Below are 224,594 nucleotides of genomic sequence, written 5' to 3'. Positions count from 1 at the left end.
CGCGGCGCCGAGGGCCACGACGTCGGCGGCCATGTGCCCGGCGTCGCTCATCAGGGCCAGCGACCCGCTGAGCAGCCCGGTGACCAGCTCGACGACGAAGAACAGCGCGACCAGCACGAAGGCGACCTGCAGCCGCCAGCGGTGGGCGGCCCCGGCGTGCCCGGAGCCGCCGTGCCCGTGCCCGTGTCCCGAGCCCATCGGTGCCTCTCCGCCGTCGCGCGTTCGCCCGGACGGCTGAGCAGGACGCTACCCCGCGGGGTCACGGCGTCGTCGAAGGACGAGCATGACCAGGGCGGCGAGGCGAGGCGGCTGTCCCGGGACCTTCGGCCCGGTAGCGTGCCGGCGTGACCGCCGCGCTGACCCCTGCGGAACGAGCCGTCGTCGACGCGCTCGACCCCGACCGACTCGTCGCGACCCTGGCCGAGCTCGTCCGGGTCCCCAGCATCACCGGCACCGCGGCCGAGGGCGAGGTCCAGCACCTGCTCGCGGACCGGTACCGCGCCGCCGGCCTGGAGGTCGACCTGTGGCGCGACGACGTGGACGCGCTGCGGGCCGCGCCCGGCTTCCCGGGCGCCGAGGCCCCGCGCGACGAGGTGTGGGGGCTGGTCGGCACCACCCCGGGCGACGGGCCGCCGGCGCTGGTCCTCCAGGGGCACGTCGACGTCGTCCCGGTCGGGGACCCCGCGGCCTGGGCCCACGACCCGTTCGGGGCGGTCGTCGAGGGCGGGCGCCTCCACGGCCGCGGTGCCTGCGACATGAAGGCGGGCGTGGCCGCCGCCCTGGCGGTGGCCGAGGCGCTGCACGCCACCGGCCTGCCGGCCCGGCGCCGGCTGGCGCTGCATTCCGTGGTCAGCGAGGAGGACGGCGGCCTCGGGGCGTTCGCGACGCTGCGGCGCGGGCACACCGGCGAGGCGGCCGTCATCAACGAGCCCACCGGCGGCCGGCTCCTGGTCGCGAACGCCGGGGCGCTGACCTTCCGGCTCGAGGTGCCGGGGCGGGCGGCGCACGGCAGCACCCGCCTCGAGGGCGTCTCGGCCCTCGACGGGTTCGCGCTCGTCCATGCGGCGCTGCGTGAGCTCGAGACAACCCGCAACACCGACCTCCACCCCCTCTTCGCCGGCGACCGGCTGCCCTACGCGCTCTCGGTCGGCACCGTGCGGGCCGGCGACTGGGCCAGCACCGTGCCCGACCTCCTGGTGGCCGAGGGGCGGCTGGGGGTCGCGCTCGGCGAGGACCCCGCCGACGCCCGGGCCGCCTTCGCCGATGCGGTCCGCCGGGCCGCCGACACCGACCCCTGGCTGCGTGAGCATCCGCCCGTGGTCACCTGGCCCGGGGGCCAGTTCGCGTCGGGGGAGCTCGTGCCCGGGCATCCGTTGGCCGACGAGGTCGCGAGCGCCGCCGAGTCGGTGGGCCTGCCGCGCCCGGCCGAGGCCGGGGCGCCCTACGGCTCCGACCTGCGCCTCTACGCGGCCGCCGGCATCCCGACGCTGCAGTTCGGCCCGGGCGACGTGCGCGTGGCCCACTCGCCCCACGAGTCGGTGGCGCTCGACGAGCTCGTCGCGGTGGCGCGGGCGCTCGCGGTCCTGGCCGTCCGGCGGCTCGGCGTCGGCTGAGCCGGGCGTGACGACGCGGATGGGAGAGTGGGGCCATGAGCCAGCCCGACGTGACCATCGACGGGCTCCCGGCCCGCTACGCCACCCGTCGGCCCGAGGCGGCGGACGCCCCGGCGGTGACGGCGCTGCTGGCCGCCCACCAGGTCGCGGCCAAGGGCTCGTCGGGGGCCGACGAGCATGCGGTGCTGGTCCTGCTGGCGGGCACCGGCTCGTGGACCCGTCGGCAGGCCCTGGTCGAGGCCGCCGACGGGCGGCTCGTGGCCTGGCTGTCGGTGCACGACCGCGCGGCCGGGCGCACCCTGGTCGAGGTCACGGTGAGCCCCGACCTCCCCGGCGACGAGGCGGCCGAGCTGGCGGGGCACCTGTTCGCCGCCGGTGAGCGCCACGCCCGCGACATCGCCACCATGCGCGGGCTGCGGACGACCCTGCTCGACACCGGCGCCTACGCCGACGACCCCCGCCAGCGCCGCTGGCTCGAGGCGGCCGGCTACCGGCACACCCGCACCTGGCTGCAGATGAGCCGCCCGGTGACGCCCGACGAGGCGACGGGGATGCCGGGGCCGCGGGAGGGCGTGGTGGTCCGCCCGGTCGACCGCCACGAGGACGGGCTCCCGCTGGCCCAGGATCTCCAGGCCGTGCACCGCGTGCTCGAGGAGTCGTTCCAGGACCACTTCAGCTCGTACCGGGAGTCGTTCCCGGAGTTCGTGATGCGGCTGCGTGAGGACCCCGGTCACCGCTGGGACCACTGGTGGCTCGCCACCGTCGCCACCGACGAGGGGGCCGTGCCCGCGGGTGCTGTGGTGTCCTCGGTGCTGACCCCCGACGCCACCGGGTGCGAGGGCAGCTACGTCGACTACATCGGCGTGCACCGCCGGGCCAGGGGTCGCGGCGTGGCCAAGGCCCTCCTGCACGAGGTCATCGCCGACGCCGCGCGGCGTGGCCGCAACCGGGTGGGGCTCGAGGTCGACGCCGACAGCCCGACCGGGGCCGACGGGCTCTACGCCTCGATGGGCTGGGTCACGGCCTACCGCACCGAGTCCTGGCATCGCGACCTCGACGTGTGAGGCGGCGCGCCCGGCACGAGCCCGCAGTCAGCGCGCGATGTCGACGACCAGCCGGCTGGGGTTCGTCATCGTCGTCACCTTGAAGGGCCGCCGGCCGCCGGTGAGCCCGATGAACTCCTGACCGACGCCCTCGAAGCCGCCCCACAGTGCAGATGCCGCCGCGATGCCGGTGCCCTTCAGCGTCGACGGCAGAGGGTCCTCGGGCGTCGGGGCCGACTCGCCGGGCATCCCGAGGGAGGTCACCAGCACCTCGAGCCACACGTCGCCCGGCACGTCGCTGACGTTCCCCGAGCCGTCCTCGACGGGCTGGTCGACGTAGCGGACCTGGTAGGCGGGGGCGTCCGAGCCGGTGAACTCGTACACGACGCGGACGTAGCCGGTGTGCTGCCCGACCCGCGCCTCGCGGCCCACGCCGAGGTCGGCCGAGAGGTCGGGCCAGCCCCGGGAGCTCCGGTCGGCGAGCGAGAAGCCGGCGAGGGACGGCGACGGCGACGGGGTGGGGGTGGGCGTGGCGGAGGGGGAGGGCGAGGCGGACCCCGACGCGCCGGGGCTCTCCGAGCTCGCGCTCACCGACGGGTCGGGCGTCGCGCCGGGCTCCTTCGTGCCGCTCGAGGTGCACCCGGCGGTCAGGCCCGCGACGAGCGCGAGCGCGACGGCACCGGCCAGGGGGTGACGGAGCGACGACGGCGGGATGCGGTTCACCCCTCCATGGTCGAGCACGGCCGGGCCCCGGTGTGGGACCTACGTCCCGGTCGTACGCTGCGGGCATGAACACGAGCGGGGCGTCGGCATCCATCCACTCGGGTCTGGGGCCCCTGGCCGACCTCGCCGAGGCGCTCGTCCCCTCCGGTGGGGGGCGGGCGCTGCTCGGTGTGTGCGGGGTCCCGGGCGCGGGCAAGTCGACCCTGGCGGAGGCCCTCGTCGCCGAGCTGGCCCGCCGGCACGGGCCGGGGTTCGTGGCCCACGTCCCGATGGACGGGTACCACCTGGCTGACGTGCAGCTCGAGCGGCTCGGGCTGCGCGACCGCAAGGGTGCCCCCGAGACCTTCGACGCCCTGGGCTACGCCGCGCTGTTGCGCCGGCTGCGCGAGGACGTCGAGCGCGACGTCTACGCCCCCGACTTCGAGCGCACCCTCGAGCAGCCGATCGCGGGGGCCATGGTGGTCCCGGGGGGTTCGCGGCTCGTCGTCACCGAGGGCAACTACCTCCTGCTCGACGACCCGGGATGGCGGGAGGCGCGGGCCGCGCTCGACGCCGTGTGGTTCGTCGACGGCGACGACGAGGTGCGCCGCTCGCGGCTGGTCGCCCGGCACGTGGCGTTCGGCAAGACCCCAGAAGCGGCGGCGGCCTGGGTGAGCGCGGTGGACGAGCCCAACGCCGCGATGGTGCGGGCCGGCCGGGGGGCCGCCGACCGCGTCGTCCTGGTGGCCGACGACGGCTGGCGGCTCCCCGACTGAGGGGGCCCGGCCCGCGAGGTTCTCAGGCGCGCAGGGCCTGCGCGAGCTCGCGGTAGTGCGTGACGAGGCCGTCCATGTCGTCCTGGGTGTGGGCGAGCGAGACCAGCCACTGCTCGTCGAGCCCGGGCGGGGTGAGGATCTGGCGGTTGACGCCCCAGAGCCATGACAGCTCGGCCACGGCGAAGTCGGTGGCCTTGTAGTCGCGGTAGTTGCGCACCGGCGCGGTGGCCCAGGTGACGCAGCCCTTGACTCCGAGCGAGACGGTGTGGGCGGGCAGCTCGAACTCGTCGATGACGGCGTCGAGCGCCTCGAGCGCACGGACGTTGATGTCCTCGGCGCCCTGGAGGGCCTCGCGGGTGCAGACCTCGTGCACGGCCTTGGCGGCCGCCATCACCAGCGGGTTGCCGTTGTAGGTGCCGAAGTGCGCCATCCGCCCGTCGACCACGACCTCCATGACCTCGCTGGTGCCGCCGAAGGCCGCCAGCGGCAAGCCGCCGCCGATCGACTTGGCCAGGGTGATGAGGTCGGGCTTGACGCCGAGCCGCTGCGAGGCGCCGGCATAGCCGGCGGTCAGGCCGGTCTTGACCTCGTCGAGGATGAGCAGCACGCCGTGGGCGTCGCAGGCCTGGCGCACGCCGGCCAGGTAGCCCTCGTCGGGGAGCACGATGGCGAGGTTCTCGATGACCGGCTCCATGACCACGGCGGCGATGTCGCGGCCGTGCTCGCTCAGCATCCGCTCGAGGTAGGGCAGGTCGTTGTAGGGGACGACGTGCACGGTGCCGGCCTCGACGTCGAAGGGCACCTCGGGGATCGGCGCCTCGGCCGGGCCGATGTCCTCGAGCGCCGGCTTGACCGAGACCTGGAGGGCGTCGTAGCCGCCGTGGTAGCCGCCCTCGATCTTCACGATGGCCTTGCGGCCGGTGTAGGCGCGGGCGGCGCGGACGGCGTACATCAGCGACTCGGTGCCCGACTGGGTGAAGCGCAGCATGTCGAGGCCGAAGCGCTCCTGGTAGAGCTCGGCGACCTCGGTGGAGACCGGCGACGGCGTGACGAACAGGGTGCCGACCTCGCGCAGGGCGTGCTCGACGTGCTCGACGACGGTGGGGTTGAGGTGGCCGACGAGCATGGCGCCGAAGCCCATCGACAGGTCGAGCAGCTTGCGGCCGTCGACGTCGGTGAGCCACGCACCGCGGGCCGAGGCGATCGAGATGGGGTAGGGGTCCCAGTGCTGGAAGGAGCTGGTGACGCCCAGGGGCAGGACCTTGCTGGCGCGCTGGTACTCGTCGTGCGAGGCGCCGGTGCTGGCGGTGAAGCGGTCCCACTCCTGCTGCAGGAGCTGCTGCACGCGGGCCTGGTCGACGGGGGTCGACGAGCTGGGGATGCGGCGCCGGGTGGCGGGGTCGGGCGCGGGCCACGCGTCGGTCATGGGGACTCCTTCAGAGGGATGCGAGAACACGGCAGATGTCCAGCATCATGCCAATTCCGTGGCTGATCCGCCAGTTGACGTACGGTTCGGTGCTCTACAGCGCCTATAAACCACGGATTCCGACGGCGGGTCAGTCCGACTGGCCGTAGAGGCCGGCGAGGGTGCTGCCGTCGGCCCAGTGGATGTTCCGGATGGGGTTGTCGGGGTCGTCCAGTCCCTTGTTGTAGGTGTACGACCCGCTCTCGTACAGCACCCACACGTGCTCGCTGCCGTCGGAGTTCCCGTAGGCGAGGCCCTCGATCATCGAGGGAGCGCGGAAGCAGAAGGACGTGCCGTCGGTGATGTCGGTCGTGTACGAGGTGGGGCGGACCCAGACGTTGCTGCGGTCGTTGCGGCCGTACGAGGTCCCGAAGACGAATCGGCTGCCGACCACGGTCATCCCCTGGGTCTTGGACGGGACCCAGCGCTTGGTGCCGGTGTAGGTCAGCGAGCCGTCGCCGTTCGGGCGGTACTGCCACATGCTCTGGTGGCTCGTCGAGCTGAAGTCACCGGTCCAGAGAGTGCCGTTGTAGCCGCCCTGGTTGCCGAGGAAGGACGCGATGCCCGCCACGTTCTGGGTGCTCTTCGGGTCGTGGGTGCTGTTGTCGTTCGCGGCCGCGAGCTCTGAACGGACCGTCCCGGCGGTCCAGTAGCGCACGATCCCCTCCCCGCCGACGTAGACGTAGCCCCCGAGGACGGCGACGCCGCCGGCGTGCGTGGTCGGGATCAGCATCCGGCCCAGGCTGTCGCCGCGGTTGGTGCCGCTGAGCACGACCCCGAAGACGGCGCTGGGGCCGTCGGGGTCGCCGTTGCCGTCCCCGTCGTGGTAGGCCGAGATGAGGAGGACGTCCTCGGAGGTGCCGTTCCAGTCGTTCCAGTAGGCGAGCCCCTGCGGCACGTACCGCCCGTCGAGCAGGCCGCCCGGGATGGCCACGCTGTTGTGGAAGGTGCTGTCGTACGTCGTGCTGGCCGACGGTCCTGGGTACCAGGGGTCCGACCCCTGGGTCGTGCGACAGTTCGCGTCCTCGGCCGACGCTGCCTGCGGCGTGCCGACGACCACCAGCCCGCCCAACGTCGCCGCGGCGACCACGGCCGCCACCTGCTTCATACGCCCCATCGACTGCTCCCCTCCGCGTTCCCCGGCCGTCCTGCGACCCCCGGTGGCCAGCGTCGTACCGGCTCGACGCACGCTACTCAGGAAACGTTCAGACCCGAAGCGCAGCGGTGGGGGAGCGCTCCCCCAGCGCGGTGCGCGCCCCCGTGGATGAGGCGTTCGACGTCGAGGACCGGGTGTCGGTGGTCGTGTCTAGGTTTGGTCCATGGAGGGGATCCGCACTGCACTCGTCGACCGGCCGCCGGCCGGCGGGTCGGTGCGCGCAGCGGTCGCTGCCCTGCGGGAGTCGCTGGCGCACAGCGACATCGGCGCGATGGGTGACAGTGAGCGGCTGGCCCTGATCGCCGAGCTGGAACGGCTGAAGGGTAGTGCCAGCGCGTGCCAGATGCGTGCCGCCGACGCTCTCCGGGTGTCGCGTCAGGAGTCGCGTCCCCAGGATGCCCTGCGGTCGGTGGGCTCGGAGGTGGCGTTGGCGCGGCGGGAGTCGCCGAGCCTGGGGGACCGGTTCGTGGGGGTGTCGCGGGCGTTGGTGGAGGAGATGCCGGCGACGTTGGCGGCGCTGACGGCGGGTGAGGTGGGGGAGCGCCACGCGGTGGAGCTGGTGCGCGAGACCGCCGCGTTGTCGCTCGCCGACCGCGCCGAGGTCGACCGTCGGCTCGCGGGGGTGCTCCCCGGGCTGGGATGGCGGGCCGCCGGCCGGGCTGCTCGCCGGGTGGCCGCCGAGCTCGACGCCGCGAGTGTGGTGCGGCGGATGGAGGCGGCGGTGCGCTCGCGCCGGGTGTCGGTGCGGCCGGCGCCCGACGGGATGGCGTACCTGACGGTGCTGGGGCCGCTGCGGGAGGTGGTCGGCGCGTACGCCGCCCTCCAGGCGCGCGCCCGCTCGGTGGTGGGTGGTCAGTGCGACGACGAGGGCGCCGAAGGCCGTGGTGTGGGCCCGGTGGCCGCCGACACCGCACTGCGGCTGATGGCGGGTCTCGCGCCGGGGCAGGTGCAGCCCGTCGAGGTCCAGCTCGTCATCACCGACCGTGCCCTCCTGGGCGTCGGCGACCAGGGCCGCTCGACGTCGGATCCGGCCCGCGTCCCGGGCCACGGCAGCGTCCCTGCCCCGGTCGCCCGGTCCTGGGTGCGCGGCGCCGGGCCTGCCTCGGTCTGGCTGCGGCGGCTGTACACCGCGCCGGGTGGGCGGGATCTGGTGGCGATGGACTCGCGGCGGCGCATCTTCAGCGGCTTGCTGCGCCGGATGCTGGTCCTGCGCGACGACGTGTGCAGTACCCCGTGGTGCGACGCGCCGATCGTGCACGCCGACCACGCCCACCCCGCCCGACTCGGTGGCGCGACCTCGTTCGGCAACGGCTCGGGCCGGTGCGCCCGGTGCAACCAGGTCAAGGAGGCGCCGGGCTGGCGCGTCGAGGTCGTGCGCGGGTCGCCGCACGAGCTGCTGATCCGGACGCCCTCGGGTGCGGTCCACCACTCCCTCGCGCCACCCCTCCTTGGATGGGGCACGGACCCGCCGGCCCCTTCGCCGCTCGAGCGACACCACGAGGCGCTGCTCGGCGCGTGAGCACGGCCGGGGTGACGGCCCTGGCCATCCCCGGGAACAGATGAGTGGACCCGAGAGTTGAGCCGAGTGAGATCAAGTTTGGTCCGGACGATTTGCTCAACCCGAACCGTCGGACCTAACGTGAGCGAGAAGCACTCAACCCGAGTCAGTAGAACCAAGGAGCATCCCCATGGCCCGTGCAGTCGGTATCGACCTCGGCACCACGAACAGTGCCGTCGCCGTCCTCGAGGGTGGCGAGCCCACCATCATCGCGAACGCCGAGGGCGGTCGCACCACCCCGTCGGTCGTCGCGTTCTCCAAGGGTGGTGAGGTGCTGGTCGGTGAGATCGCCAAGCGCCAGGCCGTCACCAACGCCGACCGCACCATCCGCTCCGTCAAGCGCCACATGGGCACCGACTGGGCCTCCGACGACGTCGACGGCAAGAAGTACAACGCGCAGGAGATCAGTGCGCGCATCCTCCAGAAGCTCAAGCGCGACGCCGAGTCCTACCTCGGTGAGACCGTCACCGACGCCGTCATCACCGTGCCCGCGTACTTCGACGACCACGAGCGGCAGGCCACCAAGGAGGCCGGCGAGATCGCCGGCCTGAACGTCCTGCGCATCGTCAACGAGCCCACCGCCGCGGCGCTGGCCTACGGCCTCGACAAGGGCAAGGAGGACGAGCTCATCCTCGTCTTCGACCTCGGCGGCGGCACCTTCGACGTCTCCCTCCTCGAGGTTGGCAAGGACCCCGACGACGGCTTCGCCACCATCCAGGTCAAGGCCACCTCGGGTGACAACCAGCTCGGCGGCGACGACTGGGACGAGCGCATCGTCAACCACCTCCTGACGACCGTGAAGAACACCTCGGGCGTCGACCTGGCCAAGGACAAGATCGCGATGCAGCGTCTGCGCGACGCCGCTGAGCAGGCCAAGAAGGAGCTGTCGTCCGCCTCGAGCACGAACATCTCCCTGCAGTACCTCTCGATGTCCGAGAACGGCCCGATCCACCTCGACGAGACGCTGACCCGCGCGCAGTTCGAGCAGATGACCAAGGACCTGCTCGACCGCACCAAGCAGCCCTTCCAGAACGTGATCAAGGACGCCGGCATCTCCGTCGGCGAGATCGACCACGTCGTGCTCGTCGGCGGCTCCACCCGGATGCCGGCGGTCAGCGCCCTGGTCAAGGAGCTCACCGGCGGCAAGGAGCCCAACAAGGGCGTCAACCCCGACGAGGTCGTCGCGCTCGGCGCGTCCCTGCAGGCCGGTGTCCTCAAGGGTGAGCGCAAGGACGTCCTGCTCATCGACGTCACGCCGCTCAGCCTCGGCATCGAGACCAAGGGTGGGCTGTTCACCAAGCTCATCGAGCGCAACACCGCCATCCCGACCAAGCGCAGCGAGGTCTTCTCGACGGCCGAGGACAACCAGCCGTCGGTGCTCATCCAGGTCTTCCAGGGCGAGCGCGAGATCGCGCAGCAGAACAAGCCGCTCGGCACCTTCGAGCTCTCCGGCATCGCCCCGGCGCCGCGCGGGGTCCCGCAGGTCGAGGTCACCTTCGACATCGACGCCAACGGCATCGTCAACGTCTCCGCCAAGGACCGCGGCACCGGCAAGGAGCAGAAGATCACCATCTCCGGCGGGTCCGCCCTGTCGAAGGAGGAGATCGAGCGGATGGTCAAGGACGCCGAGGCCCACGCCGACGAGGACAAGAAGCGCCGCGAGGAGACCGAGACCCGCAACATGGGTGAGTCGCTGGTGTTCTCCACCGAGAAGTTCCTCTCGGAGTCCGGTGACAAGGTCAGCGACGAGCACCGCGCGCCGGTCGACGCCGCCCTGGCCGACCTCAAGGAGGCCATCAAGCCCGACAGCGGCGCCTCCGTCGAGGACATCAAGGCCAAGATCGAGACGCTGAACACCAAGTCCCAGGAGATGGGCGCGGCCGTCTACGCCGCGGCCGCCGAGCAGGGCGAGTCGGGCCACGTGCCGGGTGCGGAGTCGACCGACGGTGGCCAGCAGGCCGGCGGCTCGTCCGACGACGACGTCGTCGACGCCGAGGTCGTCGAGGACGACGAGGACACCAAGGAGTCCAAGTGACCGACCAGTCGCCCGACGACTCGGTGAACACCGAGGCGGTCAACGACGAGCCGGTACGCGGCGAGGAGGTGGCCCCGGAGCAGTCCGGGGCCACCCCCGCCGCGGTGGACGCCCCTCCCGGCGAGCCCGCGGAGGCGCCGTCCGACGGTGAGGCCGCCCCGGCCGGGAGCACCGCCGACGCGGTGCTGGCCGCCGAGCGACTCGGTGACCTCCAGCGTCTCCAGGCCGAGTACGTCAACTACAAGAGGCGCGTCGACCGTGACCGCGCCGTGGTGCAGGAGCGCGTCGTCCGCGACGTCCTCGAGTCGCTGCTGCCGACGCTCGACGACATCCACGCCGCGCGGGAGCACGGCGACCTCACGGGGCCGTTCGCCGCGATCGCCGACAAGCTCGAGGGGGCGCTGGGCCGCTACGGCCTCAGCCGCTTCGGTGCCAAGGGCGAGGCGTTCGACCCACAGCAGCACGAGGCGCTGATGCACGCCCCGTGGCCCGCCGACGACGCCGACCTGCCCGTCGGCGCCACGGCCACGACCGTCGTCACCGTGCTCCAGCCCGGCTACCGTGCCGGGGAGCAGGTCCTGCGCCCCGCCCGGGTCGCCGTGGCCGACCCCGAGTGACCGGGCACCCGTGACCCACCCCGACCCGTCCACCGAAAGTGCGTGAGGAGGCGACGATGGCCAGCCAGGACTGGTTCGAGAAGGACTTCTACGCGATCCTCGGCGTCGCCAAGGACGCCGACGACGCCGCGATCAAGAAGGCGTACCGCAAGCTCGCCCGCAAGCACCACCCCGACCGGAACTCCGGGGATGCCGCGGCCGAGCAGCGCTTCAAGGACATCGGTGAGGCCAACGCCGTGCTCTCCGACCCCAAGCAGCGCCAGGAGTACGACGCCATCCGCTCGATGGCGGGCGGCGGCGCGCGCTTCCGGGCCGGTGGTCCGGGTGGTGGCGACGGCGGGTTCGAGGACATCTTCAGCGCCTTCGGCGGCGGCGGAGGTGCCGGGTCGCGCGTGCGGTTCCAGCAGGGCGGCCCGGGTGGCTACGGGGGCGCGGGCGAGCCCGACATCAACGACCTGCTCGCCCAGATGTTCGGCGGGGCAGGAGCCGGTGGCCGGGGCGGAGACCCGTTCGGCGGCACCGGGTTCCGCGGTGGGCGCAGCACGGCCGGGCCCCGCCCGGGCGCCGACGTCCAGGCCCGCACCACCCTCCCGTTCCGCGACGCCGTCGAGGGCTCGACGGTCACGTTGAGCACCGCGGACGGCGGCCGCATCACCGCCAAGATCCCCGCCGGCGTGCGCGACGGGCAGAAGATCCGCCTCCGCGGCAAGGGCGGCGAGGGCGACCCCGGCGCGGCGCGCGGCGACCTCATCCTCACCGTCGCCGTCGAGAAGCACCCGGTGTTCGCGCGGGCCGGCGACGACCTCACCGTCGACCTGCCGGTCACCTTCGCCGAGGCCGCCCTCGGGGCGACCGTGCAGGTGCCCACGCTCGACGGCTCGCGGGTGCGGGTCAAGGTCGCGCCGGGCACCCCCAGCGGCCGGGTGCTGCGCGTCAAGGGGCGCGGGGTGGTCGGCAAGAACGGCACGGGAGACCTGCTGGCCAAGGTCGTGGTCGTCGTGCCTCAACGGCTGAGCGACGAGGCCCGGCAGGCGGTCGAGACGCTGCGCGCCACCGAGGGCGGCGCGGACCCCCGGGCCAGCCTGTTCGAGCAGGCCGCGACCTGACGGGAGGTGCCACGGTGACCCGCATCGACATCAGCGCCTTCGCGCCCGACGACGACACCCCCGTGTTCGTCATCTCGGTGGCCGCCGAGCTCGCCGGGATGCACGCGCAGACCCTGCGCCAGTACGACCGCCTGGGGCTGGTCACGCCGTCACGCACCAAGGGCGGCGGCCGCCGGTACTCCCAGCGCGATGTCGGGCTGCTCCGCGAGATCCAGCGGCTCAGCCAGGACGAGGGCGTCTCGCTCGCCGGCATCGCCCGCATCCTCGAGCTCGAGAACCAGGTCACGGCCCTGCGGGCGCGGGTCGCCGAGCTCACCGATCAGGTCGACGCCCTCGAGGCCGGGGCGGGCCGGCTGACCCGCGTGTTCTCGGTCAGCCCGACCGGCGATGTGTATGCGACCCGGCTCGGCCGGCGACCGCGCACCGACCGCAGCCAGGCCCTCGTGGTGTGGAGCCCGCCCCGTCACTGACGGGATGCCGCGGCGCGGGGGACGGCCGCCAGCACCACGCCGGCGGCGACCAGCGCCGCGATCCCGACCAGGACCGACGACGGTGCGTCGGTGAGCCGGCCGACCGCGATCCACGCCAGCCCCCACGCCATCGCCGCCGCCACCGCCCAGCGGGCCCCCAGCCGGCGGGCGTAGAGCACCCCGAGCCCGGCGGCCACGGCGAGCACGACGACCGCCAGCACCTCGGCGACCAGGCCCTGCGGGTCGACGCCGCTCTCGATGAGCGTGGTCGTCACGTTGGCGACGGAGGCGACGGTGACCCATCCCAGGTACAGGCCGAAGGTACCGTCGACCAGCACGGTCTCGGCGTGCCCGTAGGTGGGGTGCTCCTCGAGCCGGCGCACCAGCAGCCCGAGCACCCCGGCCAGGGCCAGGATGACGACCACGCTCGCCCACAGCCAGCCCTGCTGGGTCACCAGCAGCCAGCCGGCGTTGAGCACCATCGACGCCGCGACCAGCCAGCCGATGGCGCGGTGCCGGGGCTCGGCGGCCTGCTGCGGCAGCCACTGCCAGACGGTGTAGCCGAGCAGGCCGAAGTAGATCGGCGTCCAGATCGAGAAGGCGGGCCCGGCGGGCGCGACCAGGGTCGCGTCGGCCGCCAGCGCGCCCCCCGAGGACTCCTCGACGCGGGTGCCGATGACGCCGACCCCCACGAGGGTGCCAACGACGCAGAACACCTCGGCCAGGGTGACGCCCACCTGCCGCACCCGGTCGGCGGAGGTCGGGGCGGTGGAGGTGGTCGTCGCGACGCTCATGCTCCGACGCTACCGGCCGGCCGACGGTGCCCGGTGGCGCGCCGCCCCCCGGCGCCGGACGGCGTCCATACTTCGGGTATGACCGAGCACCTCCTCGTCTTCCCCGACCGTGAGACCGCCGACGAGGTGGCGGCGGGGCTGGCGGACGAGGGCTTCACCGAGGTGCGCGTCGTGCGCGAGGCCCTGGCGGGCGAGGACGACGCGGAGGCCCACGAGTGGGCGGTGCTGGTGCGCGAGGAGATGGTGGTCGACGAGTCGCGGCCCGTCGAGCAGGGCCTGCGCGACCGCTTCGCCGCCCTGGCCGAGGAACACGGCGGCTGGTACGACCCGCACCCCGGGGCATGACCCCCGGCGCCGGCGACCCGATGCCGCCGCGCCACGTCGTGGTCATGGGGGTGTCGGGCTCGGGGAAGTCGACCGTGGCGCGCGGGTTGGCCGACGCCCTCGGGCTCACCTTCGGCGAGGCCGACGACTTCCACCCGGCCGAGAACATCGCACGGATGGCGGCCGGGACGCCGCTGACCGACGCCGACCGGCGCCCCTGGCTGCTGGCGCTCGCGGCGTGGACCGCGGACCGCGACCGGGAGGGGCGCTCGACGGTGATGGCGTGCTCGGCCCTGCGCCGTCGCTACCGCGACCTGCTGCGCGCCGGCCCACCGGTCCTGTTCGTCCACCTCGACGGGCCCGCGGACGTCGTCCAGGCCCGGCTGGCCGCGCGCACCGGCCACTTCATGCCACCCGCCCTGCTCGCGTCGCAGCTGGCCCTGCTCGAGCCCCTGGCGCCCGACGAGGCCGGGGTCGTGCTCGACCTGCGCCACGACCTCGACTCCCTGGTGCACGAGGCGGCCGCGTGGCTGATGACGCAGCCCGCAACCGAGCGTCCCGCCGGGCTCGACGGCGGGTCTTGAGTGGAATAGACTCAACTTTGGTGAGCGTTGTTCTTCAGGACAGCACGACCATCGGACCCACAGGAGACCCGCACGGATGGAGCTCAAGCCCACGACGAAGGTGGCGGAGGCGCTGGCCCTCGCCCAGCGTGCCGCGCAGACCGCCGGCCACGCCGAGATCACCCCCGACCACCTCACCAGTGAGGTGCTCCGGCTCGACACCCCGCTCGCCGACACCCTGCTGGCAGCGGCCGGCACCGGCGCCGCGCAGGTCCTGGCGCAGGCCGACGCCCGGCTCCGGGCCCTGCCCACCACCAGCGGCTCGACCGCGCCGCCGACCTTCGGGCGCGACGCCCTCTCGGTGCTCCAGCAGGCCGACACCCTGATGCGCGCCAAGGGTGACTCCTACCTCGCGCTCGACCTGCTGCTGCTGGCACTGGCCGAGACCCGGCACCTGGCCGCCGTCGAGCAGCGCGGCGCCACCGACATGGAGGCTCGCATCACCGAGCTCCGCGGCGGGCGCCCGGTCACGTCGGAGACCCCGGCCGAGGGCGGCGAAGCGCTCGCGAAGTACGGCACCGACCTCACCCAGGCCGCCCGCGACGGCCGGCTCGACCCCGTCATCGGGCGCGACGCCGAGATCCGCCGCGTCGTGCAGGTCCTGTCGCGCCGGACCAAGAACAACCCCGTGCTGATCGGCGACCCCGGTGTCGGCAAGACCGCCGTCGTCGAGGGCCTGGCCCAGCGCATCGTCGACGGCGACGTCCCGGAGTCGCTGCGCGGCAAGCGCCTCATCGCGCTCGACCTCGGCGCCATGGTCGCCGGGGCCAAGTACCGCGGCGAGTTCGAGGAGCGGCTCAAGGCCGTCCTGGCCGAGATCACCGGCAGCGACGGGCAGGTCATCACCTTCATCGACGAGCTGCACACCGTCGTGGGTGCCGGCGCCACGGGTGAGTCGGCGATGGACGCCAGCAACATGCTCAAGCCGATGCTGGCTCGTGGCGAGCTGCGCCTGGTCGGCGCCACCACCCTCGACGAGTACCGGGAGCACGTCGAGAAGGACCCGGCCCTCGAGCGCCGCTTCCAGCAGGTGTTCGTCGGCGAGCCCTCGGTCGAGGACACCATCGCCATCCTGCGCGGCCTCAAGGAACGCTACGAGGCGCACCACAAGGTCGAGATCGAGGACACCGCCCTGGTGGCCGCGGCCTCCCTCTCGGACCGCTACATCACCGGTCGGCAGCTGCCCGACAAGGCCATCGACCTCGTCGACGAGGCGGCCTCGCGGCTGCGGATGGAGATCGACTCCAGCCCGGTCGAGATCGACGCGCTGCGCCGCGCGGTCGACCGGCTGCGGATGGAGGAGCTGCACCTGGCCGAGGAGACCGACGACGCGTCGGTCGACCGGCTGCAGCGGCTGCGGGCCGACCTCGCCGAACGCACCGAGGAACTCTCGACCCTCACCGCCCGCTGGGAGGCCGAGAAGGAGGGGCTGAACCGGGTCGGTGACCTCAAGGCCCGCCTCGACGACCTGCGCACCCAGGCCGACCGGCTCCAGCGCGAGGGCGACTACGAGGGTGCCTCGCGCCTCCTCTACGGCGAGATCCCGGCCCTCGAGAAGGACGTCGAGGCCGCCCAGGCCGCCGAGTCGGCCGGGGCCGCGTCCGGCGCCGACCTGATGGTCAAGGAGCGGGTGGGCGCCGACGACATCGCCGAGGTCATCTCGGCCTGGACCGGCATCCCCGCCGGGCGGCTGCTGCAGGGCGAGAGCGAGAAGCTGCTCTCGATGGAGTCGATCATCGGCTCGCGCCTCATCGGGCAGTCCGACGCCGTGCGGGCCGTGTCGGATGCCGTCCGCCGCTCGCGCGCGGGCATCGCCGACCCCGACCGCCCCACGGGCTCGTTCCTCTTCCTCGGGCCCACCGGCGTCGGCAAGACCGAGCTCGCGAAGTCGCTGGCCGACTTCCTCTTCGACGACGAGCGCGCGATGGTGCGCCTCGACATGTCGGAGTACTCCGAGCGGCACGCGGTGGCCCGCCTCATCGGTGCACCGCCCGGCTACGTGGGCTACGAGGAGGGCGGCCAGCTCACCGAGGCCGTGCGCCGCCGGCCGTACTCGGTGGTGCTGCTCGACGAGTTCGAGAAGGCCCACCCCGAGACCTTCGACATCCTCCTGCAGGTGCTCGACGACGGCCGCCTCACCGACGGGCAGGGCCGCACGGTCGACTTCCGCAACGTCATCCTCGTGATGACGAGCAACCTCGGCTCGCAGTACCTCGTCGACCCCCTGATGGAGGCCGGCGACCGCCACGAGGCGGTGATGGCGGCGGTGCGGGCCGCGTTCAAGCCCGAGTTCCTCAACCGTCTCGACGAGGTCGTGGTCTTCGACCCCCTCTCGCGCGACGAGCTGGCCCGGATCGTCGACCTCCAGGTGCGCGCGCTCGCCACCCGGCTGCACGACCGCCGCATCACCCTCGAGGTCGACGAGCCCGCGAAGAAGTGGCTCGCCGAGCGCGGCTACGACCCCGCCTTCGGGGCCCGGCCCCTCCGTCGCCTGGTGCAGCGCGAGATCGGCGACCGGCTCGCCACGGCGCTGCTCGCGGGGCGGGTGCGGGACGGCGACACGGTGGCGGTGGGCCTCGACGCCGATGGCAGCACCCTGACCCTGGGGTGAGCCGTTCGGCGGAAGTTCTCCCGGTTCCGCGACCCGGGGCCGATCCCGTGGGATATCTTCCGCGGGGTCGGCCACGGTGGCCGACGAGGAGGGAACCACCACCATGCCCATCGCATCCCGCGTCCTGCGCCGGCTGGGTGCCGTCGCCCTGACCACGGCCGTCGCCGCCGGTCTGGCCGGTCCGGCCACCGCCGCCGCGCCCACGGTCGTCCGCACGGCGACCACGACCGTCACCATCCCCACCGACTGCGGGGTGCTGTTCCACCGCACCACCGCCGACACCCTGTACTACGGGGCGATCGTGGGCATGCGCGGCCGCGCCGGCACGTTGTCGACGCTGTCCTTCGACAACGCGACGCAGACCATCAGGGTCATGGCGTACGTGCGTGACCTCAACGGTGGCGAGCAGTACCTCGCCGTGCTCGACGACGGCTCCCTCTGGAACGTCCTCAGCCCGGGCGACGGCAGCGCCGCCACCACGACCAGGGTCGGCAGCAACTGGGGCGGCATCCGCGAGCTCACGCGCGGTGACTCCGGCTACCTCTACGGCCTCACCACCGTCGGTGGCCTGGTCCGCTACTCGGTCTCGGTCTCCGGTGTCGTCCGTGGTGCGGGCACCGTCGCCACCGCGGGCTGGGGCGGCGTGCGCTCCCTCACCTGGAGCGGCGGCGGCACCTACGCCGGCAACAAGGTCGACGGCTTCCTCGCCCTGACCTCCAGCGGCGCCCTCGTGGAGTACCTCATCCGCACCGCCGACCGGGTCCCGCGCGGTTTCACCCTCCGGTCCTCGGGCTGGGGCGCCATCGAGAAGATCTCGGTCGGCTCGTGCACCAACCACGCCGGCCGTCCCATCGCGGGCCTCTACCCCGACGGCACCCTCTTCGGCTACTACGACACCAACGGCTACGACCTCCGCGGCGGTGACCTGCGTGGCATCGGTCAGGTCGGTCGCGGGTTCTCGGGCCTGAAGTTCGACTGACCCGGGTTCCCCGAGTCGCCCGACGGGGCGGTGGTGCAGCGGTCGTCACGGCCGCGCTGCGCCACCGCCCCGTCGTCGTCCCGCCGCGGGACGCCCGGGTAGCGTCAGCGGCATGGCAGATGTCAGCGACCTCCTCATCGACGCTCTCGACCGGGTCCGCGAGACCGTGCACGGCCTCCTCGACGACCTCCCCGAGGACCGACTGGCCACCCCACCGGTCGACGGCGCCAACACCGTGGCCTGGCTGGTGTGGCACCTGACCCGGGTCCTCGACGAGCACGTCGCCGACGCGTTCGACCTCGACGTGGTGTGGACCTCGGGCGGCTGGTACGAGCGCTTCGACCTGCCGTTCCCGGCCAGCGCCCACGGCTACGGCCAGTCCTCCGCCGACGTGCTCGCGGTGCGCGTCCCCGCGGCTGACCTGCGCGGCTACTTCGACGCGACGTACGAGCTCGTCGCGGGTGCCCTGCGCGGCCTCGGCGAGGACGACCTCGACCGGGTCGTCGACCAGGGCTGGGACCCGCCGGTCACCCTCGCCGTCCGGCTGGTGAGCGCGCTCAACGACGCCACCCAGCACGTGGGGCAGGCCTCGTACGCCGCCGGCATCCTGACCCGCGGCTGACCCCCCGTGCCCGAGCTGCCCGAGGTCGAGTCGGCGCGCGCCGTCATCGAGCGCTCGGGCCTGCACCGCACCATCACCGACGTCGACGACACCGACACCTACGAGTGCCGCCCGCACGCACCGGGCGAGATCCGCGACGCCCTGGTGGGGCACCGGCTGCTGGCTGCGCACCGGCGCGGCAAGTCCATCTGGTGCGAGGTCGGTGGCGAGGGCTCACCCACCCTGGGCATCCAACTGGGGATGAGCGGGCGCATCGTCGTGACCGGCCCCGAGGGGGAGGACGAGGGCGGCGACTACCAGGGCTCCGGCCGGCGCGCCGACCCGCGGCGGCGCCAGGAGGCGTGGTTCCGGTTCACGCTGACCTTCGACGGTGGCGGCCGCCTGCGGTTGCTGGACCCCCGGCGGCTCGGGCGCATCCGGCTCGACCCCGACATCGACGCCCTCGGCCCCGACGCCGAGCAGGTCGGGCGCGAGGAGTTCCGCCGCCGCATCGGCCGGGGGACCGCGCCGGTCAAGGCCCGCCTGCTCGACCAGGCGAGCATCGCCGGTGTCGGCAACCTCCTGGCCGACGAGGTGCTGTGGCAGGCGCGCATCGACCCGCGTCGGCCGGCCGGTGAGCTGGGCACTGACGAGCTCGACGAGCTCCGGCGCCGCCTGCGGCGGGCCATCCGCGACGCCCACCGCGACGGGGGCGTGCACACCCTCGAGATCGTCGAGCACCGTGGGCGGGGCGGGCACTGCCCCCGCTGCGGCGCCGAGCTCGAGCGCGCCACCGTGGGGACCCGCACCACCTGGTGGTGCCCGCGCGAGCAGCGCTGACGCGTTGCCGGCGATGGGGGCGTACCGGCCTCAGCCGTCGAGGCCCACCGGTACCGGGAGGGGGCTGACCCCGCCGAGGCACTTGCGGTAGCGGACCTGGGTCCCGTAGTGCTCGAGCGCCTGCCAGAGGGTGCGGTGCGCGGCCCACGGGAGCGGGTCGTCGCCGTGGCGCCACGAGGCGCCGAACGACACCCACACCGGCACCCAGTGCTCGGCGTCGTCCCACGCGCCGCGCTTGGCCACGAGGGTGCGCCGCCGGTACTGCACCGCCTGGCGCGGCCCGTCGGCGCAGATCGGCGCCGTCGCCATCGGCCAGACCCGCAGGTCGTGGTGCATGAGGGCGACCTCGAGCTCGGCGAGCACCGCGGGGTCGACGAGGACCGTCGCGACGTTCTCGTGAGGGGGCCGGGTCACGCTCAGCACGGTAATACGGGCCACCGACGCCCGTCAGCCCCCCGGTCGCTGCGTGGGCTCAGGCGTCGAGCTGCACCACGACCGGCGCGTGGTCGCTGGCGCCGGTGCCCTTGCGCTCCTCGCGGTCGATGGCGGCCCCGGCCACCCGCTCGGCCAGGGCGGGGGAGCCGAGGACGAAGTCGATGCGCATCCCGCGCTTCTTGGGGAAGGCGAGGCGCTGGTAGTCCCAGTAGGTGTAGGTGCCCGGCCCGGGTGCGTGCGGGCGGACGACGTCGACGAAGCCGCCGTCGAGGAACGCCTGGAACGCCGCGCGCTCGGGCGGGCTGACGTGCGTCTTGTCGGCGAAGTACTCCATCGACCAGACGTCCTCGTCGCGCGGGGCGATGTTCCAGTCGCCGCACAGCGCCACCGGGGTGCCGTCCTCGGCCCACTCGAGCGCCCGGTCGCGCAGCCGCTCGAGCCACGCGAGCTTGTAGGCCATGTGCGGGTCGTCGAGGGCGCGGCCGTTGGGGACGTAGAGCGACCACATCCGCACCCCGCCACAGGTGGCCCCGATGGAGCGGGCCTCGGCGGCCAGCGGCTCGCCCCAGCCGGGGTCGCCGTCGAAGCCGACCTGCACGTCGTCGAGGCCGACGCGCGACAGGATCGCGACGCCGTTCCACTGGTTCACGCCGTGGTGGGCGACCTGGTAGCCGAGCGCGCGGAAGCGGTCGTAGGGGAACTGCTCGTCCTTGGCCTTGGTCTCCTGCATCGCGAGGACGTCGACCTCGGAGCGCTGCAGCCAGGCCTCGACCCGGTCGATGCGGGAGCGGATGGAGTTGACGTTCCAGGTCGCGATGCGCACGGATTCCACCCTAGCCGCGGGCGACGACGGCCGCGGCGGCGTGCTTCACTGGCGACGTGGACGCCCGCACCTCACCTCGCGCGTGGTTCGACGCCGTGTCGGGGACCGTCGTCGAGGTCGTGGCCGGCGTGCCGGACGACGCTTGGAGCGGCCCGGGCCTCGGGGAGTGGACCGTCCGCGAGCTCGTGGCCCACCTGTCGCGGGCGTGGAGCACGGTCCGCGACTACCTGGCCGAGCCCGAGCCGGCCGTCGGGACGCCGGTGCTCACGGCCGCGCAGTACCTCACCGAGGGCCTCACCCTGCCGGGCGTGCACGAGCAGGTCGCGCAGCGGGCCCGGGGGGACGTCGCCGCACTGGGCGATGCCCCGGCCGCGGCCCTGCGCGACCTCGCGCTGAGCACGGCCGGGCTCGTGGCGGCGACCGCGGACGAGCGGCTGGTCCTGACCCGCTTCGGCGCGCTCCGGTTCGACGAGTACCTGCGGACCCGGGCCTTCGAGCTGACCGTCCACGGTCTCGACCTCACCCGCGCCGTCGGGCTGCCGACCCCGGCGGCCCTGACCGACGCCGCCGTGCCCGCGCTGGCGCTCCTCGCCGAGACGGCGGGCGAACGGGCCTCGTCCGTCGTCCTCCTCGAGTCCCTCGCGGGGCGCCGTGCGCTCCCCGACGGATACACCCTGCTGTCATGACCGGAGCCGACGAGACCACCGACCTCGACGTGGGTGACGCCCGGATCCGGGTCCGCCGGCGTGGGTCCGGGTCGCCGGTGCTGCTCCTGCACGGCTACCCGCAGACCCATCGGATGTGGGACGAGGTGGCCGCGGCGCTCGCCGAGCGGCACGAGGTCATCACGCCGGACCTGCGCGGCTACGGCGACAGCAGCGCGCCCGACGGCGGCCCCGAGCACGCCGGCTACTCCAAGCGCGCCATGGCCGCGGACGTCGTCGCGGTGATGGCGGCGCTCGGGCACGAGCGCTTCGCCGTGGCCGGGCACGACCGCGGCGGCCGGGTGGCCCACCGGCTCGCGCTCGACCACCCGCAGGCCCTGACGCGACTGGCCGTGCTCGACATCGCCCCGACCCTGCACATGGTCGAGAACACCGACCGGCAGCTGGCGTACGGCTACTACCACTGGTTCTTCCTCGCCCAGCCCGACGGCCTGCCCGAGCGGCTCATCGGCGCCGACCCCGGGTGGTTCCTGCGCGAGAAGCTGCGGCGCTGGTCGGCGCCCGGCACCGTGTTCGACGAGGAGCGCCTGGCCGAGTACGTGCGCTGCTTCTCGCGCCCCGAGGTCGTGCACGCCTCCTGCGAGGACTACCGCGCGGCGCTCGGGGTCGACCTCGACCACGACCGGGCGAGCCGCGACGCGGGCGAGCGGGTCGGATGCCCGCTGCTCGTGCTGTGGGGCGAGGCCGGGTTCGTGGCGCGCAGCTACGACGTCGTCGACGTGTGGAGGCGCTACGCCGACGACGTGCGCGGTCGAACGGTGCCCGGTGGTCACTTCTGCCCCGAGGAGTCGCCCGCGGAGGTGACCGCCGCGCTGGCGGGGTTCTTCGCGGTCGACGGCGCCGCCGGATGAGCACGGCCCTGGTCACCGGCGCCTCCGCCGGCATCGGTCGGGCGTTCGCGCTGCGGCTGGCCCGGCAGGGGAGCGACCTCGTGCTCGTGGCCCGCGACCGCGCCCGGCTCGAGCGGATGGCGGCCGAGCTGCGCGCCCAGCACGGCGTGCAGGTCGAGGTGCTGGTGGCCGACCTGTCGGACCGCGCGCAGACCGAGGCGGTGTGCCGCCGGCTGGCCGACCCCGGGCGCCCGGTCGACCTGCTCGTCAACAACGCCGGGTTCGGGCTCCGGCGCTCCTTCCTCGACAACGACGTCCGCGAGGAGGAGGCCGGCCTCGACGTGATGGTGCGCGCCGTGCTGCTGACCTCGCACGCGGCCGGGCGGGCCATGCGCGAACGCGGCCGGGGGGCCATCCTGAACGTGTCGTCGGTGGCGTCGTTCATCGCGAACGGCACCTACTCGGCCGAGAAGGCCTTCGTGACGGTGTTCTCCGAAGGGCTCGCGAGCGAGCTGGCGGGGACCGGCGTCACCGTGACCGCGCTGTGCCCGGGGTTCACCCGCACCGAGTTCCACGAGCGGGCCCGGATGCGCATCTCGGCGCTGCCCGAGGCGCTGTGGCTCGACGCCGACGTGGTGGTGGCCCAGGCGCTGGCCGACGTGGCGGCGGGCCGGGTGCTGTCGGTGCCCGGGGCGCAGTGGAAGGTCGTGACGGCGCTGGTGCGCGCAGCCCCCCGACCCCTCGTGCGCGGCGGGGCGATGCGGGCCCTCGACCGCTTCCGCCGCCGCGGCTGACCCCTTCCCGATGTCGGGACGCGGTCGTAGGCTCCCCGCGTGCGCCCGCCCTCCGAGTCGGAGGTGACCCGCGAGTACCGGCACCTCCTGCGCACCGCCTCCGGCGACTGGCAGGAGACGGCGCACCGGCACGCCCTGCTCGCCCTCGGGCCCACCGTGCGGGAGCAGCTGCTCGGCGAGCTCCGCCGCATCCTGCTCACCGGCTACCACGTCGCCCCCGACGACGTGCACGCCCTGGCGCGGATCCTGGTCCGGGCTGAGCGGCGGCGTCCCCGCGTCCTCCTCGACGCCCTCCGCCCGGCGCTGCTCGACGTCCTGGCCACCGCGGTCGTCGCCAGCCCGACCGGGGGGATGCTGCGCGCCGGCATCGACGTCTGGGACGGCGCTGACCCCGCGCTCGTGCCCGACCCACCCGTCGAGCCCGACCACCACCAGCAGTGGCTGCTCCAGCGCGCGACCCCGGGGGCCGAGGGCGACGCCGCGGCCTTCCGGCCCGCCCTGCCGGCGGACCGCCGCCGCGCGCGCTGACCGCGACGCCATACCGTAGGGGCGTGACCGACATCGCCGCCGACCGTGCCCGCCTCCTCGAGATCGTCCGTGCCAAGGCCGTCGTCCACGGCCGCGTCACGCTCTCCTCGGGGAAGGAGGCCGACTACTACGTTGACCTGCGCCGCATCACCCTCGACGGCGAGGCCAGCCCGCTCGTGGGTCGCGTCATGCGTGACCTGGTGGCCGACCTCGCGTTCGACGCCGTCGGCGGCCTGACCCTGGGTGCCGACCCGGTGGCGACCGCCATGCTGCACGCCGCGGCCGCCGCCGGCGACCGGCTCGACGCCTTCGTCGTGCGCAAGGCCGGCAAGGCCCACGGCCTCCAGCAGCGCATCGAGGGCCCCTCGATCGAGGGCCGGCGGGTGCTCGTGGTCGAGGACACCTCGACCACCGGCGCCTCCCCGCTCGAGGCCGCGCGGGCCGCCCAGGAGGCCGGCGCCACCGTCGTGGCGGTGGCCACCATCGCCGACCGTGCCACCGGCGCCGCCGCCGTCTTCGCCGATGCCGGGCTCGAGTACCGGCACGTCTACGGCCTCGAGGACCTCGGCCTGGCCTGACCCGCCCACTAGGCTCGGCCCACGGGACCCGGACGGGCCCCATCGAGGAGATGTCATGACCATCGCGATCATCGTCGTCGTCGTCCTGCTGGTGGTCGTCGTGGGGTGGGCCGTCGTCACGTACAACGGCCTGATCAGGCTCCGCAACCTCGTGCAGGAGGCCTGGCGCCAGATCGACGTCGAGCTCACCCGCCGGCACGACCTCATCGGCAACCTCGTCGAGACGGTCAAGGGCTACGCGGCGCACGAACGCGGCACGCTCGAGGACGTCGTCAAGGCCCGCTCGGCCGCGATGGCGCCAGGGCAGTCGCCGGGCCAGCAGGCCGAGAGCGAGAACATGCTCAGCCAGGCCCTCGGTCGCCTACTGGCGATCGTCGAGGCCTACCCCGACCTCAAGGCCAACCAGAACTTCCTGGCCCTGCAGACCGAGCTGACCTCCACCGAGGACCGCATCGCCTCGGCGCGGCGCTACTACAACGCCACCGTGCGCGACCTCAACACCAAGGTCGAGACGGTGCCCTCGAACATCATCGCGGGGATGTTCCACGTCGGTCGCGCCGAGTACTTCGAGGCGGTCGGCGAGCAGCGCGAGGCCCCGCGGGTCGACTTCGGCCAGCGCGACGCCGTCATCCCGCCGCCCAGCGGCTACACCGGCGGCACCACCCCGCCGCCGCCGGCCTGACGGAGGCGGTCAGCGGACGGCGGTGCCCAGGAGGTCACGGAGCGGACCGTCCATGGGCACCGGCCGCCGGGTGTGCGGGTCGACGTAGACGTGCACCCAGTGCCCCACGGCCGCGACGGTGCGCGGTGCGGCGGCACGCGCCAGCGCCAGCTCGTACGTGACGCTGCTGGTGCCCAGCCGGGTCACCCGCAGCCCGACGACGAGGTCGTCGGGGTAGTGCAGCTCGTCGAGGAAGCGGCAGCCGGACTCGGCCACCACCCCGAGCGGCGCGTCGGGGCCGGGCGCGGGCAGACCCCGCAGCAGCCAGGTGTTGATGGCCGAGTCGAACAGCTGGTAGTAGACCGCGTTGTTGAGGTGCCCGTACACGTCGTTGTCGGACCAGCGGCTCGTGACCAGCTGCACCACGGGGAAGTCGGCCAGGAGCGGGCGTTCGTCGCTCACGCGCCGCCCCCGTCGAACGTGACGATCTGCCGCACGGCCCGCCCGGCCGCGAGCTCGTCCATCGCGGCGTTGACCTCGTGCAACCCGATACGGGAGGTGACCAGCTGCTCGACCGGCAGCCGACCGGCCCGCCAGCGCTCGACGAACAGCGGGATGTCACGCCGCGGCACCGCCGACCCGAGGTAGCTGCCGATGATCGAGCGGCCCTGCGCGACCAGGGCCAGCGGCGAGACGGCGGCCAGGGCGTCGGGCGCGGGCAGGCCCACGGTGACCATCCGGCCGCCGGGGCCGGTGAGCGCCACCCCGGTCTCGAAGGCCCGGACGTTGCCGGCGGCCTCGACGACGACGTCGGCGGCCACGCCCTCGGCCAGCGCCTCCTGGGGGGTCAGGGCCCGGTGGGCGCCGAGCTCGCGAGCCTGGGCCAGCTTGGGCTCGAGGGTGTCGACGGCGACGACGGTCACGTCGGGCTCGCCGAGGGCGGTGAGCAGTGCGGCCATCCCGACGCCGCCCAGCCCCACCACGGCCACCGTCTGCCCCGGCTGCGGCCGGCCGGCGTTGACGACCGCCCCGCCGCCGGTGAGCACGGCGCAGCCCATCAGGGCCGCGACCTCGGCCGGCACGTCGTCCTCGACGGGGACGACCGAGCGGGTGTCGACCACGGCGTAGGTGGCGAAGCCCGAGACGCCCAGGTGGTGGTGGACCGGGAGGCCGTCGCGCGTCAGGCGGCGGGCACCGTCCATCAGCGTGCCCGCGCCGTTGGCCGCGCTGCCGGGGAGGCAGGGCACGACGCCGCCCGAGCGGCAGCCGGCGCACTCGCCGCAGCGGGGGAGGAAGGTCATGATGACGCGCGAGCCGACCGCCACGTCGGTGACATCGGCCCCCACCGCCTCGACGACCCCGGCGGCCTCGTGGCCCAGCAGCATCGGCACCGGCCGGGGCCGGTTGCCGTCGACGACGGACAGGTCGGAGTGGCACAGCCCGGCGGCCTCGACCCGCACCAGCAGCTCGTGCGGCCCGGGCCCCTCCAGGTCGAGCTCCCCGACGGTGATGGGGCGGCTGTCGCGGTAGGGGCCGGCGCGGCCGACCTCCTCGAGCACGGCTCCGGTGATCCTCACGTTGCCACCTTAGGGCGGCCGGCGCGCAGGGCGCTGCGGAGCGCCACGCCGCCGGCGGCCGTCCACCGGGCGGTGGACCGCGGGTCCACCGCCCGGGCGTCGCGCCGGGAGGTCGCCGCGAGCACCCTGGAGGTATGACAGCAGCCATCCGCATCCGTGGCCTCCACAAGAGCTACGGCACCCACCGCGCCGTCGACGGGCTCGACCTCGACGTGGCGTCGGGGGAGGTCTTCGCCCTGCTCGGCCCCAACGGTGCCGGCAAGACCACCACGGTCGAGATCCTCGAGGGCTTCCGCGACCGTGACACCGGCGAGGTCGTGGTCCTCGGCACCGACCCGCACCACGCCCCCCGCGCCTGGCGCGACCGCATCGGCATCGTGCTGCAGTCCTCCGGGGGGCTCGACCTGCTGACCCCGCGCGAGGCGCTGCGCAGCACCGCCCGGTGCTACCGCGGGCCGCGCGACGTCGACGAGGTCATCGCCGTGACCGGGCTGGCCGAGAAGGCGGACTCCCGGATCGCCGGGCTCTCGGGCGGCCAGCGCCGCCGGCTCGACGTCGCGCTCGGCATCGTCGGCCGCCCCGAGCTGCTCTTCCTCGACGAGCCCACCACCGGCTTCGACCCGCAGGCGCGCCGCGACTTCTGGGGCCTCATCCGCGACCTGGCCGGCGACGGCACCACCATCCTGCTGACGACGCACTACCTCGACGAGGCCGAGCACCTGGCCGACCGGGTGGGCGTCATCGCGGGCGGCCGGCTGCTGGCGCTCGACACCCCAGCCGCCCTGGGCGGCCGCCAGTCGCAGGAGGCCACCGTCTCGTGGGAGGAGGACGGCGTGCGGCGCAGCGTCCGCACCGCCGAGCCCACGGCCGAGGTGGCCCGCGTGGCCGCGCGCTTCCCCGGCGAGGTGCCCGAGCTCACCGTCACCAGACCGTCCCTGGAGGACACCTACCTCAGCCTCATCGCCCCCCACGAGCGCACCGCCACCACGGAGGTCCCCGCATGAACACCCTGGCCCTCGGTCTCGACCGCACGCGGATCGAGCTCAGGATGTACTCGCGCGAGAAGGAGGCGGTGTTCTTCGGCTTCCTCTTCCCCATCCTGCTGCTGACCCTGTTCTCGGTCATCTTCTCGAGCCAGTTCGAGGGCGCCGGCGGCGGGATGACGGCCGCGCGCTTCTTCCTGCCGGGGATGGTGGCGGCCGGCGTGCTCCTGACCAGCTTCCAGACGATGGCCCTCTCGGTCGCGAGCGAGCGCGACGACGGCTCGCTGAAACGCCTGCGCGCCACCCCGATGCCGCCGGCCGCGTACTTCCTCGGCAAGGTCGGCCTGGTCGCCGTCACCTCGGTGGTGCAGCTCGTCGTCCTGCTGCTGGTCGCGCGGTTCGCCTTCGACGTCGAGCTGCCCTCGAGCGCGGACCGGTGGGCGCTGCTCGCCGGAGTCTTCTCGCTGGGCCTGTTCGGCGGCACCGTCCTCGGCATCGCGTACTCCTCGCTCTCGACGGCGCGCGCCATCGGTGCCGTGGTCATCGGGCCCCAGCTGGTGCTGCAGTTCATCTCGGGGGTCTACATCGCGTTCAGCGACGTCCCCCCGTGGCTCCAGCAGGTCGCGGCCCTCTTCCCGCTGAAGTGGATCGCGCAGGGGATGCGGGCCGTCTTCCTGCCCGACGCGCTCGCGCAGGCCGAGATGGCCGGGTCGTGGGAGCAGGGCCGCACCCTGCTGGTGCTCGCGGCCTGGGCGGTGGGCGGCCTGGTGCTGTGCGTCATGACCTTCCGCTGGTTCAAGCGCGGCACGGTGTGAGGGTGACGGCGCGTGGCGAGGGCGTGGAGCGAGCGGCCGAGGATGATGACCGCATGAGTGCATCCGCTGCGCCTGCGGCCGCACGCTCCTCGAGCGACGAGCTCGCCGTGATGTGGCGCCGCCAGGAGCCGGTGTGGCACGCGGTGGCCGCCGTGGTCTGGCTGGCGGCCGTGGTCGTCACCTGCCTCGAGGTTCCCGGGCCGCACGGCCGCGGCCCCACCCTGGCTCTGCTGGCGGCCATGGCCGCGGCGTACGCCACCGTGGGGGTGCGTGGCCTGCGGCACCTGGACGCCCGGTCCGGGGTCCTCTACCACCTGCTCGTGTGGGTGGCGCTGCTCGGCATCCAGGGGGTCGACCCCGGCACCGAGACCTGGCTGCTCTACTTCGCGCTCTTCCCCCAGCTGTGGGCGATGCTCTCGACCCGCCGCGCGGTCGTCGGCACCGTGCTGGTGGTGGTGGCGTTCGCGGCGCTGCGCTGGGCTCAGGCGGAGTTCTCCGCGACGGGGCTCATCGAGGTCCTGGTCAGCAGCCTCATCTCGCTCGGCATCTCGCTATCCCTGGGGCTGTTCATCAACCGCCTGCTGCTGGAGGCCGACCGGCGCGCCGAGACCATCGACGAGCTGCGCGCCACCCAGGCCCGCCTGGCCGTCGTCGAGCGCGACCGCGGCGTGCAGGACGAGCGCGAGCGCATCTCGCGCGAGATCCACGACACCCTGGCGCAGGGCTTCACGTCGGTGGTCACCCTGACCCGCGCCGCCCAGACGGCGCTCGGGCGCGGCGACGTCGAGACCGCCCGCGAGCGGCTCGCCCTGGTCGAGGCCACGGCGGTCGACAACCTGGCCGAGGCACGCCTCATCGTGGCCGAGCTGACGCCCGGCCACCTCCAGTCGCGCACCCTGGCCGAGGCGCTCCAGCGGCTGGGGGCGGCGGTCGGCAGCGAGACGGGCCTGCACGCCGACGTCACCGTCGAGGGCGAGCCCGCGCCCCTCGGTGGGACGGCCGAGGTGGTGCTGCTGCGCACTGCCCAGGAGGCGCTCTCGAACGTCCGCCGGCACGCCGGCGCCGCCCGGGTCGGCCTGGCGCTCGCCTACCGGCCCGACCGGGTCGTGCTCACCGTCACCGACGACGGCCGCGGCTTCGACCCCGCGGCCGACCGGGCCGGCTTCGGCCTCGACGGGGTGCGCGCCCGGGCGGCCGAGGTCGGCGGCGCGGTGGGTCTGGTCAGCGCCCCCGGGGCCGGGACCACCCTTCGGCTCGAGGTGCCGCGGTGATCCGGCTGCTCGTGGTCGACGACCATCCCGTCGTCCGCGCGGGGCTGGTGGCGGTGCTCGGGGAGGAGCCCGACCTCGAGGTGGTCGGCGAGGCCGCCCACGGCGCGGAGGCCCTGGCCCTGGTCCCGCGGCTGCGCCCCGACGTGGTGCTGATGGACCTGCGGATGCCGGTGATGGACGGCGCCGAGGCCACCGCCCGGCTGCGCTCGCTGCCCGATGCCCCCCACGTGCTGGTCCTGACCACCTACGACACCGACGCCGACATCGTGCGGGCCGTCGAGGCCGGGGCCCGCGGCTACCTCCTCAAGGACGCGCCCACGGCGGTGCTCACCGATGCCATCCGCCGCGCGGCCGAGGGCGCGACCGTGCTGGCCCCGATGGTGGCCGCACGACTGGCCGACCGGCTGCGCGCCCCGGCGCTGCCCGAGCTGACGGCCCGCGAGGTGGAGGTCCTGGCGCTGGTGGCCCAGGGGTGCTCGAACGCCGAGGTCGGGCGGCGGCTGTTCATCGGTGAGGCCACCGTCAAGACGCACCTGCTGCGGGCGTTCGCGAAGCTCGGAGTGTCGGACCGCACGGCCGCGGTGGCCGAGGCGCACCGCCGCGGGCTCATCGACCTCGACGGCTGACGCGGCCGCGGTGCGGGTGGCGCCCGGGCCTCAGGGGCGGTGCTCCAGGTCGTCGACGACCTCGTCGGAGTCCGGTGTGACCTCGGCCCGCGACATCCCCCGGTCCTTGCGGTGGCGCAGGTACTCGACGACCATCGGGACCACCGACAGCACGACGATGAGCAGGATGACGAGCTCGAGGTGGTTCTTCACGAAGGACACGTTGCCGAGGAAGTAGCCGGCGAGCGTGACGACCGCGACCCAGAGAGCGGCACCGACGGCCGACCACGTGAAGAAGTGGCGGCGCTCCATCCGGCCGATGCCCGCGACGACCGTGATGTACGTGCGCACGACGGGCACGAAACGGCCGAGGACGAGGGCGCGGGCGCCGTACTTGTCGAAGAACTCCTCGGTCTGGTCGAAGTACGCGCGTTTGATGATCCGCCCGTCGTGGTGGCGCAGCGGCGCCCCCACACCGCGGCCGATCTCGTACCCGACGACGTTGCCGGCGAAGGCCGCCACGAAGAGCCCGACGAGCGCGACGGCCAGGTTGTCGTGCAGCTGGCCGCTGGAGATGAAGATGCCGACCGAGAAGAGGAGGGTGTCGCCCGGGAGGATCGGGAAGAAGAGCCCGCACTCGATGAACACGATCACCAGGGCGATCCAGAAGAACGCCGTGCCGTAGGTGTCGAGAAGGTACTGAGGGTCCATCCACTGCGGACCGAGTGCGTGCATCACGGGCCCAGGCTACGGGGGGGCGGCCGGTGCGGAAGGGCATCGTGTGCTGTGGGAAACCTGTGAGCAGGGCAGACGCCTAGCCTGTCCGGGTGGAGGAGCGCGAGGTCGGCGTCGGGCCGTGGGAGGGGCCTTGGCCCGAGGGCGAGCAGTGGGACCCCGAGCTGCTGCGCGGCGGCGACCGCCGCAACGTGGTCGACCGCTACCGCTACTGGCGGATGGAGGCCGTGGTCGCCGATCTCGACACCCGGCGGCACCCGTTCCACGTGGCCATCGAGAACTGGGGCCACGACTTCAACATCGGCTCGGTCGTGCGCACCGCCAACGCGATGAACGCCGCCGCCTTCCACATCGTCGGCCGGCGCCGCTGGAACCGCCGCGGCGCCATGGTCACCGACCGCTACCAGCACGAGCACCACCACGCCACGGCCGCCGACCTCGCCGCCTGGGCCCGCACCGCCGGCCCCGGGGGCGGCCGGCTGCCGCTCGTCGGCATCGACAACGTGCCGGGCTCGGTGCCGCTGGAGACCCACGACCTGCCGCGGGCCTGCGTCCTGGTGCTGGGGCAGGAGGGCCCGGGCCTCACGCCCGAGATGGTGGCGGTGTGCGACGTGGTGCTGCACATCGCGCAGTTCGGCTCGACCCGCTCGGTCAACGCCGGGGCGGCGGCCGCCGTGGCCATGCACGCGTGGGTGCGACGGCACGTGTTCGACCAGCCCGTGGAGCCGGCCCGCCCGGCCACCACGGAATAGCCGGGGCCCGGAGGCCGCTGCAGCCTGGGTGAGCCCCGCAACGACCCCCGCCCTGTCCGTCCTCGACCTCGTCCCCGTGCGGGCCGACCAGAGCACCGGTGACGCCATCGACGCCCTGCGCTCGCTGGCCCGGGTCGCCGACGAGCACGGGTACCGGCGCTACTGGCTCGCCGAGCATCACAACATGCCGAGCATCGCCTCGACCAACCCGCCCGTCCTGGCCGCGATGGTCGCGGCCGCCACCGAGCGGATCCGGGTCGGCTCGGGCGGGGTGATGCTCCCGAACCACGCGCCCCTGGTGGTCGCCGAGCAGTTCGCCCTGCTGGAGGCGGCCTTCCCCGGCCGCGTCGACCTCGGCATCGGGCGCGCCCCCGGCACCGACCAGGTCACCGCCTGGGCACTGCGCAGCGGCGCCGCCGGGGTCGAGGCCGACGCCGTCGACCGCTTCCCCGACCACGTCGACCACGTGCTGGCCATGATGTCGCCGGCCGGGGCTGCCCTGCGCCTGCCCGGCGGCGACCACGTGCTGCGCGCCACCCCGCACGCCACCTCGGTCCCGACCATCTGGCTGCTCGGCTCGTCCGACTACTCGGCCCGGCTGGCGGCCTCCCGCGGGCTGCCCTACGTCTTCGCCCACCACTTCTCGGGGCGGGGGACCGCGGAGGCGCTCGCCCTCTACCGCGACGGTTACCAGCCGTCCGAGGAGCACCCCGGGCCGCGCACCTTCCTCACCGTCAACGTCGTGGTGGCCGACACCGAGGCCGAGGCGCAGCGGCTGGTGCAGCCGATGGTCCGCTCGATGGTGGCGCTGCGCACCGGCCAGCCGCTGCTGCCCCAGGAGTCGGTCGAGGAGGCCGAGGCCCGCGGGGTCGCCCCCGCGCACCGGGCTCTCGCCGACGAGATGGCGGGCCGTTGGGTCGTGGGCGACCCGGCCTCGGCGGCGGCCCGCGTCCGCGACCTGGCCACCATGTTCGGGGTCGACGAGGTGATGGTCAGCCCGGTCGCCGGGGCCCTGGCCGGCACCCCGGCGGGCCGCTCGCCGGCTCGCGAGGAGACGCTGCGGCTCCTCGCCGGGGCCCTCGCCGCCTGAGCCGGTCCAGCCGTTCACGAGGACTCGGCGAGAAAGTTCGGTAGACCTGTCGATCGTGGCCCCGCTCGCACGTCATCGGGGTGAGGCCGCAGCCGCGGCCCGCAGACCGAAGGAGCACGCCGTGACCGAGTACGCCGTCCTGATGAGCCGACCCGCATGAGCCGCCACCTGCTGCTCCTGCCCGCCCCGGAGGCCGAGTGGGCCCGCCTGCCGGCGCAGGAGCACGAGAAGGGGATGCGCTCGCACGAGCAGCTGCACCGCGACCTCGCCGCCGGCGGCCACCGGCTGGTGACCTCAGCCCCGCTACGGCCCTCCGCCGACGCGATCTCGATGCGGCCGGACGGAGCCGGAGGGACACTCGTCACCGACGGGCCCTTCACCGAGTCCGTCGAGCAGGTCGTCGGGTTCTACCTCGTCGACACCGAAGACCGTGCCGATCTCGTGCGCATCTGCACCGAGTTCGCCGCGCGCGGAGACCTCGTCGAGTTCCGCGACGTCGTCGCCGACGGCGAGCACGACCACGCCGGGGAGGGGTCGTGAAGCGCTACGTGGTGATGGTCGCGTACGCCCCCGGTGACTGGGAGTCGGCCTCGCCTGAGCAGCGGCAGGAGTACTTCGACGCCCACCACGCCTTCGAGCGCTACGTCGACGAGCACGGCGTGCGGCTGGCCAGCGGGGCCCTGTGCGGCGCCGACACCGCCACCACCGTGGGTCCCGGCCACGGCGACGAGCGGGTGGTCACCGACGGCCCGTTCGTCGAGCTGGCCGAGCAGATCGGGGGCTACTACGACGTGCGCCTGCCCGACCTCGACCGGGCCATCGCGGCCGCGCGGCTGCTGCCCGCGACCTACACCGTCGAGATCCGGCCCGTGCTGGTGATCGAGGGCTACGAGTCGGCGTGAGCGCCGACGAGGTCCTGGCGCAGACCGTCCGTCAGGAGTGGGGGCGCCTGGTCGCCCTGCTCCTCGGGCAGTTCCGCCGCCTGGACCTCGTCGAGGACGCGCTCGGGGACGCCGTCGAGGCCGCCGCCCGCCGGTGGCCGGCCGACGGCGCCCCCGCCGCCCCCGCGGCCTGGCTGCTCACGGCGGCCCGCCGCCGGGTCGTCGACCGCCTGCGGGCGGAGGCGATGGCGCAGCGCAAGGAGGCGCTGCTCGTCGTCGAGGCCACCCGTCCCGCCGCCGCTGGTGCCGTGATGGCCGACCCCGGTGGTCTCGTCGAGGACGACGTGCTCCGGCTCGTCCTGCTGTGCTGCCACCCGTCGCTGGCGCCCGAGGTGGCCGCCGCGCTCGCGCTGCGGCTGGTCGTCGGTGTCGGGACCGCCGACATCGCCCGGCTCTTCCTGGTGCCCGAGCCCACGATGGCGGCCCGGATCACCCGGGGGAAGCGCAAGATCGTGGCGGCCGGCATCCCGTACGGGCTGCCCGGCGCCGACGCGCTGCCCGACCGCCTGCGCACCGTGGCCCAGGTCGCGTACCTGGCGTTCACCGCGGGCTACGCGCCCGGGTCGGGGGCAGACCTGCTCCGGGCCGACCTCGCGGGCGCCGCGGTCGGGCTGGTCCGGGTGACCCTCGGGATGCGGCCGGGCGAGCCCGTGCTGCGCGCCCTGTTGGCGCTGATGCTGCTGCAGCACTCGCGCCGCGACGCCCGCGTGGGTGCCGACGGCTCCCTGGTGCTGCTACCCGACCAGGACCGTTCGCTCTGGCGCGCCGACGAGGTGGCCGAGGGCGTGGCCCTGCTCTCGGAGCTCCCCGCCGACCCGGATCCCCTCGTCGAGTCCTACCGGCTCCAGGCCGTGGTGGCCGCCCTGCACGCCACCGCCCCGACGGCCGGCGCCACCCGCTGGGACCTGGTGTGCGACGCCTACGCCGCCCTCGAGCGGGTCAACCCGTCGCCCGCGGTGCGCCTGGCCGCGGCCGTGGCGGTCGCCGAGCGCGACGGCCCGGCGGCCGGGCTGGCCGCCCTCGATGGGCTCGACGCGGCGCTGCCCACGAGCCACCGGGTACCGGCGGTGCGCGGCGAGCTGCTGGCGCGGCTGGGACGGGACACCGAGGCCGTGGAGGCTCTCGACGTCGCCGTGGCCCGCTGCGCCAACGAGGTCGAGCGCGCCCACCTCGAGGGCCGCCGAGCCGGGCTCAGCGCCGCCGGCCCACGCTGAGCCCGGCGCCTCCCTCGTCCCATCCGTCCCAGGAAAACCGCTGGTCACAGGGCCGGAGAGACTACATCGATGTGGTTCGCCCCGGGGTCTGGCGCGGCGGCCACGGGGCCGGACATACTCCTCGGAATCCACGCGTGATCCATCGGAGGGGCGCGTCGGAGGTGCGTGACGCTTCGTACACGGACACGCAGGACCGAGGCCCCGGCTCGCAGGGGGTCAGTGCCTCGTCCGCGGGGTGGCCCCCTGGCTGGGGGCCACCCCGCTGCCGTGTCCGGCCCCCGCGGGTGATGGACGACGGGGGACGCCCGCCGCGGTTAGTGCAAGGATCGGTGACGTACGGCACATTCACGTCCCGAGGAGATCACCGTGCCCATCGCAACGCCCGAGGTCTACGCCGACATGCTCGACCGGGCCAAGAACGGCTCGTTCGCCTACCCGGCCATCAACATCACGTCGAGCCAGTCCGTGACGGCCGCCATCCGCGGCTTCGCCGAGGCCGGCTCCGACGGCATCATCCAGGTCTCCACCGGCGGCGGCGAGTACGCCTCCGGCTCGACGATCAAGGACATGGTCACCGGGGCGAAGGCGCTGGCCGCCTACGCCGAGGAGGTCGCCAAGAACTACCCCGTCAACATCGCGCTCCACACCGACCACTGCCCCAAGGACAAGCTCGACTCCTTCGTGCGCCCCCTGCTGGCGGCGTCGACCGAGCGGGTCAAGGCCGGCGGCCTGCCGATCTTCCAGTCGCACATGTGGGACGGCTCCGCGGTGCCGCTCGACGAGAACCTCCGGATCGCCGAGGAGCTCCTCGCGCAGTGCAAGTCCGCCAACGTCATCCTCGAGATCGAGGTCGGCGTCGTCGGTGGTGAGGAGGACGGCGTCGAGAACGCCATCAACGAGAAGCTGTACTCGACCCCCGAGGACGCCGTCGCCACCGTGCGCGCCCTCGGCTCGGGCGAGCAGGGCCGGTACCTCACCGCGCTGACCTTCGGCAACGTCCACGGCGTCTACAAGCCCGGCAACGTCAAGCTGCGCCCCGAGGTCCTCCAGGCCGCCCAGCAGGCCGCCGCCGCCGAGCTCGGGCTGGGCGCCGACGCCAAGCCCTTCGCCCTGGTCTTCCACGGCGGCTCGGGATCGCTGCCCGAGGAGATCTCGGCCGCGGTCGACTACGGCGTCGTGAAGATGAACGTCGACACCGACACCCAGTACGCCTTCACCCGCCCGGTCGCCGACTGGATGCTGAAGAACTACAGCGGCGTCCTGAAGATCGACGGCGAGGTCGGCAACAAGAAGCAGTACGACCCGCGGGCCTGGGGCAAGGAGGCCGAGGCCGGCATGGCCCAGCGCGTCGTCGAGGCCTGCCAGAACCTGCGCTCGGCCGGCACCCACCAGGGCTGAGACCTCTCACCCGGGCGGTGACCTCGCGTCGCCGTCCGGCGTAACGCGCCGTGCGCCCTCCCGGGTGCACGGCGCGTTCTCTACGCTCGACCCATGACCAACGACCTGCTCGGCATCCCGCCCACCCACCTGCCCGAGGACCCGGCCGCCGCCGCCCTCGACCGCGGGGTGGCCGCCGACCAGGTGGCCGCCGCGCAGCCCACCTCGTGCCTGGCGTGGGCCGTGCTGGCCGAGGACGCCCTGGCCGACGACCGCGCGGTCGAGGCCTACGCCTACGCGCGCACCGGCTACCACCGGGGCCTGGACGCCCTGCGGCGCAGCGGCTGGCGCGGCCAGGGGCCGGTGCCGTGGGAGCACGAGCCGAACCGCGGCTTCCTGCGCGCCCTGGCGGCACTCTCGCGGGCGGCGGGGCTCATCGGCGAGGAGGAGGAGCGGCACCGCTGTGCCGAGTTCCTGCGGGCCTCGAGCGCGACCGGAGCCCGCGAGCTGGGCCTCTGACGACCGCGCGGGCGCGCCGACCCCAGGGGGCGGTCCCGGTGCAGGTGTGTCTCCCGCCCCGGCCGGGGCGGGAGACCCGGATGGATGTCCACCCGGGCCTCCCTACAGCCAAGGCAGACCACCGGGATGGTGGCATTTCCCTCTCGCCAAGAAACGCACACCCGATGGTCCCCTGCAACCTCGGCGTGCGCGCACCATCGTGCAACGAACCACCCCAGTCGTGCGACACTCGGGTGCCAGTGGCAACAAATGGCCACGTCGTCCGGTCTCAGGGAGGGGACAGCACGTGCCGCCACGCACCGTCGAGACCGATGACGGGGCGTTCCTCGCCCTCGAGGAGCACCTCCGGCACGAGCAGGCGCGTCTCGAGGAGCGCCGCCGCGAGCTCGAGCGCACCCGCGAGCTCATCGCCCGCGTCACCAGCCGCTCCCTCGGGGCCCAGGACGCCGCGGCCGACGTCGTGCCCCAGGTGGTCGCGCCGTCGGTGGTCAACCAGCTCCTGACCGAGAGCACCGGGATGGTGCGCAACTACGTCCTCACCGTCGACGCCGGGCCGGCGCTCGACGAGGCCACCGTGAGCGCCAACCGGGCCCGCATCGAGCGCGGCGACGAGCAGCGGGCGGTCTACCCGGCCGACGTCCTCACCACGGCGCGCGGCCTGCAGTGGCTCAACATCTGGTCGGAGGTCGGCGAGGACCAGCGCATCCTGCCGTCGACCAGTACCGAGTTCGCCGTCTTCGGCGACAGTGCCGTGGTGGCCCTGGCCGGTTGGGACGACCTCGAGTCGGGCTACGTCGTGCTGCGCGACCCGCTGGTGGTGCACCTCTACACGGCCTACTTCGACCTGGCGTGGAAGCACGGCGTGCCCGCGCCCACCGGGGAGCGCAGCGGCTCGGGGGACCCGCGGCTGGTCGAGCTGCTCGAGCTCGGGCTGAAGGACGAGGCCATCGCCCGCCACCTCGGGGTCAGCCTGCGCACGGTGCGCCGGCGGGTGGCCCGGCTGATGGCCGTCAACGGCGTCGACACCCGCTTCCAGCTCGGCTGGGTGCTGGCGAGCCGCCGCGGCTGACGGACGACATCCTCCACGGGTCGCGGTCGCGATAGGGTGAGGTGGAAAGGCTCCGGCGCGTTCCGCGGTGGGGCCTTCTCCGCGCCGGGGCACGGCCGTCCCGGCGCGCACGCGAGGGAAGGAACCGGGATGCCGGCGATCGTGCTGATCGGAGCCCAGTGGGGCGACGAGGGCAAGGGCAAGGCCACCGACCTCATGGGCAACGACGTCGACTACGTCGTGAAGTTCAACGGGGGCAACAACGCGGGGCACACCGTCGTGATCGAGGGTGAGGACGGCACGCGCGAGAAGTACGCCCTGCACCTGCTGCCGTCGGGCATCCTCACGCCCACCGTCACCCCGGTCATCGGCAACGGCGTGGTCATCGACCTCGAGGTGCTCTTCCAGGAGCTCGACGGGTTGCAGGCGCGGGGGGTCGACACCTCCAAGCTCGTGGTCTCGGCCAACGCGCACATCATCGCGCCGTACAACCGCACCCTCGACAAGGTCACCGAGCGCTTCCTCGGCAAGCGGCGCATCGGCACCACCGGCCGCGGCATCGGCCCCACCTACGCGGACAAGATGAACCGCATCGGCATCCGGGTCCAGGACCTGTTCGACGAGGGCATCCTGCGCCAGAAGGTCGAGGCGGCCCTGGGCTTCAAGAACCAGGTGCTGGTGAAGATCTACAACACCCGCGCCGTCGACGTCGACCTCGTCGTCGAGGAGCTGTTGGGCTACGCCGAGCGGCTGCGGCCGATGGTGGCCGACACCTCGCTGGTGCTCGAGCAGGCGCTGGACGCCGGCCGGAACGTGCTGCTCGAGGCGGGTCAGGCGACGCTGCTCGACGTCGACCACGGCACCTACCCGTTCGTCACCTCGTCGTCGGCCACCGCCGGCGGTGCGTGCACCGGCTCGGGCATCCCCCCGACCCGGGTGTCGCGGGTCATCGCCATCCTGAAGGCGTACACGACGCGGGTGGGCGAGGGACCCTTCCCCACCGAGCTGTTCGACGACGACGGCGAGACGCTGCGCAAGGTGGGCGCCGAGTACGGCACCACCACCGGGCGCCCGCGGCGCTGCGGCTGGGTCGACACCGTCATCGGCCGCTACGCCACGCGCGTCAACGGGGTGACCGACTTCGTCATCACCAAGCTCGACGTGCTCACCGGCTTCGAGAAGGTGCCGGTGTGCGTCGCGTACGAGGTCGACGGCGTGCGGCACGACGAGATGCCCCTGAGCCAGAGCGACTTCCACCACGCGAAGCCCGTCTACGAGGTGCTCGACGGCTGGTGGGAGGACATCTCCGGGTGCCGCACCTTCGAGGAGCTCCCGGCGGCCGCGCAGGCGTACGTGCTGCGGGTCGAGGAGCTCATCGGCGCGCGGGTCTCGGCCATCGGCGTCGGCCCCGGACGGCACGAGATCATCCAGCGCCACGCCCTGCTCGACTGATATGTGGCTCTCTGCTGTCAAGTGGGCAGGGTGAGGCGCCGCCGGCTGGGTTGTCGGCGGCGCCTCGTCGTTCACGCGGGTGGGGTGTCCGGGGCGGCGTGTCAGGTCGACGCGCGGTCAGTCTGATATTCGCGGGTTGGGTACCGCAGGGCGGTGTTTCGGCTGGAGCCTTCGCGCTGCTCTGAGGTCGAGCGTGGCCACGGTGGGTGGCTGCTCACAGTCGAGTAGCGGGTTGCTCCACGCGCTGCGTCCGGTCCATGCGGGCGTGAACGGGCTTGGGCTGTTAGTCGTCCATGACGGCCAGGGACCAGCACCAGCCGGCGAGCTCGCGGGCGATGGCGGTGCAGGCGACGGTGTGTTTCTTCTTGCGGGCGTCCAGGGTGACCCAGCGGGCGTGCAGGCGCCGGTTGCCGGCGTCGGCGCGGGCCACGACCGGTGCGGGGGCCGCGGACCACCGCTCGAGGATGGTCTTGCCGCGTCGGTAGGCGGGCTTGTGGTGCCATGCGGCTTCGGTGAGCAGCCGGCGGGCGTGGGTGTTGCCGGTCTTGGTGATCCCACCCTGGGAGCGCTTCTCGCCGCTGGAGCGTTCGGTGGGGACCAGCCCGAGGTAGGAGCCGATGGTGGCCCCGGACAGCCGGTGCCAGTCTCCGATCTCGACCGCGAGGGCGAACCCGGTCAGGGTGGAGATCCCGCGCAGGCAGCACAGCCGTCGGGTCACCGGTGTGAACTCGCTGTCGGCGGCCATCATGGTGATCGCGGTGTCGAGCCGGTCGCGACGGGCCAAGGTGAGCTGGACCTGCTCGTAGTCCGCCTCGAACGCTGCCGCCGTGCCGGGCTGCTCGAACCGGATCCGGCGCAGCCACGCGTCGTGCGCGAGCGTCCACGCCTTGCCGCCGTAGTAGACGTGTCCGTGACGCAGCGCCAGCTTGGACACCCGGTGCCGGGCCCGCATCAGGTCCCCGCGCACGTCCTCGCGGGCACGCACCAGGTCCCGGGCGGCTTCCTGGGTGATCGTGGGGACCCGAACGGCGACGATCTCGTCCAGGCGCAGCAGCCGCGCCAGCATCACCGCGTCACGGGCGTCGGTCTTGACCCGGTCCCGGGCCGGGCGCAGCAGCTTGGACGGTGCCGCGACCTGGCAGCGCAACCCGGCCGCGGTGATCGCCCGGGCCAAACCGAACCCCGTCGGGCCGGCCTCGTACGTCACCGCAACCGGCCCCGGCAGGCGCAACAGCCAGCCGATGACCACCTGCGGATCCGGAACCAGCCGCTCCTGCACGACCTCACCAGTCACGCCGTCGATCGCCGCCGCCACGATCGATCGTGCGTGCACATCCAACCCAACGCTCGTACGCTCGATGAACACCGGGGCCTCCTCCACACCTGTCGGATAGGCCGGGCAAGGCGACATCCTCGTCCGGTAACCCACGAACATGTGTGAGCGAGGCCCCGGCCCGCAACCCCCTCACACCGAGGGCGTCACGACATACCGTCTGAGCGCCCCTGCAACAAGAGTTGACCGGGCCGGGGCTGCGTCAGGCGGGGCGCAGGACGTGCATCCGGTGCGCCGCGCGGGTCAGCACGACGTAGAGGACCCGCACGCCGCCGGGTGACTCCTCCGCGATGGCGTCGGGGTCGACCACGACCGTGGCGTCCCACTCCAGGCCCTTGGTCGAGAGCGGGTCGATGAGGCGCACCCGCCCGTCGCCGGCGCCGTCGAGGGAGGCCAGCCGGCCGGCCCACCGCCGCGGGGTGATGACCGCGACCGAGCCGTCGACCTCGCCGAGCACCTGTTCCAGCGCCGCCGACACCTCGTGCACCAGCGGCCCGGTGACCACGCGGTCGACCGGGTCGACCCCGGTCTCGCGCACCGCGGCCGGGATGTCGGCGTCCGGCACCAAGGGCAGCACGACATCGCGCGCGTAGTCGAAGATCTCGCGCGCGTTGCGGTAGTTGGTGTCCATGTGGAAGGCCCGGCGCTCGAGCCCGGCGAAGGCCTCCTCGCGGGCCTGGGACGCCTCGGCCAGGTCGGGCCAGGACGCCTGGGCGGCGTCGCCCACGACGGTCCAGGATGCCGACCGCCCCCGGCGCGCGACCATCCGCCACTGCATGGGCGAGAGGTCCTGCGCCTCGTCGACGAGCACGTGCGCGTAGCCCGACGCCCGGTCCAGCCGCCCCGCCAGCAGGCGCTCGCGGGCGTCGGCCGAGGTGAACACGGCCCGGGTCGAGCCCTGTCGCCCCGAGCGCGCCACCCCCGCGCGCACGTCGGTGACCCCGAAGGCCGAGAGGTCGTCGAGCTCCTCGATGTCGTAGAAGCCGGCCTCCTCGCGCTCGGCCTCCTGCACCGGCCCCAGCCGCGCGAGCAGGTCGTCGGCCAAGGCGACGTCGGCGACCGACCACTCGCCGGTCTCGACCGCCTCGCGGTAGGAGTGCGCCAGCGCCGCGCCCTCCTCCTGGTCGAGGACACCGCGCGCGAGGGCGTACACGTGCTCGGTGTCGGTCAGGGTCAGCAGCAGCTCGCGCGGGTCGAGCTGGCGCCACCACGCGGCCATGAAGTCGTCGACGTCGCGGGAGGCGTCGAAGGCGTCGAGGAACTCGCTGCGCTCGCCCTGGCGCACCGAGCGCCACGCGGCCTCGGCCAGCGCGGACCGGGCGGCGTCGACCCCGAGGTTGTGCTGGTGACCGCGCAACACCTCGGCCCGCACGCGCCGCAGCACGTCGGTGTCGAGGCGCACCGCGTTGCCCGCGATGAACGCGCGCAGCGCCGGCGGGGCCCCCACCGGGGGCCGCGCCGCGATCCGCGACAGCAGCCGGCGGATGCGCAGGCTGCCCTTGACGGCCGCGACCTCCGGGGTGTCCGAACGCGTGGCCGTCATCCCGTCGACGACGTCGCCGAGCGCCCGCAGCGCCACCGACTCCTCGCCGAGGCTGGGCAGGACGCGCTCGATGTAGGCGGTGTAGGCGGCCGACGGGCCGATGACCAGGATGCCGCCGTGCTCGAAGCGGCGGCGCTCGGCGTACAGCAGGTACGCGGCGCGGTGCAGGGCCACCACGGTCTTGCCGGTGCCCGGGCCGCCGGTGATCTCGGTGACGCCGCGCGAGGGGGCGCGGATGGCCTCGTCCTGGTGCGCCTGGATGGTCGCCACGATGTCGCGCATCTGCCGGCCGCGGCTGCGGGTGAGGGCCGCCATCAGGGCGCCGTCGCCGACCACCACGATGTCGTCGGGGGCCTGCGCGACCATCAGGTCGTCCTCGACGCCGACGACGCGCGAGCCCGTGCAGCGCAGTACGCGGCGGCGCACCACGCCCATCGGGTCGACGGGGGTGGCGCGGTAGAAGGCGGCGGCGGCTGGGGCGCGCCAGTCGACGACCAGCGGCTCGTACTCGTCGTCGCGCACGCCGAGCCGGCCGATGTGGCGGACCTCGCGCTCGGCGGCGGTGGAGTCCTCCTCGCCGAGGTCGAGCCGCCCGAAGACGAGCCCCTCGTACTGGGTGTCGATCATGGCGCGGCGTCGGGTGGCGGCGAAGACCAGCGCGTCGCGCTCGAACAGCCCGGTGAGCTCCTCGTCGCGCACGTCGCCGGTGCGGCTGGTGCGGCCACGCGCCATCCCGTCGGCCTCGACGTCACGGGCCCGGGCGCCGGCCTTCTCGAGCTCGGCGTAGACGCGGTCGACGTGGGCCTGCTCGAGGGCCACCTCGCCGGCGACGTCGGAGGACGTGTCGGGCTGGCCCGGGTGATGCGTGGTCACGGAGGTGCGCACTCCTCGGTCGTCGGCGCAGGTCACGGAACGCACCAGTCTAGACGTCGTGCGGGGCGCCCTAGGCTGGGCTCCGTGAAGGTCCTCGTCATCGGGTCCGGTGCTCGCGAGCACGCCATCGTCCGCGCGCTCACGCTCGACCCCACGGTCGATGCCGTGGTCGCCGCTCCGGGCAACCCCGGTATCGCCGCGCTCGTGCCGTGCGAGGCCCTGGCGGGCGGGATGGCCGACGGCGACGCGGTGCTCGAGGTGGCGCGGCGGCACGGGGTCGACCTCGTGGTGGTCGGGCCGGAGGCGCCGTTGGTGGCCGGCCTCGCCGACGCCGTGCGAGCGGCGGGCATCGCCTGCTTCGGGCCGTCGGCGGCGGCCGCGGTGCTCGAGGGCAGCAAGGCCTTCGCCAAGGAGGTCATGTCGTCGGCCGACGTCCCGACCGGCCGGGCGCTGGTGTGCACCACCGTCGACGAGGTGGACGACGCCCTGGGGGCGCTCGGGGCGCCGCACGTGGTCAAGGACGACGGGCTGGCGGCCGGGAAGGGCGTCGTGGTGACCGACGACCGCGACGAGGCGCTGGCCCACGGCCGCGCGTGCCTCGACAAGCCCGGCGGGCGGGTGGTGGTCGAGGAGTACCTCGACGGCCCCGAGGTCTCGCTCTTCTGCATCTGCGACGGTCAGCACGTCGTGCCGCTCGCGCCCGCCCAGGACTTCAAGCGGGTGGGGGAGGGCGACACCGGCCCGAACACCGGCGGGATGGGCGCCTACAGCCCCCTCGACTGGGCGCCGGCCGGCCTGGTCGACGACGTCGTGGCGCGGATCGCCCGGCCGGTGGTCGACGAGATGCGCCGGCGGGGCACGCCCTTCGTGGGCGTCCTCTACGTGGGGCTGGCCCTGACGGTGCGGGGGCCGCGGGTCATCGAGTTCAACGTCCGCTTCGGCGACCCCGAGACCCAGGTCGTCCTCGACCGGCTGCGCACGCCCCTGGGCCGGCTGCTGCTGGCGGCGGCCACCGGGCGGCTCGACGAGCTCGAGCCGCTGCGCTGGGCCGACGAGCACGCGGTCACGGTGGTCGTGGCGGCGGCCGGGTACCCGGCGGGCCCGCGCAGCGGCGACGTCGTGACCGGCGCCGACGGGGCGGAGGCGGCGGATGCCGACGCGTACGTGCTGCACGCCGGGACCGCGCGCGGTGCCGACGGCGCCCTGGTCAGCGCGGGTGGCCGGGTGCTGTCGGTGGTCGGGCGCGGAGCCACGCTGGCGCAGGCGCGCGAGCGGGCCTACGCGGCGGTCGACGGCATCGGGCTCGACGGCTCGCACCACCGGCGCGACATCGCCCAGAAGGCCGAGCGCGGCGAGGTCGCGGTCCCCGTCGCGGGCTGACCGCGGGCCGCGCGGCGACCGTCAGGCCAGGGCGGCGTGGATGTCGGCCAGGTGGTCGAGGTCCGCCAGGTCGAGCACCTGGAGGTAGATGCGGGCCGCGCCGGCCTCGGCCAGCAGGCCCAGGGTCTCGCGGGCCTCCTCGGGGGTGCCGGCGATGCCGTTCGCACGCAGCTCGGCGGCGTCGCGGCCGATGGCCTCGGCCCGGCGGGTGACCGCGGCGTCGTCCTTGCCGATGCACACGACCTGGGCGGCCGAGTGCACCATCGAGAGCGGGTCGCGGCCGTGCTCCTCGCACACCTCGTCGACCCGCGCGAACAGCCGGGCGGTGTCGTCGGCCGACGAGAAGGGGGCGTTGAACTCGGCGGCGTAGCGGGCCGCCAGCGACGGGGTGCGCCGCCTGCCGCCGCCCCCGACGATGATCGGCACGCCGCCCTCCTGGACGGGCCTGGCCAGGGCCGGGCTGCCGCTCACCGGGTAGTGCGAGCCGTCGTGCTCGTAGGGCCGCCCGGCCGGGGCCGACCAGAGGCCGGTGATGACGGCCAGCTGCTCCTCGAGCCGGTCGAAGCGCTCGCGCAGCGGCGGGAAGGGGATGCCGTAGGCCGCGTGCTCGGCCTCGAACCAGCCGGCGCCGAGGCCCAGCTCGACCCGGCCGCCGCTCATCTGGTCGACCCCGGCCACCGCCACGGCCAGCGGCCCGGGCAGCCGGAAGGTGGCCGAGCTGACCAGGGTGCCGAGCCGGATGCGGGAGGTGTCGCGGGCGAGGCCGGCCAGCGTGGTCCAGGCGTCGGTGGGCCCGGGGAGGCCGTCGCCGTCGCCCATGTGCAGGTAGTGGTCGGACCGGAAGAAGGCGTCGAAGCCGAGGTCCTCGGCCGCCCGGGCCACCGCCAGGAGGTCGTCGTAGGTGGCGCCCTGCTGGGGCTCGGTGAAGATCCGGAGGTCCATGCCCCCAACCTACGGAACGGTGGCCCCCGCGTGGCCCCGCGCCCGCCCCCGCGCTGACGTCAGCTTTTCGGGGTCACCCCGAAAAGCGCACCGGACAAGGGTTGCGAGGCGGGGTCTCGTGCAGGAGCTCGTGTGTCGGGGCCGGGATGCCGCGGGCCGTCGGCTCAGCGCCGCAGGTCGGCCACGCTCATCCCGGCCAGGGCCCCCTCGTCGAGCGACCCGAGCAGCGTCACGCACACCGCCCAGAGCGCCGCCTCCCGGATGCCGTCGGGGGCCGCGCGGGCCACGTCGACCACCCGGCGCCCCCGGTCGGCGGCCTCCGGCGGGGGCAGCGCCACCGCGCAGGCCCGGGCCCGCGCCACCAGCCGCAGCACCTCGACCCCGAGCCCGTCCGCCCACGCCGCCGCGACGCCGGGCGGCGCCGCCGCCAGCTCGCCGACGGTCCGCACCCCCAGCCCGGCGAACCGCTCGGCCCATCCGGCCCCCACCCCCGCGACCGCCCGCACCGGCAGCGCCGCGACCACCGCCGGCACCCGCGCGAGGACCTCCTCCGACGTCCCGGCGGACGGGGGCCCCTGCTCCCCGCCCGCCCGGAAGTGCAGCTCGGCCTGCCAGGCGACCTCGTCCCAGGCCGGCTCCCCGCCGCCGGGCACCGCCCCCACCCGCGCCACGACGTGGTCGAGGGTGATGACGCGCGCCGCCTCGACGGCCGCCATCGCGCCCGCGACCCCCGCGTCGGCCTCACGGGCCAGCAGGCCGGCCAGCTCGGCGGGCTCCATCCTCAGACCTCCGTGTGGAAGCGGATCTCGACCTCGCCGTACACGTCGGCCCGGGTCGTCCCGGGCGTGGCGGGGTCGTCGGCCGCCGGGGGTCGGACGGTGAGCCGCAGGTCGCGGATGGAGTCGAGCACGCCGGCGCTCAGCACCGGGCGCATCGTCACGAGCCGGTCCAGGGCACCGACGCGCACGGACGGCGTCACCGCCGGTGTCGGCGGCCGGGCCACCGCCGGGGCCGCCGCCGGGGTCACCGCGGTGCGTACCGTCGAGAAGGTCAGCTTCGAGCGCAGCGTCCCGCCGTCGACGACGACCTTGGGCATCCCGCGCCGGGCGATCTCGCGGATGCTCTCGAGCTGGTCCCGCGCGATGGCGAGCCGCACCGCCTCGGTCACCCGGGCGACCCCGGCCGCGGTCAGCCGCCGCCCCTCGACGTCACCGTCGGCCAGGACCACCCCGAGGTCGGCCAGCACGTCCTTGCGCGGCGCGGCACCCCCGACCACCAGAGCGGTGCCGCCGTCCGCGCCGGGGAAGGTGCGGCTGAGGGCGGCGGCCACGACGTCGTCGGGCACCGCCGTGGCCGCGAACTCCTCCGGCGTCATCGCGGCGGACTCCTCGACCGCCCGCCGGCGGTCCTCCTGGCTGGAGTGCGCCGCGACGATCGAGTCGAGCGTCTCCACCAGGAGGACCGCGACGAAGTCGGCGAAACCGACGTCCGCGACCGCTGGGGTGTCGGGCATGGCCGCGGACCCGCTCAGGCCTGGTTGAGCGGCAGGTAGTCGGTGTGGAAGTTGATCTTCACGCCACCGGTGATCTGCACGTCGACCCCCGAGCTGTTGCCCGAGACCGTGTCGGTGGTGCTGACCCGCACCGTGCTGAAGGCGGTCGAGGCCGAGGCCTTCACCCAGAGCGACACCAGGCCGCCGGACTTGGCGCTGGCCCGGAAGTCGAAGGCACTGCGCGAGTAGTCGGTGCTGTGGGTGCTGAAGTAGTCGGAGCCGTAGGCCCGGAAGTTCAGCCCGGTCTCGATCGAGCCGTTGTCGACGACGAGGCGCAGCATCCCGAGCTTCACCATCTCGACCAGGAGCGTGTACTTGTTCGCCGCGATCCGGATGGCGGCGGCCTCCTTGATCTTGTCGACGTCGGGCTGCGTGAGCTTCTTGGCCGTGGCGACCTTGTTGTCGTCGGCCACCCCGCCCCCGGTGACCTCGAGGGCCTTGTTGACGGCGGTGGCGTCGGCGGCGGTCAGGGTCTGGTCGACCGCGACCTTCGAGGGTTCGGAGGTCGCGGTGGCGTCGGCCGGCGGCGCCGCGGCCGAGAGGAGCTGCATGATCTCCTCGGGGCCGATGTCGTCCTTGGTGTCGTTGATGTAGGTCGTCAGCGTCTTCGCGGTCTCCTTGAGCAGCTCGATCTGCGCCTGCTGCTGGCGGATGTTGGACGCCACCAGCGCGTCGAAGACGTCGCTGACGAGCTTGCAGGTGAACTCCGGGAAGTTGATCTCGTCGAGCCGCGACGCGAACCCGATCGCGGCATCTCCTCCTGTGGCCATGGTGCTTCTCCCTGTGCGAGATGTGGCGCACGTCGGTCGTGCGTCCTGGGGAGAGGAGGGGGCGACGCGGGACGGTGATACCTCAGGCGGTGCCGACGGTGACGGCCTCGGCCTCGATCTCGGAGTCGATGCGCTCGGCGCCGTGTTCGGGCTGGGCGTCGATCGCCCGCACCAGCGAGTGGCCCGTGCTCAGTACCGCGACCGCCAGCACGACGGCCCCGGCGCCCACCCAGAACGGGATGTGCACCGACTGCTCGCCGAGCCGCCCGGCGAGCCAGGGCGCCACGGCCCCGCCGCTGAACCGCACGAAGCTGTACGCCGACGACGCCACGCTGCGCTCGACCGGCGCGACCTTCATGACGGTCTCGGTGATGAGGGTGTTGTTGATGCCGAGGAGGCCGCCCGCCACGACCACGCCGACCACGAGGACCCGCTTGTCGTCGGTCCAGATCGCCATGACGGCCAGCACGGCCGCGAAGCCCAGCAGTGCGCCCACCATCCCGACATAGGTCCCGACGTGGCGCTGCACCCAGGGGGCGATGAGGACCGAGGAGACGGCGAGGAACAGTCCCCAGCCGAAGAACACCAGGCCCGTGCCGTGCGCCGACAGGTCGAGCGGGAACGGGGTGAAGGCCAGCAGGGTGAAGAAGCCGAAGTTGTACAGCAGCGCGGTGACGCCGACGGTCAGCAGCCCGCGGTGGCGCAGGGCCTTCAGGGGCGCGCTGAGCGGTGTCGGCTGGGGCCGCTCGGCAGAGGCCGGGAGGGTGATCCACGTGGCGAGCAGCGCCACGAACATCAGGGCGCTGACCCCGAAGAACGGGTAGCGCCACGACATCCCGCCGAGGGCCCCGGCGACGAGGGGGCCGGCCGCGATGCCGAGGCCGAGGGCGGCCTCGTAGAGGATGATCGCCTGCGCCACCGAGCCGCGCGAGGCGCTGACGATGGTCGCGAGGGCGGTGGCGATGAAGAGTGCGTTGCCCAGGCCCCACACGGCGCGGAACCCGACGATGCCGCCCACGGTGTCCTGCGTCCCGGCCAGCCCGGCGCCGACGATGATGATCGCCAGCCCGATGAGCAGGGTCCGCTTGGCCCCGATGCGGCTCGACACCCAGCCGGTGATGAGCATCGCCACGCCCATGACGGCCATGTAGCTGGTGAACAGCAGCGAGACCTGCGACGGCGAGGCGCCGAGCTCGTCGGCGATGGGCTTGAGGATGGGGTCGACGAGGCCGATCCCCATGAAGGCGACGACGCAGGCGAACGCGACGCTCCAGACGGTCTTGGGTTGACGCCACATGGGCTCGGGGTCCCTCTCGGTGGGGGTGGTCAGGGGGTGCCGGTCAGGGCGGGGGAGGTGGCGCGGGTGGCCTCGACCAGCTCGGCCAGCAGGGCGACGGCGTCGCGCAGGCGGGCGGGGTCGGCGCCGAGGCCGGCCATCACCGGCTCGAGCGCCCGGGCGCGGGCACGGCGGGCCTCGCCCAGCGCGCGGGCGCCGGCCGCGGTGAGCGACACCAGGCCGGCCCGCCCGTCGTCGGGGTCGGGGACGCGGCTCACGTAGCCCTCGGCCTCGAGCCGCTGCACCTGGGTCGTCATGGTCGGCTGGCTGGTGTCGTCGGCGGCGGCCAGGGCGGTGACCCGGGCCGGGCCGAGCTCCTCGACGAGCGAGAGCACCCGGGTCTGGGCCCAGGGCAGCTCGAGCCCGGCGTGCCGGCTGGCCCAGCGCGAGATGCGCGCGGCCGAGCGGAGCAGGTCGTCGGCGAGGTCGTCCGTGGTCACCGCGCCACTATAGATAGATAGCCTATCTATCTCAAGTGGACGCGGCGCGACGGCGCCGCCCGGGGCTGGAAGGATGGCCCGCATGGCCGACGCCCCCGTGCCCGCTGCCCCCGCCCCGCTCGAGCTCCCCGGGTACGTGCCCGTGTACTCGGGCAAGGTGCGCGACCTCTACGCCCCGCTCCACCCCGCGACCGGCGCCCCCCGCGACGACCTCCTGCTGCTGGTGGCCTCCGACCGCATCTCGGCCTTCGACTTCGTCCTCGACCGGCCGGTGCCCGACAAGGGCGAGGTCCTCACCCGGATGTCGCTGTGGTGGTTCGAGCAGCTGGCCGACCTGGTGCCCAACCACGTGGTCTCGACCGACGTCCCCGACGCCGTGGCCGGGCGGGCCGTCCTGGTGCGCCGCCTCGAGATGCTGCCGGTCGAGTGCGTCGCCCGGGCCTACCTGACCGGCGGCGGGCTGCGCGAGTACCGCGCCGACGGGCACGTCAGCGGCCTGCGGCTGCCCCCGGGGCTCACCGACGGCTCGCGCCTGCCCGAACCGCTGTTCACCCCGTCGACCAAGGCACCGCAGGGCGAGCACGACGAGCCGATGTCGTACGCCGACGTCGAGGCCACCCTCGGCCCGGCACTGGCCGCCCGCGTCCGCGACCTCACGACCCGCATCCTGACCCGTGGCAACGAGCTCGCGGCCGAGCGCGGCATCCTCATCGCCGACACCAAGGTCGAGTTCGGGCTCGAGGGCGGCGAGCTCGTGCTGGCCGACGAGGTCCTGACGCCCGACTCCTCGCGGTTCTGGCCCGCCGACCAGTGGGAGCCCGGCCACCCCCAGCCCAGCTTCGACAAGGAGTTCGTCCGCGAGTGGCTCCTGTCGCCGGCCAGCGGCTGGGACAAGGCGTCCGGCGAGGCGCCCCCGCCCCTGCCCGACGACGTCCTCGAGCGCACCCGGGCCAAGTACGTCGAGGCCTACGAGCGGCTCACCGGCCGGCCCTTCGCCGCCGGGCCGGTAGCCTGAGACCGGCACCCCGCCACGCCGCCGCACCCTCGGGAGAAACCCCCGCCATGGCCTCGTCGCACGTCCCCGTGCTGACCACCGTCCCCGGGGGCGCCGCCCTCTCGAGCTTCCGCGCCGCGGGCCTGCTGGCCCGCCTGCGCACGGTGGCCGACCAGGTCACCGGGGTCGGTGCGCGCCACGTGCACTGGGTCGTCAGCGACGCCGCGCTCGACGACGACACCGCGGCCACCGTCACCCGGCTCCTGGCCTACGGCGACCCGTGGGCGGACCCGCCGGTGGGGGAGCACGAGGCCCTGGTCGTCGTCGCCCCGCGCCTCGGCACGCTCTCGCCGTGGGCGAGCAAGGCCACCGACATCGCGCACAGCTGCGGGGTCGACGTGCGCCGGGTCGAGCGGGTCACCGAGTACCGCATCGCGTCGGCCACGCCGCTCAGCGAGCGGCAGTGGGCGGCCTGCGCCGACGTCCTGCACGACCGGATGACCGAGTCGGCGCTGCCCAGCCGCGAGGCCGCGGCCGCGCTCTTCGACGAGCGCGAGGCCGAGCCGATGGCGCACGTCGACGTCCTGGGGGGCGGGCGCGAGGCGCTGGCGGAGGCCGACCGCACCTTCGGCCTGGCGCTCTCGGAGGACGAGGTCGACTACCTGGTCGAGGCGTTCACCGGGCTGCGCCGCAACCCCACCGACGTCGAGCTGATGATGTTCGCGCAGGCCAACTCCGAGCACTGCCGCCACAAGATCTTCAACGCCGACTTCGTCGTCGACGGCGAGCCCCAGCCGCGCTCGCTGTTCGGGATGATCCGGCACACCGAGGAGGTCGCGGGCGCCGGCACCGTCGTGGCGTACAAGGACAACGCCTCGGTGATGGAGGGCAGCCGCCGGGTGCGCTGGCTGCCCGAGCGCCCCGACGGGCCCAGCCCCTACCGCGGCCGCGAGGACGACGTGCACGTCCTCATGAAGGTCGAGACCCACAACCACCCCACGGCCATCAGCCCCTTCCCGGGGGCGGCCACCGGCGCCGGCGGGGAGATCCGCGACGAGGGCGCCACCGGCCGCGGGAGCCAGCCCAAGGCGGGGCTCACCGGCTTCGCGGTCTCGAACCTGCACCTGCCCGGCACCGACGAGCCGTGGGAGAGTGAGGAGTACGGCGCGCCGGCGCACATCGCCAGCCCGCTCGACATCATGGTCGAGGGCCCCATCGGCGCCGCGGCCTTCAACAACGAGTTCGGGCGGCCGGGGCTGGGGGGCTTCTTCCGCGTCTACGAGCAGACCGTCGACGGCGTCCGCCGCGGCTTCCACAAGCCGATCATGAGCGCCGGCGGCCTCGGCACCATCAGCGCCGACCTCACCGAGAAGGTGCTCTTCCCGGCGGGCACGCTGCTGGTCCAGATCGGCGGTCCGGGGATGCGCATCGGGATGGGCGGCGGGGCGGCGTCCTCGATGGCGGCCGGGGCCAACGCGGCCGAGCTCGACTTCGACTCCGTGCAGCGCGGCAACCCCGAGATCGAGCGCCGCGCCCAGGAGGTCGTCAACCACTGCTGGAGCCTCGGCGCCGACGGCAACCCCATCCTCGCCATCCACGACGTGGGGGCCGGTGGGCTCTCGAACGCCTTCCCCGAGCTCGTCGACGGCGCCGGTCTCGGCGCCCGCTTCGACCTCGGTGCGGTCCCGCTCGAGGAGAGCGGCTTGGCCCCGAAGGAGGTGTGGTGCAACGAGTCCCAGGAGCGGTACGTCGTCGCCATCGCCCCTGAGTCCCTCCCGTTCTTCGCCGCGCTGTGCGAGCGCGAGCGCTGCCCGCACGCCGTGGTGGGGGTGGCCCGCGGGGACGGGCAGCTCGTCCTGGCCGACGGCCTCGACGACCGCGAGGGCGAGGACCGCCCGATCGACATGCCGATGGAGACGCTGCTCGGCAAGCCGCCGCGGATGACCCGCGACGTCGCCCGGGTCGAGCGGCGCGGCGACGACCTCGACGTCGACGGGCTCGACCTGCGCGCGGCCGCCTTCGCCGTGCTGCGGCATCCCACCGTGGCCTCGAAGCGCTTCCTGGTCACCATCGCCGACCGCACCGTCGGCGGCCTGACCCACCGCGACCAGATGGTCGGGCCGTGGCAGGTGCCGGTGGCCGACGTCGCCGTCACCCTGGCCGACCACGTGGGTTTCGCCGGCGAGGCCATGGCCAGCGGCGAGCGGATGCCGCTGGCCGCCCTCGACGCCCCGGCCTCCGGCCGGATGGCGGTGGGCGAGGCGCTCACCAACCTGCTGGCCGCGCCCGTCGCCGCGCTCTCGGGGGTCAAGCTCTCCTGCAACTGGATGGCCGCGTGCGGCGAGGACGGCGAGGACGCCGCGCTCTACGACACCGTGCACGCCGTGGGGATGGAGCTGTGCCCGGCCCTGGGCATCTCGGTGCCCGTGGGCAAGGACTCCCTCTCGATGCGCACCCGCTGGGCCGACCCGGTGACGGGCGACGCGAAGCAGGTCACCTCGCCGGTGTCGCTCGTCGTCACCGCCTTCGCCGCCCTGCCCGACGTGCGCGGCACCTGGACCCCCCAGCTGCGTGGCGACTCGGTGCTGCTGCTGCTCGACCTCGGCGCCGGGCGTGACCGGCTCGGCGGCTCGATCCTGGCCCAGGCGTCGGGCGCCTTCGGCCGCGACGTGCCCGACCTCGACGACCCGGCGCGCGTGACGGCCCTGGCCGCCGCCCTCGCCGACCTGCGGGCGCGCGACCTCGTGACCGCCTACCACGACCGCTCCGACGGCGGGCTCTGGGCGGCGGTGTGCGAGATGGCCTTCGCCGGCGGGATGGGGGTCGACGTCGACGTCCGCTCGGTCGAGGCCCTGTTCTCCGAGGAGCTCGGCGCCGTCCTCGAGATCCCGGCCGACGGGTACTCCGAGGCGCAGGAGGTCCTGGCCGACCACGGCCTGGCGTCGCTGGCGCGCCCGGTCGGTGCCCCGAACGCCGACCGGCGGGTCCGGGTGCGGGTCGGCGGCGAGCGCGTCCTCGACGAGACCGTGCGCGACCTGGCGCAGGCGTGGGACGAGGTGTCGTGGCGCATCTCGGTGCTGCGCGACAACCCCGGCTCGGCCGACGAGGAGCACGCGGCCGTCGGCGCCGACGACGACCCGGGCCTGGTGGTCGCGCCCAGCTTCGACCCCACCGACGACGTGGCCCTGCCGTACCTCGCGACCGGGGTGCGGCCCAAGGTCGCGGTGCTGCGCGAGCAGGGCGTCAACAGCCACGTCGAGACCGCGTTCATGCTCGACCGCGCGGGCTTCGACGCCTACGACGTGCACATGACCGACCTCCAGGCGGGGCGCTTCGATCTCGCCGACGTGCAGGGTCTGGTCGCCGCCGGCGGCTTCTCGTACGGCGACACCCTCGGTGCCGGCGAGGGCTGGGCCCGGTCGGTGCTGTTCAACCCCCGCCTCACCGAGGCCTTCCGCGGCTTCTTCCACCGCGACGACACCTTCGGGCTCGGGATCTGCAACGGGTGCCAGATGTTCGCCGCGCTGGCCGACCTCGTCCCGGGCGCCGAGGCGTGGCCGCGCTTCACCCGGAACCGGTCCGAGCAGTACGAGGCGCGCCTCACCCTGGTCGAGGTCCTCGACTCCCCGTCGGTCCTGACCGCCGGGATGGCCGGGAGCCGCATCCCGATCGCGGTGGCGCACGGCGAGGGCTTCGCGAACTTCTCGGCCCGGGGCGACGCCGCCGCCGTGCAGCGGGTGGCCCGCTTCGTCGACCACCACGGCGAGCCGGCCACGACGCATCCGTACAACCCGAACGGGTCGCCCGGCGGCCTCACCGCCGTCACCACCACCGACGGCCGGTTCACGGCGATGATGCCCCACCCCGAGCGGGTCTCCCGTAACGTCCAGCTGTCGTGGACCTCGGGCCCCGTCGACGACGAGAGCCCGTGGCTGAGGATGTTCCGCAACGCCCGCGTCTTCGTGGGCTGACGAGAGGGGTGGGCCGGTGCTGACGCCGGAGGACGTGCTGAACAGCCACTTCACGACGACCCAGCTGCGCGAGGGGTACGACGAGCGCGAGGTCGACGACTTCCTCGACGCGGTCGTCGCGAGCATGCGCCACCACGACGGCATCCCGGCCGGGCGCAAGCAGCGCCTGGTCACGGCCGCCGACGTGCGTGCGGCCCGGTTCACCACCACCCGCCTCCGCCGGGGGTACGAGATGTCCGACGTCGACGCGCTGATGGACCGCGTGGCCGCCGCCCTGGACGCCCTCGAGAGCGGACGCGGCGCCACCCCGACCGTGGGGACCGGCTCCGGGCGGGCCGTCCCCGCGGTACCCGGGGCCACCGAGCCCCTCGGCCGGCGCCTGCTGCGGGTGCTGCGGGGTGAGCCCCGCGGTTGACCGCGCTCGGGCCCTGGTGTCGCAGGCCGCCCGGTGGGACCCTGGCGTGGTGAGCGATGACGACCGGCAGCCCCGCGGGGTCACCGTCGAGCTGCTGGCCACGGTCGACCTCGGGCGCGAGATCGAGGGACTGGCCGGCTACGTCCTGCGGATGCGGCGGGTCACCATCGCCCCCGGGGGCGTCTTCGGGCCCGAGCACGACCACGTCGGCCGGCCCGGCACGGTCGTCGTCCTCCAGGGGGTCGTCACCGACCACCGCGACGGCGTGAGCACCGACTACGGCCCCGGCCCGGGCTGGCCCGAGGACCGCGACACCCGGCACTGGCTCGAGAACCGGGGCTCGGTCCCCGCGGTCGAGATCTCCGTCGACGTGGTGCGGGCCGAGTGACGGCCGTCCGCCCGGCGTGGCGACGGCTCCCGCCTCAGCGGCGGCGCCAGCCCCCGCGCGAGGGCGGCTCGGGCGACCGCTGCGCGTCGTCGTCCCCGAAGGGCCGCGCCCCGGGCACCTTGCGGGCGACGTCGGCCCACGGCAGCACGCCGGTCGGCAGGGCCGCGGAGGCCGTGGCCCGGCGCAGCGTGAACAGGTCGAGGGGGCCACGGGTCGCGACCAGCACCAGGTTGCCGAACCGGCGCCCCTTGAGCACCTCGTGGAGGCCCACGAAGGCCGCCGGACCCACGGCCTCGACCGCCCCGGCGGCCACCCGGGCCGCGTAGCGCAGCCCCGGCTCGTCGGGGACGTTGGCCAGGAACAGGCCGCCGGGCACCAGCACCCGCGCCACCTCGCCCAGCCAGCCGCGGTGCGTGAGCCCGGCCGGCACCCGCCCGTCGTCGAAGGCGTCGAGGACGACCACGTCGGCGCTGGCGTCGGCCAGGGCCCCGAGGCCCTCCTCGCCGGTGACCGGCCGCACCCGGATGCGGTGCCCCCGCGGCAGCGGCAGCTCTCGGCGCACGGCCTCGGTCATCGCCGCGGCCGGCTCGAGGACGATCTGCGGCGACCCCGGCCGGGTGTGCTCCAGCCAGCGCGCCAGGGTCAGGGCGCCCCCGCCCACATGGGTGGTACGCAGCCGGCCCGCGGGGGCCAGCGCGTCGACCGCCAGGGCCAGGTGCTGCACGTACTCGAACGCCAGCACGGTGGGGTCGTCGGGGTCGACGGCCGACTGCGGCAGCTCGTCGAGGATGGCGGTGACCAGGCGGCCCTCGCGCTCGAACCGGGGTTCCTGCACGCTCGGCAGCCTACGGCGGCACCGCCCGGCCGTCCGCGCCCGCCGGTAGCGTGGGCGCCATGCCTCCCCGCCGCCGTACCGACCCCGGCGCCGGCCGCGCCGCCCTCCTGAGCTGGCACGCCGACCCCGAGGGCACCGACCGGGCCACCCGGGCCGCGGCCGTGCGGCACACCCTCGAGGAGCTCGCGGCCCGCGCGCCCGGCAACAGCGTCGAGGTACGGGTCCCGCCCTTCGGGGTCGTCCAGTGCGTCGAGGGCCCGCGGCACACCCGCGGCACCCCGCCCAACGTCGTCGAGACCGACGGCGAGACCTGGCTGCGTCTGGCCACCGGCGACCTCGTCTGGGCCCAGGCGCTCGGCGACGGCGTGCTGCGGGTCAGCGGCACCCGGGCCGACCTCTCGGCGCTGCTGCCCCTCACCGGGGGCACCGCGTGAGCGCGGCCCTGCGGCACGGCGTCGTCCTGCTCACCGACGAGCCCTGGCGCGAGACCGCGCCGCGCTGGAAGGCCGTCGAGGAGCTCGGCTTCGACCACGCCTGGACCTACGACCATCTGGTGTGGGGAGGCCTGCCCGACAGCCCGTGGCTGAGCGCGGTGCCCACGCTGGCAGCCGCGGCGGGGGTGACCCAGCGCATCGGGCTCGGCACCTTCGTGTCCTCGCCCAACCAGAACCACCCCTACACCTACGCGCGCGACGTCATCACCCTCGACGACCTCACCGGCGGCCGGTTCCTCTGCGGCGTCGGGACCGGCGGCGACCTCGACGCACGGCTGCTCGGTCAGGACCTCACGCTGCGCCGGCGCGTGGACCGCTTCCACGAGTTCGTCCCGCTGCTCGACCGCCTGCTGCGCGAGGACCACGTCTCGCACGAGGGCGAGTGGTACCGCACCGACGACGCCCGCACGCTGCCCGGCCCGGTGCGTCACCGCGTCCCGCTGCTGGTCGCCGCCAACGGGCCGCGGTCGCTGGCGCTGGCCGCCGCTCTCGGTGACGGCTGGGTCACCTACGGCGGTCGGGGCGAGACCCTCGACGCGTGGTTCGACCACGTGGCCGGGCTGGTCGAGCGCTTCGACGAGGCCCTGGCCGAGCAGGGCCGCACCGGGCTGGGCCGCTACCTGTCGCTCGACTCCTCGCCCCGGTTCTCGCTCGAGTCGGCCGGCCTCTACGCCGAGATGGCGGGGCGGGCGGCCGCGCTCGGCTTCACCGACGTCGTCTGCCACTGGCCGCGCGCCGAGGGCCCGTACGCGGGCGACCCCGCCGTCCTCGAGGAGGTGGCGGGGTCGCTCGGGCGCTGAGCCGCGCGGGGCGTGCCGGTCAGGCGACGGCCATCACCATGATCGGGTCACTGGTCGGTGCGGGCGACCCGCCGGTCGGCTCGACGGTGACGCCGACCGCCGTGGCGCCGGTGAGACTGCCCGCGAGGACCGCCTCGGCGCGACCGTCGCCGCCCGGGGTGATGAACCCGGCCGAGCGCGCGACCTCGTTGGAGCCGACGTACCAGAGCTGGTAGGTGCGGCCGTCGGGCGCCGGGGGCATCCCGGTGACGGTGAGGGCCGAGCGGTTCAGCTCGCGGCTGTAGGCCAGGGTGGCGGTGACGGCTCCCTTGTGGCTGGTGACGGTGGCGGCGTCGGAGGCCTGGGTGACCTGCTGGAGCGCCGAGAGCGTGGTCTGGTCCGACGACCAGGGGCTCCACGCCGCCACCCCGCCCACGGCGAGGACGGCGGCGGCGGCCGCGGCGGCGATCCAGGTGGTGGTGCGGCGGAAGAGGGGGATGACGGTGGCGCCGGCCCGGGCGACCCCGGCCTCGCCGCCCATCGGGGTGGTGGCGTCGACGAGCGCGGGCTGGTCGTGGACGACCTCCTCTGCCGCGTCGACCACGAGCGGGGGCAGCGGCCGGACCTGGGCGATGCCCGAGAGGACCACGCTGCGGAGGGAGGCGGGGGGGCCGGCCTCGGTGAGGACGGCCATCGCGTGCGCCGCCACCGACAGCTCGGCGACCTCGGACCGGCAGGCGTCGCACTGGGCGAGGTGCGACTCGAACGCCGAACGCTCGTCGCGGTCGAGGGCGTCGACCGCGTACGCACCGCTGAGATGGTGCAGATCGGGGCTCATGCCGGTACTCCCAACGTGTCCCGGAGACGGATGAGTCCGTCCCGGATTCTGGTTTTCGCTGTTCCGAGGGGCAGACCGAGGAGCTTGGCGACCTCGGTGTGCGTGTAGCCACCCAGGTAGGCGAGCTCGACGGCGCTCCGCTGCGCCTCGGTGAGGGTGCTCAGGGCCTTGCGGACCCGTTGCGCCTCGAGGGAGGCCTCTGCGGCCTCCGCGGTCTCGTCGAAGGCGACCGCCTGCGCCGCGCTGGCGTGGGCGTCGTCCCGACGACGCGAGGACTCGCTCGACCTGACCCGGTCGACGGCCGCCCGGTGGGCGATCGTCATCAGCCACGAGAGGGCGCTGCCCTTCTGGGCGTCGAACCGGGCGCTGGTCCGCCACACGTCGAGGTACACCTCTTGGGTGACCTCTTCCGACATGGCGTGGTCGCGCACGATCCTCAGCACCAGCCCGAAGACGCGGCGCGAGGTCGCGTCGTACAGGCGGGCGAACGACTCCTCGTCGCCCCTCGCCGACCGGCGGAGGAGCTCCGCCAGGTCCGGTGAGGAGGCAGCCGCCCCCCCGGAGTCCGAGGTGGTCGGTACCGGGGAGGCGGCTGTCATGAGATACATCATCGCTGAAGGTCAGCTCGCGGGGACGAGAACCTTGTCGATGATGTAGACCGTGGCGTTCGCGGTCTGCACGTTGCCGCAGACGACCTTGGCGTCACCGGGGGTGACGGTGAAGTCCTCACCGGAGCCGCTGACGGTGATGGTCTTGCCCGAGAGGGTCTTGTGCTCACCGGCGAGCTGGTCCGGGCTGAGGCGACCCTCGACCACGTGGTTCGTCAGGACGGTGGTGAGCAGGCCCTTCGGGTCCTTCATGGCCGCGTCGAGCGTGGCCTTCGGGAGCGCCGCGAAGGCGTCGTTGGTCGGCGCGAAGACGGTGATGTCCTTGGCCGAGTTCAGCGTGTCGCCCAGGCCGGCCGCGGTGACCGCGCTGACCAGGGTGGACAGGACCGGGTTGTTGCTGGCGGCGGTCGCCACCGGGTCCTTCGCCATGCCGTCGAACGAGCCGGCGCCGTCGGCGGGGACCGCGGAGCAGGCAGCGCCGAAGGGCATGTCGGTGCTGGCGGAGCTCATGGTCTCCGACGGGGTGGCGGCGGCCGAGCTGGAGGTGGCGGCGGACGAGCCGGTGCCGGTGCTGCCCGTGTCCGAACCGCACGCAGCGAGGGTCAGGGGGAGGGCGAGCGCCAGGGCGGCGACCGTGATTCGGGTGGTACGCATCGGAGGTGCTCCTTGCGGATCGGGTTTCTTGCTTCGTACGGGAGTAGTTCGGAACCCCGAGGAGGCCGGATTGGGTGGACCGGAACTTTTTTCGTGGCCCAGGTCACGGTTGGTCACGGGGTGGTGGCGCAGCTCGGACGCGGTGGTGACGGTCGGGGCGGGGCGCGCCGGAACGACGGCGACGACCGGCACCGCGGGGGTGCCGGCCGTCGCCGTCGAGCAGGGGCCCGTGCTCACTCGACCGTCATGATGACGGTGTGCCAGCCCGTGGCGCCCTTCGGGAACGGGGTCTGCCGCCGTTCGGTCTGCACGGCCCCGGTCTCGTCCGTCGCACGCACCACGAGGGTGTGGCGCCCCGGCCGGGCGTCCCAGGGGAGGTACCACTGGCGCCAGTAGTCGATACCGGCGTCCGGGCCGAGCTCGGCCTCCGTCCACGCGCCGCCGTCGATCTGGACCTCGATCCTGCCGATGCCGCGCTGCTGGGCCCAGGCGACGCCGCCGATCATGGTCCGCCCGCTCTTGATGGTGCTCAGCGGGCGCGGGGTGTCGATGCGCGACTCGGTGTAGATCGGCGCGTCGGTCGCCCACTTGCGCTCGGTCCAGTACGCGACGTCCTGGGCGTAGGTCGTGGCGGTGAGGCGGGTGAGCCACTTCGTGGACCCGACGAACCCGTAGAGACCGGGGGTGACGAGGCGCACGGGGAACCCGTGCTCGACGGGGAGCGGCTTGCCGTTCATCCCGACGGCCACGAGGGCGTCCCGGTCGTCCGTCATGGCCTGCAGCGGCGTGGAGATGGTCATCCCGTCGGTGGAGGTGCTGAAGATCTGGTCGACGCCGCTCTGCACGCCGGCCCGCTCGAGCAGGGTGCGCACCGGGACGCCGAGCCAGCGGGCGCCGCCGACGTAGGAGCCGCCGACCTCGTTCGAGACGCAGGTGAGGGTGATGTCCTTCTCGATCATCGGGAGCTTGAGCAGCTCCTCGTAGGTGAGCGTGAAGGGCTTGTCGACCTGCCCGTCGATGGTCAGCTGCCACCCGGCCGTGCTGACCCGGGGGACGACGAGGGCGGTGTCGATCCGGTAGAACTCGGCGTTGGGCGTCCGAAAGGAGCTCACACCACGCACCATCTCCTCCAACCCCTGGGGGAGCGGCTCGAGGGTGGTCGCGGGGGTGGGCAGCACGACGTCGGCCGAGCTGCCCCGGCCGGCGAGGGCCTGACCCACACCGCCACCGGCGGCGGCCACGGCACCGAGGCCGGCGGCCGCCACGATGACGGTGCGGCGGGCGCTGGTGCCGTCGGCGGCGGCCGTGCGGGCGGCGTCGGCCCCGGTGGCGGTCGCGGGGGCACCCACCCGGTCGAGGCGGCCGAGGAGGAACTGCGTGCCGAGGACTCCCACGGCGGCGGTGAAGAGGCCCGGGATGATGTCGACGGGCTGGCTGGTGGGCCGGAAGGCCGCAGCGGCCATGGCCAGCAGGGCCAGGACGCCGATCAGGACGAGCCCGAGGCTGCGCCGGGTACGCGCGAGGACGCCGATGAGCGCGGCGGCCAGGAGGGTGACGATCGCGACCGACCCGATGAGGATGGCCTTGTCGTTGGTGCCGAAGTTGGCGACCGCCCACTCCTTGACCGGGGTGGGGGTGGCGTCGATGACCGTCGAGCCGACCGCGAGGACGGGGGAGGACTCGGGGGAGACCAGGCCCGCTACGAGGTGCCCCACGCCGGCGCCGGCGGCGGTGGCCAGGAGCGTGCCGGCGGCGTACCAGGCGCGGCCCGGTCGATGCCCGACAGAGGTCTGCGGTGTGGTGGTCATGTCGAGTGTTCGGAGCGAAACCCCTTCCCGGATGGGGCGGTCCGCCCGCCGACCTGGGTGGTCGCGCGGGGGAGGGGTATCGGGCTGGGCCCAGGGGGCGGCGTGGCCTACCGTAGTCGTGTGACTACGGCGCGCGGCCCCCGCTTCCTCCCCTTCATCCTCACGGGAGCGGTGCTCGGCTTCCTCGTCGGCGCCTTCGTCGCGACCACCGGCCGGTTCGAGGACACCGGCTCGGTCCTGGCCCAGCAGGGGTCCTACACGCCCACCGCCGCCATCGGCTACCTCGGCCTGCTCGCGGCCGCCCTCTTCGGCCTCGCCGCGGCCCTGGTGGCGCTGGCGGTCGACTGGTGGTCCCGCCGGGGCTGACCCGCCCGCTGTGGGAGACTGGCGCACGTGCCACGCGGAGACGGACGCCTCAGCCACGACCTGCTTCCCGGTGAGAAGGGTCCCCAGGACGCCTGCGGGGTCTTCGGGGTCTGGGCCCCCGGTGAGGACGTCGCCAAGCTCACCTACTACGGCCTCTACGCGCTGCAGCACCGCGGCCAGGAGTCGGCCGGCATCGCGACCTCCGACGGCCAGCGCCTCCTGGTCTACAAGGACATGGGCCTGGTCTCGCAGGTCTTCGACGAGCGCTCGCTGGCCTCCCTGCGCGGGCACCTCGCGGTGGGGCACTGTCGCTACTCGACCACCGGCGGCTCGACCTGGGAGAACGCCCAGCCCACGCTCGACGGACACGCCGGCAGCACCGTGGCGCTGGCGCACAACGGCAACCTCATCAATACCGCCGAGCTGCGCGACCGGCTGGCGGGGCGGCGGGTCGAGGGCCAGCGCGGCGAGCTCGCGCGCGGCAACACCACCGACACCGCCATCGTCACCGCCATGCTGGCCGAGGACCCCGACCGCACCGTCGAGGCGGCCGCGCTCGAGGTGCTGCCGCTGCTGCGTGGCGCCTTCTGCTTCGTGTTCATGGACGAGCACACCCTCTACGCCGCGCGCGACCCGCAGGGCTTCCGGCCGCTGGTGATCGGGCGGCTCGAGCGCGGCTGGGTCGTGGCGTCCGAGACCGCGGCTCTCGACATCGTCGGTGCCTCGTTCGTCCGCGAGGTCGAGCCCGGCGAGATGATCGCCATCGACGAGGACGGGCTGCGCTCGCAGCGCTTCGCCGCCGCCGTCCCCCACGGCTGCGTCTTCGAGTACGTCTACCTGGCGCGGCCCGACACCACCATCGCCGGGCGCGGCGTGCACGAGGCGCGGGTCGAGATGGGCCGCCGGCTGGCCCGCGAGCACCCGGTCGAGGCCGACATGGTGATGCCGACGCCCGAGTCGGGCACCCCGGCCGCCATCGGCTACGCGCAGGAGTCGGGCATCCCGTACGGCCAGGGCCTGGTCAAGAACTCCTACGTCGGGCGCACCTTCATCGCCCCGTCGCAGACCATCCGCCAGCTCGGTATCCGGCTCAAGCTGAACCCGCTGCGCGACGTCATCAAGGGCAAGCGGCTCGTGGTGGTCGACGACACCATCGTGCGCGGCAACACCCAACGGGCGCTGGTGCGGATGCTGCGCGAGGCCGGCGCCGCCGAGGTGCACGTGCGCATCTCGGCCCCCCCGGTGCAGTGGCCGTGCTTCTTCGGTATCGACTTCCCCACCCGCGCGGAGCTCATCGCCACCGGCCTCGGGGTCGAGGAGGTCTGCAACTCCATCGGCGCCGACAGCCTCGGGTACATCTCCGAGGAGGGGATGGTCGCCGCCACCGAGCAGCCCAAGGAGCGGCTGTGCACGGCGTGCTTCAGCGGCACCTACCCGGTGGCGCTGCCCGACGACGGCCGGCTCGGCAAGGGCGTGCTCGAGCTCGAGCTGCCCCTCGAGGGCGGCCCCGAGGGTCGCGCGGTGGGCCAGCGGCACCCCTCGCGGCAGGTGGCCGTGGCCGGCGTCCTGGACGTCGACGGTGTACCCACGGCGTCGGCCGGGGGCGCCGACGACGCCGTGCTCCGCCCCTGACGGACCCCCTCCGTCGCGGCCCGGCGGTCAGCGCCGGTCGACCCAGTCGCGCGGCGGGTACAGCGGGATCTCGCGCACCCGGCCGCCGCCGTCCGGCCCGCCCTCGTCGTCGCGGCCCGGGTCCTCGTCGCCGGCCCGCACGACGGGTATCTCGCCGGTGTCGCCCAGCCGGCGCGGCGCGCCGAGGTTCGAGCTGCGATACCAGGTCTCGGGGCGCACCGTCGGCGGGTGCCCGGCCGGCGACACGTCGACGCCACCGCTGCCGGGGTCGGACGGGGGCGGGCCGAGGTCGTCACCCGGGCCGCCGTCGTCCCAGCCGTCGTCGTCCTCGTCGCGGCGCCGCCGCCGGGGGGAGATGCGGGGCCAGCCGCGCCCGCCGTGCTCGTCACGTCGCCGGGGCTTCTCGCCGAAGATCTCGGAGTTGAGCGCCGCGCTCACCTGGTCGGGCTCGGGGACGTAGGTGAGGTCGCGGATCGCCTGCTGCTGCCCGGCGCTCTCGATGATGATGGTGCCGAAGCCCAGCAGCTCGCCCGCCAGGCTGCGGCGGTAGGTCATGTCGGTGACCTTGGTCAGCCGCATCATCGGCACGCTGAGGTCGAGGAACCCCTCGTGCTTGAGGATGCGCTTGTTGGTGGCCACGAACCAGCGGTAGCGACGCTCGAGCTCCATCCAGCCGAGCCGGGCCAGCCCCACCAGCAGCACCACGGTGGCGACGTCGATGAAACGCGGCGTGGCCTGCACCCGGAAGACCAGCCACCACCACACCCACGCGGCCACCAGCGGCCAGACCGTCTGGCGCCACAGGACCATCGGGTGCTGGCGGGTGCGGATGACGATCCGCTCCCCTTCGGCGAGCTGACGCAGCAGGCTGGTGCGCACCCGGCGCGGCATCACCGACAGGTCTGCCTCGACCGTGTCGGGGGTCCCGTCGTGGACGACGGCGCCCTGCCGCCCCACGGGGTCAGCCCTTCAGGAGGCTGTCGAAGAACTTCCCGATGTTGGAGACGCCGTTCGTGATGACGTTCCAGGCCGCGCCGAAGATGTTGGCCGCCTCGGTGGGGGAGGTCAGGATCGCGTAGAGCAGGAAGATGACGAGGAGCCACAGGACGATCTTCTTGATCGGCGGCATGGCTCACGTCCTCCTGCAACGCGGCGCACCCGATGCACGCCTCGACTCATGATCGTCCCAGAGGTGACGGATGTGACGGATGAGGCGGTGCGGCGTGGCGTGTCGCGGTCCGCCCCGGCGGCCTACTCGGCGAGGCCGTAGAGACGGTCGCCGGCGTCGCCGAGCCCCGGCACGATGTAGCCGAGCTCGTTGAGCCTCTCGTCGATGGCGCCGGTGACGAGGGTGACCGTGGCCGACAGCGGGTCGACGGACTCGCCGAGGTGCGCGACGCCCTCGGGCGCCGCCAGCAGGCAGACCGCCGTGATGTCGTCGGCGCCGCGCTCGGCCAGGTAGTGGATCGCGTCGGCCATCGAGCCGCCGGTGGCCAGCATCGGGTCGAGCACGTAGACCTGGCGGCCGGTGAGGTCGTCGGGGAGCCGGTTGGCGTAGGTGATGGCCTCGAGGGTCTCCTCGTTGCGCTGCATCCCGAGGAAGCCGACCTCGGCGCTGGGCAGCAGGCGCACCATCCCCTCGAGCATCCCGAGGCCGGCCCGCAGGATGGGGACGATCAGCGGCTTGGGGTTGGAGAGCTTGATGCCCGTGGTGGGGGCCACGGGGGTGCGGATCTCGAAGGGCTCGACGCGCACCTCGCGGGTCGCCTCGTACGCCAGGAGCGTCATGAGCTCCTCGGCCAGGCGCCGGAAGGTGGGGGAGTCGGTCCGCTCGTCCCGGAGGTAGGTCAGCTTGTGGGCGATGAGCCGGTGGTCCGGGTTGATCACGCGCATGGGTGAAACTTAGCGCGTGCCCTTCCCGCCCGATCCCCTCGACGAGGCCCGGATGCGGCACGCCCTCGCGCTCGCCAAGCGGGCCCCGGCCACGGGTGACGTGCCGGTGGGGGCGCTCGTGGTCGGGCCGTCGGGCGAGGTGCTGGGCGAAGGGTGGAACGTGCGCGAGGCCGAGGGTGACCCCACCGGGCACGCCGAGGTCGTGGCGCTGCGCGCCGCCGCCCGGACGCTCGGGGAGTGGCGCCTCGAGGGCTGCCAGCTCGTGGTCACGATGGAGCCGTGCCCGATGTGCGCCGGCGCGCTGCTGCTGGCGCGGGTGGTGCGGGTGGTCCTGGGCGCCTGGGACCCCAAGCTCGGGGCCTGCGGGTCGGTGTGGGACCTGCCGCGCGACCGTCGCTCGACCCACCGGGCCGAGGTGGTCGGCGGCGTGCTCGAGCCGGAGTGTGCGGCTCTGGTCAGGGACTTCTTCGGCGGCCAGCGCAACCCCGGCTGAGCGGTATCACCCGTCGTCCGGCCACCGAATTTCCGGGCGGGGTGGTGCTCCGGTAGCCTCTCCGGCGGTGGCGTGTCCGAGCGGCCGAAGGAGCACGCCTCGAAAGCGTGTGACGGGGCAACCCGTCCGTGGGTTCAAATCCCACCGCCACCGCCGACCGCCGGTTCGAGCCTCAGGGCTCGGACCGGCGTTCTCGTGCCTCGTCCCGCCCGAGAGCTCCTGCCGGACGGCGTCGATCCGAGGGAGAGGACGGCCGAGAGTACGGCGCGCGTTTCGGCCAGAACACCCGCGCGGTCACGCTGATGGCGCGGAAGTCCGCTCCTGACATGGATATGTCCGCGCCATCGAAGGACTTCCCCGTCATCACTGTGACGGAGCGCCCCGGGAGCCCGCGACCCGGGGCGCTTTCGTGTCGGCGGGCGGCAGGGGATGTCGGGGCGGGCACAATCCTCACCGTGTCCGACGCCCGTCCCCGCACCGGTCAGCCGCGGAACCAGTGGCTGCTGATGCAGCCCCCGGTCTGGGTGCCGTTCGCCTGGTGGGCCCTCCTGGCCGGGTCGGTCATCGCGAGCACGGCCGGAGACCCGGGCGCCGTCTGCTCGGTCGAGGCGCCACGCCCCCCTGACGCCGTCTTCCCGATGGTGGTCGCCCTCATGGGCATCGCTGCGCTCGCCTTCTGGTGGCAGCCGGTGGCTGCGCTGGTCGCGGGGCTCGGCGCCGGCATCCTCAGTGCGCTGTTCGACCCGAGCGAGCCAGGCCGGTACGCCGGCGTCGTGCTCGCTGTCGCCTCGACGGGAGGCGTCGCGGTCCTTCGGGCCCTGCGTGCCCGCCAGGCGCAGGTCGCCGACGCGGGGGCGGACGGCGGCCGAAGCGCCACTGCCGCTGTCCCGGCCACCGGCCGCCGGGTGCGCCGTCGCGGCTGGGCCGCCGTGGTCGTCCCCGGCGTCGGCGCCGTCGGGCTTCTCCTGGTCGCCGGCTCCGTCGTCGGGTACCAGGTCCAGACGGCTCAGGAGCAGGCCCACGTGGAGCGCGCCGAGCCGACCAGGGCCCGCGTCGTGTCGCCGCCGGACGACGGCTACCAGCAGCTGTTCCAGCTCGAAGCCGGTCCTCGCGCCGGTCAGCGGGTGAGCATCGAGGTGACCGACGAGCTCGACCGGGGCAGCGAGCGGGTGGTCCTGCTGGACCCCGAGGACCCGACCTGGTCGGCTCTCGCCAGCGAGCCGCACGGGTACACCTTCTGGTTCGGCTGGGTGGTCCTCGGCGTCTTCGTGGCCGCGTGGGCCGTGGTCCAGGTAGTCGCCAGAGGTCGGGCCGCGCGCCGGACCCACGCGCCGGCGCTGCACCGCGTGCGGATCGCCCACGGCGACGAGGCCGGGATCGTGCTCGCCGGCAGTGCCCAGCCCGTGGGATGGGTGCGGCTCGGCTCCGGCGGGGATCCGGGATCGCCCCGAGGCGGAGCCGTGGTCGCCGGGGTCCGCGGCCCGGTGGCCGACGGCAGCTGGCTCAGCATCGAGACGGACTCCGGCCCGCTGCCCGTCGTGGGACCGCTGCGCGCCGCGCACCGCTGGCGTGACCTGGAGCTCGGCGCCCACCCCCGGATGGGTGCCGCGCTCGAGCGGGCCCCGGTGGTCGGTACGGTCCTGCGCCTGCTGTTCTTCGGCGCGCTCGGTGGCGTCCTCCTGTGGTTCTCGGTCGGCCAGGTCGGACCCACGTGGGACGCGGCCCAGGGCCGAGGCGTCCAAGGGACCTTCACCGTCACGTCCGAGGACTGCAGCGGACGGGGCCCCTGTGCCCACTACGGCGACTTCCGCAGCGCGGACGGCCGGCTCTCGTTCACCGACGTCGAGATCGTCGGGGACTCCGCCGGTGTCGGTCGGTCCGTCCCCGCCCTGTACGAAGGACAGGGCGAGGCCCCGGACGAGGTGTTCGCTCCGGGCTGGGCCGCCCTGACCGAGAACGCGTTCTACCTCGCCATCGGCCTGGGCTGCTTCCTGGAGCCCCTCCAGCGGCTCGTCGGCGGGTTCGTCGTGCGCCGACGGCCGGCGACCGGGCGGCACAGCCGCGGCCCCACTCAGAAGTGACGTGCCCGCAGCCGGAGCGCGTTGCCGATGACGCTGACCGACGACAGCGCCATCGCCGCCGCCGCGATCATCGGTGAGAGCAGCAGGCCGAAGGCCGGGTAGAGGACGCCGGCCGCGACGGGGATGCCGGCCACGTTGTAGACGAACGCGAAGCCCAGGTTCTGCCGGATGTTCGCCATGGTGGCCTCCGACAGCCGCCGCGCGCGCAGGATGCCGGTGAGGTCGCCGCGCAGGAGGGTGATGCCGGCGCTCTCGATCGCCACGTCGGTGCCCGTGCCCATGGCCAGACCCACGTCCGCCGCGGCCAGGGCGGGCGCGTCGTTGACCCCGTCACCCGCCATGGCCACCACGCGGCCCTCACGGCGCAGGCGCTGGACGATGTCGGCCTTGTGGTCGGGCAGCACCTCGGCCTCCACGTGGTCGATGCCGAGCCGGCGGGCCACCGCCTCGGCGGTCACGCGGTTGTCGCCGGTGAGCATCACCACCTGGATCCCCTCGGCCCGCAGCGAGCGCACCGTCTCGGGCGTCGTCTCCTTCACCGGGTCGGCGATCGCCAGGATCCCCGCCACCTGGTCGTCGACCCCCGCGAGGACCACGGTCGCGCCCTCGCCGCGCAGTGCGTCGGCGCGGGAGGTGAACGCGCTCGGGTCGAGGCCCGCCCCGGCCAGGAACGCCGCGTTGCCGACGCGGACGGTACGGCCCTCGACCGTGCCGACCACCCCCTGGCCGGGCGGGGCGTCGAAGTCGGAGACCTCGGGCACGGTCAGGCCGGCGTCGCGCGCCGCCGCGACGACGGCGGCGGCCAACGGGTGCTCGGAGGACCGTTCGACGGCCGCCACGAGGCGCAGCAGCTCGGTGCGGTCGACCCCCTCAGCCGTGACGACCTCCGTCGCGGACGGGCGACCCTCGGTGAGCGTCCCGGTCTTGTCGACGACGAGGGTGTCGACCTTCTCCATCCGTTCGAGGGCCTCGGCGTTCTTGACGAGGACGCCGAGGCCGGCCCCGCGGCCCACCCCGACCATGATCGACATCGGCGTCGCCAGACCCAGGGCACAGGGGCACGCGATGATGAGGACGGAGACGGCCACGACCAGGGCGTGGGCCAGGCGCGGGTCGGGCCCGACCAGGCCCCAGACGGCGAACGCGACGACGGCCGCGACGATGACCGCCGGCACGAACCAGGCCGCCACCTGGTCGGCCACCCGCTGGATGGGCGCGCGCGAGCGCTGGGCCTCGGCGACCATCTGCACGATCCGCGCCAGCATGGTGTCGCGGCCGACCTGCTGGGCCCGCACGACGAGCGAGCCGGTCTGGTTGATGGTGCCGCCGATGACGGTGTCGCCGCCGGCCTTCGTGACCGGCATCGACTCGCCGGTGACGAGGGACTCGTCGAGGGTGGAGCGGCCGTCCTCGACCACGCCGTCGACGGGGACCTTCTCGCCCGGCCGGACCCGGAACCGGTCGCCGACGGACACCAGGTCGAGCGTGACGTCGTGCTCGGAGCCGTCCTCGTCGATGCGGCGGGCGGTGTCGGGGGTGAGGTCGAGCAGCGCGCGGATGGCGCCCGAGGTCTGCTCGCGGGCACGCAGCTCGAGGACCTGGCCGAGGAGGACCAGGGTGGTGATGACGGCCGCCGCCTCGAAGTAGACCGCGACCGCCCCGTCCATCCGGAAGGCGTCGGGGAAGAGGCCCGGGGCGACGGTCGCCACCACGCTGAACAGCCACGCGACGCCGGTCCCCATGGCCACGAGCGTGAACATGTTCAGCTGCCGGGTCCGCACGGAGGTCCAGGCCCGCTGGAAGAACGGCCACCCGCCCCAGAGCACGACCGGGGTGGCCAGCAGCAGCTGGACCCACGCCGAGGTGCGCGCCGGGAGCGCGTCGTGGAGGGCGGGGACGAGGTCGCCGCCCATCCCGAGCGCGAGGACGGGCACCGAGAGGACCACGCCGACCCGGAAGCGGCGCGTCATGTCGGTGAGCTCGTGGCTCGGCGCCGTGTCGGCGGTGACCTGGACCGGCTCGAGCGCCATCCCGCAGATCGGGCACGGTCCCGGGCCGGAGCGGCGGATCTCGGGGTGCATGGGGCAGGTCCACTCGGACGTGTCCGTGCCGGCGGCCGGGGGGCGGGGCGCCTCGTGGGCGGCGTCCGTGAGCGCGGTCGCGACGGCATGGTGAGCGTGGTGGGCGTGGTCATCCATGCCTCCAGGGTGTACCCCAGGGGGGTATAGCGTCAAGTCGTCCCCGACGTCGCGCTCGGGCCGCTCAGCGGACGTCGAGCTCCTGGTACATCCCGTTCGCGTAGTGGTTCTCGAGGTTGCACACCAGCTCGTAGCGGGCGGGGGCGAGCGAGAGCGTCACCCATCCCACCGCACCGGACGCGATGCCCTCCCCGCCGCCGGCCGCGCACGACGCCGAGGCCTCCCCGACGCTTCCGTCCTCGGGGACGCGCCCGTCCGCGCCCGGCACGCGGCGACCCGCGGGGGCGCCGTCGGGCAGGGGGAGGACGACGAGCTCGTGGGCCCGCCATCCGCGGTTCTCGGCGACCAGGGACACCGGGCCGGCCGGGACCGAACGGGACGACGCGACGAGCCGCATCGGGGAGCCCATGGGGGCGACGCCACCGACGGCGCGCATCATGCCCATGTCCATGAGGAAGACCCGGACGGTGGTCCCCGGCAGCGTCGCCGGCGCGGGGCACGAGAGCCGCGCGTCGTGGTAGCGGCCGTCGCCGCGCAGCATCCCACCGGACGATCCGTCGTCCCCGCCCATCATCCCGCCGCCGAGCTCGGACGACCCGCACCCCGAGAGCAGGAGGGCGGTCGACGCCGCGAGGACGGCGAGGGTGCGCCGGTGGGGGGAGCGGGAGGTCGTCATGCACCCAGCGCACCATCCCTCGTGGCGGGCCGACAGGGGCGAAGGTCACCCTCGGCCGGGGTGGGCGCCCGTCGGGGTGTCGTGGGTCACCCATCCGGAGCCGCCGCCACGACGAACCACAGGTCGCCCACAGCCCCCGGCCCGAGAGTCATCCCATGGACACGGTCGTCTCCCTCCTGCTCGCCGAGCCGGCCTGGGTCGTGTACGCCGTCGTGGGGATCGTGGTCCTGCTCGAGGGCGCCCTGCCGGCGGGGATCCTGCTGCCGGGGGAGGCCACCGCCCTCGCCGGCGGTGCCTCGGTCGCCCTGGGGCGCACCGACCTGGTCCCGATGGTGCTGGTCGTCGTGGCGGCCGCCGTGGTCGGCGACGGCCTGGGCTTCCGGATGGGGCGCTCCACCGGCCCCTGGCTCCTGCGCAGCCGGATGTTGCGCTCGCGGCGCGCCCGCCTCGAGCGCCTGCGCGACGGCATGGCCCGGCGCGGCCCGTTCTCGCTGGTGGCCGCCCGGTGGACGGCCTTCGTGCGCACCATGGTCCCGGCGCTGGCGGGCGCGTCCGGGATGTCGTACCGCCGCTTCGTGGTGTGGAACGGGCTCGGGGCCGTCACCTGGGGCGCCACGAGCGTCGTGCTCGGCGCCCTGGCCGGCCGCTCGTACGCCGAGGTGCAGGGCTGGCTCGGCGGTGGGGGAGCGCTCCTGCTCGGCCTGGCCCTGGCCGGGGGCGCCCTCGTGGCGCTGCACCGGCGCCGGGTCGCCGTGGCCGCCGCCCGGTTCGGCGCCGACGCGCCCGTGGCCGACGTCGTCCTGGCCGCCTGACCCCCGGCGCACAGGGTCGCGGGGGAGGATGACCGGGTGAGCGGACTCCTCGAGCAGATCCTCGGCCAGCCGGCCTGGGTCGTCTACGTCGTCGTCGGGCTGGTCGTCTTCGTCGAGGACGCCCTCTTCGTCGGCTTCGTCGTGCCGGGGGAGACGGCGGCCATCCTCGGCGGCGTGACGGCCGCCATCGGCCACACCAGCGTGGTGTGGATGGCGGTCCTCGTGGTCGCCATGGCGATCATCGGCGACAGCGTGGGGTACGAGGTGGGGCGCCATCTCGGGCCGCGGCTCGTCGAGCTGCGGATGCTGCACCGCTTCCGCCCGCGCATCGAGTCGGCGCAGGAGTTCCTCGTACGCCGCGGGCCGGTGGCGGTGTTCCTCTCCCGCTGGACGGCGTTCCTGCGGGCGGTGACGCCGGCCCTGTCGGGCGCCTCCAAGCTGCCCTACCCGGTGTTCCTGCGCTGGAACGCGCTCGGCGGCCTGGCCTGGGGCCTCGCGACGGTGGTCGGCGGGTACCTCGCGGGTCACTCCTACCAGCGGCTGGAGGCGTGGCTCGGCACCGGGTCGCTCGTGGTCGTCGGGGTGGTCGTCGTCGTCGCGGTGGGGGTCCACCTCTTCCGCAAGCGCTCGGCCGCGGGGGCCGTCTCCTGACCCGGACGGGTCAGGACGCCGAGGGCGACGGGGACGTCGGTGATGCCGGGGTCGTGGGCGAGCTCGACGGGGCAGGGCACATCGGCAGCGCCCCCTCGGTGGCCGGGGCGCTCTCGGGCCGCAGCGCCCGGTAGCCGCTGCCCAGCACGACGTCGACGCTGGTGTCCTTGCGGGCGTCGCGGACGGAGGTCGTGCCGCGGGGCATGGCGGTGAGGACCAGCTGGGCGGCGGCCTGGCCCTGGGGGCCGTAGCGCAGCTCGACGATGCGCGGCACCGGCCGGTCAGTGGGGTCGTTGGCCACCTTTCCGAGCGCGTAGCCCCGCTCGGCGAGGAGCTTCGAGGTGCTGCCCGCGAGCCCCGGGCGCGTCGTGGCGTTGTAGACGTTGACGGTGACCTCGTCGGGGGTCAGGGCCGGGGCCACGTAGGGCGTGCAGGTGGCAGCCGGAGGCCGCGCGGCCCGCGCGTTCTCGTCGGCCTGGTAGTAGCTGAGGCCGTACCAGAAGGCGAAGAACAGCCCGAGGACCAGGACGCCCAGCGTGATGAGCGCGCGCCGCTGGCGGGCCCGCTTCTCGAGGGACGCGGGCGACTCGGTCGTGTACTCGCTCATCGGGCCCGGCCTAGAGGGTCAGGACGCGGGCGTGGAGGGTCGGGCGCTGGTGCAGGGCGGCCCGCAGGGCGCGGTGCAGGCCATCCTCCAGATAGAGGGTCTCCTGCCACTCGACGACGTGGGCGAACAGGTCGCCGTAGAAGGTGGAGTCCTCCGCCAGCAGCTGCTGCAGGTCGAGCTCCCGCTTGGTCGTGACGAGCTCGTCGAGGCGGACCAGGCGCGGGGGCACGCCGGACCACTGGCGCCCCGTGTACCCGTGGTCGGGGTAGGGGCGGTGGTCGCCGACGGCCTTGAAGATCACGTCACCACTCTATGGGGGAGCACGCGGCCGGGTCGGCTGCGAAACCCCGGGCGGGGGCTAGATTGGCGCTCGTGAGCGAGAGCAGCGACACCACCCTCATCGACGAGATCCGCAGCGGCTACGCCTTCGAGGGGGCGGCCCTCGAGTTCGGGGCCGCCGTGCTCGACGGCACCGCCCATCCCGACGCGGTGGTCCGCATCCCCCTGTCGGCGATGAACCGCCACGGGCTGGTCGCCGGCGCCACCGGCACCGGCAAGACCAAGACGTTGCAGCTGATGGCGGAGCAGCTCGCCGCCCAGGGCGTGCCCGTGTTCCTGGCCGACGTCAAGGGCGACCTGTCGGGGATGGCGACGCCCGGTGAGGCCAGCGACCGGGTGACCGCACGGAGCCAGGACGTGGGGATGACCTGGCAGCCGACCTCCTTCCCGGTCTCGTTCTACGCCCTGGGCGGCCTCGGCAAGGGCGTGCCGGTGCGGGCCTCGGTCACGACCTTCGGCCCCACCTTGCTGGCGAAGGTGCTGGGGCTCAACGAGACCCAGGAATCGAGCCTCGGGCTGGTCTTCCACTACGCCGACCAGAACGGCTACTTCCTCGACACCCTGGCCGACCTGCGCGCCGTCGTGCAGCACCTGACCTCCGACGAGGGCAAGGCCGAGCTCAAGGAGCTCGGCGGCCTCTCGTCGGCCACCGCCGGCGTCATCCTGCGCGAGCTCATCACCTTCAGCGACCAGGGGGCCGACGCGTTCTTCGGGCTGGCCGAGTTCGACACCTCGGTGCTGCTGCAGACCGCGGCCGACGGGCGGGGCACGGTGTCGATGCTCGAGCTGCCCGCCGTCCAGGACCGGCCGGCGCTGTTCTCGACCTTCCTGATGTGGTTGCTGGCCGACCTCTTCCACGACCTGCCCGAGGTCGGCGACGTGGACAAGCCGAAGCTGGTGTTCTTCTTCGACGAGGCGCACCTGCTGTTCAACGACGCCAGCAAGGACTTCCTCGACGCCATCCAGCAGACGGTGCGCCTCATCCGCTCCAAGGGCGTCGGCATCTTCTTCGTGACGCAGTCGCCCAAGGACGTGCCCCCCGACGTGCTGGCCCAGCTCGGTAACCGGGTGCAGCACGCCCTGCGCGCCTTCACCCCCGACGACGCCGCGGCCCTGAAGGCGGCGGTCAAGACCTACCCGCACACCGCCTACGACCTCGAGGAGCTCCTCACCACGCTCGGCACCGGCGAGGCGGTCGTCACCGTGCTGTCCGAGAAGGGTGCCCCGACGCCGGTCGCGTGGACCCGGATGCGGGCGCCCCAGTCGCTGATGGCACCCTCGCCCGACGCCACCATCGACGCCGCGGTGGCCGCGTCCCCCCTCCTGGCCACCTACGGGCAGCCGGTCGAGCGCGACTCGGCCTTCGAGATGCTCGACCGTGCCGCCTCCGAGCGGGTCAAGGCCGACGAGGCCGCGAAGGCCGCGCAGGAGAAGGCGAAGGCCGACGAGGCGGCGGCCGAGGAGGCCGCGAAGGCGCAGGCGGCGGCCGAGAAGGCGGCGGCCAAGGAGCGCGAGACGGCCGCCAAGGCGCAGGCCGCGGCCGAGCGCAAGCAGGCGAGCGAGCCCGGCGTCGTGCAGCAGGTCGTCACGTCGTCGGCGTTCCGCTCCGTGCTGCGCTCGGCGGGCACCGTGCTGGGCCGCGAGATCACCCGGTCGATCTTCGGGACGACGCGCCGCCGCTGACGAGGTGAGCCGCTGAGCCGTCCGGCTACGGGCCCGAGCCCCCGCCGACGAGGCGCCATCCTCCGCCGGTGCGCTCGAGGCTGTAGAACCAGGTCGTCTCGCCGCCCGGCAGCGTGTCGTCCCCGCCCTCGGTGACCAGCACGGTGGCGTACGTGACGTGGTCGGGCGCCGGTGTGGCCGCGGGCTCGGTCACCCTCGCCGACGAGACCCGGACGTCCCCGCAGAGGTCGCCGCTGCCGCGGGCGAAGGCGCCGGTGGACAGGGCCCGGGCGGCGTCGCAGTCCCCGGCCTCGAGGGCGCGCAGGTAGGCGTCGAGCACGACGCGAGCCGGGGCGTCCGCCGGGGGTTCCTTGGCGCCGTCGGCCCCGCGGACCCCGCAGCCGGTGAGGGTGGGCACCGCCAGCACGAGGGCAGCCGCCCAGGCCGCCCGCGACCCGCCCTCACGCCCCGGTCCCATCCGCCGAGTGTCCCGACCCCGTGGGACGGCGTCAACGGGTCGGGCCCTCCGACCGCAGGGCGCGCTCAGAGGGCGAGGACGGCTTTGGCGTAGGCGCACTCGAGGTCGGCGTCGGTGACCGACGCCTCGGCCTCCGGCTCGGGCTCGAACCAGACCTCCCAGCCGTCGTCGGTGCGCCGCACGCTGGTCAGCCGGCTCCCGACCAGCTCGCGCAGCTGGTCCTCGCGCGGCAGCCACAGCGCCTGGTCGAGGGTCACCGAGTCGAGCGCCCACTCGGTGGTGCCGTTGAACCCGAGCAGGGACTGGCCCTTGTAGTGGTGCACCTCGACGGTGAGGTCGCTCACCCAGAACACGTCACCGGTGAGCAGCTCGGCGTCGATGACGAAGCGGTCACCGGGAGCGGGCTCCCAGAGCACCCCGGCGGCGGAGAGGGCCCGGGCGAGCTCGACGCTGATCATCCCGCCATCCTGCTGCACCGCCGGTCTCCCGTGCCCGCCACGCAGCGACCGGGGTTCCTCGGCGTGCAGGGACCGCCCGTCCGCGGGGGCTCAGCCGCCGGGGGCGAGGTCGGCCAGGACGACCTGGTCGACCGACTCCGCCAGCATGTCCCGGGTCCTGGCCGGCGTGCGGCCGTCGGTGATCAGGGTGTCGACGTCGGCCAGCCGCAGGAAGGTCGACAGACCGACGATCCCGAACTTGGTGTGGTCGGCGAGGACGCACACCGTCCGGCTCGCGGCGACCAGCGCCCGGTTCGTCTCGGCCTCCACGAGGTTCGGGGTCGTGAGGCCCGCCGTACGGTCGATCCCGTGGGCGCCGAGGAACAGCCGGTCGACGTGCAGGCCCTGCAGCGCCCCGACCGCGACCGGCCCGACGAGCGCGTCGGAGGGAGTGCGGACCCCTCCGGTCAGGACGACGACGTGCCCGGAGGCCGACTCGTGCAGGAGCTGGGCGACGGGGACGGAGTTGGTCACGACGGTCAGCTGCGGGAGGTGCCGGATCGCGGCCGCCAGCTCGTAGGTCGTGGTGCCGGCCGAGATGCCGATCGTGGCCCCGGGCCGCACGAGGCGGGCCGCGGCGGCGGCGATGGCGCGCTTCTCCTCGATCATGAGCGAGGACTTGGCGCTGAAGCCCGGCTCGTCGGCGGCCCGGGGGCGGGCCGCCACGGCACCCCCGTGGACGCGCTCGAGGCGGCCCTCGGAGTCGAGCCGCTCGATGTCGCGGCGCACCGTCATGTCGGAGACCCCGAGGCGGTCGACGAGGTCGGAGACGCGCGCCGCCCCGGTCTCCTCGACGAAGGCGACGATGGCGGCCCGACGCTGGCTCGCCAGCACGGCTCAGCCCTCCCGCACCACGGCGGCGCCCCCGGCGGCGACGCGGAGCACGGGCCCGACGGCGACGTCGGCGACCAGGTCGTGCCCCCCGGCCGGGAGCTCGCAGTCCTCACCGGTGTGGTTGAGGACGAACAGCCAGGAGCGGTCGCCGGCGCGGCGCCGGACGACCTCGACGCCCGCAGGGACCTCCGCGACCGCCCGGACCCCGGCCTCCTCGACGACGCGGTCGAGCAGCCGGCCGAGGGTGGCGTCGTCCGCCAGGGTGCCGACGTACCAGGCCACCCCGTCGGCGACCGGGCGGCGGGTCGCGGCGACCCGGCCGGCGAGCGGGCCCGACCCGTACGAGAGCACCGTCTCGCAGTCGGGCGCGGTGGCGCGCGCGTCCTCGCTCCAGACCCGCCCCTCGCCGACGGTGGCCCCGGACGCGTCGTGGAGGTCGACCCGGTCGCCCGCGGGGAGCGGGAACAGCTCCTCGACGCGGACCCCGAGGAGGTCGCGGAAGGCGCCGGGGTACCCCCCGAGGCGGATGTGGTCGTCGGGGGTGACGATGCCGGAGAGGTAGGAGACCACGATGTGCGCACCCGAGCGCGCGACGGCCTCCACGGCGGCGGCGTGCTCGTCGGAGACCAGGAACAGCGTCGGCACGACGACCACGCGGTACCCGGTCAGGTCGTCGCCGGGATGGACGACGTCGCAGGTGATGCCGCGGTCGCGCAGGAGGCGGTGCACGGTGTGGGCGACGTCCGGGTAGTCGACCCGGGCCGACGGCAGGCACGGGCCGGACAGGGCCCACAACGCCTGGTAGTCCCAGAGGACCGCGACGTCGGCCTCGACGGTGGAGCCGACGACCTCACCGAGCCGCGCTGCCACCGCGCCGAGCTCGCACACCTCCCGGAACCGGTCGGAGTCGGGGCCGGCGTGCGGGACCATCGCCGAGTGGAAGGCCTCCGAGCCGGCGCGGGACTGCCGCCACTGGAAGAAGCCGAGGGCGTCGGCACCGCGGGCCACGTGCGTCAGCGAGTCGCGCAGGGTGCCCCCCGGCGGCTTGGCCGGGTTGACCGGCTGCCAGTTGACCGCGCTCGTGGAGTGCTCCATGAGCATCCAGGGGCGGCCTCCGGCCAGGCCGCGGGTGAGGTCGCCGTGGAAGGACATCTCGGAGCGCGGGTGCTCCAGCGCGTCGACGACGTAGTGGTCGGTGCTGACGACGTCCTGCTCCGGCGCCCAGTCGCGGTAGTCGAGCATCCGGAACTGGCTCATCGTCATGAAGTTCGTCGTGATCGGCACGCCCGTGGAGTGCCGCCGGATCACCTCGGCCTCAGCCCGGAAGAAGTCGAGCAGGATGTCGGAGCCGAAGCGCGCGAAGTCGAGCACCTGCGTGGGGTTGTTGAACGTCGTGCTGAGCCGGGGCGGGAGGACCTCGTCCCAGTCGGAGTACCGCTGGCTCCAGAAGGCCGTGCCCCAGGCGGCGTTGAGGCGCCCGAGGTCGCCGTACCGGCGCTCGAGCCACCGCCGGAACTCGGCGGCGCAGGTGTCGCAGTAGCAAGGGAGGTTGTGGCAGGCGTACTCGTTCGACACGTGCCACATGGCCAGCGCCGGATGGTCGTGGTACCGCGCGGCGATCCGGTCGGTGAGGGTCAGGGCCAGGTCGCGGTAGAGCCGCGAGGACGGGCACCACGACTGCCGGCTCCCCGGCCAGAGCCGGTGCCCCTCGCGGTCGACCGGCAGGATCTCGGGGTAGGCGGTCGTGAGCCACGGGGGCGGGGTCGCGGTGGCTGTCGCGAGGTCGACGGCGATGCCGTGCGCCGCCAGCTCGTCCATGATCTCGTCGAGCCAGTCGAAGTCGTACTCACCCTTGCTCGGCTCGAGCCAGGACCACGAGAACACGCCCAGGGTGACGAAGCTGACGCCGGCCTCGGCCATGAGGCGCAGGTCGTCGTCCCACACCTCGCGTGGCCACTGCTCGGGGTTGTAGTCGCCGCCGAAGGCGACGCGGTCGGTCGGCCACGGGCGCATGGCGGACAGTGTGAGGACGTGATCGCGCACTTGTCAACACGTTCGGACACATCCGGCAGATGGCCGGCGCTGGGGGCCGCTCGTCGAAGGTTTGAGAACTTTGTGAGCGCTCACACGGCCTCGTAAGGCCGAAAACGGTTGCCCGTCAGTCGATCCCCACGAGAGGGGGTGGCTGGAAGGTCCTTGACAGCCCCGGATGGCTCTCCCATGATCTCGGAACATCGCCGATGTTCGGTTCTGGTGGAAAGTGTCGGAACCGGCCTGTCAAAGGAGACACCATGGCCCGTCCGGTCACTCGCGGACCCCGCCCCTCGCTCACCATCCCCGGCTCGGTCAGCGGGGTCGACCGACGCTCCATCCTCCGGGGGGCCCTCGGAACCGGGGCCCTGCTCGCGGCCTCGGGCGCGCTCGCCGCCTGCAGCTCGGACTCCTCGTCCCCCTCCACCGGGTCGAGCAGTGGGGCGGGGAAGCCCGGGAACGTCAAGTTCGGCATCAACGAGGCCAGGGGCTCGGGGCCGGCCTACGACCGCCTCGCCGCCATCGCGGCTGCGTACACCCAGAAGACGGGTGCGCAGGTCTCCCTCAACGCCGTCGACCACAACACGTTCCAGGAGAGCATCACCACCTACCTCCAGGGCTCCCCCGACGACGTCTTCACCTGGTTCGCCGGCTACCGGATGGCCCAGTTCGCCGAGGCGGGGCAGATCACCGACCTCAGCGACATCTGGCCGATCGACGGCATGAGCGACGCCTTCAAGAAGGCCGCGACGGCGGCGGACGGCAAGCAGTACTTCGTCCCGGTGAGCTACTACCCGTGGGCGGTCTTCTACCGCAAGTCGGTCTTCGAGAAGAACGGCTGGACCGAGCCCAAGAGCCAGGACGACTTCATGGCCCTCCTGAAGGACATGCAGGGCAAGAAGATCACGCCGTTCGCCTTCGCCGCCAAGGACGCCTGGGCGCCCATGGGCACCTTCGACATCCTCAACATGCGACTCAACGGCTACGACTTCCACATGGAGCTGACCAAGGGCAAGAAGAAGTGGGACAGCCCCGAGGTCAAGCGGGTCTTCGAGACGTGGAAGACCCTCCTGCCGTACCACCAGGAGAACTCCCTCGGGCGGACCTGGCAGGAGGCGGCGACCTCCATGGCCAAGGGCGAGTGCGGGATGTACCTGCTCGGCAGCTTCGTCGTCGACGGGGTGCCGAAGGACGCGGCCGACGACCTGGACTTCTTCACCTTCCCCGCGCTCGACGCCACCATCGGCGCCGACGCGCTCGACGCGCCCATCGACGGCTTCTGCGTCGCCGAGGGTGGCGCCGACCAGGAGGCGGGCAAGGCCTTCGCGAAGTGGCTCGGCAGCGCCGAGGCGGCGGACGCCGGCAACAACGCCTCGAGCGTGCCGTTCATCGCGGCGAACTCCGGCGCCAGCACCGCGAAGTACGGTGCGCTGCAGAAGAAGTCGGTCGAGGTCGTCCAGAACGCGAAGTCCATCGCCCAGTTCCTCGACCGCGACACCAACGCCGACCTCGCCAACACGGTCATCACCGTCTCGCTCCAGAACTTCATCAAGAACCCCGACGACATCGACGGCATCACGGCCTCCATCCAGCAACAGGCCGCCTCGATCCTCGGCTGAGCGAGGGGACGGGGACGGACATGGCCACAGGCACACGGCGCCGGCAGTCACGGCGGGTCGAGACGAAGCGCGGCTGGAAGGACCGGCTGGTCATCGGCACGATGATCGGGGTCCCGACGCTCCTCGTCTTCTGGCTCGTCTGGCTGCCGGCGGCGGCCTCGGTGCTGTTGTCGTTCACGAGGTGGAACGGGTTCAAGTTCAGCGCCATCGAGTGGGTCGGCACCAAGAACTACGTCGACATCACGACGATCTATCCGCCGTTCTGGCCGGCCATCCGGCACAACCTGATCTGGCTGGCGTTCCTCTTCGTGCTGCCGACGATCCTCGGCATGGTCCTGGCCGTCGTCCTCGACCGGAACATGTGGGGCAGCCGGTTCTACCAGACCGCCTTCTACCTCCCCGTCGTCCTTTCGCTCGCCCTGGTCGGCTTCATCTGGCAGCTCTTCTACTCCACCGACCAGGGCCTCATCAACGAGGTCTTCGGCTCGAAGGTCGACTGGTACGGGGACCCGTCGGTCAACCTCTGGGCCGTGCTGGTCGCCACCGCCTGGCGCCACACCGGGTACATCATGCTCATCTACCTGGCGGGCCTGAAAGGCATCGACGCGTCGCTGCGGGAGGCCGCGGCCGTCGACGGGGCCAGCGAGGTGAAGACGTTCTTCCACGTCATCTTCCCGGTGATGCGGCCGATCAACATGATCGTGCTCGTCATCGTCGTCATCGAGTCGCTGCGTGCCTTCGACCTGGTCTGGATCGTCAACAAGGGCCGCAACGGGCTCGAGCTCATCTCGGCCCTGGTGTCCCAGAACGTCATCGGCGAGGCGACGCGCTACGGCTTCGGGTCCGCCCTGGCCGTCATCATGATGGTCATCTCCTCGGTGTTCATCGCCATCTACCTGCGCATCGTCTTCCGGGAGGAGCGCCGATGAGCGCCACCGCCACCGCGTCCCGCACCACCGCCGCCGCACCCAAGGCCGACACCGGCGGCCAGAGCGGCGTCCTCAACCGGCGCCGCGGCCGGGTCGCCACCACCATCATGTTCGTGCTGGCGGTCATCTGGCTCTTCCCGCTGCTCTGGGCGCTCTACAACTCCTTCCGCTCCTACGACTACACCCAGACCAACGGGTACCTGTCCTTCGGCGGCTGGACGCTCGACAACTACAAGGAGGCCTGGGCGCGGGGCAACTTCGGCCTGCACCTGAGGAACTCGCTGCTCATCACCGTCCCCGCCGTGGCGCTGACGCTGTTCCTGTCCTCCCTCGTGGCGTTCGTCCTGGCCCGGTTCTCGTACCGCTTTAACCTCACCCTGCTGGGCATCTTCCTGGCGGCCAACCTGCTGCCCCCGCAGGCCCTGCTCATCCCGGTCTTCCGGATGTTCAAGGAGATCCCCCTGCCGGAGTTCATGAGCTCGGGCGGGACGATGCTCAACAGCTTCTGGGCGCTCATCCTGGTCAACACGGCCTTCCAGCTGGGGTTCTGCACCTTCGTGCTGAGCAACTACATGAAGACGCTGCCGCACGAGATCTACGAGTCGGCCGAGCTCGACGGCGCGAGCGTGTGGCGCCAGTACTGGCAGCTGACGATGCCCCTCGTGCGCCCGGCCCTGGCCGCCCTCGCCACCCTCCAGGTGACCTGGATCTACAACGAGTTCTTCTGGGCGACGGTCCTGCTCTCGCGCGGCGACAAGTACCCGGTGACGAGCGCCCTGAACAACCTCCGGGGCCAGTTCTTCGCCGACACCAACCTCGTCGCGGCGGGCTCGATCATCGTGGCGCTGCCCGTCCTCATCGTCTTCTTCGTCCTCCAGAAGCAGTTCGTCTCGGGCCTGACCCTCGGGTCGACGAAGGGATGACGGTCACGACGACCCTGCGCGGCGGAGGCGTCGCGGTCGTCCTCACCCAGGACGGTGACGGGCTGCCGGCGCTGGTGCACTGGGGCGCCGACCTGACGGACGACGCGGTCGCCGACCTCGTGGCGCTGCGCACCGGCCCGGTGCCGCACAACGCGCTCGACGAGCCGTGGGACCTCACCCTGCTCCCCACCCCCGGGGACGGCTGGCTCGGGTCGCCGGGGCTGGCGGCCCACCGCGCGGGGGGCTCGGCCGCGCCCCGCTGGCGGGCGTCGCTCACCGGCGACGGCACCCGCGCCGACGTGGTCGCGGAGGCCGAGGCGACCGGGCTGCGGGCGGAGCTGGGCTACCGGCTGGACGCGCACGGCGTCCTGCGGGTGTCCGTGCAGGTCACGTCGACGGCAGCTGCCGACGAGCCCGCTCTCGACCTGGCGGAGGTACGGACCCTTCTGCCGCTCCCGGCTCGCGCCGGCGAGGTGCTCGACCTCACCGGCCGGTGGGCACGCGAGCGCTCGCCCCAGCGCCATGCCCTCACCGACGGGTCGTTCCGGCGCGCGTCCCGGCGCGGGCGCACCGGCCACGACGCCACCCTCCTCCTCACCGCGGGCACCCCCGGGTTCGGCTTCCGGCACGGCGAGGTCTGGGCCGTCCACGTGGCCTGGAGCGGCAACCACGAGCACCTCGTCGAGCGGCTGCCCGAGGGGGCGGGCCTGCACGCCGCGGTCATCGGCGGCGGCGAGCTGCTCGCCCCGGGCGAGGTCCGCCTCGGGCCGGGGGAGACCTACCGGGCCCCCGACGTGGTGGCCGTGTGGTCGGCGGCCGGGCTCGACGGGCTCACCGCCCGCCTGCTCCGGCACCAGCGCGCCGCCGCCGACCCACGCTCGAGCGGCCCCCGCCCGCTCGTGCTCAACACCTGGGAGGCCGTCTACTTCGACACCGACCTCGACCACCTGCGGGCCCTGGCCGACACCGCGGCCTCCATCGGCGTCGAGCGCTTCGTCCTCGACGACGGGTGGTTCGGTGCGCGGCGCGACGACACCCGCGGGCTGGGCGACTGGCAGGTCTCGCCGGACGTGTGGCCCGACGGGCTCGGCCCGCTCGTCGAGCACGTCCACGGCCTCGGGATGGAGTTCGGCCTCTGGTTCGAGCCGGAGATGGTCAACCTCGACTCCGACCTCGCCCGGAGCCATCCCGACTGGGTCCTCGGGCCCGCGGCCGGCCCGCCCCGCCCCTCGCGCCACCAGCACGTCGTCGACCTCGCGAACCCGGAGGCGTTCGAGGCCGTCCTCGCGGCCGTGAGCGGTGTCATCGGTGAGTACGGCGTCGACTACGTCAAGTGGGACCACAACCGCGACCTCCACGAGGCGGTGCTCACCCGCGACGGGGTGACCGACCGGCCGGCGGTGGCCGCCCAGACCCGCGCCACGTACCGCCTCCTCGACGAGCTGCGCCGTCGCCATCCCCGCCTCGAGATCGAGTCGTGCTCCAGCGGCGGCGCCCGCGTCGACCTCGGGGTGCTGGAGCGCACCGACCGGGTCTGGACCTCGGACTGCAACGACGCCCTGGAGCGGGTGCAGATCCAGCGGTGGACCGGCCTGCTCGTCCCGCCGGAGCGGATGGGCACGCACATCGGGCCCGGGCGCGCGCACACCACCCACCGCGACCTCGACCTGTCGCTGCGGATGCTCGTCGCGCTCGGTGGCCACGCCGGGCTCGAGTGGGACATCACCGAGTGCACTCCGGCCGACCTCGAGGCGCTGCGGGCCTGGGCCGGCCTCTACCGCGAGCTGCGCGGGCTCCTGCACTCCGGTGACGTCGTCCGCTCCGACCACCCGGACCCGGCGCTGGTCGTGGGCGGTGTCGTCGCGCCCGACGGCGGCGAGGCCGTGCTCACCGTGGTCCAGGTGGCCACGGGGCGCGGGGCCACCCCGGGTCTCGTCCCGCTCCCCGGCCTGGACCCGGCACGGCGCTACCGCGTACGGGTGCGCCGCGAGGCCGGGCTGCCCGCCACCGTGCAGACGAGGACGCCACCGTGGTACGAGGCCGCCCTCGGCGACGGGGTGGAGGTCTCCGGGGCGGTGCTCACCTGGGTGGGGCTGCCCCTGCCCGTCCTGGCCCCCGCCCAGGGGCTGCTCCTTCACCTCGTGGCGCTCTGACCCCCGCGGGGCCGGGCGGTCGAGGCACGGACGACCAGCTTCGGCGGGATGAGGCGGCTCGGGCACGGCTCGCCGGCCAGGGCCGAGAGGACGAGCCGGACGGCCTCTCGGCCGAGGGCCGAGAAGTCCTGCCGGATCGTGGTCAGCGGCGGGCTGAGGTAGGCGGCCTCCGGGATGTCGTCGAAGCCGACGACCGAGATGTCGTCCGGCGCCCGGCGCCCCAGCTCGGTGAGCGCGCGGTAGGCACCGACCGCCATCTGGTCGTTCGCGACCACGACCGCGGTGACGTCCCGGTGCCGTTGGAGCAGCCGCCGCATCGCCACGTGCCCCGAGCGGGCGCTCCAGTCGCCCTCGAGGACGGGCCCCGGGGTCAGCCCGTGCTCGGCGATCGTCTGGGCGACGGCGGCGCGGCGCTCGGCCGCCTGGGGCCAGTCCGCGGGACCGGCCACGTGGGCGATGCGGCGGTGGCCGAGCTCGACGAGGTGGCGGGTCGCGAGGCCGGCGCCGGCGCGCTGGTCGACCCCCACCGACGCCGTGGCCCCGCCGAGGGCGCCGTCGATGCTGACGACCGGCACGTCGAGGTGGGCGGCGGCGGCGTCGATGTCGGCCCAGCCGTGCGCCGACACCACGATGACCGCGTCGACGGCCCGGCTGAGCAGGCGGTCCAGCGCGGCCGAGACGGTGTCGGTCGACATCGTCACCTGAGGGTCGAGGGAGATCGCGTAGCCGGCCTGGCGAGCGGCCTCGGCCACGGCGACCACCGTGCTCCCGGGGCCGTGGAACGCGAGCTCGTCGACGACGACGCCGATCAGCCGGGTGTGGCCGCTGGCGAGGGCGCGCGCCACCGAGTTCCGCCGGTAGCCGAGGTCGGCCACCGCCCGCAGCACCCGCTGTCGGGTGTCGGGGCTGACCGTCTGGGGCGCGTTGAGGACGCGCGAGACCGTCTGGTGCGAGACCCCGGCCGCGTGCGCGACGTCGGCCATCGTGACGGACGGCCTCTCTGACGGCATAGGCGCATCGTACGAGCGTCGGTCAGCCCCGGGCGGTCACGGTTCGGTACCGACCGCCGTGCGGGTCGAAAGGGGCCGCTCAGCCCCAGTTCGCCGCCCGGGTGAGGCAGAACGGGTGCCCACTGGGGTCGAGCAGGACGCGCCAGGTCTCGCCGGGCTGCTCGTCGGGCAGGGTCCCGCCCAGACCCACGACCTCGCGGGCGGCGGCGTCGAGGTCGTCGACCGCCAGGTCGAGGTGGAACTGCTTGCTGCCGTGCGCGTTGGGCCACCCCGGCGGGCGGTACCCCTCGACGAGGCCCAGGCCCAGCGCGAGCCCGCCCGGGCCGCTGAGCATCCCGTACTCGTCCTGCTCGTGCGCCACGTCCCACCCGAGGACACCGGCCCAGAAGGCCACGTCGCGGCGGACGTCGGAGCTGTCGAGGGTGAGCATCTTCAGGGTCGCGATCGCCATGGCGGGCCTCTCGTCGGGGCCGGGCGGTCCCGGCCGGGGATGCCGCCCACCGTGCCTACGCTGGGCCCGTGCGGGATAGGACGAACGCGACACCGCCCGCCACGGCCTCCACGGCCGGGGTGCTGCGGCCGAGCGAGCTCGCCCGGCACGTCGACCTGGTCCGCGAGCCCGTGGGCGGGGCGGCGGCGCCGTGGGTCGAGAACCGCTGGTCGCTGCGGTGGCGGCTGCCCCACGGGCGCTGGTTCGACAGCGGGGTCCTGCCCCATCCGACCTGCTCGCTCACCGTCGAGCTCGGCAGCCACCCGCGGGCCGGGGTGCCGGCCGGCGAGACCGTGCTCGTCACCGGCGTCTGCACCCGTCGGTTCGACGTGGAGGTGCGCGGCTGGGGCCGGGTGGTGGGGCTGCGGATGCGCCCGGGCGGCCTGACGGCGCTCACCGGGCACCCGGCCTCCGCCTGGACCGATCGTTCGGTCGCCGCCGGCGAGGTGCTCCCCGAGGGCCTGGTGCGCGCCCTCGCCGACCGCGACCTCGCCGACGCCGGCACCCCGTGGGCGGAGGCCGCCGAGGCCGGGCTGGCGGCCCTGGCCGGCGAGCGCCCCGACCCGCGCTACGCCCTGCTCCTCGACGTCGTGGCCGACATGCTGGCCGACCGCACCCTGCTCGCGGTGGCCCAGGTCGCCGACCGGCACGGGATGACCGTGCGCACCCTGCAGCGGCTGTTCACCCACTACGTCGGCGTGGGGCCCAAGTGGGTTCTTGCGCGGTACCGGCTGCACGACGCGGTCAGCGCGCTGCACGACGGCTTCGACGGCACCCTGACCGACCTCGCCGTGCAGCACGGCTGGTACGACCAGGCCCACTTCACCCGAGACTTCACCGCCCTGGTGGGGATGCCGCCCGGTCGGTACCGCGAGCGCTCCGGCGGCTGAGCCCAGGGGTCAGCCGGGCGGGCGCAGCACCGGAGCGAGGGTGTCGAGGACGGAGGCGTCCTCGATGGTGCCCGGCACGACGGGGGTGCGGCCGTCGGCCATCTCGCGCATCGTCTTGCGCAGGATCTTGCCCGAGCGCGTCTTGGGCAGCCCGGCCACGATGTCGACCTGGCGCAGGCTCGCGACCGCCCCGACCTCGTCGCGCACGCGCTGCACCAGCTCGGCCCGGATGCGCTCGCCGTCGGCCGCGGCGTCGACGTCGGCCTTGAGCACCACGAGGCCGCGCGGCACCTGCCCCTTGAGCTCGTCGGCCACGCCGATGACCGCGCACTCGGCCACTGCGGGATGCCCGGCCAGCGCGGCCTCGATCGAGCCGGTCGAGAGGCGGTGCCCCGCCACGTTGAGGACGTCGTCGGTGCGCCCCATCACGGAGAGGTAGCCGTCGTCGTCCATCAGGCCGCCGTCGCCGGTGAGGTAGTACCCCTCGTAGACGGAGAGGTAGCCCGCCACGTAACGCTCGTCGTCGCCCCACAGCGTCGGCAGTGTGCCGGGCGGGAGCGGCAGCCGGATGGCGATGGCGCCCTCGGTGCCCCGCGGGACCTCCTGGCCCGTCTCGTCGAGCACGCGCACGTCGAACCCGGGTACCGGCACCGACGGCGACCCGGCCTTCAGCGGCATCGGGTCGAGGCCGCGCAGGTTGGCCACGATCGGCCAGCCGGTCTCGGTCTGCCACCAGTGGTCGACCACCGGCACGCCCAGGACCCGGGTCGCCCACGCATAGGTGTCGGGGTCGAGGCGCTCGCCCGCGAGGAAGACCGACTCGAGGCGGGACAGGTCGTACTCGCGCACGAGCGCGCCCTCGGGGTCCTCGCGCCGCACGGCCCGGTACGCGGTGGGCGCGGTGAACATCGCCTTCACGCCGTGCTCGGCGCACACCCGCCAGAAGGCTCCGGCATCCGGCGTGCCGACCGGTTTCCCCTCGTAGAGAACGGTGGTGGCCCCCGTGAGCAGCGGCGCGTAGACGATGTAGGAGTGCCCGACGACCCACCCGACGTCGGACGCCGTGAAGAAGGCGTCGCCGGGGCCGATGTCGTAGATGTTCTCCATCGACCAGCGCAGGGCGACCGCGTGACCGCCGTTGTCGCGCACGATGCCCTTGGGGCGCCCGGTGGTGCCCGAGGTGTAGAGGACGTACAGCGGGTCGGTGGCCTCGACGTCGACGCAGCCCGCGGGCTCGGCGTCGGCGACCAGCTCGTCCCAGTCGAGCTCCTCCCACTCGGTGTCGCGCTCGCCGACGGCCGCGCGGGCCTGGGATCGCTGGAGGACGATGACCGACTCCGGCTTGTGGCTGCTGCGGTCGAGGGCGGCGTCCAGCATCGGCTTGTACTCGACGACCCGGGAGGGTTCGATGCCGCAGCTGGCGGCGACCACGGCGACCGGCCGGGCGTCCTCGATGCGGGCCGCCAGCTCGGCGGGCGCGAAGCCGCCGAAGACGACCGAGTGAACGGCGCCCAGCCGCGCGCACGCCAGCATCGCGACGACGGCCTCCGGCACCATCGGCATGTAGATGACCACGCGGTCGCCCTTCTCGACGCCGAGGGAGGCCAGCGCGCCGGCGAAGGTGGCCACCTTCCCGAGCAGCTCGGCGTAGGTGAAGGAAGCCTTGGTGCCGGTGACGGGGGAGTCGTACACCAGGGCGGTCTGCTCGCCACGGCCGTCGCGCACGTGCCGGTCGAGGGCGTTGAAGCAGGTGTTGAGCCGGCCGCCGCGGAACCAGCGGTAGAACGGCGGGTTCGAGTCGTCCAGGACGGTGGTCGGCGGGGTCGACCACTCGACGGCCCGGGCGGCCTCGCCCCAGAACGCCGTCGGGTCGGAGAGGGACCGCTCGTAGGAGGCCGCGTAGGCGCCGGTGCTCATGCCTCATCGTGCCCCGGCGCCGGGAACGCCGGTGGACGATGGTGACGGATTCCTCCTCCGGCGACGAGGGCGGGCAGGGCATCCGTCCTCCCTGCCGGTGCGGGGGCGCGACCACGGCTCGCGGGCCTGACACACTCGGGCGCCATGGAGATCCCGCAGCACTGGGTCCGGGTCGAGGGCTTCAGCCCCCACCTCGGCGAACGGGGCGGCCCGCTGTCGGTCTGGGGCTGGTCGGAGACCTCGGACCAGGACGCCGAGCGCGTCGGCCGCGAGCGGCTGGCGGAGACCCTGGCCCGGGTCGAGCGCGAGGGACGGCTGGCGCCCGGGCACGGCTACTACCCCCGCACGCCGCTGCGCGAGCCGCTGCTGGAGGAGGTCGGGCCGGTCGAGGGTGCGGGCGGCCGCCTCGGCGTGGTGACCCGCAACCGGATGGGCTGCGAGGTGCTGTGCACCGAGTCCCTGCTCATCGCCGACGTCGACGTCGAGGAGCTCGCGGCCGAGGCGCAGGCGCAGGGTCGCCGGGGCGCCCGGGCGCGGGCGTCGGCGAGTGCGCGCGGCGGCGGCATCGGTGCGTTCCTGCGCCGGGCCGTGCTCGGGCGGCCCGACCCCGCCCCGATGACGCCGGGCACGCAGGACGCCGCCGGCCTCGACGGGCCGTCGCCGGCCGGAGCCCCGCACGGGCCGGGCTACCACGCCTACCCGAGTGACGAGGGCGGGGCCGGGGTGCGGGTGACGCCCACCGGGCCGGAGCGCCCTTCGGTGGCCGAGTGCCTGGCCGCCGAGCCCGCCTGGGGGCTCGCGCGGTCCCACCCCGAGCTGGGGGTCCGGGTGTACCGCACGGCGGCCGGCCTGCGGGTGGTCGTCACCGGCGCCGACGCGCCGCCCACCTCGGCGCGGGCTCGGGACATCCTGACGGCGCTGGGCACCGACCCGCTGTACCTCGAGCTCTGCGCCACCCACGCCAGCTACCGGGCCCGGCTCACCCCCAAGCCGTTCCGGGTGGGGATGCCCGCGCTGCCCGTGCGCTGGCCGTGTGCCGACGACGCCGAGGAACGGCGATGGCTGCGCTGGGTCGACGAGTACGAGCGGGCCGCGGCGGCCTTCGCGGTGTGCCGCCTCGTGAGCGCCTCCGGGCCGGTGCCGTCGGCGGCCGAGCAGCGGCTCGTCGAGCTGCACGACGAGCGCAGCGGGGTCGGGGCGCGCCTGCCGCTGGCGTGAGGGCCGCGCCGTGCCGACGGGCCCGGGCGGGGTGCTCGTAGGCTGGGCGGGAGGCGCGGAAGGAGGCCGGATGCTCGAGCGGACCGGCGAGCGGTACCTGGGGCGCTTCACCACGCTCGAGGCCTTCATCATGAGCCTGCCGGAGGACGAGCGCCGCCGCGCCGCCCGCTGCTTCTCGTGGGCCTCGCGCGACCTCGGCGGCTTCACCGCCGACTACCCCGACGACGAGCTGCGCGCCCGCGAGGTCGAAGCCCTCCAGGTGTGGACCGAGCACCACTTCCGCGTCGTCAGCGCCGGCGACGACGCGTACGACGTCTACCGGCGCGCGCGGCCCCTCGACGGCTGAGCCGCTCCCGTCCTCCGCGTCCGGCGACAGGAAAACCCCGGTCGCACGCGCCCGGGGTTCCCGTTGGCGGAGGATGGGGGATTTGAACCCCCGAGGGTTTTATCCCAACACGATTTCCAATCGTGCGCACTAGGCCACTATGCGAATCCTCCGCCGAGGAGGCTACCGGAGGCCGGCCCGCACCCGAAATCGCCCACCGCGCGGGGGCCGGGCGAGCGAGCGAGGTCGAGAGGCCAGGACCCGCGGACGGTGCGGCGGCTGCCTCGCCGTGTTCTGGCCTCTCGATGCGTCCCCGGGCGGGTGCGGGGGCTCGACAGGGCGCCCCCCGGCTGCCACCATCCCAGGATGGACGAGGGGACCGTCTCGACGGCCGCCACCGCACCGCCCCGGTCGCGCCCGGCCCGGGGGGTCCCACCCGTCGTGGGGTCGGCCCGCCGCCCGCGGCGCAGCGACCGGGTGTTCGGCATCGTCCTGGTGCTGCTCTGGCTGACCTGGCTGGTCCTGACCGCGCTCGGCCAGCAGCGTCTGGTCACCCCGGCGCAGCTCACCGACGACCTCGACGCCGGTCGGGTCATCGGCTGGGAGGTCGTCGCCCTCGCCGCCGACGAGACCGGCTGGTCGTGGTCGCGGACGATCGGCATCGACCTCCCCGCGGCCACCGACGACGGCACGACCGACCCCGCCGAGCCGCGGGTCGCGGGGGAGGAGGCGCTCGGCTACTGGGTCGACGGGCCGTTCGCCCGGTTCCGCATCGTCGACCCCGCCCTCGCTCCGGGCGAGCAGGACGTCCTCGCCGAGCAGGCTCGCGCGGCCGGCGTGCCCCGGCTGAGCGAGAGCGTCCGCACCGACGTCAGCACCTACCAGCAGTACGCCCTCGCCGACGACCGCGCCCGCTACGCGGCCCTCCCGCTGGTCCTGCTGACGTTCGCCTCCGTGGTCATCGGGCCCCGCCCGACGCGCGCCACCCGCTGGTTCTGGTTCTGGCAGCTGTGGTTCCCGCTGGGGCTGGGGGTGCTGGCCTACGCCGTGCTCGAACAGCTGCGCCCCGCGGCGGCGACCACCGTGCCCCGCGCCCGGCCGACCTGGAACGGGTGGGGCGGCCTGGCCCTGCTGGTCCTGGGGTCGATGCTCGTTTCGGCCGTCGTCGTCGCGCTGGCCGACGGCACGCACTGGCTCTGGGTCGTGCGGCCCTGAGCGCGGCCGTCAGGCGCCCGCTGGGCCGCCGGGCGGACCCACCACGAGCAGCACCGCCGTGGCGGCGAGGACGAGCGCACCGCCGACGACCGCCGCGGCCGCCGGGCGTGCGAGAGCCCGGGCGAGGAGTCGCTCGAGCGCGTGACCGGGCCGGGCGCCGCCGGGGCGCAGCCGCCACGCGGGCGCCAGCCGGCCGGTGCGCTCGACGTGCCGCTCGACCCACAGCGTGGCGAACGGCGGGATCCCCGCCGCCAGGGCCGCGAGGGCGAGCCGCCACGGCCAGCGCTGGTCGACCCACACCACGAGGGTGACGAGCAGGTAGGCCAGGAAGACCACGCCGTGCACGAGCCCGAAGACCCGTACGCCGAGGTCCGTGGTCTGCGAGACGTACTTCAGGAACATCCCGACCAGCAACAGGGACCAGGTCACCACCTCGGCGCGGGCGAGGGCGGGGAACAGGGTGCGGGGGGTCATCGGGTCCTCCGGGTCGGGAGGTCCCCATTCTCCGGGACGCAGCGGCCGACCGCACATCCGCCCCCGGGAGACGCGCAACGGGGGACCCTCCCCGGGTCGGTGCCGCTGCTGCGACGGCGGCGGCACCGACCCGAGGACCCCCTGGCTCAGTCGTGGACCGGGAGCCGGCCGTGCTCGTGGCCGCCGGTGATCCGCACGATGGTGCCGGGGGCCGCGGGGTCCTCGTTGGCCATCGTGCCCGCCCACAGCTCGCCTTCCCGGCCGCTCTCGACCGCGACCACGCCCGGCAGCTCGACGTAGGTGGAGATGCGCCCGTGGCGCACCACCGAGACCTTGCCGCCGAAGAGCTCGGCCACGTAGATCTCGCCGTCGTGGCCCAGCGCGAGGTTGGTGGCGCCCAGGAAGCCGCGGGCCACCTCGTGGGAGGCGCCGGTGCGCGGGTCGACGCGGTAGACCGCTCCGCGGGCGCCGAGCACGGGCGACTCGGGGCCGCCCGGCAGCACGCTCACGTAGAGGGCGCCGTCGTGGCCGACCTCGACGTCGGTGGGCACGGCCTCGAAGTCGTACGTCACACCGATCACGCAGTCCGGCAGCCCGAGCGCGCCGACCATGGCGGCGGTCATGGTCGTCGGCTGTGCGGGCAGCACGGCCAGCGTGTGCACCTGACCCCGGGAATCCACCCGCAGCAGGTCGTTGGCGCCGGCATCGGCCACCACCCAGCCGTCGCGGTAGGCGGCCACGGAGTAGGCGTGCGAGTCGACGCCGCCGGTGTACGCGACCGGGATGCCCGCCGCGGTCAGCGCGTCGGTGACGCAGGCGCTCGGGTTCGGGTCCGTGACGCCGTAGTGCACCCCGGCGTCGGGGTTGTGGGCGGTCTCGTACGCCAGGGTGTCGCTGTGCACCGTGCGTCCCCGGGGCCCGCGCACGGTGAGCCCGCTGGCGGTGTTGGTGAAGGTCGAGAAGTCCGTGACCGTCGTGGTCCACGCGACGCGCCGCCCGTCGCGCGAACGCGCCACCCCCGAGGTGCCCGGCTGATCGGTGGCGATGGGCGTGAGCGAGCCGTCGCGCGCCAGGGCACCGACGACCTCGGCGCCGCCGTCGGCCACGAGGATCGAGCGCGACGAGACGTCGAGGTTGAACGGGGCGAGCATCTGGTCGGACACCACCCGCGGCGTGGGGGAGGCCCGATGGGCGGAGGCCGCCGGGAGCGGGAGGGCGAGGAGCAGCAGCGCCGCCCCGGAGACGAGCACGGCTCGAGGTCTGGTCATGTGGTCTTTCCCCTGCGCGGGCGCGGCCGGGAGCCGCGCGGTCGGTGATGAGGCGGACCCGTGGGATGCACCGACCCCCCGACCCCGCGATGTGGCCCTGAGCCACCGATGGCGCCGGTCGTCATGGTGTTGCCCCGCCGCGTGGGCGTCAATAGCCCGACCGAGCCATGCCCCGCGCCGACGAGCACGTCGCGGCGCGGGATTTCGCCCGCGGCCGGGCTCGCCCGTACGATCGGCAACGGCACCCCGCGTGGTGGTACCTCACTGAACTCCCCCAGGGCAGGAATGCAGCAAGGGCAGGTGGGCTCTTCCAGGTACGCGGGGTGTCCTCGCGTCCGGGCCCGGCCGGTGCCGGGCCCTGCGCGTCAGCGGGTGGTGCTGCCCACGCGCTCGTCGTCGGCGTGCTCGTCCGGGCCGCAGACCCCGCCGCAGCCACCGGCCCCGCAGCCGCAGCCACCGGCGGTCGCCGCGTCGGCCTCGGGCTCGGTGGCACCGGAGCCACACGCGCCCCCGCAGCATCCGCCGCCGCAGCCGCCACCGGCAGCGGGCATCTCGGGCTCGGTGCCCTGGAGGTCCCACACCTGGCGGATGGCCTGGAGCAGCACCTCGACCGGCTGGGCGCCGCTGACGCCGTACTTCTGGTCGAGGACGAACATCGGGACGGCGGTGATGCCGATCTGGGCGGCGAGGGCTTCGTCGGTGCGCACGTCGATGCCGAAGTCGTCACCCTCGAGCATCGTGCGGACGCCGGCCTCGTCGAGCCCGGCCTCGACGGCAAGGCGCACCAGGGTCTCGCGGTCGCCGATGGCGGCGCCCTCGGAGTACCAGGCCCGCATCACGCGCGTGGTCACCGCGTCCTCGACGTCGAGCGAGCGCGCGTAGTGCAGCAGGCGGTGCGCGTCGTAGGAGTTGCCCCCGACGAGGCGCTCCCACTGGAAGTCGAGCCCGACGGCGGCGGCGTCGCGCGCCATCTGCTCGTGCTGGGCCACCATCTGCTCGCGCGGCGCGCCGTACTTCTCCGTGATGCGGTCGAGCTGCGGGGTGTCGTCGACGGCGGGGGCGTTGCGGTCGAGCTGGTAGCTGTGCCACACCACCCCGACCTCGTCGGCGTGCTCGAACTGCTCGAGGGCGAGCTCGAGGTGGCGCCGCCCCAGGTGGCAGAACGGGCAGAGGATGTCGGACCAGACGTCGATGCGCACCCCCCGAGCGTAAGCGACGAGGGGCGGGCTCAGTCGCGGTGGGCGACGGCCGCGCGCTGCAGCGACCGCCGGGCGAGCATCGCCAGGGCGCCGAGGGCCAGGACGGCCACCGGGCCCGGGAACGCGAGGGCCAGCGTCCCCACGACCACGCCGAGCACCAGGGGCCAGGCCCACCAGAGCACCAGCAGGGCGGCGCCCGACTCGGCCGCGAAGGCGAGCGTCGGCGGCCCCACCCGGAAGGCCGCGACCCACTGGGCCGCGGTGGCGGTCAGGGCCAGGACCAGGACGACGAGGAGGGCGCCCAGGAGCGAGCCGCCGGCCAGGAGGGTGACGGGGACCGCGCCCGTCGCGCCGGCGAGAGCGAACAGCACGACGGGCAGCACCGAGTGGGCCAGCGCCTCCTGCTCGACCGACCCGCCGAGCAGCCGCGGCGCGCCCAGGGTGTCGCCCTGCAGCCGCAGGCCCTCGCCCCACAGGCCGCCGCCGAGCTGGGCCAGCAGCACCCCGACGACCAGCCCCGCGACGGGCGCCGACGGAGCGGCCAGCGACCAGGCCGCTGCCGCCGTGCCGGGGACGACCAGGGCCAGCCCGCCGACCAGCAGGAGGGGCTGGCGCCGCATCCCGAGCAGGTCACGGGCGACCAGGGTGCGCTCGCGGCCACGGGAGCGCAGCCGCAGCGAACGCCCCCGGCGGACGGGGGAGGCGGCCTCGAGGCGCATCGCGCGCGGGTCGCCGGCCAGCACCGCGCCGCCCAGGCGGGACGAGCGCGCGCTGTGGGCGCGCAGGCCCTCGAGGCCCAGGCCCCGCAGGGCCGCCCGCGGGCGCATCGAGACGGCCACCGCCGCCCCGAACGAGCGGCGCTCGACCGCTGGGTCGGACACCACCTGGCCCGCGAGCCACAGCACGGCCAGGGCGACGCCGGTCGCCAGGCCCCCGACGACCCCGACCACGGCCGTCACCGGCCCGGTGGCCCCGCCGGCCCAGAGCGCCGCACCGAGCACCCCGCCCACGACGGTGCCGCCGGCCGCGAGGCCGGTGACCGGCAGCCGCCACGCGTCGCGCAGGGTCAGCCGGCGGTCGACCGACGAGGCCACCACGTGCTCGATCCACGGCAGGTCGGGCGTCACCGGCCCGCGCCGGCGCCCGGCGAGGTGGCCGAGCGCCAGCAGCGCCACGAGCAGGGCGCCGGCGGCGGCCGCGATGGGCCCGACCAGGCCCTGCGCCCGCCAGGTGGGGCCGACCACCTCGACCAGCGCGCGCACGATGGTGAACCCGTAGAGACCCGCCAGCAACGCCACCACGTAGACGGCGTAGAGCAGCCGGCGCCAGGCGCCCGACCCCTCGGGGCCGTGGAGCACGTGCTCGGCGTCGCGCAGCCGGTGCCGGCCGTCGCCGTCGGTCATCCGGGCTCGCCGCTCACCTCGACGACCTCGTCGGCCGCGGCCGCCGTGACGTCGGGGTCGTGGCAGGCCATGACGACGGTGGTGCCCTCGGCGCAGCGCTCGCGGATACGCGTGGCCAGGAGCGCGCGGCGGTCGTCGTCGAGGCGCTGCTCGGGCTCGTCGAGCAGCAGCAGCCGGGCCGGCCGGAACCAGGTCAGGGCCAGGTGGAACAGGTGGCGCTGGCCCGAGGACAGCTCGTGGGTGAAGCGGTCGGCCAGGTCGTCGACCCCGAAGCGGGCCAGCCCGGCGGCGACGCGCTCGGCGCAGGTGTCGGGGTCACGGCCCCACGTGGCGTCGACCAGGGTCAGGTGGTCGACCAGGGTCAGGTCGCGGTAGGTGGCGGGCGCGCCGAGCAGCGCGGCCACGGCGTCGCGGGTGGCCGGGTCGCGCTCGTCGGCCCGGGCGCCGTCCAGGGTGACGGTGCCGCCGGACGGCGTGGTCAGCCCGCCCACCAGCCGCAGCAGCGTGGTCTTGCCGGCACCGTTGGGGCCGCGCAGCACCACGCACGTCCCGGGTCCGGCGACCATCGACGTGGGCCGCAGCAGGACCGCCCCGTCGAGCTCCTTGGCGGCGTCCACGACCTCGACCCGCGTTCCCGTCATGGGCCACACCATCTCACCCCCGCGGCACGGGACGGGCGTGCCGGGTGTCCGGGCGCGGCACTACTGTCGTGGAGGTGAGCACCGCGCTGTACCGCCGCTACCGACCCGAGACGTTCGCCGACGTCATCGGGCAGGAGCACGTGACCGAGCCGCTCATGCAGGCCCTGCGCACCGGCCGGGTGGGCCACGCCTACCTGTTCTCGGGCCCGCGCGGCTGCGGCAAGACCACCAGCGCCCGCATCCTGGCCCGCTGCCTCAACTGCGCGGCCGGGCCCACCCCCACGCCGTGCGGCACCTGCGACTCGTGCGTGGCGCTGGCCCGCGGTGGCGCCGGCACCGTCGACGTCATCGAGATCGACGCCGCCAGCCACGGCGGCGTCGACGACGCGCGTGACCTACGCGAGCGCGCGTCGTACGGCCCGGCCCAGAGCCGCTACAAGATCTACATCATCGACGAGGCCCACATGGTCACCTCGCAGGGCTTCAACGCCCTGCTGAAGATCGTCGAGGAGCCGCCCGAGCACGTGAAGTTCATCTTCGCGACCACCGAGCCCGAGAAGGTCATCGGCACCATCCGCTCGCGCACCCACCACTACCCGTTCCGCCTGGTGCCGCCGGCGCGGCTGCAGGCCTACACCGAGTCGCTGTGCCGGCAGGAGGGCGTCGCCGTCGCGCCGGGCGTGCTGTCCTTCGTCGTCCGCGCCGGGGGCGGCTCGGTGCGCGACTCGCTGTCGGTGCTCGACCAGCTCATCGCCGGCTCCGGCGACGAGGGGCTCACCTACGAGTCGGCCGCGGCGCTGCTGGGCTTCACCGACTCCGAGCTCCTCGACGCCACCATCGAGGCCCTCTCGGCCGCCGACGCCGCCGCGGTCTTCCGCGCCATCGACCGGGTCGTCGAGACCGGCCTCGACCCGCGCCGCTTCGTCGAGGACCTCCTCGAGCGGCTGCGCGACCTCATCGTCGTCGAGGCCATCCAGGAGGGCGCGGGCCAGGTCCTGCGCCACCTGCCCGAGGACCAGATCGAGCGGATGCGGCGCCAGGCGTCCGCGTTCGGGGCCGGCGCCCTCTCGCGGGCGGCCGACATCGTCAACTCCGGGCTCACCGAGATGACCGGGGCCACCGCGCCGCGCCTGCAGCTCGAGCTCATCGCCGCGCGGGTCCTGCTGCCGGGGGCCGCCGGTGAGGCGGGCTACGCCGCACGCCTCGACCGGCTCGAGCGGCGCCTCGAGGTGGGGGGTGTGCCGTCCGCCGCCGCCGCGCCCGCCGCGCCGCCGTCCTTCGTGCCGCCCGCGCCCCCTGTCGCTGCTGCCACCCCGCCCGCGGTCGCCGTGGCTCCGGCCCTTCCCCCGGATGCCGCGCCGCCCGTCGCCGCCGAGCCGTCCGTCACCGCGCCGGTCGAGGAGGCGCCGGTTGCGGACTCGGCGCCCGTCGCCGCGGAGGCATCGGCACCCCGGGGCCCCGGCGGCATCGACACCGACGCCCTGCGCCGCTCCTGGCCCGACGTGCTGGCCAAGCTGTTCGAGATGCGCCGCGGCACCTGGACCCTCGTCAGCCAGAACGCGCAGATCGCCGAGTACGACGGCAGCCGGCTCCTGCTCGCACTCTCCACCACCGGCCTCGCCGACGCCTTCCGCCGCGGCCCCCACGCCGAGTACGTGCGCCAGGCCCTCATCGACGTGCTCGGGGTCGACGCCCGCGTCGAGGGGGTCCCCGGCGATGTGCCGGCGCTCGACCATCCCGCTCCGTCCGCGGCCGGGGCCGCCGACCCAGAGGGGGAGCACCGCCCCGACCCCGGCCCGCCGGCGCCCGGCCCCGCCGCCGACCCGGCCGCGTTCGGCGTCGTCGCCTCGTCGTCGTCGCGGGGCCAGGCTCCGAGCTGGTCCGACGCGCCGCCCCCGCCCGACTCGGCGCCGGCCTGGGCCAGCCCGCTCGAGCAGGCCAAGGCCACCGTGGCGGAGGAGATCGAGCAGGAGCAGGTGCGCGCCCCGCGGGTCGTCGACGACACCGCGATCAGCGACGACGACGAGTCCATCGACGACCTCACCGACGTGGGGCTGCCGGTGGTCGAGCGCATCCTGGGGGGCACGGTCATCCGCGAGGACCCCCGGTGAGCCGGCTGGCCTACCGCGTGGGGCACCTCGTCGTGGCGCCCACGTCGAAGCTGGTCTGGCGCCCCACCGTCACCGGCACCGAGAACGTCCCGCGCACCGGCGGGGTCATCCTCGCCAGCAACCACCTCTCGTTCATCGACTCCTTCGCCATCCCCATCGTGGCCCCGCGCCCGGTCAGCTTCCTCGCGAAGTCCGACTACTTCACCGGCACCGGGGTCGGGGGTGCCGTGCGGCGGGGGTTCTTCCAGACGATCGGCGCCATCCCGGTCGACCGGCACTCGTCCCGGGCGGCCCAGGAGTCGCTCGACGCCGCCCTCGAGGTGCTGCGCGACGGCCGGGCGTTCGGCATCTACCCCGAGGGCACCCGCTCGCGCGACGGCCGCCTCTACAAGGGGCGCACCGGCGTCGCGTGGCTCGCGCTCACCGCCGGCGTCCCGGTGGTGCCGGTGGGCCTCCGGGGCACCGACCAGGTGCAGCCCGTGGGCAGCAGCTTCCCCCGCCCCGCCCGCGTCACGGTGGCGTTCGGGAGGCCCATCACGCCCGACCGCTTCGCCGACCTGCCCGCGGGCAAGGCCCGGCGCCTGCTCACCGACGAGGTGATGGACGCCATCGCGGCCCTCAGCGGGCAGGAGCGTGCCGAGGGCCACAACGAGCTCCCGCCGGAGTCCACCGGGGCCGCGGTCGGCATCTGACGGCCCGGGTGGATACTGGGGGGAGGTATCCGCATCCTCGTCGGAAGGACGGCCCATGGCCACCACCCAGCAGTTCCACGCCACCGGTCTCACGTGCGGCCACTGCGCCGCCGCGGTCACCGAGGAGCTCACCGCGCTCGACGGGGTGGCCGATGTCGGGGTCGAGGTCGTCGTCGACGGCACGTCCACGGTGTCCGTCACCGCCGACCGGCCCCTCACCGAGGCCGAGGTCGCGGCCGCGCTCGACGAGGCCGGCGGCTACGCGCTCGTGCGCGCCTGACCGCGCGCCCCACGGCGACGGCGGCCCCTCGAGGCCGTAGGCTCCAGGGGTGTACGAAGGCGCGGTCCAGGACCTCATCGACGAGCTCGGCAGGCTGCCGGGCGTCGGTCCCAAGAGCGCCCAGCGCATCGCGTTCCACCTGCTCCAGGCCGACCCGGCCGATGTCGAGCGGCTGGCCCACGCGCTCACCGAGGTCAAGGCCCGGGTCCGCTTCTGCGAGGTGTGCTTCAACGTCTCCGAGGCCGAGCGCTGCCGCATCTGCTCCGACGACCGGCGCGACCGCACCGCCATCTGCGTCGTCGAGGAGCCCAAGGACGTGGTGGCCATCGAGCGCACCCGCGAGTTCCGCGGCCGCTACCACGTGCTCGGCGGCGCCATCAGCCCCATCGACGGCATCGGCCCGCAGGACCTGAAGGTACGCGAGCTCCTGACCCGCCTCGCCGACGGCACCGTTACCGAGGTCATCATCGCCACCGACCCCAACCTCGAGGGCGAGGCCACCGCGAGCTACCTGTCGCGGATGCTGCGCGACGTCGGGGTGCAGCGGGTGACCCGGCTGGCGTCCGGGCTCCCCGTCGGCGGTGACCTCGAGTACGCCGACGAGGTCACGCTCGGCCGGGCCTTCGAGGGGCGGAGGCTGCTCGATGCCTGAGGCGACCGGGACGACCGAGACGGTCGAGGCCGTGCAGGCCACCCGCGCGGCCGTGGCCGACTGGGCCGCGCTGGCCGACGCGACCGCCGCCGACGCGCGCACCTACCTCGCCACCATCCGCGACGTCGCCGCCGGGGTCGCTCCCGACGCCTCCCTGCCGATGCTGCTGCTGGCCCTCTCGCAGGTGCTGGTCGCGGGCGCTCGGCTCGGTGCCGTCGAGGACGTCGTGCCCGAGGAGCGCTTCGAGCCCGACGCGCCCGACACCGAGTTCGCCCCGCTCCAGGAGAACCTCGCGAACCTGTTCGTGGGCCTCGACGAGTACGCCGACGTCGTCGACCCGCTCACCACGCCCGAGCTCGGCGTCGGGTCGGTGTCCAACGACCTGGTCGAGGTCGCCGCCGCACTGGCCCACGGGCTGGCCCACCAGGAGGCCGGCCGCCCGCTCGAGGCCCTGTGGTGGTGGCAGTTCAGCTACCTGTCGCACTGGGGCGAGCGGGCCGCCTCGGCCCTGCGGGTCGTACAGACCCTGCTCGCGCACGTGCGCCTCGACGCCGACGACGACGTCGTCTCCGAGGCCGAGTTCGACGCGCTGCACCCCTGAGCCGGCTCAGTCCTCGCTCGGGACGGTGCCGGACTCGACGGCCTCCCGGATGGCGTCACTCGCGTCCCAGTCGTTGACCTGCATGGCGGCCACGACCTCTCCGTCGCGCAGCCAGAAGGCCCGGAACTCCTTGTCCTCGAGGCTGCCGTGCACGACGACCTCGTCGTCGGCGCCGGCGTGGCCGACGTACTCCATCCCGAGGTCGTACTGGTCGGTGAAGAAGTAGGGCAGCTCGTCGTACTCCTCGTCGGCGCCTGCGAGGTTGTGCGCGGCGACCTTGGCCTGCTTGATCGCGGTGTCCCAGTGCTCGACCCGGATGCGCCGCCCGAGGCCCGGGTGCGCGTGGTTGGCGATGTCGCCGACCGCGTAGACCGACGGCACCGAGCTGCGCAGCCGCGCGTCGACCAGCACCCCGTTGTCGACCGACAGCCCACCCGAGCGCGCCAGGTCGACGCGCGGGGTCACGCCGATGCCGGCGACCACGAGGTCGGCGCCTTCCAGGTCGGCGGCGGTCACGGCGGCGCCGAGGCGCAGGTGCACGCCGTGCTCGCGGTGCAGGTCGGCGAAGACGTCGGCGACGGTGGGCCCGAGGACGCGCAGCAGCGGCAGGGCCTCGGTCTCGTAGACGGTCACCTCGCAGCCGGCGGTGCGGGCCGCGGCGGCCACCTCGAGGCCGATCCAGCCGGCGCCCACCACGACGATGCGGCGGCCCTCACCGAAGGCCTCCTTGAGCCGGTCGGAGTCCTCCAGGGTGCGCAGGTAGGCGACGGGGACCCCGGCCTCCTCGGCGACGGCGAGGGTCCGCGGCTCCGCGCCGGTCGCCAGCAGCAGCTTCTCGTAGGTGACGTCACCACCGGTGGTCGAGACGACGTGGGCGTCGGTGTCGAGGGCGGTGGCGGTGGTGCCGAGCCGCAGGTCGACGTCGTGCTCGGCGTACCACTCACGCGGGTGGACGAGGGCCTTCTCGAAGGGGTCCTGGCCCAGGAGGTAGGACTTCGAGAGCGGCGGCCGCTCGTACGGTGGGTGCTCCTCGGCGCCGAGCAGGACGACCTGCCCCGTGTAGCCCTGCTCCCTCAGCTCGGTGGCGGCGGTGGCGCCGGCGAGTCCTGCTCCCACGATGACGATCGACATACCTGCGACGCTACGCGGCACCCGGGCTCCGTGGAAGGTCAGCGCCCACCCTCGACGGACCCACGGGGTGGCGCCGGGGCTTCCGGGATGTGGGCGTGGGACCCCGTGGCCGGGCCCCTGGTTAGAGTTGGGGCCGACCCCAGCGGCCCACCGACCCGGAGGACCAGCGTGCCCATCGTCGTCCAGAAGTACGGCGGCTCCTCGCTCGCCGACGCCGAGAGCATCAAGCGCGTCGCCAAGCGCATCTCGGAGACGAAGAAGTCGGGCCACGACGTGGTCGTCGCGGTCTCCGCCATGGGCGACACCACCGACGAGCTGCTGGACCTGGCCCAGGACGTCAGCCCGATGCCGCCGCCGCGCGAGCTCGACATGCTGATGACCGCCGGCGAGCGCATCTCGATGGCGCTGGTCGCGATGGCCATCACCGACCTCGGCCACAGCGCGCGCTCGTTCACCGGCAGCCAGGCGGGCGTCATCACCGACGGCACGCACGGCAAGGCCAAGATCATCGACGTGACGCCCGGCCGCATCACCGAGGCCCTGGCCAAGGGGCACGTCGTCATCGTCGCCGGCTTCCAGGGCGTCAGCCAGGACACCAAGGAGATCACCACCCTCGGCCGCGGCGGCACCGACACCACCGCCGTCGCGCTCGCCGCCGCCCTCGGCGCCGAGGTGTGCGAGATCTACACCGACGTCGACGGCGTCTTCACCGCCGACCCGCGCATCGTGCCGGCGGCCCGCAAGATCGACCGCATCTCGGCCGAGGAGATGCTCGAGCTGGCCGCGTGCGGCTCGAAGGTGCTGCACCTGCGCAGCGTCGAGTACGCGCGGCGCTTCGACATCCCGATCCACGTGCGCTCGTCGTTCTCGCAGAAGATCGGCACCACCGTCACCGACCAGCCCGCCCCCGAAGGAGCCCCCGTGGAAGCCCCGATCATCGCCGGCGTCGCCCACGACCGCAGCGAGGCCAAGGTCACCGTCGTCGGCGTCCCCGACCGCACGGGGATGGCCGCCACCATCTTCCAGGCCGTCGCCGGCGCCGAGATCAACATCGACATGATCGTCCAGAACGTGTCGGCGGTCGAGACCGGCCTCACCGACATCTCGTTCACGATCCCCAAGAGCGACGGCGCCACCGCGGTGCAGGTCCTCACCCGCATCCAGCCCGAGGTCGGCTTCAGCCAGGTGCAGTACGACGACCAGATCGGCAAGCTGAGCCTGGTCGGCGCCGGGATGCGCTCGAACCCCGGGGTCAGCGCCACCTTCTTCAGCGCCCTCGCCGCCGCCGGGGTCAACATCGAGATGATCTCGACCTCCGAGATCCGCATCTCGGTCGTCACCCGCGACGAGCTGCTCGACGACGCCGTGCGCGCCGTGCACAGCGCGTTCGGCCTTGACTCCGCCGACGGGGAAGCGGTCGTGTACGGGGGCACCGGCCGCTGACATGGCTCCCACCACGCCTCGCGGCGGACGGCGTCCCAACCTCGGGATCGTCGGCGGTACGGGGGCGGTGGGCCGGGTGGTCCTCCAGGTGCTGCCCATGCGCCGGCACGTGTGGGGGGCGGTCTCGGTGGCGGCCGCCTCCGAGGACGTCGGCCACGTCGTGCGGGTCGGCGACGAGGACCTCACGGTCGCGCCCGTCGGCCCCGACTTCTTCGACGACCTCGACGTCGCGATCTTCGACATCCCGCCGGGCATCGCGGGGGAGTGGGTCGAGCACGCGGCGGCCCGCGGCATCGTCTGCATCGACAACAGCACCGTCTTCCGCACCGCCTCCGACGTGCCGCTGGTCGTGCCCGAGGTGAACCCGCACAAGGTGGGCGACCGGCCCCGCGGCATCATCGCCAACCCCGGGGCCACCGTCATGACGATGATCGACGTGCTGGCCGTGCTGCACGGGGGATGGGAGCTGCAGAGCCTCGTCGTCACGACCTTCCAGGCCGCGTCCGGGCTGGGGCGGGCCGGCATCGCGCGGCTGCACGACGAGCTCGACGTCATCCACGGCGACCGCGAGCTCGGCACCCGTCCCGGCGACGTGCGCCGGCTGGTCGAGCACGAGCTGGGCGTGGCGTCGCCGTTCCCGGCCCCGTTGGCGCTCAACATCATCCCGTTCGTCGGGCATCACGTCGGCGCGGGCTGGACGTCGGAGGAGACCAAGGTCCGCGACGAGACGCGCAAGATCCTGGATCTGCCGGACCTGCCGGTCTCGGCCACCTGTGTGCGGGTGCCGGTGGTGTCGACGCACTCGGTCACGGTGCACGCGACCTTCGGCCGGCGCATCGACGTGGCGCAGGCCCGGCAGGCGCTGGTCGAGGCCCCGGGGGTGGTCGTACTCGACGACCCCGACGAGCCCGAGTTCCCGACGCCCAACGATGTCGTGGGCGCCGACCCGCGGTTCGTCGGCCGGCTGCGCCAGGGCGAGGATGCGCCGACGACGCTCGACCTGTTCATCTGCGGCGACAACCTGCGCAAGGGCGCGGCGCTGAACATGCTGCAGACCGCCGAGCTCGTCGCCGCCGACCTCTGAGCCGGCCCGACCACCGCCGTCCACGATGGTGACCCCGGCCACCTCCGGCGGTCCGTCCTTGCCAGAATGGGCGCAGTGCACCGCCCGCCCACGAAGGAGCCCGACCCATGACCGTCCGCACCGTCGCCATGCTCACCGCCGGTGGCCTGGCCCCGTGCCTGTCCTCGGCCGTCGGTGGGCTCATCGAGCGCTGGACCGAGGTCGCCCCCGACGTGCGGATCATCGCCTACACGGGCGGCTATGCGGGCCTGCTGAAGGGGGAGTACCTCGAGATCACCCCCGAGGCGCGCGCGCAGGCCCACCTGCTGCACCGCTTCGGCGGCAGCCCCATCGGCAACAGCCGCGTCAAGCTCACCAACGTCGCCGACTGCGTCAGGCGCGGCCTCGTGCAGGAGGGCCAGGATCCGCTGCACGTCGCGGCCGAGCAGCTGACGGCCGACGGCGTCGACGTCCTGCACACCATCGGCGGCGACGACACCAACACCACCGCCGCCGACCTGGCCGCGTTCCTGCACGAGAACGGCTACGAGCTCACCGTCGTCGGTCTCCCGAAGACCATCGACAACGACGTCGTGCCCATCCGCCAGAGCCTCGGCGCGTGGACCGCCGCCGAGCAGGGCAGCCGCTTCGCGCAGAACATCGTGGCCGAGCACACCTCGAATCCGCGGATGCTCGTCGTGCACGAGGTCATGGGTCGCAACTGCGGGTGGCTGACCGCCGCCACCGCCGCCGAGTACCACCGCTGGGTGGGCGAGCAGGAGTACGCCCCGGCCCTCGGCAACGACCCGCGCGGGTGGGACGTGCACGCCGTGTTCGTGCCCGAGCTGCCCATCGACATCAAGGGCGAGGGCGAGCGCCTCAGGGCCGTGATGGACGAGATCGGCTGCGTCAACATCTTCCTCTCCGAGGGTGCCGGCGTCTCGGAGGTCGTCGCCGAGCTCGAGGCCGCCGGCCAAGAGGTGCCCCGCGACCCGTTCGGCCACGTGCAGCTCGACAAGGTCAACCCCGGCGCCTGGTTCGCCAAGCAGTTCGCGAAGGTCCTCGGCGCCGAGAAGACGATGGTGCAGAAGTCCGGCTACTTCTCGCGCTCGGGCCCCGCCAACGACCGCGATCTGGCCCTGATCAAGGAGTGCACCGACCTCGCCGTCGACGCGGCCCTGCGCGGGGAGTCAGGCGTCGTCGGCCACGACGAGGAGCGCGGCGACGAGCTGCGCGCCGTGGAGTTCCCGCGGATCAAGGGTGGCAAGGCCTTCGACCCGCAGACCCCGTGGTTCACGGAGCTGCTGGGGTCGATCGGTCAGGCGTGAGCCCCTCCGCGACCCGCCGCCGCTCCGAGCCGGTGACGCCCCGGTGAGGGAGACCACCGGCACGATCGACGGCTGGTGGGTGGCGGTCGTGGTCTACGCGCTGCTGCTCGTGGGCCAGCGCCTGTGGCGGGCCCGCCGATGGGTGCCCCCGGAGTGGCCCGACGCCGACTACGGCTGGAAGGTGACGCACCTGTTCTGGGTGCCGTTCCACGTGCTCGACGTGGTCTTCGGGGTGCCGCTGCTGTTCGCGGTCCTCATCGCCTACTTCGCCATCTGAGCAGCCCCGGCCGGCCCGCGGGGCCGCCTCCGGAGACACCCCCACGACACGCCGCGACGGACCCCACGGGTCGTCGTGTCGGGTCCGTCGCGGTGCGGGTGGTGGTGCTCACCCGGGTCGGGCTGACCTGTCCCCTGCGACGGCCACCCCTCCCCTACATCGTCTCCGGGGGAGGGGGCCGACGTCACTACGGCGACCTCCCCTGCCGGTGCTGGTGTGAGCACCACCTCGCCCGCCGCGCGCGGTCGGGCGCGGCGCGCGAGGCCGCGACGTCCTCAGCCGGGCGGTGCGGCGTCCGCCTCGCGATCGGCCCTGAAGCGCCCGACGACGCTGGTCCCGGACCCCGGCGACGACTCGACCTCGAGCTCCCCACCGGCTGACTGGATGCGGTCGCGCATCCCGGTGAGCCCGTGGCTGCTGCCGCGTTCGCCCACGAGGAAGCCCGCCCCGTCGTCGTGCACCCGGAACCACAGGTCCGCGCCGGAAGGCCCGTCGTCATCGCGCACCTCGACGGTGACGCGGCCGCCGCCGGAGTGCCGGTCCGCGTTGTGCACGGCCTCGAGGCAGCAGAAGTAGACCGCACCCTCGACGGTGGGGGAGTGTCGCCGCGCCAGCCGCAGGTCGACCACACACGGCAGCGTGGTGCGCCGTGCCACGGCCGGCAGCGCGCCCGCCAGGCCCTGCTCGCCCAGGAGCGCCGGGTAGATGCCGTGCGCCAGGTCGCGCAGCTCCTGGATGGCCTCCTGGAGCTGCGCGCTCATCCCCGCCACGATCGCGCGGGCCCGTTCGGGGTCGTCGTCCCACAGCCGCTGGACGCGGCCGAGGTCGACCGCCAGGGTGGTCAGGCGCTGCTGGGCCCCGTCGTGCAGGTCGCGCTCGATCTCGCGGCGGGTCTCCAGGCTGACCAGGGCCAGCCGCCGCTGCGAGGCCCGCAGGTCGGCGGTCCGCCGCGCCAGCCGCTGCATGTGGTCGCGGATGCCGACGACCAACAGCACGGCCACGACGGTGGTGAACGCGGCCGTCAGCAGCGGCAGGTACGGCATCAGCGCGACCTCGACCGCGGAGCCCTCCCGGCGCGCCTCACCGAGTCCAACCAGGAGGCCGGTGAGCGCCACGGTGGTCAGCAGGATGCCCCCGCGGGCGCGCAGCGAGAAGGCGCCGGTGATGAGCAGGGAGGGGACGTGCAGCACCAGGATCGAGATGGGCGTCGTGTACGGCGCCACCCACACGAACCCGACGGCCATCACCCACGTCCCGACGAGCGCCAGCAGCGCCGCGGTGCGCACCCGCCCGACCCGCACCAGCCCGAAGGCCGCGGCGTAGACCAGCCCGCCCCCGACGAGGAGTGCGATGCAGGCCCGCACCGACGGCAGCGGCCCGACCGCCCGGTCGAGCACGACGAGGGCGGCCGCCGTCACCCAGATGACCGCGGCGTAGACCACGAGGGAGGTGCGCACCCGTTCCGCGCCGTCGCGGGGCGAGAGCGGGCCCGGGTCGGTCGCGCAAGGGCGGCGGGGCGGCATCCTCAGACCCGCGCGGACGGGCCCTGGCCCCCGGGTCCGCGCACGTCGCCGAGGTACATCAGGACGGCGGCGACCCGGCGGTGCGTGGAGTCGCCGGGCGGGAGGTCGAGCTTGGCGAAGATCGAGTTGATGTGCTTCTCGACCGCACGCGACGTGACGTGCAGGTGCTCGGCGACCGCGGAGTTGGAGGCTCCGGTGGCCACCCGGGCCAGCACCTCGCGCTCGCGGGCGGTCAGCCGGGCGACCGGGCTCTCGGCGAACCGCATCCGGTGGCTCATCAGGGCGTCGACCACGTGCGCGTCGATGACGCTCTCACCACGGCGCACGGCGTGCAGCGCCGCCACCACCTGGTCGACGTCGCTGACGCGCTCCTTGAGCAGGTACCCGCGGTGGGTGCTGCCACCACTCACCAGGGCCAGCGCGCGCTCGGCGTCGGCGTGCTGCGAGAGCACCACCACCCCGAGCCCGGGGTGGGTGCGGCGGAACGTGTTCGCCGCCCGGATGCCCTCGTCGGTGTGCGTGGGCGGCATCCGGATGTCGGCGAGGACGACGTCGGGCCCGACCTCCTCGACCAGCGCGACGAGGGAGTCGTGGTCGTGGGCCTCGTGCACCGCGTCGACGTCGGGGTGCTCGGACAGCAGGGCCGACAGACCCCGTCGCAGCAGGGCGTTGTCCTCGGCGAGCACGACCCGGATCCCCATGGCGGCATCGTATTGAGCCCGATGCCGCCCCGTCGGTAGGTTGCGAAGTCCGGTCGCGCCACCCTGCGCGCGCCCATGACAGGACGGGCCCGATGCTCGATCACCTCTTCCTCCGTCCTTCGGAGCGCGAGAACCCGCACACCCGGGTCGACGCCCACCACCCCGACGACGTCGCGTGGAGCACCGGCAACCGCGTGCGCCCGCTGGTCCACGGCGCGCCGTACTTCGCCGAGCTGCACGAGCGCATCGGCGGCATGGGGCCCGGCGACCTGGTGCTCTTCGCCGACTGGCGTGGCGACCCGGACGAGCGGCTCACCGACGACCCCCGGGCCACCCTCTCGGCGGTGCTGAGCGACGCCGCCCGGCGCGGGGTGGTCGTGCGGGGCCTGCTGTGGCGCTCGCACTGGCGGCGCTTCGGCTTCCACTCCGAGAAGTCGCGCCTGCTCGGCATCGAGATCGACGAGGCCGGGGGGCAGTGCCTGCGCGACATGCGGGTGGCGCCGGGCGGCTCCCACCACCAGAAGTTCGTGGTGCTGCGGCACGGCGACGACCCCGCGCGCGACATCGCGTTCGTGGGCGGCATCGACCTCTGCCACAGCCGCCGCGACACTGCCGAGCACGAGGGGGACCCCCAGCCGATCGTGATGCCCGAGGTCTTCGGCCCCCGCCCCGCCTGGCACGACGTGCACTGCGCCATCCAGGGGCCGGCGGTGTACGACGTCGAGACCTGCTTCCGGGAGCGGTGGGACGACACCACCCCGCTCACGTCGAACCCGGGCCGGATCGCCTCCAGCCTGCTCCAGCGCGAGGACCTCGCCGCGCGGCCCATCCCCGAGCAGACCCCGCCCCCGCCGGCGGTCGAGGGCGGGCACGAGGCCGTGCAGGTGCTGCGGACCTACCCCGACCTGCTGACGTCGGGCTTCGACTTCGCGCCCCACGGCGAGCGCAGCGTGGCCCTGGGCAACGGCAAGGCGCTCGCGGGCGCGCAGCGGCTGCTCTACCTCGAGGACCAGTACCTGTGGTCGGAGGAGGTCGGTCGACACTTCGGCGAGGCGCTGGCCCGCAACCCCGAGCTGCGGATGATCGCGGTCATCCCCATCCACCCGGATGTCGACGGCAGCGTGTCGCTGCCGGCGCAGCTGTACGGGCGCAAGCTGGCGATGGACGTGCTGCTCGAGGCGGCCCCCGACCGGGTGGCGCTGTTCGGGCTGACCAGCCCGGCCGGCTACCCGGTGTACGTGCACTCCAAGGTGTGCATCATCGACGACCGGTGGGCCAGCGTGGGCTCGGACAACTTCAACCGCCGCTCGTGGACGAACGACTCCGAGCTCTCGTGCACGGTGCAGGACGAGCGGGTCGCGCGCGACGGTGGCCGGGCCCCGCGCGACGCCTTCGCGCTGCGCCTGCGCCGTGAGCTGGTGGGCGAGCACGTGGGCCTGGACCCCGACGACGTGCCCGACGACCCCGACGAGGTCTGGGACCTGATGGCGCGTTCGGCCGACGCGCTCGACGCCTGGTACGGCGACGCCGGTCCCTCGCGCGGCCGCGTGCACGTGCCCCGTCCCCGGGCGCCGATGCGCGGGACGGCCGTGCGCTGGCGGCGCCGTGGGCGGCCCGCTGCCGGGCGTCTCGGCGAGGAGCGGCCCCCCGGGCGGCTGCGGCGGCTGGGGCCGCCCGAGCTCTCGCGCGGGCAGCTGCTGTGGGCGCCGCGCGTCTACGACCTGTTCGACCCCAACGGCACCCTGGGGCGCGCCGACGGGGTCCCCGCCCCGGACTGACCGGGTGTGTGCCTGTTGACGCTCCCGACCCGGCCAGACGCCTCTACCGGATCTGCCGATGAGGGGAAGCGTTCGTGGGCTGCATACCCTTGGGAATGACGCCGACCCGAGAAGCGCGACTACAGGAGCCATGAATGACCGACGTCTTGGTCTTCGCAGCGATCCTCCTGGCGGCATTGGGCTTCGCGGTGGAGCGGTTCGTCAGCAGTCGTACCTCTAAGTCCGATCCGTTCATTCGGCCGACCCGTCAGGGGCTCCGTGCCGGTGCAGGGATCTTCGCCGCGGCTGGCGTCGTGGCGATTGTCGCGTGGATGCTCAGCGCCTAGCGTTCAGCGAGCGATCGACGGACGCGACGGGAGTGGGCGGCGTTCGCGCATCTGCCGCGGAGAGTGAGCGTGGCGAAATGTCTTCGTGTTGTGAAATGAAGTCACGGCTCGTGGTGTACCCAGAGGCACGCGACTACGTCGTCCGCGTCGGGGGTTAGGAAGAGTTGATAGTGACGCTGCCCGGCGCGGTCCGTGACATGGCCGAGCCTGACGGCGTCCGCTGGGCAGGCGCTGAGGTCAGAGAGAGCTCGATCAAATCCGCCATGTTCCAAGCCGACCGCAGCTACGTGCTTGGCACGTCGGCTGTAGATCGTGATGAGATCCACAGTGGCCGTGGTGCCGTCTGACACCTCGAAGTCAGCCCCCTCTTCGAGCGCTGCTGTACACGCCAGAGACGCCGGCGTAGCGCGCTGTAAGGCACCGATGAGCGCCGCTCTGTCCATGGGCGCATCCTCGCATCGACCGTTCGCACGTGCCGGCGATCGTGCCGATGGTCGGACGGTTGTGGTTCGGTGCTCTTGGCGCCATAATGGCGCCATGCCCAGTGTTCAGATCAAGGACGTCCCGGAGAGCACCCACGCGGTGTTGCGCCAACGGGCTGCCGCCGCGCACCAGTCGCTGCAGGAGTACCTACGCTCCCGGCTGATCGCCGAGGCCAGCCAGCCCACCGTGGAGGAGGTCCTCGACCGGGCCGGCGGCCGATCGGGCGGCTCGGTGCCGTTGGCGGAGGCGGTCAAGACCGTGCAGGGGGATCGTGCTCATCGTTGACGCCAGCGTGCTTGCGGTCGCGTTGGCCGATGACGGCCCGGACGGGGATGCCGCTCGCGCCCGCCTTCGAGGGGAGACGCTGGCCGCGCCCGAGCTCGTCGACCTCGAGGTCGCCTCGGTGCTGCGTCGTCAGAACCGGGTGGGGATGCTCGACAACCGCCGGGCCGAGCTGGCCATGACCGACCTTGCAGCGCTGCCGATGCACCGCGCCGCGCACCTGGTGTTGTTACCCAGGTGTTGGGAGCTGCGGGACAACCTGACCACCTACGACGCCGCGTACGTCGCCCTGGCCGAGGCGCTGGACGCGACGCTGCTCACCGGCGACCGACGACTCGCTCACGCGGCAGGCCCCACCTGCACCATCGAGCTGCTCAGAACGCCCCGCCACTGAGCGGAGAGCAACCACGCGGAACTGCCGCCGATCGTGCCGAGTTGCGGGTGTTCGCCGAGCCTCAGATGTCCACTGCGCGCGATGCGCTCTATGTAGCCTCGCTGCGTGGATGTCGAACTGGGTTTTCGCATCAACTGGGTCAGCGTGGCGATCTTCCTGGTCCTGGCGACCGCGGTCGCGCTCTACGCCAGGCACGTGTCCGGCGGCTGGATGCGGCCCTGGATCAGCATCAAGCCCCTGTGGTGGTTCCTGCTGCTGTTCCTCATCCCACAGCTCGGACTTCTCCTACTCGTCGTTAACCTGTTCGTGCATAGGCACACCCCGGGAGCCATCACTGGTCAGGACGCGCCCGGCTAAGCGCGCTGGCATCGCGTAAGCGGCTACAGGACTTGCCGCGATCAATGTGCCAATGGATGGCGTCGCGTTTGCCGGCCCCGAGGTCCGACCCGGCTGTCGGTGGGGCGGCGTAGCCTGCGCCGATGGCCGCCGCGCCCGCCCGCCGCCTCACCGACGACGTCCCCGCCGACGTTGAGCGGCGCCTGCGCCGACTGTGCCTCGCCCTCCCGGACGCCTACGAGGAGCATGCCTGGGTCGGCACCCGGTGGCGGGTGCGCAAGCGGACCTTCGTGCACGTCCTCGGGGTCGACGACCCCGTCGACGGCGCCCATGTGGTCATGACCTTCCGCGCCGCGGGCGAGGAGCTCGAGGCGCTGCGACACGCGGGCCCGCCCTTCCACGTCCTCGGCTGGGGCCGCGACGCGATGGGTCTCACGCTCGACGCCGCCACCGACTGGGACGAGGTCGCCGAGCTCGTCGTCGAGTCGTACTGCGTCCTGGCCCCGAGGAAGCTGGTCGCGCTCCTTGACCGCCCGGACCCCACCTAGATTCGCCACCCGTGGACGGACCGGCTGACGGCAAGGACCTCGGGCTGCCCCCTCCCGCGGACCGCCGGCGCGTCGTCGTCCTCGCCGGTCTGAGCGGCTCCGGGAAGTCCCGACTGGCGAACCGCCTGTACGCCGCCCGCGGGTGGCCGGTCTTCCGCCTCGACGACTTCTGCCGCGATGCGGTGGATCCGCGGTCTAGTCTTCCGCATCGCCCGTGAGCGTGAGCGGGACGCTGGGACGATGTGGCCCTGCCGGGTGGCAAAGAACCGCTCATGGCTCCCTTCTGTGTCAAGACGCCTTGGGGATGCCGGTCGTAGGCTTGGTGGTGGCGGGTCCGGGAAGTGACTTGTCCGAAGAGCCGGTGTCGGGTTGTGAGCCGGTCGCGCTGGAGTCAGAGCCGTTGCCCGTGTGTCCTCCCGGGCCCGTCGCCGCGCCGCGGCTGAGGTCGTCAAGCAGTGCCCGATACACCAGGTCTGACAGCCGTCGTTTCAGGCATCGCATCGCCTCGTTGGGGGTCTTGCCGGCGGCGACTTTGCGGTCGTAGTAGGCCCTGCCCTCGGTGGCGTTGCGCAGCTGGACCACGGCCATGATGTGGAGGACCCGGTTGATCTTGCGGTTCCCGCCGCGGCTGAGGCGGTGGCGCACGTTGTCGCCGGAGGAGGCGTCGATGGGCGCGGTACCGGTCCAGGACGCGAAGTGGCCCTTGTCAGGGAAGCGGGTGATGTCGCCGACCTCGACGAGCAGCCGAGCGGCCCCGGAGGGCCCGATGCCGTGCAGGTCGGTCAGGGTCGTGCCGGTGGCGCGCAGCAGCACGGTCAGCTCCTTGTTCGCGGCCTTCTTGCGGGCGTACAGCCGCTCGAGGTCGGCGACGAGCTCGGTCGCGACCCGCTTACGGGTCTTGCCCACCACGTCCCGCGGCCGCACCCCGGTGAGGATCTTGCGGGCCTGAGCGGCGGACAGGTCGCGCTTGGCGCCGCCGGGAACCAGTTCCAGCAGAAGCGCATGCAGCTGGTTGATCTTGTAGGTGTGCTCCTCCCCGATGGAGCGGCGGCGGTCGACCAGGATCCGCAACACATCACGGTCCGCGTCAGCCACGACCGGGCGCAACCCGGACATCCGAGTACCGACCAGCGCCACCGAGTGCGCGTCGGTGGCGTCGGTCTTGCGGCCCTGCCCCGTGGCGAAGGTCCGCACCCGCGCCGACAACTTCGGCGGCACGTCCACCACCTGCTCGCCGGCAGCGACCAGGCGGGTCGCGACGTGCCGGCCGATGCCGTTGCACCCCTCGACCGCCCACACCCGCTGTGGCCATTGCTCGGCGTGCTCGAGCAGCGCGGTGAACCCGGCCTCGTCGGTGGCGTAGCGGCCGCGGTGCACGATGCTCTCATCGGCGGTCATCACCTCGATCGTCACGCTGCGTTTGTGCGGGTCCATCCCGATCACCACGCCCGCTGTCGTTGCTCCGTCCACGGTGCCTGCTCCTGTCGTCGAACCAGTGATTGGTCGAGCACGGAGGGCACCGCTACTTCCGGCAGCACAGTCCCTTCTTCAGCCTCTCCGGCCCTGCGGTGCCGGGGCGGCGCATGCCATGTGAGAGTCACGACCCGAAGGAAGGACAGCCGCAATTGAGAGCGACCAACCCCGACACCTGGACCGAGCCTGCGCGGGCACCGATCCTGCGTCAATGAAACAAGTAGCCGCGCTTCGAGCCGACCAGGACGCCGGACGCGATGGGATCAGCATGGGCTGGTGACCGACGCAAGACCAGGCAGCAGGATCGAGCTGGAACTGACCGAGGGCGGCTACGTGGCGGCAGCATCGCTGGGAGCAGTCGACGCCTCGACCGCATGGCGGATCAACCCTCCCGACGGTCTCCAAGCTGCCTTCGTTGCCGTGGCGGTGGACCCCACTCGAATCGTGCTCACGTCCTGGTCCGGCTGGCGCATCACGACTGACCCTGCACCCGGACGTCACGTGGTCCCCGGCTTCGCCGTGCCACGACCCGAAGACCTCGTCGAGCCATGCCGGCACCCTCGTCGACGCCCGGAGTGGGTGGAGCCCGGGAAGAGGGACACACCCGGTGAGACCCGGGCCCCACCCGCCGCGCGCCGCCGCGGGGCGGGCGCGCGGGGCCGGGCATCTGGGAGCATGGACCGAGCCCCGTCCCCACCCCCGAAGGATCCCGCGTGCCCCCTGCCGTCCCCGCTGCCGACGTCCGACCGGTGATCCTCGGCGGCGACATCACCGCCTACACCCTCGTGCGCAGCTTCCACGAGGCCTACGGCGTGCGGCCCCTCGTGCTGAACATGACCAAGGGCGGCCCCGTCGGCCTCTCGCGCCTGTGCGAGCACGAGTTCGTCGAGGACTTCGGCGACGAGGCGGTGCTCCTCCGCACCCTCGAGCGAGTCGGGCGCGAGCACGGCGGCCCCGACAAGCCGCCGCTGCTGCTGATCGCCACCGGCGACTGGTACGTCGAGATCGTCGTCGAGCACAAGGACCACCTGGCGCAGTGGTTCACCATCCCGTACATCGACATGGGCCTGCTCGAGCGCATCGTGCGTAAGGACGTCTTCTACGGCATCCTCGACGAGGTCGGCGTGCCGCACCCCGCCACCGTCGTCGTCGACATGTCGACCGACGCCGGCGAGGAGCGCGACCTGCCGTTCGGCTACCCGCTGGTGGCCAAGCCCGCCGACAGCTCGCGCTTCCACTACGCGAGCGTCGAGGGCAAGAAGAAGGTCTACATCTGTGAGTCCGAGGCCGACCTCGCGCTGACGCTGCGCCAGGTCCGCGCCTCCACGTACGACGGCGCCATGCTCCTCCAGGAGTTCATCCCGGGCGACGACACCAACATGCGGGTGCTCACCTGCTACTCCGACCGTGAGGGCAAGGTCCGCTTCGGCTCGGTCGGGCACGTGCTGCTCGAGGAGCACCACCCGCTGGCCATCGGCAACCCGTGCGTCATCGTCAACACCGAGGCCGACGAGGTCATCGAGCACGCACGGCGCTTCCTCGAGCACATCGGCTACGTGGGGTTCTCGAACTTCGACCTCAAGTACGACCGTCGCGACGGCACCTACAAGTTCTTCGAGATCAACGTCCGGCTCGGGCGCTCGAACTTCTACGTGACGGCCGGCGGCCACAACGTCACCGAGTGGTACGTGCGCGACTGGGTGCGCCACGAGCCGATGGAGGGCCTGACCATCGCGCGCGGCGAGCACCTGTTCGCGTTCGTGCCGCGCTCGGTCATCCGCCGCTACGTCCTCGACCCGGCGCTGCGCGCGAAGGCGCTGGGGCTCATCAAGGCCGGCCGGGCCAGCGACCCCAACGTCTACGGCCCCGACCTCACCCTGCAGCGGCGGGCGTACAACGCGATCTACCACCTCAACCACGTGCGGAAGTTCCGCCAGTACTTCACGGACCGCCGATGACCGCCGAGCCTGCCCCCCACCCCCTCGAGCCGGCCGGCACCCACCCCGGGCCGCCCGTGCCCGGGGCGCCCGGTGGGGTCCTGGGCGGTCTGGGCCCGGCCGCCACGGTGCACTTCCTGCGCCGCGTGGTCGAGCTCACCGACGCCGACCGCGACCAGGACCACGTCGACCTCCTCGTCTGGCAGCACGGCTCCATCCCCGACCGCACCGGGTTCCTGCGCGGCGAGAACGAGAGCCCCGAGCCGGCGCTGGTCGCTGACGTCCAGGCCCTGGAGCGCGCGGGCGCCACCTTCGTCGCGATCCCGTGCAACACCGCGCTGGTCTGGGTCGACGCGATGCGGGCCGCGGTGGGGATCGAGGTCCTCGACACCGTCGACGAGACCGTGGCCGCCGCCCGGGTCGCCGTGCCCGGCCTCGCGCGACTGGGGGTGCTCGCCACCGACGGGACGCTCTCGGCCGGTACCTACGCCCGCTCGGCGCAGGGGGCCGACGTCGAGCTGGTGGTGCCCGACCCCGAGGTGCAGCGCGAGGTGATGAGCGTCATCTACGACGGCGTGAAGGCCGGGCGCCCCGTGCCACGCGAGCGCTTCGACGCCCTGGTCGCGCACCTGGTCGGGAAGGGCGCCGAGGCCGTGGCGCTCGGCTGCACCGAGCTGTCGGTGCTGCGCGCCGAGCTCGGCGTCGAGGACCCGCTGGTCGTCGACTCCATCGATGCCGTGGCGCGCGCGACTGTGCTGCGCGCCGGGGGCCGGCTCCGCGCCTGAACCGACCTCAGGCCCCGACGTACGCGGCGAGGTGCTCGCCGGTCAGCGTCGAGCGGGCGGCCACCAGCGCGGCCGGGGTGCCCTCGAACACGACCCGGCCGCCGTCGTGCCCGGCCCCCGGGCCGAGGTCCACGATCCAGTCGGCGTGCGCCATCACGGCCTGGTGGTGCTCGATGACGATGACGGACCGGCCCGCGTCGACCAGCCGGTCGAGCAGGCCCAGGAGGTTCGCCACGTCGGCCAGGTGGAGCCCGGTGGTGGGCTCGTCGAGCACGTAGATCTCCCCCTTCTCGGCCATCTGGGTTGCCAGCTTGAGCCGCTGCCGCTCGCCGCCGGACAGGGTCGTGAGCGGCTGGCCGAGCCGGACGTAGCCCAGGCCGACGTCGGCCAGCCGCATCAGGACGCCGTGCGCCGCCGGGGTCCGCGCCCGGCCCGCACCGAGGAACTCGGCCGCCTCGGTCACCGACATCGCCAGCACCTCGGCGATGTTGCGGCCGCCGAGGGTGTGCTCGAGCACCGAGGCCTGGAAGCGGCGACCTTCGCACTCCTCGCAGGTGGACTCGACGGTGGCCATGATGCCGAGCTCGGTGACGATGACGCCGGCCCCGTTGCACGCGGGGCAGGCCCCCTCGGAGTTCGAGCTGAACAGCGCCGGCTTGACCCCGTTGGCCTTGGCGAACGCCTTGCGGATCGGCTCGAGCAGCCCGGTGTAGGTGGCGGGGTTGCTGCGCCGCGAACCCTTGATGGCGCTCTGGTCGACCACGACGACCCCCTCGCGCCGCGCCACGGAGCCGTGCACCAGCGACGACTTGCCCGACCCGGCCACACCCGTGACCACGCACAGGACCCCCAGCGGGAGGTCGACGTCGACCGAGCGGAGGTTGTGCGTCGACGCCCCGCGGACCTCGAGGGTGCCGGTGGGGCGCCGCACCGTCTCCTTGAGCCGCGCGCGGTCGTCGAGGTGGCGCCCCGTGACGGTGTCGCTGGCCCGCAGCCCCTCGACGGTGCCCTGGTAGCAGACGGTGCCGCCGTCGGACCCCGCGCCGGGACCGAGGTCGACCACGTGGTCGGCGATGGCGATGGTCTCGGGCTTGTGCTCGACGACCAGCACGGTGTTGCCCTTGTCACGCAGCTGGAGCAGGAGCCGGTTCATCCGCTCGATGTCGTGCGGATGCAGCCCGATGGTCGGCTCGTCGAAGACGTAGGTGACGTCCGTCAGCGAGGACCCGAGGTGGCGGATCATCTTGGTGCGCTGCGCCTCCCCGCCCGAGAGCGTGCCGGCCGGGCGGTCGAGCGAGAGGTAGCCGAGGCCGATCTCGGTGAACGAGTCGAGCAGGTGCCGCAGGCCGGCCAGCAGCGGTGCCACCGACGGCTCGTCGAGCTCGCGCACCCAGGCGGCGAGGTCGGTGATCTGCAGCGCGCACAGGTCGGCGATGCTCCGCCCCCGGATGGTCGACGAGCGTGCCTCGGCCGACAGCCGCGTGCCGCCGCAGTCGGGGCACGCGGTGAACGTGACCGCCCGCTCGACGAACCGGCGGACGTGCGGCTGCATCGCCTCGAGGTCCTTGGAGAGCATCGACCTCTGCATCCGCGGCACGACGCCCTCGTAGGTGAGGTTGACGCCGTCGACGCGGATCTTCTCGGCGGCCCCGTACAGCAGCTTGTCGAGCTGGCGCGCGGTGAAGTCGGCCACCGGCACGTCCATCGGCAGCCCGGCCCCGCCGAAGATGCGCCCGTACCAGCCGTCCATGCTGTAGCCCGGCACCAGCAGGGCGCCCTCGGCCAGCGAGCGCGACCCGTCGTAGACCGCGGTGAGGTCGATGTCGTTGACGGCGCCCATGCCCTCGCACCGCGGGCACATCCCACCCTGGTAGACCGCGCCCCGGACGACGGTCCTCTCCTCGCGCCCGCCCTTGTCGGTCTTCATCACCCCGCTGGCGACCCGCGTGGGTACGTTGAACGCGAACGCGGTGGGCGGGCCGATGTGCGGTTCGCCGAGACGGCTGAACAGGATGCGCAGCATCGCGTTGGCGTCGGTGGCGGTGCCCACCGTGGAGCGCGGGTTGGCCCCCATGCGCTCCTGGTCCACGATGATCGCCGTCGTGAGCCCCTCGAGCCGGTCGACGTCGGGCCGGGCCAGGCTCGGCATGAAGCCCTGGAGGAAGGCGCTGTAGGTCTCGTTGATCATCCGCTGCGACTCGGCGGCCAGCGTGGCGAACACCAGCGAGCTCTTGCCGGACCCCGACACGCCGGTGAAGACCGTGAGCCGGCGCTTGGGCAGGTCGAGGTCGATGTCGCGCAGCGTGTTCTCACGAGCGCCGCGCACCCGGATGAGGTCGTGGGCGTCGGCGGGGTGGACGGTCGGCGGGCGGTGCGTGGTCACGGTGGCGGCACCCTCTCGGTCGGTGTCGCCAGACTAGGAGGTGGCACCGACGGCCGTCAGTCCGCGCAGGTCAGGCGCACCCCGTCGGCCACCCGGTACGGCGTGGTGTCGACGAGTGCCCCCACCACGCGGCGCAGCCGGCTCACCTCGGCCCGCACGGTGACCCGGTGCTCGTCGTCGCCGAACAGCGCCCGGCTGAGCGCGGCCGCCGACAGCCCCTCGGGTCCGGCGCCGGCCAGCAAACGCAGCAGCGCGGCGTGCCGTGGGGTCAGGGAGGCGCGCCAGCCGGGCCCGTCGGCCGCCGACACCTCGAGCACCGCCTCGCGCCCGACCGTGGACAGCCGGGCGGTCAGCTCACCCGCCGCGGCGCCCGGTCGCACCAGCCAGCCGGAGCCCAGCCGCTCGGGGACGCAGAGCCCCATCCCCGGCACGGTCAGGGCCCGGTCGGCCCGTGGCGCCGCGATGCGGTCGCGCACCAGCACCCCGCTGTAGTGCGCGACCCAGCCGTCGTCGTCGACCAGCAGCACCGGCCCGGTGGTGGTGGCCAGCACGTGCTCGGCCGAGCGCCGCAGCCGGTGCAACGCCTGCTCGTGGTGGCGCCAGAGCCGGGCCTCGGCGAGCCGGGTGGCGGTCTCGACCAGGGCGATGAGGGCCGGATGCAGCGTCAGCGCCGGGCCGCTGACGTCGACCACGCCCAGCAGCGCGCCGGTGCGCGGGTCGTGGATGGGGGAGGCGGTGCAGTACCAGGGGTGCTGCCCCTCCTCGAAGTGCTCGGCCGAGAACAGCTGCACCGGAGCCTGTTCCGCGAGCGCGGTGCCGATGGCGTTGGTGCCCACGTGGTCCTCGGTCCAGGTGGCGCCCTCGGAGAAGCCCAGGGTGTCGGCGGTGCGCAGGACCCCCGCCGACCCCTCGCGCCACAGGATGACGCCGTCGGCGTCGGTGACCACCACGATGAAGCGTGAGGCGTCGGCCACCGACGTCAGCACGGTGCGCAGCTCGTCGACGACCAGGGCCAGCGGCGAGTGGCGACGGCGGCGCTCGACCTCGGCCCAGGGCAGCGGGTCGCGGGCGTTCGCGTGGGTGGGGTCCAGCCCGAACCCGAGGACCCGGCTCCACGAGCGCGAGACGAGGGGGCGGACCGGTACCTGGGGCGCGGCACCCCCCATCACGGCGTCGTGCACCCGGCGCAGGGCACGGGCGTGCTGACCGAGGTCGGTGCCCGGCACCACGGCACTGCCCGCGAACGGCGTCATCCTCGACTCCTCCCGTCCCGGATGGTGGCCGCGGGACGACTGGGGTCAGGCTAGCCCCCGGGTCCGCGCGCCGCTCGGGCTGCAACCGGCTGCAACCCTTCCCCGCCGACCCCCGCGCGGGGTGTCCTGACGGGGTGCCCGGGTCGACGAGGACCCGGCGGGCCGGAAGGAGCAGCATGACCGACACCCTGGAGCGCTCGCAGACCGAGGAGGGCACGGCCGCGTCGCGCGCCGACGCCTGGCTGGCCGGGTTCGAGGACGCCCTGACCGCGGGCGACGTCGACCGCGCCGGCGGGATGTTCGCCGCCACCAGCTTCTGGCGCGACCTGGTCTCGTTCACCTGGAACCTCACGACCGTCGAGGACCCCGAGGGCGTGCGCGACCTCTTGACCGCGACCCTCGAGCGGACCGCGCCGTCGGCCTTCGCCACCAGTGAGCCCGCCACCGAGGACGGTGGGGTGGTGACCGCCTGGTTCACCTTCGAGACGGCCGTCGGCCGCGGGACCGGGCTGCTGCGCCTCGTCCAGGAGGACGGGCAGGACCGCGCCTGGACGCTGCTCACCACCCTCGACGAGCTGAAGGGCCACGAGGAGCCCCGCCGCACCCGCCGGCCCCCGGGCGCCGAGCACGGCGCCACGAAGTCACGCACGACCTGGAAGGAGCAGCGCCAGGCCGAGGCCGAGTCGCTGGGCTCCACGACCCAGCCGTACGTGCTCGTCATCGGGGGCGGGCAGGGCGGCATCGCCCTCGGCGCGCGGTTGCGCCAGCTCGGCGTGCCGAGCCTGGTCATCGACAAGCACCTTCGCCCCGGCGACCAGTGGCGAGGCCGCTACAAGTCCCTCTGCCTGCACGACCCCGTCTGGTACGACCACCTGCCGTACCTGAAGTTCCCCGACAACTGGCCGGTGTTCGCGCCCAAGGACAAGATCGGCGACTGGCTCGAGTCGTACGTCAAGGTCATGGAGGTGCCGTACTGGTCCGACACCGTGGCCACCTCCGCGACGTGGTCGGAGGAGGCGGGGGAGTGGACCGTCGAGGTCGAGCGCGAGGGGCGGCCGCTGACCCTGCGCCCGACCCAGCTGGTCTTCGCCACCGGGATGTCGGGCAAGGCGCGGATGCCCGAGGTCGAGGGCATCGACATCTTCCGCGGCGACGTGCACCACTCGTCGCGCCACCCCGGGCCGGACGCGTACCGCGGCAGGAAGGCGGTGGTCATCGGCAGCAACAACAGCGCCTTCGACATCTGTGGAGCCCTATGGGAGAACGACGTCGACGTGACGATGGTGCAGCGCAGCTCGACCCACATCGTGCGCTCGGGCAGCCTGATGGAGTACGGCCTCGGCGACCTCTACTCCGAGCGGGCGCTCGACGCGGGGGTGACGACCGAGAAGGCCGACCTCATCTTCGCGTCGCTGCCGTACCGGATCCTGCACGAGTTCCAGATCCCCGCCTACGAGAAGATGGCCGAGGTCGACAAGGACTTCTACGACCGGCTCGAGCGGGCCGGGTTCTGGCACGACTGGGGCTCCGACGGCTCGGGGCTGTTCATGAAGTACCTGCGCCGCGGCTCGGGCTACTACATCGATGTCGGTGCCGCCGACCTCGTGGCCAACGGCGACGTGAAGCTCGCCCACGGCCAGGTGGTGCGCCTCACCGAGGACGCGGTGGTGCTCGACGACGGCACCGAGCTGCCGGCCGACCTGGTCGTCTTCGCCACCGGCTACAACTCGATGAACGGCTGGGTCGCCGACCTGGTCGACCAGGAGACCGCCGACCGGCTCGGCAAGGTGTGGGGTCTGGGCTCCGACACCCCGAAGGACCCCGGCCCGTGGGAGGGCGAGCAGCGCAACATGTGGAAGCCGACGCAGGTCGAGAACCTGTGGATGCACGGCGGCAACCTGCACCAGTCGCGGCACTACTCGCTCTACCTGGCGCTCCAGCTCAAGGCGCGCTACGAGGGTCTCGAGACCCCGGTCCACCGCCTCCAGGAGGTGCACCACACCGGCTGAGGGGTCGGGACGGCGCCGCGGCGCCTCTGCCACCCGGGCGCCTCCGCCCGCCGCCCGGGTGGCATCGTGGCCGGTGGGTCGCCGGACGGCGACCCACCGGTCGACGACGAGGAGAGCGACGTGCGGGTCGCGGTGCTGGGCACGGGGATCATGGGCAGCGGGATGGCGCGGTCGCTGGTACGCGCCGGCCACGAGGTCACGGCGTGGAACCGCACGCCCGAGCGGGCCGCCCCGCTGGCGGGCGACGGCATCCGCGTCGCGGAGTCGGTGGCCGCCGCGGTCGGCGACGCCGACGTCGTGGTGACCATGCTGTTCGACGCCGACGCGACGCTCGAGGTGGGGCGCGACGCGCTGGCCGCCGCCCCCGACGCCGTGTGGCTGCAGTGCGGCACCGTGGGGGTCGACGGCACCCGCCGGGTGGCCGAGGCCGGGGGCGACCGGGTCCTGGACGCCCCCGTGCTGGGGACCCGCGCCCCCGCCGAGCAGGGCGCCCTCGTGGTCCTCCTGTCCGGCCCGCCGGCCCTTCGCGAGCGGGTCGCCCCGGTCCTGGCCGCCATCGGGTCGCGCACCGTGGTCGCCGGCGACGAGGTCGGCGCCGCCAGTGCGCTCAAGCTCGCCTGCAACGCCTGGGTCGCCCTGCTCACGGCCGGCACGGCCCAGTCGCTCGCGCTCGCGGGGGCGCTCGGGGTCGACCCGCGGCTCTTCCTGGAGGCCATCGACGGCGGCCCTGTCTTCGCCCCCTACGCGAAGGTCAAGGGCGGGGCCATGCTCGAGCAGGACTGGGCCCCCTCCTTCACCGTCGACGGTGTCGTCAAGGACGTCGGGCTGATGGTCGAGGCCGCCGGCCCGGCCGGGGTGCCCACCGTCCTGCTGGATGCCGTGCGCTCCCTCTTCGCCGAGGCGTCGGAGGCCGGGCACGGCGGCGACGACATGGCCGCGGTGCGCTCCGTCTTCCCGGCCTAGACTCGGCGCATGCGTGGGCGGCTGGGGTTGCGGAGCCGCATCCTCGCGCTGACCCTGCCCATCGTCGTCCTGGTCAGCGCTGCCCTGGCCGGCATCGTCTACGTCGCCCTCGGACAGGTCCTCGAGGCCTCGGCGCGGGACGTCGCCCGGGCCGAGGCGGCCGAGCTCCAGGCCGACCTCGGCGTGCACGGGGTCGACGACCTGCTGACCGCCCACGCCTCCGACGACCCCAACCGCATCGTCCAGATCGTCGACCCCGTGACCGGGGCGGTGGTGGCCACGCGCGGAGCCCCGGCCCGGCGCGCCCTGGTGTCGCCGCGGGTCGACCCGGGCGCCATCCGCATCTCGACGGTCCGCTCCGTGCCGGGCCAGCCCGACGGCTCCTGGGTGGTCGCGGCGGCCGACGGGGTGTCGACCGACACCCGCCACTACACCGTGATGGTGGGGGTCCCGACCCGCGTCGAGGCCACCGCGCTGGGGCAGTCGACCGAGTTCGCGGCCATCGGCGCGGTCGGGCTGGTCGCGCTGCTGGCGGCCGTCACCACCTTCGCGGCCGGCCAGGCCCTGCGGCCGGTCGAGAAGATGCGCGACCAGGTCGAGGCCATCGCCGCCACCGGGACCGCCGGCGGGACGCTGTCGATCCCCGCGGGGCGCGACGAGCTGACCCGGCTGGCCGAGACCATGAACAACCTGCTCGACCGGATGAAGCGCGCCGACACCTCGCGCCGGGCCTTCGTCGCGGATGCCGGCCACGAGCTGCGCAGCCCGCTCGCGACCATCCGGGTGCTGCTCGACCGCCTCGCCGAGGACCGGTCCGAGCCCGAGCGCCGCTCGGTGTCGGCGCGGGCCTCGGCCGAGGTCGACCGGCTGGCGCTGCTCGTCGACGACCTGCTCACCCTGGCGTCGGCCGACGAGCACGCCATGGTGCTGCGCCGGACCGAGGTCGACCTCGACGACGTCGTGCTGGCCGAGGCCGGGGCGCTGCGGGCCCGCGGCATGCCCATCCGGGTCTCGGTCGAGCCGGTGCGCGTCGACGGCGACCAGGCGCGACTGGGGCGGGTGCTGCGCAACCTGCTCGAGAACGCCGAGCGGCACCGCGACACCCTGGTGCGGGTCGAGCTGTCGCGCGAGGGCGGGCACGCGCTCGTCACCGTCGACAACGACGGCCCGCCCATCGCCCCCGAGGACCGCGACCGCGTGTTCGGGCGCTTCGTCCGGCTCGACGACTCCCGCACCCGCGGGACCGGCGGCACGGGCCTCGGCCTGGCGATCGTCGCCGAGGTCGTCGCCGCCCACGACGGCCGGGTGGAGGCGACCGAGAGCCCCGAGGGCTGGTGCCGCTTCGCCGTCAGACTGCCGGCGAAGCCGGGACCGGGTTGAGCCGGTAGCCCATCCCCCGCACCGTCTCGATGACGCGGGTGTCGAAGGGGGTGTCGATCTTGCGCCGCAGGTAACCGATGTAGACCTCGACGACGTTGTCGGCCCCGGGGTAGTCGGAGTCCCAGACGTTCTCGAGGATCTCGGCCTTGCTCTGCACCTGGCCGGCTCGGCGCATCAGGTGGTGCAGCAACGAGTACTCGCGGGCTGTGAGTTGGATCTCACGGCCCTCGCGGGTCACGCGGCGCGTCGTGGGGTCCAGGCTCAGGCCGCCGGCCGTGAGGGCCACCGGGCGCTCGGGGGCGCCGCGCCGGGCCAGGGCCTGGACGCGCGCCAGCAGCACGGGGGTGCTGAACGGCTTGGTGACGTAGTCGTCGGCTCCGAGCTCGAAGGCGTCGGTCTGGTCGTACTCGCCGTCCTTGGCCGTGAGCATGAGAACCGGTGTCCAGATGCGGTTCTCGCGCAGGTGCTTGAGCACGTCATAGCCGTTGAGCCCGGGGAGCATAATGTCGAGCACGATCACGTCGTACTGCGACGCCAGCCCCTTGCGCAGTCCCTCGCGTCCGTCGTCGGTGTGGTCGACGACCCAGTTGGCCTCGCGCAGCGCTTCGTCGAGCGCCGCGGCGAGCGGGCGCTCGTCCTCGACCAGCAGCAGCCTCATGACACTCCTGCACAGAACACGATCGACAATCCCCGATTCTGCGCCGGGCGGCGGCGCGGACCATGTACATTACTCGTGACGGGCCCGATCGCCGCGGCGATCGCCTGTCCCCGAGCCGGCGCTCGGGAGCTGCGAACCCCCTGCACGCAGCTCCCGGGCGCCTTTCGCGTTGTCGGGGGAGCGGGCTCTGCGGGCATCACGGGTTCCTGTCCTCGGCGGTCTTCCGGCACGGTGCCACCCGGGTGGGCCCGGGGCACGCGTCCGATCGTCCCCCCATTGTGACGGAACCCCGGCGGGTATCGGTCGAGACGACGGATTCCGTGGGTTCACGCCGCGCACGCCACGGATATGATGCCGCCATGATCGAGCAGCAGCGCATCCTGGCCACGTCGATCCCGGGCCCGCGCTCCCAGGAGCTGCAGGCCCGCAAGCAGGCGGCGGTCGCGTCGGGGGTCGGCACCGGGCTGCCGGTCTACGTCACCGAGGGCGCGGGGGGCATCATCCGCGACGTCGACGGCAACCAGCTCATCGACCTCGGCTCGGGCATCGCGGTCACCACGGTCGGCAACGGCAACCAGCGCGTCGTCGACGCCGTCACCGAGCAGATCGCGCGGTTCACCCACACCTGCTTCATGGTCACGCCCTACGAGCCCTACCTCGGGGTCTGCGAGAAGCTGAACGCCCTGACGCCCGGGAGCCACGAGAAGCGCTCGGCGCTGTTCAACTCGGGCGCCGAAGCCGTCGAGAACGCCGTCAAGATCGCCCGCCACGCCACCGGGCGCCAGGCCGTCGTGGTCTTCGAGCACGCCTACCACGGCCGTACCAACCTCACCATGGGCATGACGGCGAAGAACATGCCCTACAAGCACCGCTTCGGTCCGTTCGCCCCCGAGATCTACCGCGTGCCGATGGCCTACCCCTACCGCTGGCCCGGCGGCGCGCAGCGGTGCGCCGAGGAGGCGCTGGCCACCGTCACGTCGATGATCCACGCGCAGGTCGGCGAGGAGAACACCGCTGCCGTCGTCATCGAGCCGGTGCAGGGCGAGGGCGGGTTTATCGTCCCGCCCGAGGGCTTCCTGCCCGGCCTGGCCGACTGGTGCCGCGAGCACGGCATCCTGCTGGTCGCCGACGAGGTGCAGTCGGGCTTCTGCCGCACCGGCGACTGGTTCGCGTGCGACCACGAGGGCGTCGTCCCCGACCTGGTCACCACGGCCAAGGGGATCGCCGGCGGGATGCCGCTGGCCGCCGTCACCGGTCGCGCCGAGATCATGGATGCCGTGCACGGTGGCGGCCTCGGCGGTACCTACGGTGGCAACCCCGTGGCGTGCGCCGCCGCGCTGGCCTCGATCGAGTCCATGGAGGCCGACGACCTGGCCGGCCGGGCGCGCGACATCGGCAAGATCCTCGGCGAGCGGCTCGGCTCGCTGGCGGAGCGCTACGCCCAGATCGGCGACGTGCGCGGACGCGGCGCGATGATGGCCATGGAGCTCGTCACCGACCCCGCCACCAAGGAGCCGGCCGCCGCTCTCACGGCCGCCGTCAACGCCGGCTGTCACCAGCGGGGGGTCGTCACCCTCACCTGCGGCACCTACGGCAACGTCTTCCGCTTCCTGCCGCCGCTCTCGATCGGCGACGACCTGCTCCACGAGGCGATGGACGTCCTCGAGGAGTCGCTGGCCGACGCGGTCGGCTGACCGTGCCGCCGGCCCTTCCGGCCGCGTTCGACCTCACCGGGCGGACGGCGGTCGTCACCGGCGCGGGCTCACCATCGGGCATCGGGTTCGCCTGCGCGCGACTGCTGGCCGAGTGTGGCGCGGCCGTCGTCATCGGGGCCACGACCGACCGCGTCCACGAGCGCGCCGCCTCGTTGACCGGCTCCGGGCACCGGGCCGTCGGGGTGGTGGCCGACCTCACCACCGAGGCGGGGGCGGCGGCGACCGTCGAGGCCGCGCTCGCCCTCGGCGGCGGCGTCGACGTCCTGGTCAACAACGCCGGGATGGTGTCGGTGGCCGGCGGCGGCGACTACCTCGAGGGCGACCTCCTCGGCACGCCACCGGAACGCTGGGCCGCCTCGCTGGCCCGCAACCTCGACACCGCCTACCTGGTCACCCGGGCGGCGCTGCCGCACCTGCGGGCGAGCGGGTCCGGGCGGGTCGTGATGGTCTCGTCGACGGCCGGGCCCGTGATGGCCTTGCGGGCCGACGTCGCGTACACGACCGCGAAGGCCGCCCTCGTGGGCCTGGCCCGGGCGCTGGCCGTCGACGAGGCGGCGGCCGGGGTGACCGCCAACGCCGTCGCCCCCGGCTGGATCGCCACCGGGTCCCAGACGCCGTCCGAGGAGGCCGAGGGGCTGCTGGTCCCGGCGGGGCGCTCGGGCATCGCGGCCGAGGTGGCCGCGGCCGTCGCGTTCCTCGCGAGCCCGGGGGCCGCGTACGTCACGGGCCAGGTGCTGGTCGTCGACGGCGGCAACGGCGTGGCCGAGCAGCGCCTCCCGGTCGGCTCCTAGGGGCGCGGCCCCGTCGGCGCGAGGGTCCGTGGGCGAGCTCGGGCACCGCGCCTCGGAAGCGTGCGGCCCGTTCTCGGCGGCGCTCCTAGAATCGGGGGCGTGACCCGCCCCGTGCTCCGCCAGGTGCACAACATCGGCCGGCGCCGCGCCTGGGCCATCTGGGCCGTCGGCCTCTCCGTGTACGTGCTGGCCGTCTTCCACCGCACCTCGCTCGGGGTGGCCGGGCTGCTGGCGGCCGAGCGGTTCCACATCAGCGCCGCCCAGCTGTCGACCTTCACCGTGGTCCAGCTCGCGGTCTACGCCGCCATGCAGATCCCCGTGGGCGTGCTGCTCGACCGCTTCGGTTCCAAGCGCCTGATGCTCACCGGCCTGGTGCTGATGACCGCCGGGCAGTTCTGGTTCGCCGTCGCGGGCACCTTCGAGGTCGGGCTGGCCGCGCGGGTGCTGCTGGGCGCCGGCGACGCGATGGTCTTCACCTCGTTGCTGCGCCTCGTCGCCCTGTGGTTCCGGGTGAAGCAGGCCCCCTTCATCACCCAGCTGAGCGGGATGGTCGGCCAGCTCGGCGCGGTGGCGGCCGCCACCCCGCTGGCCGCCGCCCTCGCCGCGTTCGGATGGACCCGCTCGTACGCCACCGCGGCCGGCCTCGGGGTGGTCCTCGGCGTCGCCCTCGTCCTGGTCGTCAAGGACAGCCCGTACCGGGGCGAGGCGGTCGAGCGCATCAAGGTGCGGGCCCTGGCCCGCACCCTCGGCGAGGTCTGGGGCAACCCCGGCACCCGGCTCGGGCTCTGGGTGCACTTCACCTCGCAGTTCGGGGCCACCGTCTTCACGATGCTCTGGGGCTACCCGTTCCTGGTGAGCGAGGGGGTGTCGCCGCGCACGGCCTCGCTGGTCCTGGTCGCGATGACCCTCACGGCCATGGCGGCCGGCCCGGTGATCGCCACCTTCACCGCGCGGCTGCCGTACCGCCGCTCGCAGCTGGTGCTCGGCATCGTCGCGGTCATCGCCGTCACCTGGGCCGTCACGCTGCTCTGGCCCGGGCCGGCCCCGCTCTGGCTGCTGGTCGTCCTGGCCGTCGTCACCGCGGTCGGGGGCCCCGGGTCGATGGTGGGCTTCGACCTGGCCCGCACCTTCCACCCCCCGACCCACCTGGGGCGCGCGACCGGAGTGGTCAACGTCGGCGGGTTCACCGCCTCGCTGCTGTGCATCGCCCTCATCGGGGTGGTCCTGGACCGCCTCGCGCCGGGCGGCCCGTCCGAGTACACCCGCGACGACTTCCGCCTCGCGATGTCGGTGCAGTTCCTGTTCTGGGGCCTCGGGGTCGTGCAGCTGGTGCGCTACCGGCGCAAGGGGCTGAGCCACATCGAGTCCATCGACCCGGCGGCGCTGGACGCCCTGCGGGCCGGGGAGACCCTGCTGCCCGGCATCTCGACCGACCCGCCGCGCTGATCCGGAGCGGCACCCCGAGTTCACCGGGTCGCCGCGTGTCGCTCGCCGGGCGTCCCCCCACCCGTGCCTAGGCTTGCGGAGGACCGGGCCACGTATGAGATGGCCCGGTCCTGTCACGTCCGGGACGCGGCGGAAGGCGCCGCTCAGGAGCGGGGCGAGAACGCGCCGCTCGGCGTGGCGCAGTAAGCGAACGGGCCACCGCGCCCCGAGTGGTACGACATGACCCGCTGGCCGGCGCGCAGCAGGAGGATCTCGCCCTCGACGCGGGCCTGGGTGTAGGCCTGGCCCTTGACCGGGCATCCCAGCGAGCCGTCGTCCCAGGTGACCGTGCGGTAGCCCGCGACCAGGACCTCCGTGGGGACCACGCCGGCGCGGCCCCTGGCGTCGGCCAGGGCGGCCTGCACGCGCGGGTCCTCGTCGAGGTCCGCCGGGATGCCGTCCTCGGCCGGCGGCGGGATCGTGGGCTGCGACGTAGGCCCGGGCCCGCTGGGGGAGGGGAGGGTGGACGGCGTGCCCGCGGAGGGCGAGGGGGAGGCGGTGGCGATGCCCGAGGCGGCCGGGTCGGCGCAGCCGGCGAGGGCCGCGGCGAGGAGGCCGGTGGTGACGAGGACGGGGACGCGCATGGGGTTCCTTCGGTCGGGGTCGTCGGGGTGGGACGCCCCCGGGACGGCCGGGGTTCCGTCAGCGCAGGACGTGCCGCCCGATGACCATCCGCTGGATCTGGTTGGTGCCCTCGAAGATCTGGGTGATCTTGGCCTCGCGCAGGAAGCGCTCGGCGGGGAAGTCCTGGGTGTAGCCGGCCCCGCCGAGAGCCTGCACGGCGTCGGTGGTGACCTTCATGGCCGCGTCGGTGGCCACGAGCTTGGCGACCGCGGCCTCCTTGCTGAAGGGGCGGCCGGCGTCCTTGAGCCGGGCCGCGTGCAGGTAGGTGGCCCGGGCCGAGGTGACGGCGGCCTCCATGTCGGCGAGCAGGAACTGCAGGCCCTGGAACTCGCCGATGGCGCGGCCGAACTGGCGGCGCTCCTTGGCGTAGCCGGCGGCGAGGTCGAGCGCGGCCTGCGCCAGCCCGGTCGCGGCGGCGGCGATGCCGAGCCGGCCGGCGTCCAGCGCCGACAGCGCGATGGCCATCCCCTGGCCCTCGTCGCCGATGCGCCGGTCGGCGTCGACGCGCACGTCGTCGAACATCACCTCGCGCACGGTGTCGCAGTGCAGCCCCATCTTCTTCTCGGGGGCACCGAACGACAGGCCGTCGGCCTCGGCCGGCACGACGAGGCAGGAGAGGCCCTTGCCCCCGTCGTCGGAGGTGCGGGCGAAGGTCGTGTAGTAGTCGGCGTGGCCCGCGTGGCTGATCCAGGCCTTGCGGCCCCGGATGACGTACTGGTCGCCGTCGCGGGTGGCGCGCGTGGTCATCGACGCGATGTCGGAGCCGGCCAGGGGCTCGGAGAGGCAGTAGGCCCCGAGCTGGTCTCCCGAGAGCATCCCCGGCAGCAGCGCGGCCTGCTGCTCGGGCGTGCCGAAGGTGGCCACCGGGTAGGCGGTCAGGGCGTGCACCGAGACGCCCACGGCGATGCTCATCCAGGCGCTCGCGACCTCCTCGACGACCTGCAGGTACACCTCGTAGGGCTGGCCGTAGCCGCCGTGCTCCTCGGGCTGGGCGAGCGAGAGCAGCCCGGCCGCCCCGAGCGTGCGGAAGACCTCGGTGGGGAAGGACTCGTCGGTGGCCGCGGCCCGCTCGGCGTCGTCGACCTTCGGCCGCAGCTCCTTGGCGCAGATCTCGCGGGTCAGGTCGATGAGGTCCTGGCCCTCGTCGGTGGGCATGAGCCGGGTCGCTGGCATGGGCCGAGCGTACCGAGATGGTCGGACGTCCTAGTAGTCCGGGACGTTCGACCGGGCCGCGGTCCCGGCCCGGCTCAACGGGGGTAGGCGCTGACCTCGGTCGCCTTGACTCCCGCCCACAGCTGCTGGCCCGGCTGGAGGCGCAGGGTGGCGACCGAGCCGGCGGTGACCTCGGCGAGGACGCTGGGCCCGGTCCCGTCCGTGTCGAGCCGGACCCGGGCGCTCTGGCCGACGAGCTCGACCGACGCGACGCGCGCCGCCCAGGCGTTGCGGGTCGACCCGTGCGGGGGTTCGGGGTAGAGGGCGACCGCGGACGGGGCGAAGGCGACCCAGGTGGGCCCGCGGTGGTCGTGGCCGCCGGTGACGACGGGGCCGAGCGGGGTGCTGACGACGGTGTCGTCGTCGGCCGTGCCCGGGAACAGGTTGAGCCCGACCACCTGGGCCACGTAGGGGTTGCGGGGTCGCGCGACGACGTCGGACGGGGTGCCCTCCTGCACGACGCGGCCGGCCTCGACGAACACCAGGTGGTCGGCGAGGGTGAGGGCGTCGAGCGGGTCGTGGGTGACCAGCACGGCGCTGCCCCGGTACTCGCGCAGCCGGGCCGCGAGGGTGGCGCGCACCTGCGGCCGCAGGGCCGGGTCGAGGGCCGACAGCGGCTCGTCGAGCAGGAGGAGGCGGGGGTCGGCGGCCAGGGCCCGACCCAGCGCCACCCGCTGGGCCTGCCCGTGCGAGAGCTGGGCCGGGCGGCGCCGGGCAAGGTCGAGGACGCCGAGGGCGTCGAGCTCGGCGTCGGCCCGGGCGCCGGCGTCGGCCCGGGAGGCGCCTCGGCTGCGCGGCCCGAACGCCACGTTGGCGCGCGCCGTCAGGTGCGGGAAGAGCAGGTGGTCGGCCGAGAGCATCCCGACGCGGCGCAGCGAGGGGTCGAGGTGCACGCCGTCGCCGGCCCAGGTCTCGCCGTCGACCCGCACGTGCCCGGCCCCGAGCCGCACGAGCCCGGCCAGGGCGTGCAGGGCGGTGGTCTTGCCGGCGCCGTTGGGACCCAGCACCGCCAGCACCTCGCCGTCGTCGGCCCGCAACGGCAGGTCGAGGTCGAGGGCCCCCCGGGTGAGCCGGACCTGTGCGTCGAGGGTCATCGCAGCCACCGCCCGCGCAGCAGGCCCAGCACCGCGAGCGCCACGACGAGCATCAGGAGGCTGAGGGCCACCGCGGTCTGCGGGTCGTCCTGGAGGGCCACGTAGACCAGCAGCGACGTGGTCTGGGTCTCGCCGGCGAAGTTGCCGGCGAAGGTGATGGTGGCGCCGAACTCCCCGAGGGCGCGGGCCCAGGCCAGCGCGGTGCCCGAGGCGATGCCGGCGGCGGCCAGCGGCAGCGCCACCCGGGTCAGGACCCGCAGCGGCCGCGCGCCGAGGGTGGCCGAGACGTCGAGCAGCCGCCGGTCGATCCCGCGCATGGCCCCCTCGACCGCGAGGACGTAGAACGGCAGCGAGACGAAGACCTGGGCCAGCACGACCGCGAACGGCGTGAACGGGATGCGCAGCCCGAAGGCCTCGACCAGCGGTTGGCCGACCAGGCCGCGTCGCCCGTACGCCAGCAGCAGGGCCACACCGCCGACGACCGGCGGCAGCACGACGGGCACCGTCAACACCGCACGCAGCCAGGTGGCGGTGCGTCCCTCGGCCCGGGAGAGGAGCCAGGCCAGCGGGGTGCCGAGCAGCCAGCAGACGGCCACCGTGATGAGGGTGGTGACGACCGAGAGCCGCAGGGCCGGGCGCACCGACGGGTCGGCCAGGCGCGCCGGGAGGCCCCGCCACTCGGTACCCGCCAGGAGGCCGAGCAGGGGCAGGACCACGAGCGCGACCGCCACGGCGGCCGGGACCAGGAGCACGGCCCGCGAGAGCCGGACCCGTGAGGCGGCCCGCCGCCGCGACCCCTCGGCCGGGACGGCGGGCGGGCGGGCGGGGAGGGGGTGGCCGCCGAGGGTCACGGGGTGAGGAAGCCGGCGGTCCCGAGGACGCGGGTGCCCTCGGGGCCGGCGAGGTAGGCCGCGAAGGCGGCGGTGGCCGGGTCGTCGCCGAAGCGCAGCAGCGGGTAGGTGAGCGTGACGTTCTGGGCGGCGGGGATCGCGACCCCGGCGACCGTGCTGCCCGCCGAGACGACGTCGGAGTGGTAGACCACCGCGGCGTCCGCCTCGTCGAGGGTCACCTTGGACAGCGCGGCCGAGACGTCGATCTCACGGCTGACGACGTGGGCCTCCACCCCGGCCTTCGCCAGCACCTCGTCGGCCGCCCTGCCGCACGGCACCGAGGCCGCGCACAGCACGACGTCGACGTCCTTCCTGGCCAGGTCGGCCACGGACCGGACGTGCGCGGGGTCACCGGCGGGGGTGGCGATCTCGAGGGTGTTGCGGGCCAGCGTGACGGTGGCCGTGGGCTCGACGTCGCCGAGCTGCTGCAACGCGGTGGTGCCGGCGCTCGCGTACAGGTCGGCGTCGGCCCCCTGGGCGATCTGCTGCGCCAGCGTCGTGCTCGAGCCGAAGCTGAGCCGCACCGTGGTGCCGGGGTTGGCCTTCTCGAAGGAGGCGGCCAGCGCGGTGAAGGGCGTGGTCAGGGAGGCAGCGGCCAGCACGGTGACCTGGCCGCTCACGCCGGACCCGGTGCTCGGGCCGGACGCGGCACCCGGGCCGGCGGCGGGAGGGGCGTCGGGGGTGGTGCCGCACCCGGTGAGGAGCAGGGCGAGGGCCACCGCGGCGCCGGCGGGGCGAGGCGTCACCGGGGGACGCCCACGATGACGTTGGTGGACTTGATGGTGGCGACGGCCACGGTGCCGACGGCGAGGCCGAGCTCGTCGACCGCCTCGCGGGACATGAGGGACACGACCCGGAAGGGGCCGCACTGCAGCTCGACCTGGGCCATCACGGTGTCCTTGACGACCCGGGTGACGATGCCGCGCATCCGGTTGCGCGCCGACTCGTCGGCGACGACACCGACGGGGGCTGGCCGGGCGAGCTCCTGGGCGACCGCGGCGAGGTCGGCCCCCTCGACCACCCGTCGGCCCGACGCGTCCTGATGGGCGGGGAGGCGGCCGGCGTCGACCATCCGCCGCACGGTGTCGTCGGAGACCCCGAGGAGGGAGGCGGCGTCAGAGATCCGCAGGTGCGTCATGGGAGGAACGATAGCCCCGCAGATGCGTCTGTCACCAGAGGATGTGGCCCCGCGTCCGCGGTCCGGGCGTGCGGTCGGGCCCCGCCGGTCAGTGCTCGGTGTTCGGCTGGTGCTCGGGCGGCTGCTGCGGGTCGCGGAAGTGCTGCAGGCTCGGGCGCTTGGCCGTGACCCGGTCGCCCGAGGAGGTGCCCCGCACACGGCGCTCCACCCAGGGCGCGGCGTGGGTGCGGACCCACTCCGCGTGGCCGCGCAGCTCGTCGGACCGGCGGGCGGCCTCGGCCGGGGGCAGCGGCGCCGTCCAGTCACCGCGGTCGGTGTCGTGTCCCAGCGCGGTGAGCGCCGCCAGGGCGACACGGCGGTGGCCCTCGGTGGTCAGGTGGATGCGGTCGGGCGCCCACATCCGCCAGTCGCGCAGCGCCCGCATCCCCCACAGGTTCAGGACGTGGCAGCCGTGGTCCTGGGCGATGGTGAAGATGTTGGCCGAGTGCACCGCGTGGCGCCCCCGCAGCGCCCGGAACAGCCCGGCGTCGCGGGTGTCGGTGGGGGTCGCCAGCAGCACGTCGGCGCCCGAGGCCCGGAGGCGCACCACCGCCTCCTCGAGCCGGCTCGCAAGGCCGTCGAGGTCGACGCTGGGCCGCAGCAGGTCGTTGCCGCCGCCGACCATCGAGACCAGGTCGGGCGTCATCGTCATCGCGGCGTCGAGCTGCGGGCCCACCACGTCGTCGAGGGTGCGCCCGCGGACGGCCAGGTTGGCGTAGCCGAACGGCAGCCGCTCGGCCTCGGCCACGCCGTCGAGGTGGTGCGCGAGCCGGTCGGCCCATCCCACGTAGGCGTCCTCGCGGGTCGGGTCGGGGTCGGACATCCCCTCGGTGAAGGAGTCGCCGATGGCCACGTAGCGGGTCCACACGGGACGCCCGGCGGGCTGGGTGGTCACGGGAGCCTCCAGTCGATCGGGGCGGCGCCGGCCGCCTCCAGCAGCTCGTTGGTGCGCGAGAAGGGGCGCGAGCCGAAGAAGCCGTGGTGGGCCGACAGCGGGCTGGGGTGAGGCGACTCGACGCACGGGATGCCGGGCAGGTGCGCCACCAGCGAGCGGGCGTCGCGGCCCCAGAGGACCGCGACCAGCGGGCCGCCGCGCTCGACGAGAGCCGTGATGGCGCGGGCCGTGACCTCCTCCCAGCCCTGGCCACGGTGGCTGGCCGGGGTGCCGGGGCGGACGGTGAGGACGCGGTTGAGGAGCAGCACCCCCTGGTCGGCCCAGGGCGTGAGGTCGCCGCTCGTGGGGCGGGGCAGACCGAGGTCGGACTCGAGCTCGGTGAAGATGTTGACGAGGCTGCGGGGGACGGGGCGCACGTCCGGGGCGACCGAGAACGACAGGCCCACGGCGTGCCCGGGCGTGGGGTAGGGGTCCTGGCCCACGACGAGCACGCGGACGTCGTAGAGGGGCCGTTCGAAGGCCCGCAGCACCCGGGGCCCCTCGGGGAGGTAGCCGCGGCCGGCGGCGACCTCGGCGCGCAGGAACTCGCCCATCCGCGCGACGACCGGTTCGACCGGGGCCAGGGCCTGCGCCCACGAGGGGTGCACGAGCTCGGCGAGGGGCCGGGCGGGGGTCGACGTGCTCATCCGCCCCACCGTATCCCCGATGCACGACCGGCCGCCCACCCCGACTCCGTGCGAGTTACACGCGGTTCTCACCGCCCACGGCGTGCGAGAACCGTGTGTAACTCGCACGAGGTCGGGGTGGGGGAGGGAGGGTCAGCGGAAGATGGCGGCGACGTCGTCGAGGCGCGTGGGCACCAGCCGGAACCAGGCCCAGGCGCCCCGCTTCTCGCGTTCGAGCAGCCCGGCCTCGACCAGCACCTTGAGGTGGTGCGAGACGGTGGGCTGTGACAGCCCGACCAGGGGGGTGAGGTCGCAGACGCAGGCCTCACCGGCGTCGGTGGCGCGGATGGCGCTGAGCAGGCGCAGCCGCACCGGGTCGGCCACGGCCTTGAGCAGCGTCGCGCTGGCCTCGGCCTGCTCACGGGTCAGGCCACCCTCGACGCCGATCCCGCAGCAGGCTCCGGTCGTCGCGGCGGCCAGGGGGAGCTCACGGACGGGCACGGCGACCTCCTCGGTCATCGACGGTGTTCTATATTGACACAGGTCGATGGGTTGGTCCACGCTGGTGGCACGACATCGACGACCGTCGATGCCCAGGTCCCCCGGAGGTGCCCCGTGTCCGCTCCCGTCCCGTCCTCGAGCCGCGTCCAGCTCGCGCTCAACGTGACCGACCTCGAGGCCAGCGTCGCGTTCTACTCCGCGATGTTCGGGGTCGAGCCCCACAAGCGCCGCCCCGGGTACGCCAACTTCGCCGTCGCCGATCCCCCGCTGAAGCTGGTGCTCATCGAGACCTCGGAGGCCGTGCGGGGAGCCGGCACCGCCGGGGCCCTGAACCACCTCGGCGTCGAGGTCGCGTCCACCGCCGAGGTAGCAGAGGCCCGCGAGCGGTTCACCGCCGCGGGGCTGGCGTCCTTCGACGAGAACGACACCACCTGCTGCTACGCCCTCCAGGACAAGGTGTGGGTGCACGACCCGGCCGGGGCCCCCTGGGAGGTCTACACCGTCAAGGACGAGAACCCGGAGGGCGCGCGCCCCGCCACGGCGAGTCTCGAGATCCTGGGGCAGGGCGCCTGCTGCGGCTCCGAGCCCGCGGACGCCGCCACCCCGGGGCTGGCCACCGACCCGAAGGCCGGGGCCTGCTGCCCGTGAGCACCACCCCGTCCTCGCCCCCCACACCCCGCGCGGCACCGGCCTCCCCCCAGCCCGACGCCCATGTCACGTCCCGGTTGTCCACCCTCGACCGCTTCCTGCCGGTGTGGATCGGCGCCGCCATGCTCGTCGGGCTCGCCCTCGGCCGCGTGGTGCCGGGGCTGGGCGGTGCCCTGTCGGCGGTCGAGGTCGACGGCGTCTCGCTGCCGATCGCCCTGGGCCTGCTCGTGATGATGTACCCGGTGCTGGCCAAGGTCCGCTACGACCGGCTCGACACCGTCACCGGCGACCGCCGCCTGCTCGGCGCCAGCCTGGTGCTCAACTGGCTGGTCGGCCCGGCGCTGATGTTCGCGCTGGCCTGGCTGCTGCTGCCCGACCTGCCCGAGTACCGCACCGGGCTGATCGTCGTCGGCCTCGCGCGCTGCATCGCCATGGTCATCATCTGGAACGACCTGGCGTGCGGTGACCGCGAGGCGGCGGCCGTGCTGGTGGCGCTCAACTCGGTGTTCCAGGTGGTCGCGTTCGCGGGGCTGGGGTGGTTCTACCTGTCGGTGCTCCCGGGCTGGCTGGGCCTGCCGCAGCAGGACCTCGACGTCTCGCCGTGGGCCATCGCGGGGTCGGTCCTGGTGTTCCTGGGCGTCCCCCTGCTGGCCGGCTACCTGTCCCGTCGGATCGGCGAGAAGCGTTGGGGGAGAGCGGCCTACGAGCGGTCGTTCCTGCCGCGCATCGGGCCCTGGGCGCTGTACGGCCTGCTGTTCACCATCGTCGTGCTCTTCGCCCTCCAGGGCGAGCGGATCACCGGCAACCCGTTCGACGTCGCCCGCATCGCGCTGCCGCTGCTCGGGTACTTCGCGCTGATGTGGGGTGGCGGCAACCTGCTCGGCCGGGCGCTGGGCCTGACGTACGAGCGCACCACCACGCTCGCGTTCACCGCCGCCGGCAACAACTTCGAGCTCGCCATCGCGGTCGCCATCGCCACCTTCGGCGTCACCTCGGGCCAGGCGCTCGCGGGCGTCGTCGGCCCCCTCATCGAGGTGCCGGTGCTCGTCGGCCTCGTCTACGTCTCGCTGGCCCTCCGGAAGAGGTTCCCCCATGGCTGACCGCCCGTCCGTCCTGTTCGTCTGTGTGCACAACGCGGGCCGCTCGCAGATGGCCGCCGCTTGGCTCACGCGCCTCTCCGGCGGTGCCGTCGAGGTCCGCTCGGCCGGCAGCGCGCCCGGCGAGGCCGTCAACCCGGTGGCCGTCGAGGCGATGCGCGAAGTAGGGGTCGACATCGCGGCCGAGCGCCCGAAGCTCCTCACCCCCGACGCCGTGCAGACCTCCGACGTCGTCGTGACGATGGGCTGCGGCGACGCCTGCCCCTTCTTCCCCGGCGTGCGCTACGAGGACTGGGTGCTCGACGACCCGGCCGGCCAGGGCATCGAGGTCGTGCGTCCCATCCGCGACGAGATCCGGCGGCGCGTCCTCGGGCTGCTCGACGAGCTCGGCGTGGAGCCGGTCGACGCCTGAGCGGAGCCGGTCGGCAGACTGGGGCCCGTGACCTCGACGCCCCGCTGGCCCACCGTGTTCTTCGACCTCGACGGGACCCTGGCCGACACCATCCCGCTCATCGTCGCGTCCTACCAGCACGCGTTCCGCACCGTGCTCGGCGAGGAGGTCGACGACGCGCGGGCCCGGGCCTGGATCGGCCGGCCGCTGCTCGAAGCCCTGCTCGAGGAGAGCCCCGAGCACGGTCACGCCCTCGACGTCGCCTACCGCGAGTGGAACCTGGCGAACACGGCTGCGCTCATCCGGCGCTACGACGGGGTGCCAGAGCTGCTCGAGGCCCTCACCGCCGCCGGCGTGCGCGTCGCCGTGGTGACCTCGAAGCGGGAGCAGACCGCGCGCCTGGCGCTCGAGGGTGTCGGCATCGACCACCTGGTGCGGGTGGTCGCCGGGCTGGAGGACACCGAGCGCCACAAGCCCGCGCCCGACCCCCTCCTGCACGGCGCCGCCGCCCTCGGTGTCGACCCCGCCACCTGCGCGTACGTCGGCGACGCGACCGTCGACCTGCAGGCCGCCCGAGCCGCCGGGATGGCCGCCGTGGCGGTCACCTGGGGCGCCGGGGAGCGGGACGCGCTGGCGGCCGAGGAGCCCGACGCGCTGGTCGACGACGTCACCGCCCTGGGCGCACTCCTGCTGGGGCGCGCGGGCTCCTAGACTCCGGGCGTGCACCCCACGACCCCGTACCAGCGCAACGCGCACGAGGAGCTCACGGCGCTGCTCGACGCCGTCACCGAGTACGCCGAGGAACGCATCCGGATGGAGCCACCGCTCGACCGGCCGCGCACCCAGGAGGACCTCGACGCCACCCTCGGCCGCACCATCACGGCCGCCGGGGTGGGCGGTGCCGAGGCGATGCGGCTCTTCGCCGACGAGCTGGCCCCGGCGTGCCTCTCCACCGACCACCCGCGCTTCCTGTCCTTCATCCCGTGCGCGCCGTCCGACGCCGCCGTGATGTTCGACCTCGTGGTCGGTGCGTCGTCCATCTACGCGGGGTCCTGGCTCGAGGGCTCGGGCGCGGTGTGGGCCGAGAACCAGGCCCTGCGCTGGGTGGCCGACCTGGTCGGGATGCCCGAGCAGGCGGGCGGGGCGTTCGTGCCGGGCGGCACCATCGGCAACCTCTCGGCGCTGGTCGCGGCCCGGGCCACCGCCCGTCACCGCGCCCCCGAGGGCGTGCGGCCCTGGCGGGTGGCGGCCACCGGGGGCGCCCACAGCTCGATCGCGTCGGCCTGCGAGGTGATGGACGCCGAGCTCGTGGGGGTGCCGGCCGACGACCTCGGGCGGCTCACCGGGCCGGCCCTGCGCGCGCTGCTCGAGGCCCAGGGGCCCGAGACGTTCTTCGCGGTCGTGGCCACCGCCGGCACGACGAACTTCGGCATCGTCGACGACCTGGCGTCGGTGGCCGAGGTGTGCCGCGACCTCGGCGTCTGGTTCCACGTCGACGGCGCGTACGGCGGGGCAGGCCTCGCCGCACCCTCGGTGCGCGAGCTGTTCGCGGGGGTCGAGCACTGCGACTCCTTCATCGTCGACCCCCACAAGTGGCTCTTCGCGCCCTTCGACTGCTGCGCGCTGCTCTATCGCGAGCCGGGGCTGGCCCGCGCCGCGCACACCCAACGCGCCGGGTACCTCGACGTCCTCAACGAGGCGCCTGACTGGAACCCCACCGACTACTCGGTGGGGCTCACCCGGCGGGCCCGCGGCTTGCCGTTCTGGTTCTCGCTGGTGGTCAACGGCACCGACGCCTACACCGCGGCGGTCGAGCGCACCCTGGAGGTGGCCCGGTTCGCGGAGGAGGAGATCGGGCGGCGCCCCCACCTGGAGCTGGTGCGCGAGCGCGACCTGTCGGTGGTGGTCTTCCGCCGGCTCGGCTGGACCCCGGCGCAGTACCAGGCGTGGTCGGACGCGATGCTGGCCGACGAGCTCGCGTTCGTCGTCCCGACGACCCACCAGGGCGAGACGCTCGCGCGGTTCGCCATCGTCAACCCGGCCACGACCGAGGACGACATCCGCACCATCCTCGACACCATGGACGAGGACCCGGCCGGGCTGATCGCTCGGTGAGGCCGTTGGGACGGGTGTGACTCGTGAGTCGGCTTCGGAGCGATCTGTCCAGCCGACACGCGGCAGGCGCGCCGAGAGGAATGACAGGCGTGTCATTCGCCGGGTATGGTGAGCGCGAGCCAGCCGCAGCGAACCGAAGGGTCGAGAACACACCGTGAGCGTCGTCGATCACGCCAGCACCGCCGTCAGCGCCCCGGAGCTCTCCGAGCGCGACCGCGAGGTCCTGGCCTTCGAGCGCCAGTGGTGGAAGTACGCCGGCTCCAAGGAGACCGCCATCAAGGAGCTCTTCGACATGAGCTCCACGCGGTACTACCAGGTGCTGAACGCGCTCATCGACAGCCCGGTCGCGCTGGCCCACGACCCGATGCTGGTCAAGCGGCTGCGCCGGCTGCGCGCCAGCCGCCAGCGCGCCCGCTCGGCCCGCCGTCTCGGCCTGGAGCCCTGAGCGCGCCGCATCCCCCCAGCCAGCGACGCCCGTCCGTGAGGGAAGCCGGACGGGCGTCCCTGTGCCCGCCCACTCCGTGCGCCCCCGCGCGCGTCAGGGCAGGTCGGGGTCGGGGAACTCGACCGGCCAGCCCTTCTTCGCGAGCTGGGCGCGCACCCGTCGCAGGTCCTGCTCGCTCGGGGCCGTGTTGGTGTACGACTGGATGGCCGCCGCGATGTCGCTCGGGCCCGCCGGGCTGACGTCGGCGCGGCGCAGGGCCTTGGCCACCTTCTTGACCTCGGAGCGGGTCAGGCGCCGCTCGAGCAGCGCCAGCAACGGCACGTAGTCGTGCTCGGGGACGCCACCGGGGTAGCCCTCGCGCAGCCAGTTGACGATGCGGGCCAGCGGGCTGCCCTCGCGCGGCGGTGCCTCGTCCTCGCCCTCGTCCATCCCGCCCAGCGGCCAGCCGCCGAGCACGAGCTTGGCCGACACCTGGCGGATCTGCTCCTCCTCCGGGACCAGTGCTCGCACCGCCCGCTGCGACAGCAGGCCCTCGGCGGCGAGGCGGCGCAGGACGTCGTGGGCGGCGTCGGTGCCGAGCCGCTCCTGCAGCACGGCGCCGAGCGCGGCGGCCTCCTTGTCGCCGACCCCCCCGGGGAAGCCGGTGCGGATCCAGGCGATCACCTCGTGGGACAGCTGGGGCATCGGGGGCCTCACTTCTTGTCGACGATGGTCGGGATGACGTGCTCGAAGCTGACGGCCTTGCCGAACCCCGAGGCGACGATCAGCATGAGGCCGAGCACGATGGCGCCGAGCACCAGCAGCACCAGGACCCCTGCCACCAGCCGCCCCAGCGCGCTCTGGTGCCGGCGCACCGACCCGTCGGCCCCGATGGTGCTCGTCGAGCCCAGGGTGAGGGCGCGCATGGCGAGCGCGTAGACGACGGGGAGGCCGGCGCCGAAGACGAGACTGGCGAGGAGGACCTTGCCGGCGCCCTGCAGGGCGAGTTCGAGGCTGCGCACGGGGTTCTCCTGGTCAGTGGGTGGGGGTGCGGGTGGGGGCGGCGGTCGGCGGGGTGCCGTCCTTGGGCCGGTCGGGTCGGTCGGAGCGGTCCCAGTCGTCGGTGACGTTGTGGGCGCCGACGTGCCCGACCCGCGAGCGGCGGTACATCCAGAAGGAGGCGGCGCAGAGGATGACGAACACCAGGAGCGCGCCGGGGACGCCGCCCAGGGTGTGGCCGATCCACCACATCAGCGCGCCCATGCCGGCGGCGATCGGGAAGGTCATGGCCCACGCCACGACCATGCGGCCGGCGGTGCCCCAGCGCACGTGGGTCCCGCGGCCGAGGCCGCCACCCAGCACCGAGCCGGTGGCGACGTGGGTCGTCGAGAGCGCGAAGCCGAGATGGCTCGAGGCGAGCAGCACGGCCGCGGTCGCCCCGTCGCTCGAGAGCCCCTGGCGCGGCGTGATGTCGACCAGGCCCTTGCCGAGCGTGCGGATGATGCGCCATCCGCCGATGTAGGTGCCGGCGGCGATGGCCAGCGCGGCGCTGATCTTGACCCAGACGGGGACGGCGTCGGTGCGGTCCCAGTGGCCGCTCGCGATGAGGGCGAGGGTCATCACGCCCATCGTCTTCTGGGCGTCGTTGGTGCCGTGGGCGATCGAGACCAGCGAGGCGCTGCCGATCTGCCCCCAGCGGAAGTAGCGCTCCTCGAGGCGGTCCATCACCGAGTTCGTGATGCGGTGCACCAGCCAGCAGCCGACGAAGGCGACCGCCATGGCCACCACGGGCGACAGGAGCGACGGCAGCAGGATCTTGCCCACGACGCCGTCCAGCTTGGTGCCGTCGCCGGTCCACTTGACGCCGGCCAGGCCGAGGCCGGCAGCGCCGGCGCCGGTGAGGCCGCCGAGCAGCGCGTGCGACGAGCTCGAGGGCAGGCCGAGCAGCCAGGTCAGGAGGTTCCAGACGATGCCGCCGACGAGGCCGGCCAGCACGATGAGGAGCAGCGCCTCCCCGCCGTCGCTGAGCAGCTCGGGCCGCGGGGCTCCGGACTTGTCCTGGAGCTTGATGACGGCGTTCGACACCGTGAGCGCCACCTCGACCGAGAGGAAGGCCCCGACGAGGTTGAGCACGGCCGAGAGCCCGACCGCGACCTTGGGGGCGAGCGCCCCGGTCGAGATCGAGGCGGCCATCGCGTTGGCGGTGTCGTGGAAGCCGTTCGTGAAGTCGAAGGCGAGGGCGGTCACGATGACCAGCGCGAGGATGACGGTAGGTGCGTCCACGAGGGAACAGTGTGGGGTGGTCACGCCCGGTTCACCAAGGTCAGAGGTCCCGTTCACGCGCTGTTCATCTTGGGGGCGGGGCGGCCGGTGCTCACGGTGCCGGTGGGATGGGGCGGGCTGCGACGATGGCGGGATGAGCGATCTCGACTGGAGCACCCCGGAGGGCCTCGCGGCCATCCGCACCCACCTCGCCGCGCAGATCGACGGCTGGCAGGCACCGGAGGCCTACGCGGTGGCCCTGTCGCCCGCGTCGTCCTCGCCCGAGTGGGTCCTCCCGCACGTGAACGCGCCCGGCGGCCGGCACCAGCTGCCGGCGGTCGTGCTCGCGACCATCCTCGGCCATGACGGGTCGACGGCGAGCCTGCCGCTCTCGCGCACGGACCTCGAGGCGGCCGTCGCCTCCCTCGAACCGGCCGAGGCCTGCACCGCGATGGGCCACCCCAACCTCGCCGCCTGGCGGGCGGTACTGCACGAGCTGGACGGCAACCCGGCCCGGGAGGCCGTCGCGGTGTTCGTCGCCGACCTCGGCGACCCGGTCACCTCGGAGGCCGACGCGTCCCTGCGGGTGGCCGTCCAGGGCGTGACCCCCGAGGTCTGAGGCGCAGGGAGGCGGCCTCCGGGCCGCCCTCTGCGCGGGGCGACCGTTTGCACTCTCACCCCGAGAGTGCCAATAATGGCGTTAGCACTCTCCCCGTGAGAGTGACAGTTTTCGACCGGCCCGGTGAGGGTCGGGGCGCCCCGGCGACGTGAGCCGCGGCCCCCGGCCCGTCCGTCGCGGGCACCGACCGGTCACCACCTTCGATTCGCGTGGGAGGAACCACCCGAATGGCCAAGATCATCGCTTTCGATGAAGAGGCACGCCGCGGTCTCGAGCGGGGTATGAACACCCTGGCCGATGCCGTCAAGGTCACGCTGGGCCCCAAGGGCCGCAACGTCGTGCTGGAGAAGAAGTGGGGCGCGCCCACGATCACCAACGACGGCGTCTCCATCGCCAAGGAGATCGAGCTCGACGACCCCTACGAGAAGATCGGCGCCGAGCTCGTCAAGGAGGTCGCCAAGAAGACCGACGACGTCGCCGGCGACGGCACGACGACGGCGACCGTGCTGGCTCAGGCCCTGGTGCGCGAGGGTCTGCGCAACGTCGCGGCCGGCGCCAACCCGATGGCGCTCAAGCGCGGCATCGAGAAGGCCGTAGCCGCCGTGTCCGACGAGCTCCTGGCCCAGGCCAAGGACGTCGAGACCAAGGAGCAGATCGCCGCGACCGCGTCGATCAGCGCCGCCGACCCCCAGATCGGCGAGATGATCGCCGAGGCCATGGACAAGGTCGGCAAGGAAGGCGTCATCACCGTCGAGGAGAGCAACACCTTCGGCCTCGAGCTCGAGCTCACCGAGGGCATGCGCTTCGACAAGGGCTACATCAGCCACTACTTCGTCACCGACACCGAGCGGATGGAGGCCGTGCTCGAGGACCCCTACGTCCTCATCGCGAACTCCAAGATCGGGTCCATCAAGGACCTGCTGCCGCTGCTCGAGAAGGTCATGCAGTCCGGCAAGCCGCTGCTGATCATCTCCGAGGACGTCGAGGGCGAGGCCCTCAGCACCCTCGTGGTGAACAAGATCCGCGGCACCTTCAAGTCCGTGGCCGTCAAGGCCCCCGGCTTCGGCGACCGTCGCAAGGCCATGCTCGGCGACATCGCGATCCTCACCGGCGGCCAGGTCATCAGCGAGGAGGTCGGGCTCAAGCTCGACACCGCCGACCTGTCGCTGCTCGGCAAGGCCCGCAAGGTCGTCGTCACCAAGGACGAGACGACCATCGTCGAGGGTGCTGGTGACCAGGACCAGATCACCGGTCGGGTCAACCAGATCCGCGCCGAGATCGAGAAGTCGGACTCCGACTACGACCGCGAGAAGCTCCAGGAGCGCCTCGCCAAGCTCGCCGGCGGCGTCGCCGTCATCAAGGCGGGCGCGGCCACCGAGGTCGAGCTCAAGGAGCGCAAGCACCGCATCGAGGACGCCGTCCGCAACGCGAAGGCCGCCGTCGAGGAGGGCATCGTCGCCGGTGGTGGCGTGGCCCTCATCCAGGCCGGGGCCAAGGCGTTCGCCACCCTCGACCTCGAGGGTGACGAGGCGACCGGCGCGAACATCGTCCGGGTCGCCATCGAGGCGCCGCTCAAGCAGATCGCGATCAACGCCGGTCTCGAGGGCGGGGTCGTGGCCGCGAAGGTCAGCAACCTCGAGCCGGGCTGGGGCCTCAACGCCGCCACGGGCGAGTACGTCGACCTCGTGGCCGCGGGCGTCATCGACCCGGCCAAGGTGACCCGCTCGGCGCTGCAGAACGCCGCGTCGATCGCCGCGCTGTTCCTCACCACCGAGGCGGTCATCGCCGACAAGCCCGAGAAGGCCGCTCCGGCCATGCCGGGTGGCGACGACATGGGGGGCATGGGCTTCTGAGCCCACCCCACGTCACGCACCGACGGGCGCTCCTCCAGCCGGAGGGGCGCCCGTCGGCGTCCTCCGTCCAGAGCGTCCTCGCCCCACCTCACCTGTCCCGGCTTTTCGGGGTCACCCCGAAAAGCCGGCCTCACCCCGGCTCGGAGCCGGGGTCTCGCGGAGGAGCCGGGGTCTCGAGCCGCCGGATGCCGGCGATCTCAGTCCTCGGGGCTGCCCACCACGTGCAGCCACCCCGAGAGTTCGGCCCGCTCGTCGTCCGCGAGGTCGAGCCCGGCCAGCTCGCACTGCTGCAGGACGCTCGCCAGGAGGGCCCGACCGATCGTCTCCGCGTCCGGACCGGGCTGGTCGGTCAGGGGTGTCCCGGCGTTGCGGCAGGCGCGCACCGCGTAGCTGAATGCCTGGCGGGAGATCTCGACGCCCTCGGCAACGGCCTGGTCGCGGGCCCACTTGGTCGCCTCGCTGAAGTCGAAGTCATGCGTCACGCAGTAGGCCTCGAGGGTGCCGTAGACGACAGGCCACGACGAACTGGGGATGCGGGGCAGGCTCGACACCGCCGCCACGCGCGAGACCGTGGCCGGCAGGTCCGGCGTCGACCGCGGCGCGATCGGCGGCGTCTCGTGACGGCGTTCGTCCCAGACGTGGTGCTGTGAGAACTGGGCTCCGGGCAGCGACAGCCTGCGCAACGCGGCTACGAAGCCTCCGCTGCCGAACCAGTGCGTCCCGGTGGCCACGGGGCCGAGTTCCGCGACCAGGCCGGTGGACAGCGTCGCGAGGTTCAGAGCGGCGTCCGCGTCCTGGTACTGCGCCCGGACGAGCTCCTCGAATCTCGCACGAGGGTCGTTGAGGGGCTCGTCCTCCGTGCCATCCGGAGGCGCGGCGGCGAGCGGGGCGGAGCGCGCCTCGTCCAGCCGCGGGGCGTCGGCTGCGATGGGAGCGACGGCCTCGTCACCATCGACGGTGCCGAAGCCCGTGGTCGACCGCGGGCCGTCCTCCGCGCGTCCGGCCGCCAGTCCGAACACGGCCGCCTCGTCGAGCACCTCGTGGGCCAGGGCCTCGTAGGCGCGGGCGGTGGTGGACGTCGCGATGATGGCGATGCGGCGGTCATGCGCTCGGACGACCTGGAGCAGCGGCGTGAAGTCGGCGTCGCTGGAGGCGATGACGAGCTCGTCGAAGCCGGTCGCGGTCTGCAGTGTGGTCATGACGTCGACGACGATGCGGATGTCGGCGCCGTTCTTCGCGGACTTGGTGAGGCTCGGGCAGTCGACGACCTCCACCCCGGCCTGGGTGAAGAACGGCCGGAAGGTCGAGAAGTAGAGCCGTCGCCCGGGGTCGCGGGGGTCGGCGACCGAGCCCGCTGGGTTGAGGTAGCACCGCAGCACCAGCCACCGCCGCAGCGCCTCGCCGGCAGGACCTTGCTCCAGCCCACGAAGCCAGGTCCCCGGGTTCTCCACCGCGGCGATCGCGGCCGCCGGGTCGGCGCCGAGCAGTCCGCTGAAGAAGTTGTCGAAGTCGATGAACAACGCTGAACGCCGCATGAGCCCCACCCCTCGCCCCGTCGACCGACCTCCCTCAGGCCGTCGCCAAGGTCGGCAGCCTAGCCGGACCCGGCCCACCACCGGAAGCGCCCGACCCCCGGGGTCGGACCGGGGTGTTCCCCCACAGCCGCCGGACAGGTGCCGCGGGCAGGATGGGGGGATGAGCCCGTCCCCCGCCGACGCCGCCGGGCCGCTGGTCCTCGGCCCGCTGCTGCGCTGGGTCGACGAGACCTCGGCCACGGTGTGGGTGCGTACGGCGGAGGCCGCCCGGGTGCAGGTCGAGCGGGACGGTCGCACCTGGAGCGTCCCGACCTTCGGGGTGCACGGCTCGCACTACGCCCTCGTCATCTGTGACGGACTGACCCCTGGCACCGACGAGCCCTACACGGTGTCCGTCGACGGCGTCCCGGTGTGGCCCCTCCCGGGCGCCGCCGCCAGCCGCATCCGCACCCTCGACCCCCAGCGGCTGCCCTACTTCGCCTTCGGCTCATGCCGCACGCTGGGCAGCCAGGACGACGCCGGGACGGCGCTGCACGGCGTCGACGCCCTGCGCAGCCTGGCCGTCACGCTGCGTGACGACCCCGCGGCCGGCTGGCCCGACCTCCTGCTGCTGCTCGGCGACCAGGTGTACGCCGACACCACCCCGCACGGCGAGCTCGAGGACTTCATGCGCAGCCGCCGCAGCCTGGACGAGCCGCCGTACGAGGAGATCAAGGACTACCCCGAGTACGACGAGCTCTACCGGCTGACCTGGGGCGACCCCGTCATCCGCTGGGCGCTGTCGACCATCCCCTCGGCCATGATCTTCGACGACCACGACATCCGTGACGACTGGAACACGTCGTGGTCGTGGCGCCGGGACATCCGGACCACGACGTGGTGGCAGGAACGCATCGTCTCGGGGCTGGCCGCGTACTGGGTGCACCAGCACCTGGGCAACCTCTCGCCCGCCGAGCTCGCCCAGGAGGAGGTCTACCGGCACGTGCTGGCCCACGCGGCGAGCGGCGCCGGTGACGAGCTCGACCTGACCGACGCGCTCGACCGGCTCGCAGCCCGCGCGGACGCCCAGCCCGAGTCCTACCGTTGGAGCCACACCCGCGCGCTCGGCGACTCGCTGCTCGTGGTCCTCGACTCCCGCGCCGCGCGCGACCTGCAGCCCGACCACCGCTCGATGCTCGACCGCGCCGAGACCCGATGGCTCGACGACACCCTGCGCGGCGGGCACCAGCACGTGTTCGTCGGCACCTCGCTGCCCTTCCTGCTCCCGCCGGGCCTGCACGACTTCGAGGCCATCGACGAGGCGGTGGCCCAGGGCGCCTACGGGCGCCGCGCCGGGCGCGTGGCCGAGCACCTGCGGCGCACCATCGATCTCGAGCACTGGGCGGCCTTCAGCACCGGCTTCGACGAGGTCTTCGAGATGGTCATGGACCTCGCCCGAGGCCATCGCGGCCGCCCACCGCAGACGGTCACCTTCCTCTCGGGCGACGTGCACAACTCCTACTTCGCCGAGGTCACCGGCGCCACGCGGCACGGGGCGGCGTCGCGCATCGTGCAGGCCGTGTGCTCACCCATCCGCAACCCCATGCCGCGGGGGGTGCGGGTAGCGGTCTCGATGCTCACCCGCTCGCTCGTGCGCCCGATGCGGTTCCTGGCCTCGCGCTCGCGCCGCGTGCCCGACCCGCGCTACCCCTGGACCGTCACCGAGGGCCCATGGTTCGACAACAACATCGCGCTCTGCCGGGTCGTGCCCGACGGGATGGAGCTCACCTGGGTCACCGGCGTCGTCGTCGACCACGACCACGATCACCCTCTGTTGCAACGCGTCTGGTCGGTCGAGGTGCCCTCGTCGAGTGTCGACGGGATGGTCGAGGGCAGGGACGCCGCGCCGCGTCCGCAGGCCGAGGTCCCGGGGTCCGACCAGGGCGCCCCCGGACGGCGGAACCGCGAGAGCGTCGCCTAGCGTTGTGCTCACGCAGGGTGCGCCTCCCGCCTGCACCCCCGCTCCCCGAGGACGACGCATGACGGTCGCAGACCCCACCTCCGCCCCGCCCGCCTCCGCGCGCCGCCCCGCGGCCCGCGTCCAGAACCTCTCGAAGGTCTACGGCTCGGGGGAGGCCCGCGTGGTGGCCCTCGACGACGTCACCCTCGACCTGCACGCCGGCGAGTTCACCGCCATCATGGGCCGCTCGGGCTCGGGCAAGTCGACCCTGATGCACTGCGCCGCCGGCCTCGATGCCGTCTCGTCCGGCCAGGTCTTCCTGGGCGACGTCGACCTCACGAGCCTCAAGGAGCGCCGGCTCACCGAGCTGCGCCGCGACCGCATCGGCTTCGTGTTCCAGGCGTTCAACCTGGTGCCCACCCTGACCGCCGAGGAGAACATCCTGCTCCCGCTGGCCATCGCCGGCCGCCGCCCCGAGCCGGCCTGGTTCGACGAGGTCGTCGACACCGTGGGGCTGCGCGACCGCCTCGGCCACCGCCCCGGCGAGCTGAGCGGCGGCCAGCAGCAGCGTGTCGCCTGCGCCCGCGCGCTCATGGGGCGCCCCGACGTGGTCTTCGCCGACGAGCCCACCGGCAACCTCGACTCGACGTCGGGGGCGGAGGTGCTGGGCTTCCTCCGGCGGGCCGTCGACATCCACGACCAGACCGTCGTCATGGTCACCCACGACCCCGGGGCCGCGAGCTGGACCGACCGGGTCGTCTTCCTCGCCGACGGCCACGTGGTCGACGAGCTGCGCGAGCCCACCCCCGAGACCGTGCTCGACCGGATGGCGCGCCTCTCGGTCGCCGGGGCCTGAGATGCTGCGAGCCACCTGGCGGGGCATCCTCGCCCACAAGCTGCGGCTGCTGCTCAGTGGGGTCGCGGTCATCCTGGGCGTCGCGTTCGTCGCCGGGTCCTACGTCTTCACCGACACCCTCGACCGGGCTTTCACCGGGCTCACTAGCGGGGCGGTCGGCGACGTGATCGTGCGCGCCGACGGCGGCTCGGGAGGCCCCGGCGCCGGCGCCGGCGGGACCCGCACGGTGCCTGACAGCCTGGTCCGCGAGCTGGCCGCGGTGCCCGGGGCGGCGCGGGCCGACGGCCGGATCACCACCTTCGGCACCTACGTGGTCGGCAAGGACGGCAAGCTCGTCGGCAGCAACGGGCCGCCCGGCATCGCCGTCTCCTACAGCGACGGGCCGGCCGCGAACGGCGTCCCCACCGCCACCCTCGACCGGGGGCGGTGGCCGACCGCCCCGGGGGAGGCGCTCCTGGACGCCAACACCGCGGCGCGCGCCGGCTACCGGCTGGGCGACCGTGTGCCCATCGTCACCGCCGGCGCCCGGCCGCGGGTCGAGCTGACCCTGGTCGGCACGGCCGACTTCGCCGGCACGTCGCTGGTCGGGGCCAGCGTCGTCATGCTCGACGACCGGCAGGCGCAGCAGCTCTACCTCGAGGGCGCCGACGCGTGGTCCCAGGTGTGGGTCACCGCGGCCCCCGGCACCAGCCAGGAGACGCTCAAGGCCGCCGTCGCGAAGGTGCTGCCGACCGGCTTCGAGGCCGCCACCGGCGACGCCACCGCCGCGCGGGCCGCCTCGCGCATCGACGAGGCGCTCTCGTTCGTCACGACCTTCCTGCTGGTCTTCGCCGGGGTGGCGCTGACGGTCGGGGCGTTCCTCATCGTCAACACCTTCTCGATCCTGGTGGCCCAGCGCAGCCGCGAGCTCGCACTCCTGCGGGCCATCGGCGCCAGCCGCCGGCAGGTGGCCCGCACCGTGCTGGTCGAGGCCGCGGTGGTCGGGCTGGTGGGGTCCACGCTGGGCATCGGCCTCGGCATCCTGCTGGCCGTCGCCATCCGCTGGGTGTTCGGGCGGGTCGGGCTCGACCTCGGCGCGGCCCAGCTGGTGCTGCGCCCACGCACCGTCGTCGTGGCCCTGGTCGTCGGCGTCCTCGTCACCGTGGTGGCGGCCTACCTCCCCGCGCGCCGGGCCGGGCGGGTGCCGCCGGTGGCCGCCATGCGCGACGACGCGGCCTCCACCGAGGGCGGGATGCGCCGGCGGCTGGTCACCGGCGCGGTCATGTTCCTCGCCGGCGTCGTGGGGATGGCCGGTGGGCTGGCCGGATGGGGCAGCGAGCCGACCTACGTGCTCGGGCTCGGCACCTTCGGGGTCCTCGTGGGGACGGCCCTGCTGAGCCCGGTGCTGGGCCGGCCGGTGCTGGCCGTCCTGGGGCTGGTCTTCCGGCGGCTGTTCGGTGCGGTCGGGCGGATGGCCGAGCAGAACGCGCGCCGCAACCCCCGGCGCACCGGCGCCACCGCGTCGGCCCTCATGATCGGGGTCTCTCTGGTCACCCTGATGTCGGTGCTGGGTGCCTCGGCCAAGGCGAGCATCGACAAGTCGCTGGCCGAGGACGTCGTGGCCGACTACGTGATCTCCAGCGTGGTGGGCCAGGGCTTCTCGGCCACGGTCACCGACGCGGCCGAGAAGGTCACCGGGGTGCAGGAGGTGGTCCGCGTCCGGGCTGCCCGTCTCGACATCGCCGGCGACCGCCAGTTCGCCACCGCGGTCGACCCCGCGGCGGTGGTCCGGGTCGCCCGCCCCGCTGTCCTCACCGGCTCCCTCACCGACCTGGGCGACGCCGGTGTCGCGCTGTCAGGCACCTACGCCGCCGACCACCGGCTGGCGGTCGGCTCGAGCGTCGAGGTCGACTTCGCCGGCGACGTCGTGAAGGCCCCCGTGGTGGCGACGTACACCCCGGACGCCGTCCTCCAGGGCGACGTCACCATGTCGCTCGCCGCCTTCGACGCCCTCGGGGTGCCCCCCACCGACCGCACCGCCTACGTCGTGGCCGCCCCGGGAGCCGACCGGGCCGCGGTGCGCGCCGGGCTCGACAAGGCGGTGGCCGACCTGCCCACCGTGACGGTGGCCGACCAGGCGCAGTACGCCGCCGAGCAGCGCAGACCCATCGACCAGCTGCTCTTCATCGTCTACGCCCTCCTCGGGCTGGCCGTGGTGATCGCCGTCCTCGGCATCGTCAACACCCTGGCGCTGTCGGTGGTGGAGCGCATCCGCGAGATCGGGCTGCTGCGGGCCGTGGGGCTGAGCCGGCGCCAGCTGCGCACGATGCTGCGCCTGGAGTCGGTGCTCATCGCGGTCCTGGGAGCGGTACTGGGTGTCGTGCTGGGCCTGGTCTTCGCGGTGGCGCTCCAGCGGTCCCTGGCCGACGACGGCATCGACGTGCTCGCGGTCCCGTGGCTCCAGCTCGTCGGCTTCGTCGCGCTGTCCGGCGTGGTGGGGGTGCTGGCGGCCGTGTGGCCCGGGCGGCGGGCGGCGCGCCTCGACGTGCTGAAGGCCATCGCCACCCAGTGAGCCGGCCGGGGCCGGTGCACCGGCCGAGCGGGGACCGGCCGCGACCGGTCCGTCGCCCCGGTACGGTCGACCCCGTGGACGACCGGCCGGGGACGATGTTGCCGCACCGGCTCGACCTCGACGGCGGGCCCTTCGTGGTCGACCGGGCTCGCGCGCAGGACGTGCCCGCCGTCGTCGCCCTGCTGCGCGACGACGCCCTGGGGGCCGGCCGCGAGGCCGGCGCCGACGAGCTCGGCCCGTACCTGCGGGCCTTCGCGGCCGTCGACGCCGACCCCCACCAGCTGTTGGTGGTCGTCCGCGACGCCACCGACGCGGTGGTGGCCACGCTGCAGCTGACGCTCCTGCACGGCCTGTCGCGTGGGGGCGCCACCCGCCTGCAGGTCGAGGCCGTCCGCGTCGCGTCGACCGCGCGCGGCGCCGGGCTCGGTGCCGCGCTGCTCGCCTGGGCGGTCGACCACGGGCGGGCCCGTGGCGCCGTGCTGGCCCAGCTGACCACCGACCTGCGACGCACCGACGCCCACCGGTTCTACGAGCGGCTCGGCTGGGTGCACTCGCACGCGGGGATGAAGCTCGACCTGCGCTGAGCCGGGTCAGGTGAACATGCGCACCGCCTGGGCCTCGGCCTCGGCGTACTGCGCCCCGGCGGCCCCGAGCACCTGCCCGATGGCGTCGAGTGACTGACGCACCTGCTGCTGGGTGCCCCGCCACTGGGTGACGACCCCCTGGAACTGGCCCGCCGCGGTGCCGGTCCAGGCGTCCTGGAGACCGGTGAGCCGCGCCAGCATGACGGCCACCTGCCCGTCGATCTCGGCGGAGATGCGGGCGACGTCGGCGCTCGCGGCGGCGATGCGGTCGGTGTCGACCTGGAACTGTGCGGCCATGGGACCCCCTTCGGCGGCGGTCGGCCCGGGTGGCCGACCTCTGCCCACGACCGTAGGCCGACGCGCGACCACGGTCCTCGAGTTATCCACAGCCCCCGCGGCGCCGCCTACGATCGGCCGGTGACCATCCTCATCGACCCGCCGCGGTTCGAGGCCCACGGCCGGCGGTGGTCGCACCTGGTCAGCGACTCCGATCTCGAGGAGCTGCACGCGTTCGCACGCGGCTGCGGCATCCCGCCCCGGGGCTTCGAGGGTGACCACTACGACGTCCCCGAGGAGCGGTACGCCGCCGTGGTCGCCGCCGGCGCCCGCCCCACGGACGGCCGCGAGCTGCTGCGGGCGCTTGTCGCCAGCGGGCTGCGGATGCAGAAGCGGCGCGGCGACCGCGGCGTGGCCCGGGTGCGCGACGTGCGTCTGGCGGACGGTGTGGTCGTCGACGTCGACCTCATCGTGTCCGACCGCGAGGCGGATGCCGCCCGCGTCTTCGCCGCGCTGGTCTTCGTCCACGACGCCTCGAACGACCTCGCCGTCGTGCACTCGGTGTGGCGCGACGAGTGGGGAGCGCCCGGCGGTGGTCGCGAGGAGGGCGAGACGGTGCGGGAGAACGCGGTCCGCGAGGTCCACGAGGAGACCGGCCTGGTCCTGGAGGGGGAGGCGCTCCGTCCCCTCGGGTACGAACGGTTCCGCGGCGTCGAGGGCTCCGGCCCCTGGGCCTGCGGGCGGGATCTCCTCCAGCTGTACGGAGCCGGTGTCACCGGCCGCCGGCCACCGCTCACCACCACCCACGACGACAGCTCCGACCGTCGGTGGGTGACCCCCGCCGAGCTCGAACGGCTGTGCGGCCACACGTTCTGGTGGCCGCTCGCCGCGGCCGTGCTCAGCCCGCGAGGCGGGTGAGCTCACGCGCGAGGTTCTCGCGCGCGGCGTCCTCCCAGCCGCGTCGGGCGTGATCGGTGAGGTACACGTGGCCCCGCACCAGGAACGGTCGCAGCACGGCACTGCGCCCGGCGGCGTAGTCGGCCGGTGGGACGTCGCCGTACTCGGCGCGGACCTGCGCGCAGTACTCGTCGAAGCGAGGGGTCGGCGCAGCCAGGATCCACAGGTCGGCGTCGTGCAGCACGGTGCGCGCCGGATCGCGCGGGCCGTCGCCCAGCTCGTGCCGCTCGGTGTCGAGCACGGCCGTCGCGACCGCCTCGACCAGGGCGGCGCCTGCGCCCAGGAGGGCCAGCGACTCGCGGGCCATTGCCGCGCTGCGCCGCTCGCTGTCGTCGGCGCCCCCGACCGTGTAGACCGCGTCGTGGAACCAGGCGGCCAGCCGGGCCACCGTGCGCGCCCCGGCGGGCAGCGAGCCCTCCCGCGCCAGCAGGTCGACGGCCGCGAGCACCTCGGCGAGATGCGTAAGTCCGTGGTAGCGGCGGTGCGGCTCGTCCCAGCGGGTGAGCAGGTCGCGGCCGACGGCGGCCACGGCGGCCTCGTCCGCGCGGGGCAGCGCCGAGCGCACGTCCTCCACCCAGCGTCCCGACAGCCCCTGCACCGGGACACTGTGGCAGAACCGGGCGGCGGACGTCACGGGTGGTGACACCCTCAGGCCGAGCGGCGCCGCTGCTCCCATGCCCGCGCGTAGCGGCTGCCGATGGCCAGCAGGAGCAGGCCGGTGACGATGAAGGCGAGCGAGCGGACCACTCCGTCGAGGGCGGCGAGGTCGAAGAGGAAGAGCTTGCCGACGGCGACCGCCACCAGGGCCAGCCCGAGCCGCACCGTGAGGTCGGGGTCGGGCCGGTCCAGCGAGCGCAGCAGCAGCCCGCCCGCCACGACCATCCAGCCGACGGTCGAGATCGCGTGGCCGCCGACGAACCCCAGCGGCGCGTCACCGAAGCGGGCCCCGGCCAGGGTCAGGACACTCACGACCATGGTGGCGCCGGCGACGAGGGCGACGGGCAGCGTGGCCACCCGCACGGCGCGTCGGGCGTCGTCGCCGATGCCGCGGATCCCGGCCACCGCCCACGCCAGCAGCGCGACCAGCGCGACGGCGAGGCCGCTGTCGACGAAGGCCACCGGCAGGTCGTGACCCCGGGCCAGGCCGAGCGAGAGCATCGCCACCGGGTGCGGCGACCACGCCGCGAGCGCGACCAGCGACAGGCCGGCGGCGACCCCGAGCGAGATCCTCGACCGGGTGGCCCCGGCCGCCGCGACCTGGCCCAGAGCCAGCAGGAGCAGCCCCGTGGCCACGAAGCCCTGGGGCGCGCCGGACAGGACGGCCAGCACCGCCGCCACGGCACCGGAGGCGGTGGTGGTCGCGACGAAGCCGGCGGGCAGCGGGCCGAGCGGCGCCCGGCGGCCCGTGGCGGCGGCCAGCATGAGCACGGCCGCGGTGGCGGCGTACGACAGGGTGCGGAGCGCGTCGGCCTGGGCGGCGCAGACGGCCAGGACCCCGACGACCGCGACCCCGACCGCCACGAGGTCGGCCACCGCCCCGGGGTGGCGGCGCAGCGACAGGGCGGAGGTGGCCAGCGTCGTCACCAGCACTACGGCGGCCACGGCCAGCAGACCCAGGCGCTGGTCGGCCGCCCCGACGGACCCGGCGACCAGGGCGAGGCCGACCGGCACGGACCGCACGACGGTGAGGCGAGGAGCGGGGGCGGCCGCGCCCGCCCACCACCCGACGAGCGAGAGGACGGCCAGGACGGCGCACAGCAGCCACCCGGGGTCGCCGGCCACGACCGGCGACAGGAGCGCCGCCCCGGCGACCATCAGCACCGCCAACAGCTCGCTCGACCAGACCCGGGCCAGACGCAGCCCGGCGACCGCGACGGCGGCGCAGAGCGCGAGCCCCACCACCGGCGGCACCCAGCCGTAGAGGGCGGTGACCGCGACGACGTCCAGGTACGCCGCCGCCGCCCCCGTCGCGACGAGCGCGACGGGGGCACTGCCGACGGCCGCCCCGCGGCCCCGGTCACGCGCCCCTCCACGCGTCCCGAGCGCGCCGAGGACGACGGCGAGGCCGGCGCCGGCGGCGACGCGCGCCCCGGGGCCGAACCAGCCCTGGCGTACGGCCAGGACGAGCAGGAGGGCCACCCCGAACAGCGTCACACCGGCGCCGGCGACCGCCAGCACGCGGGTGATGGCGCCCTCGCGCCGGTACCAGGGCTCGCGGGGGACGGCGGGCGGGGGCACCGGGGACGGCGCCGCCGGACGGACGGGCGCCGCCGGCACCGCCGCCACCATCGCGGGCGCCGCGGCCGGAGCGGCTGCGGGAGAGGTCTGCTCGAGGTCGGCGCGCAGCCGCGCGAGGCCGTTGCCGACGGTGTACATCCGCTGCATCGCGTCGGCGAACTCGCGCTCGAGCTGCAGCACCTGGTCACGGTGGGTCATGCCCACCAGCGTCCCGGCAGCACGAACTGGGCGCCTGAGCACGGCTACTCAGCCGTGCTCAGGCGCCCCGTCCGGGATGCGACGTCAGCCGGTGGTGGCGTTCCGCTCGGCCAGCGTGGCCTGCACCTGGACGCGCTTGCCGTCGCGCAGGACCGTGAGCTTCACCGTGGCGCCGATGGTCTGCTCGCGGACGTAGCCGACCAGCGACTCGGCCGAGTCGACGGCGTCGCCGTTGACGGCGACGATCACGTCGCCCTTCTTCAGACCCGCGGCCGCGGCCGGGGTGCCGGGCTCGACCGAGACGATCTCGGCGCCGGCCAGGGTCGCCGACCCGTCGGAGGCCGACCCGTTCTGCGGGACGACGCCGAGGAAGGCGTGCTTGGCCTCGCCGTTGGCGATCAGCTGCTTGGCGATGTTCTGCACCTCGGTCACGGGGATGGCGAAGCCGATCCCGATGCTGCCCGACTGGCCGCCGCTCGAGGAGCCCAGTGAGGCGATGGCCGAGTTGATGCCCACGAGCCGACCCGATGCGTCCACCAGCGCGCCGCCGCTGTTGCCCGGGTTGATCGCGGCCGAGGTCTGGATGGCGTTGGTCACCACGGGCCCACTGGCCGGCTGCTGTTGCTGCTGGAAGCCGCCGTTGAAGGGGCTCTGCTGCTGCGGCTCCTCCGCCTGCGTCGTGACGGGGCGGTTGAGGGCGCTGACGATGCCCGTGGTGACGGTGCCGGCGAGCCCCAGCGGGTTGCCGACCGCCATCACCGGGTCGCCGACCTCGAGCGCGTCGGAGTCACCCATCGTGATCGGGGTGAGGTCGCTCGGCGCCTGGTCGATGGTGATGACCGCGAGGTCGGTCGACGGGTCGGTACCGCGGACCTGCGCCGAGTAGGTACGCCCGTCGGTGAGAGTGACCTGCAGCTTGGTGGCGCCGGCGACGACGTGGTTGTTGGTCACCACGTGGCCCGAGTCGTCGATGATGACGCCGGACCCCTGGGCCATGCCGTTCGGGAGGGTCGCGGTGATCGCGACCACGCTCGGCGCGACGGCGCTCGCGGTGGCCGTCCAGTCCGGCGCGTTGGCGTTGGCCTGCTGCACCGGCGCCGCGTCGCTGCCGCGACCCGGCTGGGTCGACGAGGACTGCGTCGTGGCCGGGGCCTGCGCGTCGTCGACCAGCCGGGTCGCGGCCACCGTGCCGCCGGCGGACAGGATGGCGGCCAGGACCGCGACGGCGGTGAGCTCCGCCGCGCGGCGACGTCCGGACCCTGAGGAGGAGGAGCCCGACGGCCCGGACGAGTGCCCCGACGGCCCGAAGGGCCCCGAGGGAGGGGGAGGGGCCATCGGGGCCGTCGGGGGGTGGGGGGTGGCGTAGGGGGACGGCGCGGAGCCGTGGGGGGCCGCGCGGTAGGGGTCGGTACCGGGGGACGGGGTGCCCGGGGCGCCGGAGCCGGTGGGCTGCTGGTCGTACGTGGCGGTCTGCGTGTGGTCACCCGCGGACCGGTCGGCGGTCGTCGTGCTGCTGCGGGGGGTGTACCACTGGGGGGCGGTCCCGTCGGGGCCGGTGCCGGTCGGGGGGGTGTGCTGCTGGTCGCTCATCGTTGGCTCGCGCTCCTTCGTTGTCTGTTGACTACACTCAACGCCCCTCTGGTGGACGGAGGCTGGTCAGTGGCTGGGAGTCTGCTGGGCGAAGCGGACCACGAAGGTCGCCCCGCCGCCGGGGGTCTGGGCGACGCCGACCCGGCCGTGATGGGCCGCCACGATGGCGGCGACGATCGCCAGGCCCAGGCCGCTGCCGCCGGTGACACGGCCCCGCGCGGGGTCGGCGCGGAAGAAGCGCTCGAAGACCTTGGTGGCGATGTCGGGCGGGATGCCGTCGCCGTGGTCACGGACCTCGAGGACCGGGACGCCGGCGTCGACGCCCACCACGACCTCGACGGGCGTGCCGTCCGGGGTGTGCCGCAGCGCGTTGGCCACGAGGTTGGTGACGACCTGGCGCAGCCGCAGCTCCGCACCGCGCACGACGGTGGCCCCGAGCTCGCCGTCGCGGCCGAGCAGCTGGATGCGGCGGCCGGGGGCGCGCACGCGGGCGTCGGCCACGGCGTCCGCGGCCAGCACGGTGAGGTCGACGTCGGTGGGCCGCTCCTCGGGCTGCTCGTCGAGGCGGGCCAGCACCAGCAGGTCCTCGACCAGCGTGCTCATCCGGCCCGACTCGGCCTCGATGCGGCCCATGGCCGTGGCCACGCCCTCCGGGTCGCGGACCGCGCCCTGCCGGTAGAGCTCCGCATAGCCGCGGACGGTCGCGAGCGGCGTGCGCAGCTCGTGCGATGCATCGGCGACGAACTGCCGCATCCGCTCCTCGCTGGCCTCGCGCACGGCGAAGGAGGACTCGATGCGCGCGAGCATCACGTTCAGGCTGCGCGAGAGCGAGGTGACCTCGTCGTCGGCCTGGCGCACCGGCACACGCTGGGTGAGGTCACCGGCGGCGATGGTGGCGGCGGTGTCCTCGATCCGCCGCAGCGGCCGGAAGGCACGGCGGACGGCGAAGTGCCCGAGCACGAGGGAGAGGACCAGGGCCAGGGTGCCGAGCAGGGCCGTGGACAGCAGCAGCCGGGTGACGGTGTGCGTGACCGTCTCGAGCGGGACGCCCACGGCCACGACGGCATCGCTGTTGGCGACCGGCGCGGCGACGAAGCGCCACTGCATCCGGCTCCCGACGGACTCGACGGTGAAGGGGATCTGGCGGGCCACGCGCGGGTCGGCGGCCTTGAGGGCCGGCCAGTCCGGGGCCGTCTTCTGCCCCGTGGGGAGGCGCGTGACCTGGCCCTGCGGGGTCGAGAGCGCGAAGGCATAGCTCGTCGGCAGCGGGTCGTCGGTCTGCGAGCGCAGGTCGGTGAGGGCCTGGGTCGCGACCGGCGACAGGACGCTGCGCAGCTCGGCGTCGACGCGGGCGTCGAGGTCGCTCTTGAGCAGGTACGCCGTGACGATGCTGGTCGACAGCAGGGCCGCTCCCACGAGCAGCCCGACGATCAGCAGCAGCCGGGTCCGGAGCGGGATGGCCTCGAGCCGGCGCACCAGGCGGGGCAGCGGGGACGAGGGGCGGTGCGACGGGGCGGCCACCTCGGCCGGGTGCGGCTCCGTGCGCGCGGGGGTGGCGGTGGGGGCCGACATCAGCCCTGCGGAGGCAGCCGCAGGACGTAGCCGACGCCGCGCTTGGTGTGGATGAGCGCGGGGGCGCCGTCGCTGTCGATCTTGCGGCGCAGGTAGGAGATGTAGGACTCGACGATGCCGGACTCGCCGCGGAAGTCGTAGTCCCAGACGTGGTCGAGGATCTGCGACTTCGACAGCACCCGGTTGGGGTTGAGCATCAGGTACCGGAGCAGCTTGAACTCCGTGGGGCTGGTCTCGATGACGCGCCCGGCCCGGCGGACCTCGTGCGAGTCCTCGTCGAGCTCGAGGTCCTCGAAGGTGAGGACCTGGCGCTCCTCGTCGGCGTCGCCGCGGGTCCGGCGCAGCACGGCGCGGATCCGCGCGACGACCTCCTCGAGGCTGAACGGCTTCGTGACGTAGTCGTCGCCGCCGACGGTCAGGCCCTTGATCTTGTCGTCGACCGAGTCGCGGGCGGTGACGAAGACGATGGGCAGCCGGCGGCCCTGGTCGCGCAGCCTGCGGGTGACGGTGAAGCCGTCCATGTCGGGCAGCATGACGTCGAGCACGCAGAGGTCGGGGTCGTGGTCGCCGGCCACCTTCAGGGCCTCGGAGCCGCTGGCGGCGGTGGCGACGTCGAAGCCGGCGTAGCGCAGCGACGTGGCGAGGAGCTCGCGGATGTTCGGCTCGTCCTCGACGACGAGGAGGCGGGCCTCGGGGACCTGGGTGGTACTCACGCTGCTCAGTGTCCGCCCGTTGTCTGGGAGTTGTCTGGACGTCGGCTGTGACGTTCGTCCGATCCGGCCGCCCAGCAGGCGGGGCGAGCGGGTCGTCCGATCGGACGGAATCCCTCCCGTCCGCCGGAGCCGGGGGAGCGCCGGCTCGTAGGGTCTGGGCAGGTCCACGCCCGGGCCGGGAGCCGACCGTCGAGGAGAAGTGCCGTGCGCGGTGCGCGCCGTGGTGCCGGGGGGTGGGGGACGCTGGCCGTCGCCGCGTCCCTGGTGGTGGCGGGATGGGTCGCCGTGCCGCTGCAGGCCGCGTCCGCGGCCTGGGACCCGTCCGCGACCGCCCTGCTCGGTCGGACCCTGGTCACCTGGATGTCGGACGGGTCGGCCGGCGCCGTCGAGGTCGACCGCTCCGACAACGGCGACCCCTGGGTCCGCGTCGCCGACCTGCCCGGTGACGCGACCTCCTGGGTCGACGACACCGTGACTCCCGGGGCCACGTCGACGTACCGCCTCGTCGTCACGTCGACGTCGGGGGGAGCCCAGACCACGGGCTCCTCCGCTCCGGTCGTCGGTGCGTCCGAGGAGCTGGTCCTCGCGGCCGGCGACACCCCGGACCTGCTGTCGGCGCCGGTCGGCGACGGCACCCCGGTGCCCTGGTCCACGATGCAGGCCGTCGGCGCGCCCGCCGTCTCACCGGACGGGCGCTCCGTCGCCTACGAGGTCCGGGACCCGGCCCTCGGCGCGACCTCGCTGTGGGTACGCCCGACCGCCCCGGACGGCCCCGCCGCCCGGCTGCTGGTCGACGACCCCACCGCCGACGAGCTGGGCCCGGCCTGGTCGCCGGACGGCTCGCGGGTCTGCTACACCCGGGACGCCCACCAGGGGACGCCCGCGATCTGGTGCGTCTCCACCTCGTCCGACGGCGCGCCCGCCGAGCCTCTCCCCGGGGGCGACGGGGCCGCCCACCCCACGTTCCTCCCCGACGGTGGTGCGGTCCTGGCGGTCGACGAGATCGACGGAGGGATGCTGCGGATCGGCCTCGACGGCACCCGCGGCGCCCTCGGTGGATCCGAAGGCGCGGACAGCCCCCAGGTCTCGCCCCGCGGGGACCTGGTGGCGTTCGGCGCCCTCACGTCCGACGGGTTCGCCGAGGTGCGGACCCTGCCCGTCAGCGGGGGGAGGGTGACCACCCGGCTGCGGGCGGACACCCTCGACGAGACGTTCGGGGCGCCGGCGTGGTCGCCGGACGGGGCGGCCCTGGCCGTCCCGACCTACCGGCCCGGGGCGGACGACGCGGTCACGCTGTGGCGGGCCGACGAGGCGGGCGGGGAGGGGAGCACGACGACGGCCACTCCGTCCGGCGGGCTCCCGATCCACTCCCTGGCGTGGCGTCGGGCCGACCAGGCCGCACCGGCCGTCTCCTTCCCGAAAGCGCCGACGCGCACCTCGGGGTCGGTCTCGCTCCCGGTCCGCGTGGTCGACGACACCGTCCCGGTGGCCGGCCTCTCCGTGGTCTGCACCGTCGACGCGCTGCCCGTCCCGCGGTGCGACGGCGGCTTCCGCGGGAGCGTGCGGTCGGGTACCCACACCCTCGAGGTCACGGCCACCGACCCCTTCGGACACGTCGGGTCGGCCGTACACACCTGGACGGCGGATGCGACCGGCCCCGTGGTGTCGATGTCGGCGCTGCCCGCGGCGGTCCTGGGGACCAGCGTCACGCTGACGTACGGCGCCACCGACGTCTCGGGCGTCGCGAGCTACGACATCCGGATGCGGTACGCGCGCTGGTCCTCGTCCCGCTACACCTCCTACGTCCAGCCGCGGGCATGGACGGGGACGACCGTGCGGTCGATCACCGTGTCCCCGTCCATCGGCTACGAGTACTGCTTCTCGGTGCGCGCGCGCGACGTCTTCGGCAACGTCTCGGGATGGTCGGCCGAGCGCTGCACGCTGCGCCCGCTCGACGACCGCTCGCTGGTCGCCGGAGCGGGCTGGTCGCGGCTGTCCTACTCATCGGCCTACTCCCGGACCCTGAGCCGCTCGACCACGGCCGGCACCTCGCTCACCCGGTCCGGGGCGTACGTGCGCCAGGTGGTGCTCGTGGTCACGACCTGTCCGACCTGCGGGTCGCTCGACGTCTACGTCGGCTCGACGCGCATCGGGTCGGTCGGGCTCTACTCGTCGACCACCCGGACCAAGCAGCTGCGGTCGGTCTCGGCCACGTCGCTGCGCAGCGGGACCATCACGCTGAGGGTGCACACCAAGGGCCGGCCGGTGATCGTCGACGGACTCGGGGTCCGCAAGACCTGACGGTCCGACGGGCGCTGCCGAGCGGGGTCGGCCGTGTCAGGATCGGGGGATGAGCCGAGCACTGCCGCAGGTCGAGCCGGACCCGTCGCTGCCGCGGCGCGTCACCGTGTACGAGGTGGGGCCGCGCGACGGGCTGCAGAACGAGTCGGGTGTCGTGCCGGCGGCGGTGAAGGCCGAGTTCGTCCGACGGCTGCTGGCCGCGGGGCTCGAGACCGTCGAGACGACCTCGTTCGTCGACCCGCGCTGGGTGCCGCAGCTGGCGGACGCCGAGGAGGTGCTGGCGCTGCTGGGCGACGCCGGCCGGGGGCCGCGCCGGCCGGTGCTGGTCCCGAACCTGCGCGGTCTGGACCGGGCGCTGGCGGCCGGGGTGGGGGCGGTGGCGATCTTCGGCAGCGCCACCGAGACCTTCGCCCGCAGGAACCTGAACCGCAGTGTCGAGGAGTCGGTCGGGATGTTCGCCCCGGTGGTCGAGCGGGCCCGGGCCGAGGGGCTGTGGGTGCGGGGCTACGTCTCGATGTGCTTCGGCGACCCGTGGGAGGGGCCCGTGCCGGTGGCCCAGGTCGTCGACGTCTGCCGGCGCCTGATGGACCTCGGCTGCGACCAGCTCTCGCTCGGCGACACCATCGGCGTCGGCACCGTCGGGCACGTCCACCGGCTCCTGGAGGCACTGGCCGCGGCCGGCATCGGCCCCGAGCAGGTCGGGGTGCACTTCCACGACACGTACGGGCAGGCGCTGGCCAACACCCTGGCCGCACTGCGGGACGGGGTCTCGGTGGTCGACGCCTCCACCGGAGGCCTGGGGGGCTGTCCGTTCGCGAAGTCCGCCACCGGCAACCTCGCCACCGAGGACCTCGTCTGGGCTCTCGACGGCGCGGGCGTCGAGACCGGCCTCGACCTCGACGCACTGGTCGCGACCTCCTCCTGGATGGCCGAACAGCTCGGCCGCCCCTCGCCGTCGCGCGTCGTCACGGCCCTCACCGGCGGCTGAGACCGGCTCCTCGCACCTGTGAGTTCGGTGTGAACCCGGGGCCGGGCGGGGCCGTCGTCCTGGCTGGGGCGGATGATGAGGCATGGCCACCCGTCGACCCCAGGACCCGCAGACCCCGGACGAGGGCACGCCTGCGCCCACGGACGAGACCGCCCCGCTCGAGGCGCCGGCTCCGGGTGACGCTCCGCCTCCGGCCCACGAGCCGGTGAGCGGGCCGCCCGCGACGGCCGCTCCTGCGCCCACCGCCGCTCCCGCGTGGACCACGGCGGCCGCCGCGCCGCCCCCCGGCTGGGGCTCGACGCCTCGTCCGCCCGGCTCGGTGCGCCGCGCGTGGGACGAAGCCCGTGCCACGGGCGGCGGCCGCGTGGCGCTCGCCGCCATCGGCGTGCTCAGCGTCGTGCTGCTGGTCGCGCTCATCGGGCTCGGGGCCGCCCTGGTCGGTGACCGCGGCCACGGCATGACGGCTGACGGCCGCGCGGGCACCTCCTTCGGGCGCGACCAGGACCAGGGCGGCCCGGGGCGCGGCAACGCCATGGGGCGCCAGGGCCAGAGCGGCCCGGGGCGCGGCAACGGCATGGGCCGCCAGGACCCCAACGGCCAGGCGCTGCCGCCCGGTCGCCAGCAGGGCGGGAACGGTCAGGGCGACGGCGCTCGCCCGATGCCCGGGATGGGCGAGATGAAGGGCCTCGGCGGCCTCGGTGCCGTGCTGCACGGTGAGTTCACCACGTCGGTGACGGGGGCCCCGGCCGTGATGGTCGTGCAGTCCGGCCAGGTGAGCGCCTGTACGCCGGGCGCGAGCCTGGCCGTCAAGAGCAGTGACGGCTTCAGTGCCACCTACGTGCTCGACGCCTCGACCATCACGCCGGGTGCGGACACCCTGGCGGTCGGCTCGACCGTGCGCGTACTGGCCGCGAAGCAGGGGTTGAAGGCCGTGCTGGTGGTCGCCGGCGACTGAGCCCCCGCCCACCCTGGGGAGCAACCGGATGGGTGCTCCCCAGGGTGGGCGCGCGGGTGCGGGTGGGCCGGCTACCTCCGACGGGTCAGCCCGGCGGGGCGGTGGGTGGTCAGCGCGTCGCGGACACCGCAGGGGGGACCTCGCGGACGGGTACATCGTTGGCCGCGGGCGGGACGACGCGCTCGAGCGCCAGCGCCAGGAGAGCGACCAGGCCCAGGCAGACGACCAGCATCCCCACGAAGACCCCCGCCAGCCGGCGGTCGAGCAGCCACCCGGCGGTGACGGGGGCGGCGATCGCCCCCACCTGGAAGGCCATGGCCGACACCGCGTTGTAGCGGCCCCGGTCGCGGTCGCTCGCCAGGTCGTTGACGATGGCCGGAACGGTGGGCTGCAGCAGCGTCTCGCCCAGCCCGAACAGCACGTGGAAGACCACGACACCCGCGGCCGCCGCCAGCGTGCCCGCGACGAGCCCGGTCGTGCCCAGCAGCGACCACGCGGCCACCCACAGGCCGACGAGCACGAGGAAGACGCGGGTGCGCCGGCGCCCGTCGATGCGCCGCAGCACCAGGAACTGGAGCAGCACGATGACGGCGGTGTTGGCGGCGAAGGCCAGGCCGATGGTGCGCGTCGAGACCTCGCTGACCTGCCGCGCGAAGGCCGGGAAGCCCGCCTCCATCTGCCCGTAGCCGACGAAGCTCGAGAGGAACGTCAGCGCCGTGACCCACAGCACCGACGGGCGCCGCAGGATGGCGAGGTAGCCGCTGCCCGGCGCCTCGCCCGCCGCGGCCTGCTCGGGTCGCCCGGCGACCGCGCGGAGCGGCCCGAGCAGCAACGCCACCGGTACCAGCACGCACCCGGCGTCGGCGAGGAAGATCGCGGTGAAGGTGCCGGGCCGGCTGACGTCGGTGAGGAAGCCGCTGACGACCCCGCCCAGCCCGATGCCGAGGTTGACCAGCGCGAAGTTGACGCCGAAGTACTGGGTGCGCAGCCGGCCGCGCACGATGCCGGCGATCATCGCGTTGAAGGCCGGCCAGCCGATGCCGAAGCTGACGCCCAGGAGCCCCACGGCGAGCGCCCGCGCGGGCACCGTGGTGGCGAAGGCCATGACGACCCCCCCCCAGCACCTGCGCCAGCAGACCGGCGATGACGACGGGCCGCGCCCCCAGCCGGTCGGTGAGGACGCCGACCGGTGCGGTGACGGCGACGGCCACCAGGCCCAGCAACCCCATGAGCAGCCCGGCCACCCCCAGGGGGATCCCCCGGACCTCGTGCATGTAGATGACGGTGAACGGCAGCGTCATCCCCCGCCCCAGCGTGGAGACGGCCGTGGTGGAGAGCAGCCAGCGCCCCGGCGTCGGGAGCGCACCCCAGAAGCCGCGCAGGGTGAGCCGGTGCTCGACCTCGGACGGTGCCGGTACGACGGTCTCGGACGGGGCGGGCATGCGAGAACCCTGCCACGCGCCATGGCCCACACCGGTTAGCCTTGGCCCTGGTGCCCGCTCCGGGTGCCGGACGCAGACGATGGGTGAGGTGGACCGTGCCGACTGGCAAGGTGAAGTTCTTCGATGCCGAGAAGGGCTTCGGCTTCGTCTCCGGCGACGCCGGCGAGGGCGACGTGTTCGTCCCCGCCTCCGCGCTCCCGCAGGGCGTCCCCGGCCTCAAGGGCGGCCAGCGCATCGAGTTCAGCATCGTCGAGGGCCGCCGCGGCGCCCAGGCCATGACGGTGCAGCTCCTCGACCCCGCGCCGTCGGTCTCCGCGAACCGCAAGATCCGCGACCGCAAGCCCGCCGACGAGATGGTCGTCATCGTCGAGGACGTCATCAAGCTCCTCGACTCGGTCTCGGAGTCGCTGCGCCGCGGCCACTACCCCGACAAGGCCCACGGCAACAAGGTCGCCCAGGTCCTGCACGCCGTCGCCGACGACCTCGAGCTCTGATGCCCGCCGCCACCGCCGTCCGGCCCGACGCCACCCTCCGGGGCGCCGTCGAGACCGCGCGTGAGGCCCTGGTCGCCGTCGCCGAGCGCGACAGCGTCGGCGAGCACCTCGGCATGGAGATGGTCGAGGAGCGCCTCGCGACGCACTACTTCGCCTCCTCGTCGACCGCCTACGTCGGATGGCGCTGGGCCGTCTCCGTCGCGCGGGTGCCCCGGTCCAAGCTCGTCACCGTATGCGAGGTCGAGCTGGTCCCCGGCGAGGGTGCCGTCCTCTCCCCCGAGTGGGTCCCCTACGCCGAGCGGCTCGCCCCGGGCGACCTCGGCCCCGGCGACATCACCCCCTTCGTCGCCGACGACCCGCTGCTCGAGGCCGGCTTCGAGGCGACGGGCGACGAGGACGTCGACGCGATGGCCTTCTGGGAGCTCGGGCTCGGCCGCCCGCGCGTGCTCTCGGCCGAGGGGCGCGAGGCCGCGGCGCAGCGCTGGTACGAAGGAGACTCCGGGCCCGAGGCCGCCGTGGCGGTCAAGGCCCCCATGGCGTGCTCGTCCTGCGGGTTCTTCCTGCCGATGCCCGGGGCGCTGCGCGCGGTCTTCGGCGTCTGTGCCAACGCGTGGTCGCCCTCCGACGGGCGCGTGGTCAGCCTCGACCACGGCTGCGGCGCGCACTCCGAGGCCGACGCACCGGCGCCCACGCCCGAGCGCGTCGGTGAGCCCATCCTCGACGACACCGCGGTCGAGCTCTCCTGAGCCCGAGCGGGAGCGGGCGGCTCGCTCAGGCCCCCGCGGCGTTCCCGCGCCCGCGGCGGATGTAGCCCCAGGCGAACACGCCGAGCGCGATGCCGGTGACGCACGCCCACGGCCACCACGAGCGGGGGCCGGTGTGCAGGGCCGGGACCAGCAGGCTGACGACCAGCGCCAGTACCCAGACGCCGGTCCCGAACAGGGCGATGCTGCGCGCCGGCACGGAGGGCGGGTCGACCGGTGCCGACTCCCCGAGGGGGGCTCGGGCCGGTCCGGGGGTCTGGTCGGTCACGGGGCCAGCGTAGCCACGGGGACGCCGGCCGGCCGGGTCGGACCCGGGCCCCACCTGTGAGCCACCCCGTCTCGCCGTCGGCACCGGTCACGCGTCGGCGCCGCGACACCACTAACCTGCCGCCATGGCCGAGACCTCCACCACCGCCGGGCCCGCCAACAGCGCCGCCCCGGGCTCCCCCCTCGAACGCTTCTTCCACATCGGCGAGCGGGGCTCGACCCTCGGCCGCGAGATCCGCGGCGGCGTCGCCACCTTCTTCACGATGGCCTACATCGTCGTGCTGAACCCGCTCATCCTGGGCTTCGTCAAGGACGCCGACGGCAAGTTCCTCGGCGGGGGCGCCGCCCCCAACCTGCCCGCCATCGCGGCCGGCACCGCCCTGGTGGCCGGCGTGCTCACCATCCTGATGGGGCTCGTCGCCAACTACCCGCTGGCGCTCGCGACCGGCCTGGGGCTCAACGCCTTCGTCGCCTACGCCATCGCCAGCAAGATGACGTGGGCCGACGCCATGGGGCTGGTGGTCATCGAGGGCGTGGTCATCCTCGTGCTCGTCCTCACCGGTTTCCGGCAGGCGGTGTTCCACGCCGTCCCGGCCCAGCTCAAGGTCGCGATCTCGGTGGGCATCGGGCTCTTCATCGCCCTCATCGGGCTGGTCGACGCCGGCTTCGTGCGTCGCACCGGCACCGGCCCGGTGCCGGTCGAGCTCGGCATCGGCGGGCAGCTCGCCGGCTGGCCCACCCTGGTCTTCGCGCTCGGCGTGGTGCTGATCATCGCCCTCTGGGTGCGCAAGGTGAAGGGCGCCATCATCATCTCGATCATCACGATGACGGTCGTCGCCTTCGTCATCGAGGCCCTCGCCAAGGTCGGTCCCACCGTCACCGGCCAGGACTCCGCCGGCAACAACATCGTCAACCCGCGGGGCTGGAACCTCAACGTCCCCGCCTGGCCCGACCACATCGACCCGATCAGCTTCGGCACCCTGGGGGAGTTCAACCTGCTCGGGTCGTTCTCGCGGGTCGGTGTCGTGGCGGCGGTGCTGCTGATCTTCACCCTGATGCTGGCCGACTTCTTCGACACCATGGGCACGATGACGGCCATCGGGGCCGAGGCCGGCCTGCTCGACGAGGAGGGCAACCCGCCCAACACCCAGCGCATCCTGGTCGTCGACTCGATCGCGGCGGCTGCCGGTGGCGCGGCCGGGGTCTCGTCGAACACCTCCTACATCGAGTCCGCCTCGGGTGTCGGGGAGGGGGCCCGCACCGGGCTCGCGTCGGTCGTCACCGGTCTGCTGTTCCTGGTGGCCGTGGTCTTCGCGCCGCTGGTCGAGATCATCCCCAACGAGGCTGCCGTGCCGGCGCTCGTGCTGGTGGGCTTCCTGATGATGCAGCAGGTCAAGGAGATCGCCTGGGACGACGTCGAGATCGCCATCCCGGCGTTCCTGACGATCATCCTGATGCCGTTCACGTACTCCATCACGGTCGGCATCGGCGCCGGCTTCGTGGCGTACGTGCTGATCAAGATCGTGCGCGGCAAGGTCGCGCAGGTGCATCCGATGATGTGGGTGACGGCCGGCCTGTTCGTCGTCTACTTCTTCATCGAGCCCATCACGGCGGTCTTCACCGGCTGATCCCACCCGCCCCACCCGCCCCGGCTTTTCGGGGTCACCCCGAAAAGCGCACGAGACCCCGGCTGCGAGCCGGGGTCTCGTGCATGAGCCCTTGTGTCGAGGGTCCGTACCCGCCGACCTGCGGGGCCGGGGCGAGCTCGCTCCGCACCGGTCACATGGGGCCGGTGCGCCGCAGCCTGGCCGGTGTGCTGCGCGGCGGCGGGTGTGCGGCGGGGCGGGGGTGAGTCCGCGCCGCACCGGTGATGCTGCGGGGCCGGGGCGAGCTCGCTCCGCACCGGTCCCGTGGGGCCGGTGCGCTGCAGCCGGGCCGGTGTGCTGCGGGGCGGCCGGTGCGCCGGCGGACGTCCGGGGGTTCGTCGGCGGCATGTCACCCGCGAACGGGGCACCCGGCCGGGCACCGGTGTGGAATACTTAGCACAAGTAATGACTTGTGCTAACGACATCCCGTACCACCCCGCTGGAGACACCGTGCCCGCCCCCGCCGCCACCATGAGCCGCGCGCAGAAGGACCGCCTGACGAGTGACCTGCGCATGGCCTGCATGCGGATCTCGCGGCGGGTGCGCTTCGAGAGCACGATGGACGTCGCGCCGCACCAGTTCTCGATCCTGGTCCGGCTCGAGGACGGCCCGCGCACTCCCAAGGAGGTCGCCGAGATCGAGCAGGTCTCCGCGCCCAGCATCAGCCGCACCGTGGGCAGCCTGGTCGAGCGCGGCCTGGTCTCGCGCTCGGACGACCCGGCCGACGGCCGCCAGGTCATCCTCAGCCTCACGTCCGAGGGGCGGCGCACCATCAAGGAGACCCGTCGGCGCCGGGACCAGTGGCTGGCGACCCGGCTCGAGCACCTCAGCGACGACGAGCGGGCCCTGCTGGTCGAGGCCACCGCCCTGCTGGAACGGGTGGCCGCCGAATGAGCCCCACCTTCACCTCGCTCGAGATCCGCAACTACCGCCTGTGGTTCCTCGGCGGCTTCGTCTCCAACGTCGGCACGTGGGTCGGGCGCGTCGGCCAGGACTGGCTGGTGCTGACGGTCCTCACCGCTGGCTCGGCCACCGCGCTCGGCGTGGTTACCGGGCTGCAGTTCCTGCCGTTCCTGCTCCTGGCCCCGTGGAGCGGCCTCATCGCCGACCGCTTCGCGCGCCGCCGCATCCTCCTGGTCACCCAGACGATGCTGGCCGTCACCAGCCTGGTGCTGGGGCTGCTCGCCGTCACCGGCACCGCGCAGCTCTGGCACGTCTACGTCATCGCGCTGGTGCAGGGCGTCACGACCGCGATCGACAACCCCGCGCGGCAGGTGTTCGTCTCCGAGATGGTGCCGCCCGACAGGCTCACCAACGCCGTGGCGCTCAACTCGGCCTCGTTCAACGCCGGCCGCCTCATCGGCCCGGGTGTCGCCGGGCTCGTCATCGCCTGGTGGGGCACCGGGCAGGCGCTGCTGCTCAACACCCTGACCTTCGTCTTCGTGCTGGCCGCGCTCGCCATGCTCACCGTCTCGGAGCTGCGTTCGCCCGCCCGCACCAAGGGGCGCGGTGGCATCCGCGAGGGCTTCGCGTACGTCAAGCACCGCCGCGACATCCAGCTCGTGATGCTGCTGGTCTTCGTCCTCGGCACCTTCGGGATGAACTTCCAGATCACCATGGCGCTGATGGCCACCAAGGTCTTCGACAAGGGCGCCGGCGAGTTCGGGCTGCTGGGCTCGATCATGGCCGTCGGGTCGCTCACCGCGGCGCTGCTCTCGGCGCGCCGCCAGGAGCCGCGGCTGCGGGTGCTGCTGCTCGCCCTCGTCGGGTTCACCGTCTCGGCCGCGGTGGCCGCGTCCGCCCCGACGTACTGGACGTTCGCGCTCGCCCTGGTCCCGGTGGGCCTCACCGCCCTCACCGCGGTGACCACGGCCAACGCGATGGTGCAGACCCGGGTGGCGCCCGAGATGCGCGGCCGGGTGATGGCGCTCTACATGGCGATCTTCATGGGGGGCACGCCGGTCGGCGCCCCCATGATCGGCTGGATCTCGGAGCAGTTCGGGCCGCGGTGGACCATCGGCGTCGGAGCCCTCGCGGTGGGCGTGACGCTCGTCGCGGTGTCGGCGTGGCTCGCGCGGGCCGAGAATGTCCGGGTGAGCTACGAGTCCCAGCGCCGTCCGCGGGTCACCGTCACCACGGTGCCGGTGGCGCGCGACCACGACCCGCACGTGCCGATGCCGGAGCCGGTCCGGTGACCCCGCTCTTCCGTCGGCGGATGACGCTCGGCGTGCTCGCCGTGCTGCTGGTGGTCGCCGCGGTCTACGCCGCCACCCGCTGAGTGACCCGCTGAGCGACCCCGGGCGTCAGCCCAGGTGCTCGACGACGTACTCGACCGAGGCGATGAGGCGGCTCACGTCGTCGGGCTCGACGGCCGGGAAGCAGGCCACCCGCAGCTGGTTGCGGCCGAGCTTGCGGTACGGCTCGACGTCGACGACCCCGTGGGCGCGCAGCGTCTTCGCCACGGCTGCGGCGTCGACGGCGTCGTCGAAGTCGATGGTCGCGACGACCCGGCTGCGGTGGTCGGGGTCGGTGACGTACGGGCTGGTGTACGAGGTGCGCTCGGCCCAGTCGTAGAGGCGACCCGAGGAGTCGGCGGTGCGGGCGGTGGCCCAGTCGAGGCCGCCGTTGCCGTTGAGCCACTCGACCTGGTTGGCCAGCATCGCCAGCGTCGCCACGGCCGGGGTGTTGTAGGTCTGGTCCTTGCGCGAGTTGTCGATCGCGGTCGGCAGGCTGAAGAAGTCGGGGACCCAGCGGCCGGACGCCGCGATCTCGTCGACCCGGGCCAGCGCGGCGGGGGAGAAGAGCCCGAGCCAGAGGCCGCCGTCGGAGGCGAAGGACTTCTGCGGGGCGAAGTAGTAGACGTCGGCCTGGCTGACGTCGACCGGCAGGCCGCCGGCACCGGAGGTGGCGTCGATGAGCACCAGCGCGTCGTCGTCGGCGCCCTCGACCCGCTGCACCGGGCACATCACGCCGGTGGAGGTCTCGTTGTGGGCCCAGGCGTAGACGTCGACGCCGGCCTCGGCGCGCGGGGAGGGGCGGGAGCCCGGGTCGGCGGTGATGACGGTGGGCTCGCCCAGGAACGGGGCGTTCCTGGTGACCGTGGCGAACTTCGAGGAGAACTCGCCGAAGGCCAGGTGCTGGGCGCGGTCGCGCACCAGCCCGAAGGCCGCGATGTCCCAGAAGGCGGTGGACCCACCGTTGCCCAGCACGACCTCGTAGCCCTCGGGGAGGTCGAAGAAGGTGGCGAGACCCTCGCGCACGTTCTTGACCAGGTTCTTCACCGGCGCCTGGCGGTGTGAGGTGCCGAGTACGGTGCGACCGATGGCGGCCAGCGCCTCGACCTGCTCGGGGCGCACCTTGGACGGGCCGGAGCCGAAGCGTCCGTCGGCGGGCAGGAGGTCGGCCGGGATGCTGATCTGGGGCGAGTCGCTCACGAGGGTCTCCGATGCGGGTCGGTGCCGTGGGGGGACGGGGAGTGGCTCCCCGTGGCCCGGGTGCGGCATCGTCGGCGTACCCGGGACCGGTTTCCATCCTGACCCACCGTGACCGCATCCCGGACGGCGGGTCCAACCTCTGGACCGGTCGCCGCCGGCGGTCAGTCGCGCGAGCGGAACCCCGGGACGTCGGAGAGGGGGCGCGGCCCGGGCCCGACGTAGCGCGAGCTGGGGCGGATGAGGCGGCCGGTGCGCTTCTGCTCGAGGATGTGCGCCGACCAGCCGGCCGTGCGCGCCGCCACGAACAGGGGCGTCATCATCTCGCCCGGGACCTCGGCGAAGTCGAGCAGCACCGCGGCCCAGAAGTCGACGTTGGTCTCCATCCGGCGCTCGGGGTAGCGCTCGGCGAGCTCCTTGATGGCCGCCTTCTCGAGCTCGAGGGCGACCTCGTAGCGCGGGGCGCCGAGGCGCTTGCAGGTGTCGCGCAGCACCGCGGCCCGCGGGTCGTAGGCCCGGTAGACCCGGTGCCCGAAGCCCATCAGGCGCTCCTTGCGGTCGAAGACGCCCTTGACGTACTTGGTGGCGTCGCCGGTCCGCTCGACCCCCTCGATCATGTGCTGCGCGCGCGAGGGCGCACCGCCGTGCAGCGGTCCGGACAGGGCGCCGATGGCCCCCGACAGGCAGGCCGCGACGTCGGCGCCGGTGGAGGCGATGACGCGGGCGGTGAAGGTGGAGGCGTTCATCCCGTGCTCGGCGGCGGAGATGAAGTAGGAGTCGATGGCCTCGACGTGCTTGGGGTCGGGCTCGCCCCGCCAACGGATCATGAACCGCTCGGGGATGGTGCGGCCCTTGTCGACCTCGGACTGCGGCACCATCGGGCGCCCCTGCCCGTGGGCCGACTGCCCGATGAACGAGATCGCCATGACCGAGGCGCGGGCCAGGTTCTCGCGGACCTCGGCGTCGTCGATGTCGAGCAGCGGCTTGAAGCCCCACACCGGCGCCAGCTGGGCGATGCCCGACTGCACGTCGACGCGGATGTCGCCGGTGTGCACCGGCAGCGGGAAGGGCTCGGCGGGCGGCAGCCCCGGGTCGAGCTCGCCGTCGACGAGCAGGCCCCACACCTGGCCGAAGGAGACCTGGCCGACGAGGTCGTTGATGTCGACGCCGCGGTAGCGCAGCGCGCCACCCTCCTTGTCGGGCTCGGCGATCTCGCTCTCGAACGCGACGACTCCCTCGAGCCCGGGGTAGAAGTGCGGGTCCTCGGAGGAAGTGGTCGTCATCGAAGGTTCTCCGTTCGCTCGTCGCCAGTGACGTTCACGTCGCGCGGAGCCATTGTGCACGTCGTGGCCCGCTGCACCTACCGCTGATGCCCGGGATGGACATCCGCTCGGCTCACGCCCCGCGCGGGTCGCGCACCGCCATGTCGGGCGTCCCGGCGCCGCGGACGTCGAACAGGTCGGACACTTCGATCAGCTTGCTGAGCTTCGCGTAGCCGTAGTTGCGGGGGTCGAACGAGGACTGCCGGGCGATGCGCTGGCCCACGGTGTTGATCTTCGCCCAGCCGTCGTCGTCGGCCGAGCTCTCGACCGCACCCCGCAGCAGGCTGACCAGGCGGGCGTCCTGGCGCAGCTGGGACCGGGTGGCGCGCTCGGGGGTCCCGGCGGCGGCCTTCTTGGCGGCGGCCTGCGTGGTCGTGGCCTGCGTGGTCGTGGCCTTCTTGGCGGCGGCCTTGGTGGTGGGCGTGGCCGCACCGGAGGCGGCGGGGGCCGCCTTCGCGGTCGCCCCGGCAGCGGCCGCCCGAGCGGTGCCCGCGCCGGCGGAGGCGGCGCTCTTGGCCGTGGCGGCCTTGGTCGCGCGCCGGGCCCCGGTGGCGGTGGGGGCGTCGGCCGGCGGCTCGGGCGCGGCCTCGACGGCGGGCTCGACGCCCGGGTCAGCCTGCCCGCTCGGGGCGCTCAGCCGGTCGAGGACGAGGAACCGGGTGCAGGCGCTCTGGAACGGCGCCGGGGTCTTGGCGTCGCCGAAGCCGTACACGGCCACGCCGTGCTCGCGCAGGTGCATCACGAGCGGGGTGAAGTCGGCGTCGGAGGAGACGATGGCGAAGGCGTCCGGGCGCTGGGTGTGCAGCAGCTCGACGGCGTCGACGGCCAGTGCCATGTCGCTGGCGTTCTTGCCCTTGCTCGGGTCGAACTGCTGCACGGGCCGGATGGCGTTGTCGTGCAGCACGTCCTGCCAGCTCTTGAGGCCGGCCTTGGTCCAGTTGCCGTAGGCCCGACGGATGCTGGTCTCGCCGACCTTCGAGAGCTCGTTGAGGATCACGTCGATCCTGCGGGCCCGCGCGTTGTCGGCGTCGATCAGGAGCGCGATGCGCGCGGTGTCACTCATCCTGCGAGGCTAGTGCGTCGGCGCCGGCCGCCACCGGCACGCGGCTCCGGCGCCGGCCGCGCCGTCGAGAGGAGGCGACACGCACGGCATCCGGCTGCGGCCTCAGGGGGTGAACGCAACACGACCTGTGGAGGTGTGTTGTGACATTGAAGTTGGCTCGTCGGTTTGAGGACGCGTTCTGGCGTGAGTACCGGCTCGATGGTGACGTGCTGCGGTCCGCGGCTGTGGCTGGGGTCGGATCGAGCATCGCGGGGCGGTGGGTCCGCGAGTCTGGTGGCGTGATCAGGATGCGGGTTGCGGACTCTGGCCACCGGCTCAGCTTCGAGGAGCGTGAGGCGATCGAGGAGATGCTCGCCCGGGGCCATACCCAGGCGGAGATCGCGCGCGAGATCGGGCGGGCGCGGTCGACGATCAGTCGGGAGATCGCGCGCAACCTTCGCCCCAAGGGCCGCACCAGCGCCGGGACGGTGCGGATGCGGCCGTACTCGGCGCGGATCGCGCAGCTGAAGGCTGAGCAGCGGGCCCGCCGGCCCAAACCGACCAAGCTGTCCGGGCACCGGGTGCTCGCGGCGACGGTGCAGGCGTGGATCGGCGGGACCGAGCGGATGAGCCCTCAGCAGGTCAGCAACCGGCTCAAGGTGCTCTTCCCCGATGATGAGTCGATGCGGGTCTCCCACGAGACGCTCTACCAGGAGCTGTACGTCCAAGGCCGTGGCCACCTGCGCGCTGACCTGCACCACGCGCTTCGCACCGGTCGGGCCCGTCGGGCCCCGCGCAAGGCCGCCAAACGGCCCCGGGTGCCCGGGGAGCTGCTGATCGCGAATCGACCCAAGGACGTCGACGCCCGCACCGTGCCCGGGCACTGGGAAGGTGACCTGATCATCGGCAAGAACAGCGCCTCGGCGATCGGGACCCTGGTCGAGCGCACCACCCGGTTCGTGATCCTGCTTCACCTACCAGGGCGGCACGACGCCGAATCCGTCGCCGACGCCATCGCGCAACAGATCACCGCCCTACCCGAGCACCTGGCCCGCTCCCTGACCTGGGACCAAGGCGTCGAGCTGGTCGGCTCCCACCAACGAGTCCGTGCCGAGACCGGGCTGAGCGTGTGGTTCTGCGACCCCGCCTCGCCCTGGCAACGCGGCAGCAACGAGAACACCAACGGGCTCCTTCGCCAGTACTTCCCCAAGGGCACCGACCTGTCCGTGTACACCCAAGAAGACCTCGAGACCGTCGCAGACGGACTCAACGCCCGACCCCGCATGACCCTGGGATGGCGTACCCCAGCCGAAGCCCTCGCCGAAGTAGCCTGAAACCAACCCGTTGCGCTCACCGATTGAGACCGCCGGCCGGGATCCCTGCGTGTCGCCTCCTCTCGACCCGGCGGCTCGGCGCGCGGACGCTCGGGGCCGACGCGCGGCCAGGTGGGGGAGGATGCCCCGGTGCTGCGCTCGCTCCTGCCCGACCTGACCCCGTTCCGGGTGAGCAGCGACTACCGGCGGCTGTGGACCGGCTTCACCCTGTCGAACATCGGCTCGCAGATGGCGGTCGTGGCGATCGGCCTCCAGGTCTACGGACTCACCGGCTCGACGGCCTCGGTGGGCGTGGTGGGGCTGTTCGCGCTCGTGCCGCTGGTCGTGATGGGCCTCTACGGCGGCGCGCTGGCCGACCATCTGGACCGGCGCACGGTGGGCCTGGTGGCGACCCTGGTGGCCTTCGCGACCAGCGTGGCGGCCGCCGCCCAGGCCTGGCTGGGCTCGACCTCGGTGTGGCTGCTCTACGGGATCGTCGCGGTCTGGAGCGGGGCCTTCGCGGTGTCGTCGCCGGCCCGCTCGAGCATCTACCCGCGCATCCTGCCGCTGGAGCAGCTGCCGGCGGCCAACGCGCTGTCGGTCTTCGCGATGAACACGGCGCTCACGGCGGGCCCGCTGCTGGCGGGGGTGCTGGTCGACTGGGGCGGCTACCGCAGCGCCTACACCGTCGACGCGTGCCTCACCCTGGCCGCCCTGCACAGCCTGTGGCGGCTGCACGCCATCCCGCCCGAGCCCCACGACGAGACCGAGGGCCCGCGACGGGCCGGTCTGCGCTCGGTCCTCGACGGCTTCTCGTTCCTGCGCACCGCCCCCAACGTGCGGATGACGTTCGTCGCCGACATCGCCGCCATGCTGCTGGCCCAGCCGCGGGTGCTGTTCCCGGCGGCGGGTGCGGTGATCCTCGGCGGCGGGGCCAGGACCGTCGGCGCCCTGTACGCCGCGGCGGCGGTCGGCGGCATCCTCGCGATGCTCCTGTCGGGCCGCCTCGGTGGCGTGCGGCGGCAGGGCCTCGCCATCCTCGTCAGCGTGGCCGGCTGGGGGGTGGGTATCGCGGGCCTCGGGGTGGCGCTGCTGGCGGCCGACGGTGCGGTCTCGCGCGGGCACGCCCTGGTGGCCGCGCTGGGGGCCATGGCGTTCGCCGGGGCCGCCGACTCGGTGAGCGCGGTGTTCCGCACCACGATCCTGCAGTCGGCCGCGCCGGACCGGATGCGCGGCCGGCTCCAGGGCGTCTTCATCGTGGTCGTGGCGGGCGGCCCGCGGCTCGGCGAGCTCGCGGGCGGCGGCGTCGCGGTGCGCATCGGCGAGGGCTGGACGGCGGTGGCGGGCGGCCTGGCCTGCGTGGCCGCGGTGGTGGTGCTGGCCCTCCTCCAGCCGGGCTTCGTCCGGTACGACGCCCGGCACCCGACGCCCTGAGCCGCCCGGTCTCGACACCGCCCCGGTTGCCCGGCGGCGGGGAGCCGGGCGAGGCCGGCCCGCGCCTACGCTGGCGCCATGGACCCCCGACGCGTCGACTACACCGGTGACGGCCTCTCCGAGGACCAGCTCCTCGAGACCCCCTACGCGCAGGCCCGGGCCTGGGTCGACGACGCCGTCGAGCGGGCCCAGCACGAGAAGGACGTCTTCGAGCCGCTCGCGGTCTCGGTGGCCACGGTCGACGACGACGGCACGCCCAACGTCCGCACGGTGCTGATGCGCTTCCTCGACGAACGCGGCCCGGGCTTCGTCACCGCCCTCACCTCGGCCAAGGGGCGCGAGATCTCCGCCACCCCGCGGATGGCGCTGGCTCTCACCTGGCCCTCGATGTACCGCGCGATCCGGTTCCGCGGCACGGCGGTCGAGGTCGACCGGGCCGAGGTGATGGAGTACTGGAACTCCCGTCCGTGGGCCTCGCGGATCTCGGCGTGGGCCTCGCAGCAGTCCGACCCGGTGGCCTCGCGGGCCGCGCTCGAGGAGGCGTACGCCCGACGGGCCGCGCAGTTCCCCGACACCGGCAGCGACGACGACGTGCCGGTGCCCGACTTCTGGGGCGGCTTCCGCGTCGTGCCCGACGAGGTCGAGTTCTGGGCCGGGCGCCGCAACCGGCTGCACGACCGCCTGGTCTTCCGGCGGGTGGGCGACGGTGACCTGGCCGACGCCGCGTCGTGGGAGGTCCTGCGCCGCCAGCCCTGAGCGCCCGCAGGTCGCTCCCCGCCGGTCAGCCGGTGCGGTGGACCTTGTGCGGTGCCGCCTGGGCCCGCGGCTTGATGACCAGGAGGTCGACGTTGACGTGCGCCGGCCGGGTGGCCATCCACACGACCGCCTCGGCGACGTCGTCGGCGACCAGAGGCCCCGGCACGCCGTCGTAGACCTTGTCGGCGCGCTCCTGGTCGCCGCCGAAGCGGGTCAGCGAGAACTCCTCGGTGTGCACCATCCCGGGCGCGATCTCGGTGACCCGCACCGGCTGGTCGAACAGCTCCAGGCGCAGGGTCTCGGTCATGACGTGCACGCCGTGCTTGGCCACCGTGTAGCCGCCGCCGCCCTCGTAGGCGAGCAGCCCCGCGATGGAGCCGACGTTGACGATGATGCCGTCGCCGCCCGATGCGACCAGCGCCGGCAGCAGCGCCTTGGTCACCCGCAGCGTGCCGAGCACGTTGGTGGCGTACATCTGCTGCCAGAGGTCGACGTCGGCCTGGGCCACCGGCTCGAGGCCGAGGGCGCCGCCGGCGTTGTTGACCAGGACGGCCACGCTCGGCCCGGCCACCTCGGCCAGGCGGGCCACGTCGGCGTCGGCGGTGACGTCGCAGGCGACGGCCACCCCGTCGATCGCGGCCGCCAGCGCCTCGACCCGTTCGGCCCGACGGGCGGCGCACACGACCCGGAAGCCGTGGCGGGCGAGGAGGCGGGCGGTGGCCTCGCCGATGCCGCTGCTGGCGCCGGTGACGACGGCGGTGGGGCGGATGGCGTCGGGGGTGGGGCTGTGGCTCATCGGGGAGTCCTCACGAGGTGGCGGGGCGGGCGGGGTCGAGGGCGACCCAGGTCGACTCGGCGCGGCCGAGCAGGGTGCCGTCGGGGGCGTGCAGGGTGGTGGCCGACCAGTGCCGCCGGCCCTGCGCCCCACGCTGCCAGGCGGTGACGACGGTGGTCTCGCCGGGGTCGGGGCACCGCCACACCCGGCCGGTGACCGTGCCGAGCACCATCGGCCGGCCGGCGGCGCCCGCGGCCCACCCGCCGGGGCAGTCGAGTGCGGCCCAGACCGTGGGGACGGCCACGTCGGCCGGTGCCACCCAGGTGGTGGCGTACCGGCCGGTGCCGTCCCCGAGCGGGCCGGGCCGCAGCCCGAGACCGTCGTCGTGGTGGGTGCCACACCCGTAGCACTCGGGGGCCGGATGCTCCCGCAGCCCCTCGAAGCGGGCCTCGGCGGCGCGGGCCTCCTCGAGGCCGGCGGGGTGGGGGACCGGCTCGTCGAGCTCGGGGACGGCGGTGCCGGAGGCGACCAGGGTGTCACCGTCGAGCAGCCGCAGCACGGCGGTGCCGCTGAGCGGGTCGGGGTGGTCGCCGACCAGGGCGAGCGGTCGGCCCAAGGGGGGCGGGGCCGACAGTCGTACGGAGACGGCCGGGAGTGCGGCCGAGGTGCGTACGTGGGCGGCCAGGGCACCAGCCACCCAGCCGCCGTTGCCGGACCCCGAGGGGCCGCGGTACCGGGCGGGGACGGTCAGCTCCATCGCGACAACCTACCGACGGGCCGGTCGCTGCCGGGGTGTTGCGTGCGTCACGCCCGCGTGCAACTATCTTGACGTCAAGATATCTGGGAGGGGGAGGTGGATGGGCGAGCCGAGCGGCGCCGACGGCTTCTCGCTGCGCCGCATCGCCGTCCCGGCGTTCGGCCCCACCGCCCTCTGGTCGGTGGGTCTCGGCGCGACGATGCCGGTCGTCGCCCTCAGCGCCCGCGCCCTCGGGGCCTCGGTGGCCGTCGCCGCCCTGTTCGTGGGCATCAACACCGTGTCCGAGCTGCTGTCCGCGGTGCCGTCGGGCGTCCTGGTCGAACGGATGGGGGAGCGGCGCGCCCTCGTCCTCGCCGGGGTCGCCGACGCCGCGGCCGCCGCGCTCGCGATGGTGGCGCCGTCGCTGTGGGTCCTCGCGGTCGCGGTGGCGCTGTCGGGCCCCACCGGGGCGGTCTTCCTGCTGGCGCGGCAGTCGTACCTGACGGCCGCCGCGCCCGAGTCGATGCGGGCCCGTGCGATGTCGACCCTCGGCGGTGTGGGGCGGGTGGGGATGTTCGTGGGGCCGTTCCTCGCCGCTCCGGTGGTCGGGGTGTGGGGGCCGCAGGCGGCCTTCGGCATCGCGGTGGTCGCGGGGCTGGCGGCGGCCGCCCTGGCCTGGTCGTCACCCGACCTCGGCGTGCACCGCGGGAAGGGCTCCGACGGCGCCCCCGCGGCACCCATCCCGGTCCGCGAGGTGGTGCGCCGGAACCGGGCCGTCCTGCTCACCGTCGGGGTGGGCGTCCTGGCCATCGGTCTGGCCCGGTCGTCGCGGGTGGTGGTGGTGCCGCTCTGGGCGGAGCACGTCGGTCTCTCGGCCGCACAGACCGCTCTCGTCTTCGGCGCCGCGGGCCTGGTCGAGGTGCTCCTGTTCTACCCGGCGGGCTCGATCATGGACCGCCGGGGGCGGGTCTGGGTGGCCCTGCCGGTGACCGTGCTCCTGGGCCTCGGGCTGGTGGTCCTGCCGCTGACGTCGACCCTGGTCGCCGTCGGGGCGGTGGCCGTGGTGATGGGCGTGGGCAACGGCCTGGGCTCGGGCATCGTGATGACGCTCGGGGCCGACGCCGCCCCGGTCGAGGGCCGCGCCCCGTTCCTCGGCGTCTGGCGCCTGCTGTCGTTGCTCGGGCACAACGGGGCGGCCCTCGTGGTGGGGGCCCTGACCGCGGTCGTGTCGCTCGGCGCGGCCAGCGTGGTCGTGGGCGTGCTGACCCTGGCGGGAGGCGCCTGGTTGCTGCGCTGGCTGCCCCGCCACGACCCCCGGCGACGGCCGTCCGGCGGGAGGGCCCCCGGTTAGGCTGACCTTCGTGACCGACCTCATCGACACCACGGAGATGTACCTCCGCACCATCTTCGAGCTCGAGGAGGAGGGCATCACCCCGCTGCGTGCCCGCATCGCGGAGCGGCTGAACCACTCCGGGCCCACCGTGTCGCAGACCGTCGCCCGGATGGAGCGCGACGGCCTGCTCGCCGTGGCCGGCGACCGCCACCTCGAGCTCAGCGACGAGGGGCGCCGCCTGGCCACCCGCGTCATGCGCAAGCACCGCATCGCCGAGCGCCTGCTGGTCGACGTCATCGGGCTCGAGTGGGAGTTCGTCCACGACGAGGCCTGCCGCTGGGAGCACGTGATGAGCGACCGCGTCGAGCGCAAGATCCTCGCGATCCTCCCCGACCACCTCGAGTCGCCCTACGGCAACCCGATCCCGGGGCTCGACGAGCTCGGCGAGGTCGGCGACGTCGTCGACTTCCGCCTGGGCCTCAGCACCCTCGACGTCGTGGCCGTGCCCGAGGGCGTCAGCGTCATCGTGCGTCGCATCGGCGAACCGGTGCAGGTCGACTCCGAGGCGCTGGGGCTGCTCACCTCGGCGGGGCTGCACCCCGGCGAGCCGGCCCGGGTCCGCCTCGACGGCACCCGCGTCGTGGTCAGCCGCGAGGGCGCCGACGAGGCCACCGGCGTCTCGCTGCCGCGCGACATCGCGGCCCACGTCTTCGTCGCCGTCATCTGACCGGCACGGCCACGTCCGGCCGTGGGGCCCGGGCGGTGCGTGTTACCGAAACGTGACATCGCCGGACGCGTGACGTAGCGTAGCCGCGGAAAGCTCCCGCCCCGGAAGAGATCCTCTGTGTCCTCACATCGTCCCCCCGGCCGTCGTCGTGCGCCCGGACGTGTCCGCCGTCTGCCCGACGGCTTCCCCCGTACCGGCGCCTCCTGGGCGCTGAAGTCGGTGGCGAGCCTCGGTGTCATCGGTGGTGCGGCCGTCGCCCTCGCGGTCCCCGCCGAGCAGGCTGACGCGCAGGCCGACGGCGCCCGTGCCGCCGCGCCCGCCGCCATGGTGCTGGCGCAGCGGGCCGCGCCGCAGGCCGCGTCCCGCTCCCTCACCCGCAGTGCCCCGGCCCCTGCCGTGTCCGCCCCCACCGGCGCCGCCCCGCAGCTGCCCGACGCCGTCGGCATCGCCGGCGTGAAGGCCGTGGCCAAGCCCAAGCCCAAGCCCGAGCCCGCGCCGTCGTCCCCCGCCGGCGCGCAGTCGGCGGCCTCCGCCGCGGTGGGCTCCTGGTCGGGCACCATCACGGCCCGCTGCTCGAACATCGGGCTCATCCCCAACGCGCAGCGGCTCTGCTCCGCGGTCGACGTCACCTTCGGCCCGCCCACCATCGGGGGCCGCCGCGCCAGCAACGACGAGCACGGCACCGGCCAGGCGACCGACATCATGATCGCCAACGCGGCGCAGGGCGACGCCATCGCCGCGTGGGTCCAGGCCCACGTGAGCGAGTTCAACGTCAAGTACCTCATCTGGCAGCAGCGCTACTGGGCGCCGGGCGAGGGCTGGCGCCTGATGGAGGACCGCGGCTCACCCACCGCCAACCACATGGACCACGTGCACGTGACCATGAACTTCTGACCGTCCTGCACGGCCGACCCGGGCCCCGACCACCTCGTGTGGGCGGGGCCCGAGTCTTCTCAGAGCAACCTGAGAGACCTCTCGTGATCGTTTTGTGACCAACCCGGGTGGTGATGTTAGGTTCGCTGAGCCCGACCGACACCGGACGTCGGGCCCCGCAGATGGGACCGCCGAGTCCTGCCCCCATCCACGGGTCCTCGCGCACCACACCGCTTGGCAGGAGCGGGGGAACCACCTTCGGAGCCACTCTCACGCCTGGCTCCTCGGGGTGAAGCCGACCGGTCCTTCGGGGCCGCCGGCCGGGCAACCTCTGCCCGAACCCGACAGCTCACCCCGTAGGCACAGAGAGGTCCATCGTGTCCGAGCCCACCCGCTCCGGACGGCATCGCTCTGCCGTCCAGTACAGCCCCGTCGCGGAGCTGTCCTCCATCGTCCGTACCGCCGGTGAGACCGGCGCCCGCGCCACGGCCGTGCTGGCCGCCTCCGGTGGCCTGGTCGCCACCTTCGCGCTCCCGGCCCACGCCTCCGTCGGCTTCGAGACCTCGGCCCGTGCCGGCGCCCCGGCCGCCGGGTCCACCACCCTGTCGTCCTCCCCGCGGGCGCTCGCGGCGGCTCCGGCCGTCGTCGCCCCGCAGCCGGCCGCTCCGCTGCCCACCGAGGTCGTCGGCATCTCCGGGGTCCGCGCCGTGGCCAAGCCGAAGCCCAAGCCCAGGCCCAAGCCGGTCGTCGCCGTCGCCGTCGCCGACCGCGCGCAGTCGCAGACCGCCAGCCGGTCCACGACCCGCCGGGTCCTCAGCTCGATGCCGCAGTCCTCGAGCGCGATCGTCAACATCGCCCGCGGCCTCCTCGGCATCCCGTACGTCTACGGCGGCAGCAGCCCCAGCGGCTTCGACTGCTCGGGCTTCACCTCCTACGTCTTCCGGCAGGCGGGCATCTCCATCCCCCGCACCGCCTCGGCGCAGCAGTCGGCGGCCACCCCGGTCAGCAACCCGCAGCCCGGCGACCTCGTGTTCTTCGGCTCCCCGGCCTGGCACGTGGGCATCTACACCGGCAACGGGATGATGATCGACGCGGGCAAGCCCGGCGAGGTCACCCAGGAGCGCGCCATCTTCTCCGGCGTCAGCGGGTACGGCCGCTTCTGAGCCGCCCACCCCTGCACCGCCCGCAGCGCCCCGGACCCTCGGTCCGGGGCGCTGCGCGTCGCACGGCGGGGACGGGCGTCCCGGCGGTTCGGCTGTTCGGCCGATGGCCGCGCACTGACCGGCTCGAATCGGTCACCCCGGCTCGCGCGGAGGCGCGATGACGGGGAGCATGGAGGTGCACTGCAGGGGATCCCCACCACGGATCCAGGGACACGCACCACATGATCACGAGGACGGCTCTGTTCGTCGTCGCCTTCACGGCCTCGGTCGTGGTCGGGCGCGCGACGATCCTGCCCGAGACCGGCCTGGCGCTCTTCTGGCCGCCGGCCGGCGTCGCCGTGCTCTGGGGCCTGTACGCCGCCTCGCGCCGTGAGGTGAACATCGCCACCGGCTTCGTCTTCCTGGTGGCGGCCGTCGGCAACGGCTGGACCGGGATGCCGGTCACCACCGCCTTCTTCCTGGGCCTGGCCAACGCCGTGTTCGTCGTCGCGGTCCGCGCCGTGATGGTGGGTGACCCCGCCCGGCGCTGGTGGCACGACCTGCGCCCGGCCGCGCTGAGCAGCCTCACCGACATCTACCGCTTCCTGGCCGCGAGCGCCGTCGCGGTGACCCTCAGCACCATCCTCGGGATGACCGGGCTCGCGCTCTCGACCACGGACGTGACGTGGGAGACCACCCTGAGCTGGGTCGTGCGCAACGGGGCCGCGGTCGTCGTGATCTCCGCGCCGGGCCTGGCGGTGCGCGGCACCGCCCTGCGCAGCAGCGGTCGCGCGCTGCTCCGGGCCGCACCGCTCTTCGCGTTCACGGTGGCCCTGCTCTGGGTCGTCTTCGGGCCGGGTCGCACCCTCCCGCTCAGCTTCCTGCCGCTCGCGCTGCTGTTCTGGGCCGGGCTCCGGCTCCCCCTGCCCCTGGCCGCGGCCGAGGGGGTGCTGGGTGCCTTCACCACCCTGTACCTGGTGCGCGGCTTCGGCGGCGGCCAGTTCGGCACCATCGACGACCCGCTGGCCTTCGCCGTGACGCTGCAGTCCTACATGCTGCTGGCGGTGGGTCTGCCCGTGGTCGTGGCGACCGTGCAGCGCGAGCGCGACGGGCTGCTGGGCGAGCTGGCCCGGGCGGCCCGGTACTCCGGCACCCAGGCCGACGACCTGCGCGTCATCACCGAGACCATCCCCGACGCCGTCGTCGTCATCGACCGCGCCGGCGCCGTCCTGCTGCACAACGACGCGGCCGGGCAGTGGCTGGGTGACGGCGAGAGCTTCTTCGAGCCGACCACCTTCGTGGCGCGCCGCCCCGACGGCAGCGTCATGCCCGACGACGAACAGCCCTCGGTGCGGGCGCTCGCGGGCGAGAACGTGCGGGGTTCGCTCGTCCTCAGCGAGGACCGGTACTCCGGCGAGCACCGGCTCGTCGCCATCGACGCCGTGCCGATGCACGGGGGCGACGGCCCGGTCGACCGGGTCCTGCTGGTCTTCCACGACGTCTCCGACGAGCAGGCGCGCCTGCACGCCCTGGAGGCCGAGCGCCAGCGCACCGAGCGGCTCATCTCCGATGCCCCCCACGGGGTCGCGGTCCTCGACCTCAGGGGCCGGGTCCTGCAGGTCAACGACTCGCTGGCGGCGCTGGCCGGCCGCACCGTCGAGGACGTCGTCGGCATGGACTTCGGCGACCTCTCGCCGACCCACCGCGACAAGATGTCGGTCTACCTCCAGCGGGCCGTGGCCTTCCCCGGCGAGCTGCTCGTGGGCGACTGGACCATCGAGAGCCTCGACGGCACCGACGCCCACGTGTCGCTCACCAGCCGGGTGCTGTCGAGCCCCGACGAGGACGACGAGGTCATCCTCGTCAACGTCGTCGACTTCTCGGAGCGCCGGCGCTACGAGGAACGCCTGACCTACCTCGCCGACCACGACGCCCTGACCGCGATGCCGAACCGCCGCCGCTTCGACGAGACCCTCGAGGAGCACCTGCGGCTGTGCGCCCGCCGCGGCCCCAGCGGCGCGCTGCTGCTGCTCGACCTCGACAACTTCAAGGAGGTCAACGACACGATGGGCCACACGGCCGGCGACGAGCTGATCGTGTCGATCTCGACCGTCGTGCGGGACTCCCTCCGCGGGGGCGACCTCGTGGCCCGGCTCGGCGGCGACGAGTTCGCCGTGCTGCTGCCGGACGCGGACCAGGCCGGGGCCGAAGCCGTGGCGCGGATGCTGGTCGAGCGGGTGCGCGCGCACTGCCAGTCGCTCGACGGGGCCAAGCGCCGCGTCACCGTGAGCGTCGGGGCCGTGACCTTCGCCGCCGCCGCCCAGCAGGCCGTCGACCCGCTGGCCCTCGCCGACATGCTGCTGTACGACGCCAAGGAGGCGGGCCGCAACCAGCACGCGGTCCTCGACCCCTCGGGCACCGAGCAGCCGCGCTCCGGCGCCCGCCTGGAGTGGATGGCGCGCATCGAGTCAGCGATCGAGAACGACGCCTTCGAGCTGTACCTGCAGCCCATCCTCGACGTGCGCTCGAACCGCATCGTGGCCGCCGAGGCCCTGCTGCGCCTGGTCGACCGCGAGGGCCAGCCCGTGAGCCCCGGCCGCTTCGTGCACGTGGCCGAGCGGGCCGGTCTGGCCCCGGAGCTCGACAAGTGGGTCATCCGCCACGCCGTGGCCACCCTGTCGCGGCTGCACGAGTACGCCCCCGAGCTGGTGCTCGAGGTCAACCTCTCGGGGCACTCGATCGGTGACGAGTCGGTCGAGCGCGAGTTCGTCGAGGCGTTGCACCGGCACGGCGTCGCACCCCACAAGTTCGTCGTCGAGGCCACCGAGACCGCGGCGGTGGCCGACGTGCCCGCCGCGCGCGCCTTCAGCCAGCGCCTCGGCGCGATGGGGACCCGCGTCGCCATCGACGACTTCGGGGCCGGCTTCGGCTCCTTCTACTACCTCAAGCACCTGCCGTTCGACATCGTCAAGATCGACGGCGAGTTCGTGGCCGGGGCGCACACCTCGGCGGTCGACCGGGCCATCCTGCGCTCGATCGTCGGCGTCGCCCGCAACCTCGGCAAGGAGACCGTCGCCGAGTTCGTGGCCGAGGCCGCCGTCCTCGACGTCGTGCGCGAGCTCGGCGTCGACTACGCCCAGGGGTACTACATCGGTGAGCCGGTGCCGTTCGACACCTTCGTGTCGCGCCACCTCGACGGCGGCACCTCGAGCTGGACCACGTCGGGATCACTCGCAGCGGACAGCCCGTCCGCCCTGCTGGTCGGAGGAGACCTCGCATGAAGAACAAGCGTCGGCTCGAGCGGGGGGTCGGTGTCGTCGTCCTGGGGATGGCGCTCGGGGCCGCCCTGATGTTGTGGTTCGGGCTCAGCCTGAGCGACCCCGACTCCCTGCGGCGGCCCAAGGAGGGTCTGGTCTTCGGTCTCTGGAGCGTCCTGTACGACACCCAGGCGCCCTCGACGCGGCTCATCCTCGTCGCGGTGGCCATCGCGCTGCTGCTGGCGGCCGGGGTCGCCGGGGTCGAGCGCCGCATCGCCACCCGCTACCGCCGCTCCGACGACGTCCGTGCGACGCCGCTGGCCCCCAAGCCGGTGATGGCCCGCACCGCCGGTGTCTTCCACGGCGAGGTGACCGTCACCGTCCTCATCCCCGCGCACAACGAGGCCGACCGCATCGCCGCGACCATCCGCTCGCTGCTCGAGCAGCACGACCGCCCCGACCGCGTCATCGTCGTCGCCGACAACTGCACCGACGGCACCGAGGAGATCGCGGAGCGGATGGGCGTCGAGGTCCTGCGCAGCACCGACAACGTCCACAAGAAGGCCGGCGCGCTGAACCAGGCCCTCAAGCGGCTCCTGCCCGGCCTGGGCGAGAACGACTGCGTCATGGTGATGGACGCCGACACCGTGCTCGACCAGGGCTACCTCAGCGTGGTAAGGGCCCGGATGACCAGTGACCGCGCGCTGATGGCCGTCGGCGGCCTCTTCTACGGGGAGGAGGGCGGCGGCCTGCTGGGCCAGCTGCAGCGCAACGAGTACACGCGCTACAGCCGCGAGATCCGCCGCCGTCGTGGCCGGCTCTTCGTCCTCACCGGCACGGCGTCGGTCTTCCGTTCCGGCGCCCTGCGCGAGGTCGCCGAGCAGCGCGGCCGCGCCCTGCCGGGCCAGCGCGGCGACGTCTACGACACCGCGGCCCTGACCGAGGACAACGAGCTCACCCTGGCCCTGAAGTCGCTGGGCGCTCTGATGATCTCGCCCCAGGAGTGCTCGGTCGTCACCGAGGTCATGCCCACCTGGGGGGCCCTGTGGGCCCAGCGCCTGCGCTGGCAGCGCGGGGCGCTCGAGAACCTCGGCTCCTACGGGCTGACCCCGCAGACCCTGCGGTACTGGGCCCAGCAGCTCGGGATCGGCTACGGCGTGGTGGCGCTCAGCTCGTACTTCGCGCTCATCGTCGTGATGAGCCTGGCCCTCGACCATGCCGTGCTCTTCCCGTTCTGGTTCGGCGTCGGCGCGGTCTTCGTCGTCGAGCGCATCGTCAGCGTGTGGCGCGGAGGCTGGCGCGCGCGCATCCTCGGCGCGCTGCTGATCCCCGAGCTGGTCTACGCCACGGTGCTCAACGTCGTGTACGTGCGGGGCGTCCTCGACATCCTCACCGGCAAGCGGGCGCAGTGGCAGCACGTGGTCAAGGCCGCCGACGGACGCGTGCTGGTCGAGAACGGGGAGCGCCGATGAGCGCCCTCGTCCCCGCCGGGATCGTCCTGCCCGAGTCGGTCCTCGCCACCCCGTGGTTCGCAGTGCTGACCGTGTTCGTCGCGATCAACACCGTGATGTACCTGGCCCTGGCCGTCGGCAAGATCCTGCCGAAGCTCTACCCGAGGGACTGGCTGCCCCGTCGCTACGCGCGCGACCGGACCCGCAGCATCCACCCGGACGCGGGGCACTGAGGGCGTGGGCGGAGGCTGACCGACCGCGCCCGCCCGGGAGGGCCTACGCTGCGGAAGCGGTCGTTCAGCGAGGAGCGAGGAGCACAGCCATGGTCGAGGTCCAGGTCGCCGGCGGCGTCGTGAGCGGCGTGACCGAGGGCGGCGTCAGCCGTTTCCTCGGCATCCCGTACGCCGCAGCCCCGTTCGGCGAGAACCGGATGCGGCCACCCCGGCCCGTCACGCCGTGGCAGGGGGTCCGTGACGCGACGGCGTACGGCCCGACCGTCCCCAAGGGCGACTACCCACCGCAGTACCAGAAGCTCTTCCCCGAGCAGGTCATCCCCGGTGAGGAGTGCCTGAACCTCAACGTGTGGGCCCCCGCGGAGACCGCCGGCGCCGCCCGCCCGGTCCTGGTGTGGGTCCACGGCGGCTCGTTCATGAACGGGTCGGGTTCGGTGCTCGCGTACGACGGGTCGGCGTTCGCGCGCGACGGTGTCGTGTGCGTGACCATCAACTACCGGCTCGCCGCCGACGGCTTCCTCTTCACCGAGGGCGACGCCGAGCAGGGCCTGGCGAACATCGGGCTCCAGGACCAGGTCGCGGCCCTGGCCTGGGTGCGCGACAACATCGCGGCGTTCGGCGGCGACCCGGGGCGGGTCACCGTCGCGGGGGAGTCCGCCGGGGCGATGAGCGTGACGACCCTGCTGGCGATGCCGAGCGCGCGCGGCCTCTTCCAGCAGGCCATCACGCAGTCGGGGGCGGCCGCGCACACCCTCACCCCCGAGGTCGCCGCGACCGTCGGGCGCACCCTCGCCGCGTCGCTGGGCGTCGAGCCGACCCGGGAGGCGCTCTCCCGGGTCGAGATCCCCCGCCTGACCCGGGCTGCCGCCGACCTCGTGGTCGAGGTGCAGACCAGGCCCGACCCGGCGACGTGGGGGGCCCTGGCCCTCAGCCTGCTCCCCTTCGCCCCGGTGGCCGACGGCACGGTCCTGCCCGAGCACCCGCTGGCGGCCTTCGCCGGCGGCGCCTCGTCCGAGGTGCGGGTCCTCGTGGGCTCGAACCGGCAGGAGTCCCGTCTCTTCCTGGTCGCCCCCGGCGCCATCGACCACGTCGACGAGCCGACCCTCCAGGGGGGCGCGGCCGCCTACGGTCTGGGCCCCGAGGGGTTGCAGACCTACCGCGACCACCACGAGGGCGAGTCGCCCGGCGACGTGATGGCCGCCGTCGTCACCGACTGGTTCTTCGCCGTCCCGGCCATCCGGCACGCCGAGGCCCGCGAGGACGGGGGCGGCACGACCTGGGCCTACCGGTTCGACCACCCGTCCCCGGAGGCGAACCACCGCCTCGGGGCCGTGCACGCGGTGGAGATCCCGTACGTGTTCGACACCATCGGCCTCGCCCAGAACGAGCCGCTGATCGGCCCCGACCCCGACCCGGCGGTAGCGGCGACGGCGCACCGCGTGTGGGTCGACTTCGTGACCAGCGGCGACCCCGGCTGGCCCCCGTACACCCGCGGGGCGCGCACCACCGGCATCATCACCGACGTCGTCACCGTCACCGACGACCCGGACGGCGACGAGCGAGCCCTCTGGGACGGCATCCGGTAGAAGCCCACGGCGACATGCAGGAGCTGGTAGGACGGCTGAGCGCCCTCGACCCGGAGTCCGGCGAGGGGCTCAAGGTCATCGGGTACTTCGACACGCTGATCGCGGCGTCGGCCGGTGCGGACGCGGTGCTGCGGGGCGCCGCGGTGCTCACCGGCGCGGTCGCGGGCGCCTCGTGGCCGGGGGGCGGGCTGCGGGTCGCCCCCGACGGCCGGCGCCTCGACCCGCGCCCCGACCTCGTCGCCGAGCCCGGCTGGCCGGCCCGCCCCGCGGCCGACGCGCACGTGTGGGTCGAGCGTCAGGGCCCCGCCCATGCGAACGACGCCCTCGTGGTCGAGCGGTGCGCCCTCGCCCTGTCCCTGGTGCGCCATCGCCACCACGAGCGCACGCTGTCACCCGTCGCCGTGCTCGTGGACGGCGAGCGCCCGGCGGCCGAGCGTGAGGCCATGGCCGTGCGGCGGCGGTTGGGCGCGCGGGTGCGGGTCGTCGCCCATCCGGCGGAGCGGGCCGTCGCGGGGTCCTCGGTCGTGCTGGCCACCGAGCACGGCCCGGTGCGCGCCGCCGTGGTCGGCCCCGGCGACCCCCCGGGGGACCTGAGCGGCCCGGTGGGGCGGGGCACGTGGGGCGGGGTGCTGCACCTGCCGCGGTCCTGGGCCGAGGCGCAGCTGGCCCTGCGCGTGGGCCGCGCACGGGGCGGGGCGGTCGACGCCGAGGAGCTGGGCGCCCTTCTGGAGGCGGCCGACGCGCTCGACCGCCGGGCCACCCCGCATCCGGACGTCGACGCCCTGCACCGCCTCGACCCCCGCTCGCTCGAGGTGCTCGACGCCGTCGTCGAGTCCGACAGCCTGCGGCAGGCCGCCGCCACCCTGGGGATGCACCACTCGAGCCTGGCGTCGCGACGGGGGCGGCTGGCCGAGGAGCTCGGGTACGACCCGGGGGGTCCGCTCGGCGGCGCCCGCTACCGGGTGGCGCGGGTCGCGCACCTGCTGCGCGTGGGGACGCCCGCGCCTCCCACCGGCTAGCCGCGGGCCGGCACCGCGCGAATGGCGGATGCCCTCGCCCGGATCGGCCCCGTCTGGCGGGTGCGGTGGGCGGTCGGCGTCGCGGACGATGGACGCACGCGTCACACCGTGGTGACGCAGGACGAAGGAGACCGCCGATGGCCACGACCGTGCCCCGCCCACCGTTCGACCCCGAGCTCGAGGCCGTGCTCGTCGCCCTGGCCGACGTGCTGCCGAGCAGCCTGACCCCCGACATGATCCCGGCCCTGCGCCAGCCCCTCCCCATCGACGTCCCGGTCGACGAGGTGCTCGCGGAGGCGGGGGTGCGCCGCACCGACCACACGATCCCCGGGCACCAGGGCGACGAGATCGAGGTCACCGTGCTGGAGGCGGAGGGGCGTACGGGGCCGTCCCCGGTCGTGTTCCACACCCATGGCGGCGGGATGATCATCGGCGACCGGTTCACCGGGCTGCCGCAGTTCCTGCCGTGGATCACCGAGCTCGGCGCCGTCGTCGTGACGGTCGAGTACCGCCTCGCGCCCGAGTACCCCGACCCCTTCCCGGTGGAGGACTGCTACGCCGGCTTGGTGTGGACCGCCGACCACGCGGACGAGCTCGGCCTGGACCTCGGGCGGCTGCTCATCGCCGGCGCCAGCGCCGGTGGCGGCCTCGCCGCCGGCACCGCGCTGCTCGCCCGCGACCGTGGGGGGCCGGAGCTGGTGGGCCAGCTGTTGATCTACCCGATGCTCGACGACCGCGACGCGACGGTGTCGACCGCGCAGATCGACGGCGTCGGCGTCTGGGACCGGACGAGCAACATCACGGGATGGTCGGCGCTGCTGGGCGACCGGCGGGGGACCGACGACGTCTCGGTCTACGCGGCCCCGGCGCGGGCCACCGACCTCTCGGGGCTCCCGCCCGCGTACATCGACTGCGCCACCGCCGAGGTGTTCCGTGACGAGGACGTGGCGTACGCGACCGCCCTGTGGCACGCCGGCGTGCAGGCCGACCTGCACGTGTGGCCCGGCGGCTTCCACGGCTTCGACCTGATGGCGCCGCACACGGCCGTGGCCCAAGCCATGACCGCGACGCGCAACGCCTGGGTGGCCAAGACCCTCGCCGGCTGAGGTCCGGCGCGGTGGGTCCCCAGCCAGTCCGACGGGCCTACCGCGCCGCGGCCCGGCCTCAGCCGCGGCCCATCGCGTAGAACTCGGGGTTGGGCCGCATCTCGGTGACGTTGGCCATCCGGTTCGACAGGCCGAAGAACGCGGCGATGGCGGCGATGTCCCAGGCGTCCTCGGCGGTGAAGCCGTGCGCGGCCAGCGCCTCGTGGTCGCTGTCGTCGATGGTGTGCGAGGCCGCGGTGACCTTGAGCGCGAAGTCCAGCATGGCGTGCTGGCGCGGGGTGATGTCGGCCGTGCGGTGGTTGACCGCCACCTGGTCGGCGACCAAGGGGTCCTTGGCGCGGATCCGCAGGATGGCGCCGTGCGCGACCACGCAGTAGAGGCAGTGGTTGTGGCTCGAGGTGGCCACCACGACCATCTCGCGCTCGGCCTTGCTCAGCGTGCCCGGGCCCTCCATGAGCGCGTCGTGGTAGGCGAAGAACGCGCGGAACTCGTCGGGGCGGCGGGCCAGGACGAGGAACACCGACGGGACGAACCCGGACTTCTCCTGCACCGCCAGGATGCGGTCGCGGATGTCGTCGGGCACCTCCGTGAGGTCGGCCAGGGGGTAGCGGGTGGCTGCGCTGATGCCGGTCATGGTGTCGTCGCCCTTCTCGCGGTCGTGCCGGGCTCCCGAGTATCGCCGAGGGGGCGGGTGTGCGGGCCGGGGTGAGCGGGTCCTCGACCCCAGGGTCACGTCAGCCGATGAGGTGCTCGATCGCCAGCTGCTGCAGCCGCACGAACCCGAAGTCGCGCTCGCCGGCCTTCTCGGGGTCGAAGCCGTCGTCGGCGGCGAGGAAGTCCTCGACGGACTCGCCGGCGTCCAGGGTCGGGCGCGCGAGGTCGAGCACGCCGGCGTACTCCATCGCCTCCTGGACCCGGGGGTCCGCGCGGAAGGCCCGGGCCTTGTCGGCGAGCAGGAGGTAGGTCGACATGCAGGCCTTGGCCGACTCCCACACGCCGTCCAGGTGCTCGGTGCGCGAGGGCTTGTAGTCGAAGTGGCGCGGGCCGTCGTAGCGCGGGCCGTCGGGGTGGCCCGGGAACCCGTTCTCGATGAGGTCGACGGTGAAGAAGGCCGAGGTCAGGTCGCCGTGGCCGAAGACGAGGTCCTGGTCGTACTTCAGGCCGCGCTGGCCGTTGAGGTCGATGTGGAACAGCTTGCCGCTCCACAGCGCCTGGCCGAGGCCGTGGGTGTAGTTGAGGTTGGCCATCTGCTCGTGGCCGGTCTCGGGGTTCAGGCCCACGATGTCGCCGTGCTCGAGCTCGGCGATCAGGGCCAGCGCGTGCCCGGCGGTGGGCAGGAAGATGTCGCCGCGCGGCTCGTTCGGCTTGGGCTCCAGCGCGATGCGCAGGTCGTGGCCCTGGGCCTTGATGTAGCCGGCGACGGTGTCGAGACCCTCCTTGTAGCGCTCCATCGCCGAGTAGACGTCCTTGGACCCGTCGTACTCGCTCCCCTCGCGCCCGCCCCACATGACGAACGTCGTCGCGCCCAGCTCGGCGGCGAGGTCGACCGCGTGCAGCACCTTGCGCAGGCCGAAGCGCCGCACCCCCCGGTCGTTGCTCGTGAGGCCGCCGTCCTTGAAGACGGGGTGGCTGAAGGTGTTGGTGGTGACCATCTCGATGACCAGCCCCGCGGCGTCGGTCGCCTGCCGGAAGCGCGAGACGATGCGCTCCTTGGTCGCGGCGTCGGCGTCGAAGGGGAAGACGTCGTTGTCGTGGAAGGTCACGCCCCAGGCCCCGAGCTCGGCGAGCTTCTCGGCGTACTCCCACGGGTCCAGGGCGGGGCGGGTGGGCCCGCCGAACGGGTCCGTCCCCGTCCAGCCCACGGTCCACAGGCCGAACGAGAACTTGTCCTCGGGGGTGGGGCGTCGCACCACGGTGTGCTCCTTCGTCGTATTTGTTGTGTGACAAAACATAATCACCGGAGTCGGCTATCGTCAACCCCGTGTCGTCGGCCCCCCCGCCCCCGGCCCGCTGGCCCGGGAGGCCGGCGGGGGGCGCGTCGCGGGCCACCCAGTCCTCGGTGCGCGAGGCGAACCTCGCGCTGGTGGCCGCCACCGTGTGCGCCTCGGCGGAGCCGGTGTCGAGGGCCGAGGTGGCCGGCCGCACCGCGATGACGCGGTCCACCGTCTCCCGTCTGGTCGACGAGCTGGTCGGGGGCGGGGTCCTGGACGAGCTCGAGCCGGGGACGACCACCGGGCGCGGACGCCCGGCCACGCCCCTCACGCCGGGGGCGCGGGTCGCGGCCCTGGGGCTCCAGGTCGACGCAGGGTTCCTCGCGGCCCGGGTCCTCGACCTGCGCGGGCGCGCGGTGGCCGAGCGGGTGGCCCCGGGCTCCTTCGTCGGGTCCGAGCCCGCGGGCACGCTCGCCCGTCTGCGCCGGCTGGCCGAGGAGGTGGTCGCCGACGTCCCGCCCGGGGTACGGCTGGCCGGCGCCGGGCTGGCGTTGCCGGGACTGGTCTCGCCGGCGGGGACCGAGCTGCTGCTGGCGCCCAACCTGGGGTGGAGCGACCTGGGCGTCGCCGACCTCCCCGTCGTGGCCGGGATGGTGCCGCGGCTCGGCAACGAGGCCGACCTCGCGGCCCGGACCGTCGCGCAGGTCGCACCGGGCCGGCCCGGGCACCTGACCGACTTCGTCTACCTCTCCGGGGAGGTGGGCATCGGTGGCTCGGTCGTACTCGGGGGCGCCGGCATGCCGGGCCGGCACGGGTGGGCCGGCGAGATCGGTCACGTCACCGTCGACCCGGCCGGGCCGCCGTGTCCCTGCGGGTCCACCGGCTGTCTGGAGCGGTACGTGGGGCGTGAGGCCCTGCTGTCGGCGGCCGGGCTGCCGCCCACGGCCACGGGCCGCGACCTCGCCGACGCCGCGCGCGCGGGGGACCCCACGACGCTCGCGGCGCTGCGCCGGGCGGCCTGGGCCCTGGGTGTCGTGCTGGCCGGGGTGGTCAACGTCCTCGACATCCCGGCCGTCGTGGTGGGCGGCCTCCTGGCCGAGGTCGGCGACCTGCTGCGCCCCGAGCTCGAAGGCCACCTGCGCACCCGTGCGCTCTCGGCCCGCTGGGTCGCCCCCGTGGTCTCCTCCGGGGGAGAGATCCCGGCGGCCGGGGCGTCCGGGGCCGCGCTGCGCGAGCTGGCGGCGGTCCTGGCCCACCCGGCCGCGTGGGTGGCGGCGGCCTCCTGACCCGAGGGTGGGCGGCCGGCCGCGGCGACACCCCCGGACCTGCTGCGAAACTGTTGCGCAACGGGCATCATGTGGGGGTGGCACGCCGGCAGAGCTCCTCCCCGTCCATGGGCGCGGTCGCGGTCGCGGCCGGCGTCTCGAAGTCGACGGTCTCGCACGTGGTCAACAAGACCCGGCCCGTGGCGCCCGAGACGGAACAGGCGGTCCTCACGGCGATGGCGCGGCTGGGGTACGTCGGCCCCGGCCACACCGGCTCCGACCCGGACGCCATGACCATCGGCATCGCCATGTCGGCCATGACCAACCCCTACTTCGGCACCGTGGTGCAGGCCATGGACCGTCGCGCCATCCTCGACGGCTACTCGCTCGTGCTGGCCGACCCCCACGACGACCCCGCCAACGAGGTCCGGGCGATGACGGACCTGCTGCGCCGGGGCGTCAGCGGCGTCATCCTGGCGCCGTCCGCCGACCCCTCGGCGGCGCTCGCCTACGCCCGTCACAACGCCGTCCCCGTGGTGCTGATCGACCGGTTGCTGCCGCTCGGCCTGGACCAGGTCGGCTCCGAGAACGTCGAGGCCACGGCCGCCCTGGTCGCCCATCTCGCGGGGCACGGGCACCGCCGGTTCTGCTTCGTCAGCCCGCGGCCCGGGCTGACGACGACCCAGGAGCGCTGGGACGGTTTCCGGCTCGGTCTCCAGCGGCACGGCTGTGCGCCGGAGGTGCCCGTCCTCGACGGCCTCGACAGCGAGCGGCTCGCGGTGCAGCTCCGCACCGCCCTGGACGGCCCCGACGCGCCCACCGCGGTCGTCTCCGGCAACAACCAGGCGACCATCGAGCTGATGAAGGCGTGCCGGCGGCTGGGGCTGAGCATCCCGGGCGACCTGGCGGTCGCGGTGTTCGACGACTTCGAGTGGGCCGACATCTTCCACCCCCGGCTGACCGCCATGGCCCAGGGGACCTCGGCGATCGGGGCCCAGTCGATCGAGCTGCTGACCCGGCGACTCAGCGACCCCGGGACCCCCGCGCGCACCGTCCGCATCGAGGCGTCCCTCGTCATCCGGGAGTCGTGCGGCTGCGACTGAGCCGTCGCAGCCGGTCGCTCCTTCACCGCGCCCGGGGCGCCCTCTCGGTCACTTGATGGCGCCCATCGACAGCCCGCGCACGAGCTGCTTCTGCGCCACCCACCCGGCCAGGATCACCGGCAGCGCGGCGATGGTCGACGCGGCCGACAGGACCGCGAGGAACTGGCCGCGCCCGTCGACGAACGAGCCGAGGAACGGCGGCGTCGTGCGGGCGGCGGAGGAGGTCAGCAGGGTCGCGAGGAAGTACTCGTTCCAGCTGAAGATGAAGGTGATGAGGGCGGCCGAGGCGACCCCGGGCAGCACGAGCGGCAGCGCGACCCGGAAGATCTCGCGGCCGAGCCCGGCACCGTCGACCCGGCAGGCCTCGATGATCTCGAAGGGCACCTCGAGGAAGAACGAGCGCATCATCCACACGGCCACCGGCAGGTTGACCCCGGCGTAGATGACCGCCAGCACGTAGACGTTGTCGAGCAGCCCGAGGGTCTTGAGGATCATGAACAGCGGCAGCACGACCGCGGCCAGGGGCATGAACCGCGTGGAGATGAAGAACGTCAGGGCGCCCTCGACGTTCTTGACCCGCCGGATCGAGAGCGCGTAGGCGGCGGGGATCGCCAGGACGACGACGATGATGGTCGCCGTGACCGAGGCGGTCACCGAGTTGATGAGGTACCCCTGCATGCCGCGGTCCATCGCGAGCCGGTAGCCCTCGGTCGAGGGGGTGAAGAAGAGCTTCGGGTGCGCCGACGACGCGACCGCCTCCGGCTTGAAACCGTTGAGGACCATCCAGAAGACCGGGAAGAAGAAGACGAGTACGAGCACCCAGGTGAGCACCGTGACGAGACCGTTCCTGGTCGCCCTGGTCATCGCGAACCTCCTGCCATGAAGACCTTGAAGAGGGTGCGCAGCGCCACCGTCGCCACGATGATCGTGAGGATCACGGTGACCACGCCGTAGGCCGCCGCCTGCCCGACGTCGAGCCCGATGAAGGCGCGCTCGTAGAGGAGGTAGGCCAGCGTCTTGGTGCCGCCGGTCCCCTTGGTGAGGATCGCGATGGGGTCGAAGACCTGCAGGATGATGACCGACCCCAGCAGCACCCCGATCTCGACGTACATCCGCAGGTGCGGCAGCGTGATCCAGGTGAAGGTGCGCCACGCCCCCGCCCCGTCGACCTGCGCGGCCTCGAGGATGCCCCGGTCCTGGCCCTGGAGGCCGGCCAGCAGGATCAGCATCATGAACGGGGTGAACTGCCAGGTCAGCACGATGACGACGCTGGCCAGGGGGTGGTCGGTCGACCACGCGACGACCGGCAGGTGCAGGGTCCGGCTCAGCCAGTCCAGCATCCCGATGGTGGTGTCGAACATCGAGTACTTCCAGATGAGGGAGGCCGCGGCCGGCATCACCAGGAAGGGCGTGATCATCAGCGTGCGGGCGAGGGCCCGGCCGCGGAAGTCGCGGTCGAGGAGGACCGCGAACGCCAGGCCGAGGACCACCGAGAGCGCGACGGAGAAGGCGGTGATGAGCACGGTCGCCACGATCGAGGGCCCCAGGTCACCGGAGGTGAGCGCCGAGGCGTAGTTGCCCAGACCCGTGAACCCGCGGTCGTCGGGGTAGAGCAGGTTCCACCGCAGCAGCGAGAACACGATCGTCACGACGAACGGGACCTGCGTCAGCAGGACCAGGACGACGACGGCGGGGAGCAGCAGGCCGCGGGCCGACCACAGCTCCTTGGTGTTCACCCGTCGTGCCGGGGTGGCCGGGCGGGCCTGGACGGTGCGGGTCTCCTCGACGGACATGGTGGGACTCCCTGGGCGAGCGGACGGTCGACGGCGCGGTCGCGGGGGCCGGGGTCGGTCGGAGGTCCGACCCCGGCCCCGCGGGGGGCGGCACCCGGTGCTGGGCGCCCACCCCCGGCGGTGCCGCTACTTCTTGTGGGCGTCGCCGGCCTTCTGGGCGATGGCCTGGCACTTCGAGAGCGCGTCGTCCACCGAGCTCCGCCCGGCGATGTAGTCGGCGATCAGCTGGGCGCACTGGTTGCCGACGTCCTGGAACTCCGGGATGGAGACGTACTGGATGCCGACCCACGGCTGCGGGTTCAGGCCCGGCTGCTTCGGGTTGACCGAGCTCATGACGTCGAGCGTCAGCGGGGCGTAGGCGGCCGCGGCCTGCTTGTACTCCGGGATCTCGTAGGTCGAGGTCCGCGAGCCCGGCGGGACGTTGCTCCAGCCGATCTTCTGCCCGACGAGCTTGATGTAGTCCTTGCTGGTCGCCCACTTCACGAAGTCGATCGCGGCGGCCTTCTTCTTCGTCGAGGACGGGATCGCGAGGTTCCAGCTCCACAGCCAGCCGGACTGCTTGGTCTTGACCACCGGCATCGGGACGTAGCCCATCTTGCCCTTCACGGGGGAGTCGGCGGCCTCGAGCATGGACGCGGCGACCGTCGCGTCGGCCCACATCGCGGCCTTGCCCTCCTTCACCGCGGTCAGGCACTCGTTGAACGAGTACGAGACGGGGTCGGCCTCACCGGAGTCGTCGAGCAGCTGCTTGTAGAACGTCACCGCCTGCTTCCACTCCGGGGTGTTCACCGTCGCGTTCCAGTCCTTGTCGTACCAGCTGCCGCCGAACGTCTCGATCACGGTGGTGAGCGGGCCGAAGAGGTCGCCCCAGCCCGGCTTGCCGCGCATGCAGATGCCCGACATGCCGGGGCTGTCGACCTTCTTGGCGGCGGCCGCGACCTCCTGCCAGGTCGGCGTCCCCGAGAAGGTGATGCCGGCCTTGGACAGGACGTCCTTGCGGTACATGAGGAACGAGGACTCGCCGTAGAACGGCACCGCGTAGAGCTTGCCGTCGTAGGTGTTGACGTCACGCACCGGCGGCAGGATGTCGTTCACGTCGTAGGACGCGTCGGCCTTCAGGTCCGGGGTCAGGTCGACGAGCCAGCCGTTCGCGCCCCACTGCGGGGTCTCGTAGGCGCCGATCGTCACGATGTCGTACTGCCCGGCGTGGCTGGCGACGTCGGCGGTGACGGCGGCCCGCAGGTCGCCCTCCTCCATCACCTGGAAGTTCACGGTGACACCGGGGTGGGACTTCTCGTACTCACCCTTCAGCTTCTCCATGTCCTTCATCTGGCCGTTGTTCACGGTCGCCAGGTTGAGGGTGACGGGGGTGCCGCTGCCGCCGGAGCCGCTGCCGGACGAGACGGCTCCCGACGAGCAGGCCGCCAGGGCGACGACCGCCACCAGGGCACCCGCCCCCGGCATCAGTCGGCTGGTTCTCACGCGCATGTGTCCAACTCCTTCGTCGTGCTGGTCATGACCCGTCCGTCGACGAGCAGCACGGCTCGAGCGGCGGGGGACGTGCCATCGAGTGGACCTCGGCGCAACGCGTTGCGCAATAGTTTGCGGCGCGGTGGCTGGTCACAACCGGGTAACGACGGAGGTCGCTCCCCGGGCCGGGCCGTGGTCCTCAGCCCTGGCAGGTGTCGCTGCCGCGGTCGAGTACTTCGCCCCCGACGGCGACGAACTGCCATGCGTAGCCGCCCTCGTCGAGGGTCAGGTGCAGGACGCCGAACCGTCGGTCGTGGACGGCCTCCGAACCCGGCCGGGGCCGCCCGGTCCGGTAGAGGGACCGCCCGCCGGTGCCGACCACGAGCTCGCGGATGCCCTGCCCCGGGTCGGTCGGCGCGCCCTCGGCGTCGAGATGGCCGAACCGCTCGTAGTCGTGGTCGTGGGCCGTCAGGGCCAGGTCGACCCCGCCGAAGGCGGCGGCCCGCCAGAGCGGCCCGACCATGGTGTTGTCGCCGTGCGGCCCGGAGGAGACCCGGGGGTGGTGCATGGCGATCGCCGTGCAGACGGAGGGGGAGGCGGCCAGCTCCCGGGTGAGCCAGGCCGCCTCCTTCCGGCAGTCGACGTGGTTGCAGTCGGAGTCGAGCAGGTAGACACGCCAGGACCCGATGGTGCGGGCGTACCAGGGCTGGGTGTGGAAGTAGGAGAGGTAGCCGGCGGCGTCGGTGGTGCGGTACTCGTGGTTGCCCGGGGCGGGGGACAGGATGTCGTCGAAACGACCCCAGGTCGGCTTCCAGGCGGCCTCGAACTGGTCGAGCGCGCCCGACTCGTACTGCAGGTCGCCGAGGGCCAGCACGAACTGCGGGTCCAGGCTCGAGGCGAGGTCGGCGGTCTCCTGCTGACGGCAGGCGCCGCTCGAGACCTCGTCGCCCTCCTGGCAGACGATGTCGCCGACGGCGACGCCCGACACCGACCGGGTGGGGACCCTCGGGGTGGGCGGGGTGGGAGACGAGGAGGCTGCGCCCGCCGACGAGGACGGCGCGCCCGTCGGCGTCGGGGCGGATGGTCCCGCGCAGCCCGTCAGCAGCGCCGCGCCCGCGAGCAGGGCGGTCGCCGTCGCCAGGACCCCCTGAGGCGGTGGCCAGGCACGACGGGACATGCAAGGGAGGCTACGTCGCGGGGCGGGGCGACGGGCCCGTGTCCGCCCACCGCCGGGTCGTACGAGGGTGGCTCGAGGAGGGCGATCCGGCGGATGTCCCGGCGTCGACCTGTGCATCTCCGGTGAGTCCCCCGGGGCGGGTGGGGCGCAAAGCGACGTTATCGACCTGCTGCTGAGGCATCCTGTCAGGCGTGACGACCGACTCCTCGCTGCAGCACCTCGCGCGCCTCGTGGGGGGCGAGCCCCGCGTCGCCGTGACCCGGCTGCTCACGCTCGTGTGCGAGCAGCTCGCCATGGATCTCGCCTTCGTCACCGTGCGGGGCGACGACGGGGACAGCACCGTCCGGTTGCCGACGCGGCGCGACGGGACCCCCGGCGTGCTCGGCCCCGAGGAGGTGGCCGCCGCCGCGTGGTGCGGCCGCGCGGCGGAGCACGGTCCGCTGCTCGTCCAGGACGCCCGCGAGGAGCTGGCGGACGCCGCGCCTCTCACCGCGGCAGCCTGGATCGTCTCCTACGCGGGCGTTCCGCTGGTGGGTGAGGGCGGCACGGTCATCGGCGCGCTGTGCGCCGTGGGCCACGAGCCGCACACGTCGCTCAACACCCGTGACGGCGACATGCTCACCGGGCTGGCCGCCGTCATCGCGCCGCTCGCCCGAGGGCTGGACCGCCAGGTCGCGCCGTCCCAGCAGCCGCCCGGGCTGGCCGCCGTCGCTGCCTCGGTCGACGGGGCCGACGACCTGGAGCGGCTCAGCCGCCCTCTCATCGACGCCCTGCGCGGCCTCACCGGGCTGTCGTCGGCGTACCTCACCGCGATCGACCTGCGGGCCGGCGTCCAGGAGATCCGCTACGCCGCGAACGGCCGCGAGGACTTCGAGATCCCGGAGGGGCTGGTCGTCCCCTGGGAGGACACCCTGTGCAAGCGCGCGCTCGACGAGGGCAGCCCGGTGACGACCGACGTGCCGGGCGTCTGGGGGGACAACGCGGCGGCGCAGGCCCTCGGCATCCAGTCCTACGTCTCGGTCCCGGTGTCGATGTCGGACGGACGGGTCTGGGGGACCCTGTGCGCGGCGGACTCGGTGGCCCCCGACGACGTCGCGGCCCACCTCCCGACGATGCGCCTGTTCGCGCGGCTCATCGCGGCCGAGGTCGAGCGCGAGGCGGCGGTGCAGCAGGCGCGGGCCGAGGCGGACAGCGATGCCCTTACGGGGTGCTCGTCCCGTCGCGTCGCGCAGCCGTGGCTCGCAGCCCAGGTCGCGAGCCTGTCGCCCGACGAGGTGGTCGCCGTGGCGTTCATCGACCTCGACGGGTTCAAGGGCGTCAACGACACCCTGGGTCACGCGGCCGGGGACGCCGTGCTGGTCCAGGTGGGGCACCGCCTGCGCGCCGCGGCCCGCCCGCACGACCTCGTGTGCCGGCTCGGTGGCGACGAGTTCCTCGTCGCCGTCCGGGTACCCCGCGGCACGGAGGACTCGATCCTCGAGCGTGTCGCTGACGCCACGAACTTCTCGATGGACTGGCAGGGCACCCCGGTCGAGGTGCGGTCCTCCATCGGCATCGCCGTGTCGGACGGCAACGACCCCGCCGCGCTGGTCGCCGCCGCCGACGCGCGGATGTACGCGCACAAGAGCTCCCGCTGAGCCCGGCGTCCGTCCTCCCACCCCGGGATCCCCTGACGATCCCGGTCGCACCCTGGGGCCTTCCGGAGTGCCGACCTGCTCGATACTGAGGGGATGACGGTCACCGCGTACAAGGCCCTGGCCCAGGTCGTCCTGGTCGACCGCCCCCTCGAGGACGTGCTGAACGAGGTGGCCGCGATCGCGCAGGCGCACATCCCGGGGTCGGAGGCCACGTCCATCACGCTCGTCCGCGCCGACCGGGCGTGGACCGCGGCCTACAGCGACCAGCTGGCGCTGGACGCCGACGAGCTGCAGTACCGCGAGGGCTACGGGCCGTGCATGGACGCGGGCCGCACCGGGCTGCCGATGATCGTGCGCGACATGCGGACCGAGGAGCGATGGCCCGCGTACACGCCGCGGGTGGTCCAGCGAGGCGTGCTGAGCTCCCTGTCGGTACCGCTCCCGTTCCAGGGCGTCACGGTGGGGGCGCTCAACAACTACTCGCGCGAACCCGACGCCTTCGGTGACGAGGCGTTGGCGGTGGCGAACGACATCACCAGCTTCATCGGCGTCGCCGTGATGAACGCCGACGCCCATGCCGAGGCCACGTCGACGGCGGCGCAGATGCGGGCGGCCCTGGACTCCCGCAAGACGATCGACATGGCCCTCGGCATCATCATCGCCACGAACCACTGCTCCCCGGACGAAGCCTTCACGATCCTGTCCCAGGCCTCCCAGAACACCAACCGCAAGCTGCGCGAGCTGGCCGCGGACCTCGTCGCCGCCGAGGCGAAAGCCCGATCAGGCTCTTAGACAAGGGCGAAACGGGCCAGCCACGACGCTGTTCGTCGGAGACGGGCGCGCTGTGCCTCGTCACGCCCGCCGCCACCCGGGGGACAGGGCGTCGGCGCCGTCCGACGGCGGTCATCGAGCGCGGGGCAGCCAGCCGATCGCCAGCCACCGGCGGGAGGCCGGGAGTGACAGGAGGACGAGGGGACCCGCGGCCAGGGCCAGGATGCCCGCGCCGATGAGGTCGCTCGTCGCGCTCGCGGTGCCGACGAGGTCGACGATCTCGCCGATGCTCCCGAAGACCAGCACCAGGAGGAGCGGCAGCGCGAGCAGCCGTGGGTCGCGGTTCCTCACCAGGAGCGCTGCGCCGCGCCACAGCAGGAGCGCGCCCAGCGGGAGCAGGACCCCGAGCGTGAGGACGCCCTTGACGCCCTGCGGGTCGAGCCCGAGCGACCCGACCGCGCCGGTGCCGGTGACGAACTCGAACAGCACGAGCGCCGCGACGGCGACGAGCACTGCGCCGTAGAGGGCGGCGAGGCCCGCGGCCACAGCCACCGCAGGTGGTCGACGACGCATGGTCACCTCGTTCACAGCCGGAGGGCGCGACCGCATCCCGCCCTCGGGCGAGGCTGCCGGGGCGGCGGCGCACCTGTCAAGCAGCAGGATGACAGCCGACGCCTGGGGTCGGGAAGTGGGACGGCTGTCGCACACTGCGGAAGGTGCGCCGTCCCACCAGGAGCTGGCCCGCGACGAACCCGACCCCGACGAGGACACCGACGAGGGCGACCACGGGGGAGGGGCCTCCCGCCGCACTGGTGACCAGGGCTCCCAGCGTGCCGGCGACGATGGCGTTGAAGACCGTCAGGAAGATGCTCGTGCTCGCGATGACGTGGCTGAACGTCGAGCGCGGCCAGCCCATGAAATAGGTGTCCATCAGCCCTCGCTGGTCGTCGTGGGGCGAGGTGACGAAGTACGGCTCGAGGCTGGGGTCGATGTCGAGGTAGGCGGCTCGCAGCCGGTTCATCCCGATGACCGCCGAGCCGTCGTCGATGCTGGCGTTGACGACGCGAGCCTGGGTGAGGATGCCCATGAGGAGCACGGCCGACGCCAGCCCGATCGCTATGATCCGGAAGGGCCGGCCGAAGCCCGAGCTCTGGGCGAACAGCGCCAGGACGACGAGGGAGGCCGAGGCCACGGTGAGGTGGATGGTGATCCGGCTCATGATCTCCGACCAGGCCATGCTGCGGGTGGCGAGCAGGCTCCAGTGCTCGGTCGCGAGGATCTGGGCCTTGACGCCGGCGGACACGGCTCCGGGTGGCGCGGTCGGGTCGGGTACCGGGCTCGCGCCGACCGTCGGCGGCGTGGCGGTGCGGGGGGCGGCGGGCGGCATCTCTGACGTCGGCATCGACATGACGGCTCCTTCGGCACGACCTGTTCGTCAGTATGGTCGCGCGGTGCCCGGCACGTCTCGGTGCGAGTCAGGCACGCCCCCGGCCGGCGCCGTCCGGGCCGTGGGCGCAGTGACCCAGCCGGCTGCCGTCCTGGCGGGCTCGGAAGTTCCCGGTCATGGCGTATGAGGGTGTCCACGGGCAGGTCGAGGGGTCACACCACGCCGAGCTGAGTGCTCGTTCCCGGGCATGTTGTGACCCCTTGTCGGGTCGATCAAGCCATCCTCTTCTGCGGTCCCTGCGGGCGGAGCGGACCCGCCGACAGGCAGTGGTACGTGCTGCGGCGTCCTCTGAGCGTGGCATACAGGACGGAAGTGGCCCACTGCCTGTCCGTGGGCCCGCTCATCCCGATCTGCCGCGGCGCGCGGGATCAGCGCCCTCGCCGACGTGAGGTGCAACTCCCGAGGGGCTAGCGGCTGAGGAACACAGTGATTGTGCAGAAGAGCACCATCACGCTCAGGGCGAGCAGGTGATCGCGCAGGTCATGCGCGGGGTGTTCGTCGAGTTCAAGTGGGCACATCATGCCCAGCCGAGGTGGACCAGCTGGTGATGGAGCAGACATCGCGACCTCCTGGGGCCACAGCGCGGGGAGCGCGGTGCATCAAGGGTAGGGCGGTGGCTACTTCCAGGGGAAGTAGACGCGACTGTCCCGCACGCGAAGTGGGAGCTCTCACACGTCCTCCTCTGCCGCAGAGCGTCCGTTGCGATGGCACTCTCACCCACCGACGGGATTGCCATGCCTGCGCAGCCCATGTCGAAGGGAGCCAAGGCGTCGCGGGACGACATCCTGAACGCGGGAACGTGACCTCAACGCGGCATGAGCCTAACCATCCGCGCCGTCACTGGGATGACGCGGAAGCCGACTGGTGGCAGGGATGTATCCGCGTCATCGATCAGGTTCCGCGTCATCACCGTGACGGCGCGGAAGCTAGCGCTCATCGGCCGCAGCGCACGCCCCATCCGCGGCATATCCGGTTGCTCTCATTCGGTGCGTTGGCCCCAGCGGCCCGAGCGAGGTCCAGACCCCTCTCGCTACGTACGGAGGGTCAGCCCCTCGCTGATCAGCGGGCTCGCGCCCGCGAGCCAGTGCCCCGCGCCCGCGAGCCAGTGCCCCGCGCCCGCGAGCCAGTGCCCCGCGCCCGCGAGCCAGTGCCCCCGTCGCCGCTCTCACTGCGTTCGAGCGGCTGTTGCTTCTGCCGGGGGCACTGCCCCGCGGCGCTCGCAGGCTCGCGCCCGCGAGCCCGTGCCCCCGGCAGGATTCGAACCTGCGACACCTTCTTTAGGAGAGAAGTGCTCTTCCCCTGAGCTACGAGGGCGGGAAGACCGCGGATCACATTACGGGACGGGCCCGCCCGCCACCGGGTGCCCAGCCACCCACCCCGCGGCCTGCGGGCATACTGCTCCGGTGACGACGGCCGAGATCCCCGAGGCGACGGTCGCCGACCGCGCCGACACCCAGCGTCGCGTCGTCCGGACCCTCGTCGCGTCGCAGATGCTCGGCGGGGTCGGGTTGTCGTCCGGCATCGCCGTCGGAGCGCTCCTCGCCGAGCAGGTGTCGGGCTCGGCCCGGTACGCCGGGCTCGGTGGCACCTTCCAGGTCCTGGGCGCCGCGCTGGCCGCCATCCCGATGGCCCGCATCATGGCCGCCCGGGGCCGGCGCCCCGGGCTCGCGGCCGGGTACGCGCTCGCGGCCCTCGGCGCGGTGGGCCTGATCGCCTCCGGGGTGCTGCGCAACTTCCCCTTGCTGCTGCTCTCGAGCCTGGTCTTCGGCGGCGCCACCGCCTCCAACAGCCAGAGCCGGTACGCCGCAGCGGACCTCGCCCTGCCGCACCGGCGCGCGCGCGACCTCAGCATCGTCGTCTGGGCGACCACGGTCGGGAGCGTCCTCGGCCCCAACCTCGTCGGCCCCAGCGCGCCCGTGGCCGCGGCGCTCGGGCTGCCGCGCCTCGTGGGGCCGTTCGTCTTCTCCCTCCTCGGGCTCCTGCTGGCCGTCGGTGTGATCCTGGTGCGCCTGCGCCCCGACCCGCTCGTCGAGGCGCGGCGCCAGCGCCTGGCCGACGGCGCCGGTGACACCGAGCCCACGCATGGGTCGGTGCTGCGCGGCATCCGGGTCGTCGCGGCCAGCCCCGTGGCGCGGCTCGGCCTGGCCACCCTCGCCCTCGGGCACGGCGTCATGGTGAGCGTGATGGTGATGACGCCGCTGCACATGGCCCACGGCCACGCCGACCTGACCGTCATCGGGTTCGTCATCAGCATGCACGTGCTCGGGATGTACGCGCTGTCGCCGGTGACCGGAGCCGCCACCGACCGTTTCGGCGGCCGGGTCGTCGCCGTGGCCGGCGCGGTCATCCTGGTCACCGCGACCCTGCTGGCCGCGGGCGCGCCCACCGGGGAGTCGCTGGGCCTGACCGCCGGGCTGTTCCTGCTCGGGTTGGGCTGGTCGTGCACGCTGGTCGCCGGCTCCACGTTGCTGACCGCCGGTGTCGCCCCGGCCGAGCGGCCCGGCGCCCAGGGAGCGGCCGACGTGCTGATGGGCCTGGCCGCCGGGGGCGGCGGGGCGGTGGCCGGTGTCATCGTCGACCAGGTCAGCTTCCACGCCCTGGCGCTGACGTCGCTGGGGTTCGCCGTGCTCATCGGGCTGCTGGCGCTCACGGCCCGCACCCACGGGCGTCCGGCCGCCCCCGCCGCCTGAGCCACCCCGAGCGACCGCAGGGACCCGTCCGGCGGCGCGCGCCCCGCCTCCCCGGGGTGCGGCCCGGCCGTTGTTAGCCTGCCGGGGTGAGTGCGAGCGGCCCGGCGCGCGAGGGACGGACCCGGCGTGGGGCCGCCTCAGGGGTCGCTGTGCCGGACGAGCCGAGACGGGGAGGACACCTGAGCGTGGCCCCTACCCCCGATGCCGTGCGCGCCGAGGCGGTCGCCGCCGCCCGGGCGCGCTGGACCCGCCAGCTGGTCGAGCTGGGGGGCCCCAACACCCTGCTCTGGTACCGCGACCTTCCCGTGGGCACCGTCGACCTCACCAACGCCCACCTCGGCGCCCGCAACGCCTTGGTCGCCGGCGAGCGGGCCCGACTGTCCGAGCTGGTCCGTGACCCGCAGGCCCTCGAGGACGCCGGCCGCCGCGTCGAGCGCGTCCACGACACCGCGGCGCTGCTGGAGTCCGAGCACGGCATCCGCACCTGCTTCCTCGGCATCGGGACCGCCTCCTGGACCGTGGTCCTCAAGGGCGGCAAGGTCGCCCCCCGCGAGCCCGCGGCGCCGGTGTTCCTGCGATCCTGCACGCTGCGGCCCGTGGACGCCCGGCGCCTCGACTGGCTGCTCGAGCCGGGCGACGAGCTCGAGACCAACCCGGCCCTGGTCGACTACCTGGCTTCGGCGCACGGCATCCACCTCGACACCGACCGGCTCGAGGCCCTCGCCACGGCCGCCGGCGGCGTCGACCCCTACCCGGCCTACGCGGCCCTCGGCGAGGCCTGCGCCGACGTGCCCGACCTCGCCGTCACCCCCCGCGTGGTGCTCACCACCTTCCCGTACTACAAGGCCCCGCTCGTGGCCGACCTCGCCGCCCAGGCCGACACCCTGGGACGCCACGACGTCGTCGCCGCGCTGGCGGGTCATGCCGACGCCCTGCCGGCCGTGTCGGTGGGCTCCGACCTCGAGACGGTAGGGGCGGATGCCGACGCCGACGCCCTCGTCCTGCCCGCCGACGCCGCCCAGCGCGAGGCCGTGGCGGCCGTGCGCGCCGGGTCGCACCTGTTCCTGCGCACCCCTCCCGGCACCGGCGCCTCGCAGACCGTCGCCAACCTCGTGGCGACCCTGGCCGGCGACGGCCAGCGCGTGCTCCTCGTCTCGCCCACGCGCGCCTCGATCGAGACGGTGGTCGAGCGGCTGGCCTCGGTCGGCCTCGACGACGTCGTGCTCGACCTGCCCGACGGTGGCCACGCCCGCGGCCGGGCCGTCCGCGCCCTCGTCGAGACCCTCGACCGGCGGCTGCGTGAGGCCTCGTCCCCCTCGGGCGAGGAGGCCTCGAAGCGCGATGACGCGGTCACCGACGCCCAGCGCCAGGCCGCGCACGACCTGCTCGAGGCCCACGTGCAGGCCCTGCACGGGCGGCGCGACCCGTGGGCGACGACCGTGCACGAGATCCAGGAGGAGGTCAGCCGGCACGCGCGGCTCGACACCCCGCCGCGCTCCCGGGTGCGGGTGAGCGGCACCGCCCTGGCCCGCCTCGACCGCGAGACCCTCGACCACGCCGCTGCCACCCTCGAGCACCTCGCCGCGCTGGCCGCGTGGGACGGCGACGGCGCGGACGACCCGTGGTTCGGCGCCGCCATCACCACCGAGGAGCAGACCGAGGAGGCACGCGAGCGCGTCGCGCGGCTGGCCGAGGGTGGGGTCGCCGAGGCCCGCACCACGTTGGCCGAGGTCTTCCGCGGGATCCACCTGCCGGCGGCCCCCACGGTGCTTGACTGGCACCGGGTGCTGGCCACCGTGGGCCGGGTGCGCGACACCCTCGAGCTGTTCCGGCCCCAGGTCTTCGACATCCCGCTCGGCGACCTGGTGGCGGCCACCGGCTCCGCCGCCGAGCGCCGCGACTCCGGCAGCGACCTCGGCGCCCTGGACCGCTGGCGGGTCCGGCGCCAGGCCCGTGGCCTGCTGCGCCCCGGCCGCCCGCCGGCCGACCTGCACGCGGCCCTGGCCGAGGCCCACGCCCAGCGCGACGCGTGGCGCGAGCTGGCCGGGTCCGGCGGTCGCCCCGAGATCCCCGTCGAGCTCGACCGGGCCCAGGTCGCCCACGACTCCCTCGTCGGCGACCTGGCCTGGCTGGACGCCCACCTGCCCGCCAGCGCGGACGGCTCGCGGCTGGTCGACCTCGACCTCGTCACCCTCGAGCAGCGCGTGGTCGCGCTGCACGCGGCCGCCGACCGGCTGGGCCCGGTCGCCGAGGAGCGCCGCGCCCTCGACGCCCTCGACGCGCTGGGGCTGGCCGAGCTGGTCGCCGACCTGCGCGCGCGCACGGTGCCGGTCGAGCGGGTCGCCACCGAGCTGCGCTGGGTCTGGTGGTGCTCGCTGGCCGACGAGGTGAGCGCGCACGACCCGCGGGTCTCCGGGCACGACGGCGCCGCGCTCGCCGAGGCCGCCGACGTCCTGGCCCGCTCCGAGCGGGACGCCCGCACGCGGCGCCCCGCCGCCGTCCGCCGGGCGCTGGCCGACCGGGTGTCGGCCCTGCGCCGCGCCCACCCCGAGCAGGAGGCCGAGCTGCGTGGCCAGGCCGGCCGGGCCCGCCGCCCGGACCCGCTGCCCGAGCTCGTGCGCTCCGGCGCCGGGCTGCTCACCGCCGTTGCGCCCTGCTGGGCCACGAGCCCGCTGTCGGTCCCGTCGGTGCTGCCGCCGGGCGAGCTGTTCGACGTGGTCGTGCTCGAGGAGGCCTCGCTGCTGACCCCGGCGGAGGCCGTGGCCGCCGTGTCGCGCGCTCGCCAGGTGGTGGTCGTCGGCGACGAGTTGCAGCTGCCGCCGTCGCCCTTCGTGGTCTCGGCCGGGGTCGACGCGCCCGAGGACGACGACGACGGCTCGGTGGTCGACCTCCTCGACGGCGTGCTGCCCACCCGCCGGCTCACCCGGCACTACCGCGCCCACGACGAGCGGCTGGTCGCGTTCGTCGACGACGAGCTCTACGCCGGCGGCCTCGCCACCGTGCCGGGGACGTCCGCCGCCCCCGTCGTGCACCACGAGCTGGTCGAGGGCCATGGCGTGGTCGCCGAGGGCGAGGCCGCGGTGGAGTCCACCGACGCCGAGGCGCAGCGCGTGGTCGAGCTCGTGCTCCGGCACGCGCGCACCCGGCCCGAGCGCTCGCTGGCCGTGGTCGCGTTCTCGGCCGGCCACCGCCGCCGCGTCGCCGAGGCGGTGCAGCGGGCCCTGACCGACCTCGACGAGCGAGACCTCGCCTTCTTCGACCCGCAGCGCCTCGAGGCGTTCGCGATCCGCGAGGCCCACCACGTGCAGGGCCGCACCTGGGACGACGTCATCGTCAGCGTCGGGTTCGGCAAGACGCCGCACGGCCGGGTCCTGCACCGCTTCGGGCCGCTGGGCACCGACACCGGGCACCGACGGCTCGGCGTCGCCCTGACCCGGGCCCGCCGCGACCTCACCGTGGTCTCGACCATCAGCGCCGACGAGCTCGACCCCGACCGTCTGCGCACCCCCGGCTCCCGCATGCTGCGAGCCTTGCTCGAGCACGTCGGACCCGACGGTGACGACGCCCCCCTGCACGCGGCCCCCGGCGAGGGCCGGTCGGTGGTGCTGGGCGACCTGGCGCGCCGGCTGCGCTCGCACGGGCTCGTGGTGCATGAGGACTACGGCGCGTCGGCCGCCCCGGTCGAGCTGGCCGTCGAGGACCCCACCGCCCCCGGGACGATGCTGGTGGCCGTCGAGTCCGACGGGCCCGACTACGCGGCCGTCCCGTCGGTGGCCGACCGCGACCGGGTGCGGGCCGACGCGCTCACCGCGCGCGGCTGGCACCACGTACGGGTCTGGTCGACGGGTGCGTTCCGCGACCCGGCGCGCGACGTCTCACGCATCCTCGAGGCGGCGGGGGTCCGGCGGGCTCCCGGTGGCTGACGCCCCACCCGGCGAGCCCTTCGGCGCGGACCGGCCCGACGGGTCGGAGGCGCCGAGGCCGCGGCGACGTCCGCGCCGGGCCCGGCGCGCCGCGACCAACCCGCGGACCGATGACAGCCCCGACGTGGCCACGCCTCGCGAGGCGCCCCCCGCCGACGAGGACGCCCGGTCCCGCTGGTTCCGCGAGCAGCGGCCGCCGCACTGGGACTGAGACGCGAACGGGCGGCACCCCGTGGGGGGTGCCGCCCGGTGCGCTCAGGCGCGGCGTCAGACGCCGCGGCCGGCGCGCAGCTCGTCGCGGATCTCCTTGAGGAGCTCGGTGTTGGGGTCAATGGTCTCGGCGTCCGGCTCCTTCGGGAAGAAGCGCTCCTTGGCCGTCTCGTACGGCTTGACGACGAAGAAGTAGATGACGAACGCCACGATGAGGAACGAGATCAGCGCGGTGAGGAAGGCCCCCACCGACACCCCGCCCGGCTTGTAGTCGGAGAAGTTGGGCGTACCACCGAGCTTGCCCAGGACGTCCATGAACATCTTGGTGAAGGCGGTGACGACCGTGGCGAACGCGGCGCCGATGACGAACGCGACGGCGAGCTCGACGAGGTTGCCGCGCATGACGAAGTTTCTGAATCCCTGCATGGGTCGATCCTTTGGACGGAGGGCGGGACGACTCCACAGGGTAGAGGTGCGGCTGCCCCGCGTCATCCGCAGCGCCGCCGGTGAGCCGCGCGCTCACCCCAGCAGGACGAGGGCGACGACCGGAGGGCCACCGTCGAGACCGCCATGACCTGCCAGGACACGGTCGGCGCCGGCGGATTCGAGGGCGAGCACCACCCCCCGGGGCCCGGCCGACGTGTCGGACAGGACCGACCCGCGCGACGCGGCAGCGGGGTCGACCGAGAGCACGGTGGCGTCGTGCGCGAGTGCCACGCCGCCTGCGGTGTTGTAGACCGCCACCCGCCGGCCGGCCGACAGCAGGTCGGCGGCGGCCGGGTCGGCCAGCAGGACGTGCAGGGCCACCGCCCCGGGCGGAAGCCCTTCGCCGGCCCGGCGCGGCACCAGCCGGGTCAGGGTGACGGCTTCGCCGGCGGCCAGCGGGGCTGCCAGGCGTCGCCCCACCGCCGACGCGGGGTCGAGCACGGCACCGGGCTGGCGGGCGTCGAGCGCCACGGGCACGAGCGCGAGGTCGGCCGGGCTCAGCACCGCCCCGGCCGGGACGGAGCGCGCGGCGACCACGACCCCGACCGAGGGCGGCGGGGGTGGCCGGAGCTCGCGCACCCCCAGCGCGACGGCCCCCGCCGCGCAGAGGGCGGCCAGCACGCGCCGGAGCACCCCGCGGCGCCAGCGGGCACGCCGGCCCCGCCCGGTGAGGCCGGGGAAGGGACGCGCCAGGGGGACCATCACCCGACGCTAGGCAGCCGGCGAGCGGCCGCCGAGCCTCAGGACGAGGTTGTGGACGACGACCCCGACGAGGACGCCCCTGTGGACGACGCTGCCGAGGAGCCGTTCGAGCCCGACGACGAGGAGCCGGCCGAGCTGTTCGAGCCCTTGTCGGAGGACTTCCCGTCGGAGGAGGAGCCCTTCGCGGCGGACGCCCCGGAGTCGGACGACCCCGCCCCGCTGCCCCCGCCGGCGACCGAGCCCGACCCGGACCCCGCCCGCGAGTCGGTGCGGTAGAAGCCGCCGCCCTTGAAGACGATGCCGACGGCGTTGAAGACCTTGCGCAGCTTGCCCCCGCACTCGGGGCAGACGGTGAGGGAGTCGTCGCTGAAGCTCTGGACGACCTCGAAACGGTGGTCGCACTCGGTGCACGCGTAGGCGTACGTGGGCACGGTGGTCCTCCTCGGACGGACGGCGGGGCGCCGCCGGTCCCCTCCGGGTGGGAAGGGACTCGCGGCGGCGCGGTCGGCCCCCAGGATAAGCGCTGGGGGCCGAGCCGTGTTCCCGGGGCGGGCGGGGCTACTTCACCTCGGCCCGGGTGATCCACCACATCCCGGCCGCCAGCGGCAGCAGCACCCAGAGGCTCACCGAGGTCCCCAGGCGGGCCCACTCCTCACCCGTGAGGGACCCGGTGAACAGCGGCTCCATGGTGCGGTTGAGGTCGAGCCACTCGGCGGCCGTGCGCACCTGCGACACCAGCGAGCCGACCACGCTCCACGCGGTGGGCAGGACGAAGTAGGCCACCACGGCGGCGGGGGTGTTGCGCAGCAGCATGCCGAAGCCGACGCCCTGGAGCAGCCCCAGCAGCACGTACCCGCCGGCCCCGAGGAAGGCGGTCCCCGGCGTCGTCCAGTCGCCGGTGGCCCCGCGGAACGCGATGGCGGCGGCGTGGGCCGCGGTGGCGAGGACGAACGAGGTGGCGACGGCGCAGACGCCCACGAGCAGGGCCGCGACCACCTTGGCCGACGCCACCCGCACCCGCCGGGCCTCCAGGGTGAAGGTCACCAGCGCGGTCCGTTGCGACCACTCGGAGGTGATGGCCAGGATGCCGACCACCGGCAGCAGGACCGCCATGGGCATCGTCGTGGCCTGGAGGTAGTCGCCGAACGGATGCTCGCCGCCGTCCTGCACGAACAGGATGGTCAGGGCCCCGGCGATGACCACGCCGATGCCGATGAGCAGCCAGCGCCCGGCCCGGGTGTCGAGCATCTTGCGCAGCTCGACCCGCACCAGGCGAGCGAACGGGATGCCCGAGGTCGGGCGCGGCCCGGGGAGCGGGGCCGGCAGGCCGTCGTGCGCGGGGGAGGGGGTCGGCCCCGCCCGGCGAGAGGCGCCGGGGGGGCTCACCGTCGTGGCGGTCATGCCGCCACCTCCTCGCGGGCCGAAGCGGCCGTGAGGTCGAGAAACATCTCCTCGAGCCCGCGCTCGTCACCCGAGCGCAGCTCGAGCAGGGCGACCCCCGCGGCGAGGGCCCACCGCCCCACCTCGGCCGGCTCGGCCTCGACGAGGAGGCCGCCGGTGGCGGTCGGCGTCACCGCCACCGACCGGGCGGTGAGCGCGGCCGCAAGGGCGGTGTCGTCGCCGGAGCGGACCACCGTGCCCGAGCCCGACAGCAGCTCGCCGGTGGTGCCGGACGCCACGATGCGGCCGTGGCCGATGACGATGATGTCGTCGGCCACGCGCTCGATCTCGCCGAGCAGGTGCGAGCTCAGCAGCACGGTGCCACCGCGCTCGGCGAAGCCGCGCAGCAGCCCGCGCATCCAGCGGATGCCCGCGGGGTCCAGCCCGTTGGCGGGCTCGTCGAGCACCAGCACCTCCGGGTCGCCCAGCAGGGCGTGCGCGATGCCGAGGCGCTGGCGCATCCCCAGGGAGTAGTTGCGGACGCGGCGCCCCGCCTCCTTCTCGGTGAGCCCGACGAGGTCGAGCAGGTCGTCGACCCGGCGGCGGTCGACGCCGGTGAGGATGGCCCCGAGGGTCAGCACCTCGCGGCCGGTGCGGCCGGCGTGCTGGGCCGAGGCGTCGAGCAGGAGCCCGACGTGGCGGCCGGGGTTGGGGAGGGTGGCGTAGGGGCGGCCGAGCACGGTGGCGCGGCCGGCGGAGGCGGGGGTGAGCCCGGCGACGACGCGCATGGCGGTCGTCTTCCCGGCTCCGTTGGGCCCGAGGAACCCGGTGACCCGCCCGGCGCGTGCCTCGAAGGACACGTCGTCGAGGGCGGTGAAGGAGCCGTAGCGCTTCGTGAGGTGGTCGACGGTGATCATGTCGGCGAGCCTGCCGTCGCCCGGGTGCGGGCGCCATGAGGGTCGGGCCTGAGGCGACCCTGAGCCGCCCCGGGGTCGCTCAGGGTGGCGGGGGCGGCGGCCCCGGGGTCAGTCGGCGGTCCACTCGGCGAGGCGGCCGCCGCGGCTCACCTGGTAGAGCCGGCGCTCGACCGCGGGACGCACCGCCGAGGGCGCCACCACCAGCAGCTGGTCACCGTGGCGCAGCACGTCGACGTCGCGGGGGACGAACGAGCCGCCGCCGCGCACGACCAGCGCCACGTTCGCCCCGCGCGGCAGGCGCAGCTCGAAGACCCGCACCCCGGCCAGCCGCGACGCGGCCCCGATGTCGATCTCGAGCAGCTCGGCGCCGAGCTCGGTCAAGGGTGTGGCCTCGACCGCGAGGTCGACCCGGTGGTGGGCGGCGTCGACCTTCAGCGCCCGGGCCACCCACGGCAGGGTCGGGGCCTGGATGAGGGTGAACACGACGACGAGGACGAACACGAGGTCGAACATCCACTCCACGCCCGGCGTCCCGGCGGTGACCGGGACGGTGGCCAGGACGATCGGCACCGCGCCCCGCAGCCCGGCCCACGACAGGAACGCCTGGGTGCGCCAGGGGATGCGGAAGGGCGTGCACGAGGCGATGACCGACAGCGGGCGGCCCAGCAGCAGCACGGCGGCCCCCACCACCAGGGCCGGGACGAGCTGCGCGGCGAACCCCGACGGGGACGCCAGCAGCCCGAGCAGCACGAACAGGCCGATCTGCGCCAGCCAGCCGATGGCCGTCGCGAACCCCATCACCGACGGCCGATGGGGGAGCGAGACGTTGCCCAGCACCAGCGCCGCGAGGTAGCAGGCGATGAACCCCGAGGTGTGCAGCAGGTCGGCCGCTCCGTAGGCCAGCACGGCCATCGAGAGGACCCCGATGGCGAACAGGGCCGACGAGGTGGTCGCGACCGCCCGGAGCAGCCGCGCCCCCAGCCACCCGACGGCCAGCCCGACCAGGGCCCCACCGGCGAGCTCGAGCCCCGCGACGATCCCCACCTGCCACCAGGGCTCGCCCTCTCCGTCGGGTGCCAGCTGCGAGGCCAGGGCGGTGACCAGCAGGACCGTGGGGGCGTCGTTGAAGCCGGACTCGGCCTCGAGCATCCCCGAGATGCGGCGTGGCAGCGGCACCCGGCGCAGCACCGAGAACACGGCGGCGGCATCCGTGCTGGCCACGACCGCGCCGATGAGGAGCGAGACCTCCCACGACCAGCCGAGCACCAGCCTCGCGACGACGGCGACCACGACGACGCTGACGGCCACCCCCACGGTGGCCAGCACGGCCGCGGGCGCGACGGAGCGCCGGATGCCGGCCCACTGCGTGCTGATGCCGCCCTCGACCAGGATGAGGACGAGCGCGGCGTAACCCAGGACCTGGGTGAGCTCCTGGGAGTCGTACCGGATGCCGAGGCCGCTCTCGCCGAGGGCGAGGCCGATGCCGAGGTAGATCAGCAGCGACGGCAGGCCCGAGCGGACCGAGAGCCGCACGGCCGCCACCGCGACGACCAGGACCACGCTGCCGACGAGGAGCGCCAGGGACAGGTCGTCGGCGGTGAAGGGCCCCGAGGCGCCCCCCGCACCCGGCGCTCCGTCCGTACCGGGCACCCCGGCGGAGCCGGCAAGCGCCCAGGGGAGTGTCACCAGGACCGTCCTCGTGTCGTCGGGGGTGGTGACCTAGTCTCGCAGGGTGAGTCGCCTCGTCGTGGTCCGTCGTCTCCTGCTGGGGGCTCTCGCCGTGGTCCTCGTCGTCGCCCTGGTGGGGGCGGTCATCGTCGTGTCCACCGTGCGCGAGTCGCTGCCCAACCGCTCGGGCCAGGCCACGCTGCCCGGCCTGGGCGCCGACGTCACGGTGATGCGCGACGGGAGCGGCATCCCCCACCTCTACGGCGACAGCGTCACCGACCTCGCTCGCGCTCAGGGGTACGTGCACGCCCAGGAGCGGTTCTTCGAGATGGACCTGCGCCGCCACATCACGGCCGGGCGGCTGTCCGAGCTCGTCGGGAGCGCCGGCCTCGACACCGACAAGGTGATCCGCACGATGGGCTGGCGCCGGGTCGCCGAGGAGGAGCTGCCGACCCTCGAGCCCGAGACCCGGCAGGTGCTGCAGGCCTACGCCGACGGGGTGAACCGCTACCTGCGCGGCCGCTCGCCGAGCGAGGTCAGCCTCGAGTACAGCGTCCTGGGGCTGCAGCTGCCCCTCGGCGAGATCGAGGAGTGGTCACCGGTCGACAGCCTGGCGTGGCTCAAGGCGATGGCGTGGGACCTGCGCGGCGACTACACCGACGAGCTGGCCCGGGCCCAGCTGAGCGGCCGGCTCACCCCGGCCCAGATCTCCCAGATCTACCCGGCGTACCAGGCCGACCAGCACCCGCCCATCCTCTCGGCCGACGAGTGGCAGCCCGGCCGTGCGGCCGCCGGCTCGGCCCTGCCCTCGGCCCTGGCCTCCGCCGTGGCGGCGCCGGCCGCCCGGCGCGTGGTGGCGGGGACGACCACGCCCGGCGCGCGGCGCGCCTACGCCGCGGTCGACGCGGCGCTGCGGATGGTGCCGCAGCTGGTGGGCCGCGGCGAGGGCATCGGCTCGAACTCGTGGGTCATCGCCGGGTCGCGGACCGCCTCGGGCAAGCCGCTGCTCGCCAACGACCCGCACCTGGGCATCGGGCAGCCGGGCATCTGGATCCAGAACAGCCTGCACTGCCGCACCGTCAGCGCCCAGTGCCCGCTCGACGTCTCGGGCTTCTCGTTCGCGGGGGTACCGGGCGTGATCATCGGGCACAACGACAAGATCGCCTGGGGCTTCACCAACCTCGGGCCCGACGTCTCGGACTTCTACCTCGAGCGGGTGGTCGGCGACACCTACCAGCGCGACGGTGCGTGGAAGCCGCTGACGACGCGGCAGGAGACCATCAAGATCGCCGGCGGTGCCGACCAGACCATCACGGTGCGCTCGACGGTGCACGGTCCGGTGATGTCCGACGTCGTGCAGAACGCCCGGGAGGCCGGGGCGCGGGCGCCGACGACCCTCGAGGGCGACGAGGCGCAGAGCTACGCCGTCTCGCTGGCCTGGACCGGGCTGCTCCCGGGGCGCACGGCCGACGCGATCCTCCAGCTGGACCTGGCGCAGGACTTCACCGAGTTCCGCAAGGCCGCACGCTCGTTCGCGGTGCCCGCGCAGAACCTGGTGTACGCCGACACGGCCGGCCACATCGGCTACCAGGCGCCCGGGCAGGTGCCGGTGCGCCGCGCGGCCATCCCCAAGAGCCCGCCCGGCTACTGGCCGGCACCGGGCTGGGACTCGAGCTACGACTGGCAGGGCTTCGTCGACCAGGCCGACCTCCCGTGGACGCTCGACCCCCAGGACGGGATGATCGTCACGGCGAACCAGGCGGTCGTGGCCGGCGGCTCGCCGTTCCTCACCACCGAGTGGGACGCCGGGTGGCGCTCGACCCGCATCGGCCAGCGACTGGCGACCCTCGACAAGGCCACGCCTGTCGACATGGCCTCGGTGCAGATGGACGACGCCGACCTGTTCGCGCAGTCGCTGGTGCCGGCGTTGCTGGGGGTACCGCTGGTGGCGCCCGAGTCCGAGCCCCAGTCGAAGGACCTGCTCGACTTCACCGAGGAGGCGCGCGGCCTGCTGCGCGGCTGGGACCGCACGACCCCGGCAGCCGACTCGGAGTCGTCGGCGGCGGCCGCGTACTACAACGCGGTGTGGCGCAACCTCTGCGAGCTGCTCTTCGACGACGAGCTGCCGGCCGGGCTCAAGGCCGACGGCGGCCCGCGCTGGCGGGCGGCGGTGCAGGCGCTGCTGGCCGACCCCGAGAGCGCCTGGTGGGACAACAAGCTCACGCCCAACGTCACCGAGGGCAAGGACGAGATCCTGCGCCAGGCGCTGGTGCAGGCCCGCCTCGAGCTGACCCGCGAGCTGGGCAAGGACCCGCGCGGCTGGGACTGGGGCAAGCTGCACCGCGCCACCCTCGAGCACAAGGTGCTGGGCGGCGAGGACGTGCCGGCCCCGGTGCGCTGGCTGTTCAACGAGGGGCCGTACGACATGCCCGGCGGGTCGGCGATCGTGAACGCCAACGCCTGGAACGCGAGCGAGGGCTACGAGGTGACGGCCGCGCCGTCGATGCGGATGGTCGTGGACCTGTCGAACCTCGACCGCTCGACCTGGATCAACCAGACCGGGGTCAGCGGGCACGCGGCCGACGACCACTACGCCGACCAGATCCAGGACTGGGTCGACGGGACCCAGCGCGCGTGGCCCTTCACCCGCGCGGCGGTCGAGGCCACCGACCCCCAGGTGCTGACCCTGAAGCCGGAGTCCTCCACCCCCTGACCCCGAGGCCCAAGGTGTGGGGGACGACTCTCGGATCGCCTTCAGGCCGGGTCGGGCCAGTGGATGCCGTCGGCGGTGACGACGCCGTCGACCGGCACGTCGTGCGCCTCGCGCGGCAGCACGTCATCCGCCTCGCGCTCGCCGGGGTGCAGCAGCACCAGCACCGGCACGCCGGCCCGGCGGCGCGGCAGCGCCCGGTCGTAGCAGCCGCCGCCCTGCCCGAGCCGGGTCCCGCGCCCGTCGACGGCCAGCCCGGGCGCCAGCACCAGGTCGGCGTCACCCACGGCCTCGAGGCCCAGGCCCCGCACCGTCCCGTCGCCGGGAGCCAGCTCGTGCCAGCCCAGGTCGAGGTCGGGCAGCGTGTCGGGCACGAGCACCCGGTACCCCTCGCCCAGCAGCCACGCGTTCAGGGCCTGCGTCGGCGGCTCGCCCGCCACCGACTCGTACGACAGCACCGTGGCCCCGGCCGCCAGGCCGAGCCGCCGCACCAGCACGCCCACCTCGGCGACCAGCGCCGCGCCGTCCGCCGCTCCATCCCGCTCGGCAGCGATCTCCCGCCGCCGCGCCCGGAGGCGACGCCGGACCTCGGACTTCTCGGAGGTGGCCACGAGGACATCGTAGGGTGGCGCCCATGACGAGCGATGCCCTGCGCGCTGCCACCGACAGGATGCGCGAGGCCGGCGTCGACGAGCTCGCGATCCGCGTGTTCGCCGACTTCCACCGCCAGCTGTCCGAGCACGTGACCGGCACCATCCCCGAAGACACCATCGACCCCCTCACCGACGTCCCCGCCCTGGCCGACGCGCACCCCGACGACGCGGCGGTGGCCGCCGCGCTCGCCCGCACGGTCGTGGTCAAGCTCAACGGCGGCCTCGGGACCAGCATGGGGGTGCAGGGTCCCAAGTCGGCACTCGAGGTCCGCGACGGCCGCACCTTCCTCGACATCATCGCCGCCCAGGTCCTGGGCCTGCGTGAGCGCTACGGCGTGGACGTCCCGCTGCTGCTGATGAACTCCTTCCGCACCCGCGAGGCCTCGCTCGAGATCCTCGGGCGCCACCCGGGCCTGGCGGTCGACGGGCTGCCGCTGGACTTCCTCCAGAGCAAGGAGCCCAAGCTCCGCGCCGACGACCTCACCCCGGTGGAGTGGCCCGACGACCCCGAGCTCGCCTGGTGCCCCCCCGGACACGGCGACGTCTACGTGGCGCTGCGCACCACCGGCATCCTCGACACCCTGCGCGAACGCGGCTACCGCCACCTGTTCCTGTCCAACGCCGACAACCTCGGCGCCACCTGCGACGGAACCATCCCGGCCTGGATGGCGGCCGAGGGCATCCCGTACGTCGCCGAGCTGTGCGAGCGCACCGTCAACGACCGCAAGGGCGGGCACCTGGCCGTGCGTCGCTCGGACGGCCGCCTGGTGCTGCGGGACTCGGCGATGGTCGCGCCCGGCGAGGACCACTACTTCCAGGACAACGAGCGCCACCCGTACTTCCACACCAACAACCTGTGGGTCGACCTCGAGGCGCTGGCCGCGCGGCTCGACGAGCGCGACGGCGTCCTCGGCCTGCCGATCATCGTCAACCGCAAGACCGTCGACCCCACCCGCCCCGACTCCACGCCCGTCATCCAGATCGAGTCGGCGATGGGCACGGCGGTCGAGGTGTTCGACGGCGCCCGCGCGATCGTGGTCGACCGCAGCCGGTTCCGCCCGGTGAAGACCACTGACGAGCTGCTCCTCCTGCGCAGCGACCTGTACCGCGTCACCGACGCCGGGATGGTCGAGTCGGTCGCCGACCGCCCCGAGCCGCTGGTCGCCCTCGGCGGCGCCTACAAGCTCGTCGGCGACTTCGACGAGCGCTTCCCGCACGGTGTCCCGTCGCTGCGCCAGTGCACCAGCCTCCGTGTCGAGGGCGACACCGTGTTCGGCGCCGGCGTCACCTGCGTCGGCGACGTGCGCGTCACCGAGGGCACCCGCGCCGTCCCCGACGGTGCCCGGATCGAGGGGACCCTCTGATGCGCACCGTCGCCGAGCACCGTGAGGCCGTCCTGGCCCTGGTCCGCCCCCTGCCCGTCGACACCGTCGACGTGGGCGCCTCCCTCGGGCGGGTCCTGGCCGACGAGGTCGTCGCCCGGGTCGACCTGCCCTCCTTCGACAACTCCGCGATGGACGGGTACGCCGTGCGCGCCGCCGATCTCGCGGGCGCGGGGGAGGAGCGTCCCGTCACGCTGCCGGTCGACGGCGACGTCGCGGCCGGCGACACCACGCGCCACGTCCTGGCCCCCGGCCACGCGCTGCGCATCATGACCGGCGCCCCGCTGCCCGAGGGCTGCGACGCCGTCGTCCCCGTCGAGGCCACCGACGGCGGCGCCGAGCAGGTGGCGGTGCGGCTCGAGCCCGAGGTGGGCCGGCACGTCCGTCGGCGCGGCGAGGACATCCGCACCGGCGACACCGTCCTCCGTGCCGGTACCCACCTGGGCCCGGGCCACATCGCGCTCGCCGCCGCCGCCAACGTGCCGCAGGTCGCGGTGCACCGCCGCCCGCGGGTCACCGTCGTGTCCACCGGCGACGAGCTGGTGCCGGTGGGCTCTTCACTGGAGCACGGGCAGATCGTCGACTCCAACCACCTGATGCTGCGGGCCCTGGTCGAGGCCGCCGGGGCCGAGGTCGCCGCGAGCGTGCACCTGCGGGACGAGGCCGACGCCGTGCGGGCCTTCTTCACCGCGCCCGACGGCGCGCCCGACCTGGTCATCACCAGCGGCGGGGTCTCGATGGGCGTCTACGACACCGTCAAGGAGGTCCTCACCGAGGACGGCGGCGTCGAGTTCGTCAAGGTCGCGATGCGCCCCGGGATGCCGCAGGGCTGCGGTGTCGTCGGGCCCGGGCGCGTCCCCATCGTCACGCTGCCCGGCAACCCGGTCAGCTCCTTCGCCTCGTTCCACGTCTTCGTCCTGCCGGCCCTGCGGGCGATGGCCGGCATCGACCCCGCCGACGACGGCGCCTTCGAGGCCGTCGCGGGCGAGTCCTGGTCGACCATCGCGGGGCGCACCGAGCTCACCCGCGTCGTCGAGGAGGGCGGCGTGGTGCGGCCGTCGGGAGGCCAGGGGTCGCACGTGCTGGGCGCACTGGCCGAGGCGAGCGCCCTCGCGGTGGTCCCGGCCGACGTCGAGCGCGTCGAGCAGGGGGCTACCGTCCTCTGCCTCCCCCTGCTGGGGCATCATCGGAGACGTGGCTGACACCGGAGCGTCCCCCAGCGGCCTGACCCACGTCCGCGCCGACGGGACGGCCCACATGGTCGACGTCTCGGGCAAGCCCGTCACGGCCCGCCGGGCCGAGGCGCGCGGCCGGGTCCTGCTCTCGCCGGCCGCCGTCGCCGCGCTGCGCGACGGCACGGTGCCCAAGGGGGACGCCCTCGCCGTGGCCCGCATCGCCGGCATCCAGGCGGCCAAGCGCACCCCCGAGCTCGTGCCGCTGGCGCATCCGGTGGCCGTGCACGCCGTCGAGGTAGACCTCACCGTCGTCGACGACGGGGTCGACCTGCGGGCCGAGGTCCGCACGGCCGACCGCACCGGCATCGAGATGGAGGCGCTCACCGCCGTGAGCGTCGGGGCGCTGGCGCTGGTCGACATGGTCAAGGCCGTCGACAAGCACGCGCGCATCACCGACGTGCGGGTCACCGCCAAGTCCGGCGGCCGTTCGGGCGACTGGGTGGAGGAGACCCCGTGAGTGCGGACGACGCCGGGATGCCGGGTACCGGCGCCCCGCTGGCCGGGCGTCGCGCGGTCGTGGTCACCTGCTCGACCCGTGCGTCCCAGGGCGTCTACCCCGACCGAGGGGGCGCCCTCATCGTCCAGGCCCTGCGTGGCTGGGGCGCCGCCGTGGCCGAGCCCGTGGTCGTCCCCGACGGCCCGGCCGTGGTCGCGGCCCTGCGGGCCGCCCTGGCCGACGAACCCGACCTCGTCCTCACCACCGGGGGCACCGGGCTGAGCCCCACCGACGGCACCCCCGAGGCGACCCGCCCGCTCCTCGACCGTGAGGTACCCGGTCTCGCCGAGGCCGTCCGGGCCGCCGGTGTCGCCAAGGGCGTGCCCACCGCGATGCTCTCGCGCGGGCTGGCCGGCCTGGCCGGGCGCACCCTCGTGGTGAACCTCCCCGGCTCCAGCGGCGGGGTCAAGGACGCGCTCGCCGTGCTGGCCGACGTCCTCCCGCACGCCCTCGACCAGGTGCGCGGCGGTGACCACTGATGTGGCGCCGGCTGCTCGGTGAGGGGCCGCGCCGCGAGCCGCAGCCCGCGCCGCCCCCGGAGTGGGTCTGGCCGGTGCACCTGACCGGCCGTACGCCCACCGGGGTGGACATCGCGCTGCGGCCGCTGACCTATGCCGACGGCGCCATCTTCCAGGCGGTGCGCCGGGCCAATGCGGAGTGGCTCGAGCCCTGGGACGCCACCGCCCCGGAGCCGGACGCCCCGCCGCGCACCTACGAGGAGCTGGTCACCCAGTACGACCTCGACGGTGCCGCCGGGCGCGCGCTGCCGCTGGCCGTCGAGGCGGGCGGCCGGGTGGTGGGGCAGGTCAACGTCGGCACCGTCGTCTACGGCTCCTTCCGGTCCTGCTACGTCGGGTACTGGGTCAGCCGGGCGCTGGCCGGCCAGCTCGTGGTGCCCACCGGGGTGGCGCTGGTCGCCGACCACCTGTTCTCGCGAGTGGGTCTGCATCGGGTC

214 protein-coding genes, 3 tRNA genes, 1 other RNA gene, 1 pseudogene and 1 riboswitch (2 of these 220 cut by a window edge) are annotated in these 224,594 nt (G+C 74.0%); of the genes and pseudogenes, 126 read left to right on the top strand and 93 right to left on the bottom strand.

What is annotated here, in order from left to right; translation table 11 throughout:
- Positions 1-198, bottom strand: partial view of a cation diffusion facilitator family transporter gene (locus ATL31_RS12720; RefSeq protein WP_101396091.1) — the 5' end (the start) only. 717 nt of this gene lie to the left of the window's left edge; the window shows 198 of its 915 coding nt (coding positions 1-198); it begins with the start codon at positions 196-198; its stop codon lies beyond the left edge, outside the window.
- Positions 199-344: 146 nt separating this feature from the next.
- Between ATL31_RS12720 and ATL31_RS12715 the strand changes: the two genes are divergently transcribed.
- Complete coding sequence (locus ATL31_RS12715) at positions 345-1,613, top strand: ArgE/DapE family deacylase (RefSeq protein WP_245862402.1); 1,269 nt, start codon at positions 345-347, stop codon at positions 1,611-1,613.
- 35 nt (positions 1,614-1,648) lie between these two features.
- A complete protein-coding gene (locus tag ATL31_RS12710; protein WP_101396090.1) occupies positions 1,649-2,677 on the top strand; it encodes a GNAT family N-acetyltransferase in 1,029 nt (342 codons plus the stop codon).
- A gap of 27 nt (positions 2,678-2,704) precedes the next feature.
- Here ATL31_RS12710 and ATL31_RS16460 read toward each other — a convergent pair whose 3' ends face one another.
- On the bottom strand, positions 2,705-3,379 hold the full coding sequence (locus ATL31_RS16460) for an AMIN-like domain-containing (lipo)protein (protein WP_158239848.1): 675 nt from the start codon (positions 3,377-3,379) through the stop codon (positions 2,705-2,707).
- 65 nt (positions 3,380-3,444) lie between these two features.
- Between ATL31_RS16460 and ATL31_RS12695 the strand changes: the two genes are divergently transcribed.
- A complete protein-coding gene (locus ATL31_RS12695; RefSeq protein WP_101396087.1) occupies positions 3,445-4,134 on the top strand; it encodes a nucleoside/nucleotide kinase family protein in 690 nt (229 codons plus the stop codon).
- A gap of 22 nt (positions 4,135-4,156) precedes the next feature.
- On the opposite strand, the gene ATL31_RS12690 is transcribed toward ATL31_RS12695, so the two are convergent.
- Positions 4,157-5,560 carry an aspartate aminotransferase family protein gene (locus tag ATL31_RS12690; protein WP_101396086.1) on the bottom strand — a complete coding sequence of 468 codons (1,404 nt, stop codon included), beginning with the start codon at positions 5,558-5,560 and terminating at the stop codon, positions 4,157-4,159.
- 130 nt (positions 5,561-5,690) lie between these two features.
- Entirely contained in the window at positions 5,691-6,716 is a 1,026-nt protein-coding gene (locus ATL31_RS12685; protein ID WP_143598388.1) for a hypothetical protein, read from the bottom strand.
- A gap of 202 nt (positions 6,717-6,918) precedes the next feature.
- On the opposite strand from ATL31_RS12685, the gene ATL31_RS12680 reads away from it, so the two are divergent.
- From ATL31_RS12680 to ATL31_RS12660, 5 genes are all read left to right on the top strand, one after another.
- Complete coding sequence (locus tag ATL31_RS12680; RefSeq protein ID WP_101396084.1) at positions 6,919-8,274, top strand: DUF222 domain-containing protein; 1,356 nt, start codon at positions 6,919-6,921, stop codon at positions 8,272-8,274.
- Positions 8,275-8,443: 169 nt separating this feature from the next.
- Positions 8,444-10,348, top strand: a complete 1,905-nt coding sequence (gene dnaK / locus ATL31_RS12675) for a molecular chaperone DnaK (protein WP_101396083.1) — start codon at positions 8,444-8,446, stop codon at positions 10,346-10,348.
- Entirely contained in the window at positions 10,345-10,965 is a 621-nt protein-coding gene (grpE, locus tag ATL31_RS12670) for a nucleotide exchange factor GrpE (protein WP_101396082.1), read from the top strand. The genes dnaK and grpE overlap by 4 nt, the downstream gene beginning before the upstream one ends.
- A gap of 56 nt (positions 10,966-11,021) precedes the next feature.
- A complete protein-coding gene (locus ATL31_RS12665) occupies positions 11,022-12,071 on the top strand; it encodes a DnaJ C-terminal domain-containing protein (protein WP_101396081.1) in 1,050 nt (349 codons plus the stop codon).
- 23 nt (positions 12,072-12,094) lie between these two features.
- Positions 12,095-12,541, top strand: coding sequence for a heat shock protein transcriptional repressor HspR (locus tag ATL31_RS12660; protein WP_101397610.1), 447 nt, complete (start codon positions 12,095-12,097; stop codon positions 12,539-12,541).
- Here the strand turns inward: ATL31_RS12660 and ATL31_RS12655 are convergent.
- Positions 12,535-13,335, bottom strand: a complete 801-nt coding sequence (locus ATL31_RS12655) for a tryptophan-rich sensory protein (RefSeq protein ID WP_101396080.1) — start codon at positions 13,333-13,335, stop codon at positions 12,535-12,537. The genes ATL31_RS12660 and ATL31_RS12655 overlap by 7 nt on opposite strands.
- Positions 13,336-13,413: 78 nt before the next feature.
- Here ATL31_RS12655 and ATL31_RS12650 point away from each other — a divergent pair, with 78 nt between their 5' ends.
- The 6 genes from ATL31_RS12650 (at position 13,414) to ATL31_RS12625 (ending at position 19,313) form a co-directional block, all read left to right on the top strand.
- On the top strand, positions 13,414-13,680 hold the full coding sequence (locus tag ATL31_RS12650) for a ribonuclease E inhibitor RraB (protein ID WP_101396079.1): 267 nt from the start codon (positions 13,414-13,416) through the stop codon (positions 13,678-13,680).
- The gene (locus tag ATL31_RS12645) at positions 13,677-14,243 is read left to right on the top strand and encodes a gluconokinase (RefSeq protein ID WP_211284030.1); all 567 of its coding nucleotides are present in this window, start codon (positions 13,677-13,679) and stop codon (positions 14,241-14,243) included. The genes ATL31_RS12650 and ATL31_RS12645 overlap by 4 nt, the downstream gene beginning before the upstream one ends.
- 76 nt (positions 14,244-14,319) lie before the next feature.
- Positions 14,320-16,893: an ATP-dependent Clp protease ATP-binding subunit gene (locus tag ATL31_RS12640; RefSeq protein WP_101396078.1), complete on the top strand. Its 2,574-nt coding sequence runs from the start codon at positions 14,320-14,322 to the stop codon at positions 16,891-16,893.
- 103 nt (positions 16,894-16,996) lie between these two features.
- The gene (locus tag ATL31_RS12635) at positions 16,997-17,872 is read left to right on the top strand and encodes a hypothetical protein (RefSeq protein WP_143598387.1); all 876 of its coding nucleotides are present in this window, start codon (positions 16,997-16,999) and stop codon (positions 17,870-17,872) included.
- Positions 17,873-17,984: 112 nt separating this feature from the next.
- The gene (locus ATL31_RS12630) at positions 17,985-18,494 is read left to right on the top strand and encodes a mycothiol transferase (RefSeq protein ID WP_101396076.1); all 510 of its coding nucleotides are present in this window, start codon (positions 17,985-17,987) and stop codon (positions 18,492-18,494) included.
- 6 nt (positions 18,495-18,500) lie between these two features.
- Positions 18,501-19,313: a DNA-formamidopyrimidine glycosylase family protein gene (locus tag ATL31_RS12625; protein WP_101396075.1), complete on the top strand. Its 813-nt coding sequence runs from the start codon at positions 18,501-18,503 to the stop codon at positions 19,311-19,313.
- 30 nt (positions 19,314-19,343) lie between these two features.
- On the opposite strand, the gene ATL31_RS12620 is transcribed toward ATL31_RS12625, so the two are convergent.
- Positions 19,344-19,727: a hypothetical protein gene (locus tag ATL31_RS12620; protein WP_101396074.1), complete on the bottom strand. Its 384-nt coding sequence runs from the start codon at positions 19,725-19,727 to the stop codon at positions 19,344-19,346.
- 58 nt (positions 19,728-19,785) lie between these two features.
- The gene (locus ATL31_RS12615; RefSeq protein WP_101396073.1) at positions 19,786-20,571 is read right to left on the bottom strand and encodes an exodeoxyribonuclease III; all 786 of its coding nucleotides are present in this window, start codon (positions 20,569-20,571) and stop codon (positions 19,786-19,788) included.
- Positions 20,572-20,627: 56 nt separating this feature from the next.
- Here ATL31_RS12615 and ATL31_RS12610 point away from each other — a divergent pair, with 56 nt between their 5' ends.
- From ATL31_RS12610 to ATL31_RS12585, 6 genes are read left to right on the top strand one after another with little or no spacing between them, the layout of a single operon-like run.
- Positions 20,628-21,257 (top strand): maleylpyruvate isomerase family mycothiol-dependent enzyme, encoded by a 630-nt coding sequence (locus ATL31_RS12610; RefSeq protein WP_101396072.1) that lies wholly within the window; start codon positions 20,628-20,630, stop codon positions 21,255-21,257.
- A complete protein-coding gene (locus tag ATL31_RS12605; protein ID WP_101396071.1) occupies positions 21,254-22,147 on the top strand; it encodes an alpha/beta fold hydrolase in 894 nt (297 codons plus the stop codon). The genes ATL31_RS12610 and ATL31_RS12605 overlap by 4 nt, the downstream gene beginning before the upstream one ends.
- Positions 22,144-22,920 carry an SDR family NAD(P)-dependent oxidoreductase gene (locus ATL31_RS12600; protein WP_101396070.1) on the top strand — a complete coding sequence of 259 codons (777 nt, stop codon included), beginning with the start codon at positions 22,144-22,146 and terminating at the stop codon, positions 22,918-22,920. Before ATL31_RS12605 ends, ATL31_RS12600 begins: the two co-directional genes overlap by 4 nt.
- A 39-nt stretch (positions 22,921-22,959) precedes the next feature.
- Positions 22,960-23,448: a hypothetical protein gene (locus ATL31_RS12595; protein WP_101396069.1), complete on the top strand. Its 489-nt coding sequence runs from the start codon at positions 22,960-22,962 to the stop codon at positions 23,446-23,448.
- A gap of 23 nt (positions 23,449-23,471) precedes the next feature.
- Positions 23,472-24,026 (top strand): orotate phosphoribosyltransferase, encoded by a 555-nt coding sequence (gene pyrE / locus ATL31_RS12590; protein ID WP_101396068.1) that lies wholly within the window; start codon positions 23,472-23,474, stop codon positions 24,024-24,026.
- Positions 24,027-24,081: 55 nt separating this feature from the next.
- Positions 24,082-24,708, top strand: coding sequence for a LemA family protein (locus tag ATL31_RS12585; protein WP_101396067.1), 627 nt, complete (start codon positions 24,082-24,084; stop codon positions 24,706-24,708).
- 9 nt (positions 24,709-24,717) lie between these two features.
- On the opposite strand, the gene ATL31_RS12580 is transcribed toward ATL31_RS12585, so the two are convergent.
- Together ATL31_RS12580 and ATL31_RS12575 are read right to left on the bottom strand one after the other, a co-directional pair.
- Complete coding sequence (locus ATL31_RS12580; protein ID WP_211284029.1) at positions 24,718-25,149, bottom strand: acyl-CoA thioesterase; 432 nt, start codon at positions 25,147-25,149, stop codon at positions 24,718-24,720.
- The gene (locus tag ATL31_RS12575) at positions 25,146-26,264 is read right to left on the bottom strand and encodes an alcohol dehydrogenase catalytic domain-containing protein (protein ID WP_101396066.1); all 1,119 of its coding nucleotides are present in this window, start codon (positions 26,262-26,264) and stop codon (positions 25,146-25,148) included. The genes ATL31_RS12580 and ATL31_RS12575 overlap by 4 nt, the downstream gene beginning before the upstream one ends.
- Before the next feature lie 134 nt (positions 26,265-26,398).
- Here ATL31_RS12575 and ATL31_RS12570 point away from each other — a divergent pair, with 134 nt between their 5' ends.
- The 4 genes from ATL31_RS12570 to ATL31_RS12555 are packed head-to-tail and all read left to right on the top strand — an operon-like array spanning position 26,399 to position 29,959.
- Complete coding sequence (locus ATL31_RS12570; RefSeq protein WP_101396065.1) at positions 26,399-27,268, top strand: ABC transporter ATP-binding protein; 870 nt, start codon at positions 26,399-26,401, stop codon at positions 27,266-27,268.
- Complete coding sequence (locus ATL31_RS12565) at positions 27,265-28,062, top strand: ABC transporter permease (protein ID WP_101396064.1); 798 nt, start codon at positions 27,265-27,267, stop codon at positions 28,060-28,062. Before ATL31_RS12570 ends, ATL31_RS12565 begins: the two co-directional genes overlap by 4 nt.
- Positions 28,063-28,115: 53 nt before the next feature.
- On the top strand, positions 28,116-29,333 hold the full coding sequence (locus ATL31_RS12560; protein ID WP_101396063.1) for a sensor histidine kinase: 1,218 nt from the start codon (positions 28,116-28,118) through the stop codon (positions 29,331-29,333).
- On the top strand, positions 29,330-29,959 hold the full coding sequence (locus tag ATL31_RS12555) for a response regulator (protein ID WP_101396062.1): 630 nt from the start codon (positions 29,330-29,332) through the stop codon (positions 29,957-29,959). The genes ATL31_RS12560 and ATL31_RS12555 overlap by 4 nt, the downstream gene beginning before the upstream one ends.
- 30 nt (positions 29,960-29,989) lie before the next feature.
- On the opposite strand, the gene ATL31_RS12550 is transcribed toward ATL31_RS12555, so the two are convergent.
- Positions 29,990-30,673: a DedA family protein gene (locus ATL31_RS12550; RefSeq protein ID WP_101397607.1), complete on the bottom strand. Its 684-nt coding sequence runs from the start codon at positions 30,671-30,673 to the stop codon at positions 29,990-29,992.
- 92 nt (positions 30,674-30,765) lie between these two features.
- Between ATL31_RS12550 and ATL31_RS12545 the strand changes: the two genes are divergently transcribed.
- The 9 genes from ATL31_RS12545 to ATL31_RS12505 all read left to right on the top strand — a co-directional run bounded on the left by ATL31_RS12545 (position 30,766) and on the right by ATL31_RS12505 (position 39,066).
- Positions 30,766-31,425, top strand: coding sequence for a TrmH family RNA methyltransferase (locus tag ATL31_RS12545; protein WP_101396061.1), 660 nt, complete (start codon positions 30,766-30,768; stop codon positions 31,423-31,425).
- Positions 31,426-31,453: 28 nt separating this feature from the next.
- Entirely contained in the window at positions 31,454-32,515 is a 1,062-nt protein-coding gene (locus tag ATL31_RS12540; protein ID WP_211284028.1) for an LLM class flavin-dependent oxidoreductase, read from the top strand.
- A gap of 156 nt (positions 32,516-32,671) precedes the next feature.
- Positions 32,672-33,055 (top strand): YciI family protein, encoded by a 384-nt coding sequence (locus ATL31_RS12535; protein WP_101396060.1) that lies wholly within the window; start codon positions 32,672-32,674, stop codon positions 33,053-33,055.
- Complete coding sequence (locus ATL31_RS12530) at positions 33,052-33,417, top strand: YciI family protein (protein WP_245862399.1); 366 nt, start codon at positions 33,052-33,054, stop codon at positions 33,415-33,417. The genes ATL31_RS12535 and ATL31_RS12530 overlap by 4 nt, the downstream gene beginning before the upstream one ends.
- Positions 33,414-34,670 carry an RNA polymerase sigma factor gene (locus ATL31_RS12525; RefSeq protein WP_143598386.1) on the top strand — a complete coding sequence of 419 codons (1,257 nt, stop codon included), beginning with the start codon at positions 33,414-33,416 and terminating at the stop codon, positions 34,668-34,670. Before ATL31_RS12530 ends, ATL31_RS12525 begins: the two co-directional genes overlap by 4 nt.
- A 366-nt stretch (positions 34,671-35,036) precedes the next feature.
- Positions 35,037-36,068, top strand: coding sequence for a class II fructose-bisphosphate aldolase (gene fbaA, locus ATL31_RS12520; protein WP_101396059.1), 1,032 nt, complete (start codon positions 35,037-35,039; stop codon positions 36,066-36,068).
- Between the two features lie 93 nt (positions 36,069-36,161).
- Positions 36,162-36,566 (top strand): DUF3151 domain-containing protein, encoded by a 405-nt coding sequence (locus ATL31_RS12515; RefSeq protein WP_101396058.1) that lies wholly within the window; start codon positions 36,162-36,164, stop codon positions 36,564-36,566.
- Between the two features lie 286 nt (positions 36,567-36,852).
- Positions 36,853-37,635, top strand: a complete 783-nt coding sequence (locus ATL31_RS12510) for a helix-turn-helix domain-containing protein (RefSeq protein ID WP_101396057.1) — start codon at positions 36,853-36,855, stop codon at positions 37,633-37,635.
- Positions 37,636-37,764: 129 nt separating this feature from the next.
- Entirely contained in the window at positions 37,765-39,066 is a 1,302-nt protein-coding gene (locus tag ATL31_RS12505) for an adenylosuccinate synthase (RefSeq protein ID WP_101396056.1), read from the top strand.
- A gap of 283 nt (positions 39,067-39,349) precedes the next feature.
- Here the strand turns inward: ATL31_RS12505 and ATL31_RS12500 are convergent, their stop codons facing one another.
- Together ATL31_RS12500 and ATL31_RS12495 are read right to left on the bottom strand one after the other, a co-directional pair.
- Entirely contained in the window at positions 39,350-40,477 is a 1,128-nt protein-coding gene (locus ATL31_RS12500; protein WP_425440340.1) for an IS110 family RNA-guided transposase, read from the bottom strand.
- A 124-nt stretch (positions 40,478-40,601) separates the two neighbouring features.
- A complete protein-coding gene (locus ATL31_RS12495; RefSeq protein ID WP_101397601.1) occupies positions 40,602-42,815 on the bottom strand; it encodes a HelD family protein in 2,214 nt (737 codons plus the stop codon).
- A gap of 84 nt (positions 42,816-42,899) precedes the next feature.
- Between ATL31_RS12495 and purD the strand changes: the two genes are divergently transcribed.
- Positions 42,900-44,195: a phosphoribosylamine--glycine ligase gene (gene purD / locus ATL31_RS12490; RefSeq protein ID WP_101396055.1), complete on the top strand. Its 1,296-nt coding sequence runs from the start codon at positions 42,900-42,902 to the stop codon at positions 44,193-44,195.
- A 21-nt stretch (positions 44,196-44,216) separates the two neighbouring features.
- Here the strand turns inward: purD and ATL31_RS12485 are convergent, their stop codons facing one another.
- The 6 genes from ATL31_RS12485 to ATL31_RS12460 all read right to left on the bottom strand — a co-directional run bounded on the left by ATL31_RS12485 (position 44,217) and on the right by ATL31_RS12460 (position 49,235).
- Positions 44,217-45,137 carry an LLM class F420-dependent oxidoreductase gene (locus tag ATL31_RS12485; RefSeq protein ID WP_101396054.1) on the bottom strand — a complete coding sequence of 307 codons (921 nt, stop codon included), beginning with the start codon at positions 45,135-45,137 and terminating at the stop codon, positions 44,217-44,219.
- Positions 45,138-45,301: 164 nt separating this feature from the next.
- Positions 45,302-45,916: a hypothetical protein gene (locus ATL31_RS12480; RefSeq protein WP_101396053.1), complete on the bottom strand. Its 615-nt coding sequence runs from the start codon at positions 45,914-45,916 to the stop codon at positions 45,302-45,304.
- 2 nt (positions 45,917-45,918) lie between these two features.
- A complete protein-coding gene (locus tag ATL31_RS12475; protein WP_101396052.1) occupies positions 45,919-46,650 on the bottom strand; it encodes a hypothetical protein in 732 nt (243 codons plus the stop codon).
- Between the two features lie 14 nt (positions 46,651-46,664).
- Positions 46,665-47,459, bottom strand: coding sequence for a hypothetical protein (locus ATL31_RS16665; protein WP_101396051.1), 795 nt, complete (start codon positions 47,457-47,459; stop codon positions 46,665-46,667).
- 82 nt (positions 47,460-47,541) lie between these two features.
- Entirely contained in the window at positions 47,542-48,756 is a 1,215-nt protein-coding gene (locus ATL31_RS12465; protein ID WP_101396050.1) for an MFS transporter, read from the bottom strand.
- Positions 48,757-48,785: 29 nt separating this feature from the next.
- A complete protein-coding gene (locus tag ATL31_RS12460; protein ID WP_245862392.1) occupies positions 48,786-49,235 on the bottom strand; it encodes a MarR family winged helix-turn-helix transcriptional regulator in 450 nt (149 codons plus the stop codon).
- Positions 49,236-49,317: 82 nt separating this feature from the next.
- Between ATL31_RS12460 and ATL31_RS12455 the strand changes: the two genes are divergently transcribed.
- From ATL31_RS12455 to ATL31_RS12440, 4 genes are read left to right on the top strand one after another with little or no spacing between them, the layout of a single operon-like run.
- A complete protein-coding gene (locus tag ATL31_RS12455; RefSeq protein WP_101396048.1) occupies positions 49,318-50,250 on the top strand; it encodes a phosphoribosylaminoimidazolesuccinocarboxamide synthase in 933 nt (310 codons plus the stop codon).
- Positions 50,251-50,297: 47 nt separating this feature from the next.
- A complete protein-coding gene (gene purL / locus ATL31_RS12450) occupies positions 50,298-54,200 on the top strand; it encodes a phosphoribosylformylglycinamidine synthase (protein ID WP_101396047.1) in 3,903 nt (1,300 codons plus the stop codon).
- A gap of 16 nt (positions 54,201-54,216) precedes the next feature.
- A complete protein-coding gene (locus ATL31_RS12445; protein ID WP_101396046.1) occupies positions 54,217-54,615 on the top strand; it encodes a DivIVA domain-containing protein in 399 nt (132 codons plus the stop codon).
- 49 nt (positions 54,616-54,664) lie between these two features.
- Entirely contained in the window at positions 54,665-55,003 is a 339-nt protein-coding gene (locus ATL31_RS12440; protein WP_101396045.1) for a cupin domain-containing protein, read from the top strand.
- A gap of 34 nt (positions 55,004-55,037) precedes the next feature.
- Here the strand turns inward: ATL31_RS12440 and ATL31_RS12435 are convergent, their stop codons facing one another.
- Positions 55,038-55,838 (bottom strand): spermidine synthase, encoded by an 801-nt coding sequence (locus tag ATL31_RS12435; protein WP_101396044.1) that lies wholly within the window; start codon positions 55,836-55,838, stop codon positions 55,038-55,040.
- A gap of 59 nt (positions 55,839-55,897) precedes the next feature.
- Here ATL31_RS12435 and ATL31_RS12430 point away from each other — a divergent pair, with 59 nt between their 5' ends.
- Both ATL31_RS12430 and ATL31_RS12425 read left to right on the top strand, forming a co-directional pair.
- Positions 55,898-56,272, top strand: a complete 375-nt coding sequence (locus ATL31_RS12430) for a sterol carrier family protein (protein WP_101396043.1) — start codon at positions 55,898-55,900, stop codon at positions 56,270-56,272.
- Complete coding sequence (locus tag ATL31_RS12425; protein ID WP_342749474.1) at positions 56,269-57,132, top strand: LLM class flavin-dependent oxidoreductase; 864 nt, start codon at positions 56,269-56,271, stop codon at positions 57,130-57,132. Before ATL31_RS12430 ends, ATL31_RS12425 begins: the two co-directional genes overlap by 4 nt.
- 19 nt (positions 57,133-57,151) lie before the next feature.
- Here the strand turns inward: ATL31_RS12425 and ATL31_RS12420 are convergent, their stop codons facing one another.
- The 4 genes from ATL31_RS12420 to ATL31_RS12405 all read right to left on the bottom strand — a co-directional run bounded on the left by ATL31_RS12420 (position 57,152) and on the right by ATL31_RS12405 (position 61,019).
- Complete coding sequence (locus tag ATL31_RS12420) at positions 57,152-57,949, bottom strand: anti-sigma factor (RefSeq protein WP_101396042.1); 798 nt, start codon at positions 57,947-57,949, stop codon at positions 57,152-57,154.
- Complete coding sequence (gene sigK / locus ATL31_RS12415) at positions 57,946-58,548, bottom strand: ECF RNA polymerase sigma factor SigK (RefSeq protein WP_101397597.1); 603 nt, start codon at positions 58,546-58,548, stop codon at positions 57,946-57,948. The genes ATL31_RS12420 and sigK overlap by 4 nt, the downstream gene beginning before the upstream one ends.
- A 21-nt stretch (positions 58,549-58,569) precedes the next feature.
- Positions 58,570-59,211, bottom strand: coding sequence for a fasciclin domain-containing protein (locus tag ATL31_RS12410; protein ID WP_101396041.1), 642 nt, complete (start codon positions 59,209-59,211; stop codon positions 58,570-58,572).
- Positions 59,212-59,444: 233 nt separating this feature from the next.
- Positions 59,445-61,019 carry a molybdopterin-dependent oxidoreductase gene (locus ATL31_RS12405; RefSeq protein ID WP_101396040.1) on the bottom strand — a complete coding sequence of 525 codons (1,575 nt, stop codon included), beginning with the start codon at positions 61,017-61,019 and terminating at the stop codon, positions 59,445-59,447.
- 120 nt (positions 61,020-61,139) lie between these two features.
- Here ATL31_RS12405 and ATL31_RS12400 point away from each other — a divergent pair, with 120 nt between their 5' ends.
- Together ATL31_RS12400 and purF are read left to right on the top strand one after the other, a co-directional pair.
- Positions 61,140-61,385: a hypothetical protein gene (locus tag ATL31_RS12400; RefSeq protein WP_101396039.1), complete on the top strand. Its 246-nt coding sequence runs from the start codon at positions 61,140-61,142 to the stop codon at positions 61,383-61,385.
- A 27-nt stretch (positions 61,386-61,412) separates the two neighbouring features.
- The gene (gene purF, locus ATL31_RS12395) at positions 61,413-63,017 is read left to right on the top strand and encodes an amidophosphoribosyltransferase (protein WP_101396038.1); all 1,605 of its coding nucleotides are present in this window, start codon (positions 61,413-61,415) and stop codon (positions 63,015-63,017) included.
- Between the two features lie 27 nt (positions 63,018-63,044).
- On the opposite strand, the gene ATL31_RS12390 is transcribed toward purF, so the two are convergent.
- From ATL31_RS12390 to upp, 3 genes are all read right to left on the bottom strand, one after another.
- Positions 63,045-63,974: a PH domain-containing protein gene (locus ATL31_RS12390; protein WP_101396037.1), complete on the bottom strand. Its 930-nt coding sequence runs from the start codon at positions 63,972-63,974 to the stop codon at positions 63,045-63,047.
- 4 nt (positions 63,975-63,978) lie between these two features.
- Complete coding sequence (locus tag ATL31_RS16545) at positions 63,979-64,146, bottom strand: hypothetical protein (protein ID WP_170062505.1); 168 nt, start codon at positions 64,144-64,146, stop codon at positions 63,979-63,981.
- A gap of 122 nt (positions 64,147-64,268) precedes the next feature.
- Complete coding sequence (upp, locus tag ATL31_RS12385; protein WP_101396036.1) at positions 64,269-64,910, bottom strand: uracil phosphoribosyltransferase; 642 nt, start codon at positions 64,908-64,910, stop codon at positions 64,269-64,271.
- 52 nt (positions 64,911-64,962) lie between these two features.
- Between upp and ATL31_RS12380 the strand changes: the two genes are divergently transcribed.
- From ATL31_RS12380 to ATL31_RS12370, 3 genes are all read left to right on the top strand, one after another.
- Positions 64,963-65,403 (top strand): nucleoside deaminase, encoded by a 441-nt coding sequence (locus tag ATL31_RS12380; RefSeq protein ID WP_101396035.1) that lies wholly within the window; start codon positions 64,963-64,965, stop codon positions 65,401-65,403.
- Between the two features lie 66 nt (positions 65,404-65,469).
- A tRNA-Ser gene (locus ATL31_RS12375) sits at positions 65,470-65,556 on the top strand.
- A gap of 302 nt (positions 65,557-65,858) precedes the next feature.
- A complete protein-coding gene (locus tag ATL31_RS12370; protein ID WP_101396034.1) occupies positions 65,859-67,484 on the top strand; it encodes a hypothetical protein in 1,626 nt (541 codons plus the stop codon).
- Here the strand turns inward: ATL31_RS12370 and ATL31_RS12365 are convergent.
- Positions 67,475-69,682, bottom strand: coding sequence for a copper-transporting P-type ATPase (locus ATL31_RS12365; protein ID WP_101396033.1), 2,208 nt, complete (start codon positions 69,680-69,682; stop codon positions 67,475-67,477). The two genes, ATL31_RS12370 and ATL31_RS12365, sit on opposite strands and share 10 nt — an antisense overlap.
- 64 nt (positions 69,683-69,746) lie before the next feature.
- The gene (locus tag ATL31_RS12360; protein WP_101396032.1) at positions 69,747-70,358 is read right to left on the bottom strand and encodes a hypothetical protein; all 612 of its coding nucleotides are present in this window, start codon (positions 70,356-70,358) and stop codon (positions 69,747-69,749) included.
- Between the two features lie 155 nt (positions 70,359-70,513).
- Here ATL31_RS12360 and ATL31_RS12355 point away from each other — a divergent pair, with 155 nt between their 5' ends.
- Both ATL31_RS12355 and ATL31_RS12350 read left to right on the top strand, forming a co-directional pair.
- Positions 70,514-71,170: a DedA family protein gene (locus tag ATL31_RS12355; protein WP_101396031.1), complete on the top strand. Its 657-nt coding sequence runs from the start codon at positions 70,514-70,516 to the stop codon at positions 71,168-71,170.
- Between the two features lie 36 nt (positions 71,171-71,206).
- Positions 71,207-71,821 (top strand): DedA family protein, encoded by a 615-nt coding sequence (locus ATL31_RS12350; RefSeq protein ID WP_101396030.1) that lies wholly within the window; start codon positions 71,207-71,209, stop codon positions 71,819-71,821.
- 10 nt (positions 71,822-71,831) lie between these two features.
- On the opposite strand, the gene ATL31_RS12345 is transcribed toward ATL31_RS12350, so the two are convergent.
- On the bottom strand, positions 71,832-72,428 hold the full coding sequence (locus ATL31_RS12345; protein WP_101396029.1) for a LytR C-terminal domain-containing protein: 597 nt from the start codon (positions 72,426-72,428) through the stop codon (positions 71,832-71,834).
- A 10-nt stretch (positions 72,429-72,438) separates the two neighbouring features.
- Entirely contained in the window at positions 72,439-72,729 is a 291-nt protein-coding gene (locus ATL31_RS12340) for a type II toxin-antitoxin system VapB family antitoxin (RefSeq protein ID WP_101396028.1), read from the bottom strand.
- An 11-nt stretch (positions 72,730-72,740) separates the two neighbouring features.
- Between ATL31_RS12340 and ATL31_RS12335 the strand changes: the two genes are divergently transcribed.
- Complete coding sequence (locus ATL31_RS12335) at positions 72,741-74,450, top strand: helicase HerA-like domain-containing protein (protein ID WP_101396027.1); 1,710 nt, start codon at positions 72,741-72,743, stop codon at positions 74,448-74,450.
- A gap of 25 nt (positions 74,451-74,475) precedes the next feature.
- Here ATL31_RS12335 and ATL31_RS12330 read toward each other — a convergent pair whose 3' ends face one another.
- The 4 genes from ATL31_RS12330 to ATL31_RS12315 form a co-directional block, all read right to left on the bottom strand.
- Positions 74,476-74,907: a hypothetical protein gene (locus ATL31_RS12330; RefSeq protein ID WP_101396026.1), complete on the bottom strand. Its 432-nt coding sequence runs from the start codon at positions 74,905-74,907 to the stop codon at positions 74,476-74,478.
- A gap of 65 nt (positions 74,908-74,972) precedes the next feature.
- Complete coding sequence (locus tag ATL31_RS12325) at positions 74,973-75,365, bottom strand: hypothetical protein (RefSeq protein WP_101396025.1); 393 nt, start codon at positions 75,363-75,365, stop codon at positions 74,973-74,975.
- 90 nt (positions 75,366-75,455) lie between these two features.
- The gene (locus ATL31_RS12320; protein ID WP_101396024.1) at positions 75,456-76,238 is read right to left on the bottom strand and encodes a DeoR/GlpR family DNA-binding transcription regulator; all 783 of its coding nucleotides are present in this window, start codon (positions 76,236-76,238) and stop codon (positions 75,456-75,458) included.
- Between the two features lie 3 nt (positions 76,239-76,241).
- The gene (locus tag ATL31_RS12315) at positions 76,242-78,251 is read right to left on the bottom strand and encodes a beta-galactosidase (RefSeq protein WP_101396023.1); all 2,010 of its coding nucleotides are present in this window, start codon (positions 78,249-78,251) and stop codon (positions 76,242-76,244) included.
- Positions 78,252-78,529: 278 nt separating this feature from the next.
- Here ATL31_RS12315 and ATL31_RS12310 point away from each other — a divergent pair, with 278 nt between their 5' ends.
- Genes ATL31_RS12310 through ATL31_RS12295 form a run of 4 tightly spaced genes read left to right on the top strand, consistent with a single transcriptional unit; the run spans position 78,530 to position 83,893 of the window.
- Positions 78,530-79,888, top strand: coding sequence for an ABC transporter substrate-binding protein (locus ATL31_RS12310; RefSeq protein ID WP_101396022.1), 1,359 nt, complete (start codon positions 78,530-78,532; stop codon positions 79,886-79,888).
- A 20-nt stretch (positions 79,889-79,908) separates the two neighbouring features.
- Complete coding sequence (locus ATL31_RS12305) at positions 79,909-80,817, top strand: carbohydrate ABC transporter permease (RefSeq protein ID WP_101396021.1); 909 nt, start codon at positions 79,909-79,911, stop codon at positions 80,815-80,817.
- Positions 80,814-81,740, top strand: coding sequence for a carbohydrate ABC transporter permease (locus tag ATL31_RS12300; protein ID WP_211284026.1), 927 nt, complete (start codon positions 80,814-80,816; stop codon positions 81,738-81,740). Before ATL31_RS12305 ends, ATL31_RS12300 begins: the two co-directional genes overlap by 4 nt.
- On the top strand, positions 81,737-83,893 hold the full coding sequence (locus ATL31_RS12295) for an alpha-galactosidase (RefSeq protein WP_101396020.1): 2,157 nt from the start codon (positions 81,737-81,739) through the stop codon (positions 83,891-83,893). The genes ATL31_RS12300 and ATL31_RS12295 overlap by 4 nt, the downstream gene beginning before the upstream one ends.
- On the opposite strand, the gene ATL31_RS12290 is transcribed toward ATL31_RS12295, so the two are convergent.
- Entirely contained in the window at positions 83,875-84,903 is a 1,029-nt protein-coding gene (locus tag ATL31_RS12290) for a LacI family DNA-binding transcriptional regulator (protein WP_101396019.1), read from the bottom strand. The genes ATL31_RS12295 and ATL31_RS12290 overlap by 19 nt on opposite strands.
- A gap of 79 nt (positions 84,904-84,982) precedes the next feature.
- Positions 84,983-85,354, bottom strand: a complete 372-nt coding sequence (locus ATL31_RS12285; protein WP_101396018.1) for a VOC family protein — start codon at positions 85,352-85,354, stop codon at positions 84,983-84,985.
- 68 nt (positions 85,355-85,422) lie between these two features.
- Between ATL31_RS12285 and ATL31_RS12280 the strand changes: the two genes are divergently transcribed.
- Entirely contained in the window at positions 85,423-86,283 is an 861-nt protein-coding gene (locus tag ATL31_RS12280; RefSeq protein ID WP_211284025.1) for a helix-turn-helix domain-containing protein, read from the top strand.
- A gap of 9 nt (positions 86,284-86,292) precedes the next feature.
- Here ATL31_RS12280 and ATL31_RS12275 read toward each other — a convergent pair whose 3' ends face one another.
- On the bottom strand, positions 86,293-88,200 hold the full coding sequence (locus ATL31_RS12275) for a propionyl-CoA synthetase (protein ID WP_101396017.1): 1,908 nt from the start codon (positions 88,198-88,200) through the stop codon (positions 86,293-86,295).
- A gap of 144 nt (positions 88,201-88,344) precedes the next feature.
- Here ATL31_RS12275 and ATL31_RS12270 point away from each other — a divergent pair, with 144 nt between their 5' ends.
- Both ATL31_RS12270 and ATL31_RS12265 read left to right on the top strand, forming a co-directional pair.
- Positions 88,345-89,418, top strand: a complete 1,074-nt coding sequence (locus ATL31_RS12270; protein WP_101396016.1) for a hypothetical protein — start codon at positions 88,345-88,347, stop codon at positions 89,416-89,418.
- A gap of 70 nt (positions 89,419-89,488) precedes the next feature.
- Positions 89,489-89,764, top strand: a complete 276-nt coding sequence (locus tag ATL31_RS12265) for a hypothetical protein (protein WP_101396015.1) — start codon at positions 89,489-89,491, stop codon at positions 89,762-89,764.
- 64 nt (positions 89,765-89,828) lie between these two features.
- Here ATL31_RS12265 and ATL31_RS12260 read toward each other — a convergent pair.
- Positions 89,829-89,916 (bottom strand) — tRNA-Ser (locus ATL31_RS12260).
- 193 nt (positions 89,917-90,109) lie between these two features.
- On the opposite strand from ATL31_RS12260, the gene ATL31_RS12255 reads away from it, so the two are divergent.
- Positions 90,110-90,958 carry a hypothetical protein gene (locus ATL31_RS12255; protein ID WP_101396014.1) on the top strand — a complete coding sequence of 283 codons (849 nt, stop codon included), beginning with the start codon at positions 90,110-90,112 and terminating at the stop codon, positions 90,956-90,958.
- 9 nt (positions 90,959-90,967) lie between these two features.
- Here ATL31_RS12255 and ATL31_RS12250 read toward each other — a convergent pair whose 3' ends face one another.
- Positions 90,968-91,432, bottom strand: coding sequence for a DUF3817 domain-containing protein (locus ATL31_RS12250; protein WP_101396013.1), 465 nt, complete (start codon positions 91,430-91,432; stop codon positions 90,968-90,970).
- A gap of 146 nt (positions 91,433-91,578) precedes the next feature.
- On the bottom strand, positions 91,579-92,700 hold the full coding sequence (locus ATL31_RS12245; RefSeq protein ID WP_101396012.1) for a ScyD/ScyE family protein: 1,122 nt from the start codon (positions 92,698-92,700) through the stop codon (positions 91,579-91,581).
- Between the two features lie 237 nt (positions 92,701-92,937).
- Between ATL31_RS12245 and ffs the strand changes: the two genes are divergently transcribed.
- Positions 92,938-93,034, top strand: an RNA gene (gene ffs, locus ATL31_RS12240) — signal recognition particle sRNA small type.
- A 31-nt stretch (positions 93,035-93,065) separates the two neighbouring features.
- Here the strand turns inward: ffs and ATL31_RS12235 are convergent.
- Genes ATL31_RS12235 through ATL31_RS12225 form a run of 3 tightly spaced genes read right to left on the bottom strand, consistent with a single transcriptional unit; the run spans position 93,066 to position 95,943 of the window.
- On the bottom strand, positions 93,066-93,899 hold the full coding sequence (locus tag ATL31_RS12235) for a DsbA family oxidoreductase (RefSeq protein ID WP_101396011.1): 834 nt from the start codon (positions 93,897-93,899) through the stop codon (positions 93,066-93,068).
- 29 nt (positions 93,900-93,928) lie between these two features.
- A complete protein-coding gene (locus tag ATL31_RS12230; protein WP_101396010.1) occupies positions 93,929-95,302 on the bottom strand; it encodes a hypothetical protein in 1,374 nt (457 codons plus the stop codon).
- On the bottom strand, positions 95,299-95,943 hold the full coding sequence (locus ATL31_RS12225; protein WP_170062504.1) for an ABC transporter ATP-binding protein: 645 nt from the start codon (positions 95,941-95,943) through the stop codon (positions 95,299-95,301). The genes ATL31_RS12230 and ATL31_RS12225 overlap by 4 nt, the downstream gene beginning before the upstream one ends.
- A 74-nt stretch (positions 95,944-96,017) precedes the next feature.
- Here ATL31_RS12225 and ATL31_RS12220 point away from each other — a divergent pair, with 74 nt between their 5' ends.
- Genes ATL31_RS12220 through ATL31_RS12200 form a run of 5 tightly spaced genes read left to right on the top strand, consistent with a single transcriptional unit; the run spans position 96,018 to position 100,279 of the window.
- Positions 96,018-98,054, top strand: coding sequence for a DNA polymerase III subunit gamma and tau (locus tag ATL31_RS12220; RefSeq protein WP_101397591.1), 2,037 nt, complete (start codon positions 96,018-96,020; stop codon positions 98,052-98,054).
- Between the two features lie 5 nt (positions 98,055-98,059).
- Positions 98,060-98,746: a lysophospholipid acyltransferase family protein gene (locus ATL31_RS12215; RefSeq protein WP_101397589.1), complete on the top strand. Its 687-nt coding sequence runs from the start codon at positions 98,060-98,062 to the stop codon at positions 98,744-98,746.
- A gap of 55 nt (positions 98,747-98,801) precedes the next feature.
- Positions 98,802-99,026, top strand: a complete 225-nt coding sequence (locus ATL31_RS12210; RefSeq protein ID WP_101396008.1) for a heavy-metal-associated domain-containing protein — start codon at positions 98,802-98,804, stop codon at positions 99,024-99,026.
- Between the two features lie 49 nt (positions 99,027-99,075).
- A complete protein-coding gene (gene recR / locus ATL31_RS12205; RefSeq protein ID WP_055816602.1) occupies positions 99,076-99,678 on the top strand; it encodes a recombination mediator RecR in 603 nt (200 codons plus the stop codon).
- Entirely contained in the window at positions 99,671-100,279 is a 609-nt protein-coding gene (locus ATL31_RS12200) for a DUF5063 domain-containing protein (protein WP_101396007.1), read from the top strand. The genes recR and ATL31_RS12200 overlap by 8 nt, the downstream gene beginning before the upstream one ends.
- A 6-nt stretch (positions 100,280-100,285) precedes the next feature.
- Here ATL31_RS12200 and ATL31_RS12195 read toward each other — a convergent pair whose 3' ends face one another.
- Positions 100,286-101,410, bottom strand: coding sequence for an NAD(P)/FAD-dependent oxidoreductase (locus tag ATL31_RS12195; protein WP_101396006.1), 1,125 nt, complete (start codon positions 101,408-101,410; stop codon positions 100,286-100,288).
- A 168-nt stretch (positions 101,411-101,578) separates the two neighbouring features.
- Between ATL31_RS12195 and ATL31_RS12190 the strand changes: the two genes are divergently transcribed.
- The 4 genes from ATL31_RS12190 to ATL31_RS12175 all read left to right on the top strand — a co-directional run bounded on the left by ATL31_RS12190 (position 101,579) and on the right by ATL31_RS12175 (position 105,521).
- On the top strand, positions 101,579-102,853 hold the full coding sequence (locus ATL31_RS12190) for an aspartate kinase (protein WP_101396005.1): 1,275 nt from the start codon (positions 101,579-101,581) through the stop codon (positions 102,851-102,853).
- A 1-nt stretch (position 102,854) separates the two neighbouring features.
- On the top strand, positions 102,855-103,937 hold the full coding sequence (locus ATL31_RS12185; protein WP_101396004.1) for an aspartate-semialdehyde dehydrogenase: 1,083 nt from the start codon (positions 102,855-102,857) through the stop codon (positions 103,935-103,937).
- A 107-nt stretch (positions 103,938-104,044) separates the two neighbouring features.
- Positions 104,045-105,244, top strand: a complete 1,200-nt coding sequence (locus ATL31_RS12180) for a pyrophosphate--fructose-6-phosphate 1-phosphotransferase (protein ID WP_101396003.1) — start codon at positions 104,045-104,047, stop codon at positions 105,242-105,244.
- Positions 105,245-105,287: 43 nt separating this feature from the next.
- Entirely contained in the window at positions 105,288-105,521 is a 234-nt protein-coding gene (locus tag ATL31_RS12175) for a hypothetical protein (RefSeq protein WP_101396002.1), read from the top strand.
- A 275-nt stretch (positions 105,522-105,796) separates the two neighbouring features.
- Here ATL31_RS12175 and ATL31_RS17125 read toward each other — a convergent pair whose 3' ends face one another.
- Entirely contained in the window at positions 105,797-106,978 is a 1,182-nt protein-coding gene (locus ATL31_RS17125; protein ID WP_158239847.1) for a histidine kinase, read from the bottom strand.
- A 68-nt stretch (positions 106,979-107,046) separates the two neighbouring features.
- Positions 107,047-107,745, bottom strand: coding sequence for a response regulator transcription factor (locus ATL31_RS12165; RefSeq protein WP_101396000.1), 699 nt, complete (start codon positions 107,743-107,745; stop codon positions 107,047-107,049).
- Between the two features lie 92 nt (positions 107,746-107,837).
- On the opposite strand from ATL31_RS12165, the gene ATL31_RS12160 reads away from it, so the two are divergent.
- Positions 107,838-109,523: a phospholipase D family protein gene (locus ATL31_RS12160; protein WP_101395999.1), complete on the top strand. Its 1,686-nt coding sequence runs from the start codon at positions 107,838-107,840 to the stop codon at positions 109,521-109,523.
- Between the two features lie 134 nt (positions 109,524-109,657).
- Positions 109,658-109,849: a hypothetical protein gene (locus ATL31_RS12155; protein WP_101395998.1), complete on the top strand. Its 192-nt coding sequence runs from the start codon at positions 109,658-109,660 to the stop codon at positions 109,847-109,849.
- A gap of 101 nt (positions 109,850-109,950) precedes the next feature.
- Here the strand turns inward: ATL31_RS12155 and ATL31_RS12150 are convergent, their stop codons facing one another.
- Positions 109,951-110,292 carry a hypothetical protein gene (locus ATL31_RS12150; RefSeq protein WP_101395997.1) on the bottom strand — a complete coding sequence of 114 codons (342 nt, stop codon included), beginning with the start codon at positions 110,290-110,292 and terminating at the stop codon, positions 109,951-109,953.
- 94 nt (positions 110,293-110,386) lie between these two features.
- Here ATL31_RS12150 and ATL31_RS12145 point away from each other — a divergent pair, with 94 nt between their 5' ends.
- From ATL31_RS12145 to ATL31_RS12130, 4 genes are all read left to right on the top strand, one after another.
- The gene (locus tag ATL31_RS12145) at positions 110,387-110,617 is read left to right on the top strand and encodes a FitA-like ribbon-helix-helix domain-containing protein (RefSeq protein ID WP_101395996.1); all 231 of its coding nucleotides are present in this window, start codon (positions 110,387-110,389) and stop codon (positions 110,615-110,617) included.
- Positions 110,604-111,008 (top strand): type II toxin-antitoxin system VapC family toxin, encoded by a 405-nt coding sequence (locus ATL31_RS12140; protein ID WP_101395995.1) that lies wholly within the window; start codon positions 110,604-110,606, stop codon positions 111,006-111,008. The genes ATL31_RS12145 and ATL31_RS12140 overlap by 14 nt, the downstream gene beginning before the upstream one ends.
- A gap of 105 nt (positions 111,009-111,113) precedes the next feature.
- The gene (locus ATL31_RS12135) at positions 111,114-111,365 is read left to right on the top strand and encodes a hypothetical protein (RefSeq protein WP_101395994.1); all 252 of its coding nucleotides are present in this window, start codon (positions 111,114-111,116) and stop codon (positions 111,363-111,365) included.
- A gap of 122 nt (positions 111,366-111,487) precedes the next feature.
- On the top strand, positions 111,488-111,892 hold the full coding sequence (locus ATL31_RS12130) for an MmcQ/YjbR family DNA-binding protein (RefSeq protein WP_101395993.1): 405 nt from the start codon (positions 111,488-111,490) through the stop codon (positions 111,890-111,892).
- 288 nt (positions 111,893-112,180) lie between these two features.
- On the opposite strand, the gene ATL31_RS12120 is transcribed toward ATL31_RS12130, so the two are convergent.
- Complete coding sequence (locus ATL31_RS12120) at positions 112,181-113,290, bottom strand: IS110 family RNA-guided transposase (protein ID WP_245862018.1); 1,110 nt, start codon at positions 113,288-113,290, stop codon at positions 112,181-112,183.
- Between the two features lie 788 nt (positions 113,291-114,078).
- On the opposite strand from ATL31_RS12120, the gene ATL31_RS12115 reads away from it, so the two are divergent.
- Positions 114,079-115,323 (top strand): carboxylate--amine ligase, encoded by a 1,245-nt coding sequence (locus ATL31_RS12115; protein WP_101395992.1) that lies wholly within the window; start codon positions 114,079-114,081, stop codon positions 115,321-115,323.
- The gene (gene cuyB, locus ATL31_RS12110; RefSeq protein WP_245862385.1) at positions 115,320-116,087 is read left to right on the top strand and encodes a cysteate racemase; all 768 of its coding nucleotides are present in this window, start codon (positions 115,320-115,322) and stop codon (positions 116,085-116,087) included. Before ATL31_RS12115 ends, cuyB begins: the two co-directional genes overlap by 4 nt.
- 7 nt (positions 116,088-116,094) lie before the next feature.
- Here cuyB and ATL31_RS12105 read toward each other — a convergent pair whose 3' ends face one another.
- Together ATL31_RS12105 and ATL31_RS12100 are read right to left on the bottom strand one after the other, a co-directional pair.
- Entirely contained in the window at positions 116,095-118,470 is a 2,376-nt protein-coding gene (locus tag ATL31_RS12105; RefSeq protein WP_101395991.1) for an ATP-binding cassette domain-containing protein, read from the bottom strand.
- Between the two features lie 56 nt (positions 118,471-118,526).
- Positions 118,527-119,723, bottom strand: coding sequence for a GAF domain-containing protein (locus tag ATL31_RS12100; protein ID WP_101395990.1), 1,197 nt, complete (start codon positions 119,721-119,723; stop codon positions 118,527-118,529).
- Between the two features lie 176 nt (positions 119,724-119,899).
- Here ATL31_RS12100 and ATL31_RS12095 point away from each other — a divergent pair, with 176 nt between their 5' ends.
- The 3 genes from ATL31_RS12095 to ATL31_RS12085 all read left to right on the top strand — a co-directional run bounded on the left by ATL31_RS12095 (position 119,900) and on the right by ATL31_RS12085 (position 124,075).
- The gene (locus ATL31_RS12095) at positions 119,900-121,732 is read left to right on the top strand and encodes a flavin-containing monooxygenase (protein ID WP_101395989.1); all 1,833 of its coding nucleotides are present in this window, start codon (positions 119,900-119,902) and stop codon (positions 121,730-121,732) included.
- A gap of 66 nt (positions 121,733-121,798) precedes the next feature.
- Entirely contained in the window at positions 121,799-122,695 is an 897-nt protein-coding gene (locus ATL31_RS12090) for an NAD(P)-dependent oxidoreductase (RefSeq protein ID WP_245862372.1), read from the top strand.
- A gap of 9 nt (positions 122,696-122,704) precedes the next feature.
- Positions 122,705-124,075, top strand: coding sequence for a sensor histidine kinase (locus tag ATL31_RS12085; RefSeq protein WP_101395988.1), 1,371 nt, complete (start codon positions 122,705-122,707; stop codon positions 124,073-124,075).
- Here the strand turns inward: ATL31_RS12085 and ATL31_RS12080 are convergent.
- A complete protein-coding gene (locus tag ATL31_RS12080) occupies positions 124,044-124,733 on the bottom strand; it encodes a response regulator transcription factor (RefSeq protein WP_101395987.1) in 690 nt (229 codons plus the stop codon). The two genes, ATL31_RS12085 and ATL31_RS12080, sit on opposite strands and share 32 nt — an antisense overlap.
- Positions 124,734-125,092: 359 nt before the next feature.
- Between ATL31_RS12080 and gabT the strand changes: the two genes are divergently transcribed.
- From gabT to ATL31_RS12065, 3 genes are all read left to right on the top strand, one after another.
- The gene (gabT, locus tag ATL31_RS12075) at positions 125,093-126,427 is read left to right on the top strand and encodes a 4-aminobutyrate--2-oxoglutarate transaminase (RefSeq protein WP_101395986.1); all 1,335 of its coding nucleotides are present in this window, start codon (positions 125,093-125,095) and stop codon (positions 126,425-126,427) included.
- Positions 126,428-126,429: 2 nt separating this feature from the next.
- Positions 126,430-127,239 carry an SDR family NAD(P)-dependent oxidoreductase gene (locus ATL31_RS12070; RefSeq protein ID WP_101395985.1) on the top strand — a complete coding sequence of 270 codons (810 nt, stop codon included), beginning with the start codon at positions 126,430-126,432 and terminating at the stop codon, positions 127,237-127,239.
- A gap of 99 nt (positions 127,240-127,338) precedes the next feature.
- A complete protein-coding gene (locus tag ATL31_RS12065) occupies positions 127,339-128,685 on the top strand; it encodes an MFS transporter (RefSeq protein WP_101395984.1) in 1,347 nt (448 codons plus the stop codon).
- Between the two features lie 143 nt (positions 128,686-128,828).
- Here the strand turns inward: ATL31_RS12065 and ATL31_RS12060 are convergent, their stop codons facing one another.
- From ATL31_RS12060 to ATL31_RS12020, 9 genes are all read right to left on the bottom strand, one after another.
- Entirely contained in the window at positions 128,829-129,308 is a 480-nt protein-coding gene (locus ATL31_RS12060) for a hypothetical protein (RefSeq protein WP_101395983.1), read from the bottom strand.
- A gap of 58 nt (positions 129,309-129,366) precedes the next feature.
- The gene (locus ATL31_RS12055) at positions 129,367-130,521 is read right to left on the bottom strand and encodes an acyl-CoA dehydrogenase family protein (RefSeq protein WP_101395982.1); all 1,155 of its coding nucleotides are present in this window, start codon (positions 130,519-130,521) and stop codon (positions 129,367-129,369) included.
- Between the two features lie 74 nt (positions 130,522-130,595).
- Positions 130,596-131,654 carry an ABC transporter ATP-binding protein gene (locus tag ATL31_RS12050; protein WP_101395981.1) on the bottom strand — a complete coding sequence of 353 codons (1,059 nt, stop codon included), beginning with the start codon at positions 131,652-131,654 and terminating at the stop codon, positions 130,596-130,598.
- Entirely contained in the window at positions 131,651-132,505 is an 855-nt protein-coding gene (locus ATL31_RS12045; RefSeq protein WP_101395980.1) for an ABC transporter permease, read from the bottom strand. Before ATL31_RS12045 ends, ATL31_RS12050 begins: the two co-directional genes overlap by 4 nt.
- Positions 132,502-133,290 carry a molybdate ABC transporter substrate-binding protein gene (gene modA / locus ATL31_RS12040; protein ID WP_101395979.1) on the bottom strand — a complete coding sequence of 263 codons (789 nt, stop codon included), beginning with the start codon at positions 133,288-133,290 and terminating at the stop codon, positions 132,502-132,504. The genes ATL31_RS12045 and modA overlap by 4 nt, the downstream gene beginning before the upstream one ends.
- The gene (locus ATL31_RS12035; RefSeq protein ID WP_101395978.1) at positions 133,287-133,682 is read right to left on the bottom strand and encodes a TOBE domain-containing protein; all 396 of its coding nucleotides are present in this window, start codon (positions 133,680-133,682) and stop codon (positions 133,287-133,289) included. The genes modA and ATL31_RS12035 overlap by 4 nt, the downstream gene beginning before the upstream one ends.
- 88 nt (positions 133,683-133,770) lie before the next feature.
- A complete protein-coding gene (locus ATL31_RS12030) occupies positions 133,771-134,616 on the bottom strand; it encodes an SGNH/GDSL hydrolase family protein (RefSeq protein ID WP_281256267.1) in 846 nt (281 codons plus the stop codon).
- Complete coding sequence (locus ATL31_RS12025; RefSeq protein WP_101395977.1) at positions 134,613-135,302, bottom strand: uracil-DNA glycosylase; 690 nt, start codon at positions 135,300-135,302, stop codon at positions 134,613-134,615. Before ATL31_RS12025 ends, ATL31_RS12030 begins: the two co-directional genes overlap by 4 nt.
- Before the next feature lie 132 nt (positions 135,303-135,434).
- Positions 135,435-135,800, bottom strand: coding sequence for an ArsR/SmtB family transcription factor (locus tag ATL31_RS12020; RefSeq protein WP_101395976.1), 366 nt, complete (start codon positions 135,798-135,800; stop codon positions 135,435-135,437).
- A 96-nt stretch (positions 135,801-135,896) separates the two neighbouring features.
- Here ATL31_RS12020 and ATL31_RS12015 point away from each other — a divergent pair, with 96 nt between their 5' ends.
- From ATL31_RS12015 to napA, 6 genes and pseudogenes are all read left to right on the top strand, one after another.
- Complete coding sequence (locus ATL31_RS12015; protein WP_101395975.1) at positions 135,897-136,430, top strand: ArsI/CadI family heavy metal resistance metalloenzyme; 534 nt, start codon at positions 135,897-135,899, stop codon at positions 136,428-136,430.
- Positions 136,427-137,530, top strand: a complete 1,104-nt coding sequence (gene arsB, locus ATL31_RS12010; RefSeq protein WP_211284024.1) for an ACR3 family arsenite efflux transporter — start codon at positions 136,427-136,429, stop codon at positions 137,528-137,530. Before ATL31_RS12015 ends, arsB begins: the two co-directional genes overlap by 4 nt.
- Positions 137,523-137,939, top strand: coding sequence for an arsenate reductase ArsC (locus tag ATL31_RS12005; protein WP_101395974.1), 417 nt, complete (start codon positions 137,523-137,525; stop codon positions 137,937-137,939). The genes arsB and ATL31_RS12005 overlap by 8 nt, the downstream gene beginning before the upstream one ends.
- Positions 137,940-137,966: 27 nt before the next feature.
- On the top strand, positions 137,967-138,629 hold the full coding sequence (locus ATL31_RS12000; RefSeq protein WP_101395973.1) for an HAD family hydrolase: 663 nt from the start codon (positions 137,967-137,969) through the stop codon (positions 138,627-138,629).
- A 9-nt stretch (positions 138,630-138,638) separates the two neighbouring features.
- Positions 138,639-140,033, top strand: coding sequence for a pyridoxal phosphate-dependent decarboxylase family protein (locus ATL31_RS11995; RefSeq protein WP_245862370.1), 1,395 nt, complete (start codon positions 138,639-138,641; stop codon positions 140,031-140,033).
- Between the two features lie 136 nt (positions 140,034-140,169).
- Positions 140,170-140,478, top strand: a pseudogene (gene napA, locus ATL31_RS11990) (nucleoid-associated protein NapA); the annotation flags it as partial.
- Positions 140,479-140,571: 93 nt separating this feature from the next.
- Here the strand turns inward: napA and ATL31_RS11985 are convergent.
- The 3 genes from ATL31_RS11985 to ATL31_RS11975 are packed head-to-tail and all read right to left on the bottom strand — an operon-like array spanning position 140,572 to position 142,740.
- Positions 140,572-141,162 (bottom strand): DUF3349 domain-containing protein, encoded by a 591-nt coding sequence (locus ATL31_RS11985; protein ID WP_101395971.1) that lies wholly within the window; start codon positions 141,160-141,162, stop codon positions 140,572-140,574.
- Positions 141,163-141,170: 8 nt separating this feature from the next.
- Positions 141,171-141,479, bottom strand: coding sequence for a hypothetical protein (locus ATL31_RS16970; protein ID WP_101395970.1), 309 nt, complete (start codon positions 141,477-141,479; stop codon positions 141,171-141,173).
- Between the two features lie 13 nt (positions 141,480-141,492).
- Positions 141,493-142,740 carry an inorganic phosphate transporter gene (locus ATL31_RS11975; RefSeq protein ID WP_101395969.1) on the bottom strand — a complete coding sequence of 416 codons (1,248 nt, stop codon included), beginning with the start codon at positions 142,738-142,740 and terminating at the stop codon, positions 141,493-141,495.
- 133 nt (positions 142,741-142,873) lie between these two features.
- Between ATL31_RS11975 and ATL31_RS11970 the strand changes: the two genes are divergently transcribed.
- Positions 142,874-143,338, top strand: coding sequence for a hypothetical protein (locus ATL31_RS11970; protein WP_101395968.1), 465 nt, complete (start codon positions 142,874-142,876; stop codon positions 143,336-143,338).
- 227 nt (positions 143,339-143,565) lie between these two features.
- The gene (gene groL, locus ATL31_RS11965; RefSeq protein WP_101395967.1) at positions 143,566-145,191 is read left to right on the top strand and encodes a chaperonin GroEL; all 1,626 of its coding nucleotides are present in this window, start codon (positions 143,566-143,568) and stop codon (positions 145,189-145,191) included.
- Positions 145,192-145,388: 197 nt separating this feature from the next.
- On the opposite strand, the gene ATL31_RS11960 is transcribed toward groL, so the two are convergent.
- Complete coding sequence (locus ATL31_RS11960; RefSeq protein ID WP_143598385.1) at positions 145,389-146,726, bottom strand: NYN domain-containing protein; 1,338 nt, start codon at positions 146,724-146,726, stop codon at positions 145,389-145,391.
- A 160-nt stretch (positions 146,727-146,886) separates the two neighbouring features.
- On the opposite strand from ATL31_RS11960, the gene ATL31_RS11955 reads away from it, so the two are divergent.
- The 4 genes from ATL31_RS11955 (at position 146,887) to ATL31_RS11940 (ending at position 152,656) form a co-directional block, all read left to right on the top strand.
- Positions 146,887-148,686 (top strand): alkaline phosphatase D family protein, encoded by a 1,800-nt coding sequence (locus ATL31_RS11955; protein WP_101395965.1) that lies wholly within the window; start codon positions 146,887-146,889, stop codon positions 148,684-148,686.
- Between the two features lie 58 nt (positions 148,687-148,744).
- Complete coding sequence (locus tag ATL31_RS11950) at positions 148,745-149,521, top strand: ABC transporter ATP-binding protein (RefSeq protein ID WP_101395964.1); 777 nt, start codon at positions 148,745-148,747, stop codon at positions 149,519-149,521.
- A gap of 1 nt (position 149,522) precedes the next feature.
- Positions 149,523-152,072: an ABC transporter permease gene (locus ATL31_RS11945; protein WP_101395963.1), complete on the top strand. Its 2,550-nt coding sequence runs from the start codon at positions 149,523-149,525 to the stop codon at positions 152,070-152,072.
- 74 nt (positions 152,073-152,146) lie between these two features.
- Positions 152,147-152,656, top strand: coding sequence for a GNAT family N-acetyltransferase (locus ATL31_RS11940; RefSeq protein WP_342749472.1), 510 nt, complete (start codon positions 152,147-152,149; stop codon positions 152,654-152,656).
- Positions 152,657-152,662: 6 nt separating this feature from the next.
- On the opposite strand, the gene ATL31_RS11935 is transcribed toward ATL31_RS11940, so the two are convergent.
- The gene (locus tag ATL31_RS11935) at positions 152,663-152,953 is read right to left on the bottom strand and encodes a WXG100 family type VII secretion target (protein WP_101395962.1); all 291 of its coding nucleotides are present in this window, start codon (positions 152,951-152,953) and stop codon (positions 152,663-152,665) included.
- A gap of 120 nt (positions 152,954-153,073) precedes the next feature.
- Here ATL31_RS11935 and ATL31_RS11930 point away from each other — a divergent pair, with 120 nt between their 5' ends.
- On the top strand, positions 153,074-153,850 hold the full coding sequence (locus tag ATL31_RS11930) for a DUF4031 domain-containing protein (RefSeq protein WP_101395961.1): 777 nt from the start codon (positions 153,074-153,076) through the stop codon (positions 153,848-153,850).
- Here ATL31_RS11930 and ATL31_RS11925 read toward each other — a convergent pair.
- The 5 genes from ATL31_RS11925 to ATL31_RS11905 form a co-directional block, all read right to left on the bottom strand.
- Positions 153,831-154,523: an HD domain-containing protein gene (locus ATL31_RS11925; RefSeq protein WP_143598384.1), complete on the bottom strand. Its 693-nt coding sequence runs from the start codon at positions 154,521-154,523 to the stop codon at positions 153,831-153,833. The genes ATL31_RS11930 and ATL31_RS11925 overlap by 20 nt on opposite strands.
- Positions 154,524-154,537: 14 nt before the next feature.
- Positions 154,538-156,325, bottom strand: a complete 1,788-nt coding sequence (locus tag ATL31_RS11920) for a DUF2339 domain-containing protein (RefSeq protein WP_101395959.1) — start codon at positions 156,323-156,325, stop codon at positions 154,538-154,540.
- An 84-nt stretch (positions 156,326-156,409) separates the two neighbouring features.
- Positions 156,410-157,915, bottom strand: coding sequence for a S1C family serine protease (locus tag ATL31_RS11915; RefSeq protein WP_101395958.1), 1,506 nt, complete (start codon positions 157,913-157,915; stop codon positions 156,410-156,412).
- Positions 157,916-157,981: 66 nt separating this feature from the next.
- A complete protein-coding gene (locus ATL31_RS11910; protein WP_101395957.1) occupies positions 157,982-159,487 on the bottom strand; it encodes a sensor histidine kinase in 1,506 nt (501 codons plus the stop codon).
- Entirely contained in the window at positions 159,487-160,200 is a 714-nt protein-coding gene (locus ATL31_RS11905) for a response regulator transcription factor (protein WP_101395956.1), read from the bottom strand. The genes ATL31_RS11910 and ATL31_RS11905 overlap by 1 nt, the downstream gene beginning before the upstream one ends.
- Before the next feature lie 204 nt (positions 160,201-160,404).
- On the opposite strand from ATL31_RS11905, the gene ATL31_RS11900 reads away from it, so the two are divergent.
- The 3 genes from ATL31_RS11900 to ATL31_RS11890 all read left to right on the top strand — a co-directional run bounded on the left by ATL31_RS11900 (position 160,405) and on the right by ATL31_RS11890 (position 164,444).
- Entirely contained in the window at positions 160,405-162,501 is a 2,097-nt protein-coding gene (locus ATL31_RS11900; protein WP_101395955.1) for a PD40 domain-containing protein, read from the top strand.
- Between the two features lie 49 nt (positions 162,502-162,550).
- Positions 162,551-163,489 (top strand): hydroxymethylglutaryl-CoA lyase, encoded by a 939-nt coding sequence (locus tag ATL31_RS11895; RefSeq protein ID WP_101395954.1) that lies wholly within the window; start codon positions 162,551-162,553, stop codon positions 163,487-163,489.
- A gap of 82 nt (positions 163,490-163,571) precedes the next feature.
- On the top strand, positions 163,572-164,444 hold the full coding sequence (locus ATL31_RS11890) for a hypothetical protein (protein ID WP_101395953.1): 873 nt from the start codon (positions 163,572-163,574) through the stop codon (positions 164,442-164,444).
- Positions 164,445-164,553: 109 nt separating this feature from the next.
- On the opposite strand, the gene ATL31_RS11885 is transcribed toward ATL31_RS11890, so the two are convergent.
- Entirely contained in the window at positions 164,554-165,549 is a 996-nt protein-coding gene (locus tag ATL31_RS11885) for an MFS transporter (protein WP_342749470.1), read from the bottom strand.
- Positions 165,550-165,981: 432 nt separating this feature from the next.
- Here ATL31_RS11885 and ATL31_RS17120 point away from each other — a divergent pair, with 432 nt between their 5' ends.
- Both ATL31_RS17120 and ATL31_RS11875 read left to right on the top strand, forming a co-directional pair.
- On the top strand, positions 165,982-166,380 hold the full coding sequence (locus ATL31_RS17120; RefSeq protein WP_101395952.1) for a cold-shock protein: 399 nt from the start codon (positions 165,982-165,984) through the stop codon (positions 166,378-166,380).
- Positions 166,380-167,126: a DUF3027 domain-containing protein gene (locus ATL31_RS11875; protein ID WP_101395951.1), complete on the top strand. Its 747-nt coding sequence runs from the start codon at positions 166,380-166,382 to the stop codon at positions 167,124-167,126. Before ATL31_RS17120 ends, ATL31_RS11875 begins: the two co-directional genes overlap by 1 nt.
- A 25-nt stretch (positions 167,127-167,151) precedes the next feature.
- On the opposite strand, the gene ATL31_RS11870 is transcribed toward ATL31_RS11875, so the two are convergent.
- Positions 167,152-167,412 carry a DUF2530 domain-containing protein gene (locus tag ATL31_RS11870; RefSeq protein ID WP_101395950.1) on the bottom strand — a complete coding sequence of 87 codons (261 nt, stop codon included), beginning with the start codon at positions 167,410-167,412 and terminating at the stop codon, positions 167,152-167,154.
- A 124-nt stretch (positions 167,413-167,536) separates the two neighbouring features.
- Between ATL31_RS11870 and ATL31_RS11865 the strand changes: the two genes are divergently transcribed.
- From ATL31_RS11865 to ATL31_RS11855, 3 genes are all read left to right on the top strand, one after another.
- A complete protein-coding gene (locus ATL31_RS11865; protein WP_101395949.1) occupies positions 167,537-169,039 on the top strand; it encodes an NCS2 family permease in 1,503 nt (500 codons plus the stop codon).
- 468 nt (positions 169,040-169,507) lie between these two features.
- Positions 169,508-169,951, top strand: coding sequence for a MarR family winged helix-turn-helix transcriptional regulator (locus tag ATL31_RS11860; protein WP_245862366.1), 444 nt, complete (start codon positions 169,508-169,510; stop codon positions 169,949-169,951).
- Positions 169,948-171,252, top strand: coding sequence for an MFS transporter (locus ATL31_RS11855; protein WP_101395948.1), 1,305 nt, complete (start codon positions 169,948-169,950; stop codon positions 171,250-171,252). Before ATL31_RS11860 ends, ATL31_RS11855 begins: the two co-directional genes overlap by 4 nt.
- A 108-nt stretch (positions 171,253-171,360) precedes the next feature.
- Here the strand turns inward: ATL31_RS11855 and serC are convergent, their stop codons facing one another.
- The 3 genes from serC to ATL31_RS11840 all read right to left on the bottom strand — a co-directional run bounded on the left by serC (position 171,361) and on the right by ATL31_RS11840 (position 174,873).
- On the bottom strand, positions 171,361-172,491 hold the full coding sequence (serC, locus tag ATL31_RS11850) for a phosphoserine transaminase (protein ID WP_211284023.1): 1,131 nt from the start codon (positions 172,489-172,491) through the stop codon (positions 171,361-171,363).
- A gap of 161 nt (positions 172,492-172,652) precedes the next feature.
- A complete protein-coding gene (locus ATL31_RS11845) occupies positions 172,653-173,771 on the bottom strand; it encodes a citrate synthase 2 (protein ID WP_101395946.1) in 1,119 nt (372 codons plus the stop codon).
- A gap of 112 nt (positions 173,772-173,883) precedes the next feature.
- Complete coding sequence (locus ATL31_RS11840; protein ID WP_101395945.1) at positions 173,884-174,873, bottom strand: NYN domain-containing protein; 990 nt, start codon at positions 174,871-174,873, stop codon at positions 173,884-173,886.
- 125 nt (positions 174,874-174,998) lie between these two features.
- On the opposite strand from ATL31_RS11840, the gene ATL31_RS11835 reads away from it, so the two are divergent.
- From ATL31_RS11835 to pdxH, 3 genes are all read left to right on the top strand, one after another.
- Positions 174,999-176,186, top strand: coding sequence for an IS30 family transposase (locus ATL31_RS11835; protein WP_425440338.1), 1,188 nt, complete (start codon positions 174,999-175,001; stop codon positions 176,184-176,186).
- 129 nt (positions 176,187-176,315) lie between these two features.
- Entirely contained in the window at positions 176,316-177,599 is a 1,284-nt protein-coding gene (locus ATL31_RS11830) for an MFS transporter (protein WP_342749469.1), read from the top strand.
- A gap of 78 nt (positions 177,600-177,677) precedes the next feature.
- Positions 177,678-178,355: a pyridoxamine 5'-phosphate oxidase gene (gene pdxH, locus ATL31_RS11825; RefSeq protein WP_101395944.1), complete on the top strand. Its 678-nt coding sequence runs from the start codon at positions 177,678-177,680 to the stop codon at positions 178,353-178,355.
- Between the two features lie 25 nt (positions 178,356-178,380).
- Here pdxH and ATL31_RS11820 read toward each other — a convergent pair whose 3' ends face one another.
- Together ATL31_RS11820 and ATL31_RS11815 are read right to left on the bottom strand one after the other, a co-directional pair.
- Positions 178,381-179,151, bottom strand: a complete 771-nt coding sequence (locus tag ATL31_RS11820) for an SDR family NAD(P)-dependent oxidoreductase (protein WP_101395943.1) — start codon at positions 179,149-179,151, stop codon at positions 178,381-178,383.
- Between the two features lie 10 nt (positions 179,152-179,161).
- Positions 179,162-179,887, bottom strand: coding sequence for a hypothetical protein (locus ATL31_RS11815; RefSeq protein ID WP_211284022.1), 726 nt, complete (start codon positions 179,885-179,887; stop codon positions 179,162-179,164).
- 100 nt (positions 179,888-179,987) lie between these two features.
- Between ATL31_RS11815 and ATL31_RS11810 the strand changes: the two genes are divergently transcribed.
- The 10 genes from ATL31_RS11810 to ATL31_RS11765 all read left to right on the top strand — a co-directional run bounded on the left by ATL31_RS11810 (position 179,988) and on the right by ATL31_RS11765 (position 192,593).
- Entirely contained in the window at positions 179,988-181,217 is a 1,230-nt protein-coding gene (locus ATL31_RS11810; protein ID WP_101395942.1) for an MFS transporter, read from the top strand.
- Positions 181,218-181,227: 10 nt separating this feature from the next.
- Positions 181,228-181,926, top strand: a complete 699-nt coding sequence (locus tag ATL31_RS11805; protein WP_101395941.1) for an iron-dependent transcriptional repressor DtxR — start codon at positions 181,228-181,230, stop codon at positions 181,924-181,926.
- 219 nt (positions 181,927-182,145) lie between these two features.
- Positions 182,146-182,820 (top strand): VldE C-terminal domain-containing protein, encoded by a 675-nt coding sequence (locus ATL31_RS16960; RefSeq protein WP_101395940.1) that lies wholly within the window; start codon positions 182,146-182,148, stop codon positions 182,818-182,820.
- Positions 182,821-183,014: 194 nt separating this feature from the next.
- Positions 183,015-183,174: riboswitch (cyclic di-AMP (ydaO/yuaA leader) on the top strand.
- 2 nt (positions 183,175-183,176) lie between these two features.
- Positions 183,177-183,962 (top strand): C40 family peptidase, encoded by a 786-nt coding sequence (locus tag ATL31_RS11795; RefSeq protein ID WP_101395939.1) that lies wholly within the window; start codon positions 183,177-183,179, stop codon positions 183,960-183,962.
- A 221-nt stretch (positions 183,963-184,183) separates the two neighbouring features.
- A complete protein-coding gene (locus ATL31_RS11790) occupies positions 184,184-187,222 on the top strand; it encodes a bifunctional diguanylate cyclase/phosphodiesterase (RefSeq protein WP_101395938.1) in 3,039 nt (1,012 codons plus the stop codon).
- On the top strand, positions 187,219-188,670 hold the full coding sequence (locus tag ATL31_RS11785; RefSeq protein WP_101395937.1) for a glycosyltransferase family 2 protein: 1,452 nt from the start codon (positions 187,219-187,221) through the stop codon (positions 188,668-188,670). The genes ATL31_RS11790 and ATL31_RS11785 overlap by 4 nt, the downstream gene beginning before the upstream one ends.
- Complete coding sequence (locus tag ATL31_RS11780; RefSeq protein WP_245862363.1) at positions 188,667-188,882, top strand: hypothetical protein; 216 nt, start codon at positions 188,667-188,669, stop codon at positions 188,880-188,882. The genes ATL31_RS11785 and ATL31_RS11780 overlap by 4 nt, the downstream gene beginning before the upstream one ends.
- 89 nt (positions 188,883-188,971) lie before the next feature.
- A complete protein-coding gene (locus ATL31_RS11775) occupies positions 188,972-190,468 on the top strand; it encodes a carboxylesterase/lipase family protein (protein WP_101395936.1) in 1,497 nt (498 codons plus the stop codon).
- A 14-nt stretch (positions 190,469-190,482) separates the two neighbouring features.
- Positions 190,483-191,487, top strand: a complete 1,005-nt coding sequence (locus ATL31_RS11770; RefSeq protein ID WP_101395935.1) for a CdaR family protein — start codon at positions 190,483-190,485, stop codon at positions 191,485-191,487.
- A gap of 137 nt (positions 191,488-191,624) precedes the next feature.
- Positions 191,625-192,593, top strand: coding sequence for an alpha/beta hydrolase (locus ATL31_RS11765; protein ID WP_101395934.1), 969 nt, complete (start codon positions 191,625-191,627; stop codon positions 192,591-192,593).
- 58 nt (positions 192,594-192,651) lie between these two features.
- Here ATL31_RS11765 and ATL31_RS11760 read toward each other — a convergent pair whose 3' ends face one another.
- Together ATL31_RS11760 and xylA are read right to left on the bottom strand one after the other, a co-directional pair.
- Complete coding sequence (locus ATL31_RS11760) at positions 192,652-193,227, bottom strand: peroxidase-related enzyme (RefSeq protein ID WP_101395933.1); 576 nt, start codon at positions 193,225-193,227, stop codon at positions 192,652-192,654.
- A 100-nt stretch (positions 193,228-193,327) separates the two neighbouring features.
- A complete protein-coding gene (gene xylA / locus ATL31_RS11755; protein WP_425440339.1) occupies positions 193,328-194,545 on the bottom strand; it encodes a xylose isomerase in 1,218 nt (405 codons plus the stop codon).
- Positions 194,546-194,574: 29 nt separating this feature from the next.
- Here xylA and ATL31_RS11750 point away from each other — a divergent pair, with 29 nt between their 5' ends.
- A complete protein-coding gene (locus ATL31_RS11750) occupies positions 194,575-195,810 on the top strand; it encodes an ROK family protein (protein ID WP_101395931.1) in 1,236 nt (411 codons plus the stop codon).
- 77 nt (positions 195,811-195,887) lie between these two features.
- Entirely contained in the window at positions 195,888-196,892 is a 1,005-nt protein-coding gene (locus tag ATL31_RS11745; protein ID WP_211284021.1) for a LacI family DNA-binding transcriptional regulator, read from the top strand.
- 48 nt (positions 196,893-196,940) lie between these two features.
- Here the strand turns inward: ATL31_RS11745 and ATL31_RS11740 are convergent, their stop codons facing one another.
- The 4 genes from ATL31_RS11740 to ATL31_RS11725 all read right to left on the bottom strand — a co-directional run bounded on the left by ATL31_RS11740 (position 196,941) and on the right by ATL31_RS11725 (position 201,143).
- Complete coding sequence (locus tag ATL31_RS11740) at positions 196,941-197,756, bottom strand: carbohydrate ABC transporter permease (protein WP_101395930.1); 816 nt, start codon at positions 197,754-197,756, stop codon at positions 196,941-196,943.
- Positions 197,753-198,685: a carbohydrate ABC transporter permease gene (locus tag ATL31_RS11735; protein WP_101395929.1), complete on the bottom strand. Its 933-nt coding sequence runs from the start codon at positions 198,683-198,685 to the stop codon at positions 197,753-197,755. Before ATL31_RS11735 ends, ATL31_RS11740 begins: the two co-directional genes overlap by 4 nt.
- A 126-nt stretch (positions 198,686-198,811) precedes the next feature.
- The gene (locus ATL31_RS11730) at positions 198,812-200,167 is read right to left on the bottom strand and encodes an ABC transporter substrate-binding protein (RefSeq protein ID WP_245862360.1); all 1,356 of its coding nucleotides are present in this window, start codon (positions 200,165-200,167) and stop codon (positions 198,812-198,814) included.
- Between the two features lie 187 nt (positions 200,168-200,354).
- Positions 200,355-201,143, bottom strand: a complete 789-nt coding sequence (locus ATL31_RS11725; protein ID WP_101395927.1) for a metallophosphoesterase family protein — start codon at positions 201,141-201,143, stop codon at positions 200,355-200,357.
- A 380-nt stretch (positions 201,144-201,523) separates the two neighbouring features.
- Between ATL31_RS11725 and ATL31_RS11715 the strand changes: the two genes are divergently transcribed.
- The gene (locus ATL31_RS11715; RefSeq protein ID WP_101395925.1) at positions 201,524-202,969 is read left to right on the top strand and encodes a sensor domain-containing diguanylate cyclase; all 1,446 of its coding nucleotides are present in this window, start codon (positions 201,524-201,526) and stop codon (positions 202,967-202,969) included.
- Positions 202,970-203,062: 93 nt separating this feature from the next.
- Positions 203,063-203,761 carry a GAF and ANTAR domain-containing protein gene (locus ATL31_RS11710; RefSeq protein ID WP_101395924.1) on the top strand — a complete coding sequence of 233 codons (699 nt, stop codon included), beginning with the start codon at positions 203,063-203,065 and terminating at the stop codon, positions 203,759-203,761.
- 111 nt (positions 203,762-203,872) lie between these two features.
- Here the strand turns inward: ATL31_RS11710 and ATL31_RS11705 are convergent, their stop codons facing one another.
- The 3 genes from ATL31_RS11705 to ATL31_RS11695 form a co-directional block, all read right to left on the bottom strand.
- A complete protein-coding gene (locus ATL31_RS11705) occupies positions 203,873-204,313 on the bottom strand; it encodes a hypothetical protein (RefSeq protein ID WP_143598383.1) in 441 nt (146 codons plus the stop codon).
- Between the two features lie 76 nt (positions 204,314-204,389).
- The gene (locus tag ATL31_RS11700) at positions 204,390-205,142 is read right to left on the bottom strand and encodes a hypothetical protein (protein WP_143598382.1); all 753 of its coding nucleotides are present in this window, start codon (positions 205,140-205,142) and stop codon (positions 204,390-204,392) included.
- Between the two features lie 1,287 nt (positions 205,143-206,429).
- Positions 206,430-206,501 (bottom strand) — tRNA-Arg (locus tag ATL31_RS11695).
- Between the two features lie 89 nt (positions 206,502-206,590).
- Between ATL31_RS11695 and ATL31_RS11690 the strand changes: the two genes are divergently transcribed.
- Positions 206,591-207,877 (top strand): MFS transporter, encoded by a 1,287-nt coding sequence (locus ATL31_RS11690; protein WP_245862358.1) that lies wholly within the window; start codon positions 206,591-206,593, stop codon positions 207,875-207,877.
- A 185-nt stretch (positions 207,878-208,062) separates the two neighbouring features.
- Positions 208,063-211,800: a DNA helicase gene (locus tag ATL31_RS17115; RefSeq protein ID WP_281256266.1), complete on the top strand. Its 3,738-nt coding sequence runs from the start codon at positions 208,063-208,065 to the stop codon at positions 211,798-211,800.
- A 267-nt stretch (positions 211,801-212,067) separates the two neighbouring features.
- Here ATL31_RS17115 and mscL read toward each other — a convergent pair whose 3' ends face one another.
- The 6 genes from mscL to ATL31_RS11655 all read right to left on the bottom strand — a co-directional run bounded on the left by mscL (position 212,068) and on the right by ATL31_RS11655 (position 217,181).
- A complete protein-coding gene (gene mscL, locus ATL31_RS11680) occupies positions 212,068-212,436 on the bottom strand; it encodes a large conductance mechanosensitive channel protein MscL (RefSeq protein WP_101395921.1) in 369 nt (122 codons plus the stop codon).
- A gap of 93 nt (positions 212,437-212,529) precedes the next feature.
- A complete protein-coding gene (locus ATL31_RS11675) occupies positions 212,530-213,198 on the bottom strand; it encodes an SAF domain-containing protein (RefSeq protein WP_101395920.1) in 669 nt (222 codons plus the stop codon).
- A gap of 38 nt (positions 213,199-213,236) precedes the next feature.
- Positions 213,237-213,629, bottom strand: a complete 393-nt coding sequence (locus tag ATL31_RS11670) for an FmdB family zinc ribbon protein (protein ID WP_101395919.1) — start codon at positions 213,627-213,629, stop codon at positions 213,237-213,239.
- 127 nt (positions 213,630-213,756) lie between these two features.
- Positions 213,757-214,599 (bottom strand): ABC transporter permease, encoded by an 843-nt coding sequence (locus ATL31_RS11665; RefSeq protein WP_101395918.1) that lies wholly within the window; start codon positions 214,597-214,599, stop codon positions 213,757-213,759.
- Complete coding sequence (locus tag ATL31_RS11660; RefSeq protein WP_101395917.1) at positions 214,596-215,495, bottom strand: ABC transporter ATP-binding protein; 900 nt, start codon at positions 215,493-215,495, stop codon at positions 214,596-214,598. The genes ATL31_RS11665 and ATL31_RS11660 overlap by 4 nt, the downstream gene beginning before the upstream one ends.
- Positions 215,496-215,603: 108 nt before the next feature.
- Positions 215,604-217,181 carry a potassium/proton antiporter gene (locus ATL31_RS11655; RefSeq protein ID WP_281256265.1) on the bottom strand — a complete coding sequence of 526 codons (1,578 nt, stop codon included), beginning with the start codon at positions 217,179-217,181 and terminating at the stop codon, positions 215,604-215,606.
- A 46-nt stretch (positions 217,182-217,227) separates the two neighbouring features.
- Here ATL31_RS11655 and ATL31_RS11650 point away from each other — a divergent pair, with 46 nt between their 5' ends.
- Positions 217,228-219,876, top strand: a complete 2,649-nt coding sequence (locus ATL31_RS11650; RefSeq protein ID WP_101395915.1) for a penicillin acylase family protein — start codon at positions 217,228-217,230, stop codon at positions 219,874-219,876.
- A 41-nt stretch (positions 219,877-219,917) separates the two neighbouring features.
- On the opposite strand, the gene ATL31_RS11645 is transcribed toward ATL31_RS11650, so the two are convergent.
- Complete coding sequence (locus ATL31_RS11645; RefSeq protein WP_101395914.1) at positions 219,918-220,484, bottom strand: 5-formyltetrahydrofolate cyclo-ligase; 567 nt, start codon at positions 220,482-220,484, stop codon at positions 219,918-219,920.
- Positions 220,485-220,507: 23 nt separating this feature from the next.
- Between ATL31_RS11645 and ATL31_RS11640 the strand changes: the two genes are divergently transcribed.
- The 5 genes in view from ATL31_RS11640 to ATL31_RS11620 are tightly spaced (at most 17 nt apart) and all read left to right on the top strand, a layout consistent with a single transcriptional unit that may run on beyond the window.
- Positions 220,508-221,890 (top strand): UTP--glucose-1-phosphate uridylyltransferase, encoded by a 1,383-nt coding sequence (locus ATL31_RS11640; protein ID WP_101395913.1) that lies wholly within the window; start codon positions 220,508-220,510, stop codon positions 221,888-221,890.
- Positions 221,890-223,110, top strand: coding sequence for a molybdopterin molybdotransferase MoeA (locus ATL31_RS11635; RefSeq protein ID WP_101395912.1), 1,221 nt, complete (start codon positions 221,890-221,892; stop codon positions 223,108-223,110). The genes ATL31_RS11640 and ATL31_RS11635 overlap by 1 nt, the downstream gene beginning before the upstream one ends.
- Positions 223,103-223,600 (top strand): cyclic pyranopterin monophosphate synthase MoaC, encoded by a 498-nt coding sequence (gene moaC, locus ATL31_RS11630; RefSeq protein ID WP_101395911.1) that lies wholly within the window; start codon positions 223,103-223,105, stop codon positions 223,598-223,600. Before ATL31_RS11635 ends, moaC begins: the two co-directional genes overlap by 8 nt.
- Before the next feature lie 17 nt (positions 223,601-223,617).
- Positions 223,618-224,118, top strand: coding sequence for a MogA/MoaB family molybdenum cofactor biosynthesis protein (locus ATL31_RS11625; RefSeq protein ID WP_101397557.1), 501 nt, complete (start codon positions 223,618-223,620; stop codon positions 224,116-224,118).
- Positions 224,118-224,594 carry the 5' portion of a GNAT family N-acetyltransferase gene (locus tag ATL31_RS11620; RefSeq protein WP_101395910.1) on the top strand. 273 nt of this gene lie beyond the right edge of the window, so the window shows 477 of its 750 coding nt (coding positions 1-477); it begins with the start codon at positions 224,118-224,120; its stop codon lies off the right edge, out of view. Before ATL31_RS11625 ends, ATL31_RS11620 begins: the two co-directional genes overlap by 1 nt.

This window comes from Phycicoccus duodecadis, assembly GCF_002846495.1.
GTDB lineage: Bacteria > Actinomycetota > Actinomycetes > Actinomycetales > Dermatophilaceae > Phycicoccus > Phycicoccus duodecadis.
This window is presented reverse-complemented; position numbering and strand designations above follow the sequence as displayed.

Excerpts from the sequence above, each read along its gene's own strand:
- ATL31_RS12710 (WP_101396090.1), top strand. The coding sequence starts at position 1,649 with ATGAGCCAGCCCGACGTGACCATCGACGGGCTCCCGGCCCGCTACGCC.
- ATL31_RS12695 (WP_101396087.1), top strand. The coding sequence starts at position 3,445 with ATGAACACGAGCGGGGCGTCGGCATCCATCCACTCGGGTCTGGGGCCC.
- ATL31_RS12690 (WP_101396086.1), bottom strand. The coding sequence starts at position 5,560 with ATGACCGACGCGTGGCCCGCGCCCGACCCCGCCACCCGGCGCCGCATC.
- ATL31_RS12685 (WP_143598388.1), bottom strand. The coding sequence starts at position 6,716 with ATGGGGCGTATGAAGCAGGTGGCGGCCGTGGTCGCCGCGGCGACGTTG.
- ATL31_RS12680 (WP_101396084.1), top strand. The coding sequence starts at position 6,919 with ATGGAGGGGATCCGCACTGCACTCGTCGACCGGCCGCCGGCCGGCGGG.
- dnaK (WP_101396083.1), top strand. The coding sequence starts at position 8,444 with ATGGCCCGTGCAGTCGGTATCGACCTCGGCACCACGAACAGTGCCGTC.
- ATL31_RS12665 (WP_101396081.1), top strand. The coding sequence starts at position 11,022 with ATGGCCAGCCAGGACTGGTTCGAGAAGGACTTCTACGCGATCCTCGGC.
- ATL31_RS12655 (WP_101396080.1), bottom strand. The coding sequence starts at position 13,335 with ATGAGCGTCGCGACGACCACCTCCACCGCCCCGACCTCCGCCGACCGG.
- ATL31_RS12650 (WP_101396079.1), top strand. The coding sequence starts at position 13,414 with ATGACCGAGCACCTCCTCGTCTTCCCCGACCGTGAGACCGCCGACGAG.
- ATL31_RS12645 (WP_211284030.1), top strand. The coding sequence starts at position 13,677 with ATGACCCCCGGCGCCGGCGACCCGATGCCGCCGCGCCACGTCGTGGTC.
- ATL31_RS12640 (WP_101396078.1), top strand. The coding sequence starts at position 14,320 with ATGGAGCTCAAGCCCACGACGAAGGTGGCGGAGGCGCTGGCCCTCGCC.
- ATL31_RS12635 (WP_143598387.1), top strand. The coding sequence starts at position 16,997 with ATGCCCATCGCATCCCGCGTCCTGCGCCGGCTGGGTGCCGTCGCCCTG.
- ATL31_RS12630 (WP_101396076.1), top strand. The coding sequence starts at position 17,985 with ATGGCAGATGTCAGCGACCTCCTCATCGACGCTCTCGACCGGGTCCGC.
- ATL31_RS12605 (WP_101396071.1), top strand. The coding sequence starts at position 21,254 with ATGACCGGAGCCGACGAGACCACCGACCTCGACGTGGGTGACGCCCGG.
- ATL31_RS12600 (WP_101396070.1), top strand. The coding sequence starts at position 22,144 with ATGAGCACGGCCCTGGTCACCGGCGCCTCCGCCGGCATCGGTCGGGCG.
- ATL31_RS12585 (WP_101396067.1), top strand. The coding sequence starts at position 24,082 with ATGACCATCGCGATCATCGTCGTCGTCGTCCTGCTGGTGGTCGTCGTG.
- ATL31_RS12570 (WP_101396065.1), top strand. The coding sequence starts at position 26,399 with ATGACAGCAGCCATCCGCATCCGTGGCCTCCACAAGAGCTACGGCACC.
- ATL31_RS12565 (WP_101396064.1), top strand. The coding sequence starts at position 27,265 with ATGAACACCCTGGCCCTCGGTCTCGACCGCACGCGGATCGAGCTCAGG.
- ATL31_RS12560 (WP_101396063.1), top strand. The coding sequence starts at position 28,116 with ATGAGTGCATCCGCTGCGCCTGCGGCCGCACGCTCCTCGAGCGACGAG.
- ATL31_RS12550 (WP_101397607.1), bottom strand. The coding sequence starts at position 30,673 with ATGCACGCACTCGGTCCGCAGTGGATGGACCCTCAGTACCTTCTCGAC.
- ATL31_RS12535 (WP_101396060.1), top strand. The coding sequence starts at position 32,672 with ATGAGCCGCCACCTGCTGCTCCTGCCCGCCCCGGAGGCCGAGTGGGCC.
- ATL31_RS12515 (WP_101396058.1), top strand. The coding sequence starts at position 36,162 with ATGACCAACGACCTGCTCGGCATCCCGCCCACCCACCTGCCCGAGGAC.
- ATL31_RS12505 (WP_101396056.1), top strand. The coding sequence starts at position 37,765 with ATGCCGGCGATCGTGCTGATCGGAGCCCAGTGGGGCGACGAGGGCAAG.
- ATL31_RS12500 (WP_425440340.1), bottom strand. The coding sequence starts at position 40,477 with ATGTCGCCTTGCCCGGCCTATCCGACAGGTGTGGAGGAGGCCCCGGTG.
- ATL31_RS12485 (WP_101396054.1), bottom strand. The coding sequence starts at position 45,137 with ATGGACCTCCGGATCTTCACCGAGCCCCAGCAGGGCGCCACCTACGAC.
- ATL31_RS12480 (WP_101396053.1), bottom strand. The coding sequence starts at position 45,916 with ATGGAGCCCGCCGAGCTGGCCGGCCTGCTGGCCCGTGAGGCCGACGCG.
- ATL31_RS12475 (WP_101396052.1), bottom strand. The coding sequence starts at position 46,650 with ATGCCCGACACCCCAGCGGTCGCGGACGTCGGTTTCGCCGACTTCGTC.
- ATL31_RS16665 (WP_101396051.1), bottom strand. The coding sequence starts at position 47,459 with ATGGCCACAGGAGGAGATGCCGCGATCGGGTTCGCGTCGCGGCTCGAC.
- ATL31_RS12465 (WP_101396050.1), bottom strand. The coding sequence starts at position 48,756 with ATGTGGCGTCAACCCAAGACCGTCTGGAGCGTCGCGTTCGCCTGCGTC.
- ATL31_RS12455 (WP_101396048.1), top strand. The coding sequence starts at position 49,318 with ATGGCCGACGCCCCCGTGCCCGCTGCCCCCGCCCCGCTCGAGCTCCCC.
- purL (WP_101396047.1), top strand. The coding sequence starts at position 50,298 with ATGGCCTCGTCGCACGTCCCCGTGCTGACCACCGTCCCCGGGGGCGCC.
- ATL31_RS12430 (WP_101396043.1), top strand. The coding sequence starts at position 55,898 with ATGCCTCCCCGCCGCCGTACCGACCCCGGCGCCGGCCGCGCCGCCCTC.
- ATL31_RS12420 (WP_101396042.1), bottom strand. The coding sequence starts at position 57,949 with ATGAGCCCCGATCTGCACCATCTCAGCGGTGCGTACGCGGTCGACGCC.
- sigK (WP_101397597.1), bottom strand. The coding sequence starts at position 58,548 with ATGACAGCCGCCTCCCCGGTACCGACCACCTCGGACTCCGGGGGGGCG.
- ATL31_RS12410 (WP_101396041.1), bottom strand. The coding sequence starts at position 59,211 with ATGCGTACCACCCGAATCACGGTCGCCGCCCTGGCGCTCGCCCTCCCC.
- ATL31_RS12405 (WP_101396040.1), bottom strand. The coding sequence starts at position 61,019 with ATGACCACCACACCGCAGACCTCTGTCGGGCATCGACCGGGCCGCGCC.
- ATL31_RS16545 (WP_170062505.1), bottom strand. The coding sequence starts at position 64,146 with ATGCCGCCGATCAAGAAGATCGTCCTGTGGCTCCTCGTCATCTTCCTG.
- upp (WP_101396036.1), bottom strand. The coding sequence starts at position 64,910 with ATGCGCGTGATCAACCCGGACCACCGGCTCATCGCCCACAAGCTGACC.
- ATL31_RS12380 (WP_101396035.1), top strand. The coding sequence starts at position 64,963 with ATGCGGCACGCCCTCGCGCTCGCCAAGCGGGCCCCGGCCACGGGTGAC.
- ATL31_RS12365 (WP_101396033.1), bottom strand. The coding sequence starts at position 69,682 with ATGGATGACCACGCCCACCACGCTCACCATGCCGTCGCGACCGCGCTC.
- ATL31_RS12360 (WP_101396032.1), bottom strand. The coding sequence starts at position 70,358 with ATGACGACCTCCCGCTCCCCCCACCGGCGCACCCTCGCCGTCCTCGCG.
- ATL31_RS12355 (WP_101396031.1), top strand. The coding sequence starts at position 70,514 with ATGGACACGGTCGTCTCCCTCCTGCTCGCCGAGCCGGCCTGGGTCGTG.
- ATL31_RS12345 (WP_101396029.1), bottom strand. The coding sequence starts at position 72,428 with ATGAGCGAGTACACGACCGAGTCGCCCGCGTCCCTCGAGAAGCGGGCC.
- ATL31_RS12335 (WP_101396027.1), top strand. The coding sequence starts at position 72,741 with ATGGGGGAGCACGCGGCCGGGTCGGCTGCGAAACCCCGGGCGGGGGCT.
- ATL31_RS12330 (WP_101396026.1), bottom strand. The coding sequence starts at position 74,907 with ATGGGACCGGGGCGTGAGGGCGGGTCGCGGGCGGCCTGGGCGGCTGCC.
- ATL31_RS12325 (WP_101396025.1), bottom strand. The coding sequence starts at position 75,365 with ATGATCAGCGTCGAGCTCGCCCGGGCCCTCTCCGCCGCCGGGGTGCTC.
- ATL31_RS12315 (WP_101396023.1), bottom strand. The coding sequence starts at position 78,251 with ATGCGCCCGTGGCCGACCGACCGCGTCGCCTTCGGCGGCGACTACAAC.
- ATL31_RS12310 (WP_101396022.1), top strand. The coding sequence starts at position 78,530 with ATGGCCCGTCCGGTCACTCGCGGACCCCGCCCCTCGCTCACCATCCCC.
- ATL31_RS12305 (WP_101396021.1), top strand. The coding sequence starts at position 79,909 with ATGGCCACAGGCACACGGCGCCGGCAGTCACGGCGGGTCGAGACGAAG.
- ATL31_RS12300 (WP_211284026.1), top strand. The coding sequence starts at position 80,814 with ATGAGCGCCACCGCCACCGCGTCCCGCACCACCGCCGCCGCACCCAAG.
- ATL31_RS12295 (WP_101396020.1), top strand. The coding sequence starts at position 81,737 with ATGACGGTCACGACGACCCTGCGCGGCGGAGGCGTCGCGGTCGTCCTC.
- ATL31_RS12290 (WP_101396019.1), bottom strand. The coding sequence starts at position 84,903 with ATGCCGTCAGAGAGGCCGTCCGTCACGATGGCCGACGTCGCGCACGCG.
- ATL31_RS12285 (WP_101396018.1), bottom strand. The coding sequence starts at position 85,354 with ATGGCGATCGCGACCCTGAAGATGCTCACCCTCGACAGCTCCGACGTC.
- ATL31_RS12275 (WP_101396017.1), bottom strand. The coding sequence starts at position 88,200 with ATGAGCACCGGCGCCTACGCGGCCTCCTACGAGCGGTCCCTCTCCGAC.
- ATL31_RS12270 (WP_101396016.1), top strand. The coding sequence starts at position 88,345 with ATGGAGATCCCGCAGCACTGGGTCCGGGTCGAGGGCTTCAGCCCCCAC.
- ATL31_RS12265 (WP_101396015.1), top strand. The coding sequence starts at position 89,489 with ATGCTCGAGCGGACCGGCGAGCGGTACCTGGGGCGCTTCACCACGCTC.
- ATL31_RS12255 (WP_101396014.1), top strand. The coding sequence starts at position 90,110 with ATGGACGAGGGGACCGTCTCGACGGCCGCCACCGCACCGCCCCGGTCG.
- ATL31_RS12250 (WP_101396013.1), bottom strand. The coding sequence starts at position 91,432 with ATGACCCCCCGCACCCTGTTCCCCGCCCTCGCCCGCGCCGAGGTGGTG.
- ATL31_RS12245 (WP_101396012.1), bottom strand. The coding sequence starts at position 92,700 with ATGACCAGACCTCGAGCCGTGCTCGTCTCCGGGGCGGCGCTGCTGCTC.
- ATL31_RS12230 (WP_101396010.1), bottom strand. The coding sequence starts at position 95,302 with ATGACCGACGGCGACGGCCGGCACCGGCTGCGCGACGCCGAGCACGTG.
- ATL31_RS12225 (WP_170062504.1), bottom strand. The coding sequence starts at position 95,943 with ATGACGGGAACGCGGGTCGAGGTCGTGGACGCCGCCAAGGAGCTCGAC.
- ATL31_RS12210 (WP_101396008.1), top strand. The coding sequence starts at position 98,802 with ATGGCCACCACCCAGCAGTTCCACGCCACCGGTCTCACGTGCGGCCAC.
- ATL31_RS12200 (WP_101396007.1), top strand. The coding sequence starts at position 99,671 with ATGCCTGAGGCGACCGGGACGACCGAGACGGTCGAGGCCGTGCAGGCC.
- ATL31_RS12195 (WP_101396006.1), bottom strand. The coding sequence starts at position 101,410 with ATGTCGATCGTCATCGTGGGAGCAGGACTCGCCGGCGCCACCGCCGCC.
- ATL31_RS12185 (WP_101396004.1), top strand. The coding sequence starts at position 102,855 with ATGGCTCCCACCACGCCTCGCGGCGGACGGCGTCCCAACCTCGGGATC.
- ATL31_RS12180 (WP_101396003.1), top strand. The coding sequence starts at position 104,045 with ATGACCGTCCGCACCGTCGCCATGCTCACCGCCGGTGGCCTGGCCCCG.
- ATL31_RS12165 (WP_101396000.1), bottom strand. The coding sequence starts at position 107,745 with ATGGGGATCCGGGTCGTGCTCGCCGAGGACAACGCCCTGCTGCGACGG.
- ATL31_RS12160 (WP_101395999.1), top strand. The coding sequence starts at position 107,838 with ATGCTCGATCACCTCTTCCTCCGTCCTTCGGAGCGCGAGAACCCGCAC.
- ATL31_RS12155 (WP_101395998.1), top strand. The coding sequence starts at position 109,658 with ATGACCGACGTCTTGGTCTTCGCAGCGATCCTCCTGGCGGCATTGGGC.
- ATL31_RS12150 (WP_101395997.1), bottom strand. The coding sequence starts at position 110,292 with ATGGACAGAGCGGCGCTCATCGGTGCCTTACAGCGCGCTACGCCGGCG.
- ATL31_RS12145 (WP_101395996.1), top strand. The coding sequence starts at position 110,387 with ATGCCCAGTGTTCAGATCAAGGACGTCCCGGAGAGCACCCACGCGGTG.
- ATL31_RS12130 (WP_101395993.1), top strand. The coding sequence starts at position 111,488 with ATGGCCGCCGCGCCCGCCCGCCGCCTCACCGACGACGTCCCCGCCGAC.
- ATL31_RS12120 (WP_245862018.1), bottom strand. The coding sequence starts at position 113,290 with ATGACCGCCGATGAGAGCATCGTGCACCGCGGCCGCTACGCCACCGAC.
- cuyB (WP_245862385.1), top strand. The coding sequence starts at position 115,320 with ATGACCGCCGAGCCTGCCCCCCACCCCCTCGAGCCGGCCGGCACCCAC.
- ATL31_RS12100 (WP_101395990.1), bottom strand. The coding sequence starts at position 119,723 with ATGACGCCGTTCGCGGGCAGTGCCGTGGTGCCGGGCACCGACCTCGGT.
- ATL31_RS12095 (WP_101395989.1), top strand. The coding sequence starts at position 119,900 with ATGACCGACACCCTGGAGCGCTCGCAGACCGAGGAGGGCACGGCCGCG.
- ATL31_RS12085 (WP_101395988.1), top strand. The coding sequence starts at position 122,705 with ATGCGTGGGCGGCTGGGGTTGCGGAGCCGCATCCTCGCGCTGACCCTG.
- ATL31_RS12080 (WP_101395987.1), bottom strand. The coding sequence starts at position 124,733 with ATGAGGCTGCTGCTGGTCGAGGACGAGCGCCCGCTCGCCGCGGCGCTC.
- gabT (WP_101395986.1), top strand. The coding sequence starts at position 125,093 with ATGATCGAGCAGCAGCGCATCCTGGCCACGTCGATCCCGGGCCCGCGC.
- ATL31_RS12060 (WP_101395983.1), bottom strand. The coding sequence starts at position 129,308 with ATGCGCGTCCCCGTCCTCGTCACCACCGGCCTCCTCGCCGCGGCCCTC.
- ATL31_RS12055 (WP_101395982.1), bottom strand. The coding sequence starts at position 130,521 with ATGCCAGCGACCCGGCTCATGCCCACCGACGAGGGCCAGGACCTCATC.
- ATL31_RS12050 (WP_101395981.1), bottom strand. The coding sequence starts at position 131,654 with ATGACCCTCGACGCACAGGTCCGGCTCACCCGGGGGGCCCTCGACCTC.
- ATL31_RS12035 (WP_101395978.1), bottom strand. The coding sequence starts at position 133,682 with ATGACGCACCTGCGGATCTCTGACGCCGCCTCCCTCCTCGGGGTCTCC.
- ATL31_RS12025 (WP_101395977.1), bottom strand. The coding sequence starts at position 135,302 with ATGAGCACGTCGACCCCCGCCCGGCCCCTCGCCGAGCTCGTGCACCCC.
- ATL31_RS12020 (WP_101395976.1), bottom strand. The coding sequence starts at position 135,800 with ATGACCGAGGAGGTCGCCGTGCCCGTCCGTGAGCTCCCCCTGGCCGCC.
- ATL31_RS12005 (WP_101395974.1), top strand. The coding sequence starts at position 137,523 with ATGGCTGACCGCCCGTCCGTCCTGTTCGTCTGTGTGCACAACGCGGGC.
- ATL31_RS11985 (WP_101395971.1), bottom strand. The coding sequence starts at position 141,162 with ATGCCCCAGCTGTCCCACGAGGTGATCGCCTGGATCCGCACCGGCTTC.
- ATL31_RS11970 (WP_101395968.1), top strand. The coding sequence starts at position 142,874 with ATGAGCGATCTCGACTGGAGCACCCCGGAGGGCCTCGCGGCCATCCGC.
- groL (WP_101395967.1), top strand. The coding sequence starts at position 143,566 with ATGGCCAAGATCATCGCTTTCGATGAAGAGGCACGCCGCGGTCTCGAG.
- ATL31_RS11960 (WP_143598385.1), bottom strand. The coding sequence starts at position 146,726 with ATGCGGCGTTCAGCGTTGTTCATCGACTTCGACAACTTCTTCAGCGGA.
- ATL31_RS11955 (WP_101395965.1), top strand. The coding sequence starts at position 146,887 with ATGAGCCCGTCCCCCGCCGACGCCGCCGGGCCGCTGGTCCTCGGCCCG.
- ATL31_RS11950 (WP_101395964.1), top strand. The coding sequence starts at position 148,745 with ATGACGGTCGCAGACCCCACCTCCGCCCCGCCCGCCTCCGCGCGCCGC.
- ATL31_RS11945 (WP_101395963.1), top strand. The coding sequence starts at position 149,523 with ATGCTGCGAGCCACCTGGCGGGGCATCCTCGCCCACAAGCTGCGGCTG.
- ATL31_RS11935 (WP_101395962.1), bottom strand. The coding sequence starts at position 152,953 with ATGGCCGCACAGTTCCAGGTCGACACCGACCGCATCGCCGCCGCGAGC.
- ATL31_RS11920 (WP_101395959.1), bottom strand. The coding sequence starts at position 156,325 with ATGACCCACCGTGACCAGGTGCTGCAGCTCGAGCGCGAGTTCGCCGAC.
- ATL31_RS11915 (WP_101395958.1), bottom strand. The coding sequence starts at position 157,915 with ATGAGCGACCAGCAGCACACCCCCCCGACCGGCACCGGCCCCGACGGG.
- ATL31_RS11910 (WP_101395957.1), bottom strand. The coding sequence starts at position 159,487 with ATGTCGGCCCCCACCGCCACCCCCGCGCGCACGGAGCCGCACCCGGCC.
- ATL31_RS11895 (WP_101395954.1), top strand. The coding sequence starts at position 162,551 with ATGAGCCGAGCACTGCCGCAGGTCGAGCCGGACCCGTCGCTGCCGCGG.
- ATL31_RS11890 (WP_101395953.1), top strand. The coding sequence starts at position 163,572 with ATGGCCACCCGTCGACCCCAGGACCCGCAGACCCCGGACGAGGGCACG.
- ATL31_RS11885 (WP_342749470.1), bottom strand. The coding sequence starts at position 165,549 with ATGGCCTTCGCCACCACGGTGCCCGCGCGGGCGCTCGCCGTGGGGCTC.
- ATL31_RS11875 (WP_101395951.1), top strand. The coding sequence starts at position 166,380 with ATGCCCGCCGCCACCGCCGTCCGGCCCGACGCCACCCTCCGGGGCGCC.
- ATL31_RS11865 (WP_101395949.1), top strand. The coding sequence starts at position 167,537 with ATGGCCGAGACCTCCACCACCGCCGGGCCCGCCAACAGCGCCGCCCCG.
- ATL31_RS11855 (WP_101395948.1), top strand. The coding sequence starts at position 169,948 with ATGAGCCCCACCTTCACCTCGCTCGAGATCCGCAACTACCGCCTGTGG.
- ATL31_RS11845 (WP_101395946.1), bottom strand. The coding sequence starts at position 173,771 with ATGACGACCACTTCCTCCGAGGACCCGCACTTCTACCCCGGGCTCGAG.
- ATL31_RS11840 (WP_101395945.1), bottom strand. The coding sequence starts at position 174,873 with ATGAGTGACACCGCGCGCATCGCGCTCCTGATCGACGCCGACAACGCG.
- pdxH (WP_101395944.1), top strand. The coding sequence starts at position 177,678 with ATGGACCCCCGACGCGTCGACTACACCGGTGACGGCCTCTCCGAGGAC.
- ATL31_RS11820 (WP_101395943.1), bottom strand. The coding sequence starts at position 179,151 with ATGAGCCACAGCCCCACCCCCGACGCCATCCGCCCCACCGCCGTCGTC.
- ATL31_RS11815 (WP_211284022.1), bottom strand. The coding sequence starts at position 179,887 with ATGGAGCTGACCGTCCCCGCCCGGTACCGCGGCCCCTCGGGGTCCGGC.
- ATL31_RS11810 (WP_101395942.1), top strand. The coding sequence starts at position 179,988 with ATGGGCGAGCCGAGCGGCGCCGACGGCTTCTCGCTGCGCCGCATCGCC.
- ATL31_RS11790 (WP_101395938.1), top strand. The coding sequence starts at position 184,184 with ATGATCACGAGGACGGCTCTGTTCGTCGTCGCCTTCACGGCCTCGGTC.
- ATL31_RS11785 (WP_101395937.1), top strand. The coding sequence starts at position 187,219 with ATGAAGAACAAGCGTCGGCTCGAGCGGGGGGTCGGTGTCGTCGTCCTG.
- ATL31_RS11780 (WP_245862363.1), top strand. The coding sequence starts at position 188,667 with ATGAGCGCCCTCGTCCCCGCCGGGATCGTCCTGCCCGAGTCGGTCCTC.
- ATL31_RS11775 (WP_101395936.1), top strand. The coding sequence starts at position 188,972 with ATGGTCGAGGTCCAGGTCGCCGGCGGCGTCGTGAGCGGCGTGACCGAG.
- ATL31_RS11770 (WP_101395935.1), top strand. The coding sequence starts at position 190,483 with ATGCAGGAGCTGGTAGGACGGCTGAGCGCCCTCGACCCGGAGTCCGGC.
- ATL31_RS11765 (WP_101395934.1), top strand. The coding sequence starts at position 191,625 with ATGGCCACGACCGTGCCCCGCCCACCGTTCGACCCCGAGCTCGAGGCC.
- ATL31_RS11760 (WP_101395933.1), bottom strand. The coding sequence starts at position 193,227 with ATGACCGGCATCAGCGCAGCCACCCGCTACCCCCTGGCCGACCTCACG.
- xylA (WP_425440339.1), bottom strand. The coding sequence starts at position 194,545 with ATGTTTTGTCACACAACAAATACGACGAAGGAGCACACCGTGGTGCGA.
- ATL31_RS11740 (WP_101395930.1), bottom strand. The coding sequence starts at position 197,756 with ATGACCAGGGCGACCAGGAACGGTCTCGTCACGGTGCTCACCTGGGTG.
- ATL31_RS11735 (WP_101395929.1), bottom strand. The coding sequence starts at position 198,685 with ATGTCCGTCGAGGAGACCCGCACCGTCCAGGCCCGCCCGGCCACCCCG.
- ATL31_RS11710 (WP_101395924.1), top strand. The coding sequence starts at position 203,063 with ATGACGGTCACCGCGTACAAGGCCCTGGCCCAGGTCGTCCTGGTCGAC.
- ATL31_RS11705 (WP_143598383.1), bottom strand. The coding sequence starts at position 204,313 with ATGCGTCGTCGACCACCTGCGGTGGCTGTGGCCGCGGGCCTCGCCGCC.
- ATL31_RS11700 (WP_143598382.1), bottom strand. The coding sequence starts at position 205,142 with ATGCCGACGTCAGAGATGCCGCCCGCCGCCCCCCGCACCGCCACGCCG.
- mscL (WP_101395921.1), bottom strand. The coding sequence starts at position 212,436 with ATGCAGGGATTCAGAAACTTCGTCATGCGCGGCAACCTCGTCGAGCTC.
- ATL31_RS11675 (WP_101395920.1), bottom strand. The coding sequence starts at position 213,198 with ATGGTCCCCCTGGCGCGTCCCTTCCCCGGCCTCACCGGGCGGGGCCGG.
- ATL31_RS11665 (WP_101395918.1), bottom strand. The coding sequence starts at position 214,599 with ATGACCGCCACGACGGTGAGCCCCCCCGGCGCCTCTCGCCGGGCGGGG.
- ATL31_RS11660 (WP_101395917.1), bottom strand. The coding sequence starts at position 215,495 with ATGATCACCGTCGACCACCTCACGAAGCGCTACGGCTCCTTCACCGCC.
- ATL31_RS11640 (WP_101395913.1), top strand. The coding sequence starts at position 220,508 with ATGACGAGCGATGCCCTGCGCGCTGCCACCGACAGGATGCGCGAGGCC.
- ATL31_RS11635 (WP_101395912.1), top strand. The coding sequence starts at position 221,890 with ATGCGCACCGTCGCCGAGCACCGTGAGGCCGTCCTGGCCCTGGTCCGC.
- ATL31_RS11625 (WP_101397557.1), top strand. The coding sequence starts at position 223,618 with ATGCCGGGTACCGGCGCCCCGCTGGCCGGGCGTCGCGCGGTCGTGGTC.